Consider the following 225,195-nt stretch of genomic DNA (forward strand, 5'->3'; position numbering starts at 1 on the left):
GCGCATGGCGTGGCGGCATTGATCGCCGAACGCCAGACCGGCGGGCGCGGACGCCGCGGGAAATCCTGGGCTTCGCCATTGGCCGCCCATCTCTATCTGTCGCTGTCGCGACAATTCTCCGGCGGCCTGGCGCGGCTGGGCGGCTTGAGTCTGGTCGCAGGCGTGGCCACGGCCGAGGCGCTGCATGAATCGGGCTATGCCGACGTGCGCCTGAAGTGGCCCAACGATCTGGTGGTGGAGGGGCGCAAACTGGGCGGATTGCTGGTGGAAGGCGGCGGCGAACACGCCGGCCCGGTGCGCGCGGTGATCGGCCTGGGTCTCAACGTGCGCATGCCCGAGGCGATGGCCGCGACGCTCGACCAACCCTGGACCGATCTGGCGCGACTCATGGATCCGCCGCCTTCGCGCAACGCGCTCGCTGCGCGGTTGCTTACCCACCTGCTGCCGGCATTGGACCGCTTCGATGTCGAAGGGTTGGCCCCGTTCCTGGCGAGTTATGCGCGTTTCGATGCGCTGATGGGGCGCGAAGTGATCGTGCATCTGGCGGGGGAATCGCAGACCGGGATCGCCACCGGCATCGCCGAGGACGGCGCGTTGCGCGTGCGTGTCGGTGGCAAAGAACGTGTTTTCCACGCGGGAGAAATCAGTGTGAGGGCGCAATGAGCCGATGGTTGTTCGACTTGGGGAATTCGCGCCTGAAGTGCGCACAGCTACACGACGATGGCGGGCTGGGCGAGGTCATTGCGCTGGCGCACGAGCAGACGGAGTTCGCCCGAGAGTTGCAGCAGCTGTTGCCGGAGCGTGCGGATTCGGCCTGTCTCGCCAGCGTGGCGTCGCCCACCCTCACCGCGGCGGTGATCGAAGCGCTGACTCAGCGATTCCGCTGCATTTCCATGGCGCGCACCAGCGCCCAGTTCGGAGCGGTACGCATCGCCTATGCCGAACCGGCGCGCCTGGGCGTGGATCGATTCCTGGCTTTGCTTGCCGCGCATGGGCGTGCGGCGGGCCCTTGGTTGATTGCGGGTGTCGGTACTGCATTGACCATCGATCTGCTGGATCGAAACGGGCTGCATCGCGGCGGACGCATAGGGCCCTCGCCGAGAATCATGCGCGAGGCGCTGCACGTCGCTGCAATGCAGTTGCCGTCGCAGGGCGGCGACTATCGGGAATTCGCTTCCGACACTGCCGATGCCCTGGCCTCGGGTTGCGAAGGCGCAGCCCTGGGCCTGATCGATCGCAGCCTGGCCCAGGCGACGCAGATGCTGGGCGAAGCGCCCACCCTGTTGCTGCATGGCGGCGGTGCTGACATGCTCGCTGCACATTTCCCCGATGCGCTTCACGCGCCCGCGCTGGTCCTGGATGGGCTTGCTGCGTGGTCGCGCGTCGGCACGGTCCCTGGAACCGCCGAATGCTGATCCGCGCCCTAATCGTTCTGCTCATCGTGTTGAACCTGGGAGCCGCTGCCTGGTGGATTTCCCGCCCCGAACCGCTTCCTGCCGCGCTTCCGGCGCAACCGGCGGGGGTACCTAGGCTGCAATTGCTCAGTGAAAGCGGAAAAGCCGCAGCGGTTCTTCCCCAGGCACCGACCTCCTCGGCAATGGCTCCCATCGTCGCCCCGCCAGCCGCTGCTCTCGTTGCGGAACCCGCAACGCCCACCCAGTGCTTCAGCGTCGGGCCCTTCGCCGACCAGGCAGCGGCCAAGTCGGCGGCGGCACGCCTGGGCAGCCAGGCCAGTCGCAGCAATCCGCGAGAAATTCCCGGCAAGGCGGCACAGGGATACAACGTGGTCTTGCCACCCCAGGCCGATCGCGAAGCCGCCCAGGCGCTTGCGCAGCGCATAGGCGCAGCAGGCTTCGACGACTATCTGGTGGTGAACAGCGGCGCGCAGACCAATGGCATCGCTCTGGGCCGCTACCGCAGCCGTGAAGGCGCAGAACGCCGCCAGTCCGCGCTGCGGGCGGCCGGATTCGATGCGCAACTGCAGCCCCTAGGCAACGAAGGCGCAGCGCAATGGTGGCTGGATGTCGCGGTCGCAGCCGGCGTTACCGCGTCGGGACTGCGAAACGGAACTGGCGCCCTGCAATCGCGTTCACTCGATTGCGCTCTGCTGCGGTAGAATCCGCGTCCGCGGTTTTACCCACGCATTCTGCGATGCGTCCCGCGCACCAGCCATGCCGGCATAGCTCAGTTGGTAGAGCAACCGCCTTGTAAGCGGTAGGTCCCCAGTTCGAATCCGGGTGCCGGCACCATCGCGTTGCTATGCGCTCGCTTGCCTTTCGCAGTCGCACTCCCTTCCCAGTCACATCGACGCGGCAGCGCCGCTGAAGCCGTGACCATGACCTAACGGTTGCATCCGCCGCCAGGATTGTCCGCTCTTCATCCGCTTCCAGGTTTCGCGAATGATCGCTTCGCTAAGCGGCCAGTCGAGCCGCTGCCATTCCGGGATGCTGCGTTCGTAGCGTTGCTTGAGCGTGGCGAGCAACTCATCGAGCTCGGCGCGGTAATTGAGCAGATAGAGGTCGTAGCCGAATTTCAAAGTGGGGATGTAGTCGTCGAACTCACGCGAACTGCGGTGGAAAGCGCTTTCGCGGTAGCAACCGCGCCAGTGCCGGAGTTCGGCGTCTATATCCAGCATCACATCTTGCGGAGTCGAACGAATGTCACGAACGGTGCCCATGGCAATCTCCGGCGATCTTTGTTTCCCTGCGCCCGCAGTGTTCGGGAGGGACGGTGACAGGGCCGTGATCGAGGCGTGAGAGCGAGGTTAAGCCTCGGCAGAGCCCATCAAGGCGGTATCAGTGGTGAGTCTTGCTGCACCGCCACAGTGCGCTGCGGCGATCGCAGCTAGACTCGTCCACCCTTGCGCAGCTTGAAGATTGCAGATGAGTCGAACTTTCCCACCCGTTTCCCTTATTGGCGTGCCTACCGACATCGGCGCCGGGCATCGCGGTGCGCGCATGGGACCGGACGCTTTGCGTATTGCGGGCTTAGGCGAGGCCCTGGCCGCGCGTGGTGTCGAAGTCGCCGACCGGGGCAACCTCAACGGCCCGGTAAACCCGTGGCTGGCGCCGGTGGATGGGTATCGCCATCTGGACGAAGTAGTGGCTTGGAACCGCGAATTGATGCAGGCAACGGCCGCCGAACTGCAGCTCGGGCGCATGCCGATCATGCTTGGCGGCGATCATTGTCTGGGCATGGGCGCGATCACCGCGGTGGCGCAGCACTGCCGCGATACCGGCAAGCGGTTGCGCGTGATCTGGCTGGACGCGCATTCGGATTTCAACACCAGCGACGTCACGCCGTCGGGAAATATCCACGGCATGCCGGTCGCCTGCCTGTGCGGGATCGGACCTGACGCGTTGACCCGCCTGGGTCGCGATTTCCCGGCCATGGATGCGCGCGATCTGCGCCAGATCGGCATCCGTTCGGTGGACGCGGAAGAAAAGCGCCTGATCAAGGACAACGGCATCGATGTGTACGACATGCGCTACATCGACGAGAACGGGATGAAGCGCACCATGGAAGCGGCGCTGGAAGGTGTGGACGAAAACACGCACGTGCACGTCAGCTTCGATGTGGATTTCCTGGATCCCAGCATCGCGCCCGGGGTCGGCACCACCGTACTCGGCGGCCCCAACTATCGCGAGGCGCAACTGGTGATGGAAATGATCGCCGACACCGGCCGCCTGTTGTCGCTGGATATCGTAGAGCTCAATCCGGTGATCGATACGCGCAACCTGACCGCTGAACTGGTGGTGGATCTGGTGGAAAGCCTGTTCGGAAAGTCGACGCTGATGCGGGACTGAGTCGAAACTGAATGCGGGGTCGCGCGTTCACGCGGGATGAATGCGGCACCGGTCAGCGTATGCCCAAGGTTGTCCGGGGATCGTTCCGATTGCGTACGGCAACTGACAAGACCTACTTTTAATCAGGAGGAATCAATATGAAGCGTTTACTGGCATTGATGGTGCTGTCCATGTTCTCGATGGGAATGCTGGCCGGCTGCAACACCATGGCGGGCGCGGGCAAGGATGTGCAGAAGGTCGGTGAGAAAGTCGAAGACAAAGCCGAGGATTGTAAAGACGCCAAGTGCTGATTCCAGCGATCCTGCGTTGAATACGGCGTAGCGATACGCCATGGAAAGGGCCGGGAAACCGGCCCTTTCTTTTTATCTGGAATACCCCAGTCGAGCGAAGACCTGAATGGCGTTACGGCTTGTTTTACGCAGGTTTGACCTTGCGAAAACGGAGCTGTTGCGATGCTACGCACACGGTATCACCGCCGTGATTTCCTTAAGAGGCAAGCCATGAACAAGGACACCATCGCCGGTAACTGGAAGCAGTTGAAAGGCAAGATACAGGCCAAATGGGGCGACCTGACCGATGATGATTTCAAGGTCGCCGAAGGTAATTCGGAATATCTCGCGGGCAAGCTGCAAGAGCGTTATGGCTGGGATCGCGACCGCGCCCACACAGAAGTCGACGACTTCGCACGCAGCCTTAATAAATCCGACCTCCGCAACTGACTCCGTTCCCGCATATTGATACGACAACGGGCCTTTCGGCCCGTTGTCTTTTTTATCGCTTGGCTAATCCGCTGCGCCACTCAGTGTGAAGGATCGGCAACGAATCCGTTGGGGAACGCGCGCGGAGCGGAATCGCGGCGGTCGTAGCGCGGGTACTGCCGTGGCATCGCTCCGATGGCCATCAGACGGGGCGCGTCGTCGTAGCGCAGTTCGCTGATTTGCGCCGGGCTGCGGGTAGCGCGCACGAACTGGGTCTGGCCCACCGGCGACCATTCGCGCTGGCCATGCCCGGTTCCCATGCTCTGGCGCGCGGCGCTGTCGGCGGCTTGCTCCTGGATGGCGCCTTGGGTAGCGGGTGCTGAGGCGGACTTGGCTTCATCGCGCTCGTACTCGCGGTCGCGTCTCAGGGAAGGCGCTGGCATTGGGTAATAACGCGGACGCAACTCTTGGAACACCGCCACGCCGATCACGCCGACATTCTGTGGGCGTCCGGTGCGCGCCGCATAGCTGTCGCCCAGGTCGGTGAAGACGAACTGGGCGACGTCGTCCAGCGATTTGCGCCAGCCGGCGATCTCGGTGCTTTCCCAGGGTTCAAGCACGTAGCCGGCCTGCGAAGGCGCGGCGGTTTCGCCGGTGACGGCATTGATGCCGTCGACCGACAGCACCACTAACACCCGTTCGCCGGTGGTGTTGGTCAGGCGCACACCGTAGCGGTCGCCGGGTGTTCCGGCCACCCAGGTATCGCCGCGGTGCGGGTATTCGCGCAGCCATTCGCCGGTGTCGCGGTCCACGACCGAGACATCCACCAAGGGCCTTGCAGAAAGGGGTGAGCAGGCGGCGGTCATCAGCAGCGCCAGCGATATCAGGACGGTCTTGTGGAACATGGTCGTTCTCCTTAGTTGGGCATGACAGGGAACGCTCCAACTTCGCCAGTGGGGTTGGCCTAGCCCTCGCGCTTTGATGCACGAGACGCTGGCGTTTAACCGCCATTGGCCGTGGGAGCGGCGTCCCGCCGCTCCCGCCGGACGCCACGCTCCCACGGCGCGACGGTTAAACTTGGCGTATTCAGTCTCTGGCAAGTCCGACAAATGACCCGCGTCCTTACCGGCATCACCACCTCCGGCACCCCGCACCTCGGCAACTACGTGGGCGCGGTGCGTCCTGCCATCGCGGCCAGCCGCGCCTCCGATGCCGAGAGCTTCTATTTCCTGGCCGACCTGCACAGCCTGGTCAAGGTGCAGGACGCCGCCCGCGTGCAGCGTTCTACTCTGGAAATCGCGGCTACCTGGCTGGCGGCCGGGCTGGAGCTGGACAAGGTGTGGTTCTACCGTCAGTCCGATATCCCAGAGATCAGCGAACTCAACTGGTTCCTGACCTGTGTGGCCGGGAAGGGTGTGCTCAATCGTGCGCATGCATACAAGGCCTCGGTGGACCGCAACCGTGCCGATGGCGAGGACGATGACGCGGGTATCAGCGCGGGTCTGTTCATGTATCCGGTACTGATGGCGGCCGACATCCTGCTGTTCAATGCCGACAAGGTGCCGGTGGGCCGCGATCAGGTACAGCACATCGAAATGGCGCGCGATTTCGGGCAGCGCTTCAACCATCTGTTCGGCGGCGAGTATTTCACCCTGCCGGAAGCGGCGATCGAGGAAAACGTCGCCACCTTGCCCGGCCTGGACGGCCGCAAAATGAGTAAGAGCTACGACAACACTATTCCTCTGTTCGCGCCGCGCGAGGAAATGCGCAAGCTGATCGCGTCGATCGTCACCGATTCGCGCCTGCCGGGCGAGGCCAAGGAAGCCGAAGGCTCGCACGTGTTCCAGCTCTATCAGGCCTTCGCCAGCGTCGAGGAAACCGCGCAGATGCGTCAGGCTTTCGTCGAGGGCATCGGTTGGGGCGACGCCAAGCAGAAATTGTTCGAACGCATCGATGCCGAGGTCGCGCCGATGCGCGAGCGCTACCACGCGTTGATCGACAAGCCCGGCGAGATCGAATCGATCTTGCGCGATGGCGCGCGCCGGCTGCGCGAGAAATATGCGACACCGTTCCTGGCGGAATTGCGGCAAGCGGTCGGCTTGCGCGATCTTTCCCATCGGTCCGAGGCGCAAGACAAGTCGTTGCAGAAGTCGACACCGCCTTCGTTCAAGCAATATCGCGATACCGACAACCGTTTCTATTTCAAATTCTTCGACGGCAACGGCGTACTCCTGGTGCAGAGCAACGGCTTCGATTCGCCGAAGGAAGCGGGTCAGCTGATCGCAGTGCTGAAGCGCGCCGATCAAGCCGATGCGATGGAGACGCCGGAGATCAACCTGCTGGTGCCGGTGCAGGAGGTATTGGCGGCGCTCAGGCAGCTGCGCGAGGCTGATGCCTGATGCCGTACCTCGCGCTCATTCTGTTCCTGCCGTGGTTCCTTTTGCTGGGTTCGCTGTACTGGCTGTTTCCACGCCAACCCCGCAATGCGCGCCGCAAAGCATTCGACCTGACCACGCTGGCTGTCGCTTTCGTGCTCAGCTTCGTCGGCATGCAGTGGGGCTATGCGCTGGGCCTGGCCGATGTGGGCACTGGCGCCATCTGGAAACAGGTGCTGGCCACGCTGGTGGCGTATGGCGCATTCCTGTTCGTGTTGACGGTCGCCATCCCGTTGCGCAGTTGGTGGCTGTCGCGGGGTTGAACCGCCCTAGCGATTGAACGGGATCATCGGATGAACGAGCACGGCATCCATACCATCGACACCGCGTTCCAGCGCGACCATTTCGATGCGGCTTATCTGATCGTGGAGAACGGCCGCGGCGCCTTCGTCGATTGCGGCACCAATCATTCCGTTCCTTTGTTGCTGTCCGCGTTGGAGGGCGCCGGATTGACTCCAGGGGACGTCGATTGGCTGATCGTCACCCACGTGCATCTGGATCACGCGGGCGGCGCCGGCCTGTTGATGCAGCATTTGCCCAACGCCAAGCTAGTCGCGCACCCGCGCGCGGCGCCGCACCTGATCGATCCTTCCAAACTGATCGCCGGCGCCACCACCGTGTACGGCGAAGGCGAAATGCAGCGCAGCTACGGGCAGATCCTGGCGGTACCCGAACAGCGCGTGCAGGTGGTCGAGGACGGGCAGATCGTTTCGCTGGCTAGTCGCGCGTTGGAATTCATCGACACCCCGGGACACGCACGCCACCACCACTGTATCTGGGACGCGCGCAGCCGCAGCTGGTTCACTGGCGACACCTTTGGCCTGTCCTATCGCGAGCTGGATAGCGCTCAGGGCGCATTCGTAGTCCCCACTTCTACGCCGGTGCAGTTTGAGCCAGAGAAGCTGAAGGCTTCCATCGGCCGGCTGCTAGCGCGCGATCCGCAATGGATGTACCTCACCCATTACGGCAGGGTCGGCGAAGTGCGAAGGCTGGCCGACGACCTGTATCGGCAGATCGATGCGATGGTGATGATCGGGCGCGAGTGCGATAGTTTGCCGGATCGCCACAAGCGCATCAAGGACGCGCTCGCCGCACTCTATCTGCAGCGTGCCCGCGAACACGGTTGCCTGTTGGACGATGCGGGCGTGGAAAAGGTGTTGTGGATGGACATCGAACTCAACGCCCAGGGCCTGGCTTCGTGGCTGGATCGCGACAAGCGCTGACCTGCTCGTCGTAGGAGCGGTCTACGGCCAGACGTTGGGTTTTTCGCGCGTCGACTTCCTCGCCATCGGCACCACGCAGAAGCGGTGGCCGCTGGGGGCTTCCATCACCCACCAGCGCTGGCGCACGAACTCGATGCGCTTGGCGCCAAGTTTTTCCAGCCGCGCGGCCTCGGCTTCGACGTCGTCGGTTTCGATATCCAGGTGCACGCGCGAAGGGTGCGAGACCTTCTGCACCTCAATGTGCATGCCGCCCGGTCCGTCCGACAGCGGCGCGTACAAGCCCTGGCCGTCTTCGTCGTAGTCCTCGACTTCCAGCCCTAGTGCCTGACTCCAGAAGTCGGCGGACGCTTCCAGCGAACCGCGTTTGCAATCGATGATGAAACCGGCAAGACGGCTTTTGTGTGCCATAGGGGATCCCGAGGGCGAGGGCTACTGGGAAAGCGCCAGGTCGTCGATCATCGCCTTGAGGAAACGCGCGGCCTCACCTCCGGTCGCGGCGCGGTGATCGAAAGTGACCGACAGCGGGATGATCTTGTGCGACTCGAAGCCGCCCATGATCGGCATGACCTGATGGCGCGCGCGGCCTGCGGCCACGATGGCCACGCAAGGCGGTACCACCACCGGTGTGGCGTAGCGTCCGGCGAACATGCCGAAGTTGGACAGCGAAATGGTGTAGCCGCTCAATTCCGAAGCCGCGATGCTGCGGTCTTCCACCTGCGTGCGCAGGCGGTTGACGCCTTCGCGAATACCGCGCGCATCCAGGATGTCGGCGTTGCGCAGCGCGGGGACGAACAGGCCGTCGTCGGTATCCACGGCGATGCCGATGTCGACCTGCGGATGCAGGGTGCGGCTGAGTTTTTCGCCATCGAACCATGCGTTCAACGCGGGCACCGCTTTGCAGGCTCGCACGATAGAGCGGATCAGGCGCACGGTGACGTCGTTGCCGGGCACCCATGCGTGCACATCCGCATCGTCGTTGAGCGTGGTCGGCACGACCTTGGCATGCGCATCGGCCATGACGCGCGCCATGTTGCGGCGGACGCCTTTTAGCGGTTCCGGCTGTCCTGTCACGGAAACGCCGGGTGGCTGGGTGCGCATGGGTTTGCCGGAAGCGGAAAGCTGGGTGCGTTGCTCTTCCTTTCTCACCTCTAGAGGTGCGGTTTCGAGTGCCGAGCTCTGCGCTTGCGCCGTACCCTCACCCCCGACCCCTCTCCCGGTGGGAGAGGGGAGCAAAGCGGCATCGCCGCTGGCTGCCGCTGCTTTCACGTCTGCCATCGTTACCGTGCCGGAACCGGTGGCGCGAATGCGGGAGAGATCCAGCCCCAGTTTTTTCGCCAGCGCACGCACCGCCGGCATCGCGCGGATGCCGCCGACGGCGACCGCCTGTTCCTGATGCACGGCATTGGAGCTCTGCATCGCGCCGACCACAGTGCCTGCATCATCGCGTTCGGAAGTCGTGGGAGCACCGTCCCCGGCGCGATCTTTTGTTTCGGTACTTTCAGTTGAGAGCTCGCGGCGGGACGCCGCTCCCACGGATGTGGATGGCGCGTGCCCATGTCCGGTGTCCTGCCCGTCGGCGCGTTGCGGCAGATTGGGGTCGGGCTGGAACTCGGCCAGCATCGCGCCCGTCACCACAATGTCGCCGGCGTTGCCCGCGAGCTTGAGCACCTTGCCGGAAACCGGCGAAGGAACCTCCACGATCGCCTTGGCGGTTTCCATCGACACCAAGGGTTCGTCCAGGCGGATCACATCGCCTTCCTTGACGAACCATTCGACGATGGTGGCGTCGGGCAGGCCTTCGCCAAGATCGGGAAGATTGAAAGTCTTGCTGTCGCTCATCGGAAATCCAGGTTGTGTTGTTTGTGCTTTGTAGAGCCGAGCTTGCTCGGCTGCTCTTTGCGCTGAATTTAAAAGCAACCGAGCAAGCTCGGCTCTACAAGAATCAGGTCGGGCCGTCTCCGATCAGCTCGATGGCGCGGGTCGGGATCCAGCCGCTTTCGCCCTTCGCGTTTTCCGCCCACCACCAACCTTCCTGCTCGTAGTGGACGTTGATGGATTCGCCGATGGTGGTCGCCAACTCGCGCGTATCGTAGTCGCCCAGCGCGGTGGCCATGCCGGTGTCGCGGTCGAACAGGGCCGCGGGTATCCAGCCGCCTAGACCCTGCGCCAGCGTGGCCCAGACGAACTGCGGCCAGTCGCTGTCGCGTTCGCCCAGAGTGACCGAATCGCCGGCGGAGACTCGTATCGAGGGGCGCTCCGGAGATCGATGCTCGGCGATGACGCGGGCGCGTTGCATCAGCCGGCGGCCAGGACGCGCTTGGCGGCGGCGACGATCTTTTCGACGCTGGGCAGGTATTTCATCTCCAGCCGGAACAGCGGGATATGCGTGTCGTAACCGGTGACGCGTTCCACTGGCGCGACCAGGTCGTACATGGATTGCTCGGCCAGGCGCGCGGCAATCTCCGCACCAAAGCCCGCCGTGCGCGGCGCTTCGTGCACGATCACGCAGCGGCCGGTCTTGCTGACCGATTCGGCGATGGTGTCGAAGTCCAGCGGCTTCAGCGTCGCCACGTCGATCACTTCGGCGCTGATGCCTTGCTTGGCCAAGGCGTCGGCGGCTTCCAGCGTTTCCTTCACCTGCGCGCCCCAAGTCACCAGGGTCACATCGCTACCGTCGCGCAGCACGAAGCACACGTCCAGCGGCAACGCTTCGCCGTCGTCGGCCACCAGCTCTTTGTACTGGCGGTAGATGCGCTTGGGCTCCATATAGATCACCGGATCCGGATCGCGGATCGCGGCCAGCAACAGCCCGTACGCGCGCTGCGGCGAAGAAGGCATGACCACGCGCAGACCGGGCACGTTGGTGAAGATGGATTCATTGGCTTCGGAATGATGTTCCGGCGCGCGGATGCCGCCGCCCCAGGGAACGCGCAGCACCATCGGGCAATGCAGACGGCCGCGCGTGCGGTAGCGCATGCGCGCGGCGTGGCAGACCAGGTGATCCACCATCGGATAGACGAAGCCGTCGAACTGCGCTTCGGCCACCGGCTTCATGCCCATCGCCGCCATTCCAACGGTCAGGCCGGCGATGGTGGTCTCATCCAGCGGTGTGTCCAGGATGCGGTCGGAACCGAAGCGCTGCTGCAGGCCGGCGGTGGCGCGGAACACGCCGCCGTTGACGCCCACGTCCTCGCCCAGCACCACCACCGAGTCGTCGTGGGCGATTTCCCAGGCCAGGGCCTGGGTGATCGCCTCGATCAGGGTGATCGGCAGGATGGCCTTCGCCGCTTGGCCGGCGGAAGCCTCGGTCGCGGCGGTTAGGCTCTTGGCGACTTCTACGTTCATGAGCGCTGCTCCCTTGGGGCGTTCTCCGCGGCGATAGCGGCGGCGCGCTGGGCGAGCAGTTCCGGCGGCGGGTCGGCGTAGAGATAGTCGAACATCGCCTCCACCGGCTGCACCGGTGTTTCCAGATACGCGTTGACCTCGATGTCGACCAGCCGCCCGCATTCTTCCTTCCATGCGGTTTCTTCCGCCTCGCTCCACAACTGCTGCGCGGTGAGCCAGGTACGCAGGCGGGTGACGGGGTCCCGTTCCCAGGCCGACTTCACCTCCGCATCGTCGCGATAGCGGCGCGCATCGTCGGCGGTGGTGTGGTCGCCCAGGCGGTAGGTGACGAATTCCAGCACGCTGGTGCCTTGTCCGCTGCGCGCACGCTCGGTGGCGATGCGCATGGCTTCCAGCACCGCGATCAGATCGTTGCCGTCTACCTGCAGGCAGAACGCGCCGCCGGCGATGCCTTTCTGCGCCAACGTCTGCGCGCCGGTCTGCGCCGAGCGCGGCACCGAGATGGCCCAGCCGTTGTTGATCACGCACAACACCAGCGGCAATTGGTACGCGCCGCCGGAATTCAGTGCCGCGTAGAAATCGGTCTTGGAGGAACCGCCGTCGCCGCAGGTGCTGACCGCAACGCGCCTTTCGCCACGCAGCTTGAACGCCAGCGCCGCGCCGGCCGCATGCAGGCATTGGGTGGAAATGGGCACGCACCAAGCGAAATCGTGGCGCGGCACGGCGAAGTCGTTGCCGCGTTCGTCGCCGCCCCAGTACAGCAGCACTTCGCGCGGACGCACGCCGCGCATGAACTGGGCGCCGTACTCGCGATAACTCGGCGCAAACGTGTCTTCCGGAAGCGTAGAAGCGCCGATGCCCACGTGGGTGGCTTCATGACCCAGGCAGGATGCGTAGGTGCCCAGCTTACCGGTGCGCTGCAGGGCCACCGACTTGGTGTCGAAGGTGCGCACGAACAGCATCTGCTTGAACAGTTCCTTCAAGCGCTGGGTATCGCGCGCGGCCTCGGGCAGATCGTCGCGGACCAGTTTCCCGTCCGGGCCGAGGTATTGCAGGTATTCGATCTCGAATTTTGCGGCAATAGTCATCGCGTAGTCATCGCGTGTCGGGTTCCTGTTACATGTGAAACCAATGATAAGTCGCGCCATGTTAAGGAACCGGGGTTGTAAAACCGTCGTGCAGCGCAGCAATACCCAAGGCGTTGGTTCACAAAAAAAAGACGCGGCCAAAGCCGCGTCTCCTTTTCTAGCCGCCGTCTCGATGCTCAGAACACGATGACGGTGGTGATGCTGGCGTTGTTGTTGGTGGTGTTCGATTCCGGCGTGAGGGTCGTCGCCGCGCCATTGACCTGCTGCCTGCGGTTGGCCGGAATCGGCAGGGCGTTGACGCGAATCCGGAAATCCGCGCTGGCGCCCGCGGCCATGGGGTTGCGGGCGCTACAACGGAACGTGGTGAGCCGGACCGTGCCGTATTTGCGGCACTGCCAGCCATTGGGCGGGTTGACGGTAGCGGTGGCGTTCATGGTGTTGCCGCTGAACACGACCACCGGCTGTTCCGCCGCCAGCGTGCCCAGGTTGCGCAGCGTCGCCGTGTACGGAATCGAGAACGTCCAGCGCGGCACGGTGGCTGGGCCGCTCAGCTGTAGATCCAGATCCGCGGTGGGTAGCGCGTTGACGCTGATGGCGGCCACCGCTTCATTGTTGGCGCTCGCCGCGTCGAACGACTGCGTGGTGGCGGCTACCGCCAGATTGGCGCTGCCGCCGATCTGCGCCGTGGTGGAAACGGCACTGATCGAGAACGAGGCGGTCGCCGCATTCGCCAGCGCATCGGTGTGGCACGCGATCGAGGTCATGCCGCCCGAGGTCTGGGCCGCATCGCAATTCCAACCGCTGGGGGCGACCACCGCGAATGTGGTCGACTCGGCGTTCAGCGCAAAACCAATCCCGGTCGCCGCGGCCACGTCCGGGCCCAGGTTGGTCACGGTGGCGGTGTAGCGCAGGGTCTCACCCGCGTTGACCGTCGCCGTATCGGTCGTGGCGGCGACCGATAGGTCGGCGCGATGGCGCGATTCGAAATAAGCCACCACCGGATCGTGGTCCGACAGCCGCGAGGGCGAGTTCGCATCGTTGCGCGCGATTTCCGGGAAGTCGGCGTTGATGCGCGCGTGGTCCAGGCCGAAGGCGGTGCTGGATAGGATCAGCTGTTCGTTGACCAGCACGTGGTCCAGGGTTTGCGCATTGCCGCCGAAGACGAACGAATAGCGTTCGTCCTGCGGTTCCAGCACGCCCAGATTCACCAGATCCGGATCGACCAGGTCGATGCCGTCGCCCGGTACCGCGGTCTCGTTGTCCGCGCTGGGCGTGCCCGTCACCACGTTCATGGTGTCGGCAAGACCGTCGTTGAACGCGAACGCGTTGTAGTCGCCCAGGCTGACGATGCGCTTGGCCGGGTCAGCGGTCTGCAACGACTGGATCAGATTGGCCAAGTACTCGGCCTGCTTCTGGCGCTTCTGGCGCACCCGGTCGCCCAGGGTAGTCGGACCGGAAGCTTCCACGCTGTCCACGTCGTTGAGCGAACGCTGATGCACCGCGATGGCGGTGATCGGGTAGCTGCGGCCGTCGGCGTAATGCACCACCGCATCCAGCACCAGCGGCGGACGGTCGTTGAGTAGGCTGACCGTGCCGCTGGGCTCGGTCCAGGTGACGTCCTTGCCCTGCTGGGTCACGCCGAGCACCTGCACGCGCGCCACGCCGGCGGTAACTTCCGCGGTCTTGACTAGGAATCCGACATCGATGCCGCCTACGTCGTTGCCTTCTTCCAGGTAGGCGACATAGTTCGGATCCGGCTGGCCCGCAGCCTCGGCATCGGCGCTGATCTTGCTGGCCAGTGCCTGCAGCGTGGTCAGGTTCTCCACTTCCACCGTGGCCAGGATGTCCGGCGTATTGAGGAAGTCGCGGACGGTGAGCGACGCCTTGTTGAGGCGGTTGGCGAACGCCGCCGCGGTCAGCACCGGCTCGCCGGTATTCGGGTCGTTCACCGTATCGAAGAAGCGTTCCAGGTTGTACGCGGCCACCGTGAACTCATCCGGGTTGGCGACGCGCGCCGCCTGCGGCGACGGGCCCGGCGAGGTGGTGATGGCGACCGCCGGATCGCGCAGGATCGTGTAGCGGCGGAAGCCGTAGTCCAACGGACCGGTCATTCCCTGGATCGTCGCGCCGGCGGCCAGATTGAGGATGAAAGTCGGACCGCCCAGCGAGTCGCTGTCGATGGTCAGCAGTTCCGGGTTGAAATCCCAGCGTGGAATCGGCGGAATGCTGCCGCCGGCAGGCGCCGGGTCGGGTGCCTGGATGCCGGCTTCGCGGAACGGTCGCGGCGTGCCGGTGACCACGGCATTGAGGATGCCGTTGCTGGTGCCGGTGGCGTTGGGTTCGTTGGTGTTGCCCTGGGTGGGCGCCACCACGGTCAGACTGGCGGCGGTCACGCGCATGCCTTCCAAGCGTTCCAGCTGGTCCAGCGCGCCGCTGGGCGAGGGCAGGCTGGTGCTCAGCGGCACCGGCACGGGCAGCGGATTGTCGGTGGAGAGCAGGGCCACGCTCGGGTTACCGGTGATCTCGGTCAACGGCAATTGGTTCGGGTCGGTGCTGGGCACATATTCGATCACCATGCCGCTGACGCGCACCCGGTTACCAACGGCAACGGCCGCGGGCGGCGCGACGCTGGTGAACACGTACACGGCCTGCGAGGTCGCCGGATCGGCATCGGCTTCGGCATCGCTGGTCTGAATGAAGAAGCCGTTGCTCTTGCGCCCGGTCACGATGCCTGTGGTGGTGACCAGCTGGTTGGCGACCGGGGAGGTCGCGCCGCTGCCCTGGATCTCGTGGATGGAAATCAGGGTGACGTCGTCGTTGACGATGGTGGCTTGCGCCTGTGCATCACCAAGCACCGCGCCGCTGATGTTGCCCAGGCCCAGGAAGAAGGTTTCATCGGCTTCCTGCACGCTGTCGTCGGCGACCGCGATGACGACCTGGGTCGAATCGGCGCCTTCGGCGATGGTCACCGTGCCGGTGCCGGCGCTGTAGTCGGTGCCGGCCTGCGCGGTGCCGTCGGCGGTGGCGTAGTCCACGCTGACGCCGCCGGCGCCTGCGGGCTGGGTGAGGGTCAGAGTGAAAGCGAAATTGCCGGTGGCTTCATCCTGGCTGACATCGGCTACGGACAGGATCGGCAGGCCGCCGCCACCGCAGACCAACGCGGCGGACGCCCCGTTTCGCGGCGCCGGCGCGGTGAGCGCGAAATCGGCCACGTTGTTGTTGCTGTCGGTGCAGCCGTTGTCGGCTCGCACGGCAGCGGTCGTGTTGCTGAGGTTGCCGGTGGGGCTGGAGCCTTCCGCGCAGCTGGCGGTGATGCCGAAACCGACGAAGTCGATATTGCCGGCGGGGCAGGCGCCGCTAAGCGTGATCACCGAATTGACCAGGGCCACCTTGCCGGCGGTGCCGGACATGGCGATGGTGCCGGTGGCTTCGGGCGTGGGCAGCGCGGGCGCGGCGGTGTTGGCGCCGTCGGCTTGCTTGATCAGATAGTAGCCACCCGCCGCGATGTTGCCGCTGAGGTTGGTGCGCGCCCAACTGGTGCCGGCGGCGCTGGCGTACTGCACGGACCAGCCATCCAGACTGACCGTGGAAGTGGAATTGTTGTGCAGTTCGATGTAATCGCTGCGCAAGGGCGCGCCGGAGTTGCCGCCGCCGCCATAAACCTGGCTGATCACCACCTGCGCGTGCGCGGTGCCGCTGCAGATGAACGAAAACGCCGCTAGCGCCGCCAGGCGCGCGAACCCGTACTTCATAAACCTCTCCCTAGATATGAATGCAGCACGAGCGACTGACTGCCGGCCGATTGTGCCGCAATCCTCGGGCAGGCGCATGACACCGCCGTGACGCCAGCCGTTACCATGCCCGGATCGCATCCCACAGGTTCCGCATGAGCATCCAGGACAACCAGCGCCCGCTGGAAGAAGGCATCCACACCGATCTGGCCGGCCGCATCAGCTATGCCGGCTACCTGCGCCTGGACCTGCTGCTGGCCGCGCAGCAGCCGGTGTCGGATCCGCCGCACCATGACGAGTTGCTGTTCGTGGTGCAGCACCAGGTGTCGGAGCTGTGGATGAAGCTGATGATCCACGAACTGCGCGCGGCCCTGGTTCACCTGCAGCGCGACGAGGTCTGGCAGTGCCGCAAGGTGCTGGCCCGCAGCAAGCAGGTATTGCGTCAATTGACCGAGCAGTGGTCGGTGCTGGAAACCCTGACGCCTTCGGAATACATGGGCTTCCGCGACCTGCTGGGGCCGTCTTCCGGATTCCAGTCGTTGCAGTACCGCACCATCGAGTTCCTGCTGGGCAACAAGAACGCCGACATGCTGCGCGTATTCGCCCACGATCCGCAGGGCCAGGCCGAACTGGAAACCGTGCTGCGCGCGCCGAGCCTGTACGAGGAGTTCCTGCGTTACCTGGCGCGCTTCGGCCATGCCATTCCCGCCGAGCGCCAGGAGCGCGATTGGAGCCAGCCGCACGCCAACGATCCGTCGTTGCTGCCGGTGTTCGAGGCGATCTATGAGGACACCGGCCGCTACTGGCGCGAATACGCGCTGTGCGAGGACTTCGTGGATCTGGAGACCCAGTTCCAGCTGTGGCGATTCCGCCATATGCGCACGGTGCTGCGCATCATCGGCTTCAAACGCGGCACCGGCGGCTCCAGCGGGGTGGGGTTCCTGCGCCAGGCGCTGGAGCTGACGTTCTTCCCGGAATTGTTCGAGGTGCGGACCCTGATTGACGGCAAGCCGGGGTCGGCGAGCGCAAGCTATTGATCCAGCCCTTATTTGACGCCAAGCGCGCCGGTCGGTGATCCTCGCCTGTCCCGCGCCAAGGCGCGGACTCCTATTTCCCGCTACATCCGAATGCTGAACAAGGGGGCAAATCTATGAGCGCAACCATCCCGAACGCTGCAGAACCGGCCGGTCCACCGCTGGAGGCGCCGCCCGGCAGTGGCGCCCCGCCGCCGCCGTTCGACCAACGCATGGGCCACCCCAAGCCCTTGTGGATGCTGTTCATGACGGAGTTCTGGGAACGCTTCGCGTTCTACGGCATTCGCTGGGCGTTGGTGCTGTACATGGTGGCGCAGTTCCATGCCGGCAATGACGCCGGCGAAGCGCCGTCGAACCTGATCTACGGCGCCTATCTGGCGCTGGTCTACGCCGCCGCGATCTTCGGCGGCTACGTGGCCGACCGGGTGCTCGGCTACCAGCGTTCGATCCTGTTGGGCGCGGTGATCATGGCGGCCGGCCTGTTCATGATCGCGATGCCCGACGAGCAGATCTTCAAGTTCGGCCTAGCCACCGTGATCTGCGGCAACGGCTTGTTCAAGCCCAATATCTCGACCATGGTGGGCAAGCTGTACGCAGTTAGCGATGGCCGCCGCGATGCGGGTTTCACCATCTTCTACATGGGTATCAACCTCGGCGGTTTCCTCGCGCCGATCGTGACCGGAATCCTCGCCGAGCAAGTGTTCGGCACGCAGGCGATGCCGGCCTACAAGTATGTGTTCATCGCTTCGGGCATCGGCATGGTATTTAGCCTGGTGTGGTTTTGGTTCGGTCGCCGCGAGCTCAAAGGCATAGGCCGCCCGCCCGAGGGCGACGGCGGCAAGCAGAAGGTGTTGTACGTCTTCCTGGGCGCACTCGTCGCGATCCCGGCCGTGTACTTCCTGCTGTCGATGGGCGCCGAACCGCTGCAATGGTTCGTGCTGTTGCCGATGTTCGTCATTCTGTGCGCATTGCTGCTGATCGAGGGTATCCGCGAAGGCAAGGTACAGCGCGACAAGGCCATCGCGATGCTGATCATCTTCGTCTTCAACGTGATGTTCTGGATGTTCTTCGAGCAAGCGGGCAGTTCGTTCACGTTCCTCGCCGACAAGATCGTCGACCGCGACATTTTCGGTCCGGGCGGCTTCGTGTTCTCGAATGCATGGTTCCAGTCGGTGAACTCGTTGGCGATCATCGCCCTTGCGCCAGTGATTGCGATCATCTGGATCTGGATGGGCAAGCGCAACATCGAGCCGTCGATCCCGCGCAAGTTCAGCCTGGGTCTGATCTTCAATGGCCTGGCCTTCCTGCTGCTGATGTTCGCGCTGTCCAGCCTGGTCAATGTCGTCGGCAAGATCCCTTTCTGGACGCTGTTCATGGTCTACGTCATCCAGTCGGTCGGCGAACTGTGTCTGTCGCCCATCGGTCTGTCTATGGTCACCAAGCTGGCGCCGGTGCGTTTGGTCGGTTTCGGCATGGGCGGCTGGTTCCTGTCCACCGGCATCGGCAATAACCTGTCGGGTATTTTCGCAGGGCACGTCAGTGGTACGGGTGGGATGACGGTGCAATCCGCGCATGCCGGCTATACCTTCGGGTTTTGGGCGTTGTTGATCGCCGGTGCCTTGCTGTTCCTGCTGGGGCCGTTGATCCAGAAGCTCATGCACGGCGTCAAATGATGCGGAAGGTTCTCTTCAACGCATTGGTCCTGTCGCTGGCTGCCGTGCTGGCAGCATGTTCACAGGAAAAACCGGCGCCGGAGCCAGAGCCGGCGCCCAATCCGCCGTCGATGAAAGCCAATACATCGGCCAAGCCGGATACCTCCCGCCCCGTCGCTTCCGGCAACACGCCCACCGCTGCGGATATCGCAGCGGTAGCGGGGTTGAATGCGTCGTTCGATCCGCTGCGCGATCCGGCCAGGGATCTGGAAACCGCCAAGGTGGAAGCGCAGCGCGGCGGCAAGCGCATCCTGCTGGATGTCGGTGGCGAATGGTGCAGCTGGTGCCACATCCTGGACAAACTGGTCGAAGGAGACGCAGAGATCCGCAGCTTCCGCGACGCCAACTTCGTCTGGATGAAGGTCAACTACAGCGAAGAGAACCAGAACAAGGCGTTCCTTTCTCCGTATCCGGAAATCAAGGGTTATCCGCACCTGTTCGTACTGGACGCCGAAGGCAAGCTGCTGCACTCGCAGTTCACCGGCGACCTGGAAAAAGGCAAAGGTTACGACCGCCGCAAAGTCTTGGCTTTCCTCAAGGAATGGGCGCCCGTCGTGAAGTGACGTCCTTGTAGAGCCGAGCAAGCTCGGCTCTACAAGGTCAGCTCTATTTTTCCGAAATGTTGCCGATGCCTTCGGCCAACTTGACTATCAGCGCGTCCAGTTGCGCGCGCTCGTTTTCGTCCAGTCCTGCCAGCAGGCGACGCTCGCATTCCAGCGCCATGGGTGCGACCTCGTCGTAGACCGTATAGCCGACCGGCGACAGTTCGAGCACCGAGCGACGGCGGTCGTCGCCGTGGGTGTCGCGCTGCACCAGGCCGCGCTCCAGCAAGCGGGCCAGGGCCCGGCTGACGGCGACCTTGTCCATGGCCGTGCGCTCGGCCACTTCGCCGGCGGACAGTTCGGGGAATCGTCCCAACACGGCCATGATCCGCCACTCGGTGACCGCCAGGCCGAAGCGCTGGCCGTACAGGCCGGAGATGGTCTGGCTGATGCGGTTGGACAAGATGCTCAGCCGGTAGGGCAGGAAATGCTCCAGCTCCAGGACGGCATGTTCCTTGTGAGCGGTGGAGGGGGAGGTGCTTGGAGTTGGTTCGTTCATGAAGCTTTCCTAGGTTATGACGCATCGCCGCTTGCAATTGGTTTCATATGAAACTATAAAGTTCGTCTCACAGAGACAACCCGCGAGGTACGAACCATGAGCGCACAGCCCAATCTTGGCATGCAGGTCACCACGTTCGAAAATCCGATGGGTATCGACGGCTTCGAATTCGTCGAATTCGCCGCTCCAGAGGGTCAGGGCGAGCTGCTGCACGACTATTTCCGCAAGATGGGATTCACCGCGGTAATGCATCACAAGACCCGGCCCATCACCATCTACCGCCAGGGCGGGGTCAATTTCCTGGTCAATGAAGATCCGGATTCCTTCGCCGCCGATTTCGCCAAGGCCCATGGCCCCAGCGCCTGCGGTTTCGCCATCCGCTTCCAAAAGCCGGGTGCCGAAGTCCTGCGGACGGTGCTGGGCAATGGCGGCGAAGCGGTCGACCACAAGCCCGATACCCGTGCCGTAGACGCCCCGGTGGTAAAGGGCATCGGCGACTGCATGCTGTACCTGGTCGATCGCTACGGCGACCGCGGTTCGGTGTACGAGGACTTCCTGCCGGTGCAGGGCGCCGACCAGAATCCGAAAGGATTCGGCCTGACCTTCATCGACCACCTCACTCATAACCTGTATTTCGGCAACATGCAGAAGTGGTCGGATTACTACGAGCGGCTGTTCAACTTCCGCGAAATCCGCTACTTCGACATCAAGGGTGCCAAGACCGGTCTGGTGTCCAAGGCGATGACCGCGCCGGACGGCATCGTGCGTATTCCGCTCAACGAATCCAGCGATCCGAAGTCGCAGATCAACGAATACCTGGATGCTTACCACGGCGAGGGCATCCAGCACATCGCCTGCTTCACCGACGATATCTACGCCACCGTGGAAGCGATGCGCGAGCAGGGCGTGGCCTTCCTGGACACGCCGGAAGCGTATTTCGAAGTGATCGACCAGCGCGTACCCAACCACGGCGAGGACGTGCCGCGCCTAGCGCGAAACAAGATCCTGATCGACGCCGACCCGGAAACCCACCAGCGCAAGCTGCTGCAGATCTTCACCCAGAACGCGATCGGCCCGATCTTCTTCGAGATCATCCAGCGCAAGGGCAATGAGGGTTTCGGCGAGGGTAATTTCCAGGCATTGTTCGAGAGCATCGAACGGGACCAGATGAAGCGCGGGTTTCTCTGACGCTTTGCGAAGCCCCTCTCCCATTGGGAGAGGGGTTGGGGTGAGGGTACGGTGGAGCCATGAGACTCAAGCCGCCATTACCAACCACCACGCTCAAAAATTCCCGTCGTTTGCGCAAGGAGATGACGGACGCGGAGCGAAAGTTGTGGAGATTTCTAAGAGCCAGCCAATTGGAAGGGCTGAAGTTCCGCCGTCAGCATCAGATCCCGCCATACATTACAGACTTCTGCTGCATCGAGAAAAAGCTCATCATCGAACTGGACGGGTCGCAGCACACAGAGTCGAGTGATGCTCCAAGAACTCGCGTGCTTCGAGCGCAAGGATGGCAAATCCTCCGCTTCTGGGATCATGATGTGCTGTTGGCGGCAGAAGCAGTAGTTGAGGCGATCTGGAACGCCACTAGCAAACCGTACCCTCACCCCAACCCCTCTCCCGGTGGGAGAGGGGCTCAAGCGTCGAGCGAATCTGATGATGAAACGTGACAACGACTACCAATCCGGCTTCGCCAACCATTTCGCCACCGAAGCGCTCGAAGGTACGTTACCGATCGGCCGCAACTCGCCCCAGCGCGTAGCACACGGCTTGTATGCCGAACAGCTGTCCGGCACCGCGTTCACCGCCCCGCGCGCGGAGAACAAGCGCAGCTGGCTGTACCGCATCCGCCCAGCGGCGATGCATGGCACGTTCGCGCCTTTCGTGCAGGCAAGCTTCCATAACGATTTTGACACCGGGCCGGTATCGCCTGATCAGCTGCGCTGGTCGCCGATGCCTATGCCGGAAGCGCCCACGGATTTCGTCGAAGGGCTGTTCACCATGGCCGGCAATGGTTCGGCGGCTGCGCAGCACGGAGTTGGCATCCATCTGTATGCGGCCAACCGTTCCATGCAGAGCCGCTACTTCTACAATGCGGACGGCGAATTGCTGATCGTGCCGCAGCAGGGCCTTCTCCGCATCGCCACCGAACTGGGCGTGCTGGAAGTGGAGCCGCAGCAAATCGCAGTGATTCCTCGCGGCGTGCGTTTCCGCGTGGATCTTCCGCAAGGGGCGTCGCGTGGTTATGTGTGCGAAAACTTCGGCGCCGCGCTGCGCCTTCCCGACCTCGGTCCCATCGGCGGCAACGGGCTCGCCTACCAGCGCGACTTCGAAACGCCAGTCGCCGCTTATGAAGATGTGGAAGGGGATTTCGAACTAGTCGCCAAGTTCCAGGGCCATCTGTGGCGCGCCGATATCGGTCATTCGCCGCTGGACGTGGTGGGCTGGCACGGCAATTACGCGCCGTACCGCTATGATCTGCGCCGCTTCAATGCAATCGGTTCGATCAGCTTCGACCATCCCGATCCGTCGATCTTCACCGTGCTCACTTCTCCTAGCGATACGCCGGGCACGGCGAACCTGGATTTCGTGATTTTCCCGCCGCGCTGGCTGGTGGCGCAGGACACGTTCCGGCCGCCGTGGTTCCATCGCAACGTGGCCAGCGAATTCATGGGGCTGGTTTACGGGGCTTACGACGCGAAGGCGGAAGGTTTTTCGCCGGGCGGCGCATCGCTGCACAACTGCATGAGCGGGCATGGACCGGATGCAGCCACGTTCGAGAAGGCCAGCAGCGCCGACCTGTCGAAACCGGATGTCGTCGCCGACACCATGGCTTTCATGTTCGAAACGCGTGCGGTGATCCGGCCGACGCGCCAGGCTATCGAGGCGGCGTACCGTCAGCGCGATTATCAGCATTGCTGGGCTGGTCTAAAAAAGAATTTCTCCGCGCCCGCCACATAGAAGCCTACTGCGATGCGGCGGACGCCGGCACCAGATCGAGCTTTTCCAGCGCCGGCAAATAGGGCTCGGGCATCACCTCGGCCAGACGCTCGCGCACGCGCTGGGTGAAGGAACTGGAGGTGGTGCGCTGCAGGCAGTGTACGGCGGCGAGAATATGCGCGGCGGTGGCGTCCGGATCCTGGCAGGCCTGCAAACGCGTCCGGTGTGAGGCGGCCGATTCGTGGCGCTGCAGTTCCAGCATACCAATCATGTAGAGCTTGGCGGCGACGATGGAGCGGCGCGAGGATGCGGCGGGCGCAAGCGGCACCGCTGTCGGTAAGAGCGGGGCAACGGGACGGATCGGTTCGGGCGTGGATGGCGCCACGGACGCAAAGCTTGCCGGGGTGCCTGTCATGATCAGATACCCGGCCGCGCAAAGGCGCTCGATCTGCGCCGCTGCGCTGGACCCCAGCATCGCCCCCAGTTCGGCCAGGTCGCGACGGCCGTCGCACAGGATGAGCGCTTGGCGTTCACGCATGGCCAGCGGCGCCGCATGCGACTGCAGAGCTTGCCGGGCCAGGTCGGTCTTGCGTGGATACATGCGCGCGTGTGGAAACTAGAAGCCGGGCGCAGCGTAGAAGTCGCCGATGAAACGCGCGTGACAGCCACAGCAGGAGCGTTTCACTGGAAGGCGCAGTCCCGCTCCAGGTCGTGTTCCTAGGCCTCAGCCAATAGCATTTGCGACGGATTAACGCGCAAGTGTTAGCGTTCGGTTACCGCCAGACTTGGAGTGCCGCATGCGCCTTCCCCACACCCTGTTATTCCTGGCCATCGCCGGCCTGTCGCTTGCCGCGTGCAAACCCGCTGCTCCGGAAGCGCCCGTGGCTGCCGCCAACGACGCGGCAGCGCCCGCCTCCGCTCCGGCCACGACGCCCGAAGCGTCTCCCGCTCCCGTTGCCGAAAGCACACCCGCGCAAGGCGCCGCAACCGACACCCAAGCTAGCTTCGCCGGGTACGGCGACATGAAGCTCGGTAGCACCGTCGACGAAGCGAAGGCCGCGTGGGGCGGTGAACTCAATGGCAAACCCAGCGAAGGCAGCACCTGCTATTACCTGACGCCGAAGTGGGTGAAGAAGCCGTCCGATTTCGCTTTCATGGCCGAAAACGGGAAGTTTGTGCGCTACGACGTCGGTACCGACAAGGAGGCAGCACCGGGCGGCGGCAAGGTCGGCATGACCACCGAAGAGTTGCAGAAGCTGTACAGCAACGCGCTGCAATCCAGCCCGCACAAATACGTGAAAGGCGGCCAGTATCTGTCTGTCGCGGCCAGCGGAGTGGCGCCCAGCAAGCTGGTATTCGAAACCGATGCGGCAGGCAAGGTCATCGCGTGGCGCGTGGGCCTGAAGCCCCAGGTCGACTACGTAGAAGGCTGCTCTTGAGCCGAGTCGCGATGATATTTTGCCGTGGGAGCGGCGTCCCGCCGCGAGCTCTTGCCCTTTAAAAGAATCGGCACAACGATAGGGGAGAGCGACAATGGCTGAAGCCTGGGGTTTTTTCGCATTGGGTCTGGTGCTGCTGGCGCTGGGCGGTGATTCCATCGTCAAGGGCGCTTCCGGTCTGGCGCAGAAATTCGGCGCTTCGCCCTTCGTCGCCGGCCTGCTGTTGGTGGCCTTCGGCACTTCGCTACCGGAATTGTTCGTCAATGCGCGCGCCTATGTGGTCGGCGCACAGGATCTGGCGCTGGGCAACGCAGTAGGCAGCAACATCGTCAACGTCGGCCTGACTCTGGGCCTGGCGGCGATCGCCGCTCCGCTGCTCGTGCGCACGCGTCTGTTGTCGCCCTTGCTGGTCGTGCTGACGCTATCGACGCTGCTCTTGATCGTGTTCGGGCTGGACGGCGTGATCAGCCGTGTGGAAGGCGGGGTACTGCTGGCGGCGTTCATCGCCGTGCTCGCTTTCCTGCTGGCGCGTGCGCGCCATGAGAACGCGGAAGTGCAGGCCGGCATCGCTGCGTTCGCCGCCACCAAGAGCGCGTTGTGGATGAATGTGTTGCGCTTCCTGGTAGCGTCGGGGTTGCTGTACTTCGGCGCCAAATTCGTGGTGCAGAGCGCACCGATGATCGGCGCGGCCTGGGGCTGGTCGCCCCTGCTGGTCGGTTTGTTGCCGGTGGCCATCGGCACCGCGCTCCCGGAAGTCGCTGCCGCAATCGCCGCGGCACGGCGCGGGCAGGGCGACATGGTGGTGGGTCACGTGATCGGTTCCAGCCTGTTCAACCTGTTGGTGGTGGTAGGCGGTATGGCGGCGCTGCGGCCGATGCCGCTGCCCGAGTCATTCGTGAAGCTGGAACTGCCCGCGGCCATCGCGTTCGTGCTGGTGCTATATCCCATGCTGCGCGGCGACTTGCGGGTCAGCAAGACCGAGGGCGCGATTCTGTTCGTTGCCTTCCTGGGCTGGATCGCGCTGGAGCTGGTTCTGATCTTGAACTGAGGCCGTGCACGGGCCGACCGATATACTCGACGCATGAGTCGAATCAATCCCGTCGCGCGCGGCATCGAACTGCTGCGCGATTTCTTCCGCCTGCAAGCGGCCGCCGGCATTGTGTTGATGGCCGCCGCCGCGCTGGCGATGATCGTGGCCAACTCGCCGTGGCAGGGTGCGTACGAGGCGTTCCGGCATCTGCCGATCGGTATCAGCGTCGGCGATTTCACGCTGGTGAAAGGCGCCGAACACTGGATCAACGATGGATTGATGGCGGTGTTCTTCCTGTTAGTGGCATTGGAAATCAAGCGCGAAACGCTCAGCGGCCAGCTCTCCAGCCGCGAACAAATGCTGCTGCCCGTGTTGTGCGCGATCGGCGGTGTGGCGGTGCCGGCGATCCTGTACTGGGCCGTGAATCAGGGCGGTGCCATCGCGTTGCGCGGCTGGGCCATTCCCACCGCCACCGATATCGCTTTCGCGCTGGGCATCCTGGCGCTGCTGGGTTCACGCGTGCCATTGGGAATGAAGTTGCTGCTGTCGACAATCGCGGTGGTCGACGATCTGGTCGCCATCCTGATCATCGCCATTTTCTATACCCACGACCTGGCTGCGCACCAATTGGCGTGGGCCGGTGCGGGCATCGGCCTGATGATGCTGCTCAACTGGCGTGGTGTGAAGCGGCTCTGGCCCTATCTCTTCCTGGGTGCGCTGGTCTGGTATTTCGTGCTGAAGTCGGGCGTACATGCAACTCTGGCCGGTGTGGTCACTGGTCTATTGATTCCCTTGCGTGGGGACACCACCGACGCGCCTTCGCCGCTGGAACATTCTCCCCTCGAGCAGCTGGAACATACGCTGCATCCCTGGGTGGCTTACCTGGTGCTGCCGCTGTTCGCTTTCGCCAACGCCGGCCTGGCGCTGGGCGATTTGCAAATGAGCGATGCTCTGGCGCCGGTTCCACTGGGCATCGTGCTGGGCCTGGTGCTGGGCAAGCCGGTCGGGATCGTGGCCGTCGCGCTGATCGCGCGCGCCACCGGCATCGCGCGTTTTCCCGAAGGCATGGACTTAAAGGCGATGCTGGGACTGGGCATGCTCTGCGGCGTGGGCTTCACCATGAGTCTGTTCATTTCCAACTTGGCCTTCGCCAGCATCGGCGGCGAGTTCGCAGAAGCTTCGGTGCTGGGCGTGTTGTGCGCCTCGGTGATCTCGGCGCTGGTCGGCTGGGTCTGGCTGCGTTTCACGTTGAAGCCCGGCAACCACTGAATGCGCAGCGCGCTGGTTTTCGGCGGCAGCGGACAGATCGGCATGGCGGTGATCGAAAAGCTGCTGGCGGGCGATTGGCGCGTCACCGCCGTCTCGCGCGCTTCGCAGGGCGATCGCGGAGAGTTGACCTGGTTGCGTGGCGATCTGCAGCGTTCGCCAGGATTGCCGGAGCAGGTCGATGCGGTCTTCAGCCTGGGACCGCTGGATCATTTCTCGTACTGGTACGCGGATACGTTGCTGATCGCGCCGCGCGTGATCGCCTTCGGTTCAACCAGCCTGGAGACCAAACGGGACTCAGAAGACCAGCCCGAGCGCGATGTCGCCGCTCGGCTGCGCGACGCAGAAGCGCGCATCTTCGAGGCCGCCCGGCAACGCCAAGCAGGGGCGACGGTTCTGCGTCCGACGCTGGTGTATGGCGCGGGCCGGGACAAGACCTTGACCCGGATCGCATCGCTGGCGCGTCGCACCGGTTTCTTCGTGTTGCCGAACAGCGCCAATGGATTACGGCAACCGGTGCATGTGCAGGATCTGGCCGACGCCGCCTTGGCGGTGGTCGACGCCGGGAACGCCCGCGGCCGCAGTTACGCGTTGCCGGGAGGAGAAACGCTGCCTTATGCGGAGATGGTGAAGCGTACGCTGGCATCAGTGCAGCCGCCGGCGAGGTTGATCCGGGTGCCGACGCCGTTGTTCAAAGCCGCGTTGGCGGGCGCGCACGCGCTCGGAAAAATGCAGAGCCTGGGCAGCGCGGCGGTAGCGCGGATGCAAGAGGACCTGGTGTTCGATGTGGAGCCCGCGCGCAGGGATTTCGGTTATTCGCCGCGAGGATTCCAGCCGACGAACGGCATGTTTTCCTCGTAGAGCCGAGCTTGCTCGGCCGCTCTTTGCAGAGAATCAAGAGCAGCCGAGCAAGCTCGGCTCTACAAAGGCGTCAGGAGGTGTTTTTCAATACTTCCAGCCCATCTTGCGATAGAACTTGGACAGCACCCAGATCGGGCCGATCATCAGATAGACCAGGTCGGTCAGGAAGCTCGGCTTTTTGCCTTCGATCTTGTGGCCGATGAACTGCGCGATCCACGCCACCACGAACACCGCGATGGCCGAATGCAGCAGCGTCTGCAAACCATAGCGCTGTTCGATCAAACGACAAATACAGCCCATGACGAAGAACACGGCGAGCATCCCGTACCCGATGGGACGGGACAGACGGTTATAGAAAACCCACGACGCGAACATGGCCAGCCCGGCCCAGATGCCGTTCCTGAACAGCGTGCCGAACATCGGGATGCACCACAGCAAGGCCACGACCGACCATAGGATGGCGGGCACCGCGAACACGTGGATCAGTTGGTTGGTGTCGTTGCGATGGTCGCCGGAATAACTTTCGAACCAGCGATCGATGGGGCGTTCTACCGTCGCATTCATACATCCCTCCCGAGGATCAGTGCGCGAGGGTATGGAGCATAGCCGATCAAGGCAGCCGTTTCCGCCCTATCCGCCCCCAATGGGCCATCGACTTCGAGAACAGCGTACCGCCGCGTGCCGGCGACTATTCCCAGCTGTCTGCTTCTTCTGGCTCCGGCGAGAGACGAACCGCCGGAAGATCCGTGATTCAGCGCGGCGTATCCAGTACGCCATCCAGCTTGCGATGCAGATCGTCCAGCGTATGCGACAGTTCGCGGTCGCGCGCGCTGCGCTCGTCGCGCAACTGCTGCAACTCGTGCGCCAGGTTGAGCGCGGCGAGCACCGCCACGCGGTCCACCGCCGCCATCTTGTTGCCGCCGCGCACTTCGCGCATTTTGCTGTCCAGCAATTTGGCCGCCGCCATCAGGCTGCTGCGCTCGCCCGCTTCCACGCCCACGGTGTATTCGCGGTCCAGGATGTGGACGCTGACCGGTTCGTTGCCGCTCACGTGTGTTGCTCCAATGACTTGAGACGCGTGATCATGGCTTCCACGCGCGAACGCGCTTGCTCGTTCTTGGCCAGCAGTTGCGAACGTTCTCCGACCAGTTGCTCCTGCTGGGTACGCAGGCTGCGGTTCTCGTCCGCGAGGCGTTGGCAGCGTTCGACCAGCGCCTGCACGCGCGCGGCCAGGGAGCGGAGCTGTTCGAGGGCGTCGTTGTCCATGGCGGTCACGATAGGGGTGCGCCGGGCAGGCGGTCAAGCGATAACCGACCAGGCGGTCGCCGCGCTCACGAAGCGGCCTTGATCTCGTCGTGGCTCATGCCGTATTCGCGGATGAAGCGCAGGCAGGCGTCCGGAGCCAGGGCATGGGAAATCCAGTGGCCCTGGATCTCGTCGCAGCCGTGGTCTCGCAAGAATTGCAGCTGGGCGGCGGTTTCCACCCCTTCGGCGATCACATTGAGCGATAGCGAATGGCCCATGTTGATGATGGTGCTGGTGATGGCCTCGTCGTCGGTATCGTGGGTCAGGTCGCCGACGAATTCCTGATCGATCTTCAGCGTGGTCAGCGGCAGGCGCTTGAGGTAGGCCAGCGAAGAGTAGCCGGTGCCGAAGTCGTCGATGGCCAGCGACACGCCCAACCGGCGACAGGCACGCAGGGTATCGGCGTTCTTCTCCGGGTTGGCCATGATCACGCTTTCGGTCAATTCCAGTTCCAGGCAGTGGGCGGACACGCCGGTTTCCTCCAGGATCTGCGCAACCACGTCGGACAAGTCGCCGCGCTGGAGCTGCAGCGCCGACACGTTGACCGCCACGGTCAGGCCGGGCAGGCCTTGCTGGTGCCAGCTATGCAGCGTCATCAACGCTTGCCGCAGCGCCCAGGCGCCGATTTCCAGGATCAGACCCGACTCCTCGGCCAGCGGGATGAACTGGCCGGGCGAAACCTCGCCGAAATCCTTGCTTTCCCAGCGCAACAGCGCTTCGACCCCGGTGATGCGGTGCTCGGTGAGGGAAAGGCGCGGCTGGAACACCAAGGCGAGCTCGTCGCGTTCCAGCGCCCTTCGCAAGGCGCTGGCCAAGATCGCACGATGGCGGGTTTTCTCGTCCATCGTCTCCGAATACACCTGGTAGGTGTGGCGTCCGGCGGCCTTGGCCTGGTACATGGCGGTATCGGCATGCTTCAACAGGTCGGTGGGAACCTGGGCGTGGTCCGGATACAAGCTGATGCCGATGGAAGGCGATACCGAGAGTTCCAGCCGCTCACCGAAGCTGAGCGGCAGCATGAAGGCGTCGATGATCTGCTGGGCGATGACTTCCGCGTCCTCCATCGAACCGATGTCTTCCAGCACCACGGTGAATTCGTCTCCGCTCAGCCGCGCGACGGTGTGCTGCGCACCGACGGTCTGCTGCACGCGCGCAGCGGCCGCGCGCAGGATGCGGTCGCCGGTGGCGTGTCCCAGGGAATCGTTGATGTCCTTGAAGCGGTCCAGGTCGATGAACAACACCGCGACTTTGCCGCTTTCGCGGCGCGCCCGCACGATGGCGCGCGACAGACGCTCGGACAGCAACGAACGATTGGGAAGGCTGGTGAGGGTGTCGTAGTTGGCCAGATAGCGCAGCTCTTGCTCGGCGCGTTTCTGTTCGGTGATGTCGTTGAGCACCTGCACGTACAAGTTGCGCTGGCCGCTGGCATCAGGCACTACGTTGGTCTCGATCTTGCACAGGATTTCCTCGCCATCCTTGCGCAGCTTCCACATTTCGCCGGACCAGCGACCGTCGCGGCTGATGTCTTCGCGCATGCGCTCGTGCGATGCGGCGTCTTGCTGGCCGCTGTCCAGCATCTCCATGGGCTTACCGATGACTTCGGTGTCGGCATAACCGGTGATGCGGGTGAAGGCCTGGTTGACGGCGATGAAGTTGTAATCCCAGTCCAGCACCGCCACCGCTTCGCTCATGCTGCGCATCACTTCGCTGGCGATCCGGTGCTCGTATTCGGCGTTGCGGCTGGCGGTGATGTCGCGCGCGGTGCCGGCGATGCGCAGCGGCCGTCCTTGTAGGTCGCGTTCGACCACGCGGCCGCGCGCGCGTACCCAGGCCCAGGTGCCGTTGCCGCCCAGGTCCATGCGGTGCTCGGACATGAACAATGGGGTTTCGCCCTGCAGATGGCTGCGCAACCGCTCCATCACCAGCGGCAAATCCAGTTCATGAATCGGCGGGACGTCGCCCTGCCGAGTCAGCACGGTGATTTCCGCCGAATGCGCGATGCTCTCGTCGGCGCGCATGTGGTGCATGCGGCGTCCGATCAGGTCGTAGTCCCAGAAATGTTCGCCGGAGGCCCACAGCGCCAGTTTCAAGTGCTCATCGCGCTCGCGTTGCGATTCGGTTCTGGGCGGTTCCAGCGACTCGCGCTGCCTGGACTGCCAGTAACGCTGCGCCGCGATCGCCAGCACTACCGCAAGCACCAACAACGCCACCAACATTGCGATCATCCGCGCGCCCTGAAAGGCCGTCGGCATGGCGGTTGCGACGATAATGGCGGCGGATGCGAATAACATGACTCGGTCTGCGGTCCTCGCTGCGCGGAATACGGCCGGCGGATTGTCGAGTGTAGGCACGCCGAGGACCGGACAACAAGCCGTTTGCCCGTGTTTTCGTTGCTACACTTTCCACCCGGGCCGCCGCTGTCCGAATTGCTTTACGGAATACGTTGAATGGCCGAACTTCCCCTCATCGATGAAGTAGCCCAGGCTTCCCGGCGTTCCGGGCTGGCCGCGGAGCCCTCCGAACTGCACGGCGCGTTGTGCGGCTGGTTGTCCGGCGGCGGCGAGAATGCGGCGAACTGGCCGGCACGCGTGCTCGCCGACGATAGCCTGCCCGCACCCGAGCCGGACAGCGCGCTGGACGAATTGCGCAAGGCCAGCGTCGCCCAGTTGGACGACCGCGGTTTCGGGTTCGAGCTGCTGCTCCCGGAAATAGACGATTCGCTCAACGCGCGGGCCGATGCGCTGTTCGATTGGTGCCGCGGGTTTCTTGGCGGTTTCGGCCTGGCGGTGGGCGCCAATCCGCCGTTGTCCGAGGAGGCGGAGGAAGCGCTGCACGACCTGGCGCGACTGGCCCAGGCGGCGCCGGAGAGCAGCGACGACGACGAGGACGAGCACGCGCTGGCCGAGATCGAGGAATTCGTCCGCGTCGCGGTCCTGTTATTGCATGGGGACTGCGTGCTCGCGCCGCGTCATCGCCAGAGCCTGAATTGATGAAGGCGGCGACCGGCATGGCATCGACGGGTATCTCCGCTGCCGAGTTCGCGCGGCGCCGCAAACAGCTGATGCGGATGTCCACCGACGATGCGATCCTGATCCTGGCCGCCGCGCCGGAGCGCGTGCGCAGCCACGACACGCATTACCCTTATCGCCAGGATTCCGACTTCTGGTACCTCAGCGGATTCAACGAGCCGGAAGCGGTGCTGGTGCTGGTGCCCGGCCGCAAACATGGCGAGGCGCTGCTGTTCTGCCGGGAACGCGATCCCGAGCGCGAGGGTTGGGATGGCCCGCGTGCGGGACAGGAAGGCGCTGTCGAACAATTCGGCATGGACGATGCCTATCCCATCGAGGACCTGGACGAAATCTTGCCCGGCCTGCTGGAAGGCCGGTCGCGCGTCTATTACCACTTTGGTCGCGATGCCGAGTTCGATCTCAAGCTGATCGGCTGGGTCAACCGGGTGCGCGAACAGGTCCGGCACGGCGCGCAGCCGCCGCACGAATTCCTCGAGCTCGGCCATCTGCTGCACGAACTTCGCCTGTTCAAGTCGAAGGGCGAACTGAAGCTGATGCAGCGTGCCGCCGACATCAGCGTGGAAGCCCATCGAGTGGGGATGCGCGCCTCCCGACCCGGCATCCACGAATACGAACTGCAAGCGGACATCGAACGGGTGTTCCGCGCCAACGATGCCTGGCCCGCCTACGGCAGCATCGTCGGCGCCGGCGCCAATGCCTGCGTGCTGCACTATCGCGCCAATAACGCGCGTGCCGTCGATGGAGATCTGGTGTTGATCGACGCGGGCGCCGAGTTCCGCGGGTATGCGTCGGATATCACCCGCACCTTCCCGGTCAACGGTCGCTTCAGCAAAGAGCAACGCGCGTTGCACGATCTGGTCGGCGCCGCGCAGGCGGCCGCTTTGACGCAGGCCAAGCCGGGCTTGCCTTACGAGGCAGGCCACAATGCGGCGGTGGAAACGCTGACCGAAGGTCTGCTGGAACTCGGCCTGTTGAAAGGCAAACTGGAAAAGAACATCGCCAACGGCCAATACCGCCGTTTCTACCGGCACAAGACCGGCCACTGGCTGGGCCTGGATGTGCACGATGTGGGCGAATACCGCCTGGCCGGCGAATCGCGGATGTTGGAGCCGGGCATGGTGTTCACCCTCGAGCCGGGTCTGTACGTATCCTCCGACGACCACACGGTCGACGCGAAGTGGCGCGGCATCGGCATCCGTACGGAAGACGATGTGTTGATCACCGCGGAAGGGAACCGGGTGCTCACCGACAAGCTAGCGCGTAGCGCGGATGAGATCGAAGAATTGATGGCGAGCTGATCCCAACGGCAGCGTAGCGATCAGGAAGTCTTGGGCAACGGCAATGAGGCCTGTCCGAACACGTAGCGCCAACCGTCCTTGGTGCGCACATAGGTATCGCTAAACCAGAGTTGATAGTCGAACGGCGTACCGTCCTTGCGCGTGCCCTGCATCCACAGCTTGGCAGTGACCACCGCGGTATCGCCCCAGACGCGCACGGTCTGCTCACTGTCTTCCTGGTGTGTGTATTCGCGGATGCGGTCCTCGGCTTCCTTCAGCAGATCGGCCTTAGTACTGACCGCGCCATTGCCGATGACCAAGATGAAATCATCCGCCAGTATTTTCGCCATGGCCGCGGCGTCGTTGGCTTTCACTGCTGCCTGATATTGCTTATCCAGTGCGGCAACGGCGACGATATCGTCGCTTTCGGAACCCTGCGCCGCGAAGGTCGCCGCAGCGAGGAAGAAGAGGGTGATGGGTTTTGACAACCGACGCATCATGACGCGCTCCGATCAGTAGAAGACGGCCAGGCTAGTGCCCACTCAGGCCGGCCGCTCGCCGTTTTCGGACAAGGTCACCCCGTCCAGCGAACCGCTTCAGGAAGAGGGCAGATGTCTGGGAACCCGGGCGTTCAGCAGCTCCACCAGCGCCGGTTCCATATAGTCGAAATTATCCGGGATCTCTAGGCAGACGACGCGCTTGCCGACCAGTTCCGCCTTGAATTTCGCCGACAGTTTCGAGCGATGCGCGCGTTCCATTACCAGGATCAGGTCGGCCCACCCCAACAGCTCCGGCGTCACCGGATTGTCCGCATCGCGATTGATTCCTGCCGAAGCGGTTTCGATGCCCGGCCACGATGCGAACACCTGTTCGGCGGTCGGACTGCGCAGCCGATTGCGGCTGCATACGAATAGAACGTTCCTAATCTTCGTCGGCTCAGGCCGCCGCCGCGAACGCGGGCCGGGTCAGGTTCACCGCATCGCCTTCGGTGCACATTACTTCGTCCTCGATGCGAATACCTCCATACGGACGGAACGCATCCACACGTGCCCAGTCCACACTGTCCGCATGACCGTTCTTCTTCACTTCGTCCAGCAGCATGTCGATGAAGTACAAGCCCGGTTCGATGGTCACCACCATGCCCGGTTCCAGCACGCGGGTCATGCGCAGGTAAGGGTGACCGGGCGGGCGAGGGATCTTGCCGCCGCGGTCGCTTTCGGCGAAGCCGGCCACGTCATGCACTTGCAGACCGATCGGGTGGCCTAACCCGTGGGGGAAGAACGCGGCGCTGACGCCGGTTTCCAGGGCGGCTTCGGGCGAAACCTTGATCACCCCGAAATCCTTGAGGATGCCCATCAGGGTCAGATGCGAATCGACGTGCAATTGCTTGTAGTCGACACCGGCGCGCACGCCTTCGCCCATCTTGATCTGCGCCGCATCCACCGCATCGATCATGGCCTGGAATTCGCCGGACTTGTCTGTCGCATAGCTGCGGGTGATGTCGCTGGCGTAGCCGTGGAAGCTGGCGCCGGCGTCGATCAGGAAACTGCGTACTGGCGCGGGCGCGCTGCGGCCCAGTTCGGTGTAGTGCAGCACCGCGCCGTGTTCGTTCAAGGCCACGATATTGTTGTAGGGAAGTTCGCCCAGGTCCTGGCCCACCGCGCCGCAGTACGCCATGTGGATGGCGAATTCGCTCTTGCCCTCACGAAACGCCGCTTCGGCGGCGCGATGGCCGCGCACGGCCAGGTGTTGGGCTTCGCGCATCAGCGCGATCTCGTACGGGGTCTTGTAGGAGCGCTGGTATTCCAGGTAATCGACCACCGTGGCCGGGTTGTTGGGCGCGTAATGCTCGCCAGGAGAGGTTCCCAACGTGCTCTGCGGTTCGCCCAGGATCGCGCAGCGCGCCGCGGGTTTGGGCAGCAGCGCCAGCGCTTCGTCCGGTTTGCGGATGATGTGGATGTCGAAATGTTCCACCCACCAGCCACTGGGCGCGTCGGGCACTACGTGCCAGTAGTCGAAAGGCTGGTAGAAGATCACTTTCGGACGCTGGCCCTGGGTGTACACCAGCCAGCTGTAAGGCACGCGCGTCAGTGGCAGCCAGGCCTTGAACTGTGGATTGACCGCATAGGGGTAATCGCGATCGTCGAAGACCTGGTAGTGCTGGGTGCCGCTGGGCACGACGAGATGGTCGAAGCCGCCGCGCGACAGGGCCTCGTCCGCGCGCCGCTTCATCGTGGCCAGGTGATCGGCATACAGGGCATTGAAATCGAGAGGAGTCATCGCAGGCGCTCGTTCGGAATGGTGCAATTTTGCCGCAACTGACGTTTGCGCGCAGCGAAGCCTGGCCTTCCCTCAGTCTGGAGAAGAGTCTGAATCCGGAACGGAGTCTTTGAGCGGGTAGGCCGGGGCTACTGCCCGACGCACGGCGTTCAGCCGCGCGCCACGGGACGTGCGATCCACTGGCGCAGAATCGCCAGCTGGTTTTCCTCGATGGTCAGGAAGCGCAGACCCGCCCAGCTCTGGCCGGGCGTGTTGGCGCTCCCCACCCAGATCAGATGCGCGCCTACGTCAATCGCGACCGACCGGCCAGCAGGGTTGGCGATCTCGAACCGTAGCTGATACAGCGCATCTTCGACCAAGGGTGCGTTGGCTACCAGCAACATGCCCGATTCGGAGATATTGCCCAGCCGGCCGATGATCTGTTCGGACATGGTGTCGACCACCATCACAGGTTCATGCACGTTGCGGCGCTGCGTGCGGCGCGAGTCGTTGCTCATGCGTTCGCTCCGTTGCCCGTTGCCGCCGCGGCGCCGGTGAAATTGCGCAGTGCGCTGACCGTGGCGCGCCAGGCGCGATCGATCAGGCGGCCCTTATCCTGCGTGACCACGTGGACCTGGTCGCGCGCCATCAGTCGCGCCAGGCTATCCATCGACTGTTCGCCGATACGTTGGCCGCGCTGATTGACGAATAGCGCATGGTCGGTGATCGGGCTGTACCAGGACAGGCGCTGGCGGGTGACGTCGCCCTGCTGGTTCTTGACGAACTCGAACCAGGTGCCGAACGGCAGCGTGCGCAGATAGTCGTGGCACTCCTGTTCCTTCGGCGAACGGTCGATATGGATTTTCTTCGGAATCTCGACCTGCTCGCCAAGACGGGCACGGGCTTTGAGGCGGGCGGTCAGTTCGGTTCGCGACGTGGTCTCGTCGTCTTCGGCGCTGGACAAGCGGCGGGCAATGGCCGCGGCTTCGTCGGCGTGATAGCCGACCTGCATCAGGGCGCTTTCGATCCGCGGGGTGAGCTTGGGATCCGCTAGCGGCGCATCCGCCGTGCCGGCATCCGCACTGGTGACGGCGGCGATGCGTTGGGTGATCTCGACCTGCTCGCGCCATTCCTCGGAATCCTGGCCGTTACGCAGCTGGGTAAGGGTGAGCACATCGGCCCAGGCCTGATTCAACAAGGCATGGACGAATTTCGGCGGCACATGGCCCTGCAGAGCGCCATCGATGGTTTCGGCGGCCCGCTGCTTGGCGACCTCGAGACGGTCCTTGCCGCGCGCGGCTTCCACGTGCCGGCGCTCGGTGACTTCCGCCTTGCGCGCCATGGCGCGGAAATGCGCCTGTACGTCGTTGTTGACGCTCTCGAACACCTCGTCGTCGCCGTTGTAGTCGGTGACCACCCGGTCCACGGCGTGGTGCAGTTTCTGCAGCAGCTGTGGGTCCACATCGTCCTCGCCCAGCCAGGCGGCCCCTGATTCAGCTACCGAGTTCAGCAATTCGCGTGCGGGATGTTGGGGACGCAGGAAGAACTCGCGATCGTGCAACGCCGCGCGCACCACCGGTACCTGCAGGCGCATCAACAGGTCCGCCGCCGGCGCGTCGCGCTGCACTTCGCGCTCGATTTCGTTGTACAGCAGGCCGAGCAGTTCGAAGGTGTCGGCATCCTGCTGCACCAGTGCCGCATCCGGTCCATGCTGTTCGCGGACCTGCTCCAGCATGGCTTCCTGCAGGTCCAGCACGGTGCGGCGTGGCTGGCCGGGCCCGACCGCTATCGGCGCAGCCTGTAGCGTGCGCAGCGTGCTGAGTACGTCATGGGTGGACAGGCGCGCGCCCGTGCTATTTATCTCTGTCGGCGGGAAAGTGGCCCCGCCACCCGGTTGCGGAGCGCCGGTCTGGCGAACCTGTCCAATGGAAGCAGCCGGGGTGCGCCCTGCCGGAATGCCAGGTGGAGACGTCGCGATGCGGCGCCCCTGCAGCAATTGCTGCAAAGTGGCGAAAGAAGCAGCATCGCTGCTCGCACGGCTGGCGTCGTCGATACCCGCGACGGCTTGTGCCGCCTCTGTGCTGCCCGAAACCGGTGGCGATGCGCCGCCTGCGGAAGCTCCCGCGTCCAGACCGAATGTCGACCAGGCCGAAGGCGAGGAGTGCCCATACCAATCGGTCATCGGGCGCGAAGCGCCTTCCGCTGCATGGGGGCCGCCCGTGCCCGCCCTGCGGCTTCCTCCGTCGCTGCGTGCGCGCTGCGGCGCGTAGACCAGGCCCGGCAACACGCCTTGCTGGGCGAGCAGGGTGTTGAGTACCTCAATCCAATTGACATAGTCGACCAGGGCTTTCAGGTCGAAGGACTTGTACAGCAACAGCTGAGAATCCAGGTCGATTTCGAAGGCGGCAGCGACCGACGCGCGCAGCACTTTGCACAGCGCCTGCGGTCCGACCGGCAGTTGCGCGGCATCGAAGGCCGGCGAACCGGCCAGCACACCGAAACGCTGGCCCATCAGATAGAGCGGAGTGCGCGCGCGCGCATCGTGACGCAGCGCGATCTCCCGCAGCACGATGTCCTGGTCCATCTCTGCGTCTTCGACCAGGGTCATGGTCCGGTACTCGATGCGCTCGTGCACCTCCTTGGACGGCAGAACGCGCGGCTGACGGATGGTGGCGAACTCGCCCTCCAGTCCCGCCAGAAACATCGGCAGCAGATCGGCGCGGCTCTTGCGCAAGCCGTGCAGATTGGCGAACTGCTCGGCCTGTTTCTCGTTGCTGCGCGCGCGTTCGGCCAGTTTGAACAGCTGCTGCTCGGATTCCACCAGCATCTGGCCGATGCGTTCGCTGAGGTCGATGGAGACCCGACCGAAAAAAACGCCCAGGATCTTGCGCACGCGCGGCGGCAGCGACGACGCTTGCGCGATCGTTGCCGGAGTCGACGAAGGCATTGCGGGCGGTCTGCTGGACATTGGTTCAATAACTCCCCTGATGCCGGTTTTAACACATTACCTCAGCGGCAAGCCCAAGGGTCGGTTCTGTAGCTCTGGTTACCGTTCCAGGAACAGCTCCATCACATCATTGGCGAAGCGACGGCCGAGTTCGGTCGGCACCACCCGATCGCCGGCGACGGTCAACCAACCACGGGCGCGGGCATGGTCCAGGGGATCGGCGATGCGATCGCGTCCCAGACCGGTCCAGGTTTCGAAATCGACCAGCGCAAATCCCTCGTTGAGCCTTAGCGCATTGAGCATGAATTCGAACGGACGCCGTCCTGGGGCGATGCGCTCGTCGCCACCCAACGATTCCTGACTGCCGGCCTCAGCCAAATAGGCGGTCGGGTGCTTGGTCTTCCAGCGGCGCAGGATGTCCTGCTCTGCGCCCAGCGTGAGTTTGCCGTGGGCGCCCGCGCCGATGCCCAAGTAGTCGCCGAAACGCCAATAGTTGAGGTTGTGTGCGCATTGGCGCCCGGGCCGTGCGTAGGCGCTGACCTCGTACTGCGCATAGCCCGCATCGGCCAGCAGGGCCTGGCAATGTTCCTGCATGTCCCAGGCGCTGTCGTCGTCGGGCAGGCCCTTCGGCGGACGGGCGAAGAACATCGTGTTCGGCTCCAGCGTCAGCTGGTAGTGCGAAATATGCGTGGGTTGCAGGGCGAAGGCGCGCTGCAGGTCGTATTCGGCCATCGCCAGGTCTTGCCCGGGCAGCGCGTACATCAGGTCCAGGTTGAAGTTGTCGAAGCCCGCGTCCTGCGCCAGCTTCACCGCGCGTTCGGCTTCGGCGCTGTCGTGGATGCGGCCGAGGCGCTTGAGGCAGCCGTCGTCGAAGCTCTGGATGCCGAAGCTGATGCGGTTGACCCCCGCCTCGCGGTATTTGTCGAAGCGTCCGTGTTCGGCGGTGCCTGGATTGGTTTCCAGGGTGATCTCGAGATTCGGGGCGAAACGCAGGCGGCTGCTGGCGGCCTGCAGGAAACGGTCGATCTGCTCCGGCGGGAACAGGCTGGGCGTGCCGCCGCCGAAGAATACCGAGTGGATGCTGCGTCCCCACACCAGCGGTAGGTCCTGGTCCAGGTCGCGGATCAGCGCATCGACGTAACCGGCGAACGGCAGCGCACCCTTGCCTTCGTGCGAATTGAAATCGCAGTACGGGCATTTGCGCACGCACCAGGGCAAGTGCACGTACAGCGACAGCGGGGGCGGGATCATCATCAAAGGGTGTAACGGCCGAGACGGCGCTCATGAACGGTCAGCACATCGCCCTGCGCGTCGATTGTCGCGTAGCGGGGCGCGGCGGCTTGCTGGAATGCATCGTAATCGGCTTGGCTGCGCCAGCGGTCCAGGGTGAGGTAGGCGCCGGTCTCATTGTCGCGCATCAGCTCGGTGTCCAGATAACCGACATATTCCCTGAATAACGAGACCCACGCGCCTTGCAGGCCGTACAGGGCCTCGAACTCGGATTCCGATCCCGCAAGTACCGTGTATTCCCATATCACCACGAACATGTCGCCTACCCCAACGCGGCGTGCAGGCGTTCGCGCAGCAGCGCCAGCGCTTGGCCGCGATGGCTCAGCCGGTTTTTCAGGTCCGGTTCCATCTCCGCAGCGGCCTGGTCATGGTGCGGATCGAAGAACACCGGATCGTAGCCATGCCCGCCGCTGCCGCGGCGCTCGTGCAGGATGCGGCCGTTCCACTGGCCTTCCACGATCAACGGCTGCGGATCTTCGGGATGGCGCAGCAGCACCAGTACGCAATAGAAGTGCGCAGTACGGCGATCGTCCGGCAGATCGCGCAAAGCTTCCAGCAACTTGTCGATATTGCGCGAGGCATTGCCGTGTTCGCCGGCATAGCGCGCCGAGTACAGGCCGGGTGCGCCGTTCAAGGCATCGACGCAGATCCCGGAGTCGTCGGCCAGCGCGGGTAGGCCGGTGATGCGGGTGGCGTGGCGCGCCTTGATCAGTGCGTTTTCCACGAAGGTGCTGCCGGTTTCGTCCGCATCGTCCACGCCCAACTCGGACTGTGCGATCAGTTCGATGCCGTTGCCGGCCAGCAAATCCCGCAGCTCTTCGAGCTTGCCCTGGTTGGAGGAAGCGAGCACCAGTTTCACGCGGACCGCCCGGGTTGCAGCAGATCCCAGCGGTTTCCGTAGCGATCGCGGAATACGGCGACGGTGGCGTATTCCTCTTCGCGCGGCTGCTCCAGGAATTCGATGCCGTTGGCTTTCATCGCCTCGTAGTCGCGCCAGAAATCGTCGGTCTGCAGGAAGAATCCGACACGTCCGCCAGTCTGGTCGCCGATGCGCGCGCGCTGGGCCTCGTCGCTGGCCTTGGCAAGCAGCAGGCCGCTCTCGTTACTGCCTTGCGGCGCCACCCGGACCCAGCGCTTGCCGTTGCCCAGATCGGTGTCTTCCAGCAGCGCGAAGCCGAGCGCGCCGGTGTAGTGGGCGATGGCTTGGTCGTAATCGTCGACGACCAGGGTGATGAGGCTGAGGGTTTGCTTCATGAGGTGCGGTTGCATGATCAGGTGGGAGCGCGAGTTTTACCGCCGAACCCAAGAGCTCGCGCCGGGACGGCGCTCCCACGTTGAGTTTTCAGAGTGCCAATGCTGCGCGCTGCGCGGCGAACAACTCGCCGATGCCTTTCTCGCCCAGCGCCAGCATGTCGTTCAATTCGTCGCGACGGAACGCGTGGCCCTCGGCGGTGCCTTGCAGCTCGATGAAGCCGCCGCCGTCGTTCATCACTAGGTTCATGTCGGTATCGCAGTCGCTGTCTTCCGGATAGTCCAGATCAAGCACCGGTACGCCACGATAAATGCCGACCGATACGGCGGCGACCGCGCCGTGGATCGGATCGCGCTTGATTTCGTTCCTCGCCTTCAGCCAGTTGACGGCGTCCACCAGCGCCACGTATGCGCCGGTGATCGCGGCGGTGCGGGTGCCGCCATCGGCCTGTAGTACATCGCAGTCGAGGGTGATGGTGCGTTCGCCCAGGGCATTGCGGTCCACGCAGGCGCGCAGCGCGCGGCCGATCAGGCGTTGGATTTCCAGGGTGCGTCCGCCCTGCTTGCCGCGCGAGGCTTCGCGATCGCTGCGGGTGTGGGTGGAGCGCGGCAACATGCCGTATTCGGCGGTGACCCAGCCTTCGCCCTTGCCGCGCAGGAAGCCCGGCACACGGTTCTCCACGCTGGCCGTGCACAGCACGCGGGTCTCGCCGAACGATATCAGTACGGATCCTTCGGCGTGACGGGTGTAGCCGCGCTGGATGCCGACTTCGCGCATCTGTTCGGGGAGGCGGCCACTGGGGCGGGCAATGGTCATGCGCTGATCCATGAAAGGGTAGGCCGTGAAAAGGGTGGGCTAGGTTACCATTCGCTCCCCGCAGCACCGGCCGACCCGATGATCCGCAGCATGACCGCCTACGCCACCGCCGAGCGCGCCACCGATGGCGGCACGCTGGCGTGCGAATTGCGAGCGGTGAACCACCGCTTCCTGGAGCTCGGCCTGCGCTTGCCCGAAGAACTGCGCGTACTGGAACCGGCCCTGCGCGAACGCATCGCCGCGCGCATCGCCCGGGGCAAGCTGGATTTCTCACTGCGCCTGCGTTCGCCGGAAGGCGAGGGCGGGCTGCAACTGAATGCGTCGCTGGTGATGCAGCTGTCCGAATTGGCGCTGGACATGACCGCGCGTTTTCCGGCGTTGCGCACCGAATTCATCGATCTGCTGCAATACCCGGGCGTGCTGCAGGCCCGTTCGACTGATGCCGAGGTTCTGCAGGCCGAGGCGCTGGCCTTGCTGGACACCTTGCTGGACCAGTTCGTCATCGCGCGCGAGCGCGAGGGCGAAAAGCTGGCCGTGGCGATCAACGAACGGGTCGATGCGCTTGCCGCCTGCGCAGCCGAGGTGCGCGAGCTGATTCCGACCATCCGGACTGGCCAGCGTCAGAAGCTGGAAACTCGCCTCGCGGATATAGCCCAGAACGTCGATCCCGGCCGGGTGGAGCAAGAATTGGTGCTGTGGTTGCAGAAGCTCGATGTGGATGAGGAGCTGGACCGCCTGGACAGCCACATCAAGGAAATCCGCCGGGTGCTGAAGCAGACCGAACCGGTTGGCCGCCGCCTGGATTTCCTGCTGCAGGAGTTCAATCGCGAGGCCAATACGCTGGGTTCCAAGTCGGTCGACGTGCGCACCACCAATATCGCGGTGGAACTGAAAGTGCTGATCGATCAGATCCGCGAACAGGTGCAGAATATTGAATAAGGCTGCGAGCGAATGAGCATGCGTGGAACCCTCTACGTGGTCGCCGCGCCTTCCGGCGCCGGCAAAAGCAGCATCGTCAATGCTGTGCTGGCGCGCGACCCGCAGATCGCGCTGTCGATTTCGTTCACCTCGCGCCAGCCGCGCCCGGGCGAACGCCACGCGCAGCACTACAACTTCGTTTCTGCCGACGACTTCCAGCAGATGATCGACGCCGGCGATTTCTTCGAGTACGCGAAAGTGCACGGGGACTGGAAGGGCACCGCGCGCCAGTCGGTGGAGCCGCAATTGAATGCCGGCAAGGACGTGCTGCTCGAGATCGACTGGCAAGGTGCGCGCCAGGTGCGGACCAAGGTGCCCAACGCGGTCAGCGTGTTCATCCTGCCGCCTTCGCGCGAAGCGCTGGAGCAGCGCATGCGCACCCGCGGCCAGGACAGCGAAGCGGTGATCGCGCAACGGCTGGCGGCCGCGCGCGAGGAAATGTCCCACTACGGCGAATTCGACTATCTGATCGTCAACGAGGTGTTCGACACCGCGGTGGAGGAGATGTGCGCCATCTTCACCGCCAGCCGCCTGCGCAAGGAGCCGCAGGTGGCCCGGCACGCGGGGCTGATCCAGACCTTGCTGGGGTAGGGCCGCGGCGGTCTTGCGCCGTCGGGGCCGGATCGAATCCGGTCCCGCATGCCCAAGCTATTGATTAACAAGGCCGAAATGGCATAAATGCTTGCATGCAGCCGGCCCCGGCCCTACAATCCGCGCCCCTTTCTGTATTAATCGCGCGACCCCGGTCGCCGGGAGCCCGCATGGCCCGCATCACCGTAGAAGATTGCCTGGAAGTTGTTGATAACCGTTTCGAGCTGGTCATGATGGCCGCCAAGCGCGCCCGCCAGCTGGCCAACGGCGTGGAGCCGCTCATCGATAACCACGAAAGCGGCGACAAGCCGACCGTGCTGGCGCTGCGCGAGATCGCCGCGCGCAAGATCGACAACGAGCTGATCAACAAGGTCGAGAAGGCCGAACGCGAACGCGCCGAGCGCGAGGCGCTGGAATGGGCCGCCGCCGAAGTGGTCGCCGACGACGATTTGTCGAAGGGCGACGACTGATCGGTTTTCCAGTCTTCAGTTGCCTATCGAACAGCCCGCGAAAGCGGGCTGTTTGCTTTTCTGGCGCCTTATGATCGCAGGTGATGGTTCATCGCGATCCGCCCCTTCAATCGTCATCCCAGCGAACGCTGGGATCCATCTTGATCCTGCTTCTGAGTCTTGAAGCAAAGGCAAAGCGTTGCGCGAATTACTTTCTTTGCTTGTGCAAAGAAAGTAACCAAAGAAACACCCCCTAACGTCGCGCCCGGCGATGCAGCCGCCGGGTCCGCAAGCGGCCCGGGAATTTCCGTAAGGCGCATCCTGCGCCTCCGGAAACGGCGCACATCCTTGTGCGCCGCCCCTTTGGGGTTTGCCCGCCCCACTTGCCGCGTCTCACGGGGTTCCTAAAGCAACATCGACGGCAACGGCAACGGCAACGGCAGCTAGCTAGGCATTCCATCTTAATTTGCCGTTATTTGGCCGCTGGCATAGGCTTGCGGCATGACTCCGAGCCGTTCCAGCAAGACCGTCGATCATTCGCCGCCTCATGAAAATGAGGTGCCGGCGTATCTGCGGCAGTTGGAACAGGCCGCCAGTTACCTTCCTGCCGAACAATTGCCGCTGCTGCGACGCGCCTGGCAAGTCGGCGCCGCCGCCCATGAAGGCCAGACTCGCAAGTCGGGTGAACCCTACATCACCCATCCGGTGGCGGTGGCACAGGTGTTGGCCGAATTGGGGCTGGATGTCGAAACCCTGATCGCGGCGATCCTGCACGACACCATCGAAGACACGCCGCTCACCCACGCCGAGATCGCCGAAGGTTTCGGCGAATCGGTGGCCGAGCTGGTCGACGGCGTCACCAAGCTGGATAAGCTGCACTTCCGCGACCGCCAGGAAGCGGCGGCGGAAAGTTTCCGCAAGATGCTGCTGGCGATGTCGCGCGATCTGCGCGTGATCATGATCAAGCTGGCCGACCGCTTGCACAACATGCGTACGCTGGGCGCCCAGAGTCCCGAGGCGCGGAAGCGCATCGCCAAAGAAACTCTGGACATCTACGCGCCCATCGCCCAACGGCTGGGCATGAACCTGGTGAAGTCCGAGCTGCAGGACCTCGGTTTCCGCGCCATGTATCCGTGGCGCCACGCCATCATCGACAAGCACATCCGCAGCCAACCGGTGGTGCGGCGCGAATCGATGGCGCAGATCGAGGCGCACCTGTCGCAGCGCCTGACCCGCGACGGGCTGGAGCACCGCCTGGTCAGCCGCATCAAGACGCCCTGGAGCATCTACAACAAGATGCATGGCGAAGGCAAAAGCTTCGATCAGGTGATGGATGTGTTCGGCTTCCGCGTGGTGGTGGACAGCGTGCCGCACTGTTATCAAGCGCTGGGATCGGTGCACGCGCAGTACAAACCGCTCGACGCGCGCTTCCGCGATTTCATCGCCATTCCCAAGGCCAACGGCTACCAGTCGCTGCACACGGTGCTGTTCGGCCCTTACGGTTCGCCGATCGAGGTGCAGATCCGTACTGTGGAAATGGATCTCATCGCCGAACGCGGCATCGCCGCGCACTGGACCTACAAGTACGGCGCGCAGGCGCCCAACAGCGCGCAGAGCCGGGCGCATGCCTGGATCATGGAGCTGATCGAAAACCAGCGCGCTGCCGGCTCATCGCTGGAATTCCTGGACAACGTGAAGGTCGACCTGTTCCCGGACGAGGTCTACCTATTCACGCCCAAGGGCAAGATCCTTTCGTTGCCGCGCAGTTCCACCGCGCTCGATTTCGCCTACGCCGTGCACACCGATGTCGGCAACCAGGCGGTGGCCTCGCGGGTGGACAAGAAGCTGGTGCCGTTGCGCACCAAACTGGCCAGCGGACAGAGCGTGGAGATCATCACCGCCAAATCCGCCCTGCCCAAGCCGCAGTGGCTGGAGTTCGTGGTCACCAGCAAGGCGCGCACGGCGATTCGCCACCAGCTCAAGCAGTTGGAGCACGAAGACGCGGTGCAGCTCGGCCACCGTATGCTGGATCGCGCGCTGGAGGATCTGGACAGTTCGCTGGAACGTTTGCCGCAGCAGCGCCTGGAAGCGTTCCTGGCCGAACATCGTTATCCGCGCCTGGAAGCGTTCTTGGCCGACGTCGCGTTGGGCAATTGGATGCCGACGCAGGCCGCGCAGGCGCTGACCGCCTACGCCGAACTGCGTGGCGGCGGGCATTCCAAGCATTCGCAGGAAAAGATCCTGATCAATGGCACCGAGCGCGGCGTGGTCAGCTTCGCCAATTGCTGCCAGCCGATTCCCGGCGACGAGATCATGGGCTACCACACCGCCGGCAAGGGCATCGTGGTGCACCGCCTGGATTGCCCCAACGTGGTCGAATTCCGTAAATCGCCGGAACGCTGGATTCCCATCGACTGGGACACCAGCGTCACCGGCGACTACGACGCCGCATTGCTGATCGATGTGGAAAACCGTCCCGGCGTGCTCGCCCAGGTCGCCGCCGCAGTGGCGCAAAGCCAGTCCAACATCGATCGTGTCGAATATCTGGAGCGCGACATCAATGCTGCGGTGCTGCGTTTCTCCATCCAGGTGCGCGACCGCAACCATCTGGCCGAAGTGATGCGAAGGTTGCGGCGTTTGAGCGTGGTCCACGGCGTCAGAAGGCAATGACGCCCTTGCTTTAGAATGCGCGCAAGCCCCGTTTATGGAATCGCCATGACCCGCCAGATCATCCAGACCGACCATGCTCCCGCCGCCATCGGCCCGTATTCGCAGGCGGTGCGTAGCGGAAACACCGTCTATTTCTCCGGGCAGATCCCGCTGAATCCTGCGACCGGCAACCTGGTCGAAGGGGACATCGCAGTGCAGGCCAGACGCGCGTTCGACAATCTCAAGGCGGTCGCCGAAGCTGCGGGCGGTTCGCTCGCGCAGATCGTCCGGCTCGGTCTCTACCTGACCGACTTGGGTCAGTTCGCCGCAGTGAATGCGGTGATGCAGGAGTATTTCAATGCTCCCTTTCCTGCACGCTCCACCGTCGAAGTGTCCGCGCTCCCAAAAGGCGCAGTATTCGAGGTCGACGCAGTGATGGTGATCGACTGACGGAAGCCGATCGACCGACAAAAACGTGGGAGCGGCGTCCCGCCGCGAGCTTTTGATCTTACTTCGCACGTCGATCGCGGGATGCAAGGTAAAGCTCGCGGCGGGACGCCGCTCCCACTCTTGGATTCTTGCCTTTCGCTTACGCCATCTGCTCGCGCGCTTCGCTCGGCGTATGCCCGGTCCAGCGCTTGAATGCGCGCCGGAACTCGCGCGCGTCGGCGAAGCCGATGCGGCTGCCGACCTGGCTGATGGTCAGATTGTGGTCGTGCAGCAACTCAAGCGCGCGTTCGGTGCGAATGCGGTCGTGCAACCGGCTGAAGCTGATGCCGTCGGCAGCTAACTGGCGGCGCAGCGTACGCTCGCTCAGGTGCATGACGCCGGCGATGGCCGAAAGCGGCGGGTTCTCACGCACGTGCTGGCGCAGGAAGCGTTCCACCGTCGCAGCCAGTTCGCTTTGCGGCGAGGCGATGTCGGCCAGCTGCTTCTGGCACAACTCCAGCACCTGGCGCGCATTGACCGCGTTGTAGGTGGGAAATTCCAACGCCATCCATTCGCTGTCGATCACCATCAGATTGCGCGGACGATCGAAATGCAACTCGCACTGGAACAACTCTGCGTACTTGTCGGCATAGGCAGGCGCCGGGTAAGTCAGCTCCAGCCGCAAAGGGCGGAATAGGGGGCCGATCAGTTCCCGCGCCACCATCAGCGAACTGGCGAACATCTCTTCGCACAGGAACGGCAGGATCGCCGGCATCATCACAGGTGCGCGCGCGGTCATCGCCACTTCGCCAGGGGTGCTGGTGTCGGTGTCGATATCCAGCATGGCGCCGGTGGTGCGCTGGTAGGTCATGCCCAGCAGAACCGCTTCGCCGAAGGTCGGCGCGGTCTTCATAGCCAGTCCCAGCAGGCCGAAATTGCCGACGTTCTGCCGGCAGCCTACCTGTAGGCCCAAGTCGGGCTGGGCCAAGGCCGTCAATGCGCGCGCCACGATCTCGCTGGCCTGGCGATAGGACACGCGGGTGGCGGGGTCGTCGATTTCCTGTGGGTCCAGGCGCATGCCCTTGAACCAGGGGGTGCTGTCCATTGTCCGCTCGCGCGCCAGTTGCACCAGATGGCACAGCATATTGGTCGGAATGACCGCCGCCGCCAGCCGCACTTCGTTGACCGGGTCTGTGGTGACGCGCATCGAAGCCCTCCCCAGCTTGTCCGCTTTGCCCCCCCAAGTATGCCGCTCCTGCCCTCACTCCCGTCAAGGACGGCGAACCAGACTGCATCACCACCTCCGGGTGGATACGCGGCCGTATGCGCCGCCGCCGCCGATACTCCAGGAGATTCCAGATGCGACAGTACGTCGTGGTAGCTACCTTGTTGCTGGCGCTGACCGCCTGCCAGAAAAACGAAACCGCGCCGGCAAGCGCGGCCGTCGCCGCCGGCGATGCCGGTTTCGCCGCGCAACTGCATGAGCGCTTGCTGGACGCCAAGCCGGGCGATGTGATCGAGATTCCGGCCGGCAAGTTCACTTTCGACCGCAGCCTGACCCTGCGTGCGGACGGTGTGACCATCCGCGGCGCGGGCATGGACAAGAGCGTGCTCAGCTTCAAGGGCCAGAAGGCCGGCGCCGAAGGCCTGCTGGTCAATGGCGACGACTTCACCATCGAGAACCTGACCATCGAGGACTCCAAAGGCGACGGCCTGAAGATCAGCGAATCGAAGAACGTCACCATCCGCAAGGTGAAGGTGCAATGGACCGGCGGTCCCAGCACCAAGAACGGCGCCTATGGCCTGTATCCGGTGCTGACCAAGAATGTATTGATCGAGGACTCCGTCGCCATCGGAGCTTCCGACGCCGGCATCTACGTGGGTCAGTCCGACGGAGTGATCGTGCGCCGCAGCCGCGCCGAATCCAACGTCGCCGGCATCGAGATCGAGAACACCATCAACGCCGACGTATACGAGAACGTGGCGACCAAGAATACCGGCGGCATCCTGGTCTTCAACATGCCCAATCTGACCCAGCAGGGCGGCAACATCCGCGTGTTCAACAACAAAGTGATCGCCAACAACACCGAGAATTTCGGCGCCAAGGGCACGCCGGTCGCTAGCGTGCCGGCGGGTTCGGGCATGGTGGTGAACGCCAACGACGACGTGGAGATCTTCGACAACGAGATTTCCGACAACGCCACCGCGAACTTCATCATCTCCAGCGTCTATTCCACCGGGTATAAAGATTCCAGCATGGCCAAGGATTTCGATCCGTATCCGGAACGCATCTACGTGCACGGCAACAAAGTGAGCGGCGGCGGCGATTCGCCCGACGGGATGGACCTTAAGGCGTTGAAAATAGCGATGTTCGGGCTCAGCGGCAGTTTTCCTGATGTGCTCTGGGACGGTTACTACAACAAAGACCGGAAGGTCGATGGCAAGGCCGCGGCTGGGCCGGAAATCTGCTTGCGCAACGTCAGCGGCGTGGTCAATGCCGACGGTCCCGGCGGATACAAGAATCCAAGCAAGGACGCCAAGCCCTTCGAGTGCGATCTGCCGCGGTTGCCGGCAGTGGATTTGGGACGCGGCTGAGGTCGAATTATGCCGTTGCGTGGTTTCACCTTGCTTGTCCTGGTATTGCTGCTGTCGGCGTGCAAGCGTGAAGACGTCGGCGTGCATTTCTTCGCCCAAGGCCAACCCAAGGCGTTGAGCGAATGGCGCGTGCTCAAGGTCGAAGAGGGACGCCTGTCGTTGAACGAAGGCGTGGTGCCGTACGACCTCAACACACCGTTGTTCAGCGACTATGCGCACAAGCTGCGTACGGTCTGGATGCCGAAGGGTAAGTCCGCGTCATACGCGGCGCAGAACAGCTTCGCCTTTCCGGTGGGCACCATCATCAGCAAGACCTTCTATTACCCATTGCCAGGTAATGGCCATTGGGATGGAAAGTCGGTCGCGCGTACCAGCGCCAACTCCGGTCTGCAGAGTGAATCGCTGGACCTGTCTAAGGTGCGGTTGATCGAAACCCGCCTGCTGGTGCGCCGCGAAGCGGGCTGGGAGGCGATGCCGTATGTCTGGAACGAGGCGCAGACCGAAGCCACGCTCAGACGCGCGGGCGAGCTGATTTCCCTCGAGCTTGTGGCCGATGACGGCAGGCGCGAAACCGCGAACTATCAGGTGCCCGACCAGAACCAGTGCGCCAGCTGCCACGCTACCGATAACAAGACCCGCGCTCTGCGCCCCATCGGGCCGAAGGCGCGCAACCTCAATCGCGATTTCGCTTACACGACAGGCAGCGAAAACCAGCTAGCCCATCTTTCGCGGGTCGGTTATCTGGTCGGTGCGCCCGCTCCGGAGCAGGCGCCGCGCAATGCGAATTGGCAAGACGCCGCCCACGAGAAGCTGGAGGACCGCGCGCGCGCCTATCTGGACGTCAACTGCGGCCATTGCCATAGCCCAACCGGCCCTGCGATCACTTCCGGCATGTGGCTGGACGCGTCCATCACCGATCGTCTGAAGCTGGGTTTCTGCAAGCAACCGGTGGCGGCGGGCAAAGGCACCGGCAATCGCCTGTACGACATCGCCCCGGGCCAGGCCGATGCTTCGGTGCTGATGTTCCGCATGGACAGTGACGATCCTTCGGTGATGATGCCGGAGCTGGGGCGCTCGGTCGTGCATCGCGAAGGCGTGGAGCTGATACGGGAATGGGTAAACGCGCAGAACGGCGCGTGCGATACGTGAGGTAGCGACGGACCAATTCGGAACGGCGATGTCTTTGCGACGATTCGCCGCACAGTAATCAAACGGGGAGAGAACGATGAAGTTGATCCAACGTGGACTGGTAGTGGGAATGCGGCGCGCCTTGTTCGGCGGATGCCTGTTGGCGGCGTCGACGGGGACGGTCTGGGCGCAACAGGCGGAGACGGCGCCAGCCGATCCGGCAGCGGCGGCCGCCGAAACCGATGCGACCACCCTAGATCGCATTCTGGTCACCGCGCAGAGCCGCACCCAGGAATTGCAGGACGTGCCGATCGCGCTGCAGGTGCTGGACGACCGCATGATCCAGGACGTCGCGGCCGAAGACCTGGGCGACCTGGACAGCTTCGTGCCTGGACTGCAGATCAACAGCGTACAGCCCACACAGCCCTCGATCGCGCTGCGCGGCATCAGTACCGATGATTTCGGCATCGGCACCGATCCGGCGGTGGGCGTATTCATCGACGGCGTCTACACCGGGCGCAGCGGCGGCATATTGCTGCCGCTCACCGACGTGGAGCGCATCGAAGTCTTGAAGGGCCCGCAGGGTACGTTGTTCGGCCGCAACACGGCCGCGGGCGCGGTGTCGGTGATCACCAAGCGACCCAGCAACGAGACCGAAGCCGCGGCCAAACTCAGACTGGGCAACTACGGCAAGCAGTATCTGGAAGCGTTGGCGAACATCCCGCTCAGCGACCGTGCCGCGTTGCGCCTCAATGGCCTGATCAACCACAGTGACGGTTGGTTGCAGGATGGGGAAACCGGCGAGGACCTGGGTGGCGACAACGTCTGGGCCACGCGCGCGGCCTTGCAGCTGAGTCTCACCGACAACACCACAGCGCTGCTGAGTTGGGACCACGAAAATCTGGATCAGCGCGGACGTCCCACCACCGGCATCGTGCCGTTGCCGCCGGCTCCCGGTCTGCCGGTAGCGCCGGCCGATCCGCTGACCTACCTGGACCCGCGCGATATCGATACTTTCAACGACACCACGGCCAGTGCCGAATGGCGCACCTTCGATGGCGTCACCCTGATCGTCGACCACAGCTTCGAGTGGGGTCACCTGACTTCCACCACCGCCTGGCGCCAGTTCGACGCGCTCAATCGCGTGGAGGAGGACGGCACCAACCGGCCCAACCTTTACCTGGATTCCACCAACAGCGAATCCAACGAAACCAGGTACCAGGAATTCAAGTTCAGCGGCGCTACCGATCGGCTGGATTGGGTGGCCGGGGCGAGTTACTACGAAGAGGACGCCAGTCAGACCAGCGAAATCAACACCACCACCACCGCGGTGGATTCGGCGGTATCCAATCTGGGTCTGGCGCCAACGCCCGACGGTACACTGTTCGGTTACTTCTCGCAGGTATTGGGCGCCTTCGGCATTCCGTTGACGTTGATGGACCATGCTTGGAACGAGCAGTTCTACAACACGCTGAAAACGAAATCGTACGCCGGCTTCGGCGACGTGATCTGGCACGTCAACGACAAACTCAATCTGACCTTCGGCTTGCGCTACACCCGCGACGAGAAGGACTTCAGCTGGTTCAACGACATTCGCAACGCGCCGACGCTGGACGCCACGCTGGACGCGCTGGACGCGGCCGGATTCTTCGCCCTGGCTGGCGTGCCCAAGGAATTCTTCATTTTCGACCTGGCCTTCGTCGATCCGCCCGCGATGATGAATAAAGGGCTGACCACTCGCGCCAGCCAGTCCTGGAGCGACTGGAGCCCGCGTCTGGTGGCGGACTACCACTTCAGCGACAACCTGATGGGTTTCGCATCGCTGGCCAAGGGCTACAAGGCCGGTGGCTACAACGCGCTGCAGATCGGCAGCGAGTTCGACAACGAAGACGTGTGGAACGCCGAAGTGGGCATCAAGCACACGTTGCCGGAGGCGCGCCTGGCTTACAACGCCTCGGTATTCTCCTACCGCTACAACAACCGCCAGTCGATCCGGCTGGATAACACTAGCGCCATCCCGCGGTTCGTGGTGGATACCGGCGATGTGGAGGCCTACGGCGTCGATTTCGACATGCGCTGGCAGGTCAGCGATGCCTTCGCCATCGATTTCAACGCCGAATACATCAATTCCAAGTACAAGGACTACAGCGTCAACACGAACGCCGGTTTGCTGGATCTCAATGGCCAGCCCACCGGCGAGCCTTCCTGGTCGGCGGCGCTGGGCGGCCACTACACCTGGACGCTCGGCGATGCCGGCGATCTACGCTTGGCTTTGCGTCACGCCTACCGTGGCGCCTGCCGCGCCAACGATTACAGCCGCAGCCAGGGAGACTGCACCAGCTTCCCCAGTTTCTCGACCGGAGAATCGCAGAACCGCACCGACGTCCGCTTGGGCTGGGCCTCGGCCGGTGGCCATTGGACCTGGGCGGTGTATGGAAACAACGTATTCGACAACCAGTACGTCGGCCAGTTGAACGTATACGGCCGCGAGGCGTTCGGCACGGTAGGTGCGGTGGTCAGCGAGCCGCGCACTTACGGTATGGAAATCGGCGTGAAGTTCTGAGCCGCGGAGGTACGGCGACTGCAATGCCGGTTCTGATACGCCGTCGCGGCGAATCCTGACTGGCGTTAACGCGACGCGGTCGGCATCCTAGGCAGATGCCGTCCGCGCCACGCAGCGAAGAATCCGCCTTCAACCAGCCCATCGCCGGACAACTCGCCGGCGTCGGCCCGCGCGTGGCGGAAAAATTGGCCGCGCGCGGACTGCTGACGCTGCAGGATCTATGGCTGCATCTGCCGCTGCGTTACGAGGATCGCACTCAACTCACGCCCATCCGCAGCCTCCAGCCCGGCGTGCCGGCGCAGGTAGAGGGTCGGGTGGAAGCGGTTGAACGCGGTTTCCGTTACCGCCCGGTGTTGCGCGTGGCGATCGGCGACGACTCGAATACCACCCTGGTGCTGCGCTTCTTCCATTTTCGCGCCGCGCAGGTGGCGCAGTTCGCTCCTGGGGCGCTGGTGCGTTGCTACGGCACGCCCAAGCCGGGACAGAACGGCCTGGAAATCATCCATCCGAGTTACCGGGTGCTGGGCGAGGCGGATGCCGCTTCGTTGGGCGAGGAACTGGATCCGGTCTATCCCGCGGTCGAGGGCATCGGTCCGGCCTCGATGCGCAAACTGATAGGACAGGCGTTGGATCGCCTGCCCGACGAAGCTTCATTGGAACTGTTGCCGACGGAAATGCTGGACGGCCTGCGTCTGCCTTCGCTGCGCCAGGCCCTGCTGGGCATGCACCGGCCCGCACGCGACGCCGACCTCGCCGCGCTGGCTACCGGCACCCATCCGGCACAGAGGCGCCTTGCGCTGGAAGAGCTGCTGGCGCACAACCTCAGTCTGCGCCGCCAGCGCATCGCCTTGCAGCGGCATCACGCCCCGGCGTTGGCGGGCAAAGGCAAGCTCGCCTCGCAACTGCAGTCGGCGTTGCCATTTTCGCTGACTGGCGCGCAACTGCGAGTGTTCGCGCAGATCCGGCACGACTTGGCGCAGCCTTCGCCGATGATGCGGCTAGTGCAGGGCGATGTGGGCAGCGGCAAGACCGTGGTCGCGGCGATGGCGGCGATGCTCGCGGTGGAAGCGGGCAAGCAGGCTGCGCTCGCCGCACCGACCGAATTGCTGGCGGAGCAGCACCTGGCCAATCTTCGCCAATGGCTGGAACCGTTGGGGATTCGCGTGGCCTGGCTGGCCGGCAAGGTTACCGGCAAGGCGCGCGCGGAAGTGCTGGCCGAAGTCGCATCGGGCGCGGCGCAAGTGGTGGTGGGTACGCATGCGCTGATGCAGGAAGCCGTCGCCTTCCACGATCTGGCCTTGGCGATCGTCGACGAACAGCATCGCTTCGGCGTTCATCAACGTCTGGCGCTGCGCGACAAGGGCGCTTCCGGAAAATCGGTGCCGCACCAGCTGATCATGACCGCCACGCCGATCCCGCGCACGCTGGCGATGGCGGCGTACGCGGACTTGGATGTTTCGGCCATCGACGAATTACCGCCGGGACGCACGCCGGTGCAGACCATCGCATTGAGCGGCGAACGACGGCCCGAACTGGTGGAGCGCATCCGCGCCGCTTGCGCAGAAGGCCGGCAGGCCTACTGGGTATGCACTCTGATCGACGAAAGCGATGAAGTGGTCGCGCAGGCGGCACAGGGCACCTACGAGGCGCTGTCGGCGCAGCTTCCCGAACTGCGCATCGGTCTGGTGCACGGGCGCATGAAGCAGACCGAGAAGCAGACGACGATGCGAGCGTTCAAGGCAGGCGACATCGACCTGTTGGTGGCGACCACGGTCATTGAGGTTGGCGTCGACGTGCCCAATGCGTCGTTGATGATCGTGGAGAACGCCGAGCGGCTGGGCCTTGCGCAATTGCATCAGCTGCGCGGACGGGTGGGGCGCGGCGCGGCGGCTTCCAATTGCGTATTGCTCTATCAGCCTCCGCTGTCGCAGATGGCCAAGCAACGACTGGCGACGATGCGTGAAACCAACGATGGCTTCGTCATCGCCGAGAAGGATCTGGAACTGCGCGGACCCGGCGAATTGCTCGGTACCCGTCAGACGGGGCTGGCCGCGTTCCGCGTGGCGGATCTCGCGCGCGACGCGGGCATGTTGCCGCTGGTGCGCGAACTGGCGGACCGGTTGCTGACCGATTCTCCGGAGATCGCAGACCGCATCATCGCCCGCTGGGTAGGCGGCGCAGCGCGGTATGCGTCCGCGTAGCTCCGACCTACTGTGCGAAACTCCGCTACCGAACTGGAACGATGAAACATGACCGACAAGATTCCCCTGTTGATCGATACCGATCCCGGCGTGGACGACGCCTTGGCCTTGTTGATGGCCTTCAACGATCCGCATCATCAGCTGGTCGGCTTGACCATAGCCGCCGGCAATGTCGGTCTGGACCACACCGTGCGCAATGCCTTGAAGCTGCGCGAAGTCGCCGGACGCGAAGACGTGCCGGTGTTCGCGGGTACTCCGGTCCCCTTGCTGCATCCCTCGCCGGATGCCGGCTATGTGCATGGACAGGATGGCTTCGGCGATGTCGGCTATCCGCTTCCGGCAGGACAGGCCGAAGCCGAGCACGCGGCGCTGGCGATTTTGCGTCTATCGCATGAATACTCAGGCCGCCTGCTGCTGGCGGCGCTGGGGCCGCTGACCAATATCGCGCTGGCGCTGAAGCTGGACCCGACCCTGCCGCAACGGATTGCCCGTTTCGTGGTGATGGGCGGTGCGGTCACCGGGCACGGCAACATCACCCCAGCGGCCGAGTTCAACATCTATTTCGATCCGGAAGCCGCGCATATCGTGTTCCAGGCTTTCGACAAGTTCGATCTGGCCGATTGGGAAGCGACCCTGGCCCACGGCCTGCATCACGATCGGGTGGCCGACTGGCTGAAGGCAGATTCGCCGCGCGCGCAGTTCTATGCAAGCATTTCCGAGAAGACCCGGCTGTGGTCCATAGACCGCCGCGGCGACTACTGGTACGCCGCCGACGCGTTGGCGATGGCCTTGGTTCTGGAGCCGCAAAGCGCGCAGGAACTGCTGGAACGGCCTGTATCCGTCGAATTGCAGGGCACCCATGCGCGAGGCGCCACCGTGGTGGACTGGCGCCGGGAAGGCAGGCATCCGGACAAGGCTCGCATCCTGATGCGCTACGACCAGGCCCGCTTCGAGAGCCTGATCCAGGCTGCGCTGGCGGCCGGTTGACGGGCGGGTTGCGCTGGGCGGGCGGGGCGGGCTAAAATGCCGCTCTTCACTTCCCTGATATCTGGTGCCGCCATGAAGGCCGACATCCATCCCCAATACCGCGACGTCGTCTTCCAGGACGTCACTTCCGATTTCAAGATCCTGAGCCGCTCCACCCTGTCCTCCAAGGAGACGGTGAAGTGGGAGGACGGCAACGAATATCCGTTGATCAAACTTGATATCTCCTCGGCCTCGCACCCGTTCTATACGGGCCAGCACAAGGTCATGGACACCGGCGGACGCATCGACAAGTTCCAGAAGCGCTACCAGCAGAAGTAATTCCCTGCAGCGCGGCTGATCTTGCCTCGAAATTCCGGACGGCCGCGCCCAGCGCGGCCGTTTTTGTTGCTGCGTCGTGGCCATTTCCTTCTTATCCTTTGGTCTGACGGCCGCGTTCTTTTGAGCGACGGCTCCAAAACGCGTGTGCGATAATTCGCCTATCCAGAGCCAATGCCCTGGACTCCCGTCCCGCGCCGCCAGCATCGCTGTCCGGCGCATCCCCACGAAGGAGCGCACTGTGTCAGAACGCGACCAGGCCACACTGACCGCCGGCGATAAATCGGTGGTCATGCCGGTACTCAAACCCACGCTCGGCAATAGTTGTGTCGACATTTCCAAGCTGACCAAGGAAACGGGTCTTTTCACCTACGATTCCGGCTACACCGCCACGGCCAGTTGCAAGTCCGCCGTCACCTACATCGACGGCGATGCCGGCGTGCTGCTGTACCGCGGCTATCCGATCGAGCAACTGGCCAAGCAGTCCAGCTTCCTGGAAGTGGCCTACCTGCTGATGAACGGTGAGCTGCCCACGGCCGACGAATTCGCCAAATTCGATCATGAAGTCGCGCATCACACGATGATGCACGAGGCGTTCAAGAACTTCCTCGGCGGCTTCCGCCACGACGCGCATCCCATGGCGATGATGGTGGGCATGGTCGGATCGATGGCCGCGTTCTACCACAACACCCTGGACCTGGAAGACCCTGAGCAGCGCCGTCTAGCCGCGATCCGCCTGATCGCCAAGGTGCCGACGATCGCCGCCGCCTGCTACCGCTACTCGATCGGCTGGCCGGTGCGTTTCCCGCGCAACAACCACGCTTACGTGGACCGCTTCCTGCACATGATGTTCGAAGTGCCCAGCGAGCCGCTGGACCTCAATCCAGTCGCCGCCAAGGCGCTGGATCTGTTGTTCATCCTGCACGCGGACCACGAGCAGAACGCTTCGACCTCCACCGTGCGCATGGTCGGTTCCACCGGCGCCAACCCGTATGCCTGCGTCGCCGCCGGCGTCGCGGCGTTGTGGGGACCAGCGCATGGCGGCGCCAACGAAGCCGTGCTGAAGATGCTGGCCGAGATCGGCAAGCCGGAGAACGTGAGCTCGGCGATCGACAAGGCCAAGGACAAGGAGTCGGGTTTCCGCCTGATGGGCTTCGGCCATCGCGTGTACAAGAATTTCGATCCGCGCGCCAAGATCATCCGCGAGATGACTCACGAAGTGCTGGCCGAACTCGGCGTCAACGATCCCATGCTGGAAGTGGCCTTGCGCTTGGAAGAGGCGGCGCTGAAGGACGACTACTTCGTGCAGCGCAAGCTGTACCCGAATGTCGATTTCTACAGCGGCATCATCTACAAGGCGCTCAACATTCCTACCGAGATGTTCACGGTGATGTTCGCCATCGCCCGCACCGCCGGCTGGGTGGCGCACTGGCTGGAGCAGCAGGTCGATCCGGAAGCCAAGATCGGCCGCCCGCGGCAGATCTACACCGGCTACGCCGAGCGCGATTACAAGGGCATCGATCAGCGCTGATCGGTCCTGTTCGTGCAAGAGAAAAACGCCCTGCATCGCGGGGCGTTTTTCGTTGGGTCAGTCCGGTCAAGAAAGTGCGACGGCCGGTGAGGCAGGTTCGTCTTGAATGAGTTGCTTATGACCGCGCCTGCAAGAGCCTCTGATAGATATCCAGATCCGTGGCAGAAAAGCAGCAGAAGATGACTTCTTGAATGTTGATCAGCCGGGATATCGATGAAGCGACGGTATCGACCGCAATCTTGGCCGCGAGCTCGATCGGATAACCGTAAATTCCAGTGCTGATGCTGGGAAACGCAATGCTAGCGACGGATTGATTGTCCGCGATCGACAAGGATCGGCGGTAGCAAGAGGCAAGGAGTTCGGGCTCTCCGTAGGCGCCCCCACGCCAGACCGGCCCGACCGTGTGCACGATGAATTTGGCGGGAAGCCGATACCCTTTCGTAAGCTTCGCCTCGCCCACCTCGCATCCGCCCAGAAGGCGACACTCTTGCAATAGTTCCGGCCCCGCGGCGCGATGAATGGCCCCATCCACGCCACCGCCGCCCAACAGGGATGAATTGGCCGCGTTGACGATGGCATCTACTGCCAAGGTGGTTATGTCAGCTTGTTGAGTTCGGATAACCACGAAAATGCTCTAACGTCTGGACCAAATAGACTGCGAAGCGGGGTCGGTTTTGAATGATTTGTTAGGTGCCGCCCGCGACATGTAAGACGGCGGACTCGGCGCCGACCTTGAGGCTAAAGCCGCTCATGAAATTGGCAGTGAGATGGGTGCAACCGTCTCCAGGTTGGTTTGAGGTGAATGCCCGCATCTCAGTCAACAGGTCATCCCACATGAACCCGACAGAATCAAGGCAGTCGTCCTCCGTGAACGGTATTGCCGGATCTCGTTCTTGGACCTTGAACAAGTACACGCCGACGAAGGACATACACAAATCAGATGGTTCCGTCGGCTTTACCCAATCGCCGAGACCGCGACGCCATTGCAGCTCCAGCGTCCGCTGCACTGGGTTATAGGACAATCCTTGAAAGTCAAAGTTGTTGTGCAGGTCAAAGCGATCAGGGCCGCGCTCAAGCGCGATGAAGTTTTCTGCAATTGAGAATCCGATTAGCTTCATGCGGTGCCTAACTCTAGATAGATCCATTAGATCCATATGCGGGGTGACGAGAGCCGCTAAATCCTCCGGCTTTCAGCCGCATCGCTTCGTTTGAAGCAAAGAGGATAAAGACGTAACTAACGTGAAAGATCCGGTACGTACCCCAGGATTTTCTCGTCGGTCAGCAACTGCCGCAACTGGGTCAAGGAAGCTCGTTTTACCGGTCTATCATCCAGGCCCGACAATGGCGCCTGGCGCAAGGCATCGTGCGGAAGCACGGTCACGTCGAACGTCAGTTCCTCGGCGCTGAACAGCCATACCGGAAAGTCATCGCTGCGCTCGCGGTCCAACCGCACGTGACGCGAGCGGGCATCGACAGGAATGCGGTTTTCTTCCAGGAAACGCGGCACCGCGTCGGCATCGTCGGTGTGCAACTGCAGATGCACCGGCGAATGGGAATCGGCAGTGCCGTCCAATACCGGGCCGACCAACCGCGGAGAGAATTCCGCGAAGAACTCCAGCGCACGCGCTGCGGCGTCGCGACGCAGACGCACCGCCTGCTGTTGCGATTGGCCGACGAACAGGCGCTGGTATTCGCGCAACGCGTCCTCTATCTCGCGATTGCGCGGCAGCGAGGCGTCGTCGTGGATCCCGAGGCGTTCGGCGGCTTTGAGCTTGGCCAGGTGGTAGTCGCGGAAGCCGCCTTCGGCCATCAGCCGAGCTGCTTCATGCGCCAATCGATGGCGGCGTTCGCGGGTGCGGGTTTCGGCATGCTGGCGCGCGTGATGCATGGTGAGTCTCCGCGTCGAAACCTGCGCGGACTGTAACCGATGAATGCCGCAAATTGTAGGAGCGGGCCGACCCGCTCCTGAACGGCTCGCTATTGGATCAAAATCAGAAGATGTCGAAAGCGGCCTCGTCGGCAGCGGCGTTTTCTTCGGTGTTGTAGAACTCGTCGCTCTGGATGCGATCCAGATCCTCGGCCTTGACCCATTCGGTCGCGCCGTTGCTGGTCACCTGCACCATGCCGTCCGGTGGATCGTTCTGCGCGATCGGCTGATCCTTCAATGCTTCGCGCATGAAGTCGATCCAGATCGGCAGTGCGGCCTTGCCGCCGTACTCGCGGTAGCCCAGGCTGCGGAAATCGTCGCGGCCCACCCACACAACAGTGGCGTAGCGGCCGCCGAATCCGCCGAACCACGCATCGCGGTGGTCGTTGGTGGAACCGGTCTTGCCGCCGACGTCCTCCCGGTTGAGGACCTTGGCCGCGGTGGCGGTGCCACGTAGGACAACGTCCCGCATCATCGAAACCAGCTGATAGGCGGTGCGTTCGTCGATGGCGCGTGGTGCGACCACCATGTTGGGGTCGACCGGTTTCGGCGCTTCGGCCGGTTTTTTCGGGGTTTTTTCGGCCGCGGCCTTCGGTTTGCCGTCCTCGGCAGGGCTGAAATCGAAGCCGTCCACCACGTTGCTGGCTTGCGCTGGCGTGCCGGCGTTGCCACCGCCACAGGTGCGGCAAGCGGTGGCGGGTTTTTCCTTGAAGATAATGTTGCCTTCGCGGTCCTTGACCTCATCGATGAACCATGGCGTCACCCTGGAACCGCCATTGGCGAACACGGCGTAACCGCGCGCCATCGACAGTGGCGTGAGCGAGGCGGAGCCCAGCGACATTGACAGGTTGGGCGGCAGCTCGGCTTCGTTGAAACCGAACTGGCTGATGTACTTGCGCGCGAAATCCACACCGATGCTGTCCAGCAAGCGTACCGACACCAGGTTGCGCGATTGCACCAGCGCCTCACGCAGGCGCATGGGGCCGCGGAAGCCGCCGCCGTCGTTCTGCGGCCGCCACATGTGGCCGCGGCGGTCGCGGAACACCACCGGCGCATCCAGCACGATGGAAGCCGGATTGAAGCCGCGCTCGAACGCCGCCGCATACAAGAACGGTTTGAAACTCGAGCCGGGCTGCCGCCGGGCCTGGGTGGCGCGGTTGAACTTGTTACCGGCAAAGCTGTAGCCGCCGATGATCGCTTTGACCGCGCCGGTGCCGGCATCCAGCGATACCAGAGCGGCCTGGCCGCGCGGGATCTGGTCGATCTGGTAGCCGACCGGCGTCACGTCGGCCGCCTTGGGCGCCTCGCCCGGCTTGGCTTCGGCAACTTTCGGCGCGTCCATTTTGATCCGCGCCAGGTCGCCGCGCTTGAACAAGGCAGCGGGATTCTTGCCGGTCCAGCGGCTGGCCGAGGCAGGCAGGGTGACTTCGCTGGTGTCGGGCAGGACGACGGTGATGCCGCCATCGCTATTGGTTCTGGCCACTACCGTCGCAATCAGGCCGTTCTGGGTGGGCATGCCGGACACATGCGCCGCCAGTGCCGCCGCATCGGCATCGGCGGTGACTTCGAAATGTTGCTCGATCCCGTTCCAGCCATGGCGATGGTCGTACAGGTGCAGGCCTTCGCGCACCGCTACATCCGCAGCGATCTGCATCGTCGGGTCGATCGTCGTGGTGACGTGGTAACCCTTGTTGACCACATCGCCGCCGAAGCGGGCGATCATTTCCTGGCGCACCATTTCCGCCACATAGGGCGCGTAGACCTCGACCGGGCGCTCATGCGGCTTGGCGTGCATCGCCTCGGCCTTGGCCGCGGCCGCCTCGGCGGCGGTGATCAGTTTGTCCTCCAGCATGCGGTCGATCACGTACACGCTGCGCTGGTGGTTGCGTTCCGGGTTGCTGATGGGATTGCCGCTGGAGGGGAACTTGAGCGCGCTGACCAAAGTGGCGGTCTCGCCAAGGGTCAGCTGGTCCAGCGGCTTGCCGTAGTAGTACTCGGCGGCGGCGGCCACGCCGTAGGCGCGGTTGCCGAAGAAGCTCTTGTTTAGGTAGAGCTCCAGGATCTGGGGTTTGGTCAGCATGCCCTCGATCTTCATCGCCAGCATCATCTCGACCAGCTTGCGGGTGTAGCTGTATTCGGAACTCAGGAAGAACTGGCGCGCCACCTGCTGGGTGATGGTGCTGCCGCCGGCCACGCGCCCTTCCTTGAGGGTGGCGGTCTGCCATAGCGCCCGTGAAATGCCCTTCGGGTCAATGCCATTGTGGGTCCGGAAATTGGCGTCTTCCGCGGCGATGAAGGCGTCCTGGACCTGTTTGGGGACGTTCTCGATATTGACCGGATAGCGCCGTGTCTCGCCGAAAAGCCCGATCAGGCGCCCGTCGCTGGCGTAGACGTAAAGGGGTTCCTGGAGTTCGACCGTGCGCAGGGACTGGATGTCCGGCACCTTGGAGGAAACCACGTAGTAGAGGATTCCCAGACCTATGGCACCTAACAAAAACAGGGCTGTGAACGCGAAAAATGCCCAGCGCAGCAGGCGGCGGAAACGGGACATCCGGTCAGATTCCGATTGCAGAATACGTGGCGCGGGAGTATAGATGACTCGGGGTAGGGCGGTTACGTTTCCGGGGGAAACAGTGACTTGCCCGATATCTTTAGTGAACCGTGACAAGCCGCACAGGCTGGTTAACGGCTATTGCAAGTGGTGAAAACTTCGTTATTAATGTGAGCCGGGGCCTGACCTGATTGTTGCGCCTGTCGGAAGGGGAGATACCGTGGGGCTTATACCTAAAAGCCAGTCGCCGCTCATAGGCGTCGACATAAGTTCGACCGCGGTAAAGCTGTTACAGCTTTCCCGGGTCGGCAATCGCTTCCGCGTAGACCACTACGCTGTGGAGCCATTGCCGCCCAATGCGGTGGTCGAGAAGAACATCGTCGAGGTCGAGGCGGTAGGCGAGGCTATCCGCCGCGCTGTGACCCGTGCCGGAACCAAGACCAAATACGCTGCCGCGGCGGTGGCCGGGTCCGCGGTGATCACCAAGATCATTCCGATGCCCGCCGAACTGGATGAGAACGATCTGGAAGCCCAGGTCGAGCTCGAGGCGGTCAACTACATTCCGTATCCGATCGAGGAAGTGAACCTCGACTTCGAGGTGCTGGGCCCCATGCCCAACAATCCCGAGATGGTGCAGGTGCTGCTGGCGGCCTCGCGTTCGGAGAATGTTGAGCTGCGCCAATCCGCGCTGGAGCTGGGCGGCCTGACCGCCCGGATCATGGACGTGGAAGCTTTCGCGGTCGAAAACGCCTTCGCCTTGATATCCAGCGAATTGCCGATCCCGCACGATGGCGTAGTGGCCCTGGTCGATATCGGCGCCACCATGACCACCTTGAACGTACTGCGTTCGGGTCGCAGTCTCTACAGCCGCGAGCAGGTATTCGGCGGCAAACAGCTCACTGACGAAGTCATGCGTCGCTACGGCCTGACCTATGAAGAAGCCGGCATGGCCAAGCGCCAGGGTGGCTTGCCCGAGAGCTATGAGGTGGAAGTGCTGGAGCCCTTCAAGGAAGCCACGGTGCAGCAGATCAGCCGCCTCCTGCAGTTCTTCTACGCGGGTAGCGAATTCAACCGGGTCGACCAGATCGTGCTGGCCGGCGGTTGCGCCGCGCTGGTAGGACTGCCGGAAATGGTGGAAGAACAGCTTGGCGTGCCGACCGTGGTCGCCAATCCGCTGGCCCAGATGACGCTCGGCCCGCGCGTGCAGGCGCATGCGCTGGCCCAGGACGCTCCGGCGTTGATGATCGCCACCGGCCTGGCCCTGAGGAGCTTTGACTGATGGCGAGGATCAATCTTCTCCCGTGGCGCGCCGAGCGGCGCGCCAACCGACAGAAAGAGTTCTATGGAATGCTGGGCCTGGCCGCCGTCGGTGGGCTGGTACTGTCGTTCCTGATCTGGTTTCACTACAACCAGCAGATCAGCGGCCAGAACACCCGCAACCAGTTCCTACAGGCCGAAATCCAGAAGATGGAGGGCAAGATCAAGGAGATCGAAGCGCTCGACAAGCAGAAGGACCGCCTGCTGGCCCGAAAGAAGGTGATCGAGCAGTTGCAGGCCAACCGCTCGCAGATGGTGCATCTGTTCGATTCGCTGGTGCGCACCATTCCCGATGGCGTGGCACTTGCCAACATCAAGCAGGAAGGCGAAATCCTGACCCTGGAAGGCAGGGCCCAGTCCAACGCGCGGGTCAGCAACTACATGCGCAATCTGGAAGGTTCGGGCTGGATGACCAATCCTGATCTGTCGATTATCGAGGCCAAGGCACAAGAGGGAACGCCGGGTGCGGCCGTGGTGACCTCCACCGCGCGTGCGCTTCCGTATGCCTTCACCTTGAAAGTGAAGCTCGCGAATCCGAATGCGCCTGACGCCGAAGGCAACATTCCGGCTGCAGTTGCGACACCCGGTAATGCGGCTGCCGCAACTCCCGCCACACCGACGCCCGCCCAACCCCCGGCGCCCGCGGCTGCCCCGCCTGCACCTGCATCAACTCAAGCACCGACTGCGCCCACCGCAGCGCCGCCATCCAATACACCAGTTGAAAAGCCAGCGCCGACGAACCAGGGGAGCCCGGCGTCATGAGCCAGAAGAAAGTAAAAATCAGCGACCTCGATTTCAACAACATCGGCAACTGGCCCCGGAACCACAAGATCGGGTTCTGTGTGTTGGTGGGTTTGCTGATCCTGTTGCTTGCGTATTTTCTGTCGATCAAGGGCAAGCGCGAGGAGTTGCAGGGGCTCGAGCGCCAGGAGTCCGATCTTCGCCGCGATTTCGAAGACAAGGCTGGACGCGCTGCCAACCTCGAGCCGTTGAAACAACAATTGGCGCAGATGGAGCAGGTCTTGCAGCAGATGCTGCGTCAGCTGCCCAGCAAGACCGAAATGCCGGATCTGATCGTGGATATCTCGCAGACTGCCTTGTCTAGCGGTCTGGCCAATGAACTGTTCCAGCCAGGCCCCGAAACTCCCAAGGAGTTCTACGCGGAGAAGCCGATCGCACTGCGTATGGTGGGTAGTTACCATCAGTTCGGCGCCTTCGTCAGCGGTGTGGCTTCATTGCCGCGCGTGGTGATCCTGACCATGCACGATATTTCGCTCAAGCCCCGGGATACCAAGGGCCGGATAACCGACAACAGCGCGCTGGAACTTTCCGGCACGGTCAAGACTTACCGGTACCTGGACGAAGAGGAAACCGCGGAGCAAGAGAAGAAGGCTGCCGAAGCGGCCAAGGCGGCGGGCGGTGCGAAGCCTCCCGCAGCTCCGGCCGCAGGCGGTGAAGCATGAGCATGACCCTCAAATCGAATCGTCTGCCCCGCCGGTTCTGCGCATTGTTGATCGTTATTGCGGCAACCGGCTGCGCGCGGAGCACCACCAGTACTCCAGGCGATGCGCCCAATCTCGAAAAATGGGTCGTGGACGTCCAGGCGCGCCCGGCGCCGCCGCTGGACCCTTTGCCGGTTATGCAGCAGTTCGAGACGTTCGAATATGCCGCGCAAACCCTTCGCGATCCCTTCAGCGATGCCTGGAGCAATGCCGATAGCGGTGGTCTGCGCCCTGATCCGAACCGGCGCAAGGAAACACTGGAGCAGTATCCGCTGGACAGCCTGGATATGGTCGGCACGATCGGCAAGGGCGCGGGACTGATTGCATTGGTGATGGCGCCTGACAAGGTCACCTACAGGGTGCGGCCGGGTGCTTACTTGGGGCAAAGCGATGGCCGCATCACCGGCGTCCATGAAGATCGCATTGAACTTGTCGAACTTGTGCCGGATGGTGCGGGCGGCTGGCTGGAAAGGCCTGCGTCGATTGCGCTTGAAGATCAATGATTAGGGGATACACGATGACCGCTTCGAACGTTCACAGCCCGTTGCCCTTCCGGCGCTTGGCCACTCACAGGGTCTGCTGCCTTGGGCTCGCGATCGGTTTGCTGGCCGTTGCCAGCGTAGCCACGGCCGCCGCACCGGTTCCTGCCACGGTCGCAGGCAACTCCGATCCCGCCCGGCAGGCCACCGAAAAACTTGAAATCGCCAACATCGACTTCAAGCGGGGCGATGGAGGGGCGGGCAGGCTGATCGTCCGTTTCAATGGCAAGGGGGCCATGCCGGACCTGCGTAATCAAGGATCCTCGGTGATCCTGGATGTCGGCAATGCCGCCCTTCCCGCCGCCCTTCAGCGGCCGATGAACGTCATCGATTTCGCCACCCCGGTCCAGCGTGTGGACGCGCATGCCTCAGGCAGCGGCACCCAGGTGGTTCTCAGCACCAACGGCGCATTCGAGTCGCTCGCTTACCAGACCGGCAACGAATACATCGTGGAAATCGTGCCGCGCGCGGCCCAGTCCGCGATGGGCGCTTCGGCATCGTCTTCGATTGCCGCCGGGTCCGCGCGCGTGGCTGTCGAACCGCGTGCCTACAAGGGTCGCCCGGTCACTTTCAACTTCCAGGACGTTCCGGTCCGGACCGTGCTGCAGCTGATCGCGGAGGAATCCAACCTCAATATCGTGGCTTCCGACACCGTCCAGGGCAACGTCACCCTGCGTCTGGTCAATGTGCCATGGGACCAGGCGCTGGACATCGTGTTGCGCGCGAAGGGATTGGATCAACGTCGTGACGGTGGTGTGGTCTGGGTCGCGCCCCAGCCCGAGCTGGCGAAGTTCGAGCAGGACAAAGAGAACGCACGCAGGGCGATGGACGAGAGTGTCGATCTAGTCACCGATTACGTGCAGATCAATTATCACAGCGCTTCCGCGATCTACAAAGCGCTGACCGAAGCCAAAGGAATTGGCAACAGTGGCGGCGGTGGTAGCGGCAGCGGCAACAACAATGAGAATGGCTTCCTCTCGCAACGCGGTCGCTTGGTTGCGGATGAACGCACCAACACCTTGATGATCAGCGATATTCCGAAGAAGGTCGCGCAGATGCGCGAACTGATCGCCGTGATCGACCGTCCGGTCGACCAAGTGCTGATCGAAGGTCGGATTGTGATCGCTACCGATACGTTCGCCCGTGATCTGGGTGCGAGATTCGGCATAGGGGTCAACAACATCGAGAGTGACGGCACTGGCGACAGTTATGGCAGCACAGTGATTGGCGGTGGCGCCCCCGGGACGCGTGGGCTGAACGTCAATCTTCCGGCCGGCGGTTTTGTCCGCGGCGCGCCGGCGAGCCTCGCCTACACGCTGCTAGGAAGCAATTTCAACCTGGATCTGGAGCTGTCCGCGCTGCAAGAAGAAGGCCGCGGTGAGGTCATTTCCAATCCACGTCTGGTGACCTCCAACCAGCGCGAAGCGGTGATCAAGCAAGGCAAGGAGGTCGGTTACGTCACCGTCACCGGCGGAACCAGCGGTGGGGCGAGCACGCCGAACGTACAATTCAAAGAAGCCCTGCTGGAGTTGAGGGTCACGCCCACCATCACCAACGACGGCCGCGTCTTCCTCAACCTCAACGTCAAGAAGGATGAGATCGACAGCTTCATCAATCTTGGCGGGTTCGGTGCGGTACCGCAGATCAATAAGCGCGAGATCACCACTGCCGTGTTGGTCGAGGACGGCCAGACTGTCGTAATCGGCGGCGTGTACGAATTCACCGATCGCAGCAGCATCTCTAAGGTTCCGTTCCTCGGAGATATCCCTTTCCTCGGCAACCTGTTCAAGAAGAAAGGACGCTCCAAGGAAAAGGCGGAACTGCTGATCTTCATCACCCCGAAGGTGTTGTCGGTCGCCAAACGCTGACTGCCGTCGTCATTCGATAAGGAACGGGGCCGCTTGCGGCCCCGTTCTCGTTTGAACCGACATTGCTGAACAGGCAGGAACGCGGCCACGGTTCCAGTGAACCATCTGTTTCCCGATCGGTCAGAATCGACCTGTGCCCCATACCGATAGCGCATTCATGGACAGTCAGACTCCCGGGAGTTCCGCGAACCCACCTGTAAGCGCAGACATCTCCCGCCTGCACCAGGCCTTCAGCGCATTGCGCGAAGGCCTTTCCGAAACCATCGTGGGTCAAGCGGCGCTCGTCGAGCGCCTGCTGATTGCGCTGTTGGCCGACGGCCACCTGCTGGTGGAAGGCGCCCCTGGCCTCGCTAAGACCACGGCGATCCGGGCGCTGGCTTCGCGCTTGCAGGCCGATTTCGCCCGTGTGCAATTCACCCCGGACTTGCTGCCGGCCGATCTGACTGGTACCGAGGTCTGGCGACCGCAGGATGGGCGCTTTGAGTTCCAGCCCGGCCCGATCTTCCATCCCATCCTGCTGGCGGACGAAATCAACCGCGCGCCGGCAAAGGTGCAGTCGGCCCTGCTGGAGGCGATGGGCGAGCGGCAGGTTACGGTCGGCCGTCATACCTATCCGTTGCCGCAGCTGTTCCTGGTGATGGCCACCCAGAATCCGATCGAGCAGGAAGGCACCTTCCCATTGCCGGAAGCGCAACTGGACCGTTTTCTGATGCACGTGCGCATCGGCTATCCGGAAGCGGCGGCCGAAGCGGAAATCCTGCGGTTGGCGCGCGAACGCGCACGCGACACCTTGCAGCACACCGCCGAAGCGGTCTCGCGGTTGCCGATCGAGGACGTCTTCGCCGCTCGCGCGGCGGTGCTGGATCTGCACGTAGCCCCACAACTGGAGCGCTATCTGATCGAACTGGTGCTGGCGTCCCGCGACGCCAAGCGCTACGACCCGCAACTGGCACGGCGCATCGCGTGGGGCGCGAGCCCGCGCGGCTCCATAGCGCTGGAACGCTGCGCGCGCGCCCGCGCCTGGCTGGCCGGCCGCGATTACGTAACGCCCGACGACGTGCGTGCGATCGCGCCGGACGTGCTGCGTCATCGCGTGCTGCCCAGCTACGAAGCCACTGCAGAAGGTTGGGACGGCGACAGGCTGGTCGCGGCCCTGCTCGATGTCGTGCCGTTGCCCTGAGCGCGGTACCGGAGCGCGACGCGATGAACCCGACCAGCGGCGATGGAGTTAAGCCCACGCTGGCCGAGTTGGTGGCTCTGCGCGCCACCACGCAACGCCGGCCGCCTGCGCGCAAAGGCCGGCACAACGTCACCGGTCCCGCGCAATCCAGCGCGCGCGGTCGCGGCATGGAATACGCGGAGTCGCGCGAATACGTCGCTGGCGACGATGTGCGCCATATCGACTGGCGCCTTACCGCGCGCAGCGGCCGTACGCATACGAAGCTGTTCCAGGCCGAACGCGAACGGCTGACCTTGATCGTGGCGGACACTTCGCCGGCCTTGTACTTCGGCACCCGCGTTCGCTACAAGTCGGTGCAAGCGGCGCGTGCGGCGGCGGTGGCAGTGTGGGCCGCGGTGCGCGATGGCGACCGCGTTGCGATTCTACGCGGCAGCCAGCAAGAAGCGCCGGTGCCGCCGGCGTCCGGCGCGCGCGGCGCATTGCGTGTGCTCGATGCATTGGTGCGCTGGTACTCGCGACCGCCCGCGGACGATACGGGCCTGGCGGCGGCGTTGGACAACGCCACGCGCCTGTTGCGTCCCGGATCGCGATTGATCGTGCTGGCCGATCCGCGCAGTATCGCGGCGATTCCGGAATCGCGTTGGCCCGCACTGGCGATGCATCACGAAGTCGTGGTTCTGCTGTTGACCGATGCGCTCGAAATCGAACCTCCACAGGCGATGCTGCCGTTCGCGCTCGGTGATCACCGGGTTGAACTGGATCTGGGCAACACCATGCAACGCCAACGTTGGCAGGAAGAATTTGGTCGGCCGGTCGAAAGCGCGTTGGAGAATCTGCCGCGCCGTGGCGTACGCGTGTATTCGTTGCAAGGCGATGCGCCCAGCGAATCCTGGTTGCCATTGCTCGGCCGCGCGCAATCGCAGGTGGCCTGATGCAGGCGCAGGAATTGGTGCTCCGCGACGTGCACGTGCCATCGGCGCCCTCGCTGTGGCCGCCAGCACCAGGTTGGTGGCTGGTGGCCGGCGCGATCGCGCTTGTGGTCGCAATTGCGTGGTGGATCAGGCGCAAACGCCGGCGCAGACTGCTCGCTTGGCAGAAGTTGTTCGATGACGCTTGCGGCGACGCCGCACCCGTCGCTCAAGTCGCGGCTATCTCGGAACTGCTGCGCCGAGCAGCACGCCGCGTGAACGCGAAAGCCGACCATCTGCAGAGCGAGGACTGGCTGCGTCTGCTCGATGGTCAAAAACAGAAGGATTTCAGCGAAGGCGCCGGACGTTTGTTGCTGGAAGGCGGCTATCGACGCGAAGTGCCGGCGAATGAATTCGCAGCGGTTAAAGCGTTGGCTCGTACGCGTTTCCTCGAATTGATGGCCGGCCGGCAATGATCGAGATGCCATGATCGATTCCTGGTTCGAATCACTGAAGGTCGCATTCGGCGGTTTCGCTTGGCCATGGATGTGGTTGGCTTTTCCGCTGCCCTGGTTGGCGGGATGGCTATTGCCGCCCCATCGCAATACTTCCTCAGCGCTGAAAGTGCCATACGGCCGGCGGCTGGATGCCATTGCTACAGTCGGCGGCCGTTCGCGGCATTTGCACATCGCGGCCTTGGCCTGGCTGGCGTGGTTCCTGCTTTGCGCCGCCGGCGCGCGTCCGCAACAACTTGGCGAAGCGGTGGCGCCACCGCAAAGCGGACGCGATCTGATGTTGGCCGTGGACCTGTCCGGCAGTATGAGCGAGCCGGACATGGAGCTCGGCGGCAACGTGGTCGATCGGCTTACGGCGGCCAAAGCGGTGCTGGCGGATTTCCTGGATCGTCGCGTCGGCGATCGGGTGGGACTGCTGGTGTTCGGCCAGCGCGCCTATGCGTTGACGCCGCTCACCCTGGATCGCGATTCGGTGCGCGATCAGCTGCGCGACAGCGTCGCCGGCCTTGCCGGACGCGAGACCGCCATTGGCGATGCAATCGGTCTGGCGGTGAAACGCCTGCGCGATCAGCCCAAAGGCCAGCGCGTGCTGATCCTGCTCACCGACGGGGTCAATACCGCGGGCGTACTCGAACCGCTGAAGGCTGCAGAACTCGCCAAAGCGGAAGGCGTGCGCATCCACACCATCGCCTTCGGCAGTTCCAATAGCGGGCTCTCGATCTTCGGCCTCAATCTGCCCATGCCGGGCGGCGGAGATGAAATAGACGAAGAAACATTGAAGAAGATCGCGCAGGAAGCCGGCGGGCAGTCCTTCCGCGCGCGCGATACCGAACAGCTGGCCGGCATCTACGCCGAACTCGATCGCATCGAGCCGGTGAAGCAGGAGGGCGCACGCGTGCGTCCACGCGTGGAACGCTACGGATGGCCGCTGGCGGCTGCGTTGCTGGTCGCGTTGTTCGCATTCCTGTTGCCGAGGCGAATGCAATGAGCGGCTGGATGACCTCGCTGCACTCACTGCATTTGTTGCGCCCGCATTGGCTATGGGCGTTGTTCGCCTTGCCAGCGCTGTGGGCGTTGTGGCGTGCGCGTCAGCGCAATGACAACGTATGGCGCGGCGTGGTGGATGCGCATCTGCTGCCGCATTTGCTGGAACAGGGCGGCAAGGCCGTGCGTGGTGCGTTGTGGATGGGCGCGTTGGGTTATGTAATCGCCATCCTGGCGCTCGCAGGCCCCAGCTGGCGCCAGGGCGAGCAGCCGTTGTGGCAATCGCATTCGCCGCTGGTGATCGCACTGGATCTGTCCAGCAGCATCGCGGCCTCGGATCTGCCGCCCTCTCGTCTGCTACAGGCGCGCGCTAAGCTGGCCACTTTACTGCGTGAGCGCGCTGGCGGCCAGGTGGCGCTGGTGGCGTATGCGGGCGAGGCCTTCACCGTGGCGCCGCTCACCGACGATGCGGCTAATGTGGCGCTATTTCTCGATGCGCTTGAACCAGACGTCATGCCGGTAGACGGACAACAGCCCGGCAAGGCCATCGCCTGGTCCGTGCGCTTGTTGCAACAGGCCGGTTTCGAACGCGGCGACATTCTGCTGATCAGCGACCATGCCGATGCCGCAGCCAACAGCGCTGCAACCGACGCGTTGCGCCAGGGCTATCGCGTCTCGGCGCTGGGTTTGGGCACGGCAGCCGGCGCGCCCTATCGCACCGCTGACGGCCGCATCGCGCAGGCGCGTCTGCAGTCCGGATCGTTGCGCGCGTTGAGCGCCGTTGGTGGTGGCCGCTACCAAACCATTGCCGCCGACGACTCCGATCTCCGCGCCCTTGATCTGCTGGTGCCGCGCGAAAATGATGCCAGCACCGCACGTGGCAAGAAGGGCCTGGCCTGGCAGGACGATGGCTATTGGCTGCTGCCACCACTGATGTTGCTGGCGTTGTTCGCCTTCCGTCGCGGCGGCGCGTTCGCGGCGGTCGCGCTTTGCCTTTGCCTGCCGCTTGCAATGCCGGGGACGGCGCAGGCCGCAGAACGCCAATGGTGGCAACGAACGGACCAGCTGGAGCACGCGCGCATCGAACAGGGCGCCGATGCCTATCGCAAAGGAGACTATGCCGCTGCAGAACAAGCTTTCACCGGCATCAACAGCGCCGACGCCTGGTACAACCAGGCAAACGCGCTGGCCAAGCAAGGCCGTTACGACCAAGCGATCGCCGCCTACGATCAGGCGTTGAAGCGGCAACCGAAGATGGAAGACGCGATCGAGAATCGCAAGGTCGTTGACGCCGCGCGCAAGCGCAAGCAGCAGGGAGGACAAAACCAGAACCAAGGCCAGGGCAAACAGTCGAAGGATCAGCAGCAGAACAATCCGCAGCCGAACACTCCGCAGCAGACGGGGAACGGAAAAACCGAGCCGAAAGACAAGCCTGCCGACGCACAGGACAAGTCCGACAATCCGCAGCAAACTCCGCCGAAGACCGGTTCCGGACAAGCACCCGAACAACCCCGCACTGCGGAGCAGAAGGCCGCGGATGCCAAAGCGCAGCAGGCCGCCGATACCGCGCAGCGCCAGCGCATGCAACAGGCCATGGCGCAGGCGGGCAAGCAACCCGGGCAAGCAAGCCAGAAGGATCCGCAGCCTGCGGGACCTGCGGAAACTCCGCAACAGCGCGAGCGCAGGCAGGCGGTGGAAGCCTGGTTGCGGCGCGTGCCAGATGAGCCGGGGGGCTTGCTGAAAACGAAATTCCAGCTGGAATACGAACGCCGGCAGAAGGAAGGACAATGAAACGCAACCTGACCTTGGCGGTGGTGACCCTGGCGATGCTGTGCTTGTTGGCATCGGCAATGGGTGCCGATGCGGCCCAGGCCGCGACTCGTGCCTGGCTGGACCGCAACCAAGTCGCGCTGGGCGAATCGGTCACCCTCAACATCGAGACCGATCAAGCCGTCGCGGTTCCGGATTTCTCGCCGCTGCACGCCGATTTCGATCTCAGCGGGCAGTCCAGCAGCAGTCGAATGCAGATGGTCAACGGTGCGGTGACGGCCAAGACCACGTACGTAGTCAACCTCGCCCCGCGTCGCGCGGGCACCCTGACGATTCCCGCGTTGCCGATCGGCAGCCAACGGAGCCCGCCGCTGGCGCTGGTGGTGGGGGCTTCGGCGCCGGCATCGGCACGCGGCAACGCGACCGCTTTTCTGGAAACCGAAGTCGACGATCCCAGTCCTTACGTCCAGCAGTCCGTCGGCGTCACCCTGCGTTTGTTCTACGCGGTGCCGCTGACTTCCGGCCAGCTCGATCTGGATACTCCAGAGGGGGCTTCGTTGCAGCGGGTAGGCGACGATGTGCAATCAAGCCGCGAGCTCAATGGCCGTCGCTACAACGTGGTGGAACGGCGCTTTCTGATGGTGCCCGAGCGCAGCGGCAAGCTGGTGATTCCCGGCGCGCGTTTCGCGGGCCGCGGCGCGGGCGGATGGATGGACGACCTGCTGGGCGGCAACAGCCGCGAGATGCGCGCCAATGGCGCCGCCCGCACATTGGACGTGCAGGCGCAGCCGGCTAATGCGCCGCAGCCCTGGCTGCCGTTGCGCGACCTGCGCCTGCGCTATGTCGGCGCACCGCAATCGCTGCGCGCGGGTGAAGCTGCGACGCTGGTGGTGGAAGTGATTGCGCAGGGCGCGGTGCAGGCGCAGATGCCTGAGCTGCCCACGCCGTCGGTGGCGGGCGCGCAGGTGTTCGCGGAACCGCCGCAGTACGACGAAACCTTCAATACCGGATCCCCGCAGGTGAAGCTGACCCGGCGCTATTCGCTGGTACCCAATGGCGCCGGCAAACTGGCCGTGCCCGGATTGAAGATGGCATGGTGGGATGTGCGGACGGGCGCGGCGAAGACGGCCAGCCTGCCCGACCTGACCCTCCAGGTCGCGCCTGGCACCGGTGGCTTCGCGGGCTCGACACTCCCCATCGCCGCAGGCGCAACCGCTGCCGAAGACAACTCCCTGCTTATCGCCAGCGATCGCATGCGTTCGTCCAATCGTGTCTGGGTCTGGCTGGCGGTAGCTTTTGCTGGCCTGTGGCTGATCACGTTGATCTGGGCACTGCGACGCCGCACCGCAACGCCTGCGCGGCGGCTTCCCCTACCGGACGGCCACCCCGCCGAGCCGCTGCCCACGCAGACCATGGTCGACCTCAAGCGTGTGCTGGACAGCGGCGATCTGGAGGAAGTCGGCGACGTTCTGCGTGGCATGTCCACACCGCCGAGCGCCGATCTGGATGCGTTGATCGCGAGACTGGAGTCGCCCGTGCAGCGCGATGCGGTGGAGCAGTTGCGCCGGGCGCGATGGGCCGACGGAGACGGCGTGGCGGCGCGTGCCGCGCTGCGCGAGGCTTTCCGCAACGGGCCCGCATGGCGTTCGTCGCCCAAGCCGGCCAGGGAAATACTGCCTCCTCTTTATCCCGGCGAGTAACCGCTGCCCTGGCCGTGAGAGGGCGTTTGCTAAGCTGCGCGCTTGTCCGTAGAGGAATCACCGCATGAGCGACGCGCCCGTTTCCGGTAGGAAGAAGCTTCCCTTGCACTGGAAGATGGCTATCGGCTTCGGCCTGGGCCTACTGCTGGGATTAGTGGTGCATGCGACCGGCGGCGGCGATGCGGAATGGGTCAAATGGGTCACGACTTACGTGACTACCCCATTTTCCAAGGTTTTCCTCAACCTGATCTTCATGCTCATCGTTCCGCTGCTGTTCTCGGCGCTGGTGGTGGGCATCGCCGAGATGGGCGATATACGCGCGCTGGGCCGCATCGGCTGGAAAACGCTCGCCTATACCGTGATCCTGTCCTCGATAGCGGTGATCATCGGCCTGGTGCTGGTCAACGTGTTCAAGCCAGGTGCCGGCGTGGATCCGGCGCTCGCACAGAGCCTGCTGACCGACAACGCCGAACGCGCCAAAGAAATCGTCGCTAGCGTCGACAAGCAACCGCGCGGCTTGGACATGTTGTTGTCGATCGTGCCCGACAACGTGATCAACGCCGCCGGCAACAACGGTTCCATCCTGGCGCTGATGTTCTTCGCAGTGATGTTCGGCGTGGGCCTGGTGCTGACGGAAAGCGAGAACACTTCGATCCTCAAGCGCGGCATCGAAGGCGTGTTCGAGATTTCCATGACTCTGATCGGGCTGGTGATCCGGCTGGCGCCTTACGCGGTGGCTTGCTTCATGTTCAACCTGGCCGCCATCTTCGGTTTCGACCTGCTGGTGCGATTGGGACTTTACGTGGGCGTGGTGGTACTGGCGCTCGCTTTCCACATGTTCGTGGTCTATTCGCTTGCCCTCAAGGCCGTAGGCAAATCGCCGCTGGCGTTCTTCCGCGCGACCCAGGAAGCCAGCGTGATGGCGTTTTCCACCGCCTCCAGCAACGCCACCCTGCCCACCGCACTGCGCGTGGCCGAGGAAAAGCTGCATCTGCCCAATCGCGTTTCGCGCTTCGTGCTGACGGTGGGCGCCACAGCCAACCAGAACGGCACCGCGCTGTTCGAAGGGGTGACCGTATTGTTCCTGGCCCAGTTCTTCGGCGTGGACCTGACCATCTGGCAGCAGGTCATGGTGATGCTGGTCTGCATTCTGGGCGGTATCGGCACCGCTGGAGTCCCGTCCGGATCGCTACCCGTGGTCGCCTTGATCTGCGCCATGGTCGGGGTGGATCCGGTCGGCATCGGCATGATCCTGGGCGTGAACCACTTCCTGGACATGTGCCGCACCACCCTGAACGTGACCGGCGATCTGACCCTGGCTACCCTGGTGGCCCATGGCGAGCCTGACGCTGTGCAAGAGCGTGTCATTCAGGACCAGGCCGCCCAAGAGACTCGTTAACACCGGGTCTGAGAGATTCAACCGCGACAGCGCGGCCCCTGGGATGGGACAATAAGTCGCCCGAGTTACGGGCGACCTCCCTAAAATCGCCCCCATGACGACGCCCGCCTCCAACAAGCCTGGCCGCCGCCAGCTCGCCAACGCCATCCGTTTCCTCGCCGCCGATGCGGTGGAAGCCGCCAAGTCCGGCCATCCCGGCATGCCGATGGGCATGGCCGATATCGCCGAAGTGCTGTGGAACGACTATCTCAGCCACAACCCGAAGAATCCGAAGTGGTTCAATCGCGACCGTTTCGTGCTGTCCAACGGCCACGGATCGATGCTGCAGTACGCGCTGCTGCATCTGAGCGGCTACGACCTGCCGCTGGAAGAGCTGAAGCACTTCCGCCAGCTGCACAGCAAGACCGCCGGTCATCCTGAGCGCCATGAAACCCCCGGCGTGGAAACCACCACCGGACCGCTAGGGCAGGGCTTCGCCAATGCGGTCGGTTTCGCCCTGGCCGAAAAGCTGCTGGCGCAACGCTACAACCGTCCCGAATACGAGATCGTCGACCACCGCACCTGGGTGTTCATGGGCGATGGCTGCTTGATGGAAGGCATCTCGCACGAAGCCGCATCGCTGGCCGGCACCTGGCGTCTGGGCAAGCTGGTCGCGTTCTGGGACGACAACAAGATCTCCATCGACGGCAATACCGAGGGCTGGTTCACCGACGATACGCCGGCGCGCTTCGAGGCCTATGGCTGGCAGGTGATCCGCAACGTCAACGGCCAGGATGCGGTGGAGATCAAGACCGCCATCGATACCGCGTTGAAGGCCTCCGACCGGCCGACCCTGATCTGCTGCCGCACCACGATTGGCTTTGGCGCGCCCAATAAGCAGGGCAAGGAATCCTCGCACGGCGCGCCGCTGGGCAAGGACGAACTGGCCGCCGCGCGCGTGCAGTTGGAATGGCCGTACGGCCCGTTCGAAATTCCCGAGGAAATCTACGCGGGCTGGCGCGCCGGTGGGGCCGGTGTGGTGCGCGAGGACCAGTGGAACGCGCTGTTCGACCAATACGCCGCCACCTTCGGCAACGAAGCTGCTGAGCTGTCGCGCCGCTCGCATGGGGATTTGCCGGAAGGCTTCGTTGAGTCCGCCAATGCCTTCATCGCGAAATTGCAGGCCGAAGGTCCTGTGATCGCTTCACGCAAGGCCTCGCAAATGGCCATCGAAGCCTTCGCGCCGCTGCTGCCGGAACTGATCGGCGGTTCGGCCGATCTGGCCCACTCCAACCTGACTTTATGGAAGGCCAGCAAGTCCGTCGCCAGCGACGACCCCAATGCCAACTACGTGTATTACGGCGTACGCGAATTCGCGATGACCGCGATCAGCAACGGCCTGGCGCTGCATGGCGGCTTCATTCCCTTCGACGCCACCTTCCTGGTGTTCAGCGACTACGCGCGCAATGCGGTGCGCATGAGCGCGCTGAATCCGGCGCACGCGATTCATGTCTATACGCACGACTCCATCGGCCTGGGCGAAGACGGCCCGACCCATCAGCCGGTCGAGCACCTGGCGTCGCTGCGCTACATCCCCAACAACGACGTCTGGCGTCCGTGCGACGCGGTGGAATCGGCGGTGTGCTGGCGCGCGGCCATCGAACGCAAGGACGGCCCCAGCTGCCTGGTCTTCAGCCGGCAAAACCTACAGCACCAGCCGCGCGACGAAGCGCAGGTCGCCAACATCGCACGCGGTGGCTACGTGCTGGCGGATGCCGAAGGCGGCAACGCGGAGGTGATCCTGATCGCGACCGGTTCCGAAGTCGGCTTGGCCACGCAAGCCAAGACCACGCTGGATGCGCAAGGCATCAAGACCCGCGTAGTGTCCATGCCATCGACCGACGTATTCGACCGCCAGCCGGCCGAGTACCGCGAATCGGTGCTACCCAAGACGGTGCGCAAGCGCGTGGCTGTCGAAGCGGCGGTTACCGATTTCTGGCGCAAGTACGTGGGCCTGGATGGCGCGGTGATCGGCATCGATACGTTCGGCGCTTCCGCTCCGGCCGAAGCGCTGTATCCGTACTTCGGAATCACCGCCGAAAAAGTGGTGGAAGCGGCAAAAGCGCTGGGTTGAGGATCCCACGCGCAGGCGGATGGAAGCGGTATCGCATCGCCTTCACGGCGATGCTTCGCCGCTTGCGCGATAAAGGACGGGAACTGCGGCGAATGGATTCTGTCGCATAGAGGCGTTCAACGGCGGTTAGGGGTCATGTCGCGCAGGCAGCGGACCATCGATTTCAAGACGGCATCATGGGTGCCCTTGCTGCAGCAGGGCAGGCCCTGGCTGCTTGCGGCCGGCATGATTGCGCTGGCGGGGCTACTGGCGTTCGCGTTCAAGGGCCTATGGCAGGAAATCAGCTACGACCAGGTCGTGGCGGCGGTGCGCGGCGTCGATCCGGGCGATCTGACGCTGGCGTTGCTGGCCACGGCGGTGAGCTACCTGGCGTTGAGCGGTTACGACCACTCGTCGCTCCGCTATGTGGGCGCGTCGGTGCCGTACCGGGTCGTTGCGCAGACTTCGTTCATCGCTTACGCGCTGACCAATACCATCGGCCTGGGTGTATTCACCGGCGGTGCGGTGCGCATGCGCCTGTACGGAGCCGCCGGCGTGGAAGCCGGACTGATTTCGCGGGCCATCGCTTTCAATGCGGTGGCCTTCGGCTTGGGAGTCGGCACGGTTGGGGCGTTGGGCCTGCTGTGGGATGCGCAGGCACTCGCTCCACTCGTGCATGTCCCGGCCTGGCTGCTGTCGACCGGTGCATGGCTGGTTCTCGCCGTGATCGGCGCGCTGCTGGTGTGGTGCCGCGACGGCCGCGAACGCCGCTTGTTCGGCCGCCTGCGCCTGCGCCTTCCGCAGGCCTCGCTGGCGCTGCGGCAGTTGCTGTGGTCGGTGCTGGATATCCTGGCCGCGGGCGCGGTGTTATGGGTGCTGCTGCCTGACGGCGCAGTCGGCTTTCCGGTCTTCATAGGTTTTTATGCTGCGGCGCTGGTGCTGGGCGTGATAAGCCATGTGCCGGGCGGGCTAGGCGTGTTCGAAGCGGTCATGCTGGTCGCCCTCGGCGGACGCGTGCCAGGTGAGGCGTTGGCTGGCGCGCTTGTGCTTTATCGCTTGGTCTACTACGTGCTGCCGCTGGCGCTGGCCATGTTGCTGATGATGTTGCACGAATTGCGCAGCGGGATCGCGGCGCCATTGACCAGGGCGGTCAGCAGCCTGGCACCGTTGCTGCTCGCCGCGTATACGCTGGTCGTGGCGGTGGTGGTGCTGGTATCGGGCGTGACTCCAGCCACCGAAGAAGCCACGGAGTTGCTGGCTTTGCACGTGCCGCTGCCGCTGGTGGAAGCGTCGCACTTTCTCAGCAGCGTCGCCGGATTGGCATTGCTGTTCGTTGCGCGCGGCATGTTGTCGCGGCTGGATGCCGCGTGGTGGGCGGGGCTGGGACTGGCGGGGATGACCTTGCTGATGGCGTTGCCTAAGGGCATTGCAGTATCGGAAGCTGCGCTGCTGATCTCGCTGGTGACCGCGCTGGCGTTGTCGCGAAAACAGTTCACGCGCAAGGCCTCGTTATTGTCGGTGCCGTTCACTGGGGGCTGGTTGCTGGCGGTCGCAGCCATTGTCGCCGCGCTGATCGCGCTGCTGTTCTTCGCTTACCAGGACGTCGACTATACCCATGAGTTGTGGTGGCAGTTCGAGTTCAATGGGCATGCGCCGCGTTCGTTGCGGGCGCTGATCGGTATCGCTCTATTAGCCCTGGTATTGGCGGTGCGCCAGTTGTTGCGTCCGGTATCGTCGGCGCTGGAGCCACCGGACGCGGCCGCGCTGGAGCGCGCGGATCTGATCGTCCGCCGGCAGGACAACGCCGATGGTTTTCTGGCGATGACTGGCGACAAGCAGTTCCTGTTCTCCGAAACCGGCGAAGCCATGGTGATGTTCGGGCGCCAGCGGCGTTCCTGGATCGGCCTGTTCGATCCGTTGGGGCCGGAGAACGAACAGGCCGAACTGGTATGGCGCTTCGTGGAACGTGCGCGCGAGGCCGGAGGACGCGCGTGTTTCTATCAAGTGCGTCCGCAATCGTTGTCGATGTACCTGGACGCAGGCCTGCGCCTGTTCAAGTTGGGCGAATACGCTTACGTGCCGCTGGCCGATTTCTCCCTGGAAGGGAAACGCCGTTCCAACCTGCGTTACAGCATCAAGCGCGCCGTACGCGAAGGCGCCGGCTTCGAGATGGTGCCGGTGGAAGCGGTACCGGCGATCCTCGAGGAGCTCCGCGCCGTTTCCGACGCGTGGCTGGCCGAACACCGCGCGGCCGAGAAACGCTTTTCGGTGGGCGCCTTCATCGACGATTACGTGCTAAGGCAGCCGGTCGCGGTAGTACGCCACGAAGGCCGCCTCGTCGCCTTCGCTACTTTGCTGACCACCGATACCAAAGCCGAGGCCACCGTCGATCTGATGCGCCATCTGCCGGCGATGCCGTACGGCACCATGGATTTCCTGTTCTCCGAACTGATGCTCCATTTACGCGGGCTCGGGTTCCAGCGATTCGGACTGGGCATGGCGCCGTTGTCGGGTATGGCCAAGCATTCGCTCGCCCCGTTCTGGCATCGTGGAGGCCGCCTATTGTTCGCGCACGGCGAGAATTTCTACAATTTCCGCGGACTGCGCGCGTTCAAGGAAAAATTCGATCCGCAATGGGAAGCGCGTTATCTGGCATCGCCGGGTGGCGCTGCCCCGTTGCTGCTGCTTGCCGATATCGCCGCGTTGATCAGCGGCGGTTTGAAGGGAGTCATCGCGAAATGATCAAAAATCTCTTGGTTCTGCTCTTGGCCGCCTCCCTGTCCGCGTTTCCTGCGCGTGCGCAGGAACGCATCTCGCATGGCTCTTTCGACCGCGTCGCGCTGTACCGGCCGCAAGGGGAGGCGGGGCAATTCGTGCTGTTCCTTTCCGGCGACAGCGGTTGGGACGCAACCATGGATATCGCTGCCCGTGCCCTGGCCAAGGAAGGCGCGATGGTGGCGGGCATCGACATGCCGAGGCTGCGCGCGGCCCTGGCCAAGGACGGCGACGATTGCGTGCTGCCGGACGGCGATCTGGAGAATCTCTCCCACTACCTTCAGGGTTACGCGCGTCAACCCACTTACCGCACGCCGTTGCTGGTCGGCTATGGATCCGGCGCCGCGCTGGCCTACGCAATGCAGGCAGTCGCAGACCCAGACACGTTCGCCGGTGCGATCTCGTTGTCGTTTTGCCCGCGACTCGATCTGGGAAAGCCGTTATGCCCACGCGCCGACAAGCACTTCCTGGAAGATACGAAGGGTAAGGTTTCGGTACTCGCGCCCATCTCGGAGCTGCCGCAACCCTGGGTCGTACTGCAGCAAGCCAATGACGGCCGATGCGCGGCCGCCAACGTGCGTGATTTCGTCGGCAGCATTCGCGGCGCCGCACTGTCCACACTGCCAGCTAGCGGCCGAGATTTCTGGACTGCCAAAAGTACATTGCCAGCACTGCTTGCCAGTTACCGCGCCTTGACCGCGGGGCGCAACATCGCACTTCCGCCACCGCCGGCGAAGCTGATCGACCTGCCTTTAATAGAAGTGCCAGCCGACGGCGACAGCGACACCTTCGCCATCCTGCTCAGCGGCGATGGTGGCTGGGCCGGGTTGGACAAGGAAGTGGCGAAGGCGCTCGTGGCCAAGGGAATTCCCGTAGTCGGTTTCGATTCGCTGCGTTATTTCTGGAAAGCGCGCGAACCCGAGGAACTGGCGACCGATGTCGACCGGATCGTCCGTCATTACGCCAAGCATTGGCGTAAGAAGCGGGTCGTTCTGATCGGCTACTCGCAAGGCGCCGACGTGTTGCCTTTCGCGGTCAACCGGTTGCCCGCCTCGTCCCGCGCGCTGGTGGCTCAGACCGTGCTGATGGGCCTGGGGCAGAACGCTTCCTTCGAGTTTCATCTCGCCGACTGGATCGGCAAGGATGACGGCCTGCCGATCCTGCCGGAGGCGATCAAGCTGAGCGATGCGGACACGCTATGCCTCTACGGCGAGGATGAGGACGATTCTCTATGCCCGGACATTCCGCCCGGTCATGTGCATGCGCAGTCGCTGGCGGGCGGGCATCATTTCGACGGCGCTTACGACAAACTCGCCGAGCTTATCGTGCAACGTATCGCGGAACCCTAGCCGGAGGATCGGGATTCGGTTTTCGACAGCGCGAGCGAGACCAGTCTGGCGTACAACCATTCGCCCGCACTGGCCGGTCGGTCGAGGGTCATGCGCTGCAAGGCTTCCGCGTCCTTCGTCCCGCTGGCGAATAGCGCACTGCCGATAGTCCGCAGTTTCCCCGGCAGCGTGCCCGTTTCGGCCTTCAACCAACCCAGGGCCTTCACCAGCCGCTGCTCCACCTCGGTGAAGTCGCTGCCTAAGGGGTAGTCGGGTAGGGTGCCGTCGTCGCGGAATGGCGCCAGGGTGTCGCGCAGGCGTTGCGGTGTATTGCGCGACCATTCCGCTTCGGCGACGAAATCCAGGCGCAATTTCTTAGATTCTTTCGCTTTCTCCAACAGCGGCTCCTGGAATCGCGCATCGGTAATGGCCGCCATCGCGATCACGCAATCCTCGTCGGTCTGCGCCAACAGATCGGCGATGCCGTATTCGTTGACGTAGAGGTCGCGCAAGTGGCGCGGGATGGTGGTGTGGCCGTAGTTCCAGCGCACGCTCGACTCGGCCTTGCCGCCGTCGCCGCGTTGCGAGCGGAACATCAGCACGCTACGCGCGTCTTCCAGCGCATGCGCCATGGCCACGAAGTTGTATTGCCCGCCTACGCCGGACACGATGCGCCCGTCCTCCAGTCCATCGGAGACCGCATCGCCCAGCGATGTGGCCATCATGCAGGTGTTGAAGAAACGCGATCCGCTGCGCTGCAGGCGTTCGAGCGATTCGTGCCCGCCGTAGAGCTGGTTGATCTCGCTGATGCGGCGCATGCCGATGCTACGGCGCTGGTCGTCGGGAAGATGGCGCAGCCAGTCGTAGAAAGCGGGCGAACCCAGATAGAAAGCGCCATGCAAGTACTCGCCGTCGCGTTCCAGCCGGGCCAGATCGCCGAGGTTGGCGGTGCCTTGGACGATGCGCGTCATCAGCGCCTCGTCGTCCACCACCTTGCGACGGATGACACCGGCTTCGACCAGGCGCTTGAAGCCTTCGTTCACCATCTCGCTGCAGCCGTAAAGGCCGATGGCGAACGGATCCATGCCGCCGCTGGCGATCACCGCCGGGTGGTGCGCCAATTCCGGATCCAGCGCACGCAGCACTTCGCGATACTTCTCGTTGTCGAGATGGCGCAGCACCAGTGCATGCGAAAGCGCGTCGGCCAGCGCGCCGATGCCGATCTGCAAAGTGCCGCCATCGCGCACCAAGGTGCTGGCGTACAGGCCGATGGCGTAGTCGGCGTCGGTCACCGGCTGACGCGGCAGCGCGAACAGTTTCGGGTATGGGCCGGGCGGCGCGATCACGATGTCGAAGAAGCTTTCTTCCACCGCGGCGGTTCCGCCGATCCACGGCAGCTCAGGATCGATTTCCGCCACCATGAGCGGACGCGGCAAACCAAGGGCGCGGATCGCGTCGATGGTGTCCTGGGTGGTGTCGTTGTTGCACGACAGGGATAAGCGATTCCCACCGGGTTCCCGCGCCACTTTTTGCAGGATCGCATTGGCGCCGCGCTGGGCCACGCCGGCTGCGGCCTGTGTATAGTTGAGACTGGTATAGGCGCGCTGTGCCTGCGAAGACTTCAACAGCGCGCCGGATTGCATGTAGAACTCTTCCACCTGGATATGCGCCGGCAGGGCATCGCGTTTCATCGCCTGCACGTAATGAAGCGCGGGAAAATCGTCGCCGAAATGGCGTTGCGCGAATGGCGCCAGGAAGCGCCGTTCCAAGTCGCTGCTCGCGGTCGGTGGATCGAGCGATAGCGCGGTGTAGATCTGCATCGGGCGCGATGGGTCTTTCTCTACCCGCCGATACAGGGCATTGAGCAGCCGATGCGGCTTGCCGATGGCCAACGGGCCGGCGATGCGCAAGGTGCCGGGAATACGGCGGAGGATCAGCTCGACGGCGTCATCGAGATTGTCTAAGTGGGTGGTCATGGCGACAGCTTAGGCGATCGGCCCGCAAACCGATAAACGGTCGTCCGGGTACTTGACAGGCTCGTTGATTACAGGCGTAATCGTAAAACATTTACAGGTGTAATCGATATGCAGATCAGCGAAGCCGAGGCCATGGTGATGGAAGTGCTATGGAAGAAGAGTCCGATGGGGGCCGATGAAGTCGTGATCGCGCTATCCGAGCATACCGATTGGGCCGAGCCGACCGTCAAGACGCTGTTGAACCGCTTGTTGAACAAAGGCGCCCTCCAGGCGGAAAAGGAAGGCCGCCGCTATCTGTACTCGCCGGTGCTGGCCCGCGAAGTGTGGATCGGGCAGCAGAGCGAGGGAATGCTGGAGCGGCTGTTCGGCGGGCGCGTGGCGCCGCTGGTGGCGCACTTCAGCGAGCGTGGAAAGTTGTCGGCGGCCGATATCGCCGAACTCAAGCGTTTGGTCCGGGAGCTCGACGATGGCGAATGAACTCATCCAGGCGTTAACGCTCACCACGCTGGCGATGACCTTGGCGCTGTTGCTGGTACTGACGATCAGGACGCCACTGCGCCGATTGTTCGGCGCACGGGTCGCTTATCTCGCCTGGTGGCTGGTTCCCCTCGCGATGTTGGCGGTGCTGCTGCCCGCGCCGGTTCGCGAAGCGGCCACGCTCGCCCGCGGGGCTTTGGTCGCTATGAACATGGCGCCGATACAGTCCGTCGCACCGGCTTCCACAGCCATCGCATTGCCGGACTATCGCCTCTGGCTGCCGTTGCTGTGGTCCTGCGGCATGGTCTTCGCGGCGCTGTTCTTCTATCGCATGCAACGCCGCTACCTGCGTGCGCTGGGGGTCATTTCGCCCGTTGGCGATGGAATATTCGTATCGCAGGCGGCGGATGCTTGTCCGGCAGTGGTGGGGGCTTGGAAACCACGCATCGTGTTGCCTGCCGACTTCGAAGCCCGCTATCCGTCGCGAGAAGGAGAAATGGTTCTGGCCCACGAACGCGCGCATCTGCGCCGCGGCGACACCACTGTCAATCTGACTGTTGTGGCGCTGCGTTGCGCGTACTGGTTCAACCCGTTGCTGCACTGGGCCGCTTCGCGGTTCCGGCAGGATCAGGAAATGGCGTGCGATGCGGTGGTGCTGGGACAGTTTCCCGATCGCCGCCGCACTTATGCAGAAGCGATGTTGAAAACGCAGCTGGCCGTCCTTGGACTGCCGGTCGGCTGCCATTGGCAGTCCAGCCAATCGTTGAAGGAGAGAATCATGATGCTTAAGCGACCGTTGCCCGGAAAACTACGTGGACGGATCGGGGTGGCCAGCGTGCTGGTCGTTTTGCTCGGAAGCAGCTACATGGCGTGGGCATCCCAGCCCTCGAACGGACAAGCCCCTATCCTCCAAGGCTATGTGGACGAACATGCTATTGCGATCGTCAACGTACGTATCCCCGAGGGTATGCAGGTGCAAATGGAAGGGCCTTCCATGTATACCGCTGAGGACAAATCAACCAACGCCATGCTGAACGGATACTCGGACCTCGTCCTGAAATCCGCAATTCCGGAATCGACTTGGTCTATGCGAATAAAAGCGAGCGGCAATGCGGATGCGCCTAGGATCGAATGGACGCTCACCAGCAACGGTCGTGAAACGAAGAAAGAGCAGACGCTGAACAGCAACAGCCCGGTGGCGATCGATCTGGCTTCTCTCGCCGATGCGCAAGGGCGTTCTCCGGTCCTGACGTTTTCAAAAATGCCTCCTGACCGCATCATTCCTCTGCAGAAGGACCGCGTGCAGCGGCGCGCATCGCCCACCTTAGTCATTGACGATGATGGCGCTTTCCGCCAGGTCGAGCCTATCCGCATGGTGGGCATGGTCAAGGACGATGGCGAAGCGACATTATTGCTTCATCTGGATGCGGATGGACGCGTTTTGAGGGTCGAGATCGAGGAAGTCAAGCCGGTTGGTGCCCTCACCAGTAACGATGCGCGCGAGATGGTGGTCCGGGACGTCTATATTCCCCGACGCGTCAATGGAAAGGCGGTTCCCAGCCGGGTGCGGGTGCCGGTGAAATTCTGGCGGGAAACGCCGCCGCTTGAAGAAATGTACCCGGAGTTGGCTAAGGCGAAATCATCGCCCCGGTAGCAGAAGCGACAGCCATTAACTTGGGCGCATTCTCAATCCAGCACATGCACCGCCTGGGTCAGCCGCTTCACCTCATCGGCGGAGTGGCTGACGTAGACGATGGGCAGCGTGGTTTCATCGCGCACGCGTTGCAGATAGGGGATCAGTTCCTCACGCCGCGCCTGGTCCAGCATCGATAGCGGTTCGTCGAGCAGCAGCAGCGCGGGTTGCGAGAGCAGGGCGCGGCCCAGTGCGATGCGCTGGGCCTCGCCGCCGGAGAGGTTAACGGTTCGGCGCTCCAGCAACGGACCGATTCCCAACAGCGCCACCACCGCGTCGAAGCCGAACGCATTGGCTGCATCGCTTGGGCGGCGCCCATATTGCAGATTCCTGCGAACGTCCAGATGCGGGAACAGGCGGGTGTCCTGGAAGACGTAGCCGACGTGGCGGCGATGCGGCGCGATGTCGATGCCACGCTCGCTGTCGAACAGGCGGCGGCCATCGATCTCGATATGGCCGGACAGCGGCTTCACCAATCCGGCAATCGCGTGCAGCACACTGGTTTTGCCAGCGCCCGAATGGCCGCTGAGCGCGATCACGCGCGCGGCGTCTTCGATGCGTACATGCCGCTCGAACGAGCCCCGGCGAAGCTTCAGGTCCAGCGACAACATCAGTGCACCTCATCTTCGCGCTGGCGGCGGGTCAGCCATTCCGACAACAACAGCGCCAGCAGCGAGATGCCTACCGCCACGATTGCGAGTCGCCAGATTCCGGACTCGCCGCCTGGTACCTGCAGCAGTCCGTAAATCGCCGAGGAAAGCGTTTGCGTTTCGCCCGGGATGTTGGAAACGAAAGTAATGGTGGCGCCGAATTCGCCCAGCGCCTTGGCGAAGGCGAGCACCGCGCCGGCGACGATGCCCGGCCATGCGAGCGGCAAAGTGATCGTGCGAAACACGCGCCACGGACTGGCGCCAAGGGTGGAGGCCGCCTGTTCCAAGCGACGATCGGTAGCTTCGATCGAAAGCCGGATTGCACGCACCATCAACGGGAAACCCATGATGGCGCTAGCCAACGCCGCGCCGGTCCAGCGGAAAGCGAAGTCGACGCCGAACGAAGCCAGGAACTTGCCGATCGTCCCCTGGTTGCCGAAGTTCACCAGCAGCACATAGCCGACCACCACCGGCGGCAGGACCAAGGGCAAATGCACCAGCGCATCGAGCAGAGATTTGCCGGGGAAACGCTTGCGCGCAAGCACCCAGCCAAGCGCGATGCCGAACGGAAGGCTGGCCAGCGCGGCCACGCTGGCGACCTTCAGGCTGAGCGCGATCGCAGTGAGTTCATCGGCGGTGAATAGCGACATGCGGACGAGCGATGCCTAGAGCACCTTGAAGCCATGCGCGCGGAAGATCTTCGACGCCGCGGGCGTGGCCAGCCAGCGTACGAATGCGGCGGCGCTTGGATTCCTGCTCGCTGCGATGCGTGCGACCGGATAGACGATAGGCGCGTGGGTATTCTCCGGGAAAACTCCGACCACCCTGACCTTCGGTTCTGCTTTCGCGTCGCTGCCGTAGACGACGCCCAGCGGCGCTTCGCCACGCGCCACCAGCATCAGCGCTGCACGCACGCTCTCGGCCTCGGCAGTACGCGGTTCGAGCGATTTCCATACGCCTAGCGACGTGAAAGAAGCCTTCGCATATTTGCCGGCAGGCACGCTGGCGGTCATTCCAAGCGCGATGCGGCCTTTTTCGCCTAGCCGAGGCAGTAGATCGACGCCCGAACTTAGTTGCACCGGTGCAACATCGCCGCTGGCCGGCGCCACCAGCACCAGTGTGTTGCCCAGCAGATTGCGTCGGGTCTTGGAATCGATGAGCTTGCGCTGCTGCAAATAGTCCATCCACTCCAGGTCGGCAGAAAGGAACACATCAGCCGGCGCCCCTTGTTCTATCTGGCGTGCCAGCGCCGAACTGGCGGCATAGGAAACGCGTACGGTCTGTCCGCTGGCCTTTTGGTACGCAGCGGCTGCTTCATCCAGCGATTCTTTGAGGCTGGCGGCAGCGAACACGCTCAACGGTTCGCTTTTCTCCGCAGCCCGCAAACCGTCGCCGGGCGGAACCAATGAGAGCAGGAGCAACGCAAGCAGGCAACTCCACGCCCTCAGCGTCGGGCCGCTCATGGCGCAGCCACCACGGTGATCGACTGCACCTGGCGCAGCCAGCGCCCGGATCGCGATTCTTCGGGCGCGATCAGGCGCAAGGGGCCGCTGTCATCGGGCAAAGGTTTGTCGTCGCACTGATTCACCAGCATCACGTTGCTGTTGCCGAGCGTGGGCTCCAGCTCGGCCAGCGAATAGATCACGCGCTGGCCATCGCGAGCCGTCACCAGCACGTAGCTGGCCAACGCAGGGCCGTGCAGGTGTTCTGCCGACAACACTCCGGCGCGGGTCAGCAGGGCCGAAAGCCTGACGCCGGTGCAAGTCACGGTCTTGCCCTGTGTGGTGACGACGACGGCCGTGCGTGGAAGCGTAGCCAGCGTCGCTTGATCCAGCGGCACCGACAGCGGTGAAGGGGAGCTGGGGTCGGATGCATGGCTATGATCCTGCGCGCGCGGCGATGAAACGGCGCCAAGCAGGAGGAGGCCTATCGCGACTCTGCAACATGCTGAAAAAACGATCATGCCTTTCTCACAACGAATCGAGGGGAATCCGCAGGTAGCGCACGCCATTGCCTTCGGGTTCGGGCAAGGCGCCGCCGCGCAGGTTGACCTGCAGCGAGGGCAGGATCAAGGCCGGCACCCCGAGTGTGGCATCGCGTGCTTTGCGTAGTGTTACGAAGGCGTTTTCGTCCACGCCGTCGTGGACATGGATGTTGCTGCGCCGTTGCTCGCCGATGGTGGTTTCGCAGGCGACTTCGCGGCCTCCAGGGCCATAGTCGTGGCAGACGAATACCCGCGTGTCGTCCGGCAACCCGTCGTAGAGCCGGCGAATGGAACGATACAGCGTCGCCGCGTCGCCGCCCGGGAAGTCGCAGCGCGCGGTGCCGGCGTCGGGCATGAACAACGAATCGCCGGTGAACAAGGCGTCGCCGATCAGATAAGCCAGGCTGTCGTGCGTGTGGCCGGGTACAGGAATCGTACGCGCCGGCAGGGAACCTATTTCAAAACACTCGTCATCGCCGAACAGCCGGTCGAACTGAGAACCGTCGGTGGCGAGCTCGCCATCGGGATCGAGCGTGGGTGCAAAAGTTTCCTGCACCGCGCGGATGCCGGTGCCGATCGCCAGGATGGCTGCGGGAAGTCTCTGCTTCAGCCACTGCGCGGCCGAGAGATGGTCGGCGTGGGCATGGGTTTCCAGCAGCCAGCGCACGTCGTAGGCCTGCTGTTCCACGATATCCAGCAGTTTCTGCGCGGAGGTGCCGGCGATGCGTGCGGATTTGGCATCGAAGTCCAGCACCGGGTCGATGATCGCCGCCTTACGCGTGGCCGGGTCCGCAACCACATAGCTCCAGGTGCCGGTATCGGCGTGGTGCAAGGGATGGACGATCGGTCGCATGGCGGAGGTCAGTCGGTCAGAGTGGCGTTGAGCAGATCGGCCAGCCGCTTCGCGGCGATTTCCAGCTGCCGTTCGGCCAGCGGCCGCTGCGCATCCAGGTAGCGGCTGTCCATCTTGTGCGACTTGGGATAAAGGCGCTGCGAATCGATCAGCTTGCAGGATTCGCCAGCCCAGTCGGCGGGGTACATGGATTTGCTAGGTAGCTTGGGTGGCCAAGGCAATGCTGACAGCCGATCGGCGTACAGCGAAGAAGACAGACCTTTCGAAGCGAGAATGTAGTAATCCCAGACGGAATGCAGGTTGGTGCCCATCACACCGTCCACGTAGTTTTTCTGCGCGTAAGCCTCCGGCTGCAGGTCGGTACGCAGACTGATCTGGAAATCATTGCCACCCTTGTCCTTGCGATTGCTGGCGTGCAAAGGTTGATGCACGTCGCCGACGAAATGCACCAGGAATTTGAGGGCGTCGCGCCGCGCCGACAGCGACTGGGCGCGATCGCCCAAGATCGCGCGCTGGCGCTCGATCTGGCCTACCACGCAGTTGCCGTCGGGACAGTCGCGCTGGGGACGATAGACGCAGGTTCCGACCGGAAAATTGATGTAATGCCAACGCTCGGTCCTCTTGTAGCTTTCAGGACTGCTCTTGCGCAGCGTATCGGCCCACGAAGCCACGCCGGCAAGGCTGGGCTCCGGTTCGCCTTGCAACAGCGCCGCGACCTGCGCATTGGCGGCCGGGGTGAGATGACGCTGGGCGAGTTCTCCCACCAGCCGGTGTCCCGGGCCGGACCAGGCCAGGGCGTGGGTTGCGAGAAAAGGCAGAAATACGAGCAGGATTGTCTGCAAGAAAGTCGTTAAGAGCGGGCGACGCATTCAGAAACCTTATATTGGGGGGTTAAAGCGAGTGCGGGATGCCGCTAAAATACCGGTCTTTCCCGTCCCCGTCTTCATCACCCCGTCTTCATCATCCCGTTTTCAATCAGGAGTAGCTTCATGGCGATCAAGGTTGGCATCAATGGCTTCGGCCGCATCGGCCGCAACGTGTTGCGCTCGGCGGTGCAGAACTTCGGCAGCGACATCCAGATCGTGGCCATCAACGATCTGCTGGAGCCGGACTACCTGGCCTATATGCTGCGCTACGACTCCGTGCACGGCCGCTTCGATGGCGAAGTCTCCATCGATGGCGATCACCTGGTGATCAACGGCAACCGCATCCGCCTGACCCAGGAACGCGATCCGGCCAACCTGAAATGGGACGCCGTCGGTGCCGAAGTGGTGATCGAATCGACCGGTCTGTTCCTGGACAAGGCCACCGCGCAGAAGCATCTCGACGCGGGCGCGAAAAAAGTCATCCTGTCGGCGCCGTCGAAGGATGACACGCCGATGTTCGTATTCGGCGTCAACGACAAAAAATACGCCGGCGAAGCGATCATCTCCAACGCCAGCTGCACCACCAACTGTCTGGCGCCCATCGCCAAGGTGATCAACGACAAGTGGGGCATCAAGCGCGGCCTGATGACCACCGTGCATGCCACCACCGCCACCCAGAAAACCGTCGATGGTCCCAGCAACAAGGATTGGCGCGGTGGCCGCGGCATCCTGGAGAACATCATTCCTTCCAGCACCGGTGCGGCCAAGGCGGTTGGCGTGGTGATCCCGGAATTGAACAAGAAGCTGACCGGCATGTCGTTCCGCGTGCCCACCTCCGACGTGTCGGTGGTCGATCTGACCGTGGAGCTGGAAAAGGATGCCACCTACGCCGAGATCTGCGCGGAAATGAAGGCGCAGAGCGAAGGCGCGCTGAAGGGCATCCTGGGCTACACCGAAGACAAGGTCGTCGCCACTGATTTCCGCGGCGACGCGCGCACCTCCATCTTCGATGCCGATGCCGGCATCGCTCTGGACAGCACCTTCGTCAAGCTGGTCAGCTGGTACGACAACGAATGGGGCTATTCCAACAAATGCCTGGAAATGGTGCGGGTGGTTGCGGCGAAGTAAGCCGCAACACGTCCAACGGAATATTTACAGGAGCGCCCGAGTGGCGCTCCTGTCGTTTGAGGTACAACAATCCGCTACTGTGGGTCGAGTGGCGCGGCACCTGGGGGAACCGTGTTGCAAATACGTCGGCTTTGACTGAGGCTCGGCAAGCACACGCATAGGGGAAGTACACGGATGGGCGATCTGGCGGGCATACTGGTTCTACTCGGCTTGGTGGTGTTGGCGGTGCCGATCCTGCTGATCATGGCGCTGGTTTCCATCAGTGGATTGAAGCGGCGAGTCGGTGAACTGGAAGAAGCGGTCTATCGCCAGCAGCCAGGCGTCGCAACGCCGGTGCGGGCACACCCCGAGTCTGCCTATCGTCCCCCTTACGCGCCATCGACGGACGAAGAGGCATTCGTGCCGCCAGAGACCGCGCGTGAGCCCACGCTTGCCGAGCTGACGCGCACTCCCTCGGTGCAGGAACCCGCCGCGCCGATCCGGCAGGCGCAAGTGGCCGATCCGACCGTCGCGCCGTTGCCACCGCCCTTGCCCGCTACGCCACGCATTCCTGCCGCGCCACCGCGTCCTTCGCCGCCGCCTCCCTCCACACCGGACGTATTCACCGTGGCCGCCCGCGCGATCAAGCGCTGGTTCACCGTGGGCAACGTGCCGGTGAAGATCGGCATGCTGGTGCTACTGGCCGGCGTGGCCGCGTTGCTGAAGTACGCGAGCGACCAGGGTTGGCTGACCGTGCCGATCGAACTGCGGCTGGCCGGCATTTCCGCTGCCGCGCTGGCGGGACTGGTGTTCGGCTGGCGCCAGCGCGAGAGCAAACGATCGTTCGCGCTAGCGGTGCAAGGCGGGGCCATCGGCGTGCTGCTGCTGACTGTGTTCGCCGCTTTCAAGATGTACGGCCTACTCGAAGCCGCGCCTGCTTTCGGAATCAGCGTCGTGCTGATCGCCGGCGTCGGCGTGCTGGCCGTGGTGCAGAACTCGAAGACGCTGGCGGTGCTCGGCATCCTGGCCGGCTTCATGGCGCCGATCTGGCTGTCCACCGGTAGCGGCAACCACGTCGCCTTGTTCTCTTATTACGCGGTGTTGAACGCGGCGATCCTGGCCATCGCCTGGTGGCGTCCGTGGCGCGTGCTCAACCTGCTGGGTTTCGTTTTCACCTTCGGCATCGGCACGGTGTGGGGCGTGTTGCAGTACAACGCCAGCAAGTTCGCCAGTACCGAACCTTTCCTGCTGCTGTTCTTCGCCTTTTACCTGATCATCCCGATCCTGTACGCGCGCAAGCAGCCCGCCAGCCGTGGAGATTTCATCGATGGCTGCCTGGTGTTCGGCACGCCGCTGATCGTGTTCTCGCTGCAGGCGGCACTGCTGATGCCCACCGACGAAAGTCCGCGCATGCCGCTGGCCTTGTGCGCGCTGGGGCTGGGCGCGTTGTACGCGGTGCTGGCGAAACTGTTCATCCATCGCGAGCGTTACGCGGCGTTGGGCGTTTCGTACGCGCTGCTCGCGGTCGGTTTCGCCACGCTGGCGGTGCCGCTGGCGTTGTCGGCGCGCGCTACCGCTTCGGTATTCGCGCTGGAAGGCGCGGCACTAGCTTGGTTGGGCCTGCGCCAGCGGCGCTGGTTGCCGCAGCTCACCGGCGCGGGATTGCAGCTGGCCGCCGCCGCCGCGCTTTTGATCGGCGCGTCGGCTTACTGGCCGGACGAGCAGGCCATGGCCAATCCCACTTTCATGGGCGCGCTGCTGATCGCTTTGGCCGGATTCGCCAGTGCATGGGCGTACCGCCGCGAAGGCAAATCGCAGATCGCGTTGCTGTATTACCTGTGGGGCTTGTTGTGGTGGTGCGGCAATGCGATCAACGAAATCGGCGGCTTTGTCGCTCCGGCGGTACGCGCTGACGCGCTGCTTGCGTTCGTCGCAGCGACCGGTTGGCTGGCTGCGGAAGTGCATCGCAAGAAGCACGCCTCCGCGCTGGCGCTGACCACGCTAGCTGGTTTCGTCGCTGCCATTCCGCTGGCTTTGGCGCAGATGGACGCGCATGTACAGCCGTTCGCGGGTTACGGTTTGTGGGCATGGCTGCTGTTCGCCGTGCTCGGTATCCGCAGTCTGCTCTGCCTGCGGGCCAGCGCCGATCGATTCGCCGGTTGGGCGCAGTTCGCCTGGTGGCTGGTCTGGCCCACGGTGATCTCGCTGCTGTTCTCATGGTTGGCCGATCGCTTCGAGCTGGCGCAGGGCTGGCGGATCGCGCTGCTGGCTTTGCCGTGGTTGGGCGCAGCAACGCTGTCTCTGTTCCGTTGGAACTGGCTGGCCGCACCGCAGGGCGAGCGTTTCGATCCCTATCGAACCGCTCTGCAGACGGTGTACTTCCTCTTGCTGGGGCTGTGGTGGCTGATCGCCTTGTTCCAGGCCGGCGATAGCGCGCCACTGGCATGGGTGCCGGTGTTGAATCCGATGGAACTGGCGCAACTAGCGGTGCTGGCGCTGGCCGCCCGCTGGCTGTGGTCGGAACAGGCGCCGGATTGGCTGCAAAGACTGCGCATCTTCAAGATGGCCAGTGCCGGCTTCCTGATGGTCACCTTCATCACCCTACGCGCCGTGCATCACTGGGGCAGCGTGGAGTGGGGAGCCGACATGCTCTCCACCAGTCTCGCGCAGACAAGCCTGACCGTGGTGTGGAGTGTGCTGGGCGTGTTGGGCTGGGTGATCGGCTCGCGCCGCGGCCATCGCGGTCTGTGGCTGGCCGGCGCGGTGCTGATGGGTGTGGTGTTGGCCAAGCTGGTATTCGTCGACCGGCAACACCTCGGCAACCTGCTGGGCATCGGCTCCTTCATCGCTTACGGCTTGTTGTGCACGCTGGTGGGTTATTTCGCGCCGGCGCCGCCGCGCACCGCAATCGAGGAAGCAACCGCATGAAACGTTTCGCCCTGATCTTGTCGGCTGCCCTGTTGCCGCTGGCGGCCTTCGCCGGCACCCGCGACGATTACGCGCAGCAGTGGCCGCTGACGCTGGCAGAGCAGGACGCTGGCGCCTATCGCGTGGTGTTGGATCGAACGGTCTACCAGCAGCTGCAGTCGCCTACGCTGAAGGATCTGGCGGTGGTGAATGCCGATGGCGGGGAGATGGCGGCTTCGTTGTTCGATGCCGAACAGCCGCTGGCCAAACCGGCGAATACGGTGGACGTGCCGTGGTTTCCGCTGCCGTCCAGTACCTCGCAATCGCGCGATATCGCCTCGATCAGCGAGATCGCCGCCGACGGCAGTCTGCGCCGCGTGGTGATGAGCGATACCGGAACTACGACAGAAGCGCCCGGCACCGAATACGTGATCGACACCAGTCGTTTGCATGAACCCGTGCGGGCTTTGCGGATCGCCTGGGCCGCAGGGCTGGCGCCGTTCGACCGGCCTTATCGGGTCACCGCCTCCGACGACCTGAAAAGCTGGCGGACCGTGCAGGAAGAAGGCCATCTGGTCGAACTGCAGAACAACGACGCGCGCATCTTCGAAAATCGCATCGAGCTGGACGGCGTGAAGGCGAAATATCTGCGCCTGGAGCCGTTGCGGAAAGATCAGCGCATGCTGGTCCTGACTAGGGTGACTGCGGAGTTCGCGCCGGCGCAGGTCGTAGAGGAATGGCAGTGGGAGGAAATCAGCGGCAAGCGCGTTGTCGATAAAGACGGCGCGGTGTCCTTCGAGTACCAGGTCCAGGGGCGTTTTCCGTTCGAGCGTGCCGACTTGGCGTTGCCCGGCAACAGTTCCAATGAGTGGATCCTGAAATCGCGCGACAGCGAGGAATCGGAATGGCAGTTCGCCGCCGCCCCGTGGATGGCTTTTCAGTTGGAAGGAAACAGCGGTTCCAACCGCTCGCCGCCGCAGGCGCTGCAGCAGTTGAATCGCGACCATTATTGGCGGCTGATTCCCAAGAACAACGCCAATGAAACCGCACCGACGCTGCGATTGGGCTACCGACCCGAAGTCGTCGTATTCCTTGCCCAGGGTAAGGCGCCCTATTCGCTGCTTGCGGGCAGCGCGCGCGCGCAGCGCGCCGAGTCGCCCCTGCCGCAGTTGGTCGATGCCCTGCGTGCGCAGCGAGGACAGGACTGGCAGCCGGCAAGCGCCACGCTCGGCGACAGCCAGCCTTTGGCCGGAGCCGCCGCATTGACGCCAGCTCCGGTGGAACGCGACTGGAAAGCCTGGTTGTTGTGGGCGCTGCTGGTCGGTGGCGCGTTGATCGTGGCTGGATTCGCCTTCAGTCTGTTGAAGAAGCCTGAGCGGCAATAGCTTTTCCCTTCTCCCGCCGGAAGAAGGGAAGCCGGTGGTTTGCCCTCACATCTTGAAGCCCGGACAATGGGGTCTGCCCCCCGACCGCGGAACATTCCCACCATGTCCATCCTTCGCATGACCGATCTCGACCTCGCCGGCAAGCGCGTGCTGATCCGCCAGGATCTCAACGTGCCGATCGAGGCAGGACGCATCACCTCGGAACAACGCATCACTGCATCGCTGCCCACCTTGAAACTGGCGTTGGAGAAGGGCGCCGCAGTCATGGTCACCTCGCACTTGGGCCGGCCCAAGGAAGGCGTGTGGAGCGAAGCCGATTCGCTGGCGCTGGTTGCCGCACGCTTGTCGGAATTGCTGGGCGTGCAGGTGCCGCTGGTCAAGGATTGGGTGGACGGCGTGGAGGTCGCTCCCGGCCAAATCGTGCTGTTGGAGAACTGCCGCATGAACGTAGGTGAGGGCAAGGACGATGAGGCCCTGTCGAAGAAGTACGCCGCGCTATGCGACGTGTTCGTCATGGACGCCTTCGGCACCGCGCATCGCGCGCAGGCCTCCACCCATGGCGTGATCCGCTTCGCCAAACAGGCGGCAGGCGGCCCATTGCTGATGGCGGAACTGGACGCGCTGGCGTTGGCGCTGGAAAAGCCGGCGCGCCCTTTGCTGGCCATCGTCGCCGGCAGCAAGGTATCGACCAAGCTGGAGCTGCTGTCCAACCTGGTCGGCAAGGTCGATCAGCTGATCGTCGGCGGCGGCATCGCCAATACCTTCATCGCTGCCGAAGGCCATGGGGTGGGCAAGTCGCTGGTCGAGAACGATCTGCTGGATACGGCACGCAAGATCATCGCAGACGCCAAGGCGCGCGGCGCCGATATTCCGGTCCCGACCGACGTGGTTGTGGCTCCCGAATTCAAGACCGATGCCAAAGCTACCGTCAAGCGGGTCGCCGATGTCGGCGCGGACGACATGATCCTAGACATCGGCCCCGATACGGCCGCGCATTACGCGAAAATGATCGCCGATGCGGGTACCGTGGTCTGGAATGGTCCTGTCGGCGTGTTCGAATTCGACGCCTTCGGCAAGGGCACCGAGACCCTGGCCCGCGCCATCGCCGCCTCCAAGGCCTTTTCCATCGCCGGCGGCGGCGATACGCTCGCGGCAGTGGACAAGTACGGCATCGCCGACGACATTAGCTACATCTCGACCGGCGGCGGTGCGTTCCTGGAATTCCTGGAAGGCAAGGAGCTACCGGCGGTGGCGGCATTACAGGGGCGCGCAGCGGGATGAGGAAAGAGAGTTAGAGCAGGCCATCGCCATGGCACGCTGACGCTTGGGGGCAGGCGCGACAGCGACGCGATGCGGTCATTTCAACTGTTTCGGGGAAGGCAGGGAAGATGCAGCGGATCATCATGGCAATGCTGCTGTGGGTGGCAGCGACGGCGCAGGCGACGGAAACCCATCGCCGCGGAGATTTCCAGTTCGAGGTCGGGCCTACTCCCGATTTCGTCATCAGCAAGCCTATCCCCGACAAATGGGATGCGAAGGCCCCTGGCGCGGACGAAAAGCGCTGGCGGTACTGGCGCTACGAGGTGCAGTCCGACCGCCGCGGCGGTCGCGACGAAGTCTACGTCGACTATGCGTTCGAACCGCTGTCCGCCGCCCATTTGGGGGACGCGGGCAGATTCAAGATCTCGTTCAATCCGGAATACCAGAGGCTGGTCATACATCGTGCTGACTTGCGCCGCGACGGACGCTGGAGCGATCGTCTGGCCGCGGACAAGGTTTCGCTGGCGCGTCGCGAGGCCGGTTTCGAGAACGATCTGTCCGATGGCGTGGTCACCGCGCTGATCGTGCTGGAGGACGTGCGGGTCGGCGACGTGTTGCGGATCAGCTATTCGGTGATCGGCAGCAATCCTGTGATGGCCGGACAGGCCTCGGATTGGATACGGTTCGCGTCGGCAAATCCGATGCTGGACTCCAGCCTGCGCGTGCTGTTCGAGCCTGACGCGCACCCTCGCATCTATCGCAGCAACGGATCGCCTGAACCCATCATTCGGAAGACCGCCTCGTCGGTGGAAGTGTCGATGCGCGCCACCGCGCGCGCGGCGGTGATCGATGAAGAAGGCTATCCGGTGTGGTTCCAGCCCTACCCCCAGGCGCAGGTAGCGCTGGACCAGAATTGGGCCGACGTGGTGGCCTGGGGCTTGCCGTTGTATCCGCCAGTGCGCGAACTGCCCGCGGAGCTGGAATCGAAGCTGGAACAATGGCGGGCGCTGCCGGACGAACACGAACGCATGGCTGCGGCCTTGCGAACGGTGCAGGATCAGATTCGCTATTTCGGCGTGGAAATGGGCGAGAACACGCACCGTCCCGCAGCTCCGTCGCAAACCTGGCAGAGGAGGTACGGCGACTGCAAGGACAAGGCTTATCTGCTGGCGGCGCTGTTGCAACGCATGGACATCGAAGCCGTACCCGCGCTGGTGTCGATCGACCGTGGCCGTGGGGTGGCGGATTTCGTTCCTTCCGCTTCGGATTTCGACCATGTGATCGTACGCGCCACCCTCAAGGACCGCGTCCTGTGGCTGGATCCGACCCTCATCCAGCAGGGTGGGGATCCAGCGACAGTGGACTTGAGCGTTTACGGCATGGTGTTGCCGCTGACGCCGGGCGGCACCGCATTGCAGGCGGTGGAGCCGCCGCAGACCGTGCTGAAATCGACCACCGTCCAAGAGCGATATGAGGTTCCCAAGAACGGAACGGAAGTGAAACTTTCCATCGAGACGGTATTTCAGGGCGCCGCCGCCAATTATGTGCGCCGCTCCTTCGCCTCCGAGCGCGCCGACGAAATGGCCCGCCGCTATTCCGATTACTACCGCAAGCGTTTCGGCGAACTGTCGGTGTTGTCGGGAGCGGCGTTGGAAGACGACCGCCAGACCAACCGCATCAAGCTCAACGAAACCTACCTGCTCAAGGCTCCTTTCCAGGAGGTGGGCGCCAACAAGGCGATCGACCTCTTCGCCGAATCGATGCAATCCGTTTCCATCCTGCCTTCTTCGATGGCCCGCCAGGGCCCTCTGGATTTCGCCATGCCCGGCAAGTATTCGCATGAGATCAAGGTGGTCTATCCGAAAGGATGGCAACCCACCTTCGTTGGCGATGCCATCAGCCATTCTTCCAGCGCATTCGACTATCGGCGCAAGATCACCGTTGGACCCGATCAGGTCGACGTGCGTTACGACCTGGACGTCAAGCAGCGGGAGCTCGCGGCCGGGGAAACTTCGGTGCATATCGATCAGATTCGCATGGTCCGCGACGATCTCTCGACCCGGTTGAGTTTCGCGCCGACCGCGCCCAGCAGCGGCAAGGAGCGGGAGCAGCGCATCAAAGCGCTGCTGCGCACGATGGAAACGGAAGGGGAGTCGAAATGAAGGCGGTCGCGCGTTTCCGTATTTGTGCGTGTCTGGTGCTGGCGTTGCCTTTGCATGCATTGGCAGCGTCGGCGGTCGTGAGCGTGGACCGGGTGGCGCAAGCGCCCGAGGAAGCCTGGAGCGAATTCCTGCAGTCCAGCGATTTCGACACTGCCTATTCGGCGTATGCGACGCTGGAGAAAATCGGTTACTCCGCTGAAGGGATCGATGCCGAGGCTTGTCGCGAACATCGTGCAGAGCTCGATGACGCTGTAGGTAAGGCCCCCGTAAGCGTGGCGGTCCTGCGCGGAGCGCTGCTTTGCGCGGAAGGCACGGGCGAAACGGAGAAGGCGGAAAAGCTCGAGCAAGCCTTGCTGGCGCTTTCCAAGGAAGCCTTGAAGAACGGTCGCCAGCAGCCGTGGCCGAAGCCGATCCGCGTCTTGGGACCGGCGGATGTCTATGCACTGCTGAATATGGCAGGGTTGAAAGTAAGCAACGAATATTTCGATCTGTACCGTCCGGAACGGCACTATCCGCTGGTGGTGGCGGCTTGGGACGAGGAGAAAGGCAGGGAAACGCGCCTGGTATTCGACTATGTGGATCCGGTGGCTACCCTGAAAGGCACCAATGAATACGCTGGTTATCCGTACTACCGGAATCTGCTGGTCGATTTCTATCTGGATGCGCAGGCCGGCGCCAAGCAGCTCGCCGCGGTCGACCAGCAGGCCATGAACATCGCCAGAGAGACCGCAGGCGCGCAAGCCAAGGTCAAGGCGGTGCGCATCAGCGCGGGATACGGCGGCATCCAGTCGTTGCGGCTGTGGACGACGCTTTGTACCGCCTCGCCCTTCGAAGGTTGCGCGGACGGGCTGGCGGACATCTTGATCGACCTGTCGGAGAAAAAGCAGGCGGTGCCGATGACTCTGCTCGCTTTCCTGCATGCCGAAGGGGTCGGCGTGAAGCGTGATGCCGCCCTGGCCGATCAACTGCTCTCGGCCGCCAGCCACTTGTGGAACGAAGAGGGCGTCGCCCTCGAATACCTCCATATGGCCGACATGACCGAACGTCCCAAGGCCGCCGAGCGAAAGGTGCTGGCCGAGGCCATGCGCAAGCCTGCGATCGTGGCAGCGAAAGCGGCGCAACGCATTCTCAAAGGGGAAAAAGCGCTGTCCGATGCCGAGGTGCAGGCGTTGTCGGCAGCGGGCAGCAACGGCATCGGCGCGGGTCAGTCATGGTTGTCCGAACATTGGCGCCAGCTGGAAAACGAGGATCTGCGTATTGCTTCGCTGCGTCTTGCGGCCGAGGCTGGCGATGCATACGCGCAAAGTTCCTATGCGTTCCACCTGTTGGGAAAAGATTCGTCGCCAGCGGACCGCGATCAGGCGCAGCGATGGATGCGAAGCGCGGCATTAGGCGGCAACGCCGCCGCCATGAAGTACCTCTCCCAGCAGGAATATCTTCAGCACAACTGGAAATCCGCCGCGCGCTGGCTGATGGCGGCGGTGGGATCGAACGATAGCGACGCCATGCTCCAGCTCGCGCAACTCTATGAGCAGGACCATCAGGACGCCGGCCAGACCGTCAAGCAGGCATTCGACTGGTATGTGCTCATGGCAGGCGACGACGATGCGCAGGAGGCGCGCCGCCGGGCAGCTCGTCTTGCCATCCAAGGCAAGGGGACGCCCAAAGACACGGCGAAGGCACTGCAATGGCTGATGCAGGATGCGGAAGCCGGCGATACCACGTCGCAGATGCAATTGGCTCTGGCCTATCTCGACGGCGACTTCGGTGCGGATCAGCGCAAGAGTGCGCAGATCTGGATCGACCGTGCCATGGCATCGGACGACAACGATCCGAAAATGGGTTATGCCGAATGGCTCTTCCATCGCAGCGGTGCGGCCGAAGACCGCACGCGTGCGGTAGGGATCTGGGAAGCGCTGGATAAAGCGGGAGAGCCCTGGGCGGTGAACAACATGGCCTGGGCCTTCTGCACTGCAGTCGAGCCTTCCGCGCGCAACGTCGAGCGGGGCGCGGAGCTAGCCGAAGCGATACTGAAAAAGCCGGACCTTATGGCGCCTTTTCTGGACACCGCAGCTGCCTGCCTGGCCGCGGCCGGGGATTATTCGCGTGCGGCGGAGACGCAGCGAAGGGCGATCTCGAAATATGCCGCGTACTGGGGCTGGGACGCCGATACGGTGATCAACGACAGCAAGGACGAGGACGGCTACACGACCAGACTCAAGCTCTATCAACAGGGCAAGCCCTACGTCGATAAGCGAAGCTCGGAACCAGAGGCATGAGCAGGCCTCCGAACCTCGGCCCCAACATCGACGCCGCAACGTCGCACGGCAGCGATTGGATACCATTTAAATACCAATAGAGACTGCCGGAGTCAGGTTTGTCTCGCGACAATCCGGCCATCTCCTGATTCCGGTATGGAATGGCATCGTAGTGGTCTCGTTGATGTGCTAATTTCCCCGGCTCTCAGAGAGGGGAGCCTCAATCCGTGACCGACCGCCAACGCCGCACCAAAATCCTCGCCACCCTTGGTCCCGCGACCGACCCGCCCGGCGTGCTGGATGATTTGTTCCGCGCGGGTGTCAACGTAGTGCGCCTCAACTTTTCCCACGGCGATCCTTCCGGCCAAGCCAAGCGCGCCGCGGCCGTGCGCGCTGCCGCGCAACGCGCAGGTGCCGAGGTCGGCATCCTGGCCGACCTTCCGGGTCCCAAGATCCGAATCGAAAAATTCGCCGAAGGCAAAGTCCGGTTGAAGACCGGAGACCGCTTCGACCTGGTCGCCAGTGCCGATGCGCCCTTGGGTGACGTCAGCCAGGTGGGTGTCAGCTATCTGGGGCTGCCCGGCGACGTGCAGCCCGGTGACGTGCTGCTGCTCGACGATGGCTTGATGCAGCTGCGGGTGGAATCCGTGGAAGGCGAGCGTATCGTCAACACGGTGTTGAACGACGGCATGCTTTCCGACCGCAAAGGCTTGAACAAGCAGGGTGGCGGACTATCGCTGGGCGCATTGACCGAACGTGACAAGGAGTTGATCGGCATCGTCGCCAAGATCGGCGTCGACTTCATCGCCGTCTCGTTCTGCCGCAATGCCGAAGACATGAATGAGGCGCGCCGCATCGCGCTGAGCCACGGCTGCGATGCGGCGCTGGTTTCCAAGATCGAACGCACCGAAGCCATCGAGAACCTGGCCGAGATCATCGATGCCAGCGATGTGGTGATGGTGGCCCGTGGCGATCTGGGCGTGGAAATCGGCGACGCCGAACTGCCCGGCCTGCAGAAGAAGATCATCCGCGAGTCGCTGGCGCGCAACAAAGTGGTGATCACCGCCACCCAGATGCTGCAGTCGATGGTCGAAAGCCCCATTCCCACGCGCGCCGAAGTGCTGGACGTGGCCAACTCGGTCATCGACGGTACCGACGCGGTCATGCTGTCGGCCGAAACCGCTGCTGGCGCGTATCCGGTCAAGGCGGTGGAAGCGATGGCGCGCATCTGCCTGGGTGCGGAAAAACAATTCCAGATGGATACCGACTTCGAGAAAGCGCCGCGCAACCTGGAACGCGCCGACCAGGCCATTGCCATGGCTACCATGTTCCTGTCCGAGCACATCGGTGTGCGCGCCATTGTGGCCATGACCGAATCGGGCGGCACCGCGCGCTATCTCTCTCGCTTCCGTTCCAGCGCCCCGATCTACGCGTTCTCGCGCCATGACGGCGCGCGCCGCAAGATGGCGATGATCCGCGACGTGTTCCCCATCGCCTTCGACAGCCGCGGCCTGGCCCCGCGCGAAGCCGCGCGCGATTCGCTGCGCATCTTGCGCGACCTCAACCGGCTGGTTCCCGGCGACCGTGTGATCTTCACTAGCGGCGACCATATGGAACAGCACGGCGCGACCAACACGCTGCGCTTGTTGCAGCTGGGGGCCGACGGCAAAGCCGAAGGATTGGGCGAGCTGTAGAACTCTCGTGGGAGCGGCGTCCCGCCGCGAGCTCTTTTGGCTTGAGGGTAAGAGAGCGTGGTGAAACCGCTTGCAAGTGCTGGGTGAAGGGAAGGGCGACAGCGGGCGGGCTATAATTCCGGCCCCTTTCCCAGCCGCGCCCCAGGAACCTCATGAGCATCGAACAGCTTGCCGAAACCGCCCAGGCCATGGTCGCCGCGGGCAAGGGCATCATCGCGATCGACGAATCCACCGCTACCATCGCCAAGCGCTTCGAGAGCGTCGGCATTCCCAACACCGAGGAAAACCGCCGCGCCTACCGTGAGATGCTGCTGACCACACCCAAGCTGAGCGATCACATTTCCGGCGCCATCCTGTACGACGAAACCCTGCGCCAGTCCACTAAGGACGGCGTGCCGTTCGCCAAGTACATGGCCGCCAATGGCATCATCCCCGGCATCAAGGTCGACAAGGGCACCCACTCGCTGGCCGGCTGCCAAGGCGAAGTGGTGACCGAAGGCCTCGACGGCCTGCGCGATCGCCTCAAGGAGTACTACGCCCTCGGCGCGCGCTTCGCCAAATGGCGTGCGGTTATCAACATCGGCGACGACATTCCTTCCGGCACCTGCATCGAAGCCAACGCGCACGCGCTGGCCCGCTACGCGGCGTTGTGCCAAGAAGCCGGCCTGGTGCCGATGGTGGAACCGGAAGTACTGATGGACGGCGACCACGACATCGAAACCTGCTACGAAGTGACCGAAGCCACCCTGCGTGCGCTGTTCGGCGCGCTGTACGAGCAGAACGTGATGCTGGAAGGCACCATCCTGAAGGCCTCGATGGTCGTCGCCGGCAAAGACAGCGAAGAGCAAGCCAGCATCGATGAAGTCGCTGAGGCCACGGTCATGTGTCTGAAGAGCACTGTACCGGCGATCCTGCCGGGCATCGTGTTCCTGTCCGGCGGCCAGAGCGACGAAGACGCCACCGCGCACCTCGATGCGATGAACCGCCTCGGCAATCTGCCGTGGCCGTTGTCATTCTCCTACGGCCGTGCCATGCAGTCGGCGGCGTTGAAGCTGTGGTCGCAGGATCTGGTCGGCAACTTCGGCAAGGCGCAGACCATCGTGCATGCGCGCGCCAAGGAAAATGGCATGGCGGCGCTGGGGCAGTGGGAAGGCTGAAGCAGTACCTTTTTGAGCCCCTCTCCTGCGGGAGAGGGGTTGGGGTGAGGGTACGGCGGAGTGGTGGCGGTGAACGACGGATTTAGCGACAGGTGCGTATTCCGCTTCTTGTACGTGTCCAGTTGTTCCATTGATTCTCCTCCGACGTACCCTCATCCGCCCCTTCGGGGCACCTTCTCCCGCAGGGAGAAGGGTTGTAGCAAACGCCGGCCCAGCGCCGGCGTTTCCAATTGGGAAACGCAATCATGAAAATCTCCGGCATCCACCACATCGCCATCATCGCCTCGGACTATGAGCGCTCTAAGCGCTTCTACACCGAAGTGCTGAGTCTGAAGATTCTCGCCGAGGCTTACCGAAGCGAACGCGATTCCTGGAAGCTGGACCTGCAGGTTTCCGACGGCGTCCAGATCGAGCTGTTCTCGTTCCCTTCGCCGCCGCCGCGCGTCTCGCGGCCGGAAGCCTGCGGCCTCAGGCATCTGGCTTTCGTGGTGCCCGACATCGAGAAGGCGATCGCCCACCTGCGGGATCATTCCATCGAGGTGGAACCCGTTCGCGTGGACGAATACACCGGCAAGCGCTTCACCTTCTTCGCCGATCCGGACGGATTGCCGCTGGAGTTGTACGAGGTCTAGCCGCGCATCGATGCGCTATGGTGTCGACACCTTCCGGTCGATGCCTACCCATGTCCCGTGAAATACGCATTCCCGCCGAAGCGGCGGCCGCCCTGGCCAGAGGCGCGCGCATCGAGGCGATCAAGCTGGTGCGCGAGGCCAATCATGGCGTGGACCTGCGTGGGGCGATGGAGGCAGCCGATGCCTTCGCGTCCGGCAAGCAACGCTTTCCCATCGATCCGCCCGCGGCGGTCCCCACTGCCTCTTTCGATGGCTTGCCGGCGGAAGCACTGGCTGCGTTGTCGCGCGGCCAGTTGATCGAGGCGATCAAGATCGTCCGTGCCGCCACCGGGCTCGGCTTGAAGGAAGCCAAGGATCTGGTGGAGCGATATCGCGATGGGCAAACGCCCGTGCGCGACGAAGCGATGCGCGCCAAGCTGGAAGGCATTGCCCGCAAGCACGGCATGAAATTGCCCGAAGCCGCCCTCACCGCTATGGAACGCGGCGACCTGAAGGCTGCGATGAATCTGGTTCGGCAGGCCAAGGAGTCGGCTCCGCACGCCGTGGGCACAGCGCGTGGCGCCCATACCGTCAGTCGTGAAACCAACCGGTATGGCTGGTTGTGGGCATTGCTGGTGTTGGCGCTGTTGGCTGGCGGCTATCTGTTGCTGGGATAGCGAAACCCCGCGACCCATCGCCTTGTAGAGCCGAGCTTGCTCGGCTGCTCTTCAGAAGGAGGTGCGGGTAAAGATCAAAAGCAGCCGAGCAAGCTCGGCTCTACAAAGGTACGCGTGGCCGTAAGGATGCCTGAGCCTTTGAAGCTCAGCCCAGCGACGACAACCACTCGTCGTCGGAGCCTTCGTTGACCCCTTCGAACAACGGCGTGGAGAAATAGCGCTCGCCGGTATCGGGCAACACGGCCAGCAATACCGAACCTTCGGTCGCGGTTTCGGCCACCTGCAATGCGGCTGCTACGGTCGCGCCGGCGGAGATGCCGACGAAGATGCCTTCCTCGGCGGCCAGGCGGCGTGAGGTGGTGATGGCGTCGACGTCCGCGATGGGCAAGATCTGGTCGGCGACTTCGCGATTAAGTACTTCGGGAATGAAATCCGGCGTCCAGCCCTGGATCTTGTGCGGCGACCACTCGTTGCCGCGCAGTAGCGAGGCGACGGCGGGTTCGGCGGCGGTGATCCTCACTTCGGGACGCGCGACTTTCAGCACTTCGCCCACGCCGGTCAGGGTGCCGCCGGTGCCCCAGCCGGTGACGAAATGATCCAGTCGCAAACCGGCGAAATCGCGCAGGATTTCGGCCGCCGTGGTCTGGCGGTGATAGGCCGGATTGGCGGGATTGGCGAACTGCCGCGCCAGGAACCAGCCGTGCTTGGCGGCGAGTTCTTCTGCGCGCCGCACCATGCCGCTGCCGCGCTCGGCGGCGGGGGTCAGAATCACTTTGGCGCCGTAAGCGCGCATCAGTTTGCGGCGTTCGATGGAGAAGGTTTCCGCCATCGTCGCCACGAATTTGTAACCGCGCGCGGCGGCGACCATGGCCAAGGCCACGCCGGTGTTGCCGGAAGTCGCTTCCACGATGGTGTCGCCGGGTTTGAGCAGGCCCTTGGCTTCGGCGTCCAGCACGATGGCCAGCGCCAAACGATCCTTGACCGAGCCGCCGGGGTTGAACGATTCCACCTTGGCGTAGAGCGTCACGTGCTTGGGCGCGACGTGGTGCAGCTTGACCACCGGGGTGCGGCCGATGGTGTCGAGGATACTGTCGTAGATAGCCATGGGGTTCTCCGTAAGAAAGCGTCAGGCGGCCTGCGGGAGTGTAGGCGCGCCCAGGTTGTCGGAATGTTGCGGGGCGGCGGGCTGCACTGGCGAGGCCAGCGGTGCGGCGCCGAACCAATGCAGCGAGTCCGCGAGTGCGGCCACTTCGCCGAGGATCAGCAGTGCGGGGGATTGCACGCGATGATGGCGCGCGCTTTCCGGAAGCGACGCCAGCATGCCGGTGATCACCCGCTGCTGCGGCCGCGAACCGTTCTCAACCAAGGCAAACGGCAGGTGGGGGTCGACACCGGCCAACAACAGTCGTTCGCGCATCTTTTCCAGCCCGCCCACGCCCATATACACGGCCAGAGTCTGCTTGTCCTGGGCCAGCGCCTGCCAGTCCAGGCCGCTCTCATCTAGTGCGTTCAAAGAATCCTTGCAGTGCGCGGTGACCAGACGCAGCGATTGCGCGTGGTCGCGATGGGTCAGCGGAATGCCGGCATAGGCTGCGCAGGCGACCGCGGCGGTGATGCCGGGGATCACTTCGAAGGCGATGCCGTGGGCGCGCAGGAATTCGAGTTCCTCGCCGCCTCGTCCGAACACGAACGGGTCGCCGCCCTTCAGCCGCACCACGCGCTTGCCTTGCCGCGCATGTTCCAGCATCAGCGCATGTATCTGGTCCTGGCTCATGCTGTGGCGACCGGCAGACTTGCCCACTTCGATGCGGATGGCGTCGCGGCGCGCAAGTTTCAACACATCGGCGCTGACCAGGCGGTCGTGCAGGATCACGTCGGCCTCGTTCATCGCGCGCAGCGCATTCAACGTTACCAGTCCGGGATCGCCCGGGCCCGCGCCGACCAGCGCCACGGAGCCGACCGGCTGCAGCGCTTCTTCGTCGCCCAGCGCCTGCTGCAGATAGACGTCGGCTTGTTCGCCATCCAGACGTTGGCGCAGCAGGCGCGGCAGCGGGCCGGCCAGCAGTTTTTCGAAGAAACGGCGGCGTGCGCCCGGCTCCGGGAATCGCGCGCGGATGCGTTCGCGCTGGCGGGTCAGCAGTTCGGCCAGCGTGCCTAGCGAATCGTCCAGCAGCGTTTCCAGTTGCCGGCGGATATGCCGCGCCAGCATCGGCGCGCCGCCACCGCTGGAGATGGCGATCTGCAAAGGACCGCGCTGCACCACTGCCGGCACGTGGAAGCTGGAGAGTTCGGCGTCGTCCACCACGTTGGTCAGGATGCGCCGGGCAGTGGCAGCGGCGGCCACCGCCCGATTGATCGCGGCATCATCGGTGGCGGCGATCACCAGCCATGCCTCGTCCAGCCAGTCGTCGCTGAATTCGCCGGAACGCCAGCGGATGCGACCGGTCTCCAACCAGGTCTGCAGCCGCTCGCTCAGTTCCGGGGATCCCACCACAGGCAATGCGCCGGCGAGCAGCAGCGCTTCGACTTTGCGCTCGGCCACCGCTCCGCCGCCCACCACTAATACGAGACGATCGCGCAGGTCGGCGAACAGGGGGAATAAGGGTGTGGAAGGGAGCAGCGCGTTCACGGACAGGGCATAAGGGCGGGCTGATGACCCTACGTCCGCTTATATGCAGCTGGAAATGACATGCCGCCCGTTACATATGACGGGCGGTTATAAGATGGAGGCCAGAATTCCTCTACATTCACCTGCCCACCTCTATTTGCAGGAGCCACCGGGCTTCGAGACTACCGATGACGCTGACCCAACTCCGCTACCTGGTGGCCATCGCCGACGCCGACCTCAACATCACCCTGGCCGCTGCGCGCGTGCACGCCACCCAGCCGGGCCTGTCCAAACAGCTCAAGCAGTTGGAGGACGAACTGGGCTTTCTGCTGTTCGTGCGCAAGGGCCGCAGTCTGGAGGCCGTTACTCCGGCCGGCGGCGAAGTGATCCTGCGCGCCCGCGCGGTGCTGGCCGAAGCCAATAACATCCGTACCTATTCGGCCAACCAGCGTCGCGAAAGCCAGGGCCAGCTGATCCTGGCCACGACCCACACCCAGGCCCGCTTCGTGCTGCCGCCGGCCATCGGCCAGATCAAGCGCGCCTATCCGCAGGTCAGCGTGCACCTGCAACAGGCCGGCGAAAGCGCCGCGCTGGATCTGTTGAGCGAAGGCGATGCGGATATCGCCGTCATCAGCACGGCCGGCGACGAACCGCAGGCCGGCATCGCCGTACCGTTGTACCGTTGGCGGCGGCTGGTGGTGGTGCCGCGCGGACATGCGCTGGACAAAGCCGACGTCATTCCCAGCATGGCCGACCTCGCCACCCAGCCGCTGATCAGCTACGAATCCTCGACCCGGCCCGAATCATCGCTGCAGCGCGCTTTCGCCAGCGTCGGCTTGCAGCCCAGCATCGCGCTGACCGCGTTGGATGCCGACCTGATCAAGACTTATGTGCGCGCCGGCATGGGCGTGGGGCTGCTGGCGGAAATGGCGGTGACCTCGGCCGATACCGACCTGCGCGCCTGGGCCGCGCCGTCGGCGATCAACGAATGCATCGCCTGGGCGGTGCTGCCGCGCGAACGCGTACTGCGCGACTACGCGCTGGAACTGGTGCACGTGCTGGCGCCGCAAGTGGATCGCCGCGACCTGCGACGCGTGCTGGATGGCAATCAAGCGGCGGATTGGCCGGTACCGCCTACTTGGGAATCGTTGACGCAGACGATTACGAGTTGAAGAAAAATCCGTGCTCGCCGTCTTCCGCGAGTTGCCGATCAACCGGTCGTTTCGTAAGCTGTCGATCTGCGCCGACAAGGGAGTATGTCGATGAAGGCCTCGAGAGGGATAACAGTTCTGGCGCTGACCGCTCTGACGGGTTGTGGCTTATACGAATCGGTGGTCGGTGTGCCGAGGGCCGTGGCGACCGTGCAGGCGCCCCCCGCAACCGGCGTGGATCGGGTTTTTCAATGCACCGAAACCAGCATCAAGCATTTGGCCCAACCCGATAGTTTCTGGCGAAGCGACGTAACGCGCCGGGATCCCGACGAAGGCATCCTCGAAACAGGCGATTTCGACAAGGCCAACGTGGGCGGTTTCAGGGCGAAAATCACTTTCGATAAGCAGAGCAACGAAATCAGGATCGATCTGAAAGGCGCAGGCGCCTACTACGAAGATATCGGCGTGGAAAAATCGGTCGCGGACCTGAAGAGGGAGATGCAAGGCTGTTTGCAAGCGCGTGCGTGAGGGCGTATTGGAAGTAACCACAATTGCTAAGGATGGAAACTAATGCCTAATTACACTATCGAAGCCCGTTCGCTGGGAGTGGTGGGAGTCGCCAGCCATGATTTCTGGGTCTTGCGCGACGAGAACGGAAAGGCGCTCGACGAATTGCACGGTTTGGCGACAGACCGTAAAACCAATATCCCCCAGCCGATCGGCACGGACGAAGAAAAGCATTCTCTAAGGATCTGGAATTTTCCGCACGATCCCGGCTACGCCAATAGCATCGACGCCAAGGCGACCGGGCTGACCTACATCAAGAACGATCAGACCCACATGACGGTTCTCGATGCGCCCAAGGAAGAGGTGCTGGCGCGATGGAATGCAGCGGTGGCAGCGAAAGAGCCGCTGAACGCGTTGGATTTGAATTATCCGAATCTTGGCTTCAAGGTTTTCGGCGATACCGTGAACAGCAATTCCGCCTATCGGACTCTGGGCGAAACCATGGGCGTGGCCGTCAAGGATTTTCCAGGCGTTGTGGAGCCTGGAATCGACAACCGCATGACCACGAAAGAACAGATCGAGAAGTTGCGGACGCACGAGTATCCCGTTCTCGACAAGCCTATGGTCAACGATCAGGGGCAGTACAAGGAACTTCCGGACAAATCGTCCGCCTTGCATCCTTCGCATCCCGAGCACGCCGATCACACGCTGTACCAGCAGGCTTTGTACGGCGCGAATCAGGCGAAAGTGCCGGCCCAGGAGAATTCCGGCGGCACCAACGAACCGATGGCGGCCAGCTTGACCGTGCTCGCCAAGCAAGCGGGCTTGAGCCGCATCGATCATGTCCTGCTGAGCGAACAAAGGGCCGGCCTGAAAGCGGGGGAGAATGTGTTCGTGGTGGAAGGAAATCCCGGCGATCCCGCGCATAACCGTGCGCAGATGAAAACCCAGACCGCACTGGAAACACCCCTGGGGTCCTCGCTCGGTCAGTTGCAAGCCCTCAACGAATCGCCGATGCAGCGTTCCGAAAGCAAAACCAGCCAGCTGGCGATGGAGCAACCAGGAAAACTTCCCGACCAGGAAGCCCTGCGACGCACCCTGTCCGCTTAGACGGCGCAGGAGGACTTCAATCTGTCTTTCCAGGGGGCAGCGTTCCTCCGGATAGTGCGACTACCCGCCGTTCTTCAAGGCGACGGCTTCCACTGCACGTCTTGCAGCTTCGGCCATGCCTTGCGTTCGCCTGCCCACGCCAAGCCCATCAAGTTGCCATCGGCGATGCAGTTAGCTCGAGCGTACAAATTCTTGCCCGCTGTCGTCGTGCAACCGTAGCCGTTGCTGCGGCTGTTCGTTCCGGCGCAACTGCTGTCGGTGACGGGATCGGCAGGCAAGTCCGGCGCAATGCTGCGTACCTGGGCCAGGAACTGGTCGCGCGCTGCGGCGATTAGCGTGTTCATGTCGCCGGGACGGGTTTCGGTCCAGATCGGCGAATACCAGGCTTTGCGTTTGGTGTTGACCGCTGCAAAGCAGTACATGGGTTCAGCGGAAGCCATTGGCGTTGCGACGTTGTTTGCGGCAGGTTGCGCCCCGTTCGAGGCAATGGTTGGCGGAATTGGCGTATCGACTGCCGATCCGATTTCCACCGACAATTCCAGCATCTTGCGCTCGCGCCACACCTGCAGCGGCGCTTTGAAACCAGGACGCAGCCGCGCGACGATGATAGGCAAGTCGGACGCCTTGTCGACCGATTGCCCGGCGACCTCGAGCACCACATCGAGCGGTTTGAGTCCGGCTTTTTCCGCCGCACTACCTGGGATCACCTGCACCACCATTGCTCCCCGCGCAGGTTGCAGCCCTAGCGCTTGCGCCAGCGTGTCGGTGACCGTGTCGATCGCCACGCCAAGCCTGCCTTGAGCTACAGGTGGTGCCACCGCAGTCGCAACAAGGGTCGGCGTCGTGGGTTGCGGCGATGCTGTCACGGAAGGAATCCACGCCAGATCCACAAAGCGTAGATTGAAACCGCTGAACAGCCTGCGATATTCCTTGCGGCTCTTTTCCGCCTCGGCCAGCGTGTCCTTGAACACGCACATCGTTCCTAGATCCGACACGCCGTGGCCGGGCAGAGCGGTGCGTTTGAATTCGTCGGTGTAGGCGTCGGTTTGGTTGTAGACGGCCATGGGGTCATCGCCCCGCACTGGTTTGTCGAAAACCAAGCTGGCCACCGTCTTGCGCACGTCCGGCTCGACATCGGTGACATAGCAGTAGAAATATTTGTTGGAGACAGCGGCTTTCGCCATTGCCGTCTGTGGATTCCACGGCTTGGGCGTCCACGCCACTTCCTGCCACTTCGAAGCCCAGAGCATGATCCGCTTGGTCCAGTCCTTACGTTGCTGTGCGCTCATCGCTTCCAGTTCGGCACGGCTCGCGGTCGCGGGAAAACAGCTCTTATCGCCCGAACCACCCATGCCGCCGATATACGTATGAAACTCGGTCGCCAGTTCCGCGGTGCGCGACATGCCCCCGGCATCGTCGGCCTGATAGCTGAACTCGAATACCGGCGAGGCCCATATCTTGGCCGTGCCCATGCCGCCGCCCGACATGTCGGTGACGGTGCAGAAGGTAAAGGCCTTGGACGTCGCCGTTTGCGTGCGGCCCGGCAAGGGCGCAAGCGCCATGAGCGAACAGAGAACAACGGCCGCGATACGCGTCATGGATCGGTTTCCCCTGGATTGGTTTGGTCGGCATGCTGCGATCGCATGGCCGTTACGGCGTCCCCACGCCGTCTTCGCACACTAACCGGTATCTCTCAGGCTTGCCATCACACGGACGGCAAGGAAGCGGCATGGATGACAGGCACGGATGCGACAATCGCAGCAGGCCCGTCCAGCCTTGGAGGAAGTCATGCTTCAGATGAGACCCAACTGCGAATGCTGCAATGCCGATCTGCCGTCCGACTCGTCCGAGGCGCGGATCTGTTCCTTCGAATGCACCTTCTGCGCCTCGTGCGTCGACACGGTGCTGGCAGGCAAGTGCCCCAACTGCGGCGGCGGTTTCTCCGCACGTCCCGCGCGCGCTGCGCACTTGCTGGCGAAATATCCGGCCTCCACCGAGCGCGTGCTCAAACCGGAAGGCTGCGGCCGCGTGGCCTGAGCGTCCGGCGTTTGAAGACCCAGGCCGCACTGGGAACACCCCTGGGGTCGTCGCTCGGTCAGCTGCAATCCATCAACGAATCGCCGATGCAGCGTTCGGAAGGCAGAAGCAGCCAGCTTGCGATGGAGCGACCAGAACGACTTCCGGATCAAGAAAATCCGCGGCGTGGCCTGTCTGCTTAGTGCTGCAAGTTGGGTGGGCAAGCGCGGGATTCGGCGATCAGGTGGCGGACTGTCCAGCGCGTGCCGCCGACCTGGGAATCGTTGACGCAGACGATTGCCAGCTGAGGCATTCCGTCATGTTGTTGCAATAGGCCCTGCCTAACTTGGTCATTTCCCCCATTCGGATGATGGCCATGATCCGCACCGCCGCCACTGTTCTGCTGCTTGCTTCCGTCATGCCCGTGTCCGCCGCCGAATGGGCGCTGATCAACAAGGTCGAGACCCCAGCCACCACCCGCGATGCTGTCCGCATGCCCAAGGACGTGGCTGATTCGGCCAACCTCAATCGTTTCGGTTTCTATTCGGACCTGGTCTACGACGCGAAAAGCGGCTACTGGTATGCCCTGTCGGATCGCGGCCCGGGCGGCGGCGTGATCGATTACGCCACCCGCGTTCAGCGCTTGCGGATTCCATACAACGACCGCACTGGCGCCATTGGCCAGCCGGTGGTCGAGAAAACCATCCTGTTCAGCGGCGAGGATGGCGCGGTATTCAATGGCCTGAATCCACAGCTGCTCAACAACGATGCCGCCAAGCTGGGTCTGAGCTTCGATCCGGAAGGCCTGGCCATCGGCAAGGGCGGCCATTTCTTCGTGGCTGACGAATACGGCCCCAGCCTCTATGAGTTTACTTCCAGCGGGAAATTCATCCGTGCCTTACAGACGCCTGCCAACCTGGTGCCGCGGACCAGCACCGATGCGCGTGATTACGTCAACGGCCGCCCGACCATCGTGCATGGCCGCCAAGACAACCGTGGCTATGAAGGGCTGACTTTCAACAAATCCGGGAACAAGCTCTACGCCGTGATGCAGGATCCGTTGGTCGACGAGGGCAGCAGCAACGATGGCCGTCGTAGCCGCAACCTGCGCGTGGTCGAGTTTGACGTGGCCAGCGGCCGCGTCAGCGCGCAATACGTTTACCCGTTGGAGTCGGTTGCCACGCTCAACGCCATCGACCCTTCCACGAGCGATGATTTCTCTGCCACCAACCAAGGCCGCAGCATAGGCCTGAGCGCGATCCACGCGCTCAGCGATACGGATTTCCTGGTGTTGGAGCGCGACAACCGCGGCCTTGGCGTCGAGCCAACGGCAGCCCCGTTGCACAAGCGCGTGTATCGCATCTCGATTGCCGGCGCTACCGATGTGTCCGGCTTGTCCCTGGCTGGCAGCAATAACCTGCCGGCGAATGTGGTGTCGGTGAGCAAGGTGCAGGAAGTGGACCTGATCGCCGCGCTGCGTGCGTCCGGTGCCCGCGACATCCCGGAAAAGCTGGAAGGTTTGGCGATCGGTCCGCGCTTGACCAACGGGCGGCATCTGGTGCTGATCGGCAGCGACAACGACTACAGCGTCACCCAGACCGGCGCCGGTGAGCAGTTCGAGGTATGCGTCAACCGCAGCACGGGCGAGCGTGTATCCGACGTGCCGCTGGATGGTGCGTGCCCGGCAGGCATGAACCGCATCCCGGGAACCCTGCTGGCGTTCGCGGTCGATTTCAGCCGCTGATCGATCCACGCTGGGCATCGATCGATGGAATCCGCTAGGCGGGTTCTGTCCTACGGGTTCTCATTCCTCGATGTGGGTCCCGCACTTGCTGGTGCCACAATGTTCCGCACGCCACGTGACGGGGGAAGCCATGCTCCAGTTGAGGCCCAATTGCGAATGCTGCAACGCGGATCTGCCCCCCGACTCGTCCGAGGCGCGTATCTGTTCCTTCGAATGCACCTTCTGCGCCTCGTGCGTCGACACGGTACTGGCGGGAAAATGCCCCAACTGCGGCGGCGGGTTCGCTGCACGTCCTACGCGGGCTGCACTCCTGCTGGCGAAATATCCGGCCTCCACCGAACGCGTGCTCAAGCCCGAAGGTTGCAGCCGCGCGGCCTGAGCGCCCGGCGTTCTGGAATCTGACGTCTGGCGCGCCGCTCCGGCTTGGCTTCGCTCATTTCTTTGTCTTTGCCGGATCCGCATTGCCCGACCTTTCTGCGCCTGCCTCCGGCGACAGCGTCCGCAATACGGATTTGTCCAGCTTTGCCGCCATGCCGACGCTTCGCCCTGCCAGATTGGCCACCACGTAATGCACCGAGCTGCCCATGACCTGCGCGCATTCGGAAAGGGTCAAGCCATAGTCCTGCTGCAGCCATTGGACCATACCCGAAGTCGCGGCGCGTAACGCATCGTCCAGCGAACCCGCCTGGCCCAGGGCCATGATCTGCGCATCCGATTCCACACGCGGCGTGGCGATGTTCTTTTTGCGGATCACGTCCACGCCGATCTCCACGTCCATCGACGTTTCCAATCCGTACTGCGAGGTTTCGCCGTCGCCCTGCAAAGCGTGCGCGTCGCCCAGATAGAGCAGGGCGCCAGGTTGCGACACCGGCAGATAGACCGTGGCGCCTTCGCGGATCTCGTTGAAATCCATGTTGCCGCCGAATCGGCCGGTGTCGCCGGTAGAAATGGGCGCGGAGCCGAATCCCGGCGCTACCGCCAGACCACCCAGCATCGGACGCATGGGCACCGAAAAATCCTGCAGGCGAGACGAAGGGGATTCCGGATGCGCCATGCCGCGTTCGAGATCCAGTTTCCAGCGCACCGGCTTGCCCAGTTCCGTCGCCTTGGCGGCAAGCGCGGGCGAGAGCGCGCGGCCGACCAGACTGTCCAGGCTGTCGGCGTAATCGCGATTCAAGCGCAGGCGTTTGATGCGGATGACCAGGACGTCCCCAGGCTCCGCACCCATGACGTAGAACGGTCCGGTTTGTGGGTTGCCGAAAAGCGCTTGCGTCTTGCCATGCCGGTCCATGCCGCCCGAGTCGAGCGTCGTGGTGTGCAGACTGTCTCCTGGCCAGAGGGTCAGAACAGGCGCGCGATGGGGAGAGAACTCGTTCGAGTAGCTGGCGGGAACAAACTCGTGCCGTTGCGGCGAGCCGTTCGCCCGTTGCGGAAGGCGTCTTGCGGTAAAGGCGTGCGTCGCCCGCTCGTTCTTGTTGTTGGTGTCGGGGTAGTCGGCGACGCCGGTTATTTGCTCTTGCGTTTGCGTCCCGCTGAAGCGGTAGACCGCAGAGTCGCTTCCGGTCACCACCAACTCCAGAGTTTGGCCCTGGCGGCTCCCTTTCAGCGGATCGCCATCGAAGACGCCGATCAACGGACCTTCTTCATCGGGAAGCTCCAGTAGCTGGTAGGCAGGATTGCCCCACAGATCGGTGGTGACCAACCATTGACCGGTGGATTCGGCTGCCTTGCCGGTTGTTCCCATAGCCAAAAAGAAAAGCAGGAGGAAACGATTTTTCATGGCAATCCAATGTGACTACAAATGTAGTCACATTGTTGGACCTAACGTTCCGGCGGTCAATCCCCAGAGCTTAGGAGATCAAAGTTTGCTTAGGCGATAAGGGCGATCAGTAAGACCCGCACTTCAATTCCCCGGCCGCTGCTCCGGCTTCGGTTCGGTGACTTCCTTGCCGGGCTCGGCCTTGCCCGACATTTCCGCGCCGGCATCGGGCGCCAGCCGCAGCATCATCCACACCGAGCTGCAGGAAATCAGGCCAACGGTGAGGAAGGCGAAACTGAAATTGATCACCGCTTCCAACGGCTGGCCTGTCGCCACGCTGGCCACGCTCAAGGCGTAGCCGCCGATGGTGATGCCGACGGCCAGCGACACCTGCTGCGCCATCGCCGCCAAGCTGCTGGCCTGGCCCATGCGCTCCGGCTCCACGTCGGCGTAGACGATGGCGTTGAGGCTGGTGAACTGCAGCGAGCGGAAGCAGCCGCTGACCAGCAGCACGCCGATGATCAGCGGATAGGGCGTGTCCGCGCGGAACAGGCCGAAGCCGCACAGCAGCAGTGAGGCGATCATCGCGTTGGTGATCATCACCTTGCGGAATCCCCAGCGGCGCAGGATGCGTCCGGCCAGAGTCTTCATGAACATCGCACCGGCGGCCGAGGTGAAAGTGATCAACCCCGATTGCAGCGGGTTGAGGCCGAAGCCCAGCTGCAGCATCAGCGGCAGCAGGAACGGCGTGGCGCCGATGCCGATGCGGAACAGTGAACCGCCCAACACGCCAATGCGGAAGGTTGGCAACTTCATCAAACCCAGGTCGATCAGCGGATGCGGATGGCGGTGCGAATGCGTCACGTAACCCCCCAGCAACCCCGCGCCGGTGAGCAAGCAGGCGGCGGCGACCGGCGTGCTGATCAGATGCCGGCCCATGCTGGCGAAGCCGAACATGGTCAACGCCAGCCCCGTGGCCGACAGTCCGAATCCGCGCCAGTCTAGCGGCCGCGCGCCGCCGCGCAGCATAGGGATGTGCCGCCAGGCCAGGTAGATGCCCAGCAAACCCATCGGCAGGTTGATCAAGAAGATGAAGCGCCAGTTGCTGTAGGTAGTGATCAGGCCGCCCAACGGCGGGCCCAGCATCGGGCCGAGCAGAGCGGGAATGGTCAGCCAGCTCAGCGCCTGCACTAGCTGCGCCTTGGGCACAGTGCGCAGCAGCACCAGGCGTCCTACCGGCACCATCATCGCCCCGCCCATGCCCTGTAGGAATCGCGCGGCCACCAACGTGCCTAGCGACCCGGACGCGGCGCAGCCGACGGAACCGAGCAGGAACACGCCGATGGCAGCCATGAAAGTGGGTCTGGCGCCGAAGCGGTCCGCGACCCAGCCGCTGATGGGAATGAACACCGCCAGCGCCAGCATGTAGGTGGTGAGCGCCAGCTTCAGCGCTACCGGCTCCACGCCCAGGTCTCCCGCGATCATCGGCAGGGACGTCGTGATCGCGGTGGAATCCATGTTCTCGATGAACAATGCGGTCGCGACGATCAGGGGGAGGAGACGTTCCTTTCTCACGAAGGCGAAGCGGATCCGGTAGGCGAGTGGCCGCTATTGTCGCTTACGGATCGTGAAGGCATCGGAGCTCCCCTTCTCCCCTTGTGGCGCCCGAAGGGTGTGCAAGGCTGAGAAGGTGCCCCGAAGGGGCGGAAGAGGGGGAGAGCGAAGTGATCTCCTATCCGTTGTTACGAAAACGATCAGACCTAAATGCCGAATGTTTTAAGAATGGGTCCATCTGCAACGCACTGACTCCGCTCGCCCCTCTCCCGCCGCGCGAAGCGCGTCGACCTCTCCCACAAGGGGAGAGGTGGTCATCGGTGATCGATTGCGGCGGAAACTTCAAACCTCTACGTGGATCCCGCACTCGCGCTTCAGGCCGAAGTAACGCGTGTCTTCCGCACTCATGCCGGGCTCCCAGCGCGACGTGGTGTGGAAATCGCCGATCGACACGTAGCCTTCGTCCCACAGCGGGTGATAGGGCAATTCGTGCTTTTTCATATAGACCCAGATATCGCGGTCGGTCCAGTCGACGATGGGATTCACTTTCAGGCGCCCGTCGCGCTGCTGCAGCACCGGCGTCTGGCTACGGGTGCTGGACTGGCTGCGGCGCAGGCCGGTGAACCAGGTGCCCACGTCCAGTTCCTTCAGCGCACGCTTCATCGGTTCCACCTTGCGCAGACCGTTGTACTGGTCGATGCCGACTACGCCCTGTTCCCACAGGCGGCCATGGCGCGCTTCCATCCAGGCGCGGCTGACCAGCGGGCGGAACACCTGCAGGTTGAGCTTCAGGCGTTCCTGCAATTCATCGGCAAAACGATAGGTCTCTGGAAATAGGTAGCCGGTGTCGATCAGGATTACCGGGATGTCCGGCTTCTGCTGGCTGAGCATGTGCAACATCACCGAGGCCTGCGCACCGAAACTGGAGGAAAGCGCAGCGTTGGCCGGGCCGTTCTGCAGCGCCCATTCCACGCGCTGCTCGGCGCTGCGCGCTTCCAGTTGGGCGTTGAGTTCTTCCAGCGACTCGGGCTCGTTGGCGGCGGTGTTGAAATCGATGTTGACGTTCGGGGCACTCATGGGTGCAGCTCCAGCGGAATCTGTCGGTGTGTGGGGTAAGCGGGTAAAGCGACCACGCCGCTGCGATGCAGGAAATCGCCGAAGCCTTCATCGGCTTCGCGTTCGCCGGCGTAACGCGCGAACAACGGGTCCAGCGTGTCGAGAATTTCGCTCTCGACGATGTTTTCGCGGTACAGCGTGTTGAGGCGCTGGCCGCGATGGTCGGCGCCCAGCATCAGGTTGTAGCGGCCGGGCGCTTTGCCGACCAGCGCGATCTCGCCCAAGTAAGGACGCGAGCAGCCATTGGGGCAACCGGAGATTCGCAGCAGGATCGGCGCATCGCGCAGGCCGTGCTTTTCGAGCAACGGCTCAAGTTTCCCGGTGAAATCGGGCAGATAACGTTCGGCTTCGGCCATCGCCAACCCGCAAGTCGGCAAGGCCACGCAGGCCAGTGCCGCGCGCGCCAGCGCCGTGCCGCCGCGCAAGCCCGCGTCCAGCGCGTGCGAATGGACCAGCGCGTCGATGCGCTTGCGCTCGCTGTCGGGCACACCGGCGATCACTAGGTTCTGGTTCGGGGTCATGCGGAATTCACCGCGGTGCACGTTGGCGATCTCGCGCAGTCCGGTCAGGTGCGGCGCGCCCGGGCGGTCGGCGATGCGGCCGGCGGAAAGATTCAGGGTCAGGTGCCAGCGACCGTCTTCGCCCTGCACCCAGCCGTAGCGGTCGCCGCTGTGCTCGAAACGGAAAGCGCGCGCCGGGGAGAGAGAGAATCCGGCACGGCTTTCGATCTCGGCCACGATAGCGTCCAGCCCGTGATCGTCGATGGTGTACTTGAAGCGCGCGCGCTTGCGAACCACGCGATTGCCGCGATCGCGCTGGGTGGTGACCACGGCAGTGGCGATGGAAATCACTTGCTCAGGGGTGACGAAGCCGATCACGTTGGCCACGCGCGGATAGGTTTCCGCATCGCCGTGGCTGGCGCCCATGCCGCCGCCGATGCTGACGTTGAATCCGACCAGCGCGCCATCCTCGATTACCGCGATGAAGCCAAGGTCGTTGGCGAACACGTCCACGTCGTTGACCGGCGGCACCGCGAAAGCGACCTTAAACTTGCGCGGCAAGTAGGTGCTGCCGTAGATCGGTTCCTCTTCCTCGCCGCTGCCGACGACCAGTTCCTCGTCCAGCCAGATCTCGTAATAGGCCCGCGAGTTGGGCAGGAAATGCCTGGACAGCTTCGCCGCCCAATCCTGGACTTCGGCATGCGCGGCCGATTCCAGCGGGTTGGCTGCGACCATCACGTTGCGGTTGACGTCGCCGCAGGCGGCCAGCGTGTCGATCAGGGTGGCGTTGATCGCCTGCATGGTCGCTTTCAGTTCGCGCTTGATCACGCCGTGGAACTGGAAGGCCTGGCGGGTGGTGATGCGCAGCGAATGATTGGAATAGCGGGTAGCGATGGCATCCAGCTTCAGCCATTGCTGCGGGGTGACCACGCCACCCGGCGTGCGCGTGCGGATCATGAACTGGAAGGCCGGTTCGAGCTTTTGCCGGCGGCGTTCGTCGCGCAAGTCGCGATCGTCCTGCTGGTAGCTGCCGTGATACTTGATGACGGTGGTGTCGTCCTCGCGCAGCGCGCCGGTCAGCGGATCGGCAAGGCTATCCAGCAAAGCGCCACGGAGGCGCTTGCTTTCGGATTTGATGTCTTCGACGGAATGCGTGGTCATATCTTTGGGGCTGAGCAGTGATCAATAAACATCGCGGCTGTAGCGACCCTCCGCCTGCAGTTGGGTGAGGTACCCGGCGGCGGCTTCGGCATCGACGCCTGCCTGTTCGGAAACGATCTGCAATAGCGCGGCATGCACGTCCTTGCCCATCGCGATGGCACCGCAGACATAGAAATGCGCGCCGCTCTGCAGCCAGTCGTAGACCTCGCGCCCGCGTTCGCGCAGACGCTGTTGCACGTAGATCTTCTCGGCCTGGTCGCGGGAGAAGGCCACGTCCAGGCGATGCAGTTCGCCGCTGCGCAGCGCGTCCTGCCATTCGGTCTGGTAGAGGAAGTCGGTATTGAAGTGGCGCGCGCCGAACAGCAGCCAGTTGCGGCCGCGCGCGCCGGTTTCCGCGCGCTCCTGCACGAAGCCGCGGAACGGCGCCACGCCGGTGCCGGGGCCGACCATGATGATGTCGCGGCTGGAGTCGGCGGGAACGCGGAAACGATCGTTGGCCTCGATGTAGACCGGTGCGTGGTCGCCTTCGCCCAGTGCCGCCAGGAAACCGCTCGCCGCGCCGACATGCGCATGGCCGAAGGCCTGATAATCCAGAACGTCGACGGTGAGATGCACCTCCTCGCCCACGCGCTTGCGGCTGGAGGCGATGGAATACAGGCGCGGCGTCAGCGGACGCAAGGCGGCGACCAGTTCCTGCGGCTCCCAGTGGGCGGGCCAGCGGCGCAGCACGTCAGCCAGCTGGTGCGTGCCGAGCAGTTCAGCGAACTCGGCATTGCGGCCCGGTGCCAGCAGGTCGTTGAGTTCTTCCGCGCGCGACTGCGCGGCATGACTGGCCAGGAAGGGGCGGCTGAGCTTGGTCAGCTCCCTGCGCGCGGCCAGCCATTCGCGTAACGGCAGCGTTTCTTCTTTTTCCTGCACCGGCGCGTCGCCGTCCAGTTCCAGCGCCTGCAGCACGCCCTCCACCAGCAGCGACGGATTGCGATGGCGGACGCCAACCGCATCGCCGGGTTCGTAATGCAGGCCTGAACCCTGCAGCGACAGTTCCAGGTGGCGCACATCCTTACCGATGCCACCGTACTTGAGGAAACCCACGCCTTTGAAGTCGCGCCCGCTGACGCGCTGGTTGAGCAGCAGTTCGGCGGCGAAGGGCTTGTCGTGGGTCCAGGCCGGCACGCTGGGCGCCGGACGCAGGGGAGTGACGGTGGCCGAAGGCGCGGCCGTGACCTTCAACAAGGTCTTGGCATGGCCCAGGGCTTGTTCGCGCCAGGGCAGGGCGACGGTGTCGATGTCCAGATCGGCTTCGCCGGCGGCGAACAGGCGGCTGGCGCCGAGTTCGGCCAGGCGCGCGTCCAGACGGCGGCCGATGCCGCAGAAATCGGCGTAGCTGGAATCGCCCAAGCCGAGCACCGCGTACTTCAGTTCAGGCAGTTTCGGCGCGCGCTTGCCGGCGATGAATTCGATCAGGCCAATGGCGTCGTCCGGCGGGTCGCCCTCGCCCTGCGTGCTGATGACGACGTAGAGCAGGCGTTCGTTGGCCAGTTCGCGTTGCGGGTAGGCGTCGGCGCGCACCAGGCGCACGTTGAGGCCGGCGCCTTCGGCTTCCCACGCCAGGGCCTCGGCCACGCGGCGGGCGTTGCCGGTCTGGCTGCCGTAGACGACGGTCAGGCGCTGGCTGGCCTGCGCGGCGCCGCCGGTAAGCACGGCCAGATGCGGGGCCGGATTGCCTTGGGCCAGGCCGGCGGCATAGCCGGACAACCACCACAGGCTGGGTGGATCCAGTCCTTCCACCACACGCGCCAGCAACGCCTTGCGCTCCTCGGGCAAGGGGCTGGGGGCCAACGCGGGCGGTGCAGCGGTCATGCTTTGACTCGCGGGTAGAGCGGTTAGGACGTCCGATGCTAGAGAAGCGTTAACCCATTCAGAAACGACATCTGGTTATGGGGTTATGACCTGCGCTTATTTCTGGACCAAGTCCCAAAGGCCGAATACTCGCCACCCTGCCGGGGAACCTGCCGGCCTTCCGGGGCCAGCTGATAATCTGCCGTACCGGTTCCCGCCCCTTGCGTCCACGAAATCCTTGATGAGTTCCTTACCTTCTCTGTCCCATCTCGACCGCCTGGAGGCGGAGAGCATCCACATCCTCAGGGAAGTCGCGGCCGAATTCCGTAATCCGGTGCTGCTGTACTCGGTGGGCAAGGACAGTTCGGTGCTGTTGCACCTGCTGCTGAAGGGTTTCGCGCCGGCGCCGCCGCCGATCCCGCTGTTGCACGTGGACACCCGCTGGAAATTCCGCGAGATGATCGCCTTCCGCGACCGCCGTGTGGCCGAGACCGGCACCGAGCTACGGGTGCACATCAACCCGGACGGCATCGCCCAGGACATCGGCCCGATCAGCCACGGCGCCACGGTGCATACCGATGTGATGAAGACCCAGGGCTTGAAGCAGGCGCTGGATCAGTACGCTTTCGACGCAGCCATCGGCGGGGCGCGCCGCGACGAAGAGAAGTCGCGGGCCAAGGAGCGCGTGTTCTCCTTCCGCAACGACAAGCACCGCTGGGATCCTAAGCGGCAGCGTCCCGAACTGTGGAATGTCTACAACGCGCGCATCGACAAGGGCGAGAGCGTGCGTGCGTTCCCGCTGTCCAACTGGACCGAGCTGGATATCTGGCTGTACATCTACCGCGAGAGCATTCCGGTGGTGCCGCTGTATTTCGCCGCCGAACGCCCGGTGGTGGAACGCGACGGCGCGCTGATCCTGGTGGACGACGAGCGCCTGCCGTTGCGCGACGGCGAAACGCCGCAACTGAAGAAGGTGCGTTTCCGCACCCTGGGCTGCTATCCGCTGACCGGCGCCATCGAGTCGGAAGCCGACACGCTGGAAGCGATCATCCAAGAGATGCTGGTGACCACCAGTTCGGAACGGCAGGGGCGGGTGATCGATCAGGATCCTACGGCTTCGATGGAGAAGAAGAAGTTGGAGGGGTATTTCTGATGATGTTTGTCTTTGTAGGAGCGGGCCCTGCCCGCGACACTCTTGATGGCATAACGCGAAAGCGTCGCGGGCAGGGCCCGCTCCTACAGGAATGCCCCTATGTCTGACATCGCCGGCTACCTCAAGCAACACGAAGAAAAGCCGCTGTTGCGCTTCATCACCTGCGGCAGCGTGGACGATGGCAAGAGCACCCTGATCGGTCGGCTGCTGTACGACAGCAAGCGGCTGTTCGACGACCAGGTCGCCGCGCTTACCGCCGACAGCAAGCGCCATGGCACGCGCGGCGGCGAAATCGACTATGCGTTGCTGCTCGACGGCTTGGCCGCGGAACGCGAACAGGGCATCACCATCGATGTGGCCTACCGCTACTTCGATACCGAACGCCGCAAGTTCATCGTCGCCGACTGCCCGGGCCACGAGCAGTACACTCGCAATATGGCCACCGGCGCTTCCACCGCCGATTTGGCGGTGGTGCTGGTGGACGCGCGCAAAGGCCTGCTGACGCAGACGCGTCGCCATAGCTATATCGTTTCGCTGCTGGGCATCCGCCATGTCGTGCTGGCGGTGAACAAGATGGACCTGGTGGAGTACGACCAGGGCGTGTTCGATGAGATTGTCGCTGGCTATCAGGCCTTGGCGGAGCAGCTCGGCATCGAGCGCGTTACTTTCATTCCGTTGTCGGCCTTGAATGGAGACAACCTGTCCGCGCATTCCGATGCCATGCCGTGGTACCAGGGTCCGACCCTTCTCGAGCATCTGGAAACCGTCGAAGTGTCCGCGCAGGACACCCGGGGCGGTCTGCGTTTGCCGGTGCAGTTCGTCAGCCGGCCGCACCAGAACTTCCGCGGCTTCGCCGGCACCATCGCCGCCGGCAACGCGAACGTCGGCGATGAAGTAGTCCTGCTGCCCGCCGGCCGCCGCTCGCGCGTGATCGGGATTTTCGTCGGCGACAGCGAAACGGCAAGCGCCCGCGCCGGTCAAGCGGTGACGCTGACCCTCGCCGACGAGATCGATATCAGCCGTGGCGATGTGATCGCCGCTGCCGACGACCCGCCGCAGGTCGCCGACCAGTTCGCCGCGCATCTGCTCTGGATGGATGACGCCGCTTTGCTGCCGGGTCGACCGTACTGGTTGAAGCTCGGTACTCGCACCGTCGCGGCGACGATCAGCGAGATCAAGCACCGCATCGACGTGAACACGCAAGAACACTTGGCGGCCAAGCGTCTGGAATTGAACGAAGTCGCCTACGTTAATCTCAGCCTAGACGAACCGGTTGCCTTCGCCGCGTATGCAGAGAACCGCACCCTGGGCGGTTTCATCCTGATCGACCGCCACAGCAATAACACGGTTGCCGCGGGCACGCTGGATTTCGCCCTGCGGCGCGCCGGTAACGTGCATTGGCAGCACCTGGAAGTGGACAAGGCCGCACGCGCGCGCATCAAGGGCCAGCCGCCGCGCGTGCTGTGGTTCACCGGCCTCTCGGGCGCCGGCAAATCCACCATCGCCAACCTGGTGGACAAGCGCCTGCACGCACTGGGTTACCACACCTTCCTGCTGGACGGCGACAACGTGCGGCACGGCCTGAATCGCGATCTTGGTTTCACCGATGAGGATCGCGTGGAAAACATCCGCCGTGTGGCCGAAGTGGCGAAACTGATGACCGAAGCCGGTCTGATCGTGCTGGTCAGCTTCATTTCGCCCTTCCGCGCCGAACGCCAGATGGCGCGTGCGCGTTTCGAGGAAGGCGAGTTCCTGGAGATCTTCGTCGACGTTCCGCTGGCGCTGGCGGAAGAGCGCGATGTGAAGGGCCTGTATCGCAAGGCGCGTGCAGGGCAGATTCCGAATTTCACCGGTATCGATTCGCCCTATGAAACGCCCGAGCACGCAGAAGTGCATCTGGACGCCGGCAGCGATAGTCCGGAAAAACTTGCGGCGCAGGTGCTGGAGAAGCTGGGCCTGAAGTGACGCTTGCCCAGCGGGATCTGGCCGCAAGGGTCTTTAGTCATGCCTCCGTCAACGGTTTATTGTCACCAGCGTTAACCGTGGACCGGTAAACTCCGGCAATAACCACGATTACGGGAAAGACATGCCGATCCGACCGGGCGCGCGCAGTGTGCTGCTGGCCTTGCTGATTCCGCTGCTCGCGTCCTGCGGCTCGGACAAAGCAGAGCAGCGCGGCGATGCGGCGGCCTCCCGGCCTATTCCCGTCACCACGCAGGTGGTGCAGCCGTCGGCGTGGAGCGACACCTTGCAGGCCATCGGCACGGTCAAGGCGCGCGAATCGGTCACTCTCACTTCGAAAGTCAGCGAAGTAGTGCAGGACGTGCACTTCGACAGCGGCGACGAGGTCCGCGCCGGTGCGCCATTGATCACCTTGCGCGGCGATTCGCAGCAGGCCGCGCTGGTGGCGGCGCAGGCGACGTACGCCGAAGCCGACCAGCTCTACAAGCGCCAGGTCTCGTTGGCCGATCAGCAGCTGGTGGCGCGCGCTTCGCTGGATACGCAGAAATCCATCCGCGACGCCGCCTTGGCGCGTGTGCAGCAGATGCGTTCTGACATCGGCGACCGCAACGTGCGCGCGCCTTTCGCCGGAGTGCTGGGGATCCGTCAGGTGAGTCCCGGCGCCTTGATCACTCCGACCACGGTGATCGCCACGCTGGACGACATCTCGCGTGTCTACGTCGATTTTCCTATACCGGAAAACCAGCTGGCCAATCTCGCCAACGGCCAGTCGCTGCACGCGCGCAGTACTTCCTACCCCGGTCGCGATTTCGATGGCGTGGTCAGCACCATCGATGCGCGTATCGACGAAGCGACGCGCGCGGTGATGGTGCGTGGCGATTTTGCCAACGACGATCGCGCGCTACGTCCGGGCATGCTGATGGAAGTGCAACTCGCGCGGCCGGAACGCCAGGCGCTGGTCGTTCCCGAAATCGCGCTGGTGCAGGTGGGGCGCGATACCTTCGTCTACCGGGTCAAAGCCGACGGCAGTGTGGAACAGGCCAGCATCGAAGTGGGCGCGCGTAGCGCCGGCAAGGCGGAGATCGTTTCCGGAATCAAAGCCGGCGAGCGCATCGTGGTCGACGGCACTGGCAAGCTGCGTCCCGGCAGCAAGGTGGTGGAGGGTGGCAGTAACGCGCCATCAACGGAAAAATCGTCCGAGGCGAAGGGCTGACCGGCGATGAAGCTGTCCGATCTGTCGATCAAGCGCCCGGTGTTCGCCGTGGTGATGAGCCTGCTGCTGATCGTGCTGGGCGTGATGTCCTTCAGCCGACTGACTCTGCGCGAACTGCCGGCGATCGATCCGCCCATCGTCTCGGTGTCGGTCGACTACCGTGGCGCTTCGGCGTCGGTGGTGGAGACACGGATCACCCAGGTGCTGGAGGACGCGCTGTCGGGCATCGAGGGCGTCAGCACCATCGAATCGCGCAGCGCCAACGGCCGCTCCAACATCAGCATCGAATTCAATCTTTCGCGCGACATCGAAGCGGCGGCCAACGACGTGCGCGACGCGGTGAGCCGGGTCGTCGACCGCCTGCCGGAAGAAGCCGAGGCGCCCCAGATCGCGAAGGTGGAGAGCGACGCCGACCCCATCATCTGGCTCAACATGAGCTCCAGCACGATGGATACGCTGCAGCTCAGCGACTACGCCGAGCGTTACGTGGTCGACCGCCTGTCCAGCATCGACGGCGTGGCCCAGGTCAATTTCGGCGGCCGCCAGCGCTACGCGATGCGGATCTGGCTCAACCGCGACGAGCTGGCCGCGCGCGGCCTGGCGGTCGGCGATGTCGAGGACGCCCTGGCCCGCGAGAACGTCGAGCCGCCGGCCGGCCGCATAGAATCGACCGACCGCGATTTCACCCTGCGCGTCACCCGCAACTACCAGAAGCCCGAGGACTTCGCGCAGATCCCGCTCGGCAAGGGAGCCGACGGTTACGTGGTGCGCCTGGGCGATGTGGCCAAGGTGGAGCTGGCATCGGAAGAACGTCGCGCGTATTTCCGCAGCAACGGCGTGCCCAACGTGGGCCTGGGCGTGGTCAAGACTTCCACCGCCAACAGCCTGGACGTGGCGCACGCGGTGCGCGCGGAAGCCGACAAGATCCGTCCTTCCCTGCCCAAGGGCACCGACATCTTCGTTGCCTTCGACACCACCACCTTCATCGATGCGGCGGTGGATCGCGTCTACGAAACCCTGGCCGAAGGCATCGTCCTGGTGCTGCTGGTGATCTGGTTATTCCTGGGCAGCGTGCGAGCGGCGCTGATCCCGGCGGTCACCGTGCCGGTATGCCTCATCGCCGCCTTCATCGCGCTGTATGCCTTCGGTTTTTCGATCAATCTGCTGACCCTGCTCGCGCTGGTTTTGTGTATCGGTCTGGTGGTGGACGACGCCATCGTGGTGGTGGAGAACATCCAGCGTCGCGTGGACCTGGGCGAACCACCGCTGGTGGCGGCCAAGCGCGGTACCGCGCAGGTGGCTTTCGCGGTGCTGGCGACGACGGCGGTGCTGATCGCGGTATTCCTGCCGGTCGGATTCCTGGAGGGCAATACCGGTCGCCTGTTCCGTGAATTGTCGGTGGCGCTGGCGGCGGCGGTCGCGATTTCCGCCTTCGTGGCCTTGTCGCTGACACCGATGATGTCTTCGAAGCTGCTCAAACCGCACGCCAAGGAGAAGCCGAACCGCGTGCATCAGTGGGTGAACCGGCAGTTCGAGAAGGTAAGCGGCGGCTACCGGCGCGTGCTGGAGAAGTCCGTGCACCGGACCTGGCTGTTCGGGGGACTGATGGTGGCCGCGATGATCGCCGCGGTCGTGTTGTTCCGCGTCATCCCCTCGGAATTGGCGCCTGCCGAGGATCGCGGATCTTTCCAGGTCATGATCGACGGGCCCGAGGGCGCAGGCTTCGATTACACGGTGAAGCAGATGCAGCAGGTCGAGCGGATCGTCGCGCCGATGATCGGCGGCGACCAGCCGATCCAGCGTGCCAATCCGCGCGTGCCCGGCGGTTTCGGCGCCAGCGAGGAAATGCACACCGGGCGCATGGCGGTGTTCCTGCAGGATTGGGACAAGCGCGATCAGAAAACCGCCGACGTCGCCGCCGATCTGCAGAAGAAACTCTCGGTGCTGTCCGGCGTGCGCGCACGCACACAGGTCAGCGGCGGCCTGGTGCGTTCGCGCGGGCAGCCGTTCAACATCGTGCTGGGCGGTCCGGACTATGTGGAGATCGCGCAGTGGCGCGACAAGCTGTTGGCGCGGATGCAGGAAAATCCCGGTTTCGTCGGTCCGGATTCGGATTACAAGGAAACCCGCCCGCAGATGCGCGTGGATATCAACCGCATGCGCGCCGCCGACCTGGGCGTGTCGGTATCCGATATCGGCCGCGCATTGGAAACCATGATGGGTTCGCGTCAGGTCACCACCTTCGTCGACAACGGCGAGGAATACGACGTGCTGGTGCAGGCCGACCGAGCCGGTCGCGCCAGCCCCGCCGATTTGCAGGCGATTCAGGTGCGTTCGAGCAGCGGCGCGCTAGTGCCTTTGTCCAATCTGGTGACGCTCAGCGAGTTGGCCGAACCGGGCACGCTCAATCGCTTCAACCGGCTGCGCGCCATCACCATTTCCGCGGGACTTGCGCCCGGTTATCCGTTGGGCCAGGCCATCGCCTGGACCCAGCAAGTGGTGCAGGAAGAGCTGCCCGAGCACGCGCAAGTGGATTGGAAGGGCGAATCGCGCGAATTCCAGCAGGCGGGTGGCGCGGTCCTGTTTACTTTCGCGCTGGCCCTGCTGATCGTCTACCTGGCGCTGGCGGCGCAGTTCGAGAGCTTCATCCACCCGCTGGGCATCATGCTGACCGTGCCGCTGGGCGTGTTGGGCGCACTGTTGGGTCTGTGGGTCACCGGCGGCACCATGAATCTTTTCAGCCAGATCGGCATCGTCATGCTGGTGGGACTGGCGGCGAAGAACGGCATCCTGATCGTGGAGTTCGCCAATCAGCTGCGCGACGAGGGCCGCAGCATCCACGACGCGATCCTCGAATCGTGTTCGGTGCGCTTGCGGCCCATCCTAATGACTTCCATCGCCACGATCATGGGCGCGGTGCCGCTGGTGTTGGCTGGCGGCCCGGGTTCGGCCAGCCGCGCGACCATCGGTGTGGTGGTGATTTTCGGCGTCGCCTTCTCCACGGTGCTGTCGCTGCTGGTGGTGCCCGCGGCCTACACGCTGCTGGCGCCTTTCACCAAGTCTCCCGAAGCCGTGGCGCACGAATTAGAGAAGCTGGAGGGCGAGACTCCGTCGGTGGGCGGGCATGGCTGAGCGGCAGATCCAGGGCGAAGGGTTCCTGTTGCGGCCTTGGCGCGAGTCCGATCTCGATGCGCTGGTTCGCCATGCCGACGACGAACAGGTCTCGCGCGGCGTCAGCGACCGCTTTCCGTTTCCGTACACGCGCCAAGACGGCGAAAACTTCCTCTCCGGCCGGGTCATCGACCTATCCGATCCGGTGTTCGCCATCGAGATCGAAGGCGAAGCCTGCGGCGGTATCGGTGCACATCCGGGCAAGGGCGAGCGCGCGCATTCCGCGGAATTCGGTTATTGGCTGGGCCGCACGCACTGGAGCAAGGGCACTATGACCCGCGCCGTCGCGCTGTTCGCGCCGTGGGCGATGCAGGAGCTGCAGCTGTATCGGCTGTATGCCAATGTGCTGGCCTTCAACGTGGGCTCGGCGCAAGTGCTGCGTAGGAACGGCTTCATGGAGGAGGGCGTGCAACGCGCTGCAGTATTCAAGCGCGGAGTGCTGCATGATCTGCGCCTGTTCGCCAAAGTGCGAAGGAGCCTGGACGATGACCACTAAACCGCCTTCCCCCTGGGACAAGGCTTCCATCCGCACCACCGAGACGCGCAAGCGCGAGAATACCGGCCCGCGCCAGCAGGCGGCATCGTCCGAACGCGAGGAGCGGCCCGCCGTCAGGCATGAGAGCGGCAACAAGCAAGAGCTGCGCTACTACGGGCTCAATGCCGTGCAAGCGGTTTTCGCGCAACGGCCAGAAGCCATCCGCAAGCTCTATCTTTCCGAAGCGCGGATTCCGCAGCTGCAACCGTTGCTCGCCTGGTGCGTGAAGAACCGTATCGGCTATCGCGTGGTCGAGGAAGCGGATCTGGGCAAGCTCGCCGCCAGCTCCCACCACGAAGGCGTGGTGGCGGATGTGCTGCGGATCGATCCATTGGGGCTGTCCGCCTGGCTGCGGTCTCTGCCTGCGGGGCCGGTATTGGCGCTGTGGCTGGATGGCGTGGGCAATCCGCATAACTTTGGCGCGATCCTGCGTTCTGCCGCCCATTTCGGCGTGAGCGCGATCCTGCAGTCGCGCGAATCGACGCTGGCGGTTTCCGGCGCGGCTGCGCGCGTCGCCGAAGGAGGCGCCGAGCAAGTGCCGCTGGTGCGGATGGAGGATCGGGTGGCCGCCATCGCGCAACTGCGCGACGCCGGGTTCCAGTTGGCCGCCACCGTGGTGCGCGGCGGCGTGGACCTGTTCGCCATCGAACTGCCGCAGCGATTGGTCTACGTGATGGGTGCCGAAGGCGAGGGCATGGACGATGCGCTGGCCAAGGCTTGCGATCTGCAGCTATCGATCCCCGGCACCGGCGCGGTGGAAAGTCTGAATGTGGCTGCGGCTACGGCGGTTTTCCTGGCGCAGTGGCGACGATGAGAAAGATGAGCCCGTAGCTCCTTTAAACCCGTCACGTCATCCCAGCGAAAGCTGGGATCCATTTTGACTTTGCCTTTGGTATCAAAAAAAACGAAAGCAAGATCAAGATGGATCCCAGCTTTCGCTGGGATGACGATTCTGACGATGACAACTTATTTGGTGCCTGCGGGCGCCGGTTCCGCCGCTTTCACCACACTACCGAAATCCCCATCCGCTTCCGCCGCCAAATACGCGAACACCGTGTACGCGGCAACGTTCTGCGCAAGCGCTTTCGGGTCGATCTTGTCCAAGGTGTCGTCGGCGTTGTGGTGCAGATCGAAGTAATCGCTGCCGTCCTGCGCCAGCCAGGCCCAGGTCGTGCCCTTCTCCGCGATGGGGCCGATATCCGGACCCGGGCTGCCCTTGTCTGGTGTGTATTCGATGCCCAGCGGCGCCAGCGCTTCGGCGATCTGGCGAGTCGCGGCCTTGGCGTGCTCCGGCGCGCCGGTATTGAAGGCATAGATGCGGCCCGCGCCGAAATCGCTCTCCGCGCCCAGCTGATGCTTGCCCGCATCCGCGGCATGCTTGGCCGCGTAGGCCTTGCCGCCATACAACCCTTGTTCTTCGTTGGCGAAAGCGACCACGCGGATGGTGCGCTTGGGCGCCTGCTTCAGCTGGCCGATCAAATGTCCGGCCGCCATGGTGATGGCCACGCCTGCGCCATCGTCGATCGCGCCGGTGCCCAGGTCCCATGAATCCAGGTGTCCGCCGATCAACACCACTTCCTGTGGTTTGCTGCGGCCGGTGATCTCGCCGATGACGTTGTAGGAAGTCGCTTCTCCGTCCCAGCCGCAATCGAGCGCAACCGACACGCGCACCGGGCCCAACGCCAGCAGCCGAGCCAGCTGATTGGCGTCGGGAATGGTCAGCGAAGCCGAAGGCACCGGCGTCAGGCCCTCCTCGAAGCGCGTGATGCCGGTGTGCGCGACGCGATGGTGGTCCGTGCCGGCCGAGCGCATCAGGAAGCCGATAGCGCCCTTGCGGATGGCCGCCGAAGGACCTTTGCCGCGGATGGCGCCGCCATTGCGGTAATCGCTGCCGTCGCGTGCGGATTGCATCTGGTAGTCGACGAACGCGATCTTGCCGGCCAGCGACCCTTCGGGCGCGGCTTCTAGCGCGGCCAGATCGGCGAAGCGCACCACTTCGGCTTCCAGTTTCCCGCCCGGGCTGCCGCCCAGCGCGGTGATGATCAGCGGCTGCGTGTGGGCGCCCAGGATCGCGGCGCGTTCGCTGCGGCGCTCCCATTTGGGAAAGGTCACCGCTTCGGTCCATACCTTGTCGAAACCCAAGGCCTTGAACTTGGCCTGCGCCCACGCTACCGCGCGCGCATCGGCTTCGCTGCCCGCCAGCCGCGGGCCCACTTCGGTGGTGAGCGATTCGACCGTGTTCCAGCCGGTGTTATCGGCCAGCGCCTTCTCGCGCAATGTCGAAGCCACTGCGAGCGCCGCATCCGGAATGCGCGTCTCGCGTTCCGCCGCGTAGAGGCTCTGGGAAATAGAAAGTGCGAGCAACAACGGCAGCAAACGCATGGCGTGTTCCGGAAAAAGAGAAGCCGCGAGCTTAGCAGCCCGCGGCTTCGGCGCAATGTGCAATAAGTCGGGGAATTACTTCTTCAGCGAATCGCGGATCTCGCGCAGCAGCAGCACGTCTTCCGGGGTGGCCACGGGCGGCGCCTCCGCCGGCTTGCGAACGCGGTTGTAGGCCTTGAGGATCAGGAAGATCACCAGCGCAATCAACAGGAAATCGATCATCGTCTGGATGAAGGCCCCGTATCGGATAGCGACTTCGGCCACCTGCTTGCCGGCCGCATCGACCGAGGCGGGACTGAGCACGTACTTCCAGTCGCTGACGCTTACGCCGCCGGTGAGGAAGCCGATAACCGGCATCACGATGCCGTCCACCAGCGCGGTCACGATTTTCCCGAACGCCGCACCGATGACCACGGCCGTGGCGAGGTCGACCACGTTGCCGCGTGAAATGAATTCTTTGAACTCGCTGATCATGCCCATGCAGCTCTCCTTCTCTATCGGACGCCGACGCGTCCATGCCAGCGGACTATAACGTGGCCCAGGTCAGGCAGCGGTGATGCGCCCGCGAAGTTCGGTCACGCCCTCCAGCGTGGCTACGAACGTGTCGCCCGCCACCATCGGGCCGACTCCGGCCGGCGTCCCCATGAACACCAGATCGCCGGCCTTCAGCGCGAATAGTTTGGAGAGCTCGTGCAGGATGTCGGGCACGTCCCAGATCAGGTCGCTTAAAGCACCGTGCTGGCGCGTTTCGCCGTTGACTTTGAGGGTCAGACCAAGCGTTCCCAGTGCGCTTACTTCGCCGGCGGGCACCAGTTCGCTGATCGGCGCCGAATTATCAAAGCCCTTGCCGGTATCCCAGGGCAGTCCCTTGGCCTTGGCCGCGCCCTGCAGATCGCGACGGGTCAGGTCCAGCCCCACGCCGTAGGCGAAGACCAGCGGGCCGGCGTCTTCCGGAGCGAGGACACCAGCAAGCGCATCCTTGCCCAGAGCGACCACCAGTTCCACTTCGTGATGGAGATCGTTGGTGCCGGGCGGATAAGGCACATCGGCTCCATTCGTGACTATGGCGTCCGCAGGCTTGAGAAAAAAAACCGGCTGGCCGCGTTCGGCTTTCGAAGCCGGCGCCGCCGCGCCCATTTCCCTAGCGTGATCGGCGAAATTGCGTCCTACGCAGTAGATGCGGTGTACAGGAAAAGTGCCGCCACCACGCACGGGAACGCGCGCCTGCGCGGGCGAGGGGATCAGGTCGGTCATTGAGTTCGCGCCATGTGTTCCGGACGCGACAGTTTAAGCGGAACGCCTGCCAGTCAAGGCATCGTGGCGTTGCTTCAATGCGACAGCGGCAACACCGGTTTGCGAACTACGCGGTATTCGCCTTCCACTACGTTGGCGTCCCGCACGGCGATGGGCTTGCCGCGCTGGCTCAGCAGCTTCCAGGCCACGCCGGCCACGATCATTGCCGCGCCCACGAACACGCTGAAGAAGACCAGCAAGCACAGCAGACCCAATCCCACGATGCCGAACGCCAGGCGCAGCAAGGGGTGGCGCGGCTTTCGCGGCGCGAATAGGGAGCGCAGGCGGGAGCTGTCGAAACGGAAGCGGTTGGCGGACATCGGCGTGGGTCGTGACAGAATGCGGCGGAAGCCGGTGGCGCAGTATCGGATGACCGAAACATGACAGTGTGAGAAGTTCGTTAAACCTATGGCCCTGATCGCACTGGATTCAATCGAAGATGGCGGATTCGCCGAAATCGAGGCGTTGGTGGACGGCGACGCCGAATCGTTGATCGTGCATCGCAATGGTGCAAACGCGCGCGCCTGGCTGAACGTCTGTCCGCATGCGGGGCGGCGATTGGATTGGGCGCCCGGTAAGTTCCTGAAAAGCAAGGAAGGGCATCTGATTTGCGCGGCGCATGGCGCTTCGTTCGAACTGGAAAGGGGCGATTGCATCGCCGGACCCTGCAGGGGCGATTCCCTGCGTGCAGTGGCGGTGGAAGTACGCGATGGACAGGTAGTGCTGAGCGACGGTAGTGCGTAGAGCCGAGCTTGCTCGGCTGCTATTCGCACAGAATAAAAAGCAGTTGAGCAAGTTCGGCTCTACAAAGAGCAAGGCCACGCTTCGACCGACTTCCAGTCAATCGATCAGGTTCAGTCCGCTTTCCGCCAGTACGCGCTTCGCCAGCTCGAATGCGTGGTCTTTGACCAGCACATAGTCCGTATCGAACGTGGAGACGGCGAAAATCCCGATCTTGGCCGCCGCCAGCGGCTGCAACACTTTCAGCAGCACGCCAGTCAGCTCGAACGCGAAAGGTCCCTGCAACATCAGGCAGTGCCAGCCGCGCTCGCATTGCACATCTTCGGGCACCTGCGATTCGTCGCAGACGATGGACAGCTCTTCATCGCTCCAGGAAACCGAAGCGAAACCGCCAGGGTGGAACCAGTGGGGCACTTCCGTCGCCGCCGGGAAACGGCAGACCGCAAAAGCTCCGGGAACGGTCTTCAGGGTCAGAGTCACGTTCGGTCAGCCCGCACGAGCCATCCACCAGAACATCAGGTTGATCGTCAGCACCACGACGCAGGTGTAAATCAACGACAAAGGGCCGCCGACACGCCACAACTGCCGGCTGGTGTAGTTGGCGGGACCGGTGATCATCGAGATCACCGGATTGGAGGCGGTCATCAGATTGTTGGAAGCCGACAAGGCGACGATGAGCGCGAAGGCGGTGGGGTTGCCGCCGGCGGCCAGGGCCAGATTGATCGCCAGCGGGACCATCACGATGGTCGCGCCCACATGACTGATCACCAGCGAGAACGCGGTGGTCAGCAGCGCGACCGCTATTTCCAGCAGCCAGATCGGAATGCCTTCCGGAAGCCGTTCCACCGTATGCCCCGCGACCCAGGCCGCGGCGCCGCTGCTGTCCATGGCCCAACCCAACGGGATCAAGCCCGCCATCAGGAATACGGTCTTCCAGTTGATCGCCGCATAGGCTTCGTCCATGCGCAGCACGCCGGTCAATAGCATGCCGGCCACGCCGGTCATCAAAGTCAGCGAAACCGGCAGCTTCGAGGTCAACGCGATGAGGATGGTGATGGCGAAGATGGTCATCGCGATCTTGAACTTGTGCGGACGCTGCTCGCCCTTGGGGTAGTCGGTCACCACCACGAAATCGCGGCTTTCGGCGGCCACCGCCAGGTCCTGCCAGATGCTGTGGAAGACCAGCAGGTCGCCCGCACGCAGCGGGACCTTGCGCACGTCCTCGCGCATGACCTTCTTGTCGCGGTTGATCGCCAGCAGGCTGATGCCCGATTGCTTGCGCAAACGCAGATCGGCGGCGGTCTTGCCGATGTAACGGGAAGTGGGCGGGATGACGGCTTCCGAAATACCCGCGCGGCTGGGATTGAACAGATCGCCGAAATGGCGCAAGCGCGAGGACAGACGCAGGAAATGGTTCTGCGCGAAATCGTGGACCTCCTGTCGTGCGCCCATGACGCCCAACACGCTGCCCACCCAAATCCGCATGTCCGCAGGCGGCGACAACCGCGTGTCGCTCCCGGTCTGAAGAGCGAGCATGAGCGGCGCATCGTGGATCGCTTCGGCCTCGCCCAGCGACATGCCCACCAGCGGGCTTTCGGCGGTGACGGTCATTTCGAACACATCGCCTTCGATGCCGTAGGTGCTGGCGAAATAGCTTTCCGTGCGCGCCGGCGCCACGCTGGTTTCGGTTTCGTCGCGCAGCTTCTTGTCACCGTAGAAACGAAAGTACAGCAGCGAAGCGGCGATCAAGACCACGCCGACCGGTAGTGGCGCGAACATACGCAACGGTTCCAGCGTGGCCATGCCCGAGGGCAGGTTGTTGTTGGCCGATATCAGCAAATCGTTCAGAAGGATGAGAGGCGAGTTGCCGACCATGGTCAGCGCGCCGCCCATCACGATGGCCGCAGCGATCGGCAGCAACAGTCGTTGCAACGACAGACCGCTGCGCGCCGCCAGGCGCGAGGCGACCGGCAGGTACAGCGCCATCACCGACGGGTTCTGCATGAAGGAGGAGTTGAGTCCGGCGATACCGGTGGTCATCAACAGCAGGCGTTGCTCGATGCCATGGCCGCGCCGCAACAGCCACGAGGCCAGACGGTTCAGCGCGCCGGTGCGGTCCAGGCCGGCGCCTAGAATGGTGGTGGCGATGATGCTCATCACCGCGTTGCCCGAAAAACCGCCGAACAGCTCTTCCGGCGCCACCAGCCCGGTCAGGCCCAGGATCACCAACACGATCAGCGCGACGACATCGGCGCGGATGCGTTCGAACAGGAACATCGCCATGGTGAAGCCGACCAGCCCGAGGACGAGCTTCATGTCGTTGGTCAGCGTCAGGGCGGTGTCCATTACGCGCCGCGGTCCTCTTGGTCGGTCATGTCAGCGGCGGTCGTATACAAGATCCCACACCCCGTGCCCCAGCTTCTGTCCGCGGGTCTCGAAATGCGTCTGTGGGCGCCACTCCGGTCGCGGCACGTGTCCGTGCGCTCCCGCGCGATTCTCCAGTCCCGGCGTGGCGTCCAGCACGTCCCACATCTGTTCGGCATAGTCCTGCCAGTCGGTGGCGGCATGCAAGCGGCCGCCCACGCGCAGGCGCGACACGAGCAGCGCGGCGAATTCGGGTTGGATCAGGCGGCGCTTGTTGTGGCGCTTCTTGTGCCAGGGGTCGGGGAAATAGATGCGCACTTCGTCGAGCGAGCCTTCCGCGACTTCGTTGCGCAGCACTTCCACCGCATCGTGGTGATACAGGCGCACATGCTCGGCGCCATCGGCCTCCAGCGCGTTCAACAGCCTGCCCACACCAGGCGCATGCACTTCGATGCCGATGTAGTCGCGCTCTAGATCCTGAGCGGCGGCGAAGCGCAGGGCATCTCCATTGCCGAAGCCGATTTCCAGAACGCGCTCGGCGGAGCGGCCGAAGGCCTCGTCGAAGTCGCGCGGCGTGCCGCGGTAGTCCAGTCCGAAGCGCGGCCAAAGCTCATCGAACGCGCGCTGCTGCGCCGGCGTGAAGCGACCCTGGCGCAGCACGAAACTGCGTACTGCGCGGTGGCCTGTGGTGACCGTATAGGGTTTCGGAGGGTTGGGCGCCGTGCCGGTCATCTCAGCCGATCAGCCCGTCGACCGGCGAGGAGGCGCTGGCATAGCGCTTGCGCGGAATACGCCCGGCCAGGAACGCTTCGCGGCCGGCTTCGACCGCTTTCTTCATCGCGCCGGCCATCAGGATGGGGTCGCGCGCGCCGGCGATGGCGGTGTTCATCAGTACGCCGTCGCAGCCCAATTCCATCGCTATCGCCGCATCGGAGGCCGTGCCCACGCCGGCATCGACCAACACCGGTACCTTGGCGTTTTCGATGATTTCCAGCAGGTTGTATTTGTTCTGGATGCCCAAGCCTGAACCGATTGGCGCTGCCAGCGGCATCACGGCCACGCAGCCGATTTCCTCCAGGCGCTTGGCCAAGATGGGATCGTCGCTGGTGTAGACCATCACCTGGAATCCATCGGCGACCAACTGCTCCGCCGCTTTCAGCGTACCGATCACATCCGGAAACAAGGTGCGCTGGTCGCCCAGCACTTCCAGTTTGACCAGGGTATGGCCGTCGAGCAGCTCGCGTGCCAGACGACAAGTGCGCACGGCGTCTTCGGCGGTATAGCAGCCGGCGGTATTGGGCAGCAGCGTGTAGCGATCCGGCGGAAGCACGTCGAGCAGGTTAGGTTCGTTTGGCGACTGGCCCAGGTTGGTGCGGCGGATGGCCACAGTGACGATCTCGGCCCCCGCGGCTTCGGTGGCGCGGCGGGTTTCGTCGAAATCCTTGAACTTGCCGGTACCGGTGAGCAGGCGCGAACGGTAGGTCTTGCCCGCGATGACGAGCGGATCGTGAAGGCTTGTAGAAGTCATCGGAAGATTATCGCTGATGTTTGCGGGCGCAGGGCGAGATTGTCGTCGGATGCGCTTCGTCAGCTATGCGCACCCACCATGGCGACATATCTAGCGATCAAAACCTAGCCGCCGCCCAGCGCATGCACGATCTCGACCCGGTCCCCTGGCTGCAGACGCTGCGAAGCATGCAATCCGCGGGGCACGATTTCGCCATTCACTTCGATCGCCACCCGGCGTTCGGCCAGGCCTTCGGACTGCAGCAGATCGGACAGGCTGCTGCCCGCGTCGACGATCCTGTGCTGGCCGTTCAATTGGATTTCCATGCGCGCATTTTGCCGCATCGCCCAGCCTATGACCCAACTCTATGACGCAATGCAGCGTGAGCGGCGGCAGGTGAAATGAAACCATGCGCGCCTGTACGCCCCCGTACGTTTCGCCGTGACCCTTGGGTTCCGGATGAATTTGGCCTCTTGGAGAAACTTGATGCAGTCCTTCGTCCGTCCCGTCCGTTCCGCCCTTGCCGTGGCATTGGCCCTCGCCGCGTTGCCGACGCTCGCCCAGAACCACCCCTATTCGCAGACTGTATTCATTGGCGACAGCCTTACCGATTCGGGCCACTTCCGTCCGGCGCTGATCCAAGTCGTGGGACCCAACGGTGCGCTGATAGGGCGCTTCACCACCAATCCGGGCCTGGTCTGGTCCGAGTACGTGGCCGAGTTCTACGGGACCAACGCCATTAGCGACAACCAGGGCGGCACCAACTACGCCGTCGGTGGAGCCCGTACCGGCACCAACACCAGCGGCGCACTCGGCCCTATTCCTTCATTGGCCACCCAGACCACCAATTACTTGGCCAGCGCTGGCGGCCGTGCCGATCCCAACGCCCTGTACACCGTGTGGGGCGGAGCCAACGACCTTTTCGCTGTCGCTGGCGGCGCGCCGGCTCAGGCGACCATCACCGCGGCGGTGACCGCACAGATAGGCGTGGTGGGAACCCTGCAGACAGCGGGCGCCCGCTATGTGCTGGTACCGACCGTGCCGGATCTGGGCGTGACCCCGCAATTCCGCGCGGGCGGCGCGGCCAGTCAGGCCGCCGGCACGCAATTGGCGACGACCTACAACAATGCCTTGTTCGCCGGTCTGGGCGCAGCGGGCTTGCGCGTCATACCGTTGGATACCTTCCATCTGTTGCAGGAAATCGTCGCGGATTCGGGCACGTACGGGATCAGCAATGTCACCGGAACGGCGTGCAATCCGCAGCTCACCGCATCCTCGCTGACCTGCAGTCCAGCGAATTATGCGACCGGCGATGCCGCCACTTCCTATGCGTTCGCCGATGGCGTGCATCCTTCTTCACGGTCGCACGAAATCCTTGCTGATTACGCAGTATCGGTGCTCGAGGGTCCGCGTCAGATCGCGCTGTTGCCGTACACGGCCTCGGTGATCGGCCGCGCCCGCGCCGACCGTGTGGGCTACCACGTCAATGGCAAGCCCGAAGCCGACGGCATGCGCTGGTGGGGCGACCTGCGCGGTGATTCGCTGCGCTACGACCACGGACATGTGTACGACGGTATGGGTCCGACCGGCATGGTCGGCGTTGACTGGTCGCGTGGGCCGCTGGTGTTCGGCGGATTCGGCGGTTATGGCCGCAACGACTTCGACTTCGGCAGTCGTGCGGGCAGCTTCGACGAATCCGATGCCACCCTGGGTGGTTTCGTCGGCTGGTACGGCGACCAGGCCTGGGTCAATGCGCAGCTCAGCTACACCTGGATCTCCTACGACGTGGATCGCACGGTGCAACTCGGGCCGGCTACGCGTACGCACAGCGGTTCGCCGGACGGCACCAACCTCAGCCTCGGTCTGAATGCCGGTTACGAATTCGGCCAGGACGCGTTCCGTCACGGACCGGTCCTGAGCCTGCTCGCGCAACGCATCGAACGCGATGGCTATGCCGAAAGCGATCCCAGCTCCACCGCGTTGGCTTATCCGGACCAGGATTTCGATTCGCTGATCGGTAGCGCAGGCTGGCAGGCCAGCTACGCTATCAACGAGAACGTCCGGCCGTACGCACGCCTGACCTATGACCGCGAATTTGAATCGCAAGACGAGCAGGCCTTCGCCTCGCTGCAGTCGATGCCCGGCCTTGCGCCCTATGCGGTGCCGGGCCTCGACATGGATCGCGATTACGGCACCTTGACCCTCGGCGCGCGCAGCACGGTGTTCGGTTTGGCGGCCGATATGGGCTTGTCCACAACGGTTGGGCAGAAGGGCGGCACCAATATCGGGGCGTTCGCCACTCTCAGCGGCAGTTTCTGAGGTCCATCTACAGGTTTGATCCAACGGGCGCCCGATCGGGCGCCCGTTTGCATGGGCCACGCGCCCGAGAATAGACTCGCGGCCTTGCGGGTGTAGCTCAATGGTAGAGCTGTAGCTTCCCAAGCTACTGACGAGGGTTCGATTCCCTTCACCCGCTCCATCCTGCCAAAAAGCGCAATTACCTTTCCAAGCAGCGCAGCAGGGGCATAAATGGCTACCGTTCGTCTGCTAAGAAATGCCTTTCATCTACTGTGACTAATAATACTTTAACATCTCACACGTAGTGCCAGCCCTCACATTCGGCGCCTGACTTGGCCCCGAAACCTAACCCCAGCAAGGATTTACAAACATCTTACGGTCCGTAGGGGTGTTCGCCTATGCCCGGAAATCGGCCTCATTCTGACGCTCTGCGTCACTTCGTCCGATAGTTGTTGTCTTGCTCAAAAAGCGTGACCCAATACCATTTCACACTTGACGCGAGTTCTTCTTTCGCATCAACGGCTTCTGGGTGGGCACTAGTCGCCTCTCCTGAAAGTTGTGAATTGCTTCCCTTCTGCGCATGCCCTGGCATGGCCTGCATAAGACGAAGTTAAAGGGGTCGGCACCGTCACGCCTTCGTGTCCGGTGGGGTTTTTTGGTCGAAATAAACCGGATTAGGGGATTCGCGTGGCAGTCCGGGCGCGGACTGCTTTCCCGACCTGCGCGTGGCCAAGAGCAACGGGGTCACCAGCCTCAACAACGGCAACGCGACTACCTACACGCTGACCGTCAGCAACAACGGCGGCGCGTCCAGCAGCGGAACCGCAACGGTTGTCGATGTATTGCCGAGCGGCATCACCATTGCAGACGGCGCTGTCGCGCTGGCCGGTGCGCAGGCGGCCAACTGGAGCTGCAACGCCGCTTCCAACGCACTGACTTGCACCTCGTCCACGGTGCTGGTGGCCGGAGCCACCAGCGTTTTTAGCTTCGTCGCGCAGGTGGCCACGGTCGCCAACGGTTCCAGCGTCACCAACCGCGCGCGCATCGGCGGCGGCGGCGACCTCAACAAAGCCGTCCCCGACGCCACAACCACCGCCCAATGCACCGGCAACGACTCGCCGGCGGGTTGCGCGATCGACGTGGATACCGTCAACGCGCCGTTGCTGTCTCTGGTCAAGAGCGACAACACCGACACGGTAGTAGCCGGGACCACAACGTCCTTCCAGCTCACCGTCTCCAACACCGGCGCCGCGCCCACCGTCGGCACCCTCCGGGTGGTCGACGTGCTGCCCACCGGTATGAGCTACACCGGCGCTTCGCCATTCACTAGCGGCGGTTTTAGCTGCGCCTATACCGCGGCCACGCTCAGTTTTCTTTGTGAGCGCAGTACCGCTATCGCCAATGGCGCCAGCGTGACCATCGTCATTCCTGCGACGATCGCCGCCTCCACCGCCAGCGCACTGACCAACCGCGGACAGATCGGCGGCGGCGGCGATCCCGGCAAACTCACTTTGCCCACAGTAGCCACTGCGAGCGCCTGCACGGCACCGATGTCTCCCGATACGACCAGTTCTAACGCCTCCACCGGTTGTGCCGCCGATACCGATGCGGTGACCAAGGTCAGCCTGTCGCTGGAAAAGGACGACGGCCAGCCGTTCATGGCCATCAACGGCCAGACCACCTACCAATTCCGGGTGCGCAACACCGGCAATGCAGCCTCCATCGGCACGCTCCAGTTCCGCGATACGCTGCCCGCGCCGATGAACTGGCCGGCCACGCTGACCAAGGCGGGCGCCAATGCTGCCGATTGGACCTGCACGCGCGTGTCGGCCACCGTGGTGAGCTGCACTTCCGCCACCGTTATCGCGGCCGGGGGATTGAGCAATTTCAGCGTGGTCGCCAACGTGGGCGCGGCCACGTCGGGAACGCAGTACATCAATCGCGCACGTGTCGGCGGCGGCGGCGACGCCGACCTGCCGGCGACGTTGGCCGATAGCGACATCGCCGCCTGCACCGGCAACAATGTGCCGGCAGGTTGCGCGATCGATCTGAACACCGCGCAGAACGCCGCCCAGATCCGCCTCAGCAAGACGCACACCAATCCGCAGACCAAGCAGCCCGGAGAGACGGTGGCCTTCAGCCTGTTGGTGACGAACAGCGGCGGCACCGCATCGGGTACCGCGGAAATCCGCGTGGTCGATGTGCTGCCCGCCGGCATCGCCTACAGCGGCGCCTCGCCCTTCAGCGTCGACGGTTTCAGCTGCACCCATGCCAGCGGTACGGTGACTTGCAACCGCAGCACCAGCCTTGCGGCCGGTGCGACCGCCACTATCACTTTCAGCGCGACCGTTGCCGCTTCGGCCGGCAGCGGCAGCTTGATCAATCGCGCCCAGGTCGCCGGCGGCGGCGATCCGCAACTCGGCGTTTCGACCAGCGTCGACGCAAGTACTACAGCGCAATGCAGCGGCAGCGGAACGCCGTTCCTCGGTTGCGCGGTGGATCCGGTGCCGGTCGTGCTCAACGCCAATCTCTCGATCACCAAAACCAATAACACCACTACGGTGGTACGGGGCGGCACGACCACCTACCAGATGGTGGTCAGCAATGCCGGCCCGGCTGCGGCCGACGGCGCGGTGTTGCGCGATCCGCAAGTCGCTGGCCTGGCCTGCACCACCGCAGCCTGCAGCGCTGCGGGCGGTGCGGCGTGTCCGGCCGCCACTGGCGCTGCGCTGGTAGCGGCCATGCAGTCGGGCGTCGCAATTCCGACTCTGCCGGCGAACGGATCGGCCACCTTCAGCCTGACCTGCACAGTCAACTGAAGCCAAAGCGCCGCCAAATCAGCGGGTGATATCGGCGGACGTCGGCCGCAGGGCTGCGACCCGCCGATCCCCGCGCATCTTCCAGCGAGCCTGCGTGTCGGCGCGATAAACCTAAAGTTCCTTCGTCATACGCGGGTGCTGCGTGCGTGGCATGCTGTGGCCCCAATCGCCAGGCAGGCCATGGATGAAACTCGCCATCCTTTCGCGCAACAGCAAGCTTTATTCCACAAGACGCCTGGTGGAAGCTGCGCGCGCACGCGGACATACGGTCAGGGTATTGGATCCGCTGCGCTGCTACATGCGCATCGCCAGCGATGGTTTCAGCATGCACTACAAGGGCAAGCCCATCGCCGGCTACGACGCGGTCATACCGCGCATCGGCGCATCGATCACGCGCTACGGCACTGCGGTGCTGCGTCAGTTCGAATTGATGGGCAGTTACACGCCCAACCCCTCCGACGCCATTCTGCGCGCGCGCGACAAACTGCGCGCGCATCAACTGCTGGCCGCGCAGGGCATAGGCATGCCGATCACGGTGTTCGGCGACAATCCCGACGACACGCTCGATCTGTTGTCGATGCTCGGCCCGCCGCCGCACGTCATTAAGCTCAATGAAGGCACCCAGGGCGCCGGCGTCATGCTGACCGAAAAACCGTCCGCCTCCCGCAGCGTGGTCGAAGCCTTGCGCGGCCTCTACGCGAATTTCGTGGTCCAGGAATTCATCGGCGAAGCCGAGGGCGCCGATCTGCGTTGCTTCGTAGTCGGCGACCGGGTGGTGGCCTCAATGCGGCGACAGGCGCCGGAGGGCGATTTTCGTTCCAACCTGCACCGCGGCGGCACGGCGGAGCCGGTGGAGGCAAGCGAAAACGAAAAGGAGGTCGCGGTCCGAGCGGCGCGCAGCCTCGGATTGAATGTGGCGGGCGTGGACCTGATCCGGGCGCAGCGGGGCCCGCTGGTGCTGGAGGTCAACTCCACGCCGGGGCTGGAGGGAATCGAGCAGGTATGCGCCGAGGACGTGGCGGGCGCCATCGTCGACCACATCGCGGGCTCAAGAAAGTAATTCAATGAAAATCAATCTGTTAGCTGAGAAATACGTACTCTTCACGCCACTTTAACCTTATTTTTAACGGCGGTTTAATCGCCTTCGGCGTAGCTTCTGCCGACCGCAAGTCTGTGCTCTCAAGCTATCGTCAGTGGCTCTGGAAAACAGGATTACGGTAATCGGGTTATTTTTAAGCCCGGGCCGCGGTTCGTGGCCCGGGCTATTTTTTGTTCCGCCTTGCTCTTGCTCGGGATAATGACCATGTATGCAAGAATCCAAAGTTAAGAGTGCATGGGCTGGGAGCAAATCGGCCGCCGGCCTTTTTTTCTGAATTCGACCCAATCAAACGAGGTATGCAATGTACAAACTGATACTAGGCGGCCTGTTTCTGGTTGCCGCAGCTTCCCCGGCCAGCGCGATGATGGCTTCGGCCACTATGAAGGGCGCCTCGTCGGATGCCCTGAATGTCACCGGGTCGTTCGCCGACCAGCGTCATGCTATCGAGAAGAAACTGACGGACGGCAAGACCTACAGCGAAATCAGCGCGAACGATCGCTCGCTCGTGAAGGACGCTTTGGCCCGTATCTCTACGACCCTAGAATCGGGCGGCGGCATTGAAGCGTTGACCGAAACGCAGAAGACAGCTGTTTTCAATGATCAGGAAGTGATCAACAACATATTGACCAAGGCCGGCGAAGACAGCCGCCTGGTATGCGAGCGGGTGGAAAAGCTGGGCAGCCACCGCAAAACCACGGTGTGCCTGACCGTAGCCGAGCGCCGTCGCGTGAGGGAAAATTCCGAAGACACCCTGCGCAGGGTCCAGAACGCTACCCCATCCTTGAAAGGCAGCTGACCGATGCGCATCCTGGTCATCGAAGACAACAGCGACATCGCGGCCAATCTGGGGGACTACCTGGAAGACCGCGGCCACACGGTGGATTTCGCTGCGGACGGCGTTACCGGCCTGCACCTGGCGGTAGTGCACGACTTCGATGCGATCGTGCTGGATCTCAATCTCCCCGGCATGGACGGTTTGGAAGTCTGCCGCAAGCTTCGCAACGAGGCGCGCAAGCAGACGCCGATACTGATGCTCACCGCGCGCGACACGCTGGATAACAAATTGGCCGGTTTCGATTCCGGCGCCGACGACTATCTGATCAAGCCGTTCGCGTTGCAGGAAGTCGAAGTCCGTCTCAATGCGCTGTCGCGTCGCGGCAAGGGCGTGCAGACCCGCGTGCTGGAAGTGGGCGAGCTGGAGTACAACCTCGACACCCTGGAAGTGCGCCGCCAAGGCAAGCTGCTGCAGCTCAACCCGACCGCACTGAAGATCCTGCAGGCGTTGATGGAAGCCTCGCCCGCAGTGGTTACGCGCCAGGAACTGGAAACGCGCGTGTGGGGAGAAGAGCTGCCCGATTCGGATTCGCTGCGCGTGCATATCCACGGCCTGCGCGCAGTGGTCGACAAACCGTTCGATACGCCGTTTATCCAGACCCGCCACGGTATCGGTTATAGGATCGCGGCGCCGGATGCCTGAATCGGAGGGTCCTCGTAAGCGACGACAGTTGCGTTTTCGGCGAAGACTCCGAACCCGAATCATCCTGTCGTTCTTCCTGCTCGGCACCGGGCTGACGGCGCTCTTCGCCTATCTGACCGATTACACCCGTCAACGGGTGGAGAACCAGCTCGTCGAAGACGTGATGAATCGCAACATCGACGAGTACGCCAGACGCTTCTACGCCAACCCCGCGAAGAACCCTGATCTGCCGGTACAGCAGATCAGGGCGTTCGTATTCACGCCGGACAAATTCGATCGCATCCGCGAAGAGCGCCCGGAATGGGCCAGGCTACCGAACGGAAACCACAATATTTCGGATTTCGACGAAAGCGGCGACCCCCTGATCTATAAATTGGCCGTACGTAAGACGCCAGAGGCATGGTTCTTCCTGGCCTATGACATTTCCGGGACAGCCTCTGGCCAGCGCCAGTTCATGCGTGCCATCTACTTATCCGTACTCCTCTTCAGCGCGTTGTCGCTGGTAGTCGGCTGGTGGGCGGCATCCCGCGTGATGAGCCCGGTATCGGAACTGGCTGCGCGGCTTCGTTCTTACCGAGGTAGCAGCAATCCCAAGCCCCTCGCCACGCACTTCCCGGAGGATGAGGTCGGCGAACTGGCCAAGGCGCTCGACGATTATTCCGCTCGACTCACCGACGTAGTGCAGCGCGACCGCGAATTCAATGCGGACGTCAGCCACGAATTGCGCACGCCGCTGGCTGTGATACGCGGCGCGACGGAATTGTTGCTGGCCCGGCCCGGATTGGATGAGAAAGTGGAGCAGCGGCTGTTCCGTATCCAGCGCGCGGAACAGCAGTGTACCGATTTGATCGGATCATTGCTGTTGCTGTCGCGCAATGAGCGCGGGCAAGGCAATACGCTGGTGGCGCGGGTCGCCGAGCAATTGCTGGATGCGCATCGCGCGCAGCTGGGAAGCAAACCGTTGACGCTGCGCATGGAAGGCGAAAGCGGGTTGACCGTGGATGCGCCCGAGGCTGCGGTTTCGGTGGCGCTGGGTAACCTGATCGGCAATGCGGTGAAGTACACGCTGGAAGGCGACGTGGTCGTGCGCTTGATGGCCGACAGTGTGGAGGTCATCGATTCGGGTCCGGGTCTCAGTCCGGAAGATGCCGCGCGCCTGTTCGAGCGCGGTTATCGCGGCACGCACGCCGGACATTCGCAGGGCGGCGGCATCGGTCTGTCGATCGTCAGCCGGCTATGCGAACTCTATGGCTGGCAGGTGGGCGTGCGGCCCGGCGAAACGCGTGGCGTGACTGCCACGTTGAAATTCACGGCCGACTGAGGCCCGCTGCCGTAGAGCCGAGCTTGCTCGGCTGCTCTTCGCAGGAAGTCAAAAGCAGCCGAGCAAGCTCGGCTCTACAAGCGCTGGCTCAGAGGTAATCCAGCCAGCCGTGTTTGTCTTCCGTACGGCCTTCGAACAGGCCAAAGAACAAATCCTGGATCTTCTTGGTGACCGGGCCGGGTTTGCCGTCGCCGACTGGCTTGCCATCGACCGAGCGCAGCGGCGTGATCTCGGCGGCGGTGCCGCACATCAGCAACTCATCGCATAGGTACAGGTATTCGCGCGGCAGATCGCGCTCGATCACTTCGATGCCATTGTCGCGTGCCAGGCGAATGATCGAATTGCGGGTGATACCCGCGAGCAACGAAGCGCTGGCCGGCGTGGTGTGCAAGGCGCCTTCGAACACCAGGAACAGGTTCTCGCCAGCGCCCTCGCTGAGCAAGCCAGTGGAAGCCAGCGCGATGCCTTCGCCATAGCCGTGGCGGCGCGCCTCGCGCGTGACCAATTGGCCAGACAGATAATTGCCGCCGGCCTTCGCGCCTGCCGGCAGGGTGTTCGGCGCGAACCGCTGCCAGCTGGACACGCAGGCGTCGATGCCTTTCTCCATGCCGTCTTCGCCAAGATAACGCCCGAACTCCATCGCCGCGATGGCCATGTCGATCGGCGTGTCCGCCGCGATGCCTACGCCGCCGTAGCCGCGGAACACGATGGGACGCAGGTAGGCCTTGCTCAGACCGTTGACACGGATGATTTCCTTGCACGCCGCATTGATCTCTTCCAGCGTGTAAGGAATCTCGATGTCGTAGATCTTGGCCGACTGGAACAGACGCTTGTTGTGGTCGTTGAGGCGGAACACCGCCGTGCCTTTCGGCGTCTCATAGGCGCGGATGCCTTCGAACACCGAAGAACCATAGTGGATGGCATGCGCCATCACGTGCGTGGTGGCTTCCGCCCAGGGCTTGATGACGCCGTTGTGCCAGATTTTGTCGGGGAATTTCATACGGGGCTCCTGATTGCAAGGGCATTGTGCCAGCAATCAGACCCGCAACGGCTCAGAGGCTGATCCAGAAACAGTTGTAGCTGCGGCGCAGACCGAACACCGTGCGCGAGGGGGTGCTGCCGTTCTTCAGGGTCTGTTCCAGGCGCAATCCGATCGGGCGCTGCCGCGCCGTCGTCTGCGGGTAGTAGCCATCGCTGTTGTCGTCGATCACGACCCCATTCTGATCGACGATAGGCGGTGGTGCGGGCCGTACCGGCACGATGTCCACCAACGGTCGGTCGACGACCGCCTGCAGCTTGTCGAGGATGCTATTGGCCGCCGCATTGGAAATGTCCGTCCACTGATAGACGCTGGCCAGGCGATTGACGTCTTTGTTCTCGACGGCCGCGGTGATCTGGTAGACCAGGTCGCTCAGCGTCCGCGAACAGCCGGCGCGGTAGAGGCCTCCCGACCTGGTTGAGCTACCGGGCGTTATCTGCGGCAGGCGATCCATGGCACCGATGTCTTCGCAGCGTTTGTCGGAGTAGACCGTTTCGCCGCTCATGGTGGTGCAGCGCTGGACCTCCTGCGCATGGGCCATCCCCGGCACCGCCAACAGGCTGATGGAAAGCAGAGATACAAACAGGAAGAGGAGAGTACGCATCGCCGGTCAGCCTAACCCGCGATCCGCAGCGATGGGAAGCCACAGACGCACGCGGGGCGGTCTGAATGGGATCTTCTGTACAGAATCGAGCGAGATGCTCAAAGCCGCACGAAGTAGCAACCCGAGTACCGCATTACCTCCAGGTCCACGACCTGTTGTCTGGCGCCGTTGCCCAAGGTCAATTGCACGATGCCGCCGTTGGCGCCGGTCGTGCCTGCGTCTGCAAACTGCATGGCGCCGCTGCCGATCTGCGCATAGAACAACCGTACGTCCTGCAATCGCTGCGTCGCCATTTTCTCTAGCCGCAGCATATGTTGCTGGGCCTCCCGATGGGACTTCCCGACCCAGTGGTAGCTCTCGGCCAGACGGTTGACGTTGTGCAATGCCAGCGAACCTTGGATATCCATCGCAAGCTGCCGCTTGTTGCGTGCGCACCCCGAAGTCGGCGAACGCCTGCCGACGTTCGCGAAGACAGGCGCGTCGCCGAAATCGATGTCACGTGAATAGGCGGCTTCTTCGCGCGCTATGCGGGTCAGGAGTTCGCCCGGCAAAGGCAGCGGTCGTGCACCCAGCGTCGCGCAAGATCGATCGGTATAAACAACTTCGCCGTCGGCGCTTTCGCAACGTTGCAGACCGCTGCTGGTGCCGGCAGGCACGGATCCAGGAGACATCAGTGCTGCAATGGCGACAACCGCGGTGGAAATGGAGACGGCGTTCATGACAACGGCGCGTGCATGAAGTTAGCAATATGCTGTTCGCATGCTTGTCTACATCATGTGTTGAAATGCGTCTTGTCTGAACCCTTACGAACCTACACTGGCGGGTGCATTTCTAGAATATTCATTACAAAAAGCGAGTCGCTACTGCGGCTGGCCATTACAGCCGCGAGTTATTGCAGCCGCGCGATCACATTCATTGTTGGCTTGGAGAGATTCAACGTATAGAAGTGCAGTCCTGGCGCGCCGCCTTCCACCAAGCGCTGGCAGAGGCCGGCCACGACGTCGGCGCCGAATTCGCGAATCGCTTCGGCGTCGTCGCCAAAGGCCTGCATGCGCTTGCCGATCCAACGCGGGATCTCGGCTCCGCAGGCTTCGGAGAAGCGCTTTAGCTGGGTGTAGTTGGAGATGGGCATGATGCCGGGGATGATCGGAATCTCCACGCCCAATTTACGCACGGCGTCGACGAAGTGGAAATACGCGTCGGCGTTGTAGAAATACTGGGTGATGGCGCCATCGGCGCCGGCGTCGACCTTGGCCTTGAAATGTTTCAGGTCGGTCAATGCGTCGTCGGACTGCGGATGCGTTTCCGGATAGGCGCCCACTTCGATATGGAAGGCATCGCCATGCTCGGCGCGGATGAACTGGATCAGTTCCGAGGCATAGCGCAGATCGCCTGGATGACCCATGCCGGAGGGAAGGTCGCCGCGCAACGCCACGATGCGCTTGCAGCCCAGAGCGCGGTAGAGGCGCAGCAGCTCGCGGATTTCCTCGCGGCTGCCGCCGACGCAGGAAAGATGAGGCGCTGCGTCGAAGCCGTGGGTCTGGTTGAGGTGACGGACGGTTTCCGACGTGTAGCTCAGAGTGGAGCCGCCAGCACCGAAGGTGCACGACACATATTCCGGCGAGTGCGCTTTCAGCTTCTCCGCGGTGCGGTCCAGCTGCGCGCGCTGCTCATCGGTCTTGGGCGGGTAGAACTCAAAGGAAACGGGTGTGCGCATTGACGTATCCGCGTTCGTATAAACGGATCGTCATTCCCGCCTTCGCGGGAATGACGGCCGAAAAATCGCGGCGAACCGAAGAACGCCGCGCTTTCGATCAGTAGCGGTAATGCTCCGGCTTGTACGGACCGTCCACGTCCACGCCGAGGTACGCGGCCTGTTCGGTGGTCAGCGTGGTCAGCTTCACGCCGATCTTTTCCAGGTGCAGGCGCGCGACTTCCTCGTCCAGCTTCTTGGGCAGGATGTAGACCGTCGGTTCGTACTTGTCCTTGTTCGCCCACAGGTCGATCTGGGCCAGAGTCTGGTTGGAGAACGAGTTGGACATGACGAAGCTCGGATGGCCGGTGGCGCAACCCAGGTTGACCAGGCGGCCTTCTGCCAGCAGGAAGATCGCGCGGCTGTCGGGGAAGGTGTACTTGTCCACCTGCGGCTTGATGTTGAGCTTCACCACGCCCGGGAACTCGTTCAGCGCATCGACCTGGATCTCGTTGTCGAAGTGGCCGATGTTGCAGACGATGGCCTGGTCCTTCATGTGGCTCAGGTGCTCGATGGTCAGCACGTCCTTGTTGCCGGTGGTGGTGACGTAGATGTCGCCGCGACCCAGCGTGCTTTCCACGGTATTGACTTCGAAGCCTTCCATCGACGCCTGCAGGGCGTTGATCGGATCGATCTCGGTGACCACCACGCGCGCGCCGTAGGCACGCAGCGAGTGGGCCGAACCCTTGCCGACGTCGCCGTAACCGCAGACCACGGCGACCTTGCCGGCCAGCATCACATCCATGGCGCGCTTCAGGCCATCGGCCAGCGACTCACGGCAGCCGTAGAGGTTGTCGAACTTCGACTTGGTGACCGAGTCGTTGACGTTGATGGCCGGCACCAGCAGCGACTTGGCTTCGACCATCTGGTACAGGCGGTGCACGCCTGTGGTGGTTTCCTCGGATACGCCCTTCCAGTCCTTGACCACGGTGTGCCAGAAGCCGGGACGTTCTTTGGCCACACGCTTGAGCAGGTTCTTGATCACGCCTTCTTCGTGCGAGGACGCGGGTTCGTCGACCCACTTCGAGCCGTTCTCAAGTTCATAGCCCTTGTGGATCAGCAGAGTGACGTCGCCGCCGTCGTCGACGACCAGCTCCGGACCCTTGCCATCCGGGAAGGTCAGCGCGTCCAGCGTGCAGTCCCAATACTCTTCCAGCGACTCGCCCTTCCAGGCGAACACCGGCGTGCCGGTGACGGCGATCGCAGCGGCGGCGTGGTCCTGGGTCGAGAAGATATTGCACGAGGCCCAGCGCACGTCGGCGCCGATGTCCTTCAGCGTCTCGATCAGCACGGCGGTCTGGATGGTCATGTGCAGCGAGCCGGTCACGCGCACGCCGTTGAGTGGCTTGGCGGTGGCGTACTTCCTGCGGATGGACATCAGGCCCGGCATCTCGTGCTCGGCGATGTCCAGTTCCTTGCGGCCCCAATCGGCCAGCGAAATATCGGCAACCTTGTAGTCGCCGTCGGTCGAGAATTTGCGTACTGCGTTCATGGCATTGCTCCGGTCTATGCGATCTTGGATCGCAGATTATCCGGGCGCCGTTGCAGGAACTGTTCACCGAGCCTGGCCGGACTCCACATTGGTCTCGGTCGCAGCGCCCCTCGGCGAAGGCGCGACATTATATCTCTTATTCGCGATGAAAGGATATACGGGCAAAACGGCTGGGTCCGGCCATGAGCCAAGGTGGCTGGCCTGGTCAGGTTAGCCCGGCGGACACCGGCACCGAACGGCGGGTTCCCATAAGGACATTCGGGTGACCCACAGGAGGTGCACAAGGCCCATTCTGCTGTCCTGGAACAAGCCGCTGTCCCCGATGCCGCATTGCACAAAATGCCCGCGGCTTCGGTTAGGCTTCGGCCTCCCACCTGCTTTGCGAGACGCACTTGCTGATGAACGACCCACGCAGCCTCGAGTTCGCCGCCCCCGATCAGCCGTTGCGCGAAGATGTGCGACGCCTGGGCGCGCTGGTAGGCGACATGCTGGCCGAACAGGTTTCTCCGGAATTCCTGCAGGAAGTGGAGAAGGTCCGCACCACCGCCATCGCTCGGCGCCAGGGCGACGAGCCCCCGGCCTCGCTGGCCGGATTGCTGGCCGGACTGGAACCGCACCATGCCGAATCGCTGATTCGCGCCTTCAGCGCCTATTTCCAGGTGGTCAACATCGCCGAGCGCGTGCATCGCATCCGCCGCCGCCGCGACTACCAGCGCAGCGGTAGCGCGCCGCAACCCGACGGTTTGCACGACGCCCTAATCAAGCTGAAAGCGCAGGGCGTGACTCTGGAGGAACTGGCCGAGTGGCTGCCGCGTATCGACATCGAGCCGGTGTTCACCGCGCATCCGACCGAAGCCGTGCGCCGCGCGCTGCTGGAGAAGGAACAACTGATGGTCGCCAGCCTGGTCAACGACCTGGACGGCCAACGCACGCCCGGCGAGCGCGCCACCGATATCGCACGCTTCCGCATGGCGCTAACTTCATCGTGGCAGACCGCCGATTCCTCGCCGGTGCGCCCGGGCGTGGAAGACGAACGCGAACATGTCGGCTTCTACGTCACCAATGTTCTGTATCGGGTCATGCCGGTGCTGTACGAAACCCTGGAGACTTCGCTCGTCGAGACCTTCGGCAAGGCCATCGACGTACCGCGACTGCTGCGCTTCGGCACCTGGGTGGGCGGCGACATGGACGGCAATCCCAATGTCGACGGGGACACCATCGCCGCGACCCTGCGCGCGCAGCGCCGTTCCGTGCTGCAGCTGTATCTGAAGGAACTGCGTCAGCTGACCACGCTTTTGAGCCAGTCCAAGGACATGGTCGGCGTATCGCCGCAAATCGAAGCGCAGGTAGAGCGTTACCGAGCGCTGCTGCCGCAAGCCGCCGCGCGCTCCAAGCCGCGCCACGCCGACCAGCCTTACCGTCTGCTCAACGACCTGATGCGCGCGCGCCTGCAGGCGACCTTGGACGACGCGCCCGAGAGCTATGCCACGCCACGCGAATTCGCCGACGATGTCGATCTGATCCTGCACAGCCTGGAACAGAACCGCGGCGTGCATGCGGGCTGGTTCGCGGTGCGCCGGCTGGCCTGGCGGGTGCGCAGTTTCGGTTTTCATCTGGCGCGCCTGGACGTGCGCCAGGAATCCAGTGTGCACGCGCGCGCGGTCGCGGCCGCATTGAAAGACGAGCAGTGGGAATCGCGCGATGCAGTGGAAAGAGGAACGTTGCTCGGGCCTTATGCCAGCGGCGAAACCGTTCTGCCTCACAACGACGATGAGATCGGCCTGCGCATGGATGCAGTGTTCGCCGCGCTTGCCGAAGCGCGGCAGCTGCACGGCACCGATGCTTTGGGCGCCTACATCATCAGCATGGCGCACAACCGCGCCGACGTGCTAACCGTGCTTGCGCTGGCCAGGCGCGGCGGGCTCGTTGATGGGCAAGACAATGTGCCGTTGGATATCGCGCCGCTGTTCGAGACCGTGGACGACCTGGAGCATGGCCCGGACACTTTGCGGGATTTGCTGGCCGATCCGGTCTACCGCGCTCATCTGTCAGCGCGCGACAACGTGCAGATGGTGATGCTGGGCTATTCCGACAGCGGCAAGGACGGCGGCATCGCCGCTTCGCGCTGGGGGCTGCAGCGTGGGCAGGTCGAACTGCTGCAGGCGGCTAAAGAGTTAGGCATCAAGCTGACCTTCTTCCACGGTCGTGGCGGTTCCATCAGCCGCGGCGGTGGCAAGACCACGCGCGCCGTGGACGCGTCGCCGCGTGGAAGCGTGGACGGCCGTTTGCGCGTGACCGAACAAGGCGAAGTGATCCATCGCAAGTACGGCATCCGCGCGCTCGCTTTGCGTTCGCTGGAACAAGCGACCGGCGCGGTACTCGTTTCCAGCCTACGCCCGCGTCCGCTGGAGCCGCGGGAAGCGAAGTGGCGGGACGTCATGGATAGTGTGGCCAAGGAAAGCACGTGGGCGTATCGCGGTTTCGTGGGTGCGCCGAAGTTCATGGACTATTTCCGCCAGGCCACGCCGATCGATGTGATCGAACGCATGACGCTGGGGTCGCGGCCGTCTCGGCGCTTAGGCGAAGACGCGGCGCTGACCAATCTGCGGGCGATTCCCTGGGTGTTCGCCTGGAGCCAGTCGCGTGCGGTCATTCCGGGTTGGTACGGGGTGGGTAGCGGTCTGCAGGCGGTGATCAAGGCGGGCGGCGAGGAGACGCTGCGGGAAATGGCGCGCGACTGGCCGTTCTTCAAGACCTTCCTGGACGACATTTCCATGGTGCTGGCCAAGGGCGATCTGAGCATCGCGGCGATGTTCTCGCGCATGGCGGGGCCGTTGCACGAGGAGTTCTTCCCGCTGATCGAACGCGAGCTCGCTCTGACCAAGAAGTGGGTGCTGCGGCTCAACGACAACGAGTGGCTGCTGCAGAACGATCAGCGGCTGGCGTTGTCGATCCGATTGCGCAATCCCTATGTGGATCCGATCAGTGTGTTGCAGGTCGATCTGCTGAAGCGCTGGCGCGATAGTGGGCGCGAGGACGATGCGTTGCTGCGTGTGCTGGTGGCTAGCGTGAACGGTGTGTCGCAGGGCGTGCAGAACACCGGCTAGTTGTTGGTCCGTCATGTCGGCGAAGGCGAGGACCCAGCACCTCTCGCGAACAATGATGATGTCATCCCAGCGTAAGCTGGAAGTGCTTCTCAACAGCCGAATGGCTGGTCATCCATCTTGATCTTGCTCTGCCTTTAGCTCGTCATTCCCGCGAAGGCGGGGACCCAGCGACTTTGCTTTTAGGTTGATCAAAGCAGAGCGTTTCGCGCTATGCGCGAGTCACTTTCTTTGCTTGTGCAAAGAAAGTAACCAAAGAAACACACCCTAACGTCGCGCCCGGCGATGAAGCCGCCGGGTCCGCAAGCGTGCCGGGAATTTCCGTAAGGCGCCTCCTGCGCCTCCGGAAACGGCGCACATCCCTGTGCGCCGCCCCTTCGGGGTTTATCCCGACCCGCTTGCCGCGTCTCACGGGGTTTTAGTGCAGGATCAAAGACAAAAGCGGAAGCGCATCGTGTGTTTCGATGCTCGTAGGAGCGACGTAAGTCGCGAACCTGCGCCGTTTTGGTATCAAACGTTCGCGACTTGCGTCGCTCCTACACCAGCGCGTGCTCAGGCGTCGAGTTCGTTCCAGCGCTGATAGGCGTGTTCTAGCTCGGCTTGCAGCTTCGCCGACGCTTCATTGAAGGCCAGGATCGCTGCGCTATCCTGCTGGTAGAACTTGGGATCGTTCATCGAAGCAGCGCGCGCGGCGATGTCGGCTTCCAGCTGTTCGATCCGGGCGGGCAGCAACTCCAGCTCGCGTGCATCCTTGTAGCTGAGCTTGCGCTTGGGCTCGCTCGCCGCCGCGGTCTGCACTGGACTGGGCGATGCTTTCGCGGGCACCGCGGATTCCGCGTTGAACAACGCATTCGGACGCTGGCGCACCCAGTCGGTGTAGCCGCCCACGTAATCGGCGAGACGGCCCTGGCCTTCCAGCACCAGCGTGCTGGTGACTACGTTGTCGATGAACTCGCGGTCGTGACTCACCAGCAGCAGGGTGCCCTTGTACTCGCCCAGCAGTTCTTCCAATAGTTCCAGCGTTTCCACGTCCAGGTCGTTGGTGGGTTCGTCCATCACCAGCAGGTTAGAGGGTTGCGCGAACAGCTTAGCCAGCAGCAGACGGTTGCGCTCGCCGCCGGACAGGCGGGTGATCGGCGCGCGCGCGCGTTCGGGCGAGAACAGGAAATCCTGCAGGTAGCCGATGATATGTTTGCGGGTGCCGTTGATTTCGATGAAATCGCGACCCTCGGCCACGTTCTCCAACGCGTTGAGGCTATCGTTGAGCTGGCTGCGGTGCTGGTCGAAGTAGGCGACCTGCAGCCCGGTGCCAAGCGTGACTTCGCCGGCTTGCGGCTGCAGCTCGCCAAGCAGGACCTTGAGCAGCGTGGACTTACCGGCGCCGTTGGGCCCGATGATGCCGACCCGGTCGCCGCGCAGGATCGTCGTCGACACGTTATCCAGCAGCACGCGGCCGTCGTAGGCCTGGGTGATGCCTTCGATCTCGATGACTTTCTTGCCGGATTTCTGCGCGGCCGACACGGCCATGTTGACGTTGCCGCCCAACTCGCGCCGCTGCGAGCGCTCGCGACGCAGCGCTTTCAGAGCGGTGACGCGGCCTTCGTTACGGGTGCGGCGGGCCTTGATGCCTTGGCGTATCCATATCTCTTCCTGCGCCAGCAGTTTGTCGAAGCGTGCGTTCTCCTGCGCTTCGGCGTGCAGACGCTCTTCGCGGCGGCGCAGGTAGTTTTCATAGTCGCCCGGCCAGCTGGTCACCTGGCCGCGGTCGATTTCCACGATCCGCGTAGCCAACGCGCGCAGGAAGCTGCGGTCATGGGTGACGAAGACGATGCTGCCTTCGAACTGCTTGAGGAAGCCTTCCAGCCAGGCGATCGCATCGATGTCCAGGTGGTTGGTCGGCTCGTCCAGCAGCAGGATATCGGGCTTGCGCACCAGTGCCTGGGCCAACAGCACGCGGCGCTTCATGCCACCGGAAAGCGCAGAGAAGTCGGCATCCTCCGGCAGTTCCAACTTGGTCAGCACCTGCTGCACACGCAGATCCAGATCCCAACCGTGCTGGGCCTCGATCTTTTCCTGGGCGTCGCCCATCGCTTCCATGTCGCCGTCGTGCAGTGCGTGGTGATAGAGCGCCAGCAGGTGGCCCAGATCGCCCAGGCCTTCGGCGACCACATCGAACACCGTGCCGGCGGTGTCCTGCGGCACTTCCTGGGCCATCCGCGCGACCACCACGCCGTTCTGCAGACGTACTTCGCCGTCGTCCGGGGTCAGTTCGCCGGCCAGCAGCCGCATCAGGGTGGATTTGCCCGCGCCGTTGCGCCCCACGATGCAGACGCGCTCGTTGGGTTCCAGGGTGAGATCGACGTGTTCGAGGAGGAGCGGTCCGCCGATGCTGAAATCGACGCGCTGCAATTGCATGAGAGACATGCGCCATTGTACCCGGCGATGCACGGCGTAGCCCGGGTAGAGCGCAGCGAAACCCGGCAACTTCGCGATTTGCGAGAAAAAGCCCCGGGTTTCGCCTGCGGCTCTACCCGGGCTACGAAGCTACTGGTACAGGTAGCGCACTACGTGGAAGAACACCGGAGCGGCGTACACCACCGAGTCCAGCCTATCCAGGATGCCGCCGTGTCCCTCGATCATCTCGCCCCAGTCCTTCGCCCCCAGGCTGCGCTTGACCGCTGACAGCGCCAGTCCGCCCAGGAAGCCGCAGAGCACGATCAGCAGCGACAGCAAGGCCGATTGCAGCGGGGTGAAGGGAGTAATCCACCACAGCGCCGCACCCACGCCCGCAGCCGACAGACCGCCCCCCACCAGACCTTCCACCGTCTTGGAAGGGCTTACCAGCGGCGCCAGCAGATGCTTGCCGAACAGCTTGCCGAACACATACTGCAGCACGTCGCTCAGCTGCACCACCAGCAGCAAGTAGAACAGCAGCAACAGGTTCTGGCCCTCGTACCCGGGAATGCGCAGCAGCATCAGCGCTGGCGCATGGCTCAGGCAGTACACGGTCAGCATCAGGCCCCATTGGACCTTGGTGTTGCGTTCCAAGAAGTTCTCGGTGTCGCCGGATAGCGCGGAGAGCGCGGGCAGCAACAGGAATCCGAACACCGGGATGCACATCACGAACAGCCCGTACCAATCGATGCCGATCAGCCAGTACTGCAGCGGGATGGCGACATAAAAGCAAAGACACAGCGACCAGTGGTCGCCGCGCCGCGTCGGCGTGAGGGTCAGGAACTCTCGCAGCGCGAAGAACGAAAGCAACGCATACAGCACCAACGTCGCGATCTTGCCTAAGAGGAAACAGACCGCCAGCACGCCGACCATGACCCACCACGCGCGCACGCGTGCATTGAGGTTGTCGACTACCGGTCCCGGCTTGCGTTTGGCCAGTATCCAGCCGATCAGGCTGGCCAGCAGCAGCACGCCGATGACCCCGGCGATCACCCACCAGAATTTCTGCGGGGCGCGAGCAAGGGCGGTATGCAGGAAGTCGTCCAGCGACAGGCTTCCGGACGAGAAATTCGTATTCATGCCAATGCCATCACCGCATCGCGCGCGCGCTGCAGGAAATCCACTTTGTTTTCATCCGGCTCAAGCCGCATCGCCGGGCCGAAACGCACGGTGCAGATCAGCGGCACCGGCAACAGGCTGCCCTTGGGCATGTTACGGCGGGCGTTATCCAGGTAGACCGGAATCAATTCAACGTCGGGAAAGCGCGTGGCCAGATGGAACAGGCCCGACTTGAATGGGAGCAACTGCATTTCGCTGTTGCGGGTACCTTCGGGGAACAGGATCAGGGATTCTCCGGCAATCAACGCGTCGTACAGCGGTTGCAGCGGATCGCCTTCGCACTGGTTGCGGTTGCGTTCGATCAGCACCGCGTTGAAGCCGTTGCGGGCGACGAAGTTGCGGAGGCCGCTACCCCAGTAGTCGCGCGCCGCGACCGGACGTGTGCGTTTGCGCAGGCGCGGGGGCAACGCCGACCACAAGGCCACCGTATCCACGTGGCTGGAATGGTTGGCGAAGTAGATGCGCTGCTTGCGCGTGGGTTTGGAGCCGGCCCAGCGCGGATACGCGCCGAGGAATACCTGCACGAAGAAGACCAGCAGGCGGGAGAACACCGTGTTAGCCCTTCTGATTCAGCTGGCGGGCGATCGCGCGGATGCGGGTGTAACAGGTCAGCGCCGATCCAGCGGCGATGAGGGTCGCTGCCAGCAGCAAGCAATGGCGCGTTCCATTCCAGCGCCATTCCGCTGCACCGACCAGGCAGGCCACGGTCAGTACCGCCATGCGGTGCGGCTTGGCCATGGGCCCGCGGAAATCCTGCGTCAGGCCCGAGCTGCCGCCGAATACGCGGACGTAGGCGGTAAGCGCGGCCAGTAGCGCACCCAGCCAGCCGAGCCACGCGTGCAACGCCGCGTAACCCAGCGCCACAATCAGCAGGGAGTCGGCGATGCGATCGGGAAACTCGTTGTAGAGCGCGCCCGTCGGCGTCTGCTTGCCGCCTTCCACCGCGACCATGCCGTCCAGCAGGTTGCACAGCAGGCGCAGTTGCACGCAAACCGCTGCAAGCAACAGACCCCATGGCGAAATCCCCCAGGTCAGCATCATCGCGCCGACGGTGGCGAAGAAAATGCTGATCATCGAGATCTGGTTCGGAGTGATGGACGAGCGTGCCAGAGACGCGCTAAGCGCGCGCGCCCAGCCACTGGCTCGCGCGGCTATCGGCCTGCGGTTGTCTTCTTTCCCCATCGGGGGATAGTAGCCGATGGGCAGGCGGCTAGCGATTTGCTCCCTCTCCCTTGATGGGAGAGGGTGGCCGAAGGCCGGGAGAGGGTGAACCGGAGCACTTGGCAATGAATTGAAAGATCATGTCGAGTGAAGAAAAGCGAAAAGCACGCATCGCTGCGCTCGCGCTCCCTTCTCCTGCCCTCCGGGCGTCCTCTCAGCCTTGCACACCCTTCGGGCGCCACGAGGGGAGAGGAGAAGAGCAGTTTTTCGCGCTCGATCGGCGGCAGCCGAGCAAGCTCGGCTCTACAACGGTTTGCTTACCAGTCGGTGGGTCGGTAATCCTTCAGGAACTGCCCCCACACATGCTCGCCGGTGTTGATGCCGTGGATGATCGGGTCGACGATGCGGGCCGCGCCGTCGACGATGTCCAGCGGCGGATGGAAGCGCTCCTCCACGGTCTTGCGGGCGGCCAGCTCCACCGGATCTTCGTCGGTCACCCAGCCGGTGTCGACGCTATTCATGTGGATGCCGTCGCCGTGGTAATCGGCGGCCGCGGTGCGCGTCATCATGTTCAGCGCCGCCTTGGCCATATTGGTGTGCGGATGGCGCGTGGTCTTGAAGTTGCGGTAGAACTGGCCTTCGACCGCCGACACGTTGACGATGTGCTTGTCGCGGTTCTCTGTGCGCAGCATCAGCGGCTTGAGACGTGCGTTGATGAGGAAGGGTGCGATGGCGTTGACTAGTTGCACCTCCAGCAGCTCGACCGACGGCACCTCGGCCATTTGCAGACGCCATGAATTGCGGCCGCGCAGATCCACCTGCTGCAGGTCCTGGTCCAGCCGGCCTTCGGGGAACAGGTGTTTCTGGCCCAGCAACTCCTCGGCCAACAGCGGCACCTGCGACAGTTCCGCTGCATGCGTGAGCCCGGCCACTTCGGGCAAACTCTGCTTGATCGCAACCTGCAGCGCCGAAGCCTGCGGCAACAAATCATGGCTGCGCAGCCCTTCGTAGCTGCCCAGCAGCTTGCGCACGTGTTCCGGCGTATCGCGCGGAGCGGCGGTTTCGGCCTCCATCATGTGCGCATAGAACTCAGGCGGCCGGCGCACGGTCTGGCAGGCGTTGTTGATGATGAAGTCCAGGCGCGAGTATTTCGCCGACAGTTCACGACAGAACGCTTCCACACTAGGCGTATGGCGTAGGTCCAGGCCGAACACTTCCAGCCGATGGCCCCACTGTTCGAAATCCGGCTCCTGCGAATACCGCGCCGCGGAGTCGCGCGCGAATCTCGTGGTTACGATCAGATGCGCGCCGGCGCGCAGCAGCTTGAGCCCGGCCTGATAGCCGATCTTCACCCGTCCGCCGGTCAGCAGTGCGACGCGCCCGGTCAGGTCGGCCAGTTCGGTGCGCTTGGCGAAATTGAACTCCGCGCATTCGGGGCACATCTGGTCGTAGAAGTGGTGCACCCGCGTGTACTTTTTCTTGCAGACATAGCAATGCCGCAACTCTTGAGATTCGAGCGGTTCGCGCGCCGTCTCCACGCTGTCCTGTGCGACGAAGCCCGCCGGCGGGAAATAGTTGGGCGTGGTGAACACCGGCGCGCGGCGCAGGGCGCGGATGCCGGTCTGGTCCAGCAGCGCGTCCGCGCGGCGCAGCTTCTCGGCATGGCGCTCGCGTTCCAGCTCCTTGGTCTTCTTCCTGCGCAGCTTCGGCTCGGGGTGGTAGATCGAGGCGATGGCCTTGTGCAGACGTACGCGTTCCGTCTCCGGCCAAGTGTCCAGTACGGTGCGGTCGGCGGCGATCGATTCCAGCAGCTCCAACGTGGATTCGGCGGCGGTTTCGCTGTTCTTTTCGGCAGAGCTATTCACGGCAGGCGATCCAATCGGCATTCACAGTACGAGTTTCGGAAAAACAGAACGGGCCGCTAAGCGGCCCGTCCTTGATGCCTTCTCCCCGCAAGGAGAAGCAGCGGCTTACTTCAGGCCGGCCGCCTTGCGCAGCTCTTCGGCCTTGTCGGTCTTCTCCCACGAGAACGAAGTGGCGGTGTGTTTCTTGCCGGCGCCGTCGGTGTAGGTGAATTCCTTCGGCTTGCGGCCGAAGTGGCCGTAGGCGGCGGTCTGCTGATACATCGGATGGATCAGGTCCAGCATCTGCAGGATGCCGTATGGGCGCAGATCGAAATACTTGCGGATCAATTTTTCGATCTTTTCGTCGGAGATCTTGCCGGTGCCGAAGGTGGTGACCGAGATGGAAGTCGGATGGGCCACGCCGATGGCGTAGCTGACCTGCACTTCGCAACGGTCGGCTAAGCCGGCCGCGACCACGTTCTTGGCGACATAGCGTGCGGCATAGGCGGCGGAACGGTCCACCTTCGACGGGTCCTTGCCGGAGAACGCGCCGCCACCATGACGGGCCCAGCCGCCGTAGGTGTCGACGATGATCTTGCGGCCGGTCAGACCGCAGTCGCCGACGGGGCCGCCGATCACGAACTTGCCGGTCGGGTTGATGTGGAACTGGGTGCCTTTGTGCAGCCACTTGGCGGGCAGCACCGGCTTCAAGATCTCCTCGCGCACGGCTTCCACTAGATCCTTCTGCTTCACGTCCGGATCGTGCTGGGTCGACAGCACCACCGCGTCGATAGCCACGGCCTTGCCGTTCTCGTAGCGCAGAGTGACCTGCGACTTGGCGTCGGGGCGCAGCCACGGCAGCTTGGAGTTCTTCTGCTTGCGGACCTTGGCTTGCTGCTCGACGAGACGGTGCGACAGATGGATCGCCGCCGGCATGTAGCTGTCGGTCTCATTGGTGGCGTAGCCGAACATCAGGCCCTGGTCGCCAGCGCCCTGTTCTTCTGGCTTCTTGCGGTCCACGCCCTGGTTGATGTCGGGCGACTGCTTGCCGATCAGGTTCAGCACGCCGCAGGTGGCGCCGTCGAAGCCGACTTCGGAGCTGTCGTAGCCGATATCCACGATCACCTTGCGGGTCAACGCTTCCAGGTCGATCCAGGCACTGGTGGTGATTTCACCGGCCACGATGGCCACACCGGTCTTGACCATGGTTTCGCAGGCGACGCGCGCGCGCTTGTCCTGGGCCAGGATGGCGTCGAGCACGGCATCGGAAATCTGGTCGGCGACCTTGTCCGGATGGCCTTCGGAGACCGATTCGGAGGTGAAGAGGAAGTTGGACATTCGGCTTATATCCCTTGATCGAGATGAAAAGATGGGTGCGCATGATACACGCACCCGGTCGGGAGTGCATTGTGCCGGTTCAGGAGGGGATTGGCGTTAAGGAATCGGCGTAGCCGAGCCAATCGCCTGTCACCTGGCTGCCGCAAAACCGCAACCAGGCTGACGCCCGCCACGGGCAGGCTGCCGGCGAAACCCGCCGAGGGCGGGCTGCGGGACGAAGCTCATGAACACCCTGGAACGGCAACTGGCCGAACGCTATCCGCACTGGTTCCGCGGTCGCCGCGCCGCCGTCGCGCGGCCGTTGCTGCGTGGGCTGACGCAGTGGTCGCGACTGGAGCATGTCTACGGATTCCTGGACAGTCATGCGCACCTGACCGGTTTCGCGCTGATCGAGGCCGGGCTCGATTTCCTCAACTTGCGCTACACCGTCGATCAGGTCGAGCGTCGCCGCATCCCCGCGTCGGGCAGGCTGCTGATCGTCGCCAATCACCCCTCGGGCGCGCTGGATGCCCTGGCGCTGCTGCATCTGGTGGGCAGCGTGCGCACCGACGTGAAGATCGTGGCCAATGATCTGCTCGGCCAGATCGAAGGTCTGCGCGAGCTGCTGCTGCCGGTGCGGATACTGGGCGGAAAGCCCAGCGCGCAGAGCCTGGCGGCGATCGACCAGGCCTTGCGCGAAGAGCAATGCGTGATCGTGTTTCCCGCAGGTGAGGTGTCGCGCCTGGGTGCGCGCGGCATCACTGACACGCGCTGGCGCCGGGGTTTCCTGCGTTTCGCCATGGACAACGACGCGCCGGTGCTGCCGGTCCGGATACAGGCGCGCAACTCGGCCCTGTTCTACGGCGCCTCCGCCTTGTCCAAACCGATGGGAACGGCGCTGCTGGCGCGCGAGATGTTCAAGCGCAGCGGGCGACGCATCGCCTTGCGAGTGGGATCGGTGATGCGGATGGATCGCGCGGCCGAACCGGAGGCCGCACTGGCACGGGTGCGCCAGACCCTGTACTCGCTGGGCAAGAAAAGCGAAGAGAACGCGCCGCCGCAGCGGACGCTTATAACACCCGTCGATCCGCGCGTGCTGGGCGACGCCGTGCGCGCGTTGGAAATCCTGGGGGAGACCAGCGACGGCAAACGCATTTGCGTGGGCCGCCTACCCGCCGGCTCGCCGCTGCTGCGCGAGATCGGCCGCCTGCGTGAGCTGACTTTCCGGGCGGTGGGCGAGGGCACGGGCAATGCCCTGGACATCGATTCCTACGACGCGCATTACGAACACATCGTGCTATGGGACGAGGCCGCCGGGAAGATCGCCGGTGCGTATCGCATCGCGCGTGGAGCCGCGACGCTGGCGACGCATGGCTTGAAAGGTCTGTACACCGCCTCGCTGTTCCGATACACGGACGACGTCGTACCGCGCCTGGCCGAAGGCATGGAACTGGGTCGCAGCTTCGTAGCGCCGGAGTATTGGGGAAGCCGCAGCATCGATTACCTGTGGCAGGGCATAGGCTCCTATCTGCGCCGGCATCCCAACGTGCGCTACCTGTTCGGCGCGGTTTCCTTAAGCGCGGCGTTGCCGTTGGCAGCGCGCGAGCAGATCGTCGCCTACTACGCCCGCTATTACGGTGAAGTGGAGGGAAAAGCGATCTCGCGGCATCCCTTCCAATACCGCGACGTGCCGCCCTCGTTCGGCGAACTCGACGCCGAGACCGCTTTCGGTGTGCTGAAGGCGAACCTGGACAGCCTGGGCGCCACTATTCCTATGCTCTACAAGCAATACACGGAGCTATGCGAACCGGGTGGCGCCCGTTTTCTCGCCTTTGGCGTGGACCCGGCTTTCAGCGATTCCATCGACGGCTTGATCGAGGTCGATCTGCAGCGCATACGCCCGAAGAAACGCGCCCGTTACCTGAAAGCAGGTGCATCCCAAGCGGAGGCAGCCGTATGAAGGCGGCTGCGACTCCGTCGATGCGCCGGGCGGTGTTCGTTTCCGATGTTCACCTGGGCTCCAAGCATTGCCATGCGGCGCAGTTCGCCGATTTCCTGGAAACCCTGCACTGCCGCCAGCTCTACCTAGTGGGGGACATCGTCGACCTGTGGTGGATGGCGCAGAAGCGCGCGACTTGGAATCACGCGCACAATCGCGTGGTCGAGGCCCTGCACGCCTTGCGCCGGCGTGGTACCGAGCTGATTTATATCCCCGGCAATCACGACCGGCCCATACGCCGGTTCTGCGGACTGGTGCTGCCCGCCATGCAGGTTCGGCGCCGTGCCATCCACGTCACCGCCGACGGACGCCGCCTGCTGGTCACCCATGGCGACGACTACGATGCGGTCACCCATTTCGGCGGCCTGCAGGAGCGCTTCGGCGACTGGCTGTACTACCGCATCCTGACCGGAAACAAGATCGTCAATGGGCTGCGCCAGCGTTTCGGCCTGCGCTACTGGTCGCTATCCGAATATTTGAAGCGCCAGAGCATCGCAGCCGAACGCTACATCACTCGGTTCGTGCAGGCGGGATTGGACGATGCCCGCCGACGCGGGCTGGACGGCATCATCTGCGGACACATCCATCGTGCGGCCCTGATCCAGCGCGAGGGCTTGATCTACGCCAACGACGGCGACTGGGTGGAAAGCCTGACCGCTTTGAGTGAGGAAGCCGATGGCAGCCTCTGCCTGCTTTCGCATACCGGCGAGATTCTGGTGGCATTGCCGGCTCGATTGCGGCTGGTGATGCAGGATTTGCCAAAAGCGGCGTGACATCCGCACGTAGGAGCGACGTGAGTCGCGAAAGAGGATCGTCATCGTTGGCGCCCCTGGGTATCCATCGCGACTTACGTCGCTCCTACGGCAGCAGGCACAGGGACTGTTAGCATCTGGATATGGATTCCGTTACCCACCTGTTCCTCGGCGGCGCCATCGCCGCCGCCATTGCTCCCGCTAAACACCGACGCGCCGCCCTGTTGGCCGGTGCAGCGCTGAACACCCTGCCGGATCTGGACTCGCTATTCATCGCCTTGTCCACCAGCGATCCCGTATCGCTGATGACGGTGCACCGCAGCTTCAGCCATTCGTTGTTCGTGCTGCCGATACTAGGCTGTCTGATCTGGTGGCTGTGCAGGACTCGCGGCAAGCGCGTGGCGGAATCGCCGGTCAGGTGGTTTTGGGCCATCCAGCTGGCATTGGTGACGCATCCGCTGCTGGATGCCTTCACCGTCTACGGCACGCAGCTGCTGTGGCCGATGCACACGCCGCCGGTGATGGGCTCCAGCCTGTTCATCATCGATCCGATGTATACGGTATGGCTGTTGGCGGGTTGTGTGATCGCCTGGTTCGCACGCGAAAAAACGAAGGCGCAGCGCGCGCTGCTCGCCGGCCTGGCGTTGAGCACCGCGTACCTAGGTTGGTCGTTGGTGGCCAAGTCCCTGATCGACGAGCAGGCCGATCGCGACCTCGCCGCGATGGGTCTGCAAAATGCCCCGCGCTTTTCCGTACCCATGCCGCTCAATACCCTGCTGTGGCGGGTGGTGGCGATGACCCCCGATGGCTATGTAATCGGTGACCGCTCGCTGGTGGCCGATCATGGCGCGATGGACTTCAAGGGCTACAAGTCCAACGTGCAGGCGCTGGCCGAAGCCAAGAACATCGAAGCGGTGCAGGAGCTGGCTTGGTTCAACCATGGATTCATGCGGGCGCAGGCCGTTGGCAACGAACTGGTACTCAGCGACCTCCGCATGGGACTGGAACCGGACTACAACTTCAGCTTCGTCGTTGCCGTGCGCCAAGGCGGCCGGTGGCGGGCGATTCCGCCACGGCAGGTGCAGGACGCCTACCGTGCGCCGGTGGCGTCCGGCAAATTGAAGGAGGCGCTGACGGCGTTGTGGCACAGGATCTGGCGCATGCCGGATCCTGAAACAACTCCCACTACGGCCGATTGATCGCAGGTTTGGCGTCGACCCTGGCGATCGTGGCCGCCTTTTGGTGGTAGAGCTCGATCCTGCGTCCGGCCATCAGATCGTTGAAGCGTTCCTCGCCCAGCGCATTCCTGAACTGCTTTTGCGCGCGATCGAAGCTGACGCGGTATTCCGCGTAACCACTGCGTGCACCGACCACCATGCGGACGCCTCGAGGAGTCAGGCCGGTTTCGTCCGCCAGTTGCTTTACAGTGACCTGCTGCTGCGTGTCGTCGGATGCTGCGGGGATGGGCGCAAGGGTTACGGTGGAGTCCCGCGCAGCCGCGGGGGCGGCGATCGCGGCCAACATAGTCAGTGTCAGTAGATTGGTTTTCATGATGTTCTCCTGAAGCTTGGCTCTTCCGTGGAAAGGGGGAATCCATGGTCCGGCGGGGCTAGTCCGGCAAGATCATTTATGCGCCGGAGATGTCGGAAGAACGAGTGCCGGAAAGCACCGTTACCTATGCCATGGTTGTCGTTTCGCGATGTCGTTGAATCGCATCGCGCATCATGAAACACGATGTTTTCGGCTACTCGACGATACTTTCACCATGCCCGGACAACTCCTTCGCCAAGCTTGGCAAAGCCGCTCAGTAAACGGTCGCGCGCGCCTGTACGAACGAGTAGAAGAACACTGCATCGGGGTCGTTCTGTACTTGGTGCATCTCGCGACGCACGCCTTCCACAACATCGTCGGTGACTTTGCCCTCGGCCAGCAGTTGGTCGGCAGCTGACAGCAGCAACTCTTCCCAAAACGCGATCATGGTCTTGCGTCGCGCCGGTTCGCGATTGTCGAAGTGGAAAGTCTTGATCTGCGTGGAGACGTCGCGGTAACCGCCGGCCAGCAACAGATTGCCGAGCTTGGCGCCGATGAACGGGTCGCCGCCGCTGTCGATCTGGAAGTCGTTGAACGCCATCCAGTAGCGCCACACATTGGGCGAATACGGATCGAGCAGGAAAGAAGCGTTCATCACTTCGGTGATGTACACCGGCGAACCCGGGGAAAGCACCCGCCGCACTTCGTTGAGCACCCGCGCCGGCGAAGGGACGTGTTCCAACACCCAGCACAGAAAGGCGCAATCGAAGCTGCGCGGCGCGAACGGCAGATCGGTGGCGTCCGCCTGTTGCAACGCATAACGCCCCTCCAGCCAGGGCATCGCCGACAGCCGTCGGGACGCGGCGCCCAGCTGCGCCGGACTCAGATCCACGCAGGTTGCATGCAGTGCGGGGAACCGTCGCAGCAGGATTTCGGTCTGCGCACCGACACCGCTGCCCACTTCCAGCAGGCGGCTCGCGCCAGCGTAATCGATGTCATGGAAGATGGTCGATTCGGCGATCTGGGCCTGCTTCACCAGGCGCGCCTGCTCCACTTCGGAAAAGCCGTGGAGATAAGGGAATTCGGTGGTGCTGGACGGATCGCTCATGACATTCCTCCGTGGAGTGCGGGTTGCCTGCAACGGGTGACCCAGGCGGATCGGATCAAGCCGCTGCGGATAACTCGGGGACAACGCCGGCAATCAGGGCGTCGAAGTAATCGCGGGTCAGGCGCAATTGCCCGTCCGCGCTTTCGGCGCGGTTGACCACCGCGCGGAACGCCGCGTTCTCCGGCCGGTCTTTGGCGTACCAGCCCAGATGCTTGCGCGCGATACGCACGCCCTGATGCTCGCCGTAGAAATCGTGCAGCGCATGCAGGTGACCCAGCAGGATTTCGCGCACTTCGCGCAGCGTAGGCGCCGGCAGCAGGTCGCCCGTGGCCAGGTAATGGGCGATTTCGCGGAAGATCCATGGCCGGCCCTGCGCGGCGCGACCGATCAGCAAGGCATCGGCACCCGTGGTTTGCAGCACGAAAGCCGCTTTGTGCGGGGAATCGATGTCGCCATTGGCCATCACCGGAATACGCAATGCGGATTTGATCTCGGCGATGGTGTCGTATTCGGCCACCCCGGTGTACTGCTGATCGCGGGTGCGGCCATGCACCGCTAGTGCGGCGATGCCGGCGTTCTCGGCGATCCTTGCGATCCGCAGGCCGTTGCGGTTCTCGCTGTTCCATCCCGTGCGGATCTTCAATGTCACCGGTACGTCCACGGCCCGCACCACCGCCTCGAGGATGCGCGCGACCAGCGCCTCGTCGCGCATCAGTGCAGAGCCCGCCCAGGCGTTGCAGACTTTCTTCGCAGGACAGCCCATGTTGATGTCGATGATCTGCGCGCCGTGATCGACATTGTGGCGGGCCGCACCGGCCAGCATCTGGGGTTCGGTACCAGCGATCTGCACGCTGATCGGCGCGGGTTCGCCGATGTGGTCCATGCGATGCAACGATTTCCGTGTATGCCACAGCTGCGGATTGCCGGTGGTCATTTCCGATACCGCAAGCCCCGCGCCCAGCCGTTTGCACAGTTGCCGAAACGGCTTATCGGTGACTCCGGCCATGGGGGCCAGGATCAGTGCGGGAGCTATCGAATGCGGGCCGATCTGCATATCGGCATTGTAACGGGACGCTTAGGGGCCGGAGTCGGCGATATCGAAGCGCGCCGCGACTTCGGCCAGGCGCGGCATGGCCAGGGCGGCGCCGGCCCGTTCCGTGGACACCGCCGCGTAGCGGTTGGCGAAACGCACGTGGTCGGCGAATGCCAGATTCGCGTCGCCGGCCAGCGAAGCGGCCAACGCGCCGTTGAAGGCATCACCCGCACCGGTGGTGTCGATGGCCTCGACCTGCTCGGCGGCGAGGCGGTAATGGGATTTGGCGTCCCCGCGCAATGCGTCCTCGGCGTGCGATACGAACACGCCCGCCGAACCCAGCGTCAACACCACCGTGCCATGCGCCAGCAACTCGCGGCAGAGCGCGTGCAGGCTGACGCCATCGGTGGCGCCGACATCGTCCGGCTCGATCTTCTCGCCGATATGGCGGGCGACCAGGGCGGAGAATTCGGTTTCGTTCGGGGTGAGGATGTCGGCGAGCGCCAGCAATTCGATGCTGGTCGCGGCATTGGCGGGCGCAGGATTCAACACGCCCACGATCCCATGCGCCCGCGCCAGTTCCAGTGCGGCGATGATGCTTTCGCCCGGCGACTCCAGTTGCACCAGCAAGGCGCCTGCGGCGGCGATTACCTCATCCTGTGAACGCACGAAAGCGGGAGTCAGCGAAGCGTTGGCACCAGGGCCGATCACGATAGTGTTGCGTCCGCGCGTCTCCACGTAGATGCCGGCGGTGCCGGTGGGTTGGTCCGAAACCAGATCGCGCAAATCCACGCCGTCTGCCGCGGCCAGCGAGCGCGCCAGCACACCGCCCGGGTCGTCGCCGAGCGCACAGACGAAAGTGGTGCCTATGCCCGCCCGCGCGGCGGCGATGGCCTGATTGAAACCCTTGCCGCCCGGGCCGCTGGTATAGCTGCCCGAAATAGTGGCGCCCGGCGCGGGCAAAGCTTCGCATTGCCACACGTGGTCGACATTGAAGGAACCCACTACCACTACCGAAGCCATGTGTTTACCCGAAATGCGACAGTACGCCGGCGATGGTCGCGGTCATCAGCGTGGCGATGGTGCCGCCCAGTACGGCGCGCAAACCGAAGCGCGCCAGATCCGAACGCCGTTCCGGCGCCAATCCGCCGATGCCCCCGATCTGGATGGCGATCGAACTGAAGTTGGCGAAACCGCACAGCGCGTAGGTCGCGATCAACTTGCCTTCCGCGGTCAGGCTTGCGCCCGGCACTTTGCCGTTGACGATTTCCGCCAGCTGCAGATAGGCGACGAATTCATTGATGACGATTTTCTGCCCGATCAGCGAACCGACGGTGCTGGCATCCTGCCAGGGCACGCCGATCACCCAGGCGATGGGCGCCAGCACGTAGCCGAAGATCATGGCCAGGTCGGTCGGCTTGCCCAGCATGGCCTGCAGTCCGGTGACTTCGCCGAACCAGGTCAGCGGCCAGTTGACCAGCGCGATCAGCGCGATAAAGGCCAGCAGCATGGCGCCGATGTTCAGGGCCAGACGCAGGCCATCGCCAGCACCCGCCGCCGCCGCGTCGATGATGTTGCTGGAAGTCTTCTCTACTTCCATCTTCACCGTGCCGCGCGTTAGCGGCGTGCCGGTTTCCGGGATGAGCAGCTTGGCGACTACTAGCGTGGCCGGCGCGGCCATGATCGAAGCGGCCAGTAAGTGTTTGGCGTAGAACGCCTGTTGCGCCGGGTCGCCGCCGCCCAGCATGCCGACATAAGCGGCCAGCACGCCGCCGGCGATATGCGCCATGCCGCCGATCATCATGGTGATCAGCTCGGACTCGGTCATCTTGGGAATATAAGGGCGCACGGTCAGCGGCGCCTCGGTCTGGCCGATGAAAACGCTGGCGCAGACGCTGGTGGTTTCCGCGCCGGAGACCTTCATCACCTTGGTGATGGCCCAGGCCATCGCGCGCACGACCGCCTGCATCACGTTCAGGTGGTACAGCACGCCCATCAGCGCAGCGAAGAAGATGATGGTCGGCAGCACTTGGAAGGCGAAGATGAAACCGTAGGTCTTCACGTCCATCATGCTGCCGAAGATGAAGCTGGAACCGGCATTCACGAAGCTGAGGATCTTGACGAAGACTTGGCCCAGCCAGTCGAACACTTCGCGCCCGCCCGGAACCAGCAGCACCAGCGCTGCGAAGGCGATCTGGAGGGTCACGCCGGTGGCGACCAGTTTCCAGTCGACGGCTTTCTTGTTGTTGGAAAACAGAAACACGATGCCGATCAGCACCGCCAGCCCGAACAACCCGAATCCGATTCGCCCCAAACCTTCCAGCATGTGTAGTCCCGCCTGATCCCCGAATCGAAGCAGACTAGAGCAGGGCAGCAGGCTGGGCAAGGCAAATCAGCCTGTGCTCAGCCGATACCACGCAGCGCTACCCAGATCGCCAAAGCCAGGAACACCGCCGCCGCCATGCTACGGGCCAGTTTCAGCGGTAGGCGATCAGCGAAGCGATGGCCCAGCCAGACCACCGGCAAGTTGGCGACCAGCATGCCCAGCGTGGTGCCAGCGATCACCTGCCAGAGCGGCGAATACTTGGTCGCGAGCAGCACGGTCGCCACCTGGGTCTTGTCGCCGATCTCTGCCAAGAAGAAGGCGATCGTGGTGGCGATGAACGCTCCGTGCGCTGGCAGGTTCTCGCTTTCGTCCAGCTTGTCGGGCTTGAGCGTCCACAAGGCTACGGCCAGGAAGCTGCCCGTGACGATCCAGCGCAATATTTCAGGCGACAGCCATTGGGACAGTTCGGCGCCCAGCCAAGCCGAGATCGCGTGATTGAGGAGCGTGGCGGCTAGGATGCCGAAGGCGATGGGCCACGGCTTGCGAAAACGGGCCGCGAGCAACAGGGCCAGCAACTGGGTCTTGTCGCCGATTTCGGCGAGCGCCACCGTTCCGGTGGAAACCAGCAGGGCTTGCAGGATAAGCATGGATCGACTCCGGGACCGGGCATTCGCGAAGGACGCGAAGGCAAACGCCACGCAGCCCGGTCCGGGTAACGCAACGCCTGCCTACGGTCTTGCCCGACGACGAAGCCGAAGCTTCGGCCCTGCGTACCATGGCGAGGATTCCATAAGGAATGCGGCCAAGTATGTTGATGCGCAGACCCCGCACGCGGCGGTTGGGCTACTCCCCGGAGGAGGAAAGTGCGGCGATTGTACAGGGACGCCATCTGGCATGAGTAAACTCTTCTCATTCGCCAGAAACGTTTGGGAGCAATACGCATGCAATACCGACGCCTCGGTTCCTCCGGCTTGCAGCTTTCGGCGCTGTCCTTCGGCGCATGGGTCACCTTCGGCGGCCAGATCGGGCGCAGCGAAGCGCGCAACCTGATCGCGGCCGCGTACGACAATGGAGTCAACTTTTTCGACAACGCGGAGGTCTATGCGAAGGGCGAGGCTGAGAAGGTCATGGGCGATGTGATCGCCGATCTGCGCCTGCCGCGCGATGGCTATTGTGTGTCCAGCAAGGTGTTCTTCGGCGCGGTGGACGATCCCAGGCCGACCCAGCGCGGACTGTCGCGCAAACATGTGTTCGAAGCCTGCCACGCAGCGTTACAGCGCTTGCGCGTGGACCACCTGGATCTCTACTTCTGCCATCGCCCCGATCCGGACACGCCGATCGAGGAAACCGTCTGGGCCATGGATGCGCTGATCCGCCAGGGCAAGGTGCTGTACTGGGGAACCTCGGAATGGTCCGCCACGCAGATCAAGGAAGCCTCGCGCGTTGCGCGCGCGCATCACCTGCATGCGCCGACCATGGAGCAGCCGCAATACAACCTGCTGCACCGCACGCGGGTGGAGCTTGAATACGCGCCGCTGTATTCCGAGCTGGGGCTGGGTACCACCATCTGGTCGCCACTGGCGTCGGGCCTGCTGACCGGCAAGTACAACGAAGGCGTGGCCGCTGAGTCGCGGCTGGGTCAGAAAGATAATGCGTGGTTGCAGCGCATGGTGATAGGGGAGGAAGGAAACAGGCGCATCGATCGCGTACGCCGCTTCACTGCGGTGGCGGCGGAGCTGGGCGAGAAGCCTTCGCAGCTGGCTATCGCGTGGTGCCTGCGCAATCCGCACGTGTCCACGGTGATGCTGGGCGCCAGCCGCACCTCGCAATTGCTGGAGAACCTAGGCGCATTGGAGCTGGTGGACCGCTACGACGAGGCGGTATGGACACGGCTGGAGGTCGCTACCGCCGAATGAACAGAGGTCTTGACGTAGTAATGAGAATCATTATCATCTAATCCTGTTCCCACAGGAGCTACCCAGATGAGCGCACAGCCGATCTTCCTTTCACGCCCCGAACTTTCCCGCTCCGAAGCGGCAGGGGTTCTGCACGAACGCGTCGTCTCCCAGCCGGTACGCGTGGAAGAAACCCTCAGCAGCGAACGCCTGCTCAATGGGCGCCGCGAAATTCTGATCAGCCACGGCGATCGCGTATATCGCCTGCGCCACACCAGCAACGACAAGCTGATCCTGACTAAATAATCCAACCCGCACGCTGCGCCACGCGGGGTCGTGGCGTGGACCGCCGCGCCGTTACATCTCTCTCCACCCGAGCGCCAGCCATCGGTTCGCCAGCTCACCGGGTCATACCTTGCACAGGACCCGTAGAACCGATGAACCGTCCCACCTTGCTCGCTTCCGCGCTGTGGCTGGCGCTTGCCGCCACCGCGCACGCCGAAACCGCCGCCGATGCCGGCGCAGACATCGACGAACTCGAGCGCATCCAGGTCACCGCCACGCGCAGCGAGCGGGCCATTGCCGATGTTCCCAATACGGTCGACGTGATCGAACGCGAGCGCATGGACGAGCTGCTCGTGCGCGACTTGAAGGATCTGTTCCGCTACGAACCCGGTATCACCGTCGGCAGCAGCTTCGGCCGCTTCGGCCTGGGCGATATCCGTATCCGCGGGCTCGGCGGCAATCGCGTGCGCATCCAGACCGACGGCATTCCGGTATCGGACGCATTCTCCATCGGCAGTTTCTCCAACGCCAACCGCAACTTCGTCGATCTCGATACGCTCAAGCGGGCCGAAGTCGTGCGCGGTCCCACCAGCTCTCTTCACGGTTCCGATGCGCTGGGTGGCGTGGTCTCTTTCATCACCAAGGAGCCTTCGGATTATCTGGAGGAGGGCAAGGATGCCTACTTTGGTTTCAAGCTGGGCTACGAGGGCAGTTGGGATGGACTGTTCGGCGGCGCCACCGCCGCATTCGGCGGCGAACACTGGTCGGGCCTGGTCGCGGTGAGCCATCGCCAGGGCAAAGAAACAGAAAATCAGGGCGAAGTCGGTGGCATCGGCGGTGCGCGCACTCAACCTAATCCGCAGGATCGCGATGGCCGCAGTCTGTTGAGCAAATTGGTCTACGCGCCCAGCGCCGACCAGCGTTTCCGCCTGACCGTGGAAGGCAACGAGGATAGTACCGACACCGACCTGCTCACTTCGCGCGGCTTCCAGACGCTGACCGGCGCCACCAACAATCTGGTGCTGGGTCGCGATCATCAGACCCGCGCGCGGGTTTCGTTCGCGCATGAGATGGATGCGGTAAATGCGGGCTTCGCCGACAGCCTGGACTGGCAGGTCTATCGCCAGGACAGCGAGACCACTCAATACACGCTGGAAGAACGCACACTGCCGCCACCGACCCTGCGCGACCGTCGCGAACGCGAGTTCAACTTCGATCAGCGCCTGTACGGCTTGCAGGCGAACTTCCGCAAGGGCTTCGCCACCGGCGGTGTGCGGCACGACCTGGCTTATGGCCTGGATCTGTCGTGGAGCGAAACGCGGCAGAAGCGCGATGGTCTGCGCACCTTCCTCAATACCGGCGTCACCACGCCCTCGATGCTGCCCGACGTCTTCCCGGTGCGGGATTTCCCAATCAGCAAGTCCACGACGGCAGCGCTGTATTTGCAGGACGAGATCAGTTTCGCCGAGGGCGCCTTCCGCCTGATCCCGGCCTTGCGTGTCGACCACTACAAGCTGAAGCCGGAGGTGAACAACATCTTCGCCGAGGACAACCCTGGGGTCCTGGTCAGCGAGGTCAGTGAGACCAACGTTTCGCCGAAGCTGGGCGCCGTCTGGCAATTCGCCGACCAGTGGTCGCTGTTCGGCGGCTACGCGCGCGGATTCCGTTCGCCGCCTTATAACGACGTCAACATCGGTTTCACCAATCTGTTGTTTGGTTACACCGCCATCGCCAATCCGGACCTGAAACCGGAAACCAGCGACGGTCTGGAAGCCGGCCTGCGCTTCGCCGGCGATGCCGTCTACGCCAGCATGTCGGGCTACTACAACCGCTACGACGACTTCATCGAGTCGCTGCGCTTCATCGGATTCAATGATGAAGGCCTGATGGTCTACCAGTCGCAGAACATCGCCGAGGCGAAGATCTATGGCGTGGAGCTGAAGGCGGGCCTGGATATCGGCGCGTTGTCGAAAAAATGGGAAGGCTGGTCGTTGCGTGCCGCCGCGGCCTGGTCGCGCGGTGAGGATGAAACCGCCGATGTGCCACTGGACAGCGTCGACCCGCTGACCGCGACGCTGGGTATCGCCTACGAGCGCGATGCCTGGGGTGCCGAGCTCGCCGGTCGCTTCGTCGACCGCAAGGACCGCGTCTCCGATCCTAGTCTCTACCAACAGGCCGGCTACGGCGTCGTCGATCTGTACGCGCATTGGAGCTTCGCGCCGGGCGCGACGGTCAACCTCGGTGTCTTCAATCTTGCCGATCGCAAGTATTCCGAAGCGGGCGATGTTCCTTTGGTCGATGGCGGTAGCGCCGTGCTCGACCGATACACCAGCCCGGGTCGCAATTTCTCGGTCAGCCTGTCGGTGAACTGGTAAGCATGGCGGCCGCACTGCCCGGTACGGCGCTGAGATCGCATGGGGCAGTTTCAGGTCTGCCGCGCGCGCAGCAGTTAGTCGCGCTTGGCACGGTGCTATGCCTTTATCGCCCGCAGCACGGCAGCGAACTCTCCGGCTGGGCGCGCGCAGCGCAGGTGGAATCGCGCACCGGCGTGGACAGCGATGGCTTGCGCGAAAGCCTGGTGTTCTTCGATGCGGAAGGACGCTGCTGCTGGCGTCTGTATCTGTTGCCGGACAGCGACTTCCTGGCCTGGGACCGACTGCTGGCGTCATTGCTCTGCCGTGATGAGGTCGAGGCGGCGATCGGAGTCGGCGAGCGTCTCTGGCGACGCCTGGCCGGACGCTTGCGCGGCGACCAGTGGCAGGCCTGCATCCTGAGGTTGCACGCCGTGCCCGCAGCGGTGGCGCAGCCGGTTCTCGCCGCCAGCCTGGCGGCGGTTTCGCCCTTGGGCGCAGCTACGGCGCGACGCATCGCTCAGGCCGAAGGAGCCGACGGGACTATCCGCGTGGACGACTGTTGCTGCGCGCGGTCGGCGCTGGCGGCGACGCGAGCCGCGGCACAATTCGAGGCGGAGGACGGTCACGGCCTGCCGCTGGTCAGATTCACTTCCAGGAAGACACCATGAAATCCGTTCTAGCCATCGCTATTTTTCTGCCCTCCGTCGCTTCCGGCATTGCTTCCGCACAAGAAGCAACCAGCGCCGCCCGCGACCGCCAGTCTATTCTGGCCATGCAGGGCGAATACATCGTCGATTTCGCCTTCGACGAAACCGTGCTATTGCAACCGGGGTACGAACGCGCGGCAGCGATGCGCAGCGGCGGCAAAGAGACGGTGGTTGTGGTGGAAGACACTCCCGCCAAGATCGTCCTGCAACACATTCTGGTGGACGGGAAGAGCGGCCACGTCACTAAGCACTGGCGACAGGATTGGGTCTACGAAGCGCGCAGCCGCTTCGAGTTCAGCGCCGATCAGACCTGGACGGTACGCGCCATTCCCGCGGATAAGAACAAAGACGCCTGGACTCAGTGCGTATTCGAAGTCAGCGACGCGCCGCGCTATTGCGGCACCGGGCGCTGGGACTACGCCAGCGGCATCGCCACCTGGACCAGCGACCTGAGCTGGCGTCCGCTGCCGCGCCGCGAGTACACCAAGCGCAGCGACTACAACGCGGTGTCGGCGATCAACCGGCACACGATCACCCCGAATGGCTGGACTCACGAGCAGTTCAACACCAAGGTTCTGCGTAAGCCCGATGGCACCCAGGTGGAGCTGGCGCGCGAGTTCGGCTTCAACGATTACCAGAAGACCAAGGAAGTGGACTTCAATCCGGCCTACAAATACTGGGATGCGACCCAGGACTACTGGGCCAAGGTGCGCAATCGCTGGGACGCATTCCTGGACAAGGCCCCGGGCTTGCACCTGAAGACCAAAATAGACGGCATGGCCATGATCATTCCGCTGTTCACCCAGGCGGGAGATCTCGAGGAAGGCAAGAAGGTCGCCGACGCGGACATCGACAAAGTGTTCGCCGAATGGGTTGAGCGGGCGCCATCGGATAAATAGCCGCTCCGTACGTAGGTCGGCCCTACGCGGCCGACGCTCTGTCGCAACCCACGCGTCGGGGGCGTAGCCCCGACCTACACCGTCTATACTTCCATTTCATCTAAGGAAAGGGGAGTAGACATGTTCGAGACAGGTTTCCTGGCCATCGTGCTGCTGGTCGCTGGCGTGATCGTGCTGTTCAAGACGGTGCGCATGGTGCCGCAGGGTTTCGAATGGACGGTCGAACGCTTCGGCAAGTACACCAGCACCATGTCCCCTGGCCTTCACTTCTTGATCCCGGTGATGTACGGCGTAGGCCGCAAAGTCAACATGATGGAACAGGTGTTCGAGGTGCCGTCGCAGGACGTCATCACCAAGGACAACGCCGTGGTCCGCGTCGACGGGGTGGTGTTCTTCCAGGTGCTCGATGCCGCCAAGGCCGCTTACGAAGTTTCTAACCTGGACCAGGCGATGATCGCGCTGGTGCAGACCAACATCCGCACCGTGATCGGTTCGATGGACCTGGACGAATCGTTAAGCCAGCGCGAGACCATCAACGCCAAGCTGCTGGGTGTGGTCGACCACGCCACCAGCCCGTGGGGGGTGAAGGTCAACCGCATCGAGATCAAGGACATTCAGCCGCCGCAGAACCTGATCCAGTCCATGCAGCAGCAGAAGATGGCCGAACAGAACAAGCGCGCCGCCATCCTGGAAGCCGAGGGCGTGCGCCAGTCCGAGATCCTGCGCGCGGAGGGCGAGAAGCAGGGCGCCATCCTGCAGGCCGAAGGCAAGCGCGAAGCAGCCTACCGCGAGGCCGAGGCGCGCGAGCGCCTGGCCGAAGCCGAAGCCAAGGCGACGCAGATGGTCAGCGACGCGATCGCCAAGGGCGACGTGCAGGCGATCAACTATTTCGTCGCGCAGAAATACGTCGAGGCGTTCCGTGAACTGGCCAACGCGCCCAATGCGAAGTTCGTGATGATGCCGATGGAGACCAGCGGCATCATCGGCTCCATCGCCGGCATCGCCGAACTGGCGAAGGAATCGCTGGAAAAGCAGCAAGCCAAGATCGCCGGCAAACCGCCGGCCCTGCGCTGAGCCATCCAGGCCAAGGAGAACGCCATGCGTTGGGATGTGGTTAGTTGGGCGGCCATCGCGCTGCTGTTATTCGCCGCCGAGGCGATGGCGCCGGGCGCGTTCATGCTGTGGATGGGCTTGGCCGCCGCGGTGGTGTTCGTCGGCGTGTTGCTGATTCCGGGCATTCCGGTGTTGGGGCAGGTGGCGGCTTTCATCGTCTTGAGCTTCGTTTCCATTCAGATCTATCGCCGCTGGTTCCGCAAAAACGAACCGCAGAGCGACCGACCGCACCTCAACCAGCGCGCCAACACGCTGGTCGGGCATGTGACCAACTTGGACCAGGCCATCGTCAACGGCCGTGGGCGCGTACAGATCGCCGATGCGTTCTGGGTGGTGGAAGGCGCCGATCTTCCCGCCGGTACGCCGGTGCGGGTGGTTGCGGTGGACGGCATGATCCTGAAGGTGCAAGAGGCCTGAGCCATGTCTGCCCGGATCGCCACCATGCTGGTGCTTGCGACGCTGCCGATGGCTGCGGGCGCGATCGAGCTGATCGGCAAGACTGTGCCGCCGTATCCGGAAGGCTTGCAGGACGTCGGCGGCTCTTGCCTTTCCGATTCGGCCGATCCGGACCGCGTATGCGATTTCTCGATCGGGCTGCTGGCCGACACAGGCAATGATCCGGGCACTGATTCGAACGCCGAGCCTGTGCCGCGCTACGTCGTGGCCGGCCGCATGGCTGGCCGCGAAGGGCCGCTGGCGCTATGGAAGATCACCGACGTGCAGGTCTATCCGAAAGTGGGCAAGGGATTCTTCTGGCAGGCCGGTAGCTGCCGCGTGGACAAGGTGGACGATGCCAAGGTGATTGCGGTGGTGCGACAGGGCGCTGAACAGGAATACCTGACCGATGTCGCCTGGGCGAGGCGCTTGGATCTGAAAAGCGGCAAGTTCTCGGTGGTCGACGCCGCGCGCGTCGACTGCATCAACGAAGGCTACGGCGAACCGTAATCGTGGAGAGTGGTAGTGGGAGCGGCGTCCCGCCGCGAGCTTTTGCTTTGAGGGCATCAAAGTAGAGGGAGCAGCAGAATCAAGAGCTCGCGGCGGGACGCAGCTCCCACCGCCGCTCACCGCCGGTTCTATCGATGCTTTGATGCATCGCTCCCCGTACCTGCCTGTTCTGGGATAATGGCGCTCTTTCGCAAGGCACGGCCATGACCCAGAAGACCATCCTCAACGACACCCATCGCGCGCTCGGCGCCAAGATGGTCGACTTCGGCGGTTGGGACATGCCGATCCACTACGGTTCGCAAATCGACGAACACCACCTGGTGCGCAGCGATGCCGGCATGTTCGACGTCAGCCACATGACCGTGGTCGATCTGCGCGGCGAGCGTACCCGGGAGTTCCTGCGCTATCTGCTCGCCAACTCGGTGGACAAGCTGAAGAAGCCAGGCAAAGCGCTGTACACCGCCATGCTGGACGAGCAGGCCGGCGTCATCGACGACTTGATCGTCTATTTCATGGCCGAGGATTTCTTCCGCCTGGTGGTCAATGCCGCTACCCGCGACAAGGATCTCGCCTGGATCCAGAAGCAGGCCCAAGCGTTCCAGGTGCAGGTGCAGGAGCGCCCTGAGTTCGCGATGATCGCGGTACAGGGGCCGACCGCGCGCGCGCGGGTAATCGGCCTGCTACGCGACTCCGACCGTGTCGCTGCCGACAAGCTGAACCGCTTCGCCGCGGTCGAGGCCCGCACTTCCGATGGCGTGCCGTTGTTCGTCGCCCGCACCGGTTATACCGGCGAGGATGGTTACGAGATCGTGCTGCCGCAGGAACAGGCGGTCGCCTTCTGGAATGCCTTGCTCGCCGCCGGAGTGAAACCGGCGGGCCTGGGCGCGCGCGACACCTTGCGTCTGGAAGCTGGCATGAATCTCTATGGACAGGACATGGACGAAACCACCACGCCTTACGAAGCGGCGCTGGCATGGACCGTGGCGCTGGATGAAGGCGCCGATTCGAAGCCGCGCGATTTCATTGGCCGCGCCGTGCTGGAGTCGCAGGCCGCTACCGGCGCCCCGCGCCAATTGATCGGCTTGGTGATGGACGAGAAAGGGGTGCTGCGCCATGGCCAGAAAGTACTGACCGCCGGCGGCGAGGGCGAAGTCCTGTCCGGCACTTTCTCGCCGACGCTGGGCAAGGCTATCGCCTTCGCGCGCGTGCCGGCCGGCAATATTCCGCTGGGAGCGGGGGGCGCGGTGCGCGTGGACATCCGCGGCCGCGAGGTGCCGGTGCGGGTGGTGAAATTCCCGTTCGTGCGCGAAGGCCAGGCGCAACCCGGCGTACTGGAATAACGCGCGCGACTTCTTGTCCACTGGACGAATTCCTTCGTTAAACTAGCGCCATCCGCCCACCCTTCAACCCGATCCCCCGGAGCAGCAACATGAGCGAGATCCCAGGCGACCTCAAATTCCTCAAGTCCCACGAGTGGGCACGCGTTGAAGGCAGTGGCCGCGTCACCGTAGGCATTTCGGACCACGCGCAAGGATTGCTCGGCGATCTGGTCTACGTCGAGTTGCCGAACGTCGGCGATCGCGTCGAAGCCGGCAACGCCGCTGCCGTGGTGGAGTCGGTGAAGGCGGCTTCGGACGTTTACAGTCCGCTTACCGGCACGGTGGTCGAAGTGAATGCGGACCTGGCCGACAAGCCGGAAACCATCAACGAAGATGCCTATGGCGAAGGCTGGATCTACGTGCTTGAGATCGAGGAGCCGGACCAGTTGAACGACCTGCTGGCGCCCGACGACTACGCCGAGTTGCTGGAAGACGAGGATCACTGATCCCGTCCCGTCCGCTTCTCAGCTCCCGCTACCGGCCGCCTTGTGCGGCCGGTTTGCTTTTCGGAGTTCGCTCTCGCGAGCAACGGAGCTCCGTCTGTAGCGTGCCGACGAATGGCGGCCAAGCGGTCCTCCGAGTTGTCTTCCGCTCCGCCGCGAAACCGGAAACGGGAGTTTTGCTGCGGCGGCCGGAATCGGAATCGGACGATCGCGATGCGGATGCGAGAGCCTCGCAAGTCGTCTTCGAAGTCTCGGCGACGACGTTCGGCGGCGGAAAAAGTTTGCGCAAATCCGCGCATTTGGACTGGTGCGACGCCGAAACGAGCGGTTCGCGGCAACGTCGCAAACGCGTCCGTTCACTCCTCGGAAGGCGTCGCGTCGACACGCAGGCGCGGTGCGGATCGCAAGCACGTGTACGTCGGCGCGAAAGCGCTGTCACAAAAAAACCGCATTAAACGCGGTGTTTTTGAATGCAGCGTCTCCACGATGCGGAAGTCGGCGCGCTCGCGTCGGCGCGATGCGCGGAAGTTCGCCGTCCTGGCGACGGGATCGCGGTCGGGGCGGGGCCGAAAATATTTTTGCAAAACTGTTGACACATCGAAAAAGCGTGATTAGGTTTCGCCCCAGCAGACGTTTCTGCGGAAGCAAGTGAGCCGAGTCATCGCGACAATAAGCAAAACAAAACGGCCCCCCACCCGCGCCCTCGGCATGACGGACGCAGGCTTCGCTTCCCCGACGAAAACCCAGACCCATTCCCGATACCGCACCCGCGCCGTATGCGACGCGGGTGTTTTTTCATCCGCGCCGACTGGCGCGAACAGGTCGCGGCCATTCCTGGCCGGACTTGCCACCATCCGTTCCGACGCGCCTGGCGCGACGGCGGCTGCCTGCGGGTCCGACTCCCGCGGCGTTCCATTGCAACTGGGCTTTGTAAACGGATTCACCAATCCATAGTTCACTGACGAGGAGCCATAACATGGCAACGAAGAAAGCTGCTAAGAAAAAACCCGCCAAGAAAGCCGCCAAGAAATCGGCAGCCAAGAAGGCCGTGAAGAAGACAGTAAAGAAGGCCGCCAAGAAAGTAGCCAAGAAGAAGCCGGCTAAGAAGGCAGCCAAGAAAGTAGCGAAGAAAGCCGCCAAGAAAGTAGCCAAGAAGAAGCCGGCTAAGAAGGCAGCCAAGAAGACCGCTAAGAAGGCCGCTAAGAAAGTAGCCAAGAAGAAGCCAGCCAAGAAGGCCGCTAAAAAGGCTGCCAAAAAAGTAGCCAAGAAGCCGGCCAAGAAAGCCGCTAAGAAAGCTACCAAGAAGGCTGCCAAGAAGAAGCCTGCTAAGAAAGCCGCCAAGAAGCCTGCCAAAAAGGCAAAGAAAAAGGCTCCGGTAGCGCTGCCGCCCACCCCGGCTCCGCTGATCTAAAAAAAGAAATCCCGATTACCTGTAAGCCATAGAACTCTCTCCCCGGTGCCCAGCGGGGAGGGAGTTTTTTTATGGGTTTAAGGGTGTAGCCTTCGCCCAGACCCCCGGGGAGATCGCGCATGAGAATCCTGAAATGGCTTGTGTGGGGGATGGTGGTACTAGCGGTGCTGATCGGCGGGGGCGGACTGCTCTTGCCGGCGAGCTCCCACCTGGAACGATCGACCGTCATCAAGCGCCCCCCGGCGGAAGTATTTGCCACGCTTAATTCCTTCAGCCGCTTTAACGAATGGTCGCCCTGGTTCGAAATGGACCCCTCCGCCAAGTACACCTATAGCGGTCCCGCGTCGGGCGTCGGCGCCAAGTTAGCCTGGGTGGGCAATAGTTCGGTCGGCAGCGGCAGCCAGGAAATCATCGAAAGCGTGCCGGACGGCAGGATCGTCAATGCGCTGGATTTCAGCGGCAGCCAGGCCAAGGCGACTTTCCGATTGACTCCGGACGGGAATGGAACTCGGGTGACTTGGTCGCTGGATAGCGAGCATGGCTACAACCCGATCAATCGTCTGTTCGGTGCATTTCTGCTCGATGGCATGGTCGGCAAGGACTACGAAAAAGGTCTGGCCAAACTGAAAGGCGTACTGGAAAGCGGACCGCGCTGAATAAGAGAGCGAAGCTCGCGATCCGACGCCTGTCTGGCGTCGAGAGGTGGAATGCAGCTTTATTTAGGCGAGGTTACTTAGGCGAAGCCGAAGCCTTGCTCGAAGAGCTGCCGCTGTCGTTGGCAGGGGTGTCATCCGAATCGGCCATCAGCAGGTCGCTGCCGATCGGCACGTCCAACCATTGCTGTGCGGGCAAGCCCATCGCGCGATCCAGAATGGTGGGCAGCAGCCCGGAAGGCACGCTGCTGTCGCTATTCCAGAGGATGGCGATGCCGAAATCGCGTTCCGGCACCAGCGCTACCAGACCCCGGTAACCCTGCACGGCACCTGCGTGGAATACCACCTGATGCCCGGCGTAGTCGAATACGCGCCACCCGAGCGCATAGCTCGCCGAATAGACGCGTTCGCGACGCCAGCCGGCACGCATTTCGCCCGGCGTGTTGATCAGCGGCGCGTGCAAGGTCGCCAACAGCGGCGCAGGCAGCACGTCGGGACGGTGTCCCGTTTGTGCGATCAGCCACTGCGCCATGTCGCTTGCGCTGGCATTGACGCCCGCAGCGGGCGGAAGGCGGTAATAAGTGGGCTTGGGCATCATCGACACCCAGCCGTTGCGACTGCGCACATGCGGACGCGCCCAGCGCGAACTGCTCTCGATGCCGGTCAAGCCGATGCTGGCGTCGTTCATGCCAAGCGGCTTGAAGATGCGTCGATCCACCGCCTGGTCGTAGAAGCTGCCGGTGGCGGCGAACACCACGTCGCCAATCAGACTGAAGGCGACGTTCTGATAGGCATAGCATTGTCCGGGCGCGCAATCGAGCGGCGCGTAGGCCAGCTTGCGGGAGACGCCGTAGTAGTCGGCATTGGACTCGATGTCGCGGTCGAAGGCGTTGTGGCTCCGCAGACCGACGCGATGGCTGAGCAGGTCGGCCACGGTCACGCGCTGCGTCGCCAGCGGATCGCTGAGTTGGAAGTCGGGCACGTAGTCGGTGACCTTGCTGTCCCAGCGCAAGGAACCGTCGTTGACCAGCAGACCGGTCATGGTGCCGGCGAAAGCCTTGGACAACGACGCCAGCCGGAATACGGTATGTCCATCCACCAATTGCGGCGCGGTCACGTCGGTCACGCCATAGCCGCGTGCGCTCAGCACACGTCCGTTCTGAACGATGGCCATGGCAAGACCCGGCACGCGCTCGCCCACGGTCAGCGCGTTAGCCATGTTCTCGAATGCCGCCACGTCGAACCCTTGCGCCAACGGCATTACGTGCTGGCTGGCCAAGCTGGTGCGATAAGCCTGCGGTTGTGCGGGAGAGCGGTATTGCGAAGTAGGAGCGGGCGAAACGGGAGCGGCGGACGCTGAGACAGTGGTGGGGGTCTGATTCCAGCGGATCGGAGTCTGCGCGGTGGAGGAAAGCGTCAACGGCAGCAGCAGGCCCAGCAGTCCAATACGGATGGACCGTGCAGGCCGCGAATTGCTGTTGTCTTTCATCGTCTGTCGCGCCTGCGTAAGCTGTCTCTGTTCCGGATAATAACGCCGGTTTTTGCAATTGCACAAACGGGGAGAAGTTCGATGACCATCTTGTTCATATTGTTGATGATTGTGGGCCTTGCGGTGGTGGTCGGGCTGTGGGGTGTAGGCATCTATAACGGGCTGGTCACTGCCCGCAACGCGTTTAAGAATGCGTTCGCCCAGATCGACGTTCAGCTTCAGCGCCGCTTCGACCTGATTCCGAACCTGGTGGAAACGGCGAAAGGCTATATGAGCCATGAGCGCGAGACGCTGGAAGCGGTCGTCGCCGCGCGCGCCGCAGCGCAATCCGGCCTTTCGGCGGCCAAGGCCAATCCCGGCGATCCCGCGGCGATGGCCCAGTTGGCTGCGGCCCAGGGGCAGCTGAATGCGGGGCTGGGGCGTCTGCTGGCGGTGGCCGAGGCCTATCCGGATCTGAAGGCGAATCAGAACATGATGCAGCTCACTGAGGAGCTGACCACCACGGAGAACAAGGTCGCGTTCGCGCGGCAGGCGTACAACGATTCTGTGATGGCGTTCAACAATAAGCGCGAGGTGTTTCCGTCCAGCCTGCTGGCGGGGATGTTCAATTTCGGGCCAGCGGCGTTGCTGGATATTCCGGCGGACAAGGCGGAAGTGCGCGAGGCGCCGAAGGTGCAGTTCTGAGCCGAACAACCCTTCTCTGCTCGATGGAGTAACCCTTCCCCTGCTTGCGGGGGAAGGTGCCGAAGGCGGATGGGGGCGCTCTTGGCGGAGTCCATCCGATCAAAGCAATCAAAGCAAAGCGTTCGCGCGTTGCGCGAGTCACTTTTCTTTGAACGGCAAAGAAAAGTAACCAAAAGAAAGCCGCCCCCGTATCAAGTACGGGGCAGGCTCTACGCCGCGCCCCACAATAAAGCCGTGGGGTCCGCAAGCAGGCCGGGAATTTCCGTAAGGCGCTTCCTGCGCCTCCGGAAACGGCGCACATCCTTGTGCGCCGCCCCTGCGGGGTTTATCCCGACCCGCTTGCCGCGCCTCACGAGGATAGTCAAAAGCTAGAAGAGCAAAAACGAGAAGAGCGAAGCAGAGCAGAGCAGAAAGAAACCTAGTATCAATCGCGAACTAATTCGGGCATCACTCCCTCTATGAACTTCTTCGAGCACCAGGCCAAGGCACGCAGTAGCTCCACCCGCATGGTGTTGCTGTTCGCGCTGGCGGTGGGTGGGATCGTGCTGGCGGTGGATCTGGCGGTGCTGGTACTGCTAGGTACGCAGATGGAGAGTGCGGGTGGCATCGCGGCGCTGTTGTTCGTGACCACGGTCGGCACAGTGCTGGTGATCGGCCTGGGGTCGATGTATCGAATGGCTTCGCTACGCGGCGGCGGCGAATCGGTCGCGCTGCAGATGGGTGCGACCGAGGTGCCCTCCAACACCACCGATTTCCAGCTGCGGCGCCTGCGCAACGTGGTGGAGGAAATCGCCATCGCTTCCGGCGTGCCTGTGCCCAAACTCTATGTGATGGAGCACGAGGCGGCCATCAACGCGTTCGCTGCCGGCTACTCGCCTTCGGACGCCGCTGTCGCCGTCACCCGCGGTGCGCTGGAAAGGCTCAACCGCGACGAGCTGCAAGGCGTGATCGCGCACGAGTTCAGCCATATCCTCAACGGCGACATGCGCCTCAACATCCGTCTGATGGGCACGCTGTTCGGCATCATGATGCTGAGCATCATCGGTCAGCGCGTACTGATCTACGGGCGCGGCGGCGGCAAGAATGGCGGCGCGATTCTGGGCGTGGCTCTGGTCGCACTAATCGTGGGCAGCATCGGCGCGTTCTTCGGGCGCATGATCAAGGCCGGGGTCAGCCGTCAGCGCGAATTGCTGGCCGACGCGTCGGCGGTGCAGTTCACGCGCCAGACCGCGGGGCTGGCGGGCGCGCTGAAGAAGATCGGCGGGCTGCACGAAGGGTCGCAGCTCACCGACAAGGCCAAGGCCGAGGAAGTCAGCCACATGCTGTTCGGCGAGGGACTGTCGATGTCCGGCCTGTTCGCTACCCATCCGCCGCTAGTCGAACGCATCCGTCTACTGGATCCGTCGTTCAACGAGCAACAACTGCAGCAACTCGCCGCGCGCTGGATGGCTGCGCCGCCCAACGGAATGCAGGAAGACGCCGCGCTGGGCCTGGCCGGCGCCGCACCGCCGCTTCCGCCGCTCGCGAGCGAGATCAGTGTCACTCCGCCGATGATCGCCGCACAGGTGGGCCTGCCTGCAGAAGACGACTACCGCCGCGCGGGTAGCATCGTCGAGTCGCTGTCGCCCGAACTGCGCCAACTGGCAGCACAGCGCGAAAGCGTCATGCCGCTGCTGCTGGGCCTGCTGGTCGACGACAACGCGGCCATCGCCGCCAATCAGCGCATCGAAGTCGCCGCACGGCTGGGCGATACGGTCGCCGCGCAGGCTTGGTCGTTGCGCGAGCAACAGCTCCCCTCGCTACATCCGATGCAGCGGTTGCCGCTGGCGTCGCTGGCCTTCCCCGTCCTGCGCTTGCGACCGCGGCCGGAGCTCGACGCCTTCCTCGCCGCCGTCCATGCCATGGTGCATGCCGACGGCCAGGTGTCGCTGTTCGAATATTGCCTGGGCAAGCTGCTTGAAGTGCAAGTGCGCGAATCGCTGGATCCCGCGCGTTACGCCCGCTTCGGCCGCCGCAAGCCTGGTAACGTGAAACAAGAGTTCGCGACCCTGCTGGCGGTGGTGGCGCAGTCCGGCAACGACAATGCCATGGCCGCCCAGCATGCCTATCTGAGCGGTCTGCAGCGCGTGCTACCGCGCGATCATCTTCCCTATGCGCCGCCGGCCGAAGGCGTGCTGGCGCTGGAGGGAGTCTGGGAAGGGTTGGACGCGCTGGATCCGCTGGCCAAGCAGGTGATGGTGGAAGCGATCACGGCAGCGATCGGCAATGACGGACGCGTCAGCGTGGCCGAATCGGAACTGCTGCGTACGATCTGCGGCGTGCTGCATTGTCCGTTGCCGGCGATGCTCGAGCGCGGATGAAATCGGGATCGGCAACCGACCAAAGTCGTGATGACTCGATGGCCGCTGCGAACGATGATGCGCATCGGTGCATCGCGGACAAGCAATGAGCAATTCCTCGCCAGTCGCCCGGAGCAGCAACGGTTTGTCCGTGCTCGGGATTTCGTTCGTCGTCGTCTGGTGCACGGGTTATATCGCCGGCAAGCTAATGTTGGGTCATGCGGCCCCGTTCACCGCGCTGGTATGGCGTTTTGGGTTGGCGGGACTGGTGTTTGCCGCGCTCGCGCTAGCGGCGGGTACGCGGGCCGGGCGACGCGATGTGCTGCACAGCATGGTCGCCGGCGTGCTGATCCTGTCGATGCAGTTCGGCGGCGTCTATCTGGCCATGGGCTGGGGTGCGAGTGCCGGTGTGACGGCATTGGCGATCGGCCTCATGCCGCTACTCGTGGCTTTCCTCGCGATGCTTGCCGGCAGCGAGCGATTGGCGTTGCCGCAATGGTGTGGATTGTTGCTCGGTTTCGCCGGCGTGTTGCTGGTCGTGGCCGACCGCGTGGACGGCGCGACGCCGCTGCGGGCCTGGGCCGCATTGGCGGTGGGCTTGGCGGGCATCAGCATGGGAACGCTTTATCAGAAGCGCTATTCCTCGAAGATCGATCTGCGCCTGGGTCTAGCGATCCAGAACGGTGTGGCCACACTTGCCTTGTTGCCCTTGGCCCTGGCCGAAGGATTCCGCTACGAAGCCAGCACGGCGTTCTACGAACCACTGGCCTGGACCGTGTTGGTCAACTCGGTCGGCGGTTTCGCATTGTTGTTCCTGTTGATCCGCCGCGATGCGGCGACGGGAGTGGCCGCGTTGTTCTTCCTGATGCCGCCTGTCACCGCGGTGTTCGGGCATCTGTTGCTGGGCGAACACCTGACGCTGCTGAAGCTCGGCGGATTCTTGTTGGCGGCGGTGGGCGTGTGGTTGGCTACTCGAACTTCTAGCCAAGTGCCCGCAACAAGATGATCCGGTCGAACATAATCAGCCCAGCACGGCTTTGCCCAGGATCAGATCCGAAGCCCGTTCCGCGATCATGATGGTCGGCGCATTGGTATTGCCGCCGATTAGTGTCGGCATGACCGAAGCGTCGATCACGCGCAGGCCTTCCACTCCGTTCACCCGCAACTGGTTGTCGACCACGGCGGTCTCGTCGCTGCCCATGCGGCAGGTGCCGATCGGGTGGTAGACGGTTTCGGCCTTGGAACGGATGAACTCAACCAGCTCGCTGTCGCTCAGGTCGCTGCGTGGCGGCTGGATGGGCGCGCCGCGATAGGCGTCGAAGGCCTTCTGGGCGAACAATTCGCGCGACAGCTTGGCGCATTCCAACATCATCTTCAGGTCGAAACCTTCCTCGTCGCTCAGGTAGTTCGCCTCGATGCGCGCATCGGCGCGCGGATCGGAGCTGTTGAGCGCGATCCGGCCGCGGCTGCGCGGGCGCAGGAAACAGGCGTGCAGGGTGTAGCCGTCGCCCTTCAGGCGGTTGCGGCCATGGTCGTCCAGCATCGCAGGGACGAAGTGCAGCTGGATGTCGGCGCGGTCGTCCGGCGCCAGCGAGGAACGCAGGAAGCCGCCGGCTTCGGCGATATTGCTGCTGCCCGGACCGGTGTGTTTCTTAAGGTAGTAGTTGTAGGCGATGGCGACATCGCCCACCCGATCGTAGGTCACGCGCTGGGTGGAATGCTGCAGCGTGCAAATGTCCAGATGGTCCTGCAGGTTGCGGCCCACATAGGGCGAATCCACCGCGACGGCGATGCCGTGTTCCTGCAGATGATCGGCCGGGCCGATGCCCGACAGCATCAACAGCTGCGGCGAATTGATCGCGCCGCCGCTCAGCAGCACTTCGCGTTCAGCGCGCGCTTGGATTTCCTGACCGCCGCTGGCGTAGGCCACACCGACGGCACGACCGTTCTCCAACAGGATGCGTCGCACCAGCGCGCCGGTCATCACGTCTAGGTTGGGGCGCGATTTCGCCGGTTGCAGGTAGGCCACGGCCGACGAACAGCGCGCGCCGTCCTTCTGGGTGACCTGGTACAGGCCCACGCCGGATTGTTCGGGGCCATTGAAGTCTTGGTTGTGGTGGAAGCCCGCCTGTTGCCCGGCTTCGATGAACACCGACGACAGGGGGTTGGTGTAGCGCAGGTCGGAGACGTAGAGCGGTCCGCCATCGCCGTGCAGCGCGTCGCCGCCACGGGAGTTGCGTTCCGAACGCTTGAAGTAGGGCAGGGCGCTGTTCCAGTCCCAGCCTTCGGCGCCTGCGGTCGCCCAGTCGTCGTAGTCGCCGGCGACGCCGCGGATGTAGCACATGGCATTGATCGAGCTGGAACCGCCCAGCACCTTGCCGCGCGGCCACCACAGGCGGCGGTTGTGGAGCTGCGGTTCGGGCGCGGTGTCGTAGTTCCAGTTCACGCCCTTCTGCCCGACCAGTTTGGCCAGTCCGGCGGGCATGTGGATGAAGGGATGCCAGTCACGGGGGCCGGCTTCCAGCAGCAGCACGTTGATGGCGGGATCTTCGGAAAGGCGGTTGGCCAACACGCAGCCGGCGGAACCGGCGCCAATGATGATGTAGTCGTACACGCCCAGACCTGTTGCAGGAGTGCGGCGACGCTAGCCGCCGGGGGTAGAGCAAATGCTCTGTCGTGGGCCGCGGCGCCTAAGCGACTGAAAGCTGGTGGGGATTGGGCTTGCCGTCGCTGGCGATGTTGCAGTGCATCGGATACCGTGCGCGCTGGCGTGGCGGTAAAGGACGGGAACGAAGTCATGCAGCCGAACCAGGGGCGCATCCACATGGGCGAATGGCGCGGCGTCGCCATTTCGTTCGTCTACTTCTTCTGTGTGCTGGCCGCTTATTACATGATCCGCCCGGTACGGGAACAGTTGTCGTCCGCGGTTGGTTCGACCCAGTTGCCGTGGTTCTACGCCGCGACCTTCATCGCCACGCTGGTGTTGACGCCGGTGTTCGCCGCGCTGGCTTCGCGCTGGCCGCGCCGGGTAGTGGTGCCAGTGGTGTACCTGTTCTTCATCGCCTGTCTGCTGGCCTTCATCCCGGCCTTCACCCACGCGGGCCTGCTCAGTCCGCGTGCGCTAGGTATGGTGTTCTTCGTCTGGGTCAGCGTGTTCAACCTGATCGTGGTATCGGTGTTCTGGATTTTCATGTCTGACATCTGGAGCCTGGACCAATCCAAGCGCCTGTTCCCCGTCATCGCCGTCGCCGGCACGCTGGGCGCGCTGGCCGGGCCAGCGCTGACCCGCTCGTTGGTGGAGGTGATTGGCGTGGCGCCGCTGCTGGTGGTGTCGGCCAGCCTGCTGGGCGTCGCCACGGTCTGTGTGGTGCTGCTGGGCCGCTGGGCGCGCGTGCACGGTGCGCGCCGGCACGAAGCCGGTCACGAGGACGCGGTTGGCGGCGGCATGTGGGATGGTCTGAAGCAGATCTTCGCCGACCCATTTATACGCGGCATGGCGGTTCTGCTGCTGCTGGCCGACGGCATCGGCACGGTCAACTACGCGCTGATGATCGATTACTCCGGCGCGACCTTCGCCGACGCGGCGGCGCGTACGCGCTTCCACGCCGACGTGGACCTGGTCGCGAACCTGCTGACTGTGATCGTACAGGTCACCTTGACCCGCTGGCTGTTGCCGTTGCGCGGGCCGGGCGCGGTGATCATGCTCTGGGCGCTGGTCAGCATCGCCGTGCTGCTGATGGTGGTGTTCTCGCCGGATCCGCATGCGCCGCTGTTCACCTTGCCATTGCTGCTTGGACCGGTGGCGCCGACCGTGTTGGCCTTGATCGTCAGTCGCGGCCTGGCCTACGGCATGGCCGAGCCGGCGCGGCACAGCCTATACACCCGTGTGCCGCGCAACGTTCGCTACAAGGGCCAGGACGCGGTAGACACCGCGGTATGGCGTTTCGGCGACTTGGCCATCGCGACCGGCATGAATGGTCTGAAGTCGTTGGGCATGACGATTGGCGGCTTCGCCGGACTGAGCGCGCTGGCTGCATTCGCCGCGGCAAGCGTCGGCTGGCGCTTGTGGAAGCGGGTGGAAAAGGTGGGGGAAACAGTGCCAGTGCCCGTACAGACGGAAACTGAAAAATGATTCGTTCGTGGTGAGCCCCGGACTTGATCCCGGGCTCACCACGAACTGGAATTTCTCCCGCGCAGTCTTCCGGTATGCTGGCCTGAACCGAATCACCAGAGAGCCGACATGCTAATGCTTGCGCAAATCCTGGTCGCGCTAGTCGCCCTGCTGCATGCGTATTTCCTGGTCCTGGAAATGTTCCTGTGGACCAAGCCGCTGGGTCTGAAGACCTTCCGTAATTCCCCCGAGAAAGCGGAGACTACCCGCGTGTTGGCTGCCAACCAGGGGCTCTACAACGGCTTCCTTGCTGCAGGACTGCTCTGGGGCCTATGTACCCTGCAGTGGAACGTGGTGCTGTTCTTCCTGGGCTGTGTAGTGGTCGCTGCGCTGTATGGGGCATACAGCGTCAACAAGCGCATTTTCTTCGTGCAGGGCGTGCCGGCCATCGCCGCGATCATCGCGGTGTGGTGTCTGACTCGCGGGGTCTGATTGCGTATTCGCGCATGAAACCGTGGGAGCGGCGTCCCGCCGCGAGCCCTTGGCTCTTTAATCCACGCGCAGAAGCATGCGGCGGGACGCCGCTCCCACGTCGTCCTAGACGCGGGCCGGCTTGGGTGAAACCCACATCGAGATGCGTGCCTTGAACACGGCCTCGCCCTTCGGATCGGTCACCACCACGTTCACCGGCAACTCGTAGCCTTCGGCCGCTTCGCGCGGCGGAAATTCCGGCGTGGCCACACCGTGCTGGGTGCCGACCGCCTTTTTCAGGTATTCCACGGTCATGCCCTTGGGGATCCAGCGCATCGACGCCGGGATGCTGACGTCGGTCATCAACCCGCCGATGAATTCGGCCAGGTTGCACAGCGCGATCGCATGCACGGTGCCCAGGTGATTGGTGACGCTGCGGCGATGGGCGATGCTGGCCTCGGCGCGGTTGGGCTCAAGCACGGTCATGCGCGGCTTTATGCTGCCGAAGTAGGGCGCCTTGAAACAGATCAGACGTGAGAACAGCCAATGACCGAACGGCTTGCGGGTAATGCTGTTGTAGAGCTGCAGAACGGAAGCGCTCATGTGGTGCCTCAGGCTTGGCCCCCTCCCTTGCGAAGCAGGGGAGGGTTGGGGAGGGGTAGCTCTTGATCTTGCTGTTGCTTAAAGCCTTATCAGCGGGAAGTCAGCGCAAAGAGCACCCCCTCCCAACCTCCCCCAGCTGCGCAAGGGGTGGGGCTCAAAACCTCAAGCCGCTTCGCGCGACTGCCCACTCTCAGCACGATACTTGTCGTAGTAACCGGCGGACCGCAACTCATGTGCGTCGAAGTCGTCCACGGTGATGGTTTCCAGCGTGATCTCGCGTAGCTCTTCCAATTGCTTGCGCTCGTCGGCCGTGATCCAGCCCTCGCGCACGCCTTCATCCAGCTGCGATGCGAAATCCAGCGCTTCGATATCGCTGTTCTTCAGCGCCTTGATGAACTTGCGTTCCACCGGCTCGGCCAGGATGGCCTTGGCCAGGTAGCTGTTGATGCGGCCGCCCGGGTTGTTTTCGCACGGGGTCAGGAACACACCCTCACCCAAGCGATCGCGCGCCTCGTTCGGCGTCATCAGCAGGGCGGCGACGCGGTGGCCCAGGCGGTCGCTGGGAGCGACGGCGCGGCGGCCCCACGGAAAGATCAGCGGCCACAGCAGCCATACCACCGGACGGATCGGGAAGTTACGCAGTGCTGCCGACAGGGCCTGTTCGATCTTGTGCACGCTGTCATGGAAGGCCCAGGCCAGCAGCGGCTGGTCGGCCACCGACGCGCCTTCATCGTGATAGCGCTTGAGCATGGCGCTGGTCATGTAGATGTGGCTCAGCACGTCGCCCAGGCGTCCGGACAGCGACTCCTTGAATTTCAGCTTGCCGCCCAGCAATAGCATCGACACGTCGGCCATCAGCGCTAGGTTGGCGGAATAGCGATCCAGCTTGCGGAAGTAACGGCGCGTGTAATCGTCTCCCGGAGCCGAGCCGATCTTGGCGCCGGTGAGACCGAACCAGAACGAGCGCACTGCGTTGGAGATGGCGAAGCCGATGTGGCCGAACAAATTGCGGTCGAACTCTTCCATGCCGGCCTGCTGATCCGGATTGCCCGCGGCCTTCATCTCCTTCATCACCCAGGGGTGGCAGAGGATCGCGCCCTGGCCGAAGATCAGCAGGCTGCGGGTCATGATGTTGGCGCCTTCGACGGTGATGGCGATCGGCGCGGCCTGCCAGCTGCGGCCGGCGAAGTTGCGCGGCCCCAGGATGATGCCCTTGCCGCCGACCACGTCCATCACGTCCTTGGACACTTCGCGGCCCATTTCCGTGCAGTGGTATTTGGCGATAGCCGACGGCACCGATGGCACGTCGCCACGGTCGACCGCCGCCGCAGTGGCCTGCGAAAGCGCGCTGATCGCGTAAGCCTTGCCGCCGATGCGGGCCAGCGCTTCTTCCACGCCTTCGAAGCGGCCTACCGACAGCCCGAACTGCTTGCGGATGCGCGCGTAGGCGCCGGTGACCAGCGCGCCGGCCTTGGCACCGCCGCTGGCGGTGGAGGGCAGGGTGATGGAACGACCCACCGCCAAGCATTCGTTGAGCATGTTCCAGCCCAGGCCGGCCTTGTCCACGCCGCCGATCAACTGGCTGAGCGGGATGAAGACTTCCTTGCCGTGGATGGGACCGTTCTGGAACGGCGAATTGAGCGGGAAGTGGCGACGGCCGATTTCCACGCCTGGGGTTTCGCGCGGCAGCAGCGCCAGGGTGATGCCGATGTCACGCGTGTCGCCGATCAGCTTGTCCGGGTCGTACATGCGGAAGGCCAGGCCTATCAGCGTGGCCACCGGTGCCAGCGTGATGTAGCGCTTGTCGAAGGTCAGCTTAACGCCCAGCACGTTGGCGCCGTTCCACTCGCCCTTGCAGACGATGCCGAAGTCGGGAATGGAGGTGGCGTCGGAACCGGCAAACGGACCGGTCAGGCCGAAGCAAGGCACTTCTTCGCCCGCAGCCAGGCGCGGCAGGTAGTAGTCCTTCTGTTCGTCGGTACCGTAGTGGTTGAGCAACTCGCCCGGGCCGAGCGAATTGGGCACGCCGACGGTGGAGCTGACCACGCTGGAAACCGAGGCGATTTTCTGGATCACCTTATGGTGGGCCAGCGCCGAAAAACCCAGACCGCCGTATTCCTTCGGAATGATCATGCCGAAGAATTTGTTCTTCTTGATGAAGGCCCACAGCTCCGGCGGCAGATCGGCATGGACGTGGGTGATTTCCCAGTCGTTGGTCATGCGGCAGAGTTCTTCCACCGGCCCGTCGAGGAAGACCTGTTCCTCGGCCGACAACTGCGGCTTGGGATAGTTGAGCAGCTTGTTCCAATCCGGGTCGCCGGTGAACAACTCACCTTCGAAGCCGACCGAACCGGTTTCCAGCGCGATGCGTTCGGTCTGCGACAGCGGCGGCAGCACTTTGCGGAAGAACTTCAGCAGCGGCGCGGTCACCAGCGGCTTGCGTATGGCGGGGATCAGCAGCGGTACCGCGATCAGCGCGACCAGCAGAGCGGCGACGAGGGTCGCGGTGTGATTGGCGCCGAGCAGCCAGCATGCGACCAGCAGGGTAGCGGTGATCGCGGCCCAGTAGGCCAGCCGGATGCGATGGTAGGCGGCGAACGCACCGACCAGCAGGAAGGCGAAGAAGGGGGCGGCGATGCTCATGATGCGGCTCCGGGTGCTGCGTTGGTGACGGCGTTGGTGACGGCGGATTCGCCAGTGGCGTTAAGTGCTGTTGCGTCTGCGTCGGCCGTGGACAGATCGGCCAGGTATTCCAGCACGGTGCTGGTAAACGTGTCGTTGTCGTCGCCGGCCAGCATATGCGTGGCCTGCGGCAAATGCGCGTGACGCGCGTGCGGAACCAGCGCCTGGAATTCTTCCACGGTCTTGGCCGAAACCAGATCGCTGCGGCCGCCGCTGATCAGCAACACCGGGCAGCGTATGTTGCGCGCAGCGTCGACGATGTCGTCCTGGTGTTGTGCGCAATCGCGCACCAGGTCGTCGATCAGACGCGCGTCCCAGTGCCAGCGCCAGCGGCCGTCGCTGCCTTCGCGCAGGACTTCACGCAGCTCTTGCGGCGTCTTGCGCGCACGGCGATGCGGCAGGTAGGCGGCGATGATGTCGGCGGCGTGGTCCAGCGAATCGAAACCCTGCGGGAACGCGGTGACGAAACCGAGAATGCGTTGCAGTCCGGCTTCTTCCCAGCGCGGAGTGATGTCGACCAGCACCATGGCGCGGAACAGGCCCGGCCAGCGCGCTTCGGAAATCATGCCGAACAATCCGCCCATAGAGGCGCCGATCAGCACCGGCGGCTGCACATGTTCGCCGGCGACGATGATTAGGTCGTCGGCGAGTTGCTCGCCGGCATAAGGCAGGTCCTCTGGATTGCGTGCCGACTCGCCATGACCGCGCGCGTCGTAGGAAAGCCCGGCGTAGCCTTCGGCCGCCAGCGCCATACCGCTGCGTTGCCAAGCACCGCGCGTCTGGCCGAAGCCGTGCGCGAAAAGCAAGGTATTGGAAGCCTGCAAGGGCGAGGCGGTGGGAAATGCGGTAGCGGCGAGGGGAAGGCCGCCAGCGCCTGTCAGGGTCCTCAACTGCGGGGGCAGTTGGTCATAAGAAAGCCTGGAAGAAGTGGATACCATACGGACTAGTATGGATCCCACAATTTAGAGTAGTCAATCGGTTTCGGCGTCGGCCGCCCAGATCCTTGCCGCTGCAAGCTGCTGATTTCAGAGATGTTCGACGCAAGGCGGTAAAACATACCGCAACAAACCTCGGCGTATGGTTAAATGTGAAATATGACTTCGAATGCGCCCGAATCGGCTTCAGCCAACACTTCCCGGCCCGCACGTCTCAGCGCCGAGGATTGGGCGCAGGCCGCGCTGGATCTGGTCGCCGAACAAGGAGTTGCGGCGGTAGCGGTGGAACCGCTTGCGCGTCGGCTGGGCGTCACTAAGGGCAGCTTCTACTGGCATTTCCCGTCGCGCGACGCGCTCTTGCAGGCGGCGCTGGAACGCTGGGAAGCGATCGAACAGGAAAGCGTGTTCGGCAGCCTGGAGGCCGTACCGGATCCGCGGGCGCGCTTGCGCGAGCTCTTCCTGCTGGTCGCCCACGAAGTCAAACCACACGTTATCTATAGCGAGTTGCTGAAGGCGCTGGATCATCCGGCCGTGCAACCGGTGATCAACCGGGTTTCGCAGCGGCGTCTGGAGTATCTGGTCGCTTCCTTCCGCCAGGCCGGCTTGGGCCGTACCGAGGCCCAGCACCGCGCTCGCCTGGCGTATTCGGCCTATCTGGGCTTCCTGCAGCTGGCCCTGCAGCTGCAGCAGCCGCGGTTGCATCATGAAGAGTTCGAAGCTTATGTGGAGCACGTGATCAGCACGCTGATTCCGAACTGAGCCCGCTGGTTTCGCCATCCCCGCGAAGGCGTGGATCCAGTGCCTCTCGCGAACTAATGATGACGTCATCCCAGCGAAGGCTGGGATCCATCTTGATCTTGCTTCTAATTCCATAAGCCAAAAGCGTTGACCAGCCGTTCGGCTGTTGAAAGCCGCGCGTTGCGCGAGTCACTTTCTTTGCTTGTGCAAAGAAAGTAACCAAAGAAACACACCCTAACGGCGCGCCCAGCGATGAAGCCGCTGGGTCCGCAAGCAGGCCGGGAATTTCCGTAAGGCGCATCCCCGTATCAAGTACGGGGCAGGCTCTGCGCCTCCGGAAACGGCGCACATCCCTTTGCGCCGCCCCTGCGGGGTTTATCCCGTCCCGCTTGCCGCGCCTCACGGGGTCGGCAGGCAGCAGAGCCAAGCGAATCCAGAGCCGTGCTGCGCTTTTTTGCTTTATTAATGGTGCCGCCTTAAACCTAACGGCCCATTGCCGCATCCCAATGTCTATGCTGACCGCTGCCATGAGCGAATCGATGACCGACACGACCACCGCCGAGGTGGCCGCCGCTACCGATGCCGCGCTGGCGCGTTCGGCCGCTGCAGGCGATGCCTGCGCTTTCGAGTCGATCTACCGCCGCCATGCCGGACGCGTACACGGCGTCATCGTCAGGCTGGTGGGTGCGCAAGGGGTGCGCGCGGAAGACCTGACTCAGGAAGCCTTCGTCCGCGCCTGGCAGGCGCTGCCGAAATTCCGTTTCGAAAGCGCCGTCTCCACCTGGCTGCATCGGCTGGCGGTCACCACCGCGCTGATGGAGCTGCGCAGCCGCCGCGGCGGTCCGCGCTTCGACGAAGACGAAGACGCGCTCGATGGCCTGGGCATGACGGATTCCGCAGGCAACGGCACCGCGCTTTCGATGGATTTGGAACGCGCCGTCGCCACGCTGCCGCCGCGCGCTCGTGCGGTGCTGGTGTTGCACGACGTAGAGGGTTGGAAACACGAAGAAATCGCCAACGAACTGGGTATGGCGGTTGGCAGTTCGAAGGCGCAGTTGCACCGCGCGCGGCAGTTGCTGCGCGGACGTTTAGGAGGTGAGGTATGAACGCACAAGAGGAAGAGACACTGCGTTGGCAGCTGCGAGGGCTGCGTCGCGATGTGGAACCGCAGGCTGATCTGTGGCCGGGTATCGCCGCGCGTATCGCCGCCACGCCGCAGGAAGCGGCCGTGCCGGGAAAATCGCGGACGCGGCGGCTCGCCCCTTGGGCGATGGCGGCCTCGGTGCTGCTTGCCGTCGGCATGGTCTGGCGAATGGTGCCCGTCGCACCGCAGCAGGCGCCTGTCGGCAATCCCTTGATCCGTCAGCAGGCGGTCGCCATGGCGTTGGATTACGAACGCGCTTTTGCCCACTTGCAACAAAGCGATATCCAACCCGAGATGCACGGCGCGTTCGGCGAACTCGATCGCAGCGCGGCGCAGATTCTCTCCGCTATCGACCGAGATCCTGACGCCTCGTTCCTACTAGAACAACTTCGCCGCACCTACGCACGACGCCTGCAGTTGACGCAGCGCGCGGTCATGACCTGAGGAGATTCCCATGCGCTACACAGCCCCTGTCGCTTCATTGTTCTTCATTCCGTTGCTGGCGCTTTCTGCAGTGGCCAGCGCCGCCACGCCCATCGACCAAACGCGTCCACTGGATGCGCAGGGCCGTGTGGACATCGAAAACATCAAGGGAAGCATCCAGGTGCGCGCCTGGGACCGCAACGAAGTGAAGATTTCCGGCACCCTCGGCGATGGCGTGGAAAAACTGGTGGTGGAAGGCGACTCCGAGCATCTGGTGGTGAAGGTGCAATATCCCAGCAATGGCGGCTGGGGCGGCAACAAATCCGGACCTACCGATTTGCAGCTGATGGTCCCGGTACGCGCGGAACTGGACATCGACGCGGTCTCCGCGGACGTGGATGTATCCGGCGTAGCCTCTTCCAAGCTGTCCATCGAAAACGTCAGCGGAGACGTGATGCTTGCGGCAGCGCCCCGGGAGGTCGATGTGGAAAGCGTCAGCGGCGACCTGCGGTTGACCGTCAACAGCGCTGATGTCCGGGCGCAGACCGTAAGCGGTGGAATCATCCTGCGTGGCCGCATGAACGGCGAGATCAGGACCGAAACCGTTTCGGGCGACATCGATGTGGCCGTCAACGGCGAGCGCGTCCGCGAACTTTCGTCCAGTACCGTCAGTGGAAACGCCGAGGTTCGTACGGCGCTGGCGTCCAAGGGCGAGATCAGGATGGAGAGCGTCAGCGGCAGTCTGAGGTTGACGCTACCCAAGAACCTGTCCGCGCAGGTCAGCGGGGAAAGCTTCAGCGGCGATCTCAAAGCGCCAGGTGCGAGGATCGAGAGACCGGAACATGGTCCTGGTTCGAGCTTCAATACCCGTTACGGCGCGGGCGAAGGCGAGATCCACCTCGAGACGTTCTCGGGAAATGCGGAGTTGAGACTCGAATAACAGCCTTCCCAGGCACGGTGCGCCGCATGGCGCTACGGTTTGTGCACGTCGCGATACAACAGCATCTCGCGCAGGCGTAGTTCGTTGTTCTCGTCGAAGCCGCAGGTCGCCTTGAATTCCTTGGGGTTCTCGTAGGTGCCGAACAGCATGTCCCACCAAACGATGTCGCCGTAGTTGTTCTTATGCCTGCCGTATTGATGATGCACGCGGTGCATCTCCGGACGCTGGAAGAAATAGCCGATCCAGCGAGGCGTCCTGATGTTGGTGTGATAGAAAAATTCGCCTAGTGCGGTGCATGCGGTGTAGGCCATGCCGCCCTCCATCGACAGGCCCAGCACGGTATAGACCAGCAGGCTGCCGATTAAGGAATTGACCACCATCTCGCCTGGATGCTTATAGAACGAAGTGATGACCTCGATCCGCTGTGGACTGTGATGGATCTGGTGGAACAATCGCCACAACGCATCCACTTCATGACGCCAGCGATGCCACCAGTAAAAGACGAAGGTGGCGATAAAATAAGCGATGAGGCCGCCTGCAACGGGTGGAACATGCGCCGAGAGATCGAAGAGGGAGAAAGAGGAAAACCATTTCTCCCAGGTAACGCCAGCCAGCAAGACCACGCCCAGTTGGAGGATATTGATTGCGATCACCCGAATCGGCCACGTCCTGACCTTCGGCAAGCGCCAGCCAGGGAACAATCGTTCTATCAGGAAGCAGAGTGCGGCAATGGCGAAGAGAGCGGGCAGCATGCGGGGCTTCCTTGTTTCGATCTATCTGCGAGAAACTCAGGCAGGCCCGGTTGCGGTCTGCAGTGTTCCGTTGCGCCATTCGGTCTGGCGCAGGACATGGCCACGTTCTTCCAAGTAGCGGAAGATCGAACGTACAGTGACGATCGGATAGTCGCCTGACAGGCGGGTGCCGACGGAGTGATCGGTAAAGATGGTATTGGCGCCAAACAGTCCGCCCAACACGCGCTTTGTATAGGCGATATGGACGGTGTCGGGCCTGAAGCCATCACGTTGCGCCCACAAGTACGCGACGCGACGATCTTGCAGTTCCGGCGTCGAAGCAGTCGCCGCCAGCGTTTCCAGAACCCAGGCGGTGGAGTTCTGGTACTCGTTGCTGCCGGGACGCGCGATCAGGTTGTAGGCCTTCTCGTGCAGAGCATTCTGCGGAAGCCCACGCAGGTGATCGGCCAGCCGCTGCGCCAGCGCCGGTTGCAGCCAGACGATGCGAGCGTCCTGATTCACCAGATCGTCGGAAAAGAAGTTCACCAGTCCTTGCGCATGCAGAGCCGAACGTGCGGTGCCGCACTCGTTGAGCAGGTGCAACACCGTCCAGCGGCCATCGTCGTGATCGCGCAGTGCGAAACCGACATGGCTGTAGACCAGGCCTTGTTTAGAAAGATCGGTGCCCACGCGCGCGACCAGCGCAACGGGCGCATCGGCTGCTTCCAGCGCCGCCACCACCCGCATCGCGGTGGCGGTCGCGTCGGCGAGCTTTTGCGGCGTAGCCGGCTGGATTTCGCATTGCGTCCCGGCATCAGCGGTCAGCGGCCATGCCAGGCAGAGCGCCAGTAACCAGGCAGGAGATCTCATAGGCTGATCCGCCGGCTATGTATGTGGGCGCGCGCGCTTGGTTCGGGGATGAAAGCGATCGCTGTGCTGCCCACCATCAGCAGCAAGCCCCCCGAAACCACCAGCGCCGTGCCCACGCTGGTCTCGGGTGAGCCGGAAAGCAAGTTGTAATCGGGTTCGACCAGACCAGCCAGCAGGAGGGAACCGAATGCGGGTGCGACCGAAATCGTCAGCACCGTGCCGCGCGCGCTGGCTTGCACACCAGTCACGGCGAAGTGCGCGCCGGCCTTCAACGCATCGTAAACGGCGACCGGGACTTGCACGGAAGCATCCAGGCTAGCAGCCGAGGCATCGCTGACATGGTTGGATTGCGCACTGGCCGGGCCGTGGAAGCTGCCTAGCAACACACCCAATGCCAGGATCGGAAAATTGAGGTGGCGACGCAGCATGATCAAACTCCGGGTTCGGTTTGATCGCAGCTTGCGCACCCTCCGCCACAACTCAACATCTTTCTACTAGGTGGCCAGATGTTGTGGGTTGGGTATACGATTCCTAGACCTATGGCCCTCTCCATCGAACTCGTTGACTCCCTGAAACGCTGCCTGCGCGCGCAAGGTCTGACCTATCGCGATCTGGCAGCCCGATTGAAGCTGAGCGAGGCGGCGATCAAACGCATGTTCTCGCAACGCGCCATGAGCCTGCAGCGACTGGAGCAGATCTGCGATGCGCTGGATGTGGGTCTGGCCGAACTCAGTGCCGAATCCGCGCGTGGCCGCCCGGCCATGGCCAATCTCAGCGAATCGCAGGAGCAGGCGCTGGTGAGCGAGCCTGCGCTCTTGCTTGCGCTGTTCCTGACCATCAACCGCTGGCGTCAAGAAGACGTGCTGGCTCAATTCGACTTCAATGTAGCGCAATGGACCACGCTGCTGGTAAAGCTCGATCGCCTGGGCATCATCGAACTGATGCCGGGCAACCGCGGACGCCCGCTCACCGCGCGCAATTTCCGCTGGCGCGCCAATGGGCCGATGGAACGCTATTTCCGCCTGAACCTGCTCGGCGATTTCTTCGCCGACCCGTTCGATGGCGAACAAGATGCGCTGCTGCTGCTTAGCGGCAGCCTGAGCATCGAAGGCGTCAAGCAACTCCGCCTGCGCTTAGAGGAATTAGCGCGCGAGTTCGATGCGCTGCTGGCTCGCGATGCGACTTTGAGCGCGCAGGAACGGGTCGGGGTCAGTCTGGTGCTGGCGCAGAAGCCCTGGCTACTGCAGTTATTCCAGCCCTATCGACGCGCGCAGAACGGCTGATAACGTTTTCATAAATTCCCGTAAATAAACTCCCATAAAACCGGGTCTGCACTGCAGCAAGACCCCGCCTCCCGGCGCGAGTACTATTTAGTTGCATTCGTAACGATATGGTCGGCCTGGGAGGGCGCGCATGAACGCAGCGATTTCGTACTTCGACGAAAAGCATCCGGTCGCCAGCCGACTCGAGAGTTTGAACCGCTGGGTCGCCGAGACTGCGGCGCTAACCCGGCCGGATTCGATTCATTGGTGCGATGGCAGCGAGGAAGAGAACGCAGCGCTGCTGCGGTTGATGCAAGCGGACGGCACACTGCTGCCGCTCAATCCAGAGACGCATCCTGATAGCTGGCTGCACCGCTCCGACCCCAGCGATGTCGCGCGCGTCGAGCACCTCACCTTCGTCTGCAGCCGCGACCGCGACGATGCCGGCCCAAACAACCACTGGATGTCGCCGGCCGAGGGTCATCGGCGGATGGATGCCTTGTTCGCTGGCTGCATGCGCGGCCGCACGCTGTATGTCATTCCCTATTGCATGGGCCCGATCGATTCCCCACTGGCGCGATGCGGCGTTGAAATCACCGATTCGCCTTACGTAGTCGCCAACATGCGCCTGATGACGCGCATGGGCGCACCGGCGTTGGCGCGCATCGAAAAGGAAGGAGTGTTCGTCAAAGGCCTGCATTCCACCGGCGAGTTGGATCCGGATCGCCGCTTCATCATGCATTTCCCTGAAGAGCTCAGCATCAAGAGCTATGGTTCGGGCTATGGCGGCAATGCCTTGCTGGGCAAGAAATGCCACGCCTTGCGCATCGCTTCCTGGCAGGCGCGGCAGGAGGGCTGGCTGGCCGAGCACATGCTTATCGTCGGCATAGAGAATCCGCGCGGCGAGACCCATTACATCGCTGCGGCCTTCCCATCGGCCTGCGGCAAGACCAACCTGGCCATGCTGATCCCCCCGGAAAGCTATCGCGAAGCCGGATGGAAGGTGTGGACGGTGGGCGACGATATCTGCTGGATGCGTCCCGGCGAAGACGGCCGCCTGTACGCCATTAATCCGGAAGCCGGGTTTTTCGGCGTTGCGCCGGGCACCTCGGAGAAATCCAATCCCAATGCGCTGGCCACCATCGGGCACGACACCATCTTCACCAACGTCGCGGTAACCGCCGACAACCAGCCCTGGTGGGAAGGTCTGGATTCGGGACTGCCGTCGAAGGACTGGCAGGGCCGCGATTTCGATCCGGCCAATGGTCCGGCTGCACATCCCAACTCGCGTTTCACGGTTTCGGCCCGGCAGTGCCCAAGCTACTCGGCGCGCGCCGAAGATCCGCAGGGCGTTCCGATCTCCGCCATCGTCTTCGGCGGCCGTCGCGCTTCGCTGGTGCCGCTGGTGTTCGAAGCCCGCGACTGGACCCACGGCGTGCTGGTCGGCGCCAGTATGGGTTCCGAAACCACCGCCGCCGCTACCGGCGATGTCGGTGTGATGCGTCGCGACCCGATGGCCATGAAGCCGTTCTGCGGCTACAACTTCGCCGACTACTTCGCCCACTGGCTGTCGTTCGACCGGCCCGGCGCGAACTTGCCGAAGGTCTTCCACGTCAACTGGTTCCGCAAGGGTGAGGAGGGCCGGTTCCTGTGGCCCGGTTTCGGCGAGAACCTGCGGGTACTGGAATGGATGATCGAAAGGGTAGAGGGCAGGGCAGGGGCAGTAGAGCTTCCGGTCGGGCTTCTGCCGGAAGGCGGCGAACTTCGCCTGCAAGGCCTGGACCTTGCGGACGGCCCGGCGGAAGCGCTTTTCGACTTTGATCGCGCGGGCTGGAAGGCCGAGTTCGAACAGGTCGGGGCTTATTTGCAGGAATATGGCTCGCGGATGCCCCCCAGTCTGCTCTCCGAAGCAAGCAAAATCCTCAAGGCATTGGAATAGCGCAGTTCGGTCTTTGGCCTGACAAGTTGAACAACGCGTTCAGCTGGAATTGGGTCTGGAGTTTTTTGAATAGGCGAAATGTAGTACCTATCACAATTCCATAACAACGTAAGTCATTGTTTTTCAATTGTTTTGCGGCGTAAGGATTAGTTTCATGTGTAGTCCTTCCCCCTACCGTAAAAATTACGTTATCCTTCGGCCACCAGACGTTGCTCCATTTCACGTCTGTTTATTTGACTTGGGTCCCACGGGGACCTGCGTCTTCAACTCGACTTTGAGAGAGAGCATCAAATGACCAACCTTAAGAAGCTGCCAGCCGCGATTCAATTCGCGTTGTTCGCCGGCGCGGCGACGCTGGTTTCCGGCAACGCCATTGCCCAGGAAGCCGAAAGCGGCGACGCCAAGACCCTCGACCGCATCGAAGTTACCGGTTCGCGCATCAAGCGCGCCGAAATCGAAGGCGCCCTGCCCGTCACCGTGATCACTCGCGCCGACATCGACGTCAGCGGCAAGATTTCTGTGGCCGAACTGCTGCAGAGCTCCACCTTCAATTCCTTCGGTTCGTTGACGCCTGCTTCGGGCAGTTCGGCACAGTCGTTCTCCGAACTGAGCCTGCGTGGCTTGGGCGGCGGCCGTACCCTGATCCTGATCGACGGCCGTCGTGCGCCGGTTTCGCCGCAGACTGGCGAAGGCCAGGATTTGAACTCGATCCCGCTGGCTGCAGTTGAGCGCGTCGAGATCCTGTCCGATGGCGCCTCCGCTATCTACGGCGCCGACGCGCTGGGCGGCGTGGTCAACATCATCACCCGTAAGGACTTCAACGGCGCCGAAATCACCATGGGCGTCAGCAACAGCGAGCGTGGCGGCGATACGGAGACCGGTTCGGCTCTGTTCGGCGTTTCCGGCGACCGCGGCCGCCTGCTGGGTGGTATTTCCTACAACAATCGTGGCATCACCTATATCGGTGATCTGCCGTGGGTGGGCGCGGGCGCTTCTTCGTACGGCAACAATTACTACGATTTCGCCCGCAACCCGCAGGGCAAGCCTGTTGCGACCGCCAACCGCGGCGCGGTACCCGGCGGCTGCACCAACACCGGCTTCTACATGTCCGGCACCAGCTGCTTGTACGACTTCAACCTGGTGGCCGCCGATACGGCTTCCATCGAGCAGAAAGGCCTGTTCGTCCGCGGCGATTACCAGATCAACGACGACTGGAACATCTACTTCAGCGGCAACGTGACCCGCGTCGAGAGCTTCGGCCGCTTCGCGCCGACGCCCGAGTACATCTTCGTCCGCGCCGGCACGCCGAACAACACCCGTGGCGTGGATACGCTGATCAAGCACCGTTTCGCAGCCCTGGGCCCGCGCGACAACTACGACGACACCAACGTCTACGACTTCACCTTGGGCGCCAACTGGCAGGCTTCCGAGAAGGTCGCCGTGGACTTCGGCCTGCGTCGCAGCGATTCGACCTTCCAGTCGCACGGCTATAACTACGTCAACATCCCGCGTGCGACCGAGCTGTTCAATTCCGGCGCCTACAACGTGTTCAATCCGGGCGGCAATTCGGAAGTGGTGCTGAACGACATCCGCGCCACCACCGCGCGCACCGGCCACTTCACCCAGGACGAGCTGTTCGCAGTGGCGAACATCGACCTGTTCGAAATGGCGGGCGGCACCTCGGTCGTCGCCGTCGGCGCCGAACACCGCAAGGAAGACTATGCGGACATCTACGACGCACAGTCCGCAGCCGGCAACATCGGCGGTTCCTCGGGCAACTCGTCGTTCGGTAGCCGTACCCTCTCGTCCGTCTACGGCGAGTGGATCCTGCCCTTCCTGCCGTCCTTGGAAGCCGACCTCGCCGTTCGTTACGACGATTACTCGGACTTCGGCGATTCCACTTCTCCGAAGGTGTCGTTGCGCTGGCACCCGATCGACAGCCTGACCTTCCGCGGTTCGTATGGCGAAGGCTTCCGCGCTCCGCCGCTGACCATCATCAACGCGCAGTCGGCTTTCTCTGCCGACACCGTGGTTGACGGACCGACGGCGATCCAGCTGGGCCGTCCGCCGGGCGCATCCATCCAGGTCGACGGCCTGGTGGTCGCTACCCCGACCCTGCAGCCGGAAGAGTCCAAGCAGTGGAGCCTGGGCGTGGTGTGGGATGCGGCTGACTGGGTGAACCTGAGCCTGGACTACTACAACATCGAGATCACCAACCAGATCAAGAGCTACTCGGCGCAGACGGTTATCAATCGTGCGCGTTTGGGCCAGTTCCTGCCCTCCAACCTGGGCGTTACCCGCGATCCGATCACCGGCGCACTGGTCCAGGTCCGTCGTGGTGCCGGCAACGAAGGCGTCATCAACACCGACGGCTTGGATTTCGGCGCCCGTACCAACTTCGATTTCGGCGAGTGGGGCGAGCTGAAGAACTCGCTGCAGGTCAGCTGGGTCAACAAGTACGAAATCGCTGATCCGATCTCTGGCGCCGACGACCTCGTGGGCACCCAGGGCGTTCCGGAATGGCGTGCCTCGCTGTTGAACACCTGGACCAAGGGCGACTTCTCGTTCAGCTGGACCGTGAACGCGATTGCTTACGATCCGGAGTTCTACATCGACTACCTGGCCGAGAACTATGGCTACAGCTGCCAGGACAGCATCGATGCGGGTTACGTGCATACCTGCGAACATAAGGCGTATATCACCCACGACATCCAGGCTAGCTACAAGACGCCGTGGAACGGCAAGATCACGCTGGGTGCGCTGAATGTCGGCAACAAGAAGCCGTCGCTCGACACGTCGTACACGCAGGGCTACAACCCGTCGCTGTACAACGCGTTCGGTCGCCAGGTCTACCTGCGTTACACGCAGACCTTCTGATCCAACGTAACAGAAGTGGTTTTCCCCAAAGGGGCCCGCAAGGGCCCCTTTGCTTTTGCGTTCTTTCCAACCAGAATCGTCGTTCGAAACGATGAGATGAAATTTACAGAGCCATGAACGACCCGACCGAACTGCTGCGCCAAGCAGAAAAAGCCGTCGCCATGGCCAACTGGCCGGAAGCGCGGAGACGTTTCCTGCAGGTGTTGGAAGTAGTCGAGCATCCCGATGCCTTGCTGCACCTGTCCTATATCGAGTCAAACGCAGACCATTACAGCCTAGCCAGGGCGTACGCGCTCCGCGCTTGCGCGCAACGGCCGCGCGCGCCCGCGACGGTGGTCCGGCTGCTCAATCGGTTGCGCAATTTCAACGAGATGGGAGCGATCAACTGGTTCATCGAGCAATCGCCGTTCTTACTCGATCTGGATGCCCAGGGGCTGCAGGTGGTATCGGCCCAGTTGAGCTACATGGGAGAGCAGCAAAAAGCGGTGCAGTATCTGGATAGAGCAATTGCCCGGCGTCCCGGGGTCCCGCAGCTATTGCTGGCACGCGCTCAGGTAAAGGTGTTTCTTGGCCTGTTCGATGAAGCGGAACAGGACTTGGCCGAATGCCTGAAACTATCGCCGGGGATGCCCAATGCCTGGTGGACCTTGGCAGGCCTGCGCAAGCAAACGGCGGCATCGAATCACGTCGATCAGCTGCAGAACCTCATTGCCTCACGCGCTCATCCGGCCAAGGACAAGACATATCTTTATTACGCGTTGCACAAAGAGCTTGACGATCTGGGGGATATTCCCGCCGCCGCCCAGGCCCTGGACGCGGCCTGCAAGGCGCAGAGATCGGAGTTGAAGTACAGCGATGCGCAAACGCGCGCCTTATTCCGGCAGTTGAAGGCGATGCCGACCGGCGCGAGAAGCTCCGCACGCGCTGGATTCACGCCTGTATTCGTGGTGGGGATGTACCGTTCGGGGACAACGCTGCTGGAGCAATTGATCGGCGGAAATCCGAATATCCTCAACGCTGGTGAGCTGCAGGATATGACCGGCTGCATGCGCAACGCGGTTGACCATTACTGCCATGGCGTGACTGATGAGATGGTTATCGCGCGCGCCAAGGGAGTGGATTTCACCCAGGTGGGCATGCAGTATCTGCATGGAGTCAGTTGGCGCTTGAATGGACATACGCACATCACCGACAAGTGGCCGCCGAACACCATGAACGTTGGTTTCATCTGCCAAGCGTTGCCGGATGCGAAGGTCATCCACATGACCCGCGATCCGGTGGAGACTTGTTTCTCCATTCTCAGGGAGATGTTTAGCGGTGCCGCTCAGTATTCCTATGACCAGGCCGAGCTAGCGAGCTACTACCTTCAATACCAGGACTTGATGCGCCATTGGCACGAACGCTTCCCCGGCCGCATTCTGGACGTGGATTACGCTCGCCTTACTACCGACACCGAGCAAGTCATGCGTGAAGTGTCCGAATTCTGCGGCTTTTCCTTCCTGCCGACGATGCTCGATCCACGTTCTGCCTCGCGCAGTGTGGCGACCGCCAGCGCCGTCCAGGTCAGGGGACCTGTGGTCTCCAGATCGAAAGCGAAATGGGAGCCGTACCGGGACTATCTGCAGCCGCTGATAACAGGATTGGGTCTGCAATAAGCGACGCGGTCAAAGCAGTCCGGCGCCGGACAGGCGCTCGATCAGCGGAGCCAGATAGTCGCGATAGGAAGACCACTTGGGCTTTGGCGGAAGGGCGGGCTTGCTTCGCACCTGAATTGCGCTAGCTGTGGACACGCTTCGCGAACGGTCCGAGGTATCCAGCATGGCGGGAACGTAGTCCAGTCCGCAGAATGCGGTGATCCGTCGCAGACTGCCCTCCGGGTCCTGAATCAGGTCTCTGTAATCCACGTCCAGAATGCGGCCGGGGAATGCATTGTGCCAGTGCGCCATCAATGCGGCATATTCCTTGTAGTAATCCGCCAGCTCGGTCTGGTCGTAGGAATATAGGCAGGTCGTTTCCGAGAAAAATTCGCGCAGGTTGGAGAAACAGATCTCCATCGGATCGCGCACCATATGGATGATCCTGGCCTGCGGAAGCGCGCGGACGATGAAGCCGATATTCAGGAAATTGGACGGCAGTTTGTCCGTGATGTGACTCTCGGTCGTCCTGCGCCAGTCCACGGCGGACAGATACCCTTTTCCTATTTCTTCAAAATCCAGTCCTGGCGCGCGCCGGACTATCTCCGAATCTATTTCGCGCCGGCAATGATGGTTCGCCGCCAGCCGCATTTGGATGGTGAAGTCGTACAACTCTCCTGCGCAGTGGATCTGCGGATGGCCATCCAGAAATTGCTCCAGCAGCGAGGTGCCGGAGCGGTGCATACCCACGATGAAGATCGGCGTCAGCGAGCCTTCTGCAGCGGTCGTAGCAGACGGTACGCCGTCGACCGGCATTGCTTTAAGCTGTTCGAAAAAGTCGCGTTCCTTGATGCCGGAATATTCGACTAGCCCACGCATGGACTTGTTGGCGGTGTCCAGGGCCTCCGACGCTTCCTTAATCTGGTCCAGGTCATCGAGTTCTTTGTGCAGCGCATAGCCGAGGAAAGCGATGTCCTGTGGATGCATCGCCTGGGAAAGCTCGTTTCTCAACGCGTCGACGTGGTTCGATGCGGGAGTTTGCTTGCGGAGGCGCGCCAGCATCCACCAGGCGAAAGCCAATCCTGGCCTTTTCCGCAGGCACTCCAGCAGGAACTGCTCCGCATCTTCGATCCGCCCGAGGAACATGAGCGTCTGCGCCTTGGACAATTGCAGAGGTATGGACTCGGGGTCGTTGGCTAGACCGCTTTCCAGGTAGGGCAGAGACTTTTCCGGTTCGTTGAAAGAGTTGAGCAGGGTGGCGACCAAATCCACCACTTCACTCTTTCCGAGCAACGACGGTGAAAGGGCCGAAATCGCGCCATGGATCTCCGGGGCAAGTCCGAATGTTCTAAGCCTACGCAGCAGGTTGACCGAATCGCGCTGTCCCTGCGCGCCCGCAGCGTAAGCCTCGAGCGTGGAGGCTCTGGCCAAACGGTAGTTACCCGCGATGGACTCTATCCTTGAGCGCTGGATCAGCGCGCCGGCATGCTGCGGATACTCGAACAGAATCCCGGCATTGATCTTTCGCGCCTCGCCGAGATTCCCGGATGCGATATGCCTGCGTGCAAGTCCTAGCTTGGCCTCAAGGCCATCCTGAGAGGTCATACGATCTTCAATGGGAGAAACCGGAACAAGGACGACTGCGGGTGATTACAGGTCTTGCTCGTAACGTACGTAGGGCACTGTGCCCTCATCGCTGCCTTCGTCGCTTGGCGAGAAGGGATTCTTGCCGCGGGTAATGACGTTCTCCGCGCCGACGGTCAGCTGGCCGCTCCATGGGGTACGCCAGGTCAGGCCCAAGCCCAGGCCTTCCCATTTGCCCGGCTGGCCGGGAACGTCGACCACGCGGCCGACGATGTTGGCACTGAAGGCGCCATAGCCACCGCCGACACTGAGACTCTTGGTGTTCCAGCGATCGGCCATGGCGGGGACGTCGGCAATCGGCACTAGGCGCGCTCGGGCTACCGCGCCACCAATCCGCACGTAACCTTCGCGGCCGATGTTCTTCTGGCCGAATATAGCCAGATCGTTCTGTTCGACGCGCGCGCCGGGATTGGAGGACAGCCAAGCGGGCAGGGTGTCGCGGCCGCTGCCGGCAGACAGTCCCAGCTTGCCGCCCGGGCGAGTCAGGGAGGTGCCGACGCTGACCCGCTGGCTGCTCCCGTCGTTGCTATCGGTGATGAGTTCGGCGACAGCGCAGTTGCTGATCAGGCTGCCGATGCTGCTGGCGCTCTGGCGGTTGCAGACCAGGCCAAGGGAGTCGCCGGCTTCAAGGCCAAAGGCCGCTCCTAGAGTATTGCTGCCCAGACGCCAGCTGGCGCCCGCGGAGGCTTCGCCCGTCGGTTCCAGCAAGAGCACGGCTTCGACCTTGCCGCTGGTGTTGTTCCATACCGGAAGAACCGTGGGGTCGCGCTTCGAGGCTTGCGGCTTCTTGGATTGCGCGTGCGCGCCAGTTGCCACGCCAAAGGCGAGCAGCAAGGCAAACGGCAGATGCAGAAGACGCAGTTTCATAGCTCGTTTAAGACTCCCAACCCCGCGCTGGGGTTCCCCTCCCAGGGGATCTGATGCTATTCGGTTTATGTTTCTTTAACAAGTCCCCGATACCCACGCGAAAAGCTACTGGAGCCGTTCAGGGGCCTGTATTCCGACCGGCGGCAGGGCAAAAAGTTCGTCGATCTCCCCGGCGCTGAAAATATAGCGCTGGTCACAGAACTCGCAACGCACTTCGGCTTGGCCGTCGGCCAGGGCCGCATGGGCCTCTTCGCTTCCCAGCGACTGCAACATGGCCGCCACCCGCTGCTGGGAGCACGAACAGGCAAAGCGAAGGGGGCGTTCGGCCAGGATCGACCATTCCTCCTCATGGAACAGGCGATGCAAAAGTTCGCCTATGGGAAGGGCCAGAAGCTCGTTGGACTGTAGGGTCTCGAATAATGCCCCCGCGCGGTTCCAGCCGTCGCTGTCGCCTTCGTCGCCCGGCCGACTGTCGAAAGGCAATTGCTGCAGCATTAGCCCGGCGGCGGCGTTGCCGTCGGCAGCCAGCAACAGGCGGGTCGGGAGCTGTTCGGATTGATGGAAGTAGTTCTCGAACGCCTCCGAAAGAGTAGCGACCTGCAGGGAAACCAGGCTCTGGTATCGCTGCGGCTCGCGCGGGTCGAGGCCGGGGTTTTCGATGGTGATGGCCAGCAGGGCGTCCTCGCCCAATTCACGCAAGTCGTGCGGAGCGGCTTCGCCTTCCGCCATCCGGGCGATGCCGCGCAGGGTTCCTTGGGCGGTGCATTCGGCGAACAGCGTGCGCAGCGCACGCGAACTCCGCAGCTGCAGGGACAAGCGGCCGTTCACCTTGGCGTGGCCAGTGAACAGCGCAGAGGCCACGCAGGCCTGGCCCAGCAGATCGCGCGCCCGGTCGGGATAGGAAGCATGGGACAGGATCTCCTGCCAGGTGTTTTCGAGACGCACGCCGACTCCGCGCACGCCGGCTTTGGGCAGGAGGAAGCGGGTCTGGTTGTCGTCGGCGTCGCTCACAGTTCTCCGAGATCGGCGTTCTCGCCGTAAAAATTCATGATGCTCTCAACGGTGTGGGCTACCAGCTGCCGTTCAAGTGGCGTAAGCATGGGGTGCCATACATCGAAGATCAGCACGACCCGTAACCGGTCGCTGTAGTTCCATGCTTCGTGGGTGATGGTGTCGTCGAACACGACCACCTTTCCGGGCTGCCAAGTATGGGTTTCGCCGCCAACGCGCAGGCCGCAATCCGGCGGAACGATCAGGGGCAAATGCACGGTCAGGCGTGTGTTGGTCGCCCCGTTGTGCGGCGGAATATGCGTGCCTGGCTTCAGCGCGGAGAAAAAAACCACTGGCGCTCGGTTGGGAATGACGTTCTGCGGCGTCTGGCTTATGGCCGCCTCGGTGCGTGGGCATAGATCGGCATTGGAACTGATGCGCGCTCCGTTTTTCCAAAGGAAAAGCGCGCCCCAGTCCAGGTTGCGATCAAGCGCATCGAACTGCCCGGTGGGTGTTCCTGCCTGCGTTTGCACGTACGGCACGAACAGATCGGGCTGCTGCAACAGCGATTCCAGCTCCCTGAGTATGTCGGGGAAAGCAGCCTCCACGCCCGGCACCCAATCAAACGTCGAAGTGTCAAAAAAAGGAATGGCGGGGAGCCTGGGATAAGGAAGCATCAATGGGCGTGCGGTCACGAACTCACGGCGTCCGGTCACGATGTCCAGACAGTTCTCGAAGCGTTCCAGCTCAGGACGACTTCCTTTGCCCATCAAGCCGTGCATGCGGTCCTGGAGAAACTCGCGTAATGCTTCCTGGTTTTCGCTTACGGCTTTTCTCGCTTGTGCGACGAGCTGCTGCAGCTGCGCCGACTGTGCGGCCGACTCGGGCATGTAGGCCAGCGCTCGCCCCCAGGAGGCCGCTGCTTCCCTCGGCTGGCCTTTCACTTCCAGCAGCCGTGCCCTTTCCATATGAGCGCCCCAGGCGGCGGGGTCGGCAGCGATAGCCTGGTTGATCGAAGCCAGAGCGGCGTCGGTATCGCCTTGCGCGCCGTGCAACCGCGACAGATTGGCGTGCGCCATGGCGAATTTGGGGGCGGCCGCCACCGCCCGCAGCAGGTATTCGCGAGCCACGGCGAAATCCCCGCGCGCCATGCTGTAAACGCCGATGAAATTGAGTGCTGGCGGGTAGTCGGACTCGATGTCCAGAACCTGTTTCCAACGGCTGACGGCCGCCTCAGACTGGCCGCGCCGGGACAACTGGTCGGCTTCCATCATCAAGGCGGCTATCCGGTCTTGTCCTTGCATGGGCGCCCTTCGATATGCTCACCGTGATGGACGAAAGGTTAACATTGCAGCCAGATTTCGAACCATTCGCCAGGACCCTCCATCATCGATCTGCCTTCTCCCGGACGAACCCGATCACGTCGCCGCTGGTTGCGCTGGCTGTCGGCGCTGCCATTCCTGTTCGCGGTGGCTAGCATCCTGCAGGTGGCCGTATTGCGTTTCGTGGATCCGCCTTTCTCTGCGTTCATGGTGGCCCGGCAATTGGAAGCCTGGGGCGCGGGCGATGGAAGCTTCCGCGTGGCCTACGACTGGCGGGACATGCGGGATATTTCCGCCAACCTGCCGGTGGCGATGGTGGCTGCCGAAGATCAGAACTTCGCCAGCCATAGGGGGTTCGATTTCAAGGCCATCGAAAAGGCGCGAATCAACAACGCCAAAGGCCGCAGGGTGCGTGGCGCAAGTACGGTCAGCCAGCAGGTCGCCAAGAACCTGTTCCTGTGGCAAGGTCGCAGTTGGGTGCGTAAAGGTGTGGAAGCCTGGTACACCTTGCTGATCGAACTGATGTGGCCAAAGACGCGCATCCTAGAGGTTTACGCCAACATCGCCGAGTTCGGCGACGGCATTTACGGTGCCCAAGCTGCGTCCCGCAGTTATTGGCGCAAGGACGCGAGCCGCCTTTCTCCGGCTGAAAGCGCCCGGCTGGCGGCGGTGCTGCCTGCTCCGCGACGCTACAGCGTTGCCCGCCCTGGACCCTTCGTGCAACGGCGCGCCAATTGGATCCAGCGCCAGGCGCGGCAGATCGGCGGGACCGGCTATGTACAGGCATTGGATTGAACATGGCCCGCGATAGGGATCGCCTTACCGTGGTGGTGGCGGCGCGCAACGAGGCCGGGGCGCTTCCCACGCTGCACCCGCGCATCGCTGCCGTGCTCCATCGTCTGGAGGATGTGGACGCTCAAGTGCTGTACGTGGACGACGGCAGCACCGATGCCACCTGGGAAGTGATGCAGGGCCTAGCTCGGCAGGACCCGCGCGTCTCATTGCTACGCCTGTCGCGGAATTTCGGCAAGGAGCTGGCGCTGACAGCGGCCCTGGACCAGGTGGAAATCGGCGCGGTGCTGATCCTGGACGCCGACGGACAGGATCCGCCCGAGCTGATTCCGCAATTCGTTTCGAAGTGGCGGGAAGGCTACGACGATGTGCATGGCACGCGTATCCAGCGAGAAGGCGAGGGCTGGCTGAAGCGCGCCACCGCAGCCGGTTTCTACCGCGTGATCGGGCGTCTTTCCAAGACCCCCATTCCAGCCGATACCGGCGATTTCCGTCTGTTGTCGCCGCGCGCGCTGGCCGCGCTGCGGCAGCTGCGCGAGCGGCACCGTTTCATGAAAGGGCTGTTCGGCTGGGTGGGCTTCAACCAGGTGGCCATTCCCTATCGGCGTGAGGCGCGTCTTGCGGGGCGCAGTAATTTCGGCCTCTGGAAGTTGTGGAACTTTGCGCTGGAAGGCATCACCAGTTTCTCCACCGCACCGTTGCGCGTGGCCACCTATTTCGGTCTGCTGACCGCGGTTTTCGCTTTCCTGTTCGCGGTCTGGATCATCGTCAAGGCCGCTCTGTACGGCGACCCCGTCGCCGGCTGGCCCACGATGATGGTGGTGATCCTGTTCCTGGGCGGCATCCAGCTGATCGCATTGGGATTGATCGGCGAATATCTGGGCCGTCTGTACGACGAATCCAAGCAGCGGCCGCTGTATCTGGTGGATGTCTGGCAACCGGGCGTAGGAGGAGTATTCTCGGCTCAGCAACCCGGTGCGAAAGGAGAGGTCGATGCATACGCTACGCCAACTGTTGGGAAGCAAGACTCCTGAGGTCTACGCCGTCGCCCCCGGCGACTCGGTGTTCGACGCCATCCGCCTGATGGCCGAAAAAAGCGTAGGCGCGGTACTGGTGATGGACGGCGCAAGCCTGGCCGGCATCGTTTCCGAGCGCGATTACGCGCGCAAGGTGGTGCTGCATGGCCGCTCTTCCGCGGACACTTCGGTGCGAGACATCATGACGGCGGGTGTGATCACGGTCGGGCCCAATCACACTGTCGAACATTGCATGCAGTTGGTGACCGAACACCGGATCCGCCATCTGCCGGTAATGGAGGACGGTGAAGTGATCGGCGTGATCTCGATCGGCGATCTGGTCAAGGCAGTGATCGAGGACCAGAAGGTTCAACTGGATCAGTTGCAGCGGTATATCGCTAGTTAGGCGCCACGTGTTCGATCAACTGGACCAAGCTATAAGGGCAAATGACCCTGACGCGCTTCAGCAGGCAATCTTCGATACTGGCCAACTGCGTGACGAGAATGGGCTAGTTCCTGACGAGGTTTCCTTCAAAATTATTGATGCTGTCAGGCGGCCTGAGATGGTTGCATCCCCATTAACAGCGCACCTTTTGAATCACTTTGAGTTTCACTCGGCCAATCTTTCAGTAAAGGCCAAGGACAGGTGCGTCGGTTTTTTTATTGCCTGGGGAGACAGCCTTACTCACTTTCATGCCCAGCAAGTTGTCGCAGAGCTTCGTCATGGCGAGTACTTGACGGGAGTGGCAACCAACAAATCATTCAAGCCGAACCCACTTCACGGGCGTTAAACCGCGCCAACTGAGTCGCGCTCTACTTAGCGTATTTGCCGCCGCAGCTACTGTCTTTTCCGGGTCCCAGTTCCAGCGTCGCGAGCAGAGCGGCAGGCGGCGCGATGCTGCCCAACGCAAGAGCCACCGCACCGCGCAACCCCAAGCGTTTGAAGTCCGGATGGAAAGACGGATCCTTGAACGTGCCGCCCACTACCAGTGGCGAACGCAGTGCCAGGATGCTTCGGTCCTTTGGCCGCGGGCGCAGCTCCAGATCCAGGGTTTCATTCTTCAGGTTGATGTCACCGTTGCCGACGATTATCGTATCTTCGGTGTCGAAGGCGAGCGCACGCGAATGCATCATGCCGTCCTTGACGGCGAAATCGCCGAACGCGCAACGGATGGGCACTTTTTTATCCTTGGTCAGCAGGAACTTCAACGCCTCGGCGATATCGATGCCCGCCAACTCCATCAGCAGGTTGCTGATCTGGCCGCGACCCATGCCCAGGGCGATGTCGCCGTCGGCGCTGCCCAGCATCGCGGCGATTGAATTGCCGGTGCCGGCGATCGCCATATCGCCACCTATCAAGCCCACCGCATCCTTGGTCAGTTTCACATCGGGAAACAGTTTCGACAGGTTCAGGCGTCGTACCGAAACCTTCGCCTGCGTGCGTATGATCGCTTCGCGCGCATCCATGCGGATGGTGGAGCGGATGTCGCCACCGGCGACTCCGAAGTTCAACGGCACCAGTTCCACGATGCCCGCATTGAGCTTCAGATGCGCATCCATGTCGTCCAGAGGCAAGCTAGGCGCGTTGATCCGATGCGCTTTCAGCCGTACATCCGCGTCCATCGAACGCAGCTTTGTTAGATCGTAGGGCTTATCGGGCAGCACGCGCGTATCGGCAGCAAGCTGCAGCGTTTGCGCCCTCAATTCGGGATTGGTGGATTCATTGCCGCCGGCCTGCGGCGGAGCGCCGAGGAAACCGGCCAAATCGTCCAGGTCCAGACGTTTGGAAACCAGGTTGGCTTCCAGAAACGGACGCTTGCGCCCCGCGGTGACGGTAGCGGTGCCACCCAGATCGCTGTCGCCGACCACGCCTTTGAAGTCCTGATAACGCCAGACATCTCCCTTGCGTATCAGTCGCCCGTCCAGTTTGTACGGCGGGGTGGACGGGGTGGCGATACCGATTAACGGGTACAGGTCTTCCATGTTCTGACCGGAAAGCGCGAGTTGTAGATTGAAATCGCGCAGTTCGAAGGGATTGATCAAGTTGCCGCGCGCATGCGCGTGCGTCGGCCCCGCGTCGGCACGCAGATTGATGCGGTAGGGTTCGTCGCTGTTGCTCAATTCCAACGGAGATTCGGCGCGGCCGGAGATATTGAACGGGTTGCCGATCCAGCGTCCCTTACCTTCGACGTCGATGGGCGGGGCCGCGTCTTCGCGTCGGGGTTGCGAGCTGTTGACGCTGATGTCGACGTCGGTTTTCTTCGGTGCATTGAAGAATTGCAGACGGCCGTCGTCGATCCATATCTTGCGGAACCGAATGGGTTCTCCGTCCGGATCGCCGAATACCCAATTGCCCACGCCGTCCGGGCCGGTTTCAAGGCGCAGCGTCGGTTTGCTGAGACGGATTTCTGGAATGCGGGTCTGGCGTTCGAACAAGAGAGGCCATATCTCGATATCGAACTCGGCGCGATCGGCGCTGGCCATGGTCGGCTCCTTCGACCATGCTGCATTGCCGAAAGTCAAAGCCTCGCCGCTGATGGTAGTTGTTCGGCCGAGATCCACGTTTAGGTCGCCGCCGATGCGGAATTCACGCCCGGTCTGTGCTTGCACCAGACCTTGCACCGGTCCTTTAAGCCAATTCCAGTCGAACAGAACGATAAGGAGTACCAAGGCCAGCGCCAGAACGCCCAATACGACCGAAGTCCTTCGCGAAGGCCTGCGTCGATAAAATGGCACGGGTTTTGAGGCGGCATCGTTCATATGCCGCCAATATCGGGAAAAGTGCGTTCAGGTTGCGCGAAAGTGCGCTTTAACCGTTCATGTTATGGGCCTCGGTCCGCTATAAGCGCGGAGCGAGCACTTGCGCAGTCACCGCGATGAAATGGCAGACGCTGCCGCCGATCACGAACATGTGCCAGATCGCGTGCGAGAAGCGGATCGATTCGCGATGGTAGAAATACGTGCCCAGGGTATAGAACAGGCCACCCAGCAGCAGCCAGCCCAAGGTCCAGCCGTCCAGCGCGATGAGCATCGGTTTGATCGCCACGATGACCAGCCAGCCCATGGCGATATAGATCGCCGTCGATAGCAGCTTGAAGCGGCCGGTGTAGAACAACTTGAACACCACGCCGAACACCGCCAGCGTCCAGATGGCGATGAACAGGCCCCAGCCCCACGGCCCGCGCAGGCCGATGAGCGTGAACGGGGTGTACGTGCCCGCGATCAGCAGGTAGATCGCGCAATGATCGAACACCTTCAATCGCGCCTTGGCGATCGGATGTTGGATGGAGTGGTACAAGGTCGAGGCCACATAGAGCAGCAGCAAGCTGATGCCGAATACGATGGAGGCGCCCAACTGCCAGGCATCTCCGTACAGCGCTGCTAAGGTGATCAGCACCGCGCCACCGGCGAGCGCCGCCACCGCACCGAGACCGTGAGTCAGGGCGCTGGCGATTTCGTCGCGGTAGTCGATTTTTTCGCCGTGCGGGGGACGGGAGGCGGAAGTCATGCCCTGCAAATTACCGCAATGCAGCAGCGTCTGCATCCGTGCTTGGTTCACGTTTCTAGTGGCCGCGTTTCCAGAAGGGTGCCACGACGCTGCGCTCCCGCAGCATGCCCCTCAGCAGCAGCAGACTGGCGATGCCGCAAGTCAGCACGGTCAGCACCGAGGCTTCGGCGCCAAAACCGCCTCCATCCAGCCAGTCCGGCCCTTGCAGCTGCGAGTCGAACAGGCCATCGACCTTGATGCCCGAGACCGGTATTCCGAATACCGCACCCTGTACGAAGTTCCAACCCGCATGCAGTCCGATGCACCACCAAAGCGAACGGGTGACGTGGTACAGCAGTCCGAACAGCACGCCGGCTTCGATCGAGATCGCCGCCGAACTCCATACGGTCGCACCGGGGTTGAACGAATGCGCGAAGCCGAAGAACAGCGCCGATACCGCCAATGCGATCCACGTCCCCAGGCCTTCCTCAGTTAGCCGGAACAGGATGCCGCGGCTGATGATTTCCTCGGTGATACCGGGTACCACGGCGGTCAACAGGAACAGCGTCCACAACGGCGCATCGCCGAAACTGGAGACGGTGTAGGCCTGCGCGGCCCAGAGTTCGGCGGTCACCAGTGCGAACAGCAGCAGCGCGGCGAACAGGCCCCACAGCAATTGCGGGGACTTGCGCCAGTCCAGTTCGGACAAGGGACGTCTTTCGATGAATTTCGCCAGCAGCCAGTAAGCGAGCAGGTAGGGCAGGACGGTCAGCACGGTGAACGCGAAGTTCGCGCTCATGGTCTTGAAACTATTGGGCGGGATTCCGGCCGACTGCGCTGCCCATGCAAATACGTATCTGAGCGCGATCAGCATCGCCGCGAAGTAGGCCATGCGTGCCAATGGCGAGCGCAGCAGCCTGGACAGGACCTGACGGTGTAGGCCGGGCTGCCGTGCTTCCATTCGTCAGTCCAGGCTTACGCTGTGCGCATGCTCGCGCGTGGCCATGAACTGCACGTCCGGAGCACGTTCCTGCGCCAATTGCAGATTGACGCGCGTAGGCGCCAGGTAGACCAGTTCGCCCGCCGCATCCAGGGCCAGGTTCATCGCGTTCTTGTCGCGGAATTCCTCCAGCTTCTTCGCGTCGGCGCAGCGGATCCAGCGTGCGGTGACCACACCGACCGGTTCGAAGCTGGCGTCCACGCTGTACTCGTCCTTCAGCCGGTAAGCCACCACATCGAACTGCAGCGTGCCCACTGCGCCCAGGATCAGGTCGTTGCTCATCAGCGGGCGGAAGAACTGCGTCGCGCCTTCCTCGCTCAATTGCGCCAGGCCTTTCTGCAGCTGCTTCAGCTTCAGGGGATCGCGCAGACGCGCGCGGCGGAACAGTTCCGGAGCGAAGTTGGGAATGCCGGTGAAGCTGATCGCCTCGCCTTCGGTGAAGGTGTCGCCGATGGAAATGGTGCCGTGGTTGTGGATGCCGATCACGTCGCCCGGCCACGCTTCGACCGCGATCTCGCGGTCGCTGGCCATGAAGGTCAGCGCGTTGGCCAGCTTCATTTCCTTGCCGGTGCGCACGTGGAAGCTCTTCATGCCCGCGGCGAAGCGGCCCGAACAGACGCGCATGAACGCCACCCGGTCGCGGTGCATCGGATCCATGTTGGCTTGGATTTTGAACACGAAGCCGCTGAGCTTGGCTTCGCTGGGATCCACCGTGCGCGTGGTGGTGGCGTGCGGTTGCGGCGAAGGCGCGTGGTCGACGAAGAAGTCGAGCAGCGGCTGCACGCCGAAGTTGTTGACCGCCGAGCCGAAGAACACCGGTGTCTGCTTGCCCGCCAGATACGCTTCGGCGTTGAAGGGGTGCGAAGCGCCCTGCACCAGTTCCAGTTCTTCGCGCAGTTCGGCAAGCAAGTTCTCGCCCAAGCGTTCGACCAGTTGCGGATCGTCCAACGAGCTGAAGATCGCCGAATCCTGGCGAGTGAAGTTGCGGCCCTGCTCGTACAGATGCACTTCGCCGCTGACCAGATGCACAACGCCCTTGAGGCGCGAGCCCATGCCGATCGGCCAGGTCACCGGCGCGCATTGGATGCCGAGCACGCTTTCCACTTCGTCCAGCAGTTCGATCGGATCGCGGCCCTCGCGATCCAGTTTGTTGATGAAGGTCATGATCGGCGTGTCGCGCAGGCGGCACACTTCCATCAGCTTGATAGTGCGTTCCTCCACGCCCTTGGCCACGTCGATCACCATCAACGCCGAGTCCACGGCGGTGAGCACGCGATAGGTGTCCTCGCCGAAGTCGGCGTGGCCGGGCGTGTCCAGCAGGTTGACCATGCGTCCTTCGTAAGGGAATTGCATCACCGACGAAGTCACCGAGATGCCGCGCTCCTTCTCCAGCGCCATCCAGTCGGAGGTCGCATGCCGCGCGGCCTTGCGGCCTTTCACGGAGCCGGCCATTTGGATAGCGCCGCCGAACAGCAGCAGTTTCTCCGTCAGCGTGGTCTTGCCCGCGTCGGGATGGGAAATGATGGCGAAGGTGCGGCGGCGCGCGGCTTCGGTAGAGACTTCGGACATGGCGATAGCGCCCGCGCGGGCGCGTTCATAAGGACAGGGAGGCGCGAATTATAGCGCCTGCGGCCTGTTCGCCCGCGCGGACTCACCGGCTGCTGGGAAACTTCAGCTCGCCCAGCGGCCCGAACATGCGGAACGGGACCGACTCCAGGCGCATACCGCGGTTGACCTGTAGTACGAAGTGCAGATGCGGCGCGGTGCTGAAGCCGGTGTTTCCGGATAAGCCGATGCGTTGGCCCAGACGCACGCGTTGGCCGGTGCGCACTTGCACCCCTTCGGGCTGCAAGTGCGCGTAAACGGCCATGCTGCCGTCGTCGTGCAGGATGCGGATGAAGTTGGCGCGGCCGCCGTATTTCTCGCGGTTCAGGCCGGCTTTGTCGAAGTCCGATTCCACCTGCATCACCACTCCTTCGCGCACCGCCACGATCGGCGTGCCCTCGGCCAGCGCGAAGTCGATGGCATAGCGGTTTTGCGGGTCGTTGTGGCTGAAGCCGCCGCCCGGGCCCTGGTCCACGCGCACGCGGGCGTAATCGAAGGGCAGGCGGTAGTCGTAGTCGACAGGTCGCGCCGACGGGCTGCCGGGAAGGCCATCGAGCAATAGTTCGAAATCTCCCCCGCGGATCGGATCGGTGATGGTCAGCGTGGCGACCAGCACGCTGCTGCGTGCCGGTACGGTGGCTTCGGCGGGCAAAGTAGGACTACCGAAGACATTGCGGTCGTGTTTGAAGCGCAGCATCACTTCGACCGGCCCGTGCAGCAGATTGTCCGCCCAGGCTTCGTAGCGGCCGCGTTTGTTTTCCAGGCGCAGTCGGACCAGGGCGCCGGGCGGATTACGGAAGCGGACCACGTTCACGTCGCTGGCCGGAAGTTCGTCGGCTGCCGGCGGCTGGTCGCCGTACTGGGTCACGCCATGGCGATCTTTCCAGCGATACAGGCGCGCGGCGTCGGCGTCGGCCATGCCCAGCAGCAGCAACGCCAATCCTAAACACCAGGCCGTGGCGACGCAGACCGCTTTCATCGCATGCAGCGGTCCGACAATCCCAGTGCGCGCGCGACATCGCGCAGGTCGAACGCGGCCACTGCCTTGTCGTCATGCAATGCGAACAGCGCACCGGCCGGGAAACGAGGCGTGCCTGCCGCGTAGAGCA

General features: G+C 63.3%; 200 protein-coding genes, 2 tRNA genes and 1 riboswitch (2 of these 203 running past the window's edge). Of the genes, 114 read left to right on the top strand and 88 right to left on the bottom strand.

Annotated elements, in window-relative coordinates; all coding sequences use genetic code 11:
- The 4 genes from birA to AC1DTQ_RS13175 form a co-directional block, all read left to right on the top strand.
- Positions 1–663: the 3' portion of a bifunctional biotin--[acetyl-CoA-carboxylase] ligase/biotin operon repressor BirA gene (gene birA / locus AC1DTQ_RS13160; protein WP_477850156.1), read on the top strand. It extends 318 nt beyond the left edge of the window; 663 of the gene's 981 nt are visible here — the last part of the coding sequence; its start codon lies beyond the left edge, outside the window; the stop codon is at positions 661–663.
- Positions 660–1,415 (top strand): type III pantothenate kinase, encoded by a 756-nt coding sequence (locus tag AC1DTQ_RS13165; protein ID WP_477850158.1) that lies wholly within the window; start codon positions 660–662, stop codon positions 1,413–1,415. The genes birA and AC1DTQ_RS13165 overlap by 4 nt, the downstream gene beginning before the upstream one ends.
- Positions 1,409–2,116, top strand: coding sequence for an SPOR domain-containing protein (locus AC1DTQ_RS13170; protein WP_477850159.1), 708 nt, complete (start codon positions 1,409–1,411; stop codon positions 2,114–2,116). Before AC1DTQ_RS13165 ends, AC1DTQ_RS13170 begins: the two co-directional genes overlap by 7 nt.
- A 57-nt stretch (positions 2,117–2,173) precedes the next feature.
- A tRNA-Thr gene (locus AC1DTQ_RS13175) sits at positions 2,174–2,249 on the top strand.
- A gap of 50 nt (positions 2,250–2,299) precedes the next feature.
- On the opposite strand, the gene AC1DTQ_RS13180 is transcribed toward AC1DTQ_RS13175, so the two are convergent.
- Complete coding sequence (locus AC1DTQ_RS13180) at positions 2,300–2,677, bottom strand: hypothetical protein (protein WP_477850160.1); 378 nt, start codon at positions 2,675–2,677, stop codon at positions 2,300–2,302.
- 205 nt (positions 2,678–2,882) lie between these two features.
- Between AC1DTQ_RS13180 and rocF the strand changes: the two genes are divergently transcribed.
- From rocF to AC1DTQ_RS13195, 3 genes are all read left to right on the top strand, one after another.
- Positions 2,883–3,806, top strand: coding sequence for an arginase (gene rocF / locus AC1DTQ_RS13185; protein ID WP_477850161.1), 924 nt, complete (start codon positions 2,883–2,885; stop codon positions 3,804–3,806).
- A gap of 137 nt (positions 3,807–3,943) precedes the next feature.
- Positions 3,944–4,096 carry an entericidin A/B family lipoprotein gene (locus tag AC1DTQ_RS13190; RefSeq protein ID WP_310096309.1) on the top strand — a complete coding sequence of 51 codons (153 nt, stop codon included), beginning with the start codon at positions 3,944–3,946 and terminating at the stop codon, positions 4,094–4,096.
- A gap of 210 nt (positions 4,097–4,306) precedes the next feature.
- On the top strand, positions 4,307–4,525 hold the full coding sequence (locus AC1DTQ_RS13195) for a CsbD family protein (protein WP_477850162.1): 219 nt from the start codon (positions 4,307–4,309) through the stop codon (positions 4,523–4,525).
- 80 nt (positions 4,526–4,605) lie between these two features.
- Here the strand turns inward: AC1DTQ_RS13195 and AC1DTQ_RS13200 are convergent, their stop codons facing one another.
- Positions 4,606–5,409: a hypothetical protein gene (locus tag AC1DTQ_RS13200; RefSeq protein ID WP_477850163.1), complete on the bottom strand. Its 804-nt coding sequence runs from the start codon at positions 5,407–5,409 to the stop codon at positions 4,606–4,608.
- A gap of 204 nt (positions 5,410–5,613) precedes the next feature.
- Between AC1DTQ_RS13200 and AC1DTQ_RS13205 the strand changes: the two genes are divergently transcribed.
- From AC1DTQ_RS13205 to AC1DTQ_RS13215, 3 genes are read left to right on the top strand one after another with little or no spacing between them, the layout of a single operon-like run.
- Positions 5,614–6,903 carry a tryptophan--tRNA ligase gene (locus tag AC1DTQ_RS13205; RefSeq protein WP_477850165.1) on the top strand — a complete coding sequence of 430 codons (1,290 nt, stop codon included), beginning with the start codon at positions 5,614–5,616 and terminating at the stop codon, positions 6,901–6,903.
- Positions 6,903–7,202, top strand: a complete 300-nt coding sequence (locus AC1DTQ_RS13210; RefSeq protein WP_477850166.1) for a hypothetical protein — start codon at positions 6,903–6,905, stop codon at positions 7,200–7,202. The genes AC1DTQ_RS13205 and AC1DTQ_RS13210 overlap by 1 nt, the downstream gene beginning before the upstream one ends.
- Before the next feature lie 30 nt (positions 7,203–7,232).
- A complete protein-coding gene (locus AC1DTQ_RS13215; protein ID WP_477850168.1) occupies positions 7,233–8,162 on the top strand; it encodes an MBL fold metallo-hydrolase in 930 nt (309 codons plus the stop codon).
- A 21-nt stretch (positions 8,163–8,183) separates the two neighbouring features.
- Here AC1DTQ_RS13215 and AC1DTQ_RS13220 read toward each other — a convergent pair whose 3' ends face one another.
- The 6 genes from AC1DTQ_RS13220 to AC1DTQ_RS13245 form a co-directional block, all read right to left on the bottom strand.
- The gene (locus tag AC1DTQ_RS13220; RefSeq protein ID WP_477850169.1) at positions 8,184–8,570 is read right to left on the bottom strand and encodes a VOC family protein; all 387 of its coding nucleotides are present in this window, start codon (positions 8,568–8,570) and stop codon (positions 8,184–8,186) included.
- Positions 8,571–8,591: 21 nt separating this feature from the next.
- Entirely contained in the window at positions 8,592–10,001 is a 1,410-nt protein-coding gene (locus AC1DTQ_RS13225) for a dihydrolipoamide acetyltransferase family protein (protein ID WP_477850171.1), read from the bottom strand.
- Between the two features lie 103 nt (positions 10,002–10,104).
- Entirely contained in the window at positions 10,105–10,458 is a 354-nt protein-coding gene (locus tag AC1DTQ_RS13230) for an SH3 domain-containing protein (RefSeq protein WP_477850172.1), read from the bottom strand.
- Positions 10,458–11,507, bottom strand: a complete 1,050-nt coding sequence (locus AC1DTQ_RS13235) for an alpha-ketoacid dehydrogenase subunit beta (RefSeq protein WP_477850173.1) — start codon at positions 11,505–11,507, stop codon at positions 10,458–10,460. Before AC1DTQ_RS13235 ends, AC1DTQ_RS13230 begins: the two co-directional genes overlap by 1 nt.
- Entirely contained in the window at positions 11,504–12,595 is a 1,092-nt protein-coding gene (pdhA, locus tag AC1DTQ_RS13240; RefSeq protein ID WP_477850175.1) for a pyruvate dehydrogenase (acetyl-transferring) E1 component subunit alpha, read from the bottom strand. Before pdhA ends, AC1DTQ_RS13235 begins: the two co-directional genes overlap by 4 nt.
- Before the next feature lie 176 nt (positions 12,596–12,771).
- Positions 12,772–16,347, bottom strand: a complete 3,576-nt coding sequence (locus AC1DTQ_RS13245) for a Calx-beta domain-containing protein (RefSeq protein WP_477850177.1) — start codon at positions 16,345–16,347, stop codon at positions 12,772–12,774.
- A gap of 134 nt (positions 16,348–16,481) precedes the next feature.
- On the opposite strand from AC1DTQ_RS13245, the gene AC1DTQ_RS13250 reads away from it, so the two are divergent.
- The 3 genes from AC1DTQ_RS13250 to AC1DTQ_RS13260 all read left to right on the top strand — a co-directional run bounded on the left by AC1DTQ_RS13250 (position 16,482) and on the right by AC1DTQ_RS13260 (position 19,635).
- Positions 16,482–17,363, top strand: a complete 882-nt coding sequence (locus AC1DTQ_RS13250; protein WP_477850178.1) for a tryptophan 2,3-dioxygenase — start codon at positions 16,482–16,484, stop codon at positions 17,361–17,363.
- A 113-nt stretch (positions 17,364–17,476) separates the two neighbouring features.
- Positions 17,477–19,033: a peptide MFS transporter gene (locus tag AC1DTQ_RS13255; protein WP_477850179.1), complete on the top strand. Its 1,557-nt coding sequence runs from the start codon at positions 17,477–17,479 to the stop codon at positions 19,031–19,033.
- Positions 19,033–19,635 (top strand): thioredoxin family protein, encoded by a 603-nt coding sequence (locus tag AC1DTQ_RS13260; protein WP_477850180.1) that lies wholly within the window; start codon positions 19,033–19,035, stop codon positions 19,633–19,635. Before AC1DTQ_RS13255 ends, AC1DTQ_RS13260 begins: the two co-directional genes overlap by 1 nt.
- Before the next feature lie 43 nt (positions 19,636–19,678).
- Here AC1DTQ_RS13260 and AC1DTQ_RS13265 read toward each other — a convergent pair whose 3' ends face one another.
- Positions 19,679–20,173: a MarR family winged helix-turn-helix transcriptional regulator gene (locus tag AC1DTQ_RS13265; protein ID WP_477850181.1), complete on the bottom strand. Its 495-nt coding sequence runs from the start codon at positions 20,171–20,173 to the stop codon at positions 19,679–19,681.
- A gap of 96 nt (positions 20,174–20,269) precedes the next feature.
- Here AC1DTQ_RS13265 and hppD point away from each other — a divergent pair, with 96 nt between their 5' ends.
- The 3 genes from hppD to hmgA are packed head-to-tail and all read left to right on the top strand — an operon-like array spanning position 20,270 to position 23,134.
- Positions 20,270–21,361 carry a 4-hydroxyphenylpyruvate dioxygenase gene (hppD, locus tag AC1DTQ_RS13270; protein WP_477850182.1) on the top strand — a complete coding sequence of 364 codons (1,092 nt, stop codon included), beginning with the start codon at positions 20,270–20,272 and terminating at the stop codon, positions 21,359–21,361.
- Positions 21,362–21,420: 59 nt separating this feature from the next.
- A complete protein-coding gene (locus AC1DTQ_RS13275; RefSeq protein ID WP_477850183.1) occupies positions 21,421–21,843 on the top strand; it encodes an endonuclease domain-containing protein in 423 nt (140 codons plus the stop codon).
- Positions 21,833–23,134, top strand: coding sequence for a homogentisate 1,2-dioxygenase (hmgA, locus tag AC1DTQ_RS13280; protein ID WP_477850184.1), 1,302 nt, complete (start codon positions 21,833–21,835; stop codon positions 23,132–23,134). The genes AC1DTQ_RS13275 and hmgA overlap by 11 nt, the downstream gene beginning before the upstream one ends.
- Positions 23,135–23,138: 4 nt before the next feature.
- Here hmgA and AC1DTQ_RS13285 read toward each other — a convergent pair whose 3' ends face one another.
- Positions 23,139–23,714 carry a hypothetical protein gene (locus AC1DTQ_RS13285; protein WP_477850185.1) on the bottom strand — a complete coding sequence of 192 codons (576 nt, stop codon included), beginning with the start codon at positions 23,712–23,714 and terminating at the stop codon, positions 23,139–23,141.
- 196 nt (positions 23,715–23,910) lie between these two features.
- Here AC1DTQ_RS13285 and AC1DTQ_RS13290 point away from each other — a divergent pair, with 196 nt between their 5' ends.
- The 4 genes from AC1DTQ_RS13290 to AC1DTQ_RS13305 all read left to right on the top strand — a co-directional run bounded on the left by AC1DTQ_RS13290 (position 23,911) and on the right by AC1DTQ_RS13305 (position 27,709).
- Positions 23,911–24,552 carry a lectin gene (locus AC1DTQ_RS13290; protein ID WP_477850187.1) on the top strand — a complete coding sequence of 214 codons (642 nt, stop codon included), beginning with the start codon at positions 23,911–23,913 and terminating at the stop codon, positions 24,550–24,552.
- A 94-nt stretch (positions 24,553–24,646) separates the two neighbouring features.
- Positions 24,647–25,600 carry a calcium/sodium antiporter gene (locus tag AC1DTQ_RS13295; protein ID WP_477850188.1) on the top strand — a complete coding sequence of 318 codons (954 nt, stop codon included), beginning with the start codon at positions 24,647–24,649 and terminating at the stop codon, positions 25,598–25,600.
- Between the two features lie 33 nt (positions 25,601–25,633).
- The gene (gene nhaA, locus AC1DTQ_RS13300) at positions 25,634–26,851 is read left to right on the top strand and encodes a Na+/H+ antiporter NhaA (RefSeq protein WP_477850189.1); all 1,218 of its coding nucleotides are present in this window, start codon (positions 25,634–25,636) and stop codon (positions 26,849–26,851) included.
- The gene (locus tag AC1DTQ_RS13305) at positions 26,852–27,709 is read left to right on the top strand and encodes an NAD-dependent epimerase/dehydratase family protein (RefSeq protein ID WP_477850190.1); all 858 of its coding nucleotides are present in this window, start codon (positions 26,852–26,854) and stop codon (positions 27,707–27,709) included.
- A gap of 84 nt (positions 27,710–27,793) precedes the next feature.
- On the opposite strand, the gene AC1DTQ_RS13310 is transcribed toward AC1DTQ_RS13305, so the two are convergent.
- From AC1DTQ_RS13310 to AC1DTQ_RS13325, 4 genes are all read right to left on the bottom strand, one after another.
- Positions 27,794–28,273, bottom strand: a complete 480-nt coding sequence (locus AC1DTQ_RS13310; protein WP_477850192.1) for an Mpo1 family 2-hydroxy fatty acid dioxygenase — start codon at positions 28,271–28,273, stop codon at positions 27,794–27,796.
- A 187-nt stretch (positions 28,274–28,460) separates the two neighbouring features.
- Complete coding sequence (locus AC1DTQ_RS13315; protein ID WP_477850193.1) at positions 28,461–28,760, bottom strand: cell division protein ZapA; 300 nt, start codon at positions 28,758–28,760, stop codon at positions 28,461–28,463.
- Complete coding sequence (locus AC1DTQ_RS13320) at positions 28,757–28,975, bottom strand: TIGR02449 family protein (protein WP_310089554.1); 219 nt, start codon at positions 28,973–28,975, stop codon at positions 28,757–28,759. The genes AC1DTQ_RS13315 and AC1DTQ_RS13320 overlap by 4 nt, the downstream gene beginning before the upstream one ends.
- 65 nt (positions 28,976–29,040) lie before the next feature.
- Positions 29,041–31,266 (bottom strand): putative bifunctional diguanylate cyclase/phosphodiesterase, encoded by a 2,226-nt coding sequence (locus tag AC1DTQ_RS13325; protein ID WP_477850195.1) that lies wholly within the window; start codon positions 31,264–31,266, stop codon positions 29,041–29,043.
- Between the two features lie 195 nt (positions 31,267–31,461).
- On the opposite strand from AC1DTQ_RS13325, the gene AC1DTQ_RS13330 reads away from it, so the two are divergent.
- Positions 31,462–32,004, top strand: coding sequence for a UPF0149 family protein (locus tag AC1DTQ_RS13330; RefSeq protein ID WP_477850196.1), 543 nt, complete (start codon positions 31,462–31,464; stop codon positions 32,002–32,004).
- Positions 32,005–32,021: 17 nt separating this feature from the next.
- Complete coding sequence (locus AC1DTQ_RS13335; protein WP_477850613.1) at positions 32,022–33,341, top strand: aminopeptidase P N-terminal domain-containing protein; 1,320 nt, start codon at positions 32,022–32,024, stop codon at positions 33,339–33,341.
- Between the two features lie 20 nt (positions 33,342–33,361).
- Here the strand turns inward: AC1DTQ_RS13335 and AC1DTQ_RS13340 are convergent, their stop codons facing one another.
- The 10 genes from AC1DTQ_RS13340 to rph form a co-directional block, all read right to left on the bottom strand.
- Positions 33,362–33,820, bottom strand: coding sequence for a nuclear transport factor 2 family protein (locus tag AC1DTQ_RS13340; protein ID WP_477850197.1), 459 nt, complete (start codon positions 33,818–33,820; stop codon positions 33,362–33,364).
- Positions 33,821–33,916: 96 nt separating this feature from the next.
- Positions 33,917–34,246 carry a low molecular weight protein tyrosine phosphatase family protein gene (locus AC1DTQ_RS13345; RefSeq protein WP_477850614.1) on the bottom strand — a complete coding sequence of 110 codons (330 nt, stop codon included), beginning with the start codon at positions 34,244–34,246 and terminating at the stop codon, positions 33,917–33,919.
- 10 nt (positions 34,247–34,256) lie between these two features.
- Positions 34,257–35,600 (bottom strand): Xaa-Pro dipeptidase, encoded by a 1,344-nt coding sequence (gene pepQ / locus AC1DTQ_RS13350; RefSeq protein ID WP_477850199.1) that lies wholly within the window; start codon positions 35,598–35,600, stop codon positions 34,257–34,259.
- Positions 35,601–35,749: 149 nt separating this feature from the next.
- Positions 35,750–36,097 carry a PilZ domain-containing protein gene (locus AC1DTQ_RS13355; RefSeq protein WP_477850201.1) on the bottom strand — a complete coding sequence of 116 codons (348 nt, stop codon included), beginning with the start codon at positions 36,095–36,097 and terminating at the stop codon, positions 35,750–35,752.
- A complete protein-coding gene (locus tag AC1DTQ_RS13360) occupies positions 36,094–38,547 on the bottom strand; it encodes a DUF1631 domain-containing protein (RefSeq protein ID WP_477850203.1) in 2,454 nt (817 codons plus the stop codon). The genes AC1DTQ_RS13355 and AC1DTQ_RS13360 overlap by 4 nt, the downstream gene beginning before the upstream one ends.
- 78 nt (positions 38,548–38,625) lie before the next feature.
- On the bottom strand, positions 38,626–39,780 hold the full coding sequence (hemW, locus tag AC1DTQ_RS13365) for a radical SAM family heme chaperone HemW (protein ID WP_477850205.1): 1,155 nt from the start codon (positions 39,778–39,780) through the stop codon (positions 38,626–38,628).
- A complete protein-coding gene (locus AC1DTQ_RS13370; RefSeq protein WP_477850206.1) occupies positions 39,780–40,073 on the bottom strand; it encodes an antibiotic biosynthesis monooxygenase family protein in 294 nt (97 codons plus the stop codon). Before AC1DTQ_RS13370 ends, hemW begins: the two co-directional genes overlap by 1 nt.
- Positions 40,074–40,078: 5 nt before the next feature.
- Entirely contained in the window at positions 40,079–40,675 is a 597-nt protein-coding gene (gene rdgB / locus AC1DTQ_RS13375) for an RdgB/HAM1 family non-canonical purine NTP pyrophosphatase (RefSeq protein ID WP_477850207.1), read from the bottom strand.
- Complete coding sequence (locus AC1DTQ_RS13380; RefSeq protein ID WP_477850208.1) at positions 40,672–41,070, bottom strand: VOC family protein; 399 nt, start codon at positions 41,068–41,070, stop codon at positions 40,672–40,674. The genes rdgB and AC1DTQ_RS13380 overlap by 4 nt, the downstream gene beginning before the upstream one ends.
- An 88-nt stretch (positions 41,071–41,158) precedes the next feature.
- Positions 41,159–41,884, bottom strand: coding sequence for a ribonuclease PH (gene rph / locus AC1DTQ_RS13385; protein ID WP_477850210.1), 726 nt, complete (start codon positions 41,882–41,884; stop codon positions 41,159–41,161).
- Between the two features lie 78 nt (positions 41,885–41,962).
- On the opposite strand from rph, the gene AC1DTQ_RS13390 reads away from it, so the two are divergent.
- The 5 genes from AC1DTQ_RS13390 (at position 41,963) to AC1DTQ_RS13410 (ending at position 47,001) form a co-directional block, all read left to right on the top strand.
- A complete protein-coding gene (locus tag AC1DTQ_RS13390) occupies positions 41,963–42,823 on the top strand; it encodes a YicC/YloC family endoribonuclease (RefSeq protein WP_477850211.1) in 861 nt (286 codons plus the stop codon).
- 18 nt (positions 42,824–42,841) lie between these two features.
- Positions 42,842–43,453 (top strand): guanylate kinase, encoded by a 612-nt coding sequence (gmk, locus tag AC1DTQ_RS13395; protein ID WP_477850615.1) that lies wholly within the window; start codon positions 42,842–42,844, stop codon positions 43,451–43,453.
- A gap of 170 nt (positions 43,454–43,623) precedes the next feature.
- Entirely contained in the window at positions 43,624–43,923 is a 300-nt protein-coding gene (gene rpoZ / locus AC1DTQ_RS13400; RefSeq protein WP_477850212.1) for a DNA-directed RNA polymerase subunit omega, read from the top strand.
- Positions 43,924–44,403: 480 nt separating this feature from the next.
- On the top strand, positions 44,404–46,572 hold the full coding sequence (locus tag AC1DTQ_RS13405) for a RelA/SpoT family protein (protein WP_477850214.1): 2,169 nt from the start codon (positions 44,404–44,406) through the stop codon (positions 46,570–46,572).
- Positions 46,573–46,617: 45 nt separating this feature from the next.
- Complete coding sequence (locus AC1DTQ_RS13410; protein ID WP_310089570.1) at positions 46,618–47,001, top strand: RidA family protein; 384 nt, start codon at positions 46,618–46,620, stop codon at positions 46,999–47,001.
- A gap of 139 nt (positions 47,002–47,140) precedes the next feature.
- Here the strand turns inward: AC1DTQ_RS13410 and AC1DTQ_RS13415 are convergent, their stop codons facing one another.
- Positions 47,141–48,187 (bottom strand): AraC family transcriptional regulator, encoded by a 1,047-nt coding sequence (locus AC1DTQ_RS13415; RefSeq protein WP_477850216.1) that lies wholly within the window; start codon positions 48,185–48,187, stop codon positions 47,141–47,143.
- Positions 48,188–48,339: 152 nt separating this feature from the next.
- On the opposite strand from AC1DTQ_RS13415, the gene AC1DTQ_RS13420 reads away from it, so the two are divergent.
- The 7 genes from AC1DTQ_RS13420 to AC1DTQ_RS13450 all read left to right on the top strand — a co-directional run bounded on the left by AC1DTQ_RS13420 (position 48,340) and on the right by AC1DTQ_RS13450 (position 58,300).
- Positions 48,340–49,575: a parallel beta-helix domain-containing protein gene (locus tag AC1DTQ_RS13420; protein WP_477850217.1), complete on the top strand. Its 1,236-nt coding sequence runs from the start codon at positions 48,340–48,342 to the stop codon at positions 49,573–49,575.
- Positions 49,576–49,584: 9 nt separating this feature from the next.
- On the top strand, positions 49,585–50,724 hold the full coding sequence (locus AC1DTQ_RS13425) for an SO2930 family diheme c-type cytochrome (protein ID WP_477850219.1): 1,140 nt from the start codon (positions 49,585–49,587) through the stop codon (positions 50,722–50,724).
- 76 nt (positions 50,725–50,800) lie between these two features.
- Positions 50,801–53,266 (top strand): TonB-dependent receptor, encoded by a 2,466-nt coding sequence (locus AC1DTQ_RS13430; protein WP_477850221.1) that lies wholly within the window; start codon positions 50,801–50,803, stop codon positions 53,264–53,266.
- Positions 53,267–53,361: 95 nt separating this feature from the next.
- Positions 53,362–55,467 (top strand): ATP-dependent DNA helicase RecG, encoded by a 2,106-nt coding sequence (gene recG, locus AC1DTQ_RS13435; protein WP_477850222.1) that lies wholly within the window; start codon positions 53,362–53,364, stop codon positions 55,465–55,467.
- A 48-nt stretch (positions 55,468–55,515) separates the two neighbouring features.
- The gene (locus AC1DTQ_RS13440; protein WP_477850224.1) at positions 55,516–56,454 is read left to right on the top strand and encodes a nucleoside hydrolase; all 939 of its coding nucleotides are present in this window, start codon (positions 55,516–55,518) and stop codon (positions 56,452–56,454) included.
- Positions 56,455–56,526: 72 nt separating this feature from the next.
- Entirely contained in the window at positions 56,527–56,772 is a 246-nt protein-coding gene (locus AC1DTQ_RS13445) for a type B 50S ribosomal protein L31 (protein WP_477850225.1), read from the top strand.
- 238 nt (positions 56,773–57,010) lie between these two features.
- Positions 57,011–58,300 (top strand): citrate synthase, encoded by a 1,290-nt coding sequence (locus AC1DTQ_RS13450; RefSeq protein ID WP_477850227.1) that lies wholly within the window; start codon positions 57,011–57,013, stop codon positions 58,298–58,300.
- A 115-nt stretch (positions 58,301–58,415) separates the two neighbouring features.
- On the opposite strand, the gene AC1DTQ_RS13455 is transcribed toward AC1DTQ_RS13450, so the two are convergent.
- From AC1DTQ_RS13455 to AC1DTQ_RS13470, 4 genes are all read right to left on the bottom strand, one after another.
- Positions 58,416–58,925, bottom strand: coding sequence for an O-acetyl-ADP-ribose deacetylase (locus AC1DTQ_RS13455; protein ID WP_477850228.1), 510 nt, complete (start codon positions 58,923–58,925; stop codon positions 58,416–58,418).
- 61 nt (positions 58,926–58,986) lie between these two features.
- Entirely contained in the window at positions 58,987–59,418 is a 432-nt protein-coding gene (locus tag AC1DTQ_RS13460) for a hypothetical protein (protein WP_477850229.1), read from the bottom strand.
- A 116-nt stretch (positions 59,419–59,534) separates the two neighbouring features.
- Positions 59,535–60,188, bottom strand: a complete 654-nt coding sequence (locus AC1DTQ_RS13465) for a hypothetical protein (protein WP_477850230.1) — start codon at positions 60,186–60,188, stop codon at positions 59,535–59,537.
- A gap of 103 nt (positions 60,189–60,291) precedes the next feature.
- Positions 60,292–62,778, bottom strand: a complete 2,487-nt coding sequence (locus AC1DTQ_RS13470) for a penicillin-binding protein 1A (protein ID WP_477850231.1) — start codon at positions 62,776–62,778, stop codon at positions 60,292–60,294.
- Between the two features lie 220 nt (positions 62,779–62,998).
- On the opposite strand from AC1DTQ_RS13470, the gene AC1DTQ_RS13475 reads away from it, so the two are divergent.
- The 15 genes from AC1DTQ_RS13475 to AC1DTQ_RS13545 all read left to right on the top strand — a co-directional run bounded on the left by AC1DTQ_RS13475 (position 62,999) and on the right by AC1DTQ_RS13545 (position 82,676).
- A complete protein-coding gene (locus AC1DTQ_RS13475; RefSeq protein ID WP_477850233.1) occupies positions 62,999–64,057 on the top strand; it encodes a pilus assembly protein PilM in 1,059 nt (352 codons plus the stop codon).
- Entirely contained in the window at positions 64,057–64,857 is an 801-nt protein-coding gene (locus AC1DTQ_RS13480; RefSeq protein WP_477850235.1) for a PilN domain-containing protein, read from the top strand. Before AC1DTQ_RS13475 ends, AC1DTQ_RS13480 begins: the two co-directional genes overlap by 1 nt.
- The gene (locus AC1DTQ_RS13485; protein ID WP_477850237.1) at positions 64,854–65,558 is read left to right on the top strand and encodes a type IV pilus inner membrane component PilO; all 705 of its coding nucleotides are present in this window, start codon (positions 64,854–64,856) and stop codon (positions 65,556–65,558) included. Before AC1DTQ_RS13480 ends, AC1DTQ_RS13485 begins: the two co-directional genes overlap by 4 nt.
- Entirely contained in the window at positions 65,555–66,100 is a 546-nt protein-coding gene (locus AC1DTQ_RS13490) for a pilus assembly protein PilP (protein WP_477850238.1), read from the top strand. The genes AC1DTQ_RS13485 and AC1DTQ_RS13490 overlap by 4 nt, the downstream gene beginning before the upstream one ends.
- Before the next feature lie 14 nt (positions 66,101–66,114).
- Complete coding sequence (locus AC1DTQ_RS13495) at positions 66,115–68,004, top strand: type IV pilus secretin PilQ (protein ID WP_477850239.1); 1,890 nt, start codon at positions 66,115–66,117, stop codon at positions 68,002–68,004.
- Between the two features lie 157 nt (positions 68,005–68,161).
- Positions 68,162–69,184 carry an AAA family ATPase gene (locus tag AC1DTQ_RS13500; RefSeq protein ID WP_477850240.1) on the top strand — a complete coding sequence of 341 codons (1,023 nt, stop codon included), beginning with the start codon at positions 68,162–68,164 and terminating at the stop codon, positions 69,182–69,184.
- A 23-nt stretch (positions 69,185–69,207) separates the two neighbouring features.
- Entirely contained in the window at positions 69,208–70,116 is a 909-nt protein-coding gene (locus AC1DTQ_RS13505; RefSeq protein ID WP_477850241.1) for a DUF58 domain-containing protein, read from the top strand.
- Entirely contained in the window at positions 70,116–70,568 is a 453-nt protein-coding gene (locus tag AC1DTQ_RS13510; protein ID WP_477850243.1) for a DUF4381 domain-containing protein, read from the top strand. The genes AC1DTQ_RS13505 and AC1DTQ_RS13510 overlap by 1 nt, the downstream gene beginning before the upstream one ends.
- 10 nt (positions 70,569–70,578) lie before the next feature.
- Positions 70,579–71,595, top strand: a complete 1,017-nt coding sequence (locus AC1DTQ_RS13515) for a vWA domain-containing protein (RefSeq protein WP_477850245.1) — start codon at positions 70,579–70,581, stop codon at positions 71,593–71,595.
- A complete protein-coding gene (locus AC1DTQ_RS13520; RefSeq protein WP_477850246.1) occupies positions 71,592–73,382 on the top strand; it encodes a VWA domain-containing protein in 1,791 nt (596 codons plus the stop codon). Before AC1DTQ_RS13515 ends, AC1DTQ_RS13520 begins: the two co-directional genes overlap by 4 nt.
- Positions 73,379–75,061, top strand: a complete 1,683-nt coding sequence (locus AC1DTQ_RS13525; protein WP_477850247.1) for a BatD family protein — start codon at positions 73,379–73,381, stop codon at positions 75,059–75,061. The genes AC1DTQ_RS13520 and AC1DTQ_RS13525 overlap by 4 nt, the downstream gene beginning before the upstream one ends.
- Before the next feature lie 64 nt (positions 75,062–75,125).
- The gene (locus tag AC1DTQ_RS13530) at positions 75,126–76,460 is read left to right on the top strand and encodes a dicarboxylate/amino acid:cation symporter (RefSeq protein WP_477850248.1); all 1,335 of its coding nucleotides are present in this window, start codon (positions 75,126–75,128) and stop codon (positions 76,458–76,460) included.
- 94 nt (positions 76,461–76,554) lie between these two features.
- A complete protein-coding gene (gene tkt, locus AC1DTQ_RS13535) occupies positions 76,555–78,573 on the top strand; it encodes a transketolase (protein ID WP_477850249.1) in 2,019 nt (672 codons plus the stop codon).
- Between the two features lie 135 nt (positions 78,574–78,708).
- Entirely contained in the window at positions 78,709–81,294 is a 2,586-nt protein-coding gene (mprF, locus tag AC1DTQ_RS13540) for a bifunctional lysylphosphatidylglycerol flippase/synthetase MprF (protein WP_477850251.1), read from the top strand.
- On the top strand, positions 81,291–82,676 hold the full coding sequence (locus tag AC1DTQ_RS13545) for a virulence factor family protein (RefSeq protein ID WP_477850252.1): 1,386 nt from the start codon (positions 81,291–81,293) through the stop codon (positions 82,674–82,676). Before mprF ends, AC1DTQ_RS13545 begins: the two co-directional genes overlap by 4 nt.
- Here AC1DTQ_RS13545 and AC1DTQ_RS13550 read toward each other — a convergent pair.
- Entirely contained in the window at positions 82,673–84,631 is a 1,959-nt protein-coding gene (locus tag AC1DTQ_RS13550) for an acetyl-CoA hydrolase/transferase C-terminal domain-containing protein (protein ID WP_477850254.1), read from the bottom strand. The genes AC1DTQ_RS13545 and AC1DTQ_RS13550 overlap by 4 nt on opposite strands.
- 108 nt (positions 84,632–84,739) lie before the next feature.
- On the opposite strand from AC1DTQ_RS13550, the gene AC1DTQ_RS13555 reads away from it, so the two are divergent.
- Entirely contained in the window at positions 84,740–85,108 is a 369-nt protein-coding gene (locus AC1DTQ_RS13555; RefSeq protein ID WP_477850255.1) for a BlaI/MecI/CopY family transcriptional regulator, read from the top strand.
- Positions 85,098–86,762 (top strand): M56 family metallopeptidase, encoded by a 1,665-nt coding sequence (locus tag AC1DTQ_RS13560; RefSeq protein WP_477850256.1) that lies wholly within the window; start codon positions 85,098–85,100, stop codon positions 86,760–86,762. Before AC1DTQ_RS13555 ends, AC1DTQ_RS13560 begins: the two co-directional genes overlap by 11 nt.
- 32 nt (positions 86,763–86,794) lie before the next feature.
- Here the strand turns inward: AC1DTQ_RS13560 and AC1DTQ_RS13565 are convergent, their stop codons facing one another.
- The 6 genes from AC1DTQ_RS13565 to AC1DTQ_RS13590 all read right to left on the bottom strand — a co-directional run bounded on the left by AC1DTQ_RS13565 (position 86,795) and on the right by AC1DTQ_RS13590 (position 91,157).
- The gene (locus AC1DTQ_RS13565) at positions 86,795–87,412 is read right to left on the bottom strand and encodes an ATP-binding cassette domain-containing protein (protein WP_477850258.1); all 618 of its coding nucleotides are present in this window, start codon (positions 87,410–87,412) and stop codon (positions 86,795–86,797) included.
- Entirely contained in the window at positions 87,412–88,101 is a 690-nt protein-coding gene (gene modB, locus AC1DTQ_RS13570) for a molybdate ABC transporter permease subunit (RefSeq protein WP_477850259.1), read from the bottom strand. Before modB ends, AC1DTQ_RS13565 begins: the two co-directional genes overlap by 1 nt.
- Positions 88,102–88,116: 15 nt before the next feature.
- Positions 88,117–88,914: a molybdate ABC transporter substrate-binding protein gene (modA, locus tag AC1DTQ_RS13575; RefSeq protein ID WP_477850260.1), complete on the bottom strand. Its 798-nt coding sequence runs from the start codon at positions 88,912–88,914 to the stop codon at positions 88,117–88,119.
- Positions 88,911–89,291, bottom strand: coding sequence for a molybdopterin-dependent oxidoreductase (locus AC1DTQ_RS13580; RefSeq protein ID WP_477850262.1), 381 nt, complete (start codon positions 89,289–89,291; stop codon positions 88,911–88,913). Before AC1DTQ_RS13580 ends, modA begins: the two co-directional genes overlap by 4 nt.
- A 130-nt stretch (positions 89,292–89,421) precedes the next feature.
- On the bottom strand, positions 89,422–90,288 hold the full coding sequence (locus AC1DTQ_RS13585; protein WP_477850264.1) for an MBL fold metallo-hydrolase: 867 nt from the start codon (positions 90,286–90,288) through the stop codon (positions 89,422–89,424).
- Positions 90,289–90,296: 8 nt separating this feature from the next.
- Complete coding sequence (locus AC1DTQ_RS13590; RefSeq protein WP_477850266.1) at positions 90,297–91,157, bottom strand: S1/P1 nuclease; 861 nt, start codon at positions 91,155–91,157, stop codon at positions 90,297–90,299.
- Positions 91,158–91,277: 120 nt separating this feature from the next.
- Here AC1DTQ_RS13590 and gap point away from each other — a divergent pair, with 120 nt between their 5' ends.
- The 10 genes from gap (at position 91,278) to AC1DTQ_RS13640 (ending at position 106,372) form a co-directional block, all read left to right on the top strand.
- On the top strand, positions 91,278–92,282 hold the full coding sequence (gene gap, locus AC1DTQ_RS13595) for a type I glyceraldehyde-3-phosphate dehydrogenase (RefSeq protein ID WP_477850267.1): 1,005 nt from the start codon (positions 91,278–91,280) through the stop codon (positions 92,280–92,282).
- Between the two features lie 183 nt (positions 92,283–92,465).
- A complete protein-coding gene (locus tag AC1DTQ_RS13600) occupies positions 92,466–95,189 on the top strand; it encodes a DUF2339 domain-containing protein (RefSeq protein WP_477850616.1) in 2,724 nt (907 codons plus the stop codon).
- Positions 95,186–96,553, top strand: a complete 1,368-nt coding sequence (locus tag AC1DTQ_RS13605) for a DUF3999 domain-containing protein (RefSeq protein ID WP_477850268.1) — start codon at positions 95,186–95,188, stop codon at positions 96,551–96,553. The genes AC1DTQ_RS13600 and AC1DTQ_RS13605 overlap by 4 nt, the downstream gene beginning before the upstream one ends.
- Positions 96,554–96,655: 102 nt before the next feature.
- Positions 96,656–97,834, top strand: a complete 1,179-nt coding sequence (locus AC1DTQ_RS13610) for a phosphoglycerate kinase (RefSeq protein ID WP_477850269.1) — start codon at positions 96,656–96,658, stop codon at positions 97,832–97,834.
- Positions 97,835–97,941: 107 nt separating this feature from the next.
- On the top strand, positions 97,942–99,975 hold the full coding sequence (locus AC1DTQ_RS13615; RefSeq protein WP_477850270.1) for a DUF3857 domain-containing transglutaminase family protein: 2,034 nt from the start codon (positions 97,942–97,944) through the stop codon (positions 99,973–99,975).
- Positions 99,972–102,254: a tetratricopeptide repeat protein gene (locus AC1DTQ_RS13620; RefSeq protein ID WP_477850271.1), complete on the top strand. Its 2,283-nt coding sequence runs from the start codon at positions 99,972–99,974 to the stop codon at positions 102,252–102,254. The genes AC1DTQ_RS13615 and AC1DTQ_RS13620 overlap by 4 nt, the downstream gene beginning before the upstream one ends.
- 206 nt (positions 102,255–102,460) lie before the next feature.
- On the top strand, positions 102,461–103,927 hold the full coding sequence (gene pyk, locus AC1DTQ_RS13625; RefSeq protein WP_477850272.1) for a pyruvate kinase: 1,467 nt from the start codon (positions 102,461–102,463) through the stop codon (positions 103,925–103,927).
- 152 nt (positions 103,928–104,079) lie between these two features.
- On the top strand, positions 104,080–105,084 hold the full coding sequence (locus AC1DTQ_RS13630) for a class I fructose-bisphosphate aldolase (protein WP_477850273.1): 1,005 nt from the start codon (positions 104,080–104,082) through the stop codon (positions 105,082–105,084).
- A 245-nt stretch (positions 105,085–105,329) separates the two neighbouring features.
- Positions 105,330–105,716: an SMU1112c/YaeR family gloxylase I-like metalloprotein gene (gene gloA2, locus AC1DTQ_RS13635; RefSeq protein WP_477850274.1), complete on the top strand. Its 387-nt coding sequence runs from the start codon at positions 105,330–105,332 to the stop codon at positions 105,714–105,716.
- 50 nt (positions 105,717–105,766) lie between these two features.
- A complete protein-coding gene (locus tag AC1DTQ_RS13640; RefSeq protein WP_477850275.1) occupies positions 105,767–106,372 on the top strand; it encodes a ribosomal protein L7/L12 in 606 nt (201 codons plus the stop codon).
- 145 nt (positions 106,373–106,517) lie between these two features.
- On the opposite strand, the gene cysK is transcribed toward AC1DTQ_RS13640, so the two are convergent.
- Together cysK and cysG are read right to left on the bottom strand one after the other, a co-directional pair.
- Complete coding sequence (cysK, locus tag AC1DTQ_RS13645) at positions 106,518–107,477, bottom strand: cysteine synthase A (RefSeq protein ID WP_477850277.1); 960 nt, start codon at positions 107,475–107,477, stop codon at positions 106,518–106,520.
- A 21-nt stretch (positions 107,478–107,498) separates the two neighbouring features.
- The gene (cysG, locus tag AC1DTQ_RS13650; protein ID WP_477850279.1) at positions 107,499–109,001 is read right to left on the bottom strand and encodes a siroheme synthase CysG; all 1,503 of its coding nucleotides are present in this window, start codon (positions 108,999–109,001) and stop codon (positions 107,499–107,501) included.
- A gap of 167 nt (positions 109,002–109,168) precedes the next feature.
- On the opposite strand from cysG, the gene AC1DTQ_RS13655 reads away from it, so the two are divergent.
- The 3 genes from AC1DTQ_RS13655 (at position 109,169) to AC1DTQ_RS13665 (ending at position 111,748) form a co-directional block, all read left to right on the top strand.
- Positions 109,169–110,152, top strand: coding sequence for a LysR family transcriptional regulator (locus AC1DTQ_RS13655; RefSeq protein ID WP_477850280.1), 984 nt, complete (start codon positions 109,169–109,171; stop codon positions 110,150–110,152).
- Between the two features lie 90 nt (positions 110,153–110,242).
- Positions 110,243–110,659, top strand: coding sequence for a hypothetical protein (locus AC1DTQ_RS13660; RefSeq protein ID WP_477850282.1), 417 nt, complete (start codon positions 110,243–110,245; stop codon positions 110,657–110,659).
- 42 nt (positions 110,660–110,701) lie between these two features.
- Complete coding sequence (locus AC1DTQ_RS13665) at positions 110,702–111,748, top strand: XVIPCD domain-containing protein (protein ID WP_477850283.1); 1,047 nt, start codon at positions 110,702–110,704, stop codon at positions 111,746–111,748.
- Between the two features lie 74 nt (positions 111,749–111,822).
- Here AC1DTQ_RS13665 and AC1DTQ_RS13670 read toward each other — a convergent pair whose 3' ends face one another.
- Positions 111,823–113,346: a S1C family serine protease gene (locus AC1DTQ_RS13670; RefSeq protein ID WP_477850285.1), complete on the bottom strand. Its 1,524-nt coding sequence runs from the start codon at positions 113,344–113,346 to the stop codon at positions 111,823–111,825.
- Between the two features lie 190 nt (positions 113,347–113,536).
- On the opposite strand from AC1DTQ_RS13670, the gene AC1DTQ_RS13675 reads away from it, so the two are divergent.
- The 3 genes from AC1DTQ_RS13675 to AC1DTQ_RS13685 all read left to right on the top strand — a co-directional run bounded on the left by AC1DTQ_RS13675 (position 113,537) and on the right by AC1DTQ_RS13685 (position 115,887).
- Entirely contained in the window at positions 113,537–113,785 is a 249-nt protein-coding gene (locus tag AC1DTQ_RS13675) for a DUF1272 domain-containing protein (RefSeq protein WP_477850287.1), read from the top strand.
- A gap of 355 nt (positions 113,786–114,140) precedes the next feature.
- Positions 114,141–115,508 carry an esterase-like activity of phytase family protein gene (locus tag AC1DTQ_RS13680; RefSeq protein ID WP_477850288.1) on the top strand — a complete coding sequence of 456 codons (1,368 nt, stop codon included), beginning with the start codon at positions 114,141–114,143 and terminating at the stop codon, positions 115,506–115,508.
- A gap of 130 nt (positions 115,509–115,638) precedes the next feature.
- Positions 115,639–115,887: a DUF1272 domain-containing protein gene (locus tag AC1DTQ_RS13685; RefSeq protein WP_477850289.1), complete on the top strand. Its 249-nt coding sequence runs from the start codon at positions 115,639–115,641 to the stop codon at positions 115,885–115,887.
- A gap of 54 nt (positions 115,888–115,941) precedes the next feature.
- Here the strand turns inward: AC1DTQ_RS13685 and AC1DTQ_RS13690 are convergent, their stop codons facing one another.
- From AC1DTQ_RS13690 to AC1DTQ_RS13710, 5 genes are all read right to left on the bottom strand, one after another.
- Positions 115,942–117,288 (bottom strand): acetamidase/formamidase family protein, encoded by a 1,347-nt coding sequence (locus AC1DTQ_RS13690; RefSeq protein WP_477850290.1) that lies wholly within the window; start codon positions 117,286–117,288, stop codon positions 115,942–115,944.
- A gap of 123 nt (positions 117,289–117,411) precedes the next feature.
- Positions 117,412–118,842, bottom strand: coding sequence for an MFS transporter (locus AC1DTQ_RS13695; protein WP_477850291.1), 1,431 nt, complete (start codon positions 118,840–118,842; stop codon positions 117,412–117,414).
- A gap of 321 nt (positions 118,843–119,163) precedes the next feature.
- Entirely contained in the window at positions 119,164–119,898 is a 735-nt protein-coding gene (locus AC1DTQ_RS13700; protein ID WP_477850292.1) for a phosphoadenylyl-sulfate reductase, read from the bottom strand.
- Positions 119,895–121,598 (bottom strand): assimilatory sulfite reductase (NADPH) hemoprotein subunit, encoded by a 1,704-nt coding sequence (gene cysI / locus AC1DTQ_RS13705; protein ID WP_477850293.1) that lies wholly within the window; start codon positions 121,596–121,598, stop codon positions 119,895–119,897. The genes AC1DTQ_RS13700 and cysI overlap by 4 nt, the downstream gene beginning before the upstream one ends.
- 21 nt (positions 121,599–121,619) lie before the next feature.
- Complete coding sequence (locus AC1DTQ_RS13710; protein ID WP_477850295.1) at positions 121,620–123,458, bottom strand: assimilatory sulfite reductase (NADPH) flavoprotein subunit; 1,839 nt, start codon at positions 123,456–123,458, stop codon at positions 121,620–121,622.
- Between the two features lie 85 nt (positions 123,459–123,543).
- Here AC1DTQ_RS13710 and cysD point away from each other — a divergent pair, with 85 nt between their 5' ends.
- The 6 genes from cysD to AC1DTQ_RS13740 all read left to right on the top strand — a co-directional run bounded on the left by cysD (position 123,544) and on the right by AC1DTQ_RS13740 (position 132,285).
- On the top strand, positions 123,544–124,590 hold the full coding sequence (gene cysD / locus AC1DTQ_RS13715; RefSeq protein ID WP_477850296.1) for a sulfate adenylyltransferase subunit CysD: 1,047 nt from the start codon (positions 123,544–123,546) through the stop codon (positions 124,588–124,590).
- A 99-nt stretch (positions 124,591–124,689) separates the two neighbouring features.
- Positions 124,690–126,555 (top strand): sulfate adenylyltransferase subunit CysN, encoded by a 1,866-nt coding sequence (cysN, locus tag AC1DTQ_RS13720; RefSeq protein ID WP_477850297.1) that lies wholly within the window; start codon positions 124,690–124,692, stop codon positions 126,553–126,555.
- Between the two features lie 121 nt (positions 126,556–126,676).
- Positions 126,677–127,765 carry an efflux RND transporter periplasmic adaptor subunit gene (locus tag AC1DTQ_RS13725; RefSeq protein WP_477850299.1) on the top strand — a complete coding sequence of 363 codons (1,089 nt, stop codon included), beginning with the start codon at positions 126,677–126,679 and terminating at the stop codon, positions 127,763–127,765.
- 6 nt (positions 127,766–127,771) lie between these two features.
- Positions 127,772–130,897 (top strand): efflux RND transporter permease subunit, encoded by a 3,126-nt coding sequence (locus AC1DTQ_RS13730; protein WP_477850300.1) that lies wholly within the window; start codon positions 127,772–127,774, stop codon positions 130,895–130,897.
- Positions 130,890–131,432 (top strand): GNAT family N-acetyltransferase, encoded by a 543-nt coding sequence (locus AC1DTQ_RS13735; RefSeq protein WP_477850302.1) that lies wholly within the window; start codon positions 130,890–130,892, stop codon positions 131,430–131,432. Before AC1DTQ_RS13730 ends, AC1DTQ_RS13735 begins: the two co-directional genes overlap by 8 nt.
- On the top strand, positions 131,422–132,285 hold the full coding sequence (locus AC1DTQ_RS13740; protein WP_477850303.1) for a TrmH family RNA methyltransferase: 864 nt from the start codon (positions 131,422–131,424) through the stop codon (positions 132,283–132,285). Before AC1DTQ_RS13735 ends, AC1DTQ_RS13740 begins: the two co-directional genes overlap by 11 nt.
- Positions 132,286–132,437: 152 nt before the next feature.
- On the opposite strand, the gene AC1DTQ_RS13745 is transcribed toward AC1DTQ_RS13740, so the two are convergent.
- The 4 genes from AC1DTQ_RS13745 to AC1DTQ_RS13760 form a co-directional block, all read right to left on the bottom strand.
- The gene (locus tag AC1DTQ_RS13745; RefSeq protein ID WP_477850304.1) at positions 132,438–133,853 is read right to left on the bottom strand and encodes a M28 family peptidase; all 1,416 of its coding nucleotides are present in this window, start codon (positions 133,851–133,853) and stop codon (positions 132,438–132,440) included.
- Between the two features lie 75 nt (positions 133,854–133,928).
- Positions 133,929–134,333: a large-conductance mechanosensitive channel protein MscL gene (mscL, locus tag AC1DTQ_RS13750; protein ID WP_477850306.1), complete on the bottom strand. Its 405-nt coding sequence runs from the start codon at positions 134,331–134,333 to the stop codon at positions 133,929–133,931.
- Between the two features lie 63 nt (positions 134,334–134,396).
- Positions 134,397–135,107, bottom strand: a complete 711-nt coding sequence (locus AC1DTQ_RS13755) for a fumarylacetoacetate hydrolase family protein (protein ID WP_477850307.1) — start codon at positions 135,105–135,107, stop codon at positions 134,397–134,399.
- Between the two features lie 74 nt (positions 135,108–135,181).
- Entirely contained in the window at positions 135,182–135,466 is a 285-nt protein-coding gene (locus AC1DTQ_RS13760) for a hypothetical protein (RefSeq protein WP_477850308.1), read from the bottom strand.
- Between the two features lie 88 nt (positions 135,467–135,554).
- Between AC1DTQ_RS13760 and AC1DTQ_RS13765 the strand changes: the two genes are divergently transcribed.
- Entirely contained in the window at positions 135,555–135,890 is a 336-nt protein-coding gene (locus tag AC1DTQ_RS13765) for a Rieske (2Fe-2S) protein (protein WP_477850310.1), read from the top strand.
- A gap of 96 nt (positions 135,891–135,986) precedes the next feature.
- Here AC1DTQ_RS13765 and AC1DTQ_RS13770 read toward each other — a convergent pair whose 3' ends face one another.
- The 5 genes from AC1DTQ_RS13770 to thiS form a co-directional block, all read right to left on the bottom strand.
- Complete coding sequence (locus AC1DTQ_RS13770; protein WP_477850312.1) at positions 135,987–136,367, bottom strand: ACT domain-containing protein; 381 nt, start codon at positions 136,365–136,367, stop codon at positions 135,987–135,989.
- 6 nt (positions 136,368–136,373) lie between these two features.
- Complete coding sequence (locus AC1DTQ_RS13775) at positions 136,374–138,233, bottom strand: SLC13 family permease (protein WP_477850314.1); 1,860 nt, start codon at positions 138,231–138,233, stop codon at positions 136,374–136,376.
- Between the two features lie 30 nt (positions 138,234–138,263).
- Positions 138,264–138,983: a tRNA (guanosine(46)-N7)-methyltransferase TrmB gene (gene trmB, locus AC1DTQ_RS13780; protein WP_477850316.1), complete on the bottom strand. Its 720-nt coding sequence runs from the start codon at positions 138,981–138,983 to the stop codon at positions 138,264–138,266.
- A 1-nt stretch (position 138,984) separates the two neighbouring features.
- Positions 138,985–139,779: a thiazole synthase gene (locus AC1DTQ_RS13785; RefSeq protein WP_477850318.1), complete on the bottom strand. Its 795-nt coding sequence runs from the start codon at positions 139,777–139,779 to the stop codon at positions 138,985–138,987.
- A 104-nt stretch (positions 139,780–139,883) separates the two neighbouring features.
- Complete coding sequence (thiS, locus tag AC1DTQ_RS13790; protein ID WP_477850320.1) at positions 139,884–140,084, bottom strand: sulfur carrier protein ThiS; 201 nt, start codon at positions 140,082–140,084, stop codon at positions 139,884–139,886.
- Positions 140,085–140,244: 160 nt separating this feature from the next.
- Here thiS and AC1DTQ_RS13795 point away from each other — a divergent pair, with 160 nt between their 5' ends.
- The 7 genes from AC1DTQ_RS13795 (at position 140,245) to AC1DTQ_RS13825 (ending at position 148,772) form a co-directional block, all read left to right on the top strand.
- Positions 140,245–142,077: an autotransporter domain-containing protein gene (locus AC1DTQ_RS13795; RefSeq protein WP_477850322.1), complete on the top strand. Its 1,833-nt coding sequence runs from the start codon at positions 140,245–140,247 to the stop codon at positions 142,075–142,077.
- A gap of 86 nt (positions 142,078–142,163) precedes the next feature.
- Positions 142,164–142,237 (top strand) — tRNA-Gly (locus AC1DTQ_RS13800).
- Positions 142,238–142,781: 544 nt separating this feature from the next.
- Positions 142,782–144,875 carry a hypothetical protein gene (locus tag AC1DTQ_RS13805; RefSeq protein ID WP_477850324.1) on the top strand — a complete coding sequence of 698 codons (2,094 nt, stop codon included), beginning with the start codon at positions 142,782–142,784 and terminating at the stop codon, positions 144,873–144,875.
- Positions 144,876–145,059: 184 nt separating this feature from the next.
- Complete coding sequence (rimK, locus tag AC1DTQ_RS13810; RefSeq protein ID WP_477850325.1) at positions 145,060–145,935, top strand: 30S ribosomal protein S6--L-glutamate ligase; 876 nt, start codon at positions 145,060–145,062, stop codon at positions 145,933–145,935.
- Positions 145,936–146,275: 340 nt separating this feature from the next.
- Positions 146,276–146,770 carry a hypothetical protein gene (locus AC1DTQ_RS13815; protein WP_477850327.1) on the top strand — a complete coding sequence of 165 codons (495 nt, stop codon included), beginning with the start codon at positions 146,276–146,278 and terminating at the stop codon, positions 146,768–146,770.
- A gap of 3 nt (positions 146,771–146,773) precedes the next feature.
- Complete coding sequence (locus AC1DTQ_RS13820; RefSeq protein ID WP_093282672.1) at positions 146,774–147,451, top strand: response regulator transcription factor; 678 nt, start codon at positions 146,774–146,776, stop codon at positions 147,449–147,451.
- Complete coding sequence (locus AC1DTQ_RS13825; RefSeq protein ID WP_477850328.1) at positions 147,444–148,772, top strand: sensor histidine kinase; 1,329 nt, start codon at positions 147,444–147,446, stop codon at positions 148,770–148,772. The genes AC1DTQ_RS13820 and AC1DTQ_RS13825 overlap by 8 nt, the downstream gene beginning before the upstream one ends.
- A gap of 88 nt (positions 148,773–148,860) precedes the next feature.
- On the opposite strand, the gene AC1DTQ_RS13830 is transcribed toward AC1DTQ_RS13825, so the two are convergent.
- The 5 genes from AC1DTQ_RS13830 to ahcY all read right to left on the bottom strand — a co-directional run bounded on the left by AC1DTQ_RS13830 (position 148,861) and on the right by ahcY (position 153,660).
- A complete protein-coding gene (locus AC1DTQ_RS13830) occupies positions 148,861–149,772 on the bottom strand; it encodes a branched-chain amino acid transaminase (RefSeq protein ID WP_477850329.1) in 912 nt (303 codons plus the stop codon).
- A gap of 52 nt (positions 149,773–149,824) precedes the next feature.
- Positions 149,825–150,415: a hypothetical protein gene (locus AC1DTQ_RS13835; protein WP_477850331.1), complete on the bottom strand. Its 591-nt coding sequence runs from the start codon at positions 150,413–150,415 to the stop codon at positions 149,825–149,827.
- Positions 150,416–150,513: 98 nt separating this feature from the next.
- Positions 150,514–151,134 carry a hypothetical protein gene (locus AC1DTQ_RS13840; protein ID WP_477850333.1) on the bottom strand — a complete coding sequence of 207 codons (621 nt, stop codon included), beginning with the start codon at positions 151,132–151,134 and terminating at the stop codon, positions 150,514–150,516.
- Between the two features lie 170 nt (positions 151,135–151,304).
- A complete protein-coding gene (gene metF, locus AC1DTQ_RS13845; protein WP_477850334.1) occupies positions 151,305–152,132 on the bottom strand; it encodes a methylenetetrahydrofolate reductase [NAD(P)H] in 828 nt (275 codons plus the stop codon).
- 97 nt (positions 152,133–152,229) lie between these two features.
- A complete protein-coding gene (ahcY, locus tag AC1DTQ_RS13850; RefSeq protein WP_477850335.1) occupies positions 152,230–153,660 on the bottom strand; it encodes an adenosylhomocysteinase in 1,431 nt (476 codons plus the stop codon).
- A gap of 35 nt (positions 153,661–153,695) precedes the next feature.
- A riboswitch (S-adenosyl-L-homocysteine riboswitch) is annotated at positions 153,696–153,778 on the bottom strand.
- Between the two features lie 280 nt (positions 153,779–154,058).
- On the opposite strand from ahcY, the gene ppc reads away from it, so the two are divergent.
- On the top strand, positions 154,059–156,767 hold the full coding sequence (ppc, locus tag AC1DTQ_RS13855) for a phosphoenolpyruvate carboxylase (RefSeq protein WP_477850336.1): 2,709 nt from the start codon (positions 154,059–154,061) through the stop codon (positions 156,765–156,767).
- A 549-nt stretch (positions 156,768–157,316) separates the two neighbouring features.
- Here the strand turns inward: ppc and AC1DTQ_RS13860 are convergent.
- From AC1DTQ_RS13860 to metK, 6 genes are all read right to left on the bottom strand, one after another.
- Positions 157,317–159,188, bottom strand: coding sequence for an ATP-binding cassette domain-containing protein (locus AC1DTQ_RS13860; protein WP_477850338.1), 1,872 nt, complete (start codon positions 159,186–159,188; stop codon positions 157,317–157,319).
- A gap of 120 nt (positions 159,189–159,308) precedes the next feature.
- Positions 159,309–160,298, bottom strand: coding sequence for a phosphatidate cytidylyltransferase (locus AC1DTQ_RS13865; protein WP_477850339.1), 990 nt, complete (start codon positions 160,296–160,298; stop codon positions 159,309–159,311).
- Positions 160,295–160,888 (bottom strand): lysophospholipid acyltransferase family protein, encoded by a 594-nt coding sequence (locus AC1DTQ_RS13870; protein ID WP_477850340.1) that lies wholly within the window; start codon positions 160,886–160,888, stop codon positions 160,295–160,297. Before AC1DTQ_RS13870 ends, AC1DTQ_RS13865 begins: the two co-directional genes overlap by 4 nt.
- 4 nt (positions 160,889–160,892) lie before the next feature.
- Positions 160,893–161,519 (bottom strand): CDP-alcohol phosphatidyltransferase family protein, encoded by a 627-nt coding sequence (locus AC1DTQ_RS13875; RefSeq protein ID WP_477850341.1) that lies wholly within the window; start codon positions 161,517–161,519, stop codon positions 160,893–160,895.
- A gap of 296 nt (positions 161,520–161,815) precedes the next feature.
- A complete protein-coding gene (locus tag AC1DTQ_RS13880; RefSeq protein ID WP_477850343.1) occupies positions 161,816–163,384 on the bottom strand; it encodes an SDR family NAD(P)-dependent oxidoreductase in 1,569 nt (522 codons plus the stop codon).
- 84 nt (positions 163,385–163,468) lie between these two features.
- Positions 163,469–164,680 carry a methionine adenosyltransferase gene (metK, locus tag AC1DTQ_RS13885; protein WP_477850345.1) on the bottom strand — a complete coding sequence of 404 codons (1,212 nt, stop codon included), beginning with the start codon at positions 164,678–164,680 and terminating at the stop codon, positions 163,469–163,471.
- Between the two features lie 223 nt (positions 164,681–164,903).
- Here metK and olsF point away from each other — a divergent pair, with 223 nt between their 5' ends.
- The 3 genes from olsF (at position 164,904) to AC1DTQ_RS13900 (ending at position 168,609) form a co-directional block, all read left to right on the top strand.
- Positions 164,904–166,619, top strand: a complete 1,716-nt coding sequence (gene olsF, locus AC1DTQ_RS13890; protein WP_477850346.1) for a bifunctional ornithine lipid synthase OlsF — start codon at positions 164,904–164,906, stop codon at positions 166,617–166,619.
- Positions 166,616–167,431, top strand: a complete 816-nt coding sequence (locus AC1DTQ_RS13895) for a UDP-2,3-diacylglucosamine diphosphatase (RefSeq protein WP_477850347.1) — start codon at positions 166,616–166,618, stop codon at positions 167,429–167,431. Before olsF ends, AC1DTQ_RS13895 begins: the two co-directional genes overlap by 4 nt.
- 122 nt (positions 167,432–167,553) lie before the next feature.
- Complete coding sequence (locus AC1DTQ_RS13900) at positions 167,554–168,609, top strand: metal-dependent hydrolase (protein ID WP_477850349.1); 1,056 nt, start codon at positions 167,554–167,556, stop codon at positions 168,607–168,609.
- Here the strand turns inward: AC1DTQ_RS13900 and AC1DTQ_RS13905 are convergent.
- From AC1DTQ_RS13905 to AC1DTQ_RS13930, 6 genes are all read right to left on the bottom strand, one after another.
- A complete protein-coding gene (locus AC1DTQ_RS13905; RefSeq protein ID WP_477850350.1) occupies positions 168,596–168,961 on the bottom strand; it encodes a hypothetical protein in 366 nt (121 codons plus the stop codon). The genes AC1DTQ_RS13900 and AC1DTQ_RS13905 overlap by 14 nt on opposite strands.
- A 253-nt stretch (positions 168,962–169,214) precedes the next feature.
- Positions 169,215–170,048 carry a class I SAM-dependent methyltransferase gene (locus tag AC1DTQ_RS13910; RefSeq protein ID WP_477850351.1) on the bottom strand — a complete coding sequence of 278 codons (834 nt, stop codon included), beginning with the start codon at positions 170,046–170,048 and terminating at the stop codon, positions 169,215–169,217.
- A gap of 55 nt (positions 170,049–170,103) precedes the next feature.
- The gene (gene dusB / locus AC1DTQ_RS13915) at positions 170,104–171,102 is read right to left on the bottom strand and encodes a tRNA dihydrouridine synthase DusB (RefSeq protein WP_477850352.1); all 999 of its coding nucleotides are present in this window, start codon (positions 171,100–171,102) and stop codon (positions 170,104–170,106) included.
- 21 nt (positions 171,103–171,123) lie between these two features.
- On the bottom strand, positions 171,124–172,104 hold the full coding sequence (locus tag AC1DTQ_RS13920) for a ribokinase (protein ID WP_477850353.1): 981 nt from the start codon (positions 172,102–172,104) through the stop codon (positions 171,124–171,126).
- A 4-nt stretch (positions 172,105–172,108) separates the two neighbouring features.
- Positions 172,109–173,407 (bottom strand): NupC/NupG family nucleoside CNT transporter, encoded by a 1,299-nt coding sequence (locus AC1DTQ_RS13925; protein ID WP_477850354.1) that lies wholly within the window; start codon positions 173,405–173,407, stop codon positions 172,109–172,111.
- A 77-nt stretch (positions 173,408–173,484) separates the two neighbouring features.
- Positions 173,485–174,054, bottom strand: coding sequence for a TMEM165/GDT1 family protein (locus AC1DTQ_RS13930; RefSeq protein ID WP_477850355.1), 570 nt, complete (start codon positions 174,052–174,054; stop codon positions 173,485–173,487).
- Positions 174,055–174,348: 294 nt separating this feature from the next.
- Here AC1DTQ_RS13930 and AC1DTQ_RS13935 point away from each other — a divergent pair, with 294 nt between their 5' ends.
- From AC1DTQ_RS13935 to AC1DTQ_RS13990, 12 genes are all read left to right on the top strand, one after another.
- Entirely contained in the window at positions 174,349–175,323 is a 975-nt protein-coding gene (locus AC1DTQ_RS13935; protein WP_477850356.1) for a potassium channel beta subunit family protein, read from the top strand.
- A gap of 66 nt (positions 175,324–175,389) precedes the next feature.
- Entirely contained in the window at positions 175,390–175,608 is a 219-nt protein-coding gene (locus tag AC1DTQ_RS13940) for a hemin uptake protein HemP (RefSeq protein ID WP_477850357.1), read from the top strand.
- A 131-nt stretch (positions 175,609–175,739) separates the two neighbouring features.
- On the top strand, positions 175,740–177,962 hold the full coding sequence (locus AC1DTQ_RS13945) for a TonB-dependent hemoglobin/transferrin/lactoferrin family receptor (protein WP_477850358.1): 2,223 nt from the start codon (positions 175,740–175,742) through the stop codon (positions 177,960–177,962).
- 2 nt (positions 177,963–177,964) lie between these two features.
- Positions 177,965–178,609 (top strand): Hemin transport protein, encoded by a 645-nt coding sequence (locus AC1DTQ_RS13950; RefSeq protein WP_477850359.1) that lies wholly within the window; start codon positions 177,965–177,967, stop codon positions 178,607–178,609.
- A complete protein-coding gene (locus AC1DTQ_RS13955) occupies positions 178,606–179,547 on the top strand; it encodes a DUF6607 family protein (protein ID WP_477850361.1) in 942 nt (313 codons plus the stop codon). Before AC1DTQ_RS13950 ends, AC1DTQ_RS13955 begins: the two co-directional genes overlap by 4 nt.
- Positions 179,548–179,667: 120 nt before the next feature.
- Complete coding sequence (locus AC1DTQ_RS13960) at positions 179,668–180,621, top strand: SPFH domain-containing protein (RefSeq protein WP_310089674.1); 954 nt, start codon at positions 179,668–179,670, stop codon at positions 180,619–180,621.
- Between the two features lie 24 nt (positions 180,622–180,645).
- Complete coding sequence (locus AC1DTQ_RS13965; protein WP_477850362.1) at positions 180,646–181,077, top strand: NfeD family protein; 432 nt, start codon at positions 180,646–180,648, stop codon at positions 181,075–181,077.
- Positions 181,078–181,080: 3 nt separating this feature from the next.
- Positions 181,081–181,605 (top strand): hypothetical protein, encoded by a 525-nt coding sequence (locus tag AC1DTQ_RS13970; protein WP_477850363.1) that lies wholly within the window; start codon positions 181,081–181,083, stop codon positions 181,603–181,605.
- 203 nt (positions 181,606–181,808) lie between these two features.
- Positions 181,809–182,945 carry a glycine cleavage system aminomethyltransferase GcvT gene (gcvT, locus tag AC1DTQ_RS13975; protein ID WP_477850365.1) on the top strand — a complete coding sequence of 379 codons (1,137 nt, stop codon included), beginning with the start codon at positions 181,809–181,811 and terminating at the stop codon, positions 182,943–182,945.
- Between the two features lie 89 nt (positions 182,946–183,034).
- Positions 183,035–183,430, top strand: a complete 396-nt coding sequence (gene gcvH / locus AC1DTQ_RS13980) for a glycine cleavage system protein GcvH (RefSeq protein ID WP_310089678.1) — start codon at positions 183,035–183,037, stop codon at positions 183,428–183,430.
- A 973-nt stretch (positions 183,431–184,403) separates the two neighbouring features.
- Positions 184,404–184,838 (top strand): hypothetical protein, encoded by a 435-nt coding sequence (locus AC1DTQ_RS13985; protein ID WP_310089679.1) that lies wholly within the window; start codon positions 184,404–184,406, stop codon positions 184,836–184,838.
- A gap of 119 nt (positions 184,839–184,957) precedes the next feature.
- Positions 184,958–185,494 (top strand): SRPBCC family protein, encoded by a 537-nt coding sequence (locus AC1DTQ_RS13990; protein WP_477850366.1) that lies wholly within the window; start codon positions 184,958–184,960, stop codon positions 185,492–185,494.
- A 73-nt stretch (positions 185,495–185,567) separates the two neighbouring features.
- Here AC1DTQ_RS13990 and AC1DTQ_RS13995 read toward each other — a convergent pair whose 3' ends face one another.
- Complete coding sequence (locus AC1DTQ_RS13995) at positions 185,568–186,980, bottom strand: serine hydrolase domain-containing protein (protein WP_477850367.1); 1,413 nt, start codon at positions 186,978–186,980, stop codon at positions 185,568–185,570.
- Positions 186,981–187,061: 81 nt separating this feature from the next.
- Between AC1DTQ_RS13995 and AC1DTQ_RS14000 the strand changes: the two genes are divergently transcribed.
- The 3 genes from AC1DTQ_RS14000 (at position 187,062) to AC1DTQ_RS14010 (ending at position 191,009) form a co-directional block, all read left to right on the top strand.
- Entirely contained in the window at positions 187,062–187,664 is a 603-nt protein-coding gene (locus AC1DTQ_RS14000) for a LemA family protein (protein WP_477850368.1), read from the top strand.
- A gap of 458 nt (positions 187,665–188,122) precedes the next feature.
- Positions 188,123–190,024, top strand: a complete 1,902-nt coding sequence (locus AC1DTQ_RS14005) for a M48 family metallopeptidase (RefSeq protein WP_477850369.1) — start codon at positions 188,123–188,125, stop codon at positions 190,022–190,024.
- Between the two features lie 85 nt (positions 190,025–190,109).
- Positions 190,110–191,009, top strand: coding sequence for a DMT family transporter (locus AC1DTQ_RS14010; protein ID WP_477850371.1), 900 nt, complete (start codon positions 190,110–190,112; stop codon positions 191,007–191,009).
- A gap of 15 nt (positions 191,010–191,024) precedes the next feature.
- On the opposite strand, the gene AC1DTQ_RS14015 is transcribed toward AC1DTQ_RS14010, so the two are convergent.
- Positions 191,025–192,617, bottom strand: a complete 1,593-nt coding sequence (locus tag AC1DTQ_RS14015; protein ID WP_477850372.1) for a GMC family oxidoreductase — start codon at positions 192,615–192,617, stop codon at positions 191,025–191,027.
- Positions 192,618–192,800: 183 nt separating this feature from the next.
- Here AC1DTQ_RS14015 and AC1DTQ_RS14020 point away from each other — a divergent pair, with 183 nt between their 5' ends.
- Together AC1DTQ_RS14020 and AC1DTQ_RS14025 are read left to right on the top strand one after the other, a co-directional pair.
- Positions 192,801–194,135, top strand: a complete 1,335-nt coding sequence (locus AC1DTQ_RS14020; protein WP_477850373.1) for an NTP/NDP exchange transporter — start codon at positions 192,801–192,803, stop codon at positions 194,133–194,135.
- Between the two features lie 108 nt (positions 194,136–194,243).
- On the top strand, positions 194,244–194,606 hold the full coding sequence (locus AC1DTQ_RS14025; RefSeq protein WP_477850374.1) for a DUF1304 domain-containing protein: 363 nt from the start codon (positions 194,244–194,246) through the stop codon (positions 194,604–194,606).
- 105 nt (positions 194,607–194,711) lie between these two features.
- On the opposite strand, the gene AC1DTQ_RS14030 is transcribed toward AC1DTQ_RS14025, so the two are convergent.
- From AC1DTQ_RS14030 to AC1DTQ_RS14040, 3 genes are all read right to left on the bottom strand, one after another.
- Positions 194,712–195,188, bottom strand: coding sequence for a hotdog fold domain-containing protein (locus AC1DTQ_RS14030; RefSeq protein WP_477850375.1), 477 nt, complete (start codon positions 195,186–195,188; stop codon positions 194,712–194,714).
- Between the two features lie 162 nt (positions 195,189–195,350).
- Positions 195,351–197,831: an acyl-CoA dehydrogenase gene (locus AC1DTQ_RS14035; protein ID WP_477850377.1), complete on the bottom strand. Its 2,481-nt coding sequence runs from the start codon at positions 197,829–197,831 to the stop codon at positions 195,351–195,353.
- Entirely contained in the window at positions 197,828–198,760 is a 933-nt protein-coding gene (locus tag AC1DTQ_RS14040) for an alpha/beta fold hydrolase (RefSeq protein ID WP_477850378.1), read from the bottom strand. Before AC1DTQ_RS14040 ends, AC1DTQ_RS14035 begins: the two co-directional genes overlap by 4 nt.
- Before the next feature lie 204 nt (positions 198,761–198,964).
- Here AC1DTQ_RS14040 and AC1DTQ_RS14045 point away from each other — a divergent pair, with 204 nt between their 5' ends.
- From AC1DTQ_RS14045 to AC1DTQ_RS14060, 4 genes are all read left to right on the top strand, one after another.
- Positions 198,965–199,564, top strand: coding sequence for a TetR/AcrR family transcriptional regulator (locus tag AC1DTQ_RS14045; protein ID WP_477850379.1), 600 nt, complete (start codon positions 198,965–198,967; stop codon positions 199,562–199,564).
- A gap of 518 nt (positions 199,565–200,082) precedes the next feature.
- Positions 200,083–200,649, top strand: a complete 567-nt coding sequence (locus AC1DTQ_RS14050; RefSeq protein WP_477850617.1) for an RNA polymerase sigma factor — start codon at positions 200,083–200,085, stop codon at positions 200,647–200,649.
- Entirely contained in the window at positions 200,646–201,131 is a 486-nt protein-coding gene (locus tag AC1DTQ_RS14055) for a hypothetical protein (protein ID WP_477850380.1), read from the top strand. The genes AC1DTQ_RS14050 and AC1DTQ_RS14055 overlap by 4 nt, the downstream gene beginning before the upstream one ends.
- A 10-nt stretch (positions 201,132–201,141) precedes the next feature.
- Entirely contained in the window at positions 201,142–202,050 is a 909-nt protein-coding gene (locus AC1DTQ_RS14060; RefSeq protein ID WP_477850381.1) for a DUF4097 family beta strand repeat-containing protein, read from the top strand.
- A 32-nt stretch (positions 202,051–202,082) separates the two neighbouring features.
- On the opposite strand, the gene AC1DTQ_RS14065 is transcribed toward AC1DTQ_RS14060, so the two are convergent.
- From AC1DTQ_RS14065 to AC1DTQ_RS14075, 3 genes are read right to left on the bottom strand one after another with little or no spacing between them, the layout of a single operon-like run.
- Complete coding sequence (locus AC1DTQ_RS14065) at positions 202,083–202,802, bottom strand: sterol desaturase family protein (protein ID WP_477850382.1); 720 nt, start codon at positions 202,800–202,802, stop codon at positions 202,083–202,085.
- Between the two features lie 36 nt (positions 202,803–202,838).
- A complete protein-coding gene (locus AC1DTQ_RS14070) occupies positions 202,839–203,651 on the bottom strand; it encodes a DUF2145 domain-containing protein (protein ID WP_477850383.1) in 813 nt (270 codons plus the stop codon).
- Positions 203,648–204,079: a hypothetical protein gene (locus tag AC1DTQ_RS14075; RefSeq protein WP_477850384.1), complete on the bottom strand. Its 432-nt coding sequence runs from the start codon at positions 204,077–204,079 to the stop codon at positions 203,648–203,650. The genes AC1DTQ_RS14070 and AC1DTQ_RS14075 overlap by 4 nt, the downstream gene beginning before the upstream one ends.
- A 111-nt stretch (positions 204,080–204,190) precedes the next feature.
- Here AC1DTQ_RS14075 and AC1DTQ_RS14080 point away from each other — a divergent pair, with 111 nt between their 5' ends.
- The 4 genes from AC1DTQ_RS14080 to AC1DTQ_RS14095 all read left to right on the top strand — a co-directional run bounded on the left by AC1DTQ_RS14080 (position 204,191) and on the right by AC1DTQ_RS14095 (position 211,384).
- A complete protein-coding gene (locus AC1DTQ_RS14080; protein ID WP_477850385.1) occupies positions 204,191–204,934 on the top strand; it encodes a helix-turn-helix domain-containing protein in 744 nt (247 codons plus the stop codon).
- Positions 204,935–205,064: 130 nt separating this feature from the next.
- Positions 205,065–206,852, top strand: a complete 1,788-nt coding sequence (locus AC1DTQ_RS14085) for a phosphoenolpyruvate carboxykinase (GTP) (protein ID WP_477850386.1) — start codon at positions 205,065–205,067, stop codon at positions 206,850–206,852.
- 291 nt (positions 206,853–207,143) lie between these two features.
- Entirely contained in the window at positions 207,144–209,729 is a 2,586-nt protein-coding gene (locus tag AC1DTQ_RS14090; RefSeq protein WP_477850387.1) for a TonB-dependent receptor plug domain-containing protein, read from the top strand.
- 113 nt (positions 209,730–209,842) lie between these two features.
- Positions 209,843–211,384 carry a tetratricopeptide repeat-containing sulfotransferase family protein gene (locus AC1DTQ_RS14095; protein ID WP_477850388.1) on the top strand — a complete coding sequence of 514 codons (1,542 nt, stop codon included), beginning with the start codon at positions 209,843–209,845 and terminating at the stop codon, positions 211,382–211,384.
- A 9-nt stretch (positions 211,385–211,393) separates the two neighbouring features.
- Here AC1DTQ_RS14095 and AC1DTQ_RS14100 read toward each other — a convergent pair whose 3' ends face one another.
- From AC1DTQ_RS14100 to AC1DTQ_RS14115, 4 genes are all read right to left on the bottom strand, one after another.
- On the bottom strand, positions 211,394–212,968 hold the full coding sequence (locus AC1DTQ_RS14100) for a sulfotransferase family protein (protein WP_477850389.1): 1,575 nt from the start codon (positions 212,966–212,968) through the stop codon (positions 211,394–211,396).
- Between the two features lie 45 nt (positions 212,969–213,013).
- The gene (locus AC1DTQ_RS14105) at positions 213,014–213,838 is read right to left on the bottom strand and encodes an XOO1806 family protein (RefSeq protein WP_477850619.1); all 825 of its coding nucleotides are present in this window, start codon (positions 213,836–213,838) and stop codon (positions 213,014–213,016) included.
- Positions 213,839–213,979: 141 nt separating this feature from the next.
- On the bottom strand, positions 213,980–214,885 hold the full coding sequence (gene hslO / locus AC1DTQ_RS14110) for an Hsp33 family molecular chaperone HslO (RefSeq protein WP_477850391.1): 906 nt from the start codon (positions 214,883–214,885) through the stop codon (positions 213,980–213,982).
- Positions 214,882–216,138, bottom strand: a complete 1,257-nt coding sequence (locus AC1DTQ_RS14115; protein WP_477850392.1) for an aspartyl/asparaginyl beta-hydroxylase domain-containing protein — start codon at positions 216,136–216,138, stop codon at positions 214,882–214,884. Before AC1DTQ_RS14115 ends, hslO begins: the two co-directional genes overlap by 4 nt.
- A gap of 111 nt (positions 216,139–216,249) precedes the next feature.
- Between AC1DTQ_RS14115 and mtgA the strand changes: the two genes are divergently transcribed.
- Genes mtgA through AC1DTQ_RS14135 form a run of 4 tightly spaced genes read left to right on the top strand, consistent with a single transcriptional unit; the run spans position 216,250 to position 218,785 of the window.
- Positions 216,250–216,981 carry a monofunctional biosynthetic peptidoglycan transglycosylase gene (mtgA, locus tag AC1DTQ_RS14120; protein WP_477850620.1) on the top strand — a complete coding sequence of 244 codons (732 nt, stop codon included), beginning with the start codon at positions 216,250–216,252 and terminating at the stop codon, positions 216,979–216,981.
- 2 nt (positions 216,982–216,983) lie between these two features.
- On the top strand, positions 216,984–218,012 hold the full coding sequence (locus AC1DTQ_RS14125) for a glycosyltransferase family 2 protein (protein WP_477850393.1): 1,029 nt from the start codon (positions 216,984–216,986) through the stop codon (positions 218,010–218,012).
- Positions 217,972–218,400: a CBS domain-containing protein gene (locus AC1DTQ_RS14130; RefSeq protein WP_477850394.1), complete on the top strand. Its 429-nt coding sequence runs from the start codon at positions 217,972–217,974 to the stop codon at positions 218,398–218,400. The genes AC1DTQ_RS14125 and AC1DTQ_RS14130 overlap by 41 nt, the downstream gene beginning before the upstream one ends.
- A gap of 7 nt (positions 218,401–218,407) precedes the next feature.
- On the top strand, positions 218,408–218,785 hold the full coding sequence (locus tag AC1DTQ_RS14135) for a hypothetical protein (RefSeq protein ID WP_477850395.1): 378 nt from the start codon (positions 218,408–218,410) through the stop codon (positions 218,783–218,785).
- Positions 218,786–218,807: 22 nt separating this feature from the next.
- Here AC1DTQ_RS14135 and AC1DTQ_RS14140 read toward each other — a convergent pair whose 3' ends face one another.
- The 6 genes from AC1DTQ_RS14140 to AC1DTQ_RS14165 all read right to left on the bottom strand — a co-directional run.
- Positions 218,808–220,754, bottom strand: a complete 1,947-nt coding sequence (locus AC1DTQ_RS14140; protein WP_477850396.1) for an AsmA family protein — start codon at positions 220,752–220,754, stop codon at positions 218,808–218,810.
- Positions 220,755–220,833: 79 nt separating this feature from the next.
- Positions 220,834–221,502, bottom strand: coding sequence for a PAQR family membrane homeostasis protein TrhA (gene trhA, locus AC1DTQ_RS14145; protein ID WP_477850397.1), 669 nt, complete (start codon positions 221,500–221,502; stop codon positions 220,834–220,836).
- Between the two features lie 55 nt (positions 221,503–221,557).
- Positions 221,558–222,442, bottom strand: coding sequence for a lysostaphin resistance A-like protein (locus tag AC1DTQ_RS14150; RefSeq protein WP_477850398.1), 885 nt, complete (start codon positions 222,440–222,442; stop codon positions 221,558–221,560).
- 3 nt (positions 222,443–222,445) lie between these two features.
- Positions 222,446–224,050: a peptide chain release factor 3 gene (locus AC1DTQ_RS14155; RefSeq protein ID WP_477850399.1), complete on the bottom strand. Its 1,605-nt coding sequence runs from the start codon at positions 224,048–224,050 to the stop codon at positions 222,446–222,448.
- An 82-nt stretch (positions 224,051–224,132) separates the two neighbouring features.
- Positions 224,133–225,065: a peptidoglycan DD-metalloendopeptidase family protein gene (locus AC1DTQ_RS14160; protein WP_477850400.1), complete on the bottom strand. Its 933-nt coding sequence runs from the start codon at positions 225,063–225,065 to the stop codon at positions 224,133–224,135.
- A protein-coding gene (locus AC1DTQ_RS14165) for a phytase (RefSeq protein WP_477850401.1) crosses the window boundary here: on the bottom strand, positions 225,062–225,195 show its final stretch. 991 nt of this gene lie beyond the right edge of the window; only the last 134 of its 1,125 coding nucleotides appear in the window; its start codon lies off the right edge, out of view; it ends in the stop codon at positions 225,062–225,064. The genes AC1DTQ_RS14160 and AC1DTQ_RS14165 overlap by 4 nt, the downstream gene beginning before the upstream one ends.

The organism is Pseudoxanthomonas sp. P4_B2 (assembly GCF_056402315.1).

What these genes read in the sequence shown, in the direction of transcription:
- pdhA (WP_477850175.1), bottom strand. Translation starts at nt 12,595, where the DNA reads ATGACTATTGCCGCAAAATTCGAGATCGAATACCTGCAATACCTCGGC.
- AC1DTQ_RS13190 (WP_310096309.1), top strand. Translation starts at nt 3,944, where the DNA reads ATGAAGCGTTTACTGGCATTGATGGTGCTGTCCATGTTCTCGATGGGA.
- AC1DTQ_RS13510 (WP_477850243.1), top strand. Translation starts at nt 70,116, where the DNA reads ATGCAGGCGCAGGAATTGGTGCTCCGCGACGTGCACGTGCCATCGGCG.
- AC1DTQ_RS14000 (WP_477850368.1), top strand. Translation starts at nt 187,062, where the DNA reads ATGACCATCTTGTTCATATTGTTGATGATTGTGGGCCTTGCGGTGGTG.
- AC1DTQ_RS14100 (WP_477850389.1), bottom strand. Translation starts at nt 212,968, where the DNA reads ATGACCTCTCAGGATGGCCTTGAGGCCAAGCTAGGACTTGCACGCAGG.
- AC1DTQ_RS13585 (WP_477850264.1), bottom strand. Translation starts at nt 90,288, where the DNA reads ATGCGACCGATCGTCCATCCCTTGCACCACGCCGATACCGGCACCTGG.
- gmk (WP_477850615.1), top strand. Translation starts at nt 42,842, where the DNA reads ATGCGTGGAACCCTCTACGTGGTCGCCGCGCCTTCCGGCGCCGGCAAA.
- AC1DTQ_RS13960 (WP_310089674.1), top strand. Translation starts at nt 179,668, where the DNA reads ATGTTCGAGACAGGTTTCCTGGCCATCGTGCTGCTGGTCGCTGGCGTG.
- AC1DTQ_RS14020 (WP_477850373.1), top strand. Translation starts at nt 192,801, where the DNA reads ATGCAGCCGAACCAGGGGCGCATCCACATGGGCGAATGGCGCGGCGTC.
- AC1DTQ_RS13545 (WP_477850252.1), top strand. Translation starts at nt 81,291, where the DNA reads ATGATCAAAAATCTCTTGGTTCTGCTCTTGGCCGCCTCCCTGTCCGCG.
- AC1DTQ_RS14050 (WP_477850617.1), top strand. Translation starts at nt 200,083, where the DNA reads ATGACCGACACGACCACCGCCGAGGTGGCCGCCGCTACCGATGCCGCG.
- AC1DTQ_RS13880 (WP_477850343.1), bottom strand. Translation starts at nt 163,384, where the DNA reads ATGCCGATTGGATCGCCTGCCGTGAATAGCTCTGCCGAAAAGAACAGC.
- AC1DTQ_RS13210 (WP_477850166.1), top strand. Translation starts at nt 6,903, where the DNA reads ATGCCGTACCTCGCGCTCATTCTGTTCCTGCCGTGGTTCCTTTTGCTG.
- AC1DTQ_RS13505 (WP_477850241.1), top strand. Translation starts at nt 69,208, where the DNA reads ATGAACCCGACCAGCGGCGATGGAGTTAAGCCCACGCTGGCCGAGTTG.
- AC1DTQ_RS13495 (WP_477850239.1), top strand. Translation starts at nt 66,115, where the DNA reads ATGACCGCTTCGAACGTTCACAGCCCGTTGCCCTTCCGGCGCTTGGCC.
- AC1DTQ_RS13955 (WP_477850361.1), top strand. Translation starts at nt 178,606, where the DNA reads ATGAAATCCGTTCTAGCCATCGCTATTTTTCTGCCCTCCGTCGCTTCC.
- AC1DTQ_RS13260 (WP_477850180.1), top strand. Translation starts at nt 19,033, where the DNA reads ATGCGGAAGGTTCTCTTCAACGCATTGGTCCTGTCGCTGGCTGCCGTG.
- AC1DTQ_RS13525 (WP_477850247.1), top strand. Translation starts at nt 73,379, where the DNA reads ATGAAACGCAACCTGACCTTGGCGGTGGTGACCCTGGCGATGCTGTGC.
- AC1DTQ_RS13760 (WP_477850308.1), bottom strand. Translation starts at nt 135,466, where the DNA reads ATGTCCGCCAACCGCTTCCGTTTCGACAGCTCCCGCCTGCGCTCCCTA.
- AC1DTQ_RS13170 (WP_477850159.1), top strand. Translation starts at nt 1,409, where the DNA reads ATGCTGATCCGCGCCCTAATCGTTCTGCTCATCGTGTTGAACCTGGGA.
- AC1DTQ_RS13630 (WP_477850273.1), top strand. Translation starts at nt 104,080, where the DNA reads ATGAGCATCGAACAGCTTGCCGAAACCGCCCAGGCCATGGTCGCCGCG.
- AC1DTQ_RS13430 (WP_477850221.1), top strand. Translation starts at nt 50,801, where the DNA reads ATGAAGTTGATCCAACGTGGACTGGTAGTGGGAATGCGGCGCGCCTTG.
- AC1DTQ_RS13305 (WP_477850190.1), top strand. Translation starts at nt 26,852, where the DNA reads ATGCGCAGCGCGCTGGTTTTCGGCGGCAGCGGACAGATCGGCATGGCG.
- AC1DTQ_RS13775 (WP_477850314.1), bottom strand. Translation starts at nt 138,233, where the DNA reads ATGGACACCGCCCTGACGCTGACCAACGACATGAAGCTCGTCCTCGGG.
- AC1DTQ_RS13970 (WP_477850363.1), top strand. Translation starts at nt 181,081, where the DNA reads ATGTCTGCCCGGATCGCCACCATGCTGGTGCTTGCGACGCTGCCGATG.
- AC1DTQ_RS13615 (WP_477850270.1), top strand. Translation starts at nt 97,942, where the DNA reads ATGCAGCGGATCATCATGGCAATGCTGCTGTGGGTGGCAGCGACGGCG.
- AC1DTQ_RS13700 (WP_477850292.1), bottom strand. Translation starts at nt 119,898, where the DNA reads ATGAGTGCCCCGAACGTCAACATCGATTTCAACACCGCCGCCAACGAG.
- AC1DTQ_RS13335 (WP_477850613.1), top strand. Translation starts at nt 32,022, where the DNA reads ATGGCATCGACGGGTATCTCCGCTGCCGAGTTCGCGCGGCGCCGCAAA.
- AC1DTQ_RS14160 (WP_477850400.1), bottom strand. Translation starts at nt 225,065, where the DNA reads ATGAAAGCGGTCTGCGTCGCCACGGCCTGGTGTTTAGGATTGGCGTTG.
- AC1DTQ_RS13165 (WP_477850158.1), top strand. Translation starts at nt 660, where the DNA reads ATGAGCCGATGGTTGTTCGACTTGGGGAATTCGCGCCTGAAGTGCGCA.
- AC1DTQ_RS13725 (WP_477850299.1), top strand. Translation starts at nt 126,677, where the DNA reads ATGCCGATCCGACCGGGCGCGCGCAGTGTGCTGCTGGCCTTGCTGATT.
- ahcY (WP_477850335.1), bottom strand. Translation starts at nt 153,660, where the DNA reads ATGAACGCAGTACGCAAATTCTCGACCGACGGCGACTACAAGGTTGCC.
- AC1DTQ_RS13765 (WP_477850310.1), top strand. Translation starts at nt 135,555, where the DNA reads ATGGCCCTGATCGCACTGGATTCAATCGAAGATGGCGGATTCGCCGAA.
- AC1DTQ_RS13550 (WP_477850254.1), bottom strand. Translation starts at nt 84,631, where the DNA reads ATGACCACCCACTTAGACAATCTCGATGACGCCGTCGAGCTGATCCTC.
- AC1DTQ_RS13840 (WP_477850333.1), bottom strand. Translation starts at nt 151,134, where the DNA reads ATGAACGCCGTCTCCATTTCCACCGCGGTTGTCGCCATTGCAGCACTG.
- AC1DTQ_RS14150 (WP_477850398.1), bottom strand. Translation starts at nt 222,442, where the DNA reads ATGGAAGCACGGCAGCCCGGCCTACACCGTCAGGTCCTGTCCAGGCTG.
- AC1DTQ_RS14095 (WP_477850388.1), top strand. Translation starts at nt 209,843, where the DNA reads ATGAACGACCCGACCGAACTGCTGCGCCAAGCAGAAAAAGCCGTCGCC.
- tkt (WP_477850249.1), top strand. Translation starts at nt 76,555, where the DNA reads ATGACGACGCCCGCCTCCAACAAGCCTGGCCGCCGCCAGCTCGCCAAC.
- AC1DTQ_RS13220 (WP_477850169.1), bottom strand. Translation starts at nt 8,570, where the DNA reads ATGGCACACAAAAGCCGTCTTGCCGGTTTCATCATCGATTGCAAACGC.
- AC1DTQ_RS13460 (WP_477850229.1), bottom strand. Translation starts at nt 59,418, where the DNA reads ATGAAGCTAATCGGATTCTCAATTGCAGAAAACTTCATCGCGCTTGAG.
- AC1DTQ_RS13250 (WP_477850178.1), top strand. Translation starts at nt 16,482, where the DNA reads ATGAGCATCCAGGACAACCAGCGCCCGCTGGAAGAAGGCATCCACACC.
- AC1DTQ_RS13830 (WP_477850329.1), bottom strand. Translation starts at nt 149,772, where the DNA reads ATGAAATTCCCCGACAAAATCTGGCACAACGGCGTCATCAAGCCCTGG.
- hemW (WP_477850205.1), bottom strand. Translation starts at nt 39,780, where the DNA reads ATGATGATCCCGCCCCCGCTGTCGCTGTACGTGCACTTGCCCTGGTGC.
- AC1DTQ_RS14060 (WP_477850381.1), top strand. Translation starts at nt 201,142, where the DNA reads ATGCGCTACACAGCCCCTGTCGCTTCATTGTTCTTCATTCCGTTGCTG.
- AC1DTQ_RS13875 (WP_477850341.1), bottom strand. Translation starts at nt 161,519, where the DNA reads ATGGGGAAAGAAGACAACCGCAGGCCGATAGCCGCGCGAGCCAGTGGC.
- AC1DTQ_RS13230 (WP_477850172.1), bottom strand. Translation starts at nt 10,458, where the DNA reads ATGCAACGCGCCCGCGTCATCGCCGAGCATCGATCTCCGGAGCGCCCC.
- AC1DTQ_RS13620 (WP_477850271.1), top strand. Translation starts at nt 99,972, where the DNA reads ATGAAGGCGGTCGCGCGTTTCCGTATTTGTGCGTGTCTGGTGCTGGCG.
- ppc (WP_477850336.1), top strand. Translation starts at nt 154,059, where the DNA reads ATGAACGACCCACGCAGCCTCGAGTTCGCCGCCCCCGATCAGCCGTTG.
- gloA2 (WP_477850274.1), top strand. Translation starts at nt 105,330, where the DNA reads ATGAAAATCTCCGGCATCCACCACATCGCCATCATCGCCTCGGACTAT.
- AC1DTQ_RS13945 (WP_477850358.1), top strand. Translation starts at nt 175,740, where the DNA reads ATGAACCGTCCCACCTTGCTCGCTTCCGCGCTGTGGCTGGCGCTTGCC.
- AC1DTQ_RS14055 (WP_477850380.1), top strand. Translation starts at nt 200,646, where the DNA reads ATGAACGCACAAGAGGAAGAGACACTGCGTTGGCAGCTGCGAGGGCTG.
- AC1DTQ_RS13900 (WP_477850349.1), top strand. Translation starts at nt 167,554, where the DNA reads ATGGATTCCGTTACCCACCTGTTCCTCGGCGGCGCCATCGCCGCCGCC.
- AC1DTQ_RS13330 (WP_477850196.1), top strand. Translation starts at nt 31,462, where the DNA reads ATGGCCGAACTTCCCCTCATCGATGAAGTAGCCCAGGCTTCCCGGCGT.
- AC1DTQ_RS14140 (WP_477850396.1), bottom strand. Translation starts at nt 220,754, where the DNA reads ATGAACGATGCCGCCTCAAAACCCGTGCCATTTTATCGACGCAGGCCT.
- AC1DTQ_RS13380 (WP_477850208.1), bottom strand. Translation starts at nt 41,070, where the DNA reads ATGAAGCAAACCCTCAGCCTCATCACCCTGGTCGTCGACGATTACGAC.
- AC1DTQ_RS13730 (WP_477850300.1), top strand. Translation starts at nt 127,772, where the DNA reads ATGAAGCTGTCCGATCTGTCGATCAAGCGCCCGGTGTTCGCCGTGGTG.
- AC1DTQ_RS13605 (WP_477850268.1), top strand. Translation starts at nt 95,186, where the DNA reads ATGAAACGTTTCGCCCTGATCTTGTCGGCTGCCCTGTTGCCGCTGGCG.
- AC1DTQ_RS13420 (WP_477850217.1), top strand. Translation starts at nt 48,340, where the DNA reads ATGCGACAGTACGTCGTGGTAGCTACCTTGTTGCTGGCGCTGACCGCC.
- AC1DTQ_RS13815 (WP_477850327.1), top strand. Translation starts at nt 146,276, where the DNA reads ATGTACAAACTGATACTAGGCGGCCTGTTTCTGGTTGCCGCAGCTTCC.
- AC1DTQ_RS14030 (WP_477850375.1), bottom strand. Translation starts at nt 195,188, where the DNA reads ATGAGCGCTTCCGTTCTGCAGCTCTACAACAGCATTACCCGCAAGCCG.
- AC1DTQ_RS13180 (WP_477850160.1), bottom strand. Translation starts at nt 2,677, where the DNA reads ATGGGCACCGTTCGTGACATTCGTTCGACTCCGCAAGATGTGATGCTG.
- AC1DTQ_RS13490 (WP_477850238.1), top strand. Translation starts at nt 65,555, where the DNA reads ATGAGCATGACCCTCAAATCGAATCGTCTGCCCCGCCGGTTCTGCGCA.
- AC1DTQ_RS13425 (WP_477850219.1), top strand. Translation starts at nt 49,585, where the DNA reads ATGCCGTTGCGTGGTTTCACCTTGCTTGTCCTGGTATTGCTGCTGTCG.
- AC1DTQ_RS13795 (WP_477850322.1), top strand. Translation starts at nt 140,245, where the DNA reads ATGCAGTCCTTCGTCCGTCCCGTCCGTTCCGCCCTTGCCGTGGCATTG.
- AC1DTQ_RS13405 (WP_477850214.1), top strand. Translation starts at nt 44,404, where the DNA reads ATGACTCCGAGCCGTTCCAGCAAGACCGTCGATCATTCGCCGCCTCAT.
- AC1DTQ_RS13215 (WP_477850168.1), top strand. Translation starts at nt 7,233, where the DNA reads ATGAACGAGCACGGCATCCATACCATCGACACCGCGTTCCAGCGCGAC.
- AC1DTQ_RS13655 (WP_477850280.1), top strand. Translation starts at nt 109,169, where the DNA reads ATGACGCTGACCCAACTCCGCTACCTGGTGGCCATCGCCGACGCCGAC.
- AC1DTQ_RS13740 (WP_477850303.1), top strand. Translation starts at nt 131,422, where the DNA reads ATGACCACTAAACCGCCTTCCCCCTGGGACAAGGCTTCCATCCGCACC.
- AC1DTQ_RS14125 (WP_477850393.1), top strand. Translation starts at nt 216,984, where the DNA reads ATGGCCCGCGATAGGGATCGCCTTACCGTGGTGGTGGCGGCGCGCAAC.
- cysN (WP_477850297.1), top strand. Translation starts at nt 124,690, where the DNA reads ATGTCTGACATCGCCGGCTACCTCAAGCAACACGAAGAAAAGCCGCTG.
- AC1DTQ_RS13390 (WP_477850211.1), top strand. Translation starts at nt 41,963, where the DNA reads ATGATCCGCAGCATGACCGCCTACGCCACCGCCGAGCGCGCCACCGAT.
- AC1DTQ_RS13590 (WP_477850266.1), bottom strand. Translation starts at nt 91,157, where the DNA reads ATGCGTCGCCCGCTCTTAACGACTTTCTTGCAGACAATCCTGCTCGTA.
- cysD (WP_477850296.1), top strand. Translation starts at nt 123,544, where the DNA reads ATGACCTGCGCTTATTTCTGGACCAAGTCCCAAAGGCCGAATACTCGC.
- AC1DTQ_RS13985 (WP_310089679.1), top strand. Translation starts at nt 184,404, where the DNA reads ATGGCAACGAAGAAAGCTGCTAAGAAAAAACCCGCCAAGAAAGCCGCC.
- AC1DTQ_RS13255 (WP_477850179.1), top strand. Translation starts at nt 17,477, where the DNA reads ATGAGCGCAACCATCCCGAACGCTGCAGAACCGGCCGGTCCACCGCTG.
- AC1DTQ_RS13225 (WP_477850171.1), bottom strand. Translation starts at nt 10,001, where the DNA reads ATGAGCGACAGCAAGACTTTCAATCTTCCCGATCTTGGCGAAGGCCTG.
- AC1DTQ_RS13285 (WP_477850185.1), bottom strand. Translation starts at nt 23,714, where the DNA reads ATGTATCCACGCAAGACCGACCTGGCCCGGCAAGCTCTGCAGTCGCAT.
- AC1DTQ_RS13235 (WP_477850173.1), bottom strand. Translation starts at nt 11,507, where the DNA reads ATGAACGTAGAAGTCGCCAAGAGCCTAACCGCCGCGACCGAGGCTTCC.
- olsF (WP_477850346.1), top strand. Translation starts at nt 164,904, where the DNA reads ATGAACACCCTGGAACGGCAACTGGCCGAACGCTATCCGCACTGGTTC.
- AC1DTQ_RS13940 (WP_477850357.1), top strand. Translation starts at nt 175,390, where the DNA reads ATGAGCGCACAGCCGATCTTCCTTTCACGCCCCGAACTTTCCCGCTCC.
- AC1DTQ_RS13735 (WP_477850302.1), top strand. Translation starts at nt 130,890, where the DNA reads ATGGCTGAGCGGCAGATCCAGGGCGAAGGGTTCCTGTTGCGGCCTTGG.
- AC1DTQ_RS13925 (WP_477850354.1), bottom strand. Translation starts at nt 173,407, where the DNA reads ATGCTGGAAGGTTTGGGGCGAATCGGATTCGGGTTGTTCGGGCTGGCG.
- rph (WP_477850210.1), bottom strand. Translation starts at nt 41,884, where the DNA reads ATGACCATTGCCCGCCCCAGTGGCCGCCTCCCCGAACAGATGCGCGAA.
- recG (WP_477850222.1), top strand. Translation starts at nt 53,362, where the DNA reads ATGCCGTCCGCGCCACGCAGCGAAGAATCCGCCTTCAACCAGCCCATC.
- AC1DTQ_RS13690 (WP_477850290.1), bottom strand. Translation starts at nt 117,288, where the DNA reads ATGAAAAATCGTTTCCTCCTGCTTTTCTTTTTGGCTATGGGAACAACC.
- AC1DTQ_RS14080 (WP_477850385.1), top strand. Translation starts at nt 204,191, where the DNA reads ATGGCCCTCTCCATCGAACTCGTTGACTCCCTGAAACGCTGCCTGCGC.
- AC1DTQ_RS13200 (WP_477850163.1), bottom strand. Translation starts at nt 5,409, where the DNA reads ATGTTCCACAAGACCGTCCTGATATCGCTGGCGCTGCTGATGACCGCC.
- AC1DTQ_RS13640 (WP_477850275.1), top strand. Translation starts at nt 105,767, where the DNA reads ATGTCCCGTGAAATACGCATTCCCGCCGAAGCGGCGGCCGCCCTGGCC.
- AC1DTQ_RS14085 (WP_477850386.1), top strand. Translation starts at nt 205,065, where the DNA reads ATGAACGCAGCGATTTCGTACTTCGACGAAAAGCATCCGGTCGCCAGC.
- AC1DTQ_RS13470 (WP_477850231.1), bottom strand. Translation starts at nt 62,778, where the DNA reads ATGTCCCGTTTCCGCCGCCTGCTGCGCTGGGCATTTTTCGCGTTCACA.
- AC1DTQ_RS14025 (WP_477850374.1), top strand. Translation starts at nt 194,244, where the DNA reads ATGCTAATGCTTGCGCAAATCCTGGTCGCGCTAGTCGCCCTGCTGCAT.
- AC1DTQ_RS13930 (WP_477850355.1), bottom strand. Translation starts at nt 174,054, where the DNA reads ATGCTTATCCTGCAAGCCCTGCTGGTTTCCACCGGAACGGTGGCGCTC.
- trhA (WP_477850397.1), bottom strand. Translation starts at nt 221,502, where the DNA reads ATGACTTCCGCCTCCCGTCCCCCGCACGGCGAAAAAATCGACTACCGC.
- AC1DTQ_RS14005 (WP_477850369.1), top strand. Translation starts at nt 188,123, where the DNA reads ATGAACTTCTTCGAGCACCAGGCCAAGGCACGCAGTAGCTCCACCCGC.
- AC1DTQ_RS13610 (WP_477850269.1), top strand. Translation starts at nt 96,656, where the DNA reads ATGTCCATCCTTCGCATGACCGATCTCGACCTCGCCGGCAAGCGCGTG.
- AC1DTQ_RS13965 (WP_477850362.1), top strand. Translation starts at nt 180,646, where the DNA reads ATGCGTTGGGATGTGGTTAGTTGGGCGGCCATCGCGCTGCTGTTATTC.
- cysK (WP_477850277.1), bottom strand. Translation starts at nt 107,477, where the DNA reads ATGGCTATCTACGACAGTATCCTCGACACCATCGGCCGCACCCCGGTG.
- AC1DTQ_RS13530 (WP_477850248.1), top strand. Translation starts at nt 75,126, where the DNA reads ATGAGCGACGCGCCCGTTTCCGGTAGGAAGAAGCTTCCCTTGCACTGG.
- AC1DTQ_RS14075 (WP_477850384.1), bottom strand. Translation starts at nt 204,079, where the DNA reads ATGCTGCGTCGCCACCTCAATTTTCCGATCCTGGCATTGGGTGTGTTG.
- AC1DTQ_RS13675 (WP_477850287.1), top strand. Translation starts at nt 113,537, where the DNA reads ATGCTTCAGATGAGACCCAACTGCGAATGCTGCAATGCCGATCTGCCG.
- AC1DTQ_RS14090 (WP_477850387.1), top strand. Translation starts at nt 207,144, where the DNA reads ATGACCAACCTTAAGAAGCTGCCAGCCGCGATTCAATTCGCGTTGTTC.
- AC1DTQ_RS14010 (WP_477850371.1), top strand. Translation starts at nt 190,110, where the DNA reads ATGAGCAATTCCTCGCCAGTCGCCCGGAGCAGCAACGGTTTGTCCGTG.
- AC1DTQ_RS14155 (WP_477850399.1), bottom strand. Translation starts at nt 224,050, where the DNA reads ATGTCCGAAGTCTCTACCGAAGCCGCGCGCCGCCGCACCTTCGCCATC.
- AC1DTQ_RS13860 (WP_477850338.1), bottom strand. Translation starts at nt 159,188, where the DNA reads ATGTCTCTCATGCAATTGCAGCGCGTCGATTTCAGCATCGGCGGACCG.
- nhaA (WP_477850189.1), top strand. Translation starts at nt 25,634, where the DNA reads ATGAGTCGAATCAATCCCGTCGCGCGCGGCATCGAACTGCTGCGCGAT.
- AC1DTQ_RS13360 (WP_477850203.1), bottom strand. Translation starts at nt 38,547, where the DNA reads ATGTCCAGCAGACCGCCCGCAATGCCTTCGTCGACTCCGGCAACGATC.
- AC1DTQ_RS13410 (WP_310089570.1), top strand. Translation starts at nt 46,618, where the DNA reads ATGACCCGCCAGATCATCCAGACCGACCATGCTCCCGCCGCCATCGGC.
- AC1DTQ_RS13825 (WP_477850328.1), top strand. Translation starts at nt 147,444, where the DNA reads ATGCCTGAATCGGAGGGTCCTCGTAAGCGACGACAGTTGCGTTTTCGG.
- AC1DTQ_RS13445 (WP_477850225.1), top strand. Translation starts at nt 56,527, where the DNA reads ATGAAGGCCGACATCCATCCCCAATACCGCGACGTCGTCTTCCAGGAC.
- AC1DTQ_RS13555 (WP_477850255.1), top strand. Translation starts at nt 84,740, where the DNA reads ATGCAGATCAGCGAAGCCGAGGCCATGGTGATGGAAGTGCTATGGAAG.
- AC1DTQ_RS13515 (WP_477850245.1), top strand. Translation starts at nt 70,579, where the DNA reads ATGATCGATTCCTGGTTCGAATCACTGAAGGTCGCATTCGGCGGTTTC.
- mscL (WP_477850306.1), bottom strand. Translation starts at nt 134,333, where the DNA reads ATGGGCATGATCAGCGAGTTCAAAGAATTCATTTCACGCGGCAACGTG.
- modA (WP_477850260.1), bottom strand. Translation starts at nt 88,914, where the DNA reads ATGAGCGGCCCGACGCTGAGGGCGTGGAGTTGCCTGCTTGCGTTGCTC.
- AC1DTQ_RS13910 (WP_477850351.1), bottom strand. Translation starts at nt 170,048, where the DNA reads ATGAGCGATCCGTCCAGCACCACCGAATTCCCTTATCTCCACGGCTTT.
- metF (WP_477850334.1), bottom strand. Translation starts at nt 152,132, where the DNA reads ATGCGCACACCCGTTTCCTTTGAGTTCTACCCGCCCAAGACCGATGAG.
- mprF (WP_477850251.1), top strand. Translation starts at nt 78,709, where the DNA reads ATGTCGCGCAGGCAGCGGACCATCGATTTCAAGACGGCATCATGGGTG.
- AC1DTQ_RS13660 (WP_477850282.1), top strand. Translation starts at nt 110,243, where the DNA reads ATGAAGGCCTCGAGAGGGATAACAGTTCTGGCGCTGACCGCTCTGACG.
- dusB (WP_477850352.1), bottom strand. Translation starts at nt 171,102, where the DNA reads ATGCAGATCGGCCCGCATTCGATAGCTCCCGCACTGATCCTGGCCCCC.
- AC1DTQ_RS13895 (WP_477850347.1), top strand. Translation starts at nt 166,616, where the DNA reads ATGAAGGCGGCTGCGACTCCGTCGATGCGCCGGGCGGTGTTCGTTTCC.
- AC1DTQ_RS13290 (WP_477850187.1), top strand. Translation starts at nt 23,911, where the DNA reads ATGCGCCTTCCCCACACCCTGTTATTCCTGGCCATCGCCGGCCTGTCG.
- AC1DTQ_RS13195 (WP_477850162.1), top strand. Translation starts at nt 4,307, where the DNA reads ATGAACAAGGACACCATCGCCGGTAACTGGAAGCAGTTGAAAGGCAAG.
- AC1DTQ_RS13820 (WP_093282672.1), top strand. Translation starts at nt 146,774, where the DNA reads ATGCGCATCCTGGTCATCGAAGACAACAGCGACATCGCGGCCAATCTG.
- AC1DTQ_RS13370 (WP_477850206.1), bottom strand. Translation starts at nt 40,073, where the DNA reads ATGTTCGTGGTGATATGGGAATACACGGTACTTGCGGGATCGGAATCC.
- AC1DTQ_RS14035 (WP_477850377.1), bottom strand. Translation starts at nt 197,831, where the DNA reads ATGAGCATCGCCGCCCCCTTCTTCGCCTTCCTGCTGGTCGGTGCGTTC.
- modB (WP_477850259.1), bottom strand. Translation starts at nt 88,101, where the DNA reads ATGTCGCTATTCACCGCCGATGAACTCACTGCGATCGCGCTCAGCCTG.
- AC1DTQ_RS13665 (WP_477850283.1), top strand. Translation starts at nt 110,702, where the DNA reads ATGCCTAATTACACTATCGAAGCCCGTTCGCTGGGAGTGGTGGGAGTC.
- AC1DTQ_RS13745 (WP_477850304.1), bottom strand. Translation starts at nt 133,853, where the DNA reads ATGCGTTTGCTGCCGTTGTTGCTCGCACTTTCTATTTCCCAGAGCCTC.
- cysI (WP_477850293.1), bottom strand. Translation starts at nt 121,598, where the DNA reads ATGACCACGCATTCCGTCGAAGACATCAAATCCGAAAGCAAGCGCCTC.
- AC1DTQ_RS13990 (WP_477850366.1), top strand. Translation starts at nt 184,958, where the DNA reads ATGAGAATCCTGAAATGGCTTGTGTGGGGGATGGTGGTACTAGCGGTG.
- AC1DTQ_RS13500 (WP_477850240.1), top strand. Translation starts at nt 68,162, where the DNA reads ATGGACAGTCAGACTCCCGGGAGTTCCGCGAACCCACCTGTAAGCGCA.
- rpoZ (WP_477850212.1), top strand. Translation starts at nt 43,624, where the DNA reads ATGGCCCGCATCACCGTAGAAGATTGCCTGGAAGTTGTTGATAACCGT.
- AC1DTQ_RS13480 (WP_477850235.1), top strand. Translation starts at nt 64,057, where the DNA reads ATGGCGAGGATCAATCTTCTCCCGTGGCGCGCCGAGCGGCGCGCCAAC.
- AC1DTQ_RS13245 (WP_477850177.1), bottom strand. Translation starts at nt 16,347, where the DNA reads ATGAAGTACGGGTTCGCGCGCCTGGCGGCGCTAGCGGCGTTTTCGTTC.
- gcvT (WP_477850365.1), top strand. Translation starts at nt 181,809, where the DNA reads ATGACCCAGAAGACCATCCTCAACGACACCCATCGCGCGCTCGGCGCC.
- AC1DTQ_RS13950 (WP_477850359.1), top strand. Translation starts at nt 177,965, where the DNA reads ATGGCGGCCGCACTGCCCGGTACGGCGCTGAGATCGCATGGGGCAGTT.
- AC1DTQ_RS14070 (WP_477850383.1), bottom strand. Translation starts at nt 203,651, where the DNA reads ATGAGATCTCCTGCCTGGTTACTGGCGCTCTGCCTGGCATGGCCGCTG.
- AC1DTQ_RS13325 (WP_477850195.1), bottom strand. Translation starts at nt 31,266, where the DNA reads ATGCCGACGGCCTTTCAGGGCGCGCGGATGATCGCAATGTTGGTGGCG.
- AC1DTQ_RS13440 (WP_477850224.1), top strand. Translation starts at nt 55,516, where the DNA reads ATGACCGACAAGATTCCCCTGTTGATCGATACCGATCCCGGCGTGGAC.
- AC1DTQ_RS13680 (WP_477850288.1), top strand. Translation starts at nt 114,141, where the DNA reads ATGATCCGCACCGCCGCCACTGTTCTGCTGCTTGCTTCCGTCATGCCC.
- AC1DTQ_RS13710 (WP_477850295.1), bottom strand. Translation starts at nt 123,458, where the DNA reads ATGACCGCTGCACCGCCCGCGTTGGCCCCCAGCCCCTTGCCCGAGGAG.
- AC1DTQ_RS13265 (WP_477850181.1), bottom strand. Translation starts at nt 20,173, where the DNA reads ATGAACGAACCAACTCCAAGCACCTCCCCCTCCACCGCTCACAAGGAA.
- thiS (WP_477850320.1), bottom strand. Translation starts at nt 140,084, where the DNA reads ATGGAAATCCAATTGAACGGCCAGCACAGGATCGTCGACGCGGGCAGC.
- hmgA (WP_477850184.1), top strand. Translation starts at nt 21,833, where the DNA reads ATGAAACGTGACAACGACTACCAATCCGGCTTCGCCAACCATTTCGCC.
- AC1DTQ_RS14065 (WP_477850382.1), bottom strand. Translation starts at nt 202,802, where the DNA reads ATGCTGCCCGCTCTCTTCGCCATTGCCGCACTCTGCTTCCTGATAGAA.
- AC1DTQ_RS13560 (WP_477850256.1), top strand. Translation starts at nt 85,098, where the DNA reads ATGGCGAATGAACTCATCCAGGCGTTAACGCTCACCACGCTGGCGATG.
- AC1DTQ_RS13685 (WP_477850289.1), top strand. Translation starts at nt 115,639, where the DNA reads ATGCTCCAGTTGAGGCCCAATTGCGAATGCTGCAACGCGGATCTGCCC.
- AC1DTQ_RS13920 (WP_477850353.1), bottom strand. Translation starts at nt 172,104, where the DNA reads ATGGCTTCGGTAGTGGTAGTGGGTTCCTTCAATGTCGACCACGTGTGG.
- AC1DTQ_RS13935 (WP_477850356.1), top strand. Translation starts at nt 174,349, where the DNA reads ATGCAATACCGACGCCTCGGTTCCTCCGGCTTGCAGCTTTCGGCGCTG.
- rimK (WP_477850325.1), top strand. Translation starts at nt 145,060, where the DNA reads ATGAAACTCGCCATCCTTTCGCGCAACAGCAAGCTTTATTCCACAAGA.
- pepQ (WP_477850199.1), bottom strand. Translation starts at nt 35,600, where the DNA reads ATGACTCCTCTCGATTTCAATGCCCTGTATGCCGATCACCTGGCCACG.
- AC1DTQ_RS13415 (WP_477850216.1), bottom strand. Translation starts at nt 48,187, where the DNA reads ATGCGCGTCACCACAGACCCGGTCAACGAAGTGCGGCTGGCGGCGGCG.
- AC1DTQ_RS13320 (WP_310089554.1), bottom strand. Translation starts at nt 28,975, where the DNA reads ATGGACAACGACGCCCTCGAACAGCTCCGCTCCCTGGCCGCGCGCGTG.
- AC1DTQ_RS13785 (WP_477850318.1), bottom strand. Translation starts at nt 139,779, where the DNA reads ATGACTTCTACAAGCCTTCACGATCCGCTCGTCATCGCGGGCAAGACC.
- AC1DTQ_RS14115 (WP_477850392.1), bottom strand. Translation starts at nt 216,138, where the DNA reads ATGATGGAAGCCGACCAGTTGTCCCGGCGCGGCCAGTCTGAGGCGGCC.
- AC1DTQ_RS13565 (WP_477850258.1), bottom strand. Translation starts at nt 87,412, where the DNA reads ATGTTGTCGCTGGACCTGAAGCTTCGCCGGGGCTCGTTCGAGCGGCAT.
- AC1DTQ_RS13520 (WP_477850246.1), top strand. Translation starts at nt 71,592, where the DNA reads ATGAGCGGCTGGATGACCTCGCTGCACTCACTGCATTTGTTGCGCCCG.
- AC1DTQ_RS13465 (WP_477850230.1), bottom strand. Translation starts at nt 60,188, where the DNA reads ATGCATCACGCGCGCCAGCATGCCGAAACCCGCACCCGCGAACGCCGC.
- AC1DTQ_RS13905 (WP_477850350.1), bottom strand. Translation starts at nt 168,961, where the DNA reads ATGAAAACCAATCTACTGACACTGACTATGTTGGCCGCGATCGCCGCC.
- AC1DTQ_RS13355 (WP_477850201.1), bottom strand. Translation starts at nt 36,097, where the DNA reads ATGAGCAACGACTCGCGCCGCACGCAGCGCCGCAACGTGCATGAACCT.
- rocF (WP_477850161.1), top strand. Translation starts at nt 2,883, where the DNA reads ATGAGTCGAACTTTCCCACCCGTTTCCCTTATTGGCGTGCCTACCGAC.
- gcvH (WP_310089678.1), top strand. Translation starts at nt 183,035, where the DNA reads ATGAGCGAGATCCCAGGCGACCTCAAATTCCTCAAGTCCCACGAGTGG.
- AC1DTQ_RS13485 (WP_477850237.1), top strand. Translation starts at nt 64,854, where the DNA reads ATGAGCCAGAAGAAAGTAAAAATCAGCGACCTCGATTTCAACAACATC.
- AC1DTQ_RS13340 (WP_477850197.1), bottom strand. Translation starts at nt 33,820, where the DNA reads ATGATGCGTCGGTTGTCAAAACCCATCACCCTCTTCTTCCTCGCTGCG.
- AC1DTQ_RS13995 (WP_477850367.1), bottom strand. Translation starts at nt 186,980, where the DNA reads ATGAAAGACAACAGCAATTCGCGGCCTGCACGGTCCATCCGTATTGGA.
- hppD (WP_477850182.1), top strand. Translation starts at nt 20,270, where the DNA reads ATGAGCGCACAGCCCAATCTTGGCATGCAGGTCACCACGTTCGAAAAT.
- AC1DTQ_RS13755 (WP_477850307.1), bottom strand. Translation starts at nt 135,107, where the DNA reads ATGACCGACCTGATCCCCTCGCCCGCGCAGGCGCGCGTTCCCGTGCGT.
- AC1DTQ_RS14045 (WP_477850379.1), top strand. Translation starts at nt 198,965, where the DNA reads ATGACTTCGAATGCGCCCGAATCGGCTTCAGCCAACACTTCCCGGCCC.
- AC1DTQ_RS13310 (WP_477850192.1), bottom strand. Translation starts at nt 28,273, where the DNA reads ATGAATGCGACGGTAGAACGCCCCATCGATCGCTGGTTCGAAAGTTAT.
- AC1DTQ_RS13835 (WP_477850331.1), bottom strand. Translation starts at nt 150,415, where the DNA reads ATGCGTACTCTCCTCTTCCTGTTTGTATCTCTGCTTTCCATCAGCCTG.
- AC1DTQ_RS13205 (WP_477850165.1), top strand. Translation starts at nt 5,614, where the DNA reads ATGACCCGCGTCCTTACCGGCATCACCACCTCCGGCACCCCGCACCTC.
- AC1DTQ_RS13865 (WP_477850339.1), bottom strand. Translation starts at nt 160,298, where the DNA reads ATGAATACGAATTTCTCGTCCGGAAGCCTGTCGCTGGACGACTTCCTG.
- AC1DTQ_RS13275 (WP_477850183.1), top strand. Translation starts at nt 21,421, where the DNA reads ATGAGACTCAAGCCGCCATTACCAACCACCACGCTCAAAAATTCCCGT.
- AC1DTQ_RS13295 (WP_477850188.1), top strand. Translation starts at nt 24,647, where the DNA reads ATGGCTGAAGCCTGGGGTTTTTTCGCATTGGGTCTGGTGCTGCTGGCG.
- trmB (WP_477850316.1), bottom strand. Translation starts at nt 138,983, where the DNA reads ATGACCGGCACGGCGCCCAACCCTCCGAAACCCTATACGGTCACCACA.
- gap (WP_477850267.1), top strand. Translation starts at nt 91,278, where the DNA reads ATGGCGATCAAGGTTGGCATCAATGGCTTCGGCCGCATCGGCCGCAAC.
- metK (WP_477850345.1), bottom strand. Translation starts at nt 164,680, where the DNA reads ATGTCCAACTTCCTCTTCACCTCCGAATCGGTCTCCGAAGGCCATCCG.
- AC1DTQ_RS14130 (WP_477850394.1), top strand. Translation starts at nt 217,972, where the DNA reads ATGCATACGCTACGCCAACTGTTGGGAAGCAAGACTCCTGAGGTCTAC.
- AC1DTQ_RS13670 (WP_477850285.1), bottom strand. Translation starts at nt 113,346, where the DNA reads ATGACGCGTATCGCGGCCGTTGTTCTCTGTTCGCTCATGGCGCTTGCG.